Source organism: Microbacterium sp. MEJ108Y (assembly GCF_000834175.1).
In the GTDB taxonomy this organism is placed as follows: Bacteria; Actinomycetota; Actinomycetes; order Actinomycetales; family Microbacteriaceae; genus Microbacterium; species Microbacterium forte.
Map to the genome: position 1 here is coordinate 165514 of NZ_JXQX01000038.1, position 230686 is coordinate 396199.

The window sequence follows — 230686 nt, forward strand, 5'->3', positions numbered from 1 at the left end:
GCCGGACGCGGATACGAGAAGGGGCCCCGGCGCATGCGCCGGGGCCCCTTCTCGCAGATCAGATCTCGATGAGGTCCTCGGACGAGATCACCGGAATCGCAGCGGTGATCGCCTCGAGTCCGGACAGACGCGCGGGCGACAGCTGCTTGATGACCTCTTCGCGCGACATCAAGCCGGCCTCGACGACCAGGTCGGCCACGTTCCGGTTGGTCAGGAGCGCGGTCTTGGCCAGAGCAGCCGCGGCAGCGTATCCGATGAACGGCGTGAGAGCGGTGATGACGCCGACCGAGGCGCCGACCATGGCGCCGAGACGATCGCGGTTCGCCGTGATGCCGTCGACGCAGTTGACGCGCAGCGTCCACATCGCCTGGCGCATCCAGGTGATCGACTGGAAGATCGAGTGAGCGATCACGGGCTCGAACGCGTTGAGCTGAAGCTGCCCCGCCTCGGCTGCCATCGTCACCGTCATGTCCGCACCCGCGACCGCGAACGCCACCTGGTTGACGACCTCCGGGATCACCGGGTTCACCTTGCCGGGCATGATGCTGGAACCGGCCTGCATGGCGGGCAGGTTGATCTCGCCGAAGCCCGCCTGCGGACCGGACGACAGCAGTCGCAGGTCGTTGCAGATCTTCGACAGCTTCATCGCGTTGCGCTTCAGCGTCGAGGAGAAGGACATGAACGAACCGGTGTCGCTCGTCGCCTCGACGAGGTCGGCGGAGGTGACCAGGTCGAGCTCGGTGATCTCGCGCAGGTGCTTCAGCACGGCGGGCGCGTAGTCGGAGTGGGTCGTGATGCCCGTGCCGATGGCCGTGGCGCCCATGTTGATCTCGAACATCAGTGACGCGTTCTCGGTGAGGCGCGTGTGGTCGTAGCCGAGGGTCGAGGCGAAGCCGTGGAACTCCTGGCCCAGAGTCATCGGCACAGCGTCCTGCAGCTGGGTGCGTCCGACCTTGAGCACGTCGTGGAACTCATGCGACTTGTGCAGGAACGAGATGCGCAGCAGATCGAGCTCTTCGAGCAGTGACCGGAGCGTCAGCGACAGACCGATCTTGACAGCGGTCGGGTAGACGTCGTTGGTCGACTGGCTGCGGTTGGTGTGATCGATCGGCGACAGGAACGCGTAGTCGCCCTTCTCACGCCCGGCGAGCTCGAGCGCGATGTTGGTGATGACCTCGTTGGCGTTCATGTTCGTCGAGGTGCCGGCGCCGCCCTGGATCACCCCGACGGTGAACTGGTCGTGGAACTCGCCGTCGATCACACGCTGAGCGGCCCGGTCGATCAGATCGGCGCGCTCGGGGTCGAGGACCCCGATCTCGCGGTTGGCCCTGGCGCTGGCCTGCTTGACCATGGCCAGCGCGACGACGAGGTCGGGATAGACCGAGATCGGGCGCTTCGTGATCGGGAAGTTCGCGTCGGCGCGGGCAGTGTGGATCCCCCAGTACGCGTCGGCGGGAATCTCCATGCTCCCGAGAGAGTCGGTCTCGGTGCGGGTGGGGGCAGGCGCGGCAGAAGCCATGTCACATCCTTGTGGGTAGTGGCGAGTGTGTGGTGCGGGGGATGCTCCCAGTCTACGCCTGCGTGCATGCGCCGCCAGGGATACGACGGCGGGTCAGCGTTTGCGCGAGAAGGCCTCGAGTCGTTCGTCGGGACTGAGTCGCGCCATCCTCTCGAGCCATGCCAGCGAGAAGTGATCTCCGGTCGGCGCGTCCGTCACGGGCACCACGGTGTGGGTGATCGTCTCAGGACGCACATGCACGATCTGGAAGGCCTGCGCGGCATCCATGCCGTTCACCTCGGCGGCAGGGCGCGCGACATTCATGGTGTAGCAGGTCGCCGAAGCCACGCTGACCGGCACGCCCGCGAACGTGCCGTGCGAGGAGTAGTGCAGGTGACCGGCCAGGATGCCGCGCACGTCCGTATCGCGGATGACCGCCGCCAGTTCGTCCTGGTGCCGCAGCTCGAGGATGTCGAAGAGCGGCAGGTGGCTGGGCAGCGGCGGGTGGTGCATCGCGAGCAGAGTGCCGTGCGGCGCCGGTTCACTCAGGATCTCCCCCAACCACGAGAGCTGACCGGCGTCCAGGTCACCGTGATGCCACCCCGGCACACTCGTGTCGAGCGCGATCAGTCTCAGCCCGTCGAGGTCCCATACCCCCGTCACCGGCTCCTGGGTCGGAGGCAGATCGAGCAGCCCCTCTCGCAGGGCCGGGCGCTCATCGTGGTTGCCTGCCACCCACACGATCGGCGCCGCCAGCTCTTGCGCGACGGGCTCCACTGCACGACGGAGCCGGCGATACGCGTCCGGCTCCCCCAGATCCGCCAGGTCTCCGGTGATGACGATCGCCGCCGGGTGCGGATGCACAGCCCTGATCGCCTCGAGAGTGCGGGCGAAGTTCGACTCGACGTCGAAGCGTCCGCCGAGCCGCACGCCGTTCGCCAGGAAGTGCGGGTCGCTCACGTGGATGATGACGTGACTCGCGGGATCATGGCGACCGAAGACGAACTCGCTGTCGGAAGGCACTGGCATGGTCTCAGCCTAGGCCGCACGGCGACATCGGACCATGACACCTCCACGGCAGCTGTAGTAGTCGCGATAGTGTGCTCGGATGGCGAAGAACGAGACGAGGCGACGGACCATCGCGGATGCGGGGCTGAGCGTCCTGGCGACGGACGGTTCTCGCGGGCTCACGCACCGCGCCGTCGACATGGTGGCCGGCGTGCCGGTGGGCACCACCTCGAACTACTTCCGCAGTCGGGATGCGCTCATCGAGGGCCTCGTCGAGCGGATCGGCGAACGTCTCGCCCCCAGCGACGATGACCTCGCCCGCCGATCATCCGAGCAGCCGAGCAGGGAGCTCTTCGCCGACTACGTCAGAGACATCGTGCGTCGTCTGACCGACGACCGCGATGTCACGCTGGCGCTGTTCGAGTTGAGGCTCGAGAGCAGCCGTCGCCCCGAGCTGGCCGCCATCCTGGGCGCATGGCAGCGAGCGGGCTTCGATGCGGACGTCGCGTTCAACACGGCAGCGGGGCTTCCCGGCGGCCGACGCGAGATCGCGCTGTTCCACTACGCGATCGACGGGCTTCTGCTCGATCGGCTGACGTCTCCGATCGATCCCGTCACGTCGACCGACGAGATCGTGGACGACCTCGTCACCGGCCTTCTGCGCTGAATCCGGACGCCGCCGGACACTCCGGTCAGTGCCCGACGACGATGATCAGGATGCCGGCCACCACGGCCACCGCGCACAGCGCGAAGCACCCGTAGGCGCCGTACAGCGCGATGCGTCGCTGCGCCTCGGTGAGAGGACTCTTCTTCGCCGCCTTGGCGGCCTGCTTCGCCGCCCGCTTGAGCTCCTTCTCAGAGATCACGGTGATGGCGTCGGTGAACTCCGCCGGACTCACGACCGGCGCGTGTCCGCTGCGGACCAGCAGACGCAGACCGAACGCGTAGAACGTCACCACGGCGCAGGCGCCGATCAGAGCGGCGAGGAACACCTGGACGAATGCGCCCCAGTCGATGCCGACACTCACTTCGACTCCTCGCTGTTCGTCTTCTCCGGGTTGTCCGTCTGCGTCACGACGCCCGTCTTCGGCGCCTTCTTCGCGGCCTTCGCCGCAGCTTTCGCCTTCGCATCCGATCTGGCCTTGGCCTTGGCCTTCTCTCGCGCCTCTGCGCGGGCCTTCGCCTCGGCCTTGGCCTCGATGATCCGCTGCTGCCTGCGCGTGGGCGGCGTCGTGTCCGGGTGCTCGATCGCGAGCCCCGACTCGGCGACGTCGCTCATCGCGTTCGCCGAGGTCACTGCATCTTTGCGTGAGCGCAGGAACAGGCCGATGATCACGGCAAGTGCGAGAACGGTGTCGATCGCGATGCCCCAGAGTCCGAGCCATGTGATCAGCAGGGCCGCGAGAGCGCCGACGGCACCTGCCGCCGGAAGTGTGAGGAGCCAGCCGATGGCGATTCGACCGGCGGTCCGCCAGCGAACCGTCGACCCCCGGCGTCCGAGGCCCGAGCCGATGACCGAACCCGATGCCACCTGCGTGGTCGACAGAGCGAAGCCGAAGGCGCTGGAGGCGAGGATGGTCGCGGCTGTCGAGCTCTCCGCCGAGAAGCCCTGCGCGGGCTTGACCTCGGTCAGGCCCTTGCCGAGCGTGCGGATGATCCGCCACCCTCCGAGATACGTGCCGAGAGCGATCGTGACCGCACAGGCGATGATGACCCAGAGATACGGGTCCGCCTGCTCGCTGTTCTGCCAGCCGACCGTGATGAGCGCGAGGGTGATCACGCCCATCGTCTTCTGGGCGTCGTTCGTGCCGTGCGCGAGGGCCACCAGCGATGACGTGAAGATCTGACCCCAGCGGAAACCGTCCCGCCCGTCGGGCTTGCCGTCGTAGCGCCGGGTGATCGAGTACGCGAGCTTGGTCGCCGCGAACGCGATGATGCCGGCCGTCAGCGGGGCGATGAGTGCCGGGAGGATGATCTTCGACAGCACCATGCCGAAGTCGATGCCGCCGACCCCGACGCCGACCAGCGTCGCTCCGATGAGACCGCCGAAGAGCGCGTGGGACGAGCTCGAGGGCAGACCCAGGAGCCAGGTCAGCATGTTCCAGGTGATGGCGCCGATGAGACCGGCGAAGATCATCGGGAGGAACACGTCGCCCTGGATGGTGTCCTCGCGGATGATCCCGTGCGACACGGTCTTGGAGACCTCGGTCGAGAGGAACGCGCCGACGAGGTTCAGCACCGCCGCGAGAAGGACCGCTGTCTTGGGCTTGAGTGCGCCCGTCGCGATGGGGGTCGCCATCGCGTTGGCCGTGTCGTGAAACCCGTTGGTGAAGTCGAAGAAGAGTGCCAGCGCGATAACCAGCACGACGATGAGGGCTGCGGTTTCCACCGTTCGCTTTCGGTCGTTGAGGAAGAAAGGAGAGGTGTCGACGGGATCGACGTGACGAACGAAGAGTTCACCGTGGGTTTTACTTCCGTTAACCGGCCCCGGTAGATCCTCCCACCCTCTCGGGTACCGGTCAACTCGACCTGGGCTAGCGTGGAACTCGTGACTGATGCCCCGATCGCAGACCGCCGCTCGACCCTCCGCACGCACCACGACGACACATTCGATGATCCCTACGAATGGCTCCGCGAGAAGGACTCCTCCGAGGTGATCGCACATCTCGAGGCCGAGAACGCCCACACCGAGCACGAGCTCGCACACCTGGCGGATCTGCGCGACACGCTCTTCCACGAGATCAAGGGCCGCGTGCAGGAGACCGACCTCTCCGTGCCGACGCGTCGCGGGAACTGGTGGTACTACAGCCGCACCGAGGAGGGCGCGCAGTACGGCATCCACTGCCGGACCGCGGCTGCCGAGGACGACTGGACTCCCCCGGTGCTGGAACCTGGCGTTGCAGTGCCCGGCGAGGCCGTGCTGCTCGACGGCAACGTCGAAGCCGAAGGGCACGAGTTCTTCTCGCTCGGCGCGTTCGACACCTCGGACGATGCGACGAAGCTGCTCTGGGCGACGGATTTCGAGGGAGACGAGCTCTATACGGTGCATGTGCGCGACCTCATCACCGGAGAGACTCTCCCCGATGAGATCCCCGACACCGGTGGCGCGTTCTTCACACCTGACGGAACCGGGATCCTCTACACGACCCGCGATGACGCGTGGCGTCCTGACACGCTGTGGCTGCATCGCCTCGGCACCCCGGTCGCGGACGACGTGAGGCTCTTTCACGAGCCCGACGAGAAGTACTGGCTCGGAGCCGGCATCACCCGCAGCCGCAGGTACCTCGTGATCGCTGTCGGATCGAGCATCACCAGCGAGGAGTATCTCGTCGATCTCGAGGGCGATCTGACCGCCGCACCTCAGATCGTCTGGCCGCGCCGTGAGGGCGTCGAGTACTCCCTCGAGCACGCCGTGGTCGACGGCGAGGACCGCCTCTACATCCTGCACAACGACGACGCGCTGGACTTCGAGCTCGTCTCGGTGCCGGCATCCGACCCGCAGGGAGACCGTCATGTGGTCCTCGCGCATGAACCGGGACGCCGGTTGCTCGGGATGGATGCGTTCCGCGATTTCGCGACGGTGGAGTACCGCCGCGAGGGGCTCGAGCGTGTCGGGCTGCTCGACTACGCGACCGACGCGGTGAACGACATCGTCTTCGACGAGCCGCTGTATTCGGCCGGCGTCAGCGGCAACCCGGAGTGGCACTCGCCGTTCCTCCGGCTCGGCTACACGTCGTTCGTGACCCCGGGGACCGTCTACGAGCTGGACCTCGCCACTCGGGAACTGCACCTGCGCAAGCAGGTCGCCGTGCTCGGCGGGTACGACCCTCTCGACTACGGGCAGAAGCGCGACTGGGCGACGGCATCGGACGGCACCCGGGTGCCCATCTCTCTCGTCTGGAAGCGCTCGTTCGGCGAGCCGGGCTCGGAAGTGCGACCTGTGCACCTCTACGGCTACGGATCGTACGAGCACTCGATCGATCCCGGCTTCTCGGTCGCGCGGCTCTCAGAGCTCGACCGAGGAATCGTCTTCGCCGTGGCGCACGTCCGCGGCGGCGGTGAGATGGGTCGGCAATGGTACGAGGACGGCAAGCTGCTGAACAAGCGCAACACCTTCACCGACTTCGTCGCGTGCGCCGAGCACCTCATCGAGCAGGGAGTGACGTCTCCTGAGCGCCTCGTCGCCGAGGGCGGAAGCGCCGGCGGGCTCCTCATGGGAGCCGTGACGAACCTCGCCCCCGAGCTCTTCGCCGGAGTCCTGGCGGCTGTGCCGTTCGTCGACGCGCTCACGACGATCCTCGACCCCTCGCTCCCCCTGACGGTGATCGAGTGGGACGAGTGGGGCGACCCGCTGCACGGTGCCGACGTCTACGAGTACATGAAGTCGTACTCGCCGTACGAGAACGTGCGGGACGGAGTGGACTATCCGCGGATCCTGGCGGTGACCTCGCTCAACGACACCCGAGTCCTCTACGTCGAGCCCGCGAAGTGGATCGCCGCCCTGCGCGTCGCCGGAGCATCCGACGCTCTGCTCAAATGCGAGATGGTCGCCGGTCACGGCGGTGTCAGTGGTCGCTACAACTCGTGGAAGGAGCGCGCCTTCGAGCTCGCCTGGATCCTCGACACGGTGGGCCTCGCCTCGGAGTGACGCTCGACACTCGGTGATCTGAGTTCAGGGCGACCGGCTGAGATCAGGACGCACCACACAGCATCAGCCTGATCTCGCGCTGTTCTCCTGCTTCCGACAGCCGCACTCACTCCTGCACATTCGGCGATTGATCCGATTCGATTCACATCAGAGCTGCCGGGTCCCACCAGAGGGCGTGCGGCTGCAGAGTGACTGCATGCGACTGGAGGACTGGCTTCGCGAGCGCGACGGAGCCGCACACACGACGCAGATCTACGCGGCTGGATTCAGCAGACACGCTGTCGCCTCGGCTGTCGACTCCGGGCGGATGCTGCGGCTCCGCCGATCTGGGATCGCATCGATTGGCGCAGTGCGCGGGCATCACGCATCGCTGCGGTCGCTGACGTCCTGTCCGATTCCGGGCTCGAGACCCACTTCGTCATCCCGATGCGCTCGATCGGGGTGGTCGTCGTCCAGCAGGTGTGGGTCGACGGGCACCCGCTGGATGCCCTGATCGGTGATCGCCTCGCGGTCCAGTTGGACGGATTCGCCCATCACAGCAGCGCCCAGGATCGGCGGCGCGACATCGAGGCAGACGCTCGATTGCGCTTGCGCGGTTACACCGTGCTCCGATTCGACTATCACCAGGTGCTGTTCCAACCACAACTGGTCCTGAACATGGTGTGTGCGGCGATCGCCCAGCAGTTGCATCGTCGGGGATGACTGGCGTCACCAACTGGGTTCAGGACGACCGCCTGAGATCAGGAGAGTTCAGTCGGAATCCTCCTGATTCGCGTCGGTAGCCCTGTTCTCGCCTCCACACCCGTGCGGAGTGACGGAGAACAGGCTTCGGTCTCAGCCGAAGAGCGCTGCAGCCTCGTCGTAGCGGCTGCGGGGAACCGTGTTCAGCTCGCCCAGTGCCTCTGCGAACGGGACGCGGACGATGTCGGTGCCCTGCATCGCGACCATCTGGCCCCATGCCTTCTCGACGATCGCGTCGGCCGCGTGGAGTCCGAGGCGGGTCGCGAGCACACGGTCGAACGCAGACGGTGATCCGCCTCGCTGGATGTGTCCGAGGATCGTCGCGCGGGTCTCGATGCCCGTGATGCGCTCGATCGCGGGAGCGAGCTGATCGCCGATGCCGCCGAGACGAGGGCGGTTGAAGGCATCGAGGCCCTTGTCGCTGTATGCCTCGTCCATGCCGAGCAGCTTGAACCCCTCGGAGACCACCACGAGCGGTGCACGACCACGGTCATGCGCGCTGGAGACGAGGGCGGTGATGTCATCGATGGACATCGGCACCTCGGGGATGCAGATGGCGTGAGCGCCCGCCGCCATGCCCGCGTGCAGAGCGATCCAGCCGACGTGACGACCCATGACCTCCGCGACCATGCAGCGCTGGTGCGAGTCTCCCGTGGTGCGCAGGCGGTCCATCGCGTCCGTGGCGATGTTGACGGCCGTGTCGAAACCGAACGAGTAGTCCGTGGCGCGAAGGTCGTTGTCGATCGTCTTCGGCACACCGATGACGTTGATGCCGTCCTTGGCGAGTCGGTCTGCTGCTGCGAGAGTGCCCTCGCCACCGATCGCGATGATGCCGTCGATCTTGTGCCCGTACAGCGTCTTGGCGATGTTCTCGGCGCCACCGCGCTCACCCTCGTAGGGGTTCGTGCGACTGGTGCCCAGAATCGTGCCGCCGACCTTCGACAGACCCTTCACCTCGTGTCGTGTGAGGGGGAAGAAGTCGCCGTCGACCACGCCGCGCCAGCCGTCACGGATGCCGACGAACTCGAGGTCGTAGGTGGTGGTGCCCTTGAGCACGATGCCGCGGATGACCGCGTTGAGTCCGGGGCAGTCGCCACCGCTCGTCAGAATGCCGATCTTCATGCTTGCCTCAGACGGTTCAGGGGAAGGGGGAACAGGCGACGATGCCTGCGATCGACACTAGCGCTCCGAGCCGACCGGGCGCCATTCGAGACGATGAAAACCGAGGATCTTGCCGACGATTCGAGACGATCAGCGAGAAATGAGCGAACATGTCACCGAACACCAGAAATCGGCGTCAAGAACCGAAGTTCTTAACGCCGATCTCCGGGGAATCAAGCGTGTGTCACACGGCTCCGAGCGCCTCCCGGAGCAGATGCATGAGAGCGCCCAGCTGCACGGGCTCGGCGGCAGCCTCGTCGAGTGCCTCGCCGTCGAGCGCACGGGCCGCGAGACCCTGCTTCTGATCGATGAGCTCTGCGATCTTCGCGTCGATGGTGTGCGCCGCGATGATCCGCCAGGCGGTCACCGGCTCGTCCTGACCGATGCGGTGCACCCGGTCGATCGCCTGCGTCTGCTCGGCCGCGGTCCACGACAGCTCCGCCAAGACCACGTTCGACGCCGCCTGCAGGTTCAGACCGACACCGGCAGCGGTCAACGAGCACACCGCGATACCCACGGCGGGGTCGCTGTTGAAGTCGTCGATCGCCTGCTGACGGACGGTCGAGGTCTGGTCGCCGCGGATCGAGACCGACCGGATGCCGGCGGACGCGAAGTGCGCCTCGGCCTGATCCATCACGTCGATGTGCTTCGCGAAGAACACGACCTTGCCCACGGAGCGCTGGAGCTGGGCCGCATAGTCGGCCGCCAGATGCGCCTTCGCCTGTCCGATGCGGCGCACCATGGTGAAGACGTTGTCTCCACCGGTGCCTGCGGCCTTCGACTCCTCGAGCTCGTTCTGAGCGACCAGGCGCACGATGTCCTGGTCGATCTCGCCCGGTGCGAGTCCGCGATCCCCTCGCGCCTCGATGATCCGCCGGTAGCGGGCGGCGAGCCGCTCGCCCAGCTCGCGCTCGGCCTGACGGATGCCGCGGCCGAACTCGTCATCCAGCTGCACCGGGAGGTCCGCGATGAGCTTGTCGGGCAGATCGGCTGCGACGTCCTTCTTCTTGCGCCGGACGATCCCCATCGAGATCACCGCTTCGCGGGCCTCCGGGTAGAACGCCTTGTCGGCGGGGGTGAAGCCGGTCGCGTCGAGCTTCTCCATCAGCTCCGGGCCCGGCTTCTCGCCTGTGGTCCAGCCGAGGAAGCGCCAGATCGCGTCGAAGTCCTCGACGTCGTTGATGAGCGGTGTGCCTGTGAGCGCGAGCATCAGCGGCTTGCCGCCTGGAGTGCGCTCGCGCACGCGGTTCGCCAGCGACAGCACGTTCTGCGAACGCTGCGAGCTGAGGTTCTTGATGAAGTGCGCCTCGTCGACGACCATGCCGCGAAGACCGATCGAGGCGAGCCACGACATGTGACGGTCGAGGATCTCGTAGTTCACGATGAACACGTCGGCGAACGCGTCGATGTCGGTGCCGTCGCCCTGGATCACGGTCGCCCTGCGCTGCGGGGTCCACCGCTCGACCTCTCGCGCCCAGTTCATCTTGACGACGTTGGGCACGACGACGAGCAGCGGGTAGGCGCCGGCGACGGATGCGGCCAGCACCGACTGCGCGGTCTTGCCGAGGCCCGGTTCGTCAGCGAGCAGGAAGCTCCTGTGTCCTTCGCGCACCGCTTCGAGGAAGCGCGACTGGTGCACCATGACCTCGAGGCCCTTGGGAGAGAGGTGGTCGTACTCGGGGGCCGGCGGCAGGTCCATGCTCGCGGCTCCTCCCCCGGCTCCGGTCTCGAACGCCTTGTACAGTGGGCCCATGAGCTCCCAGCCGTCCAGGCGTCGACGCGGAGTCGTGGCGGCGCGCGGGGTGAGATCGGGGGCGAGGAACGGATTCGCCAGCTGGCGCGCCTCGACGGAGGGCGGTGTGACCTGACGCTCGGGGATCCCCGCGGACACCATCGGCGTCTGCACGGGAGCGACGTCGGCGATGATGAGCTCTTCGGGAGCGAGTTCCGCTCCCGACTCGAGCAGCCAGTCGCGTCGCATGCGCTTCGCAACAGGCGAGGTCGCCTGATCGGCCTCGAGAAGCTGGATCAGCGAAGTGTCGCGCGCTGCGGTCTTCGCAAGGATCGTCGCCACGCCGTCGAGCCGCTTGAGCAGCTCGGCGCGGGCGGCATCCGCGATCTCAGGATCGGCCTTGACTCGTGCGCGCTCTTCACGCACCAGGAACGCGATGACCTGGAACTTGACCCGGTTCGTGGGTCCGAGCTTTCCCCGCTGCGACTTCGCCTCGATCTCACGCACCTTGCGGGCGAGGATCGGGATGAGGGGTGCCTCATCGTCGCGACGAGACGTCTTCTTGCGCCGTGTTGCGGCGGTTGCCGTGGTCGGCATGCTCCTCCTGAGCGTGAAGGCCGGAGCATCCGTGGGATGCGTCGGCCGTTCTCGGTGTCCGCGTGTGGCGTGAGCCAGGACCGTACGAACAGTATTTCCGGTGATCGTCTACGAGCGAATGACGCGCGAGGATCAAGGACCACCGAGGCCCATTCTATGCCATGCGACCTGAGCGACGCAGATCAGGACACGCAGAGTTCGACCGGAGTTCAGCTGGAGCTGCGCGACAGCACGCTCTCGGCATCCGTCACGTCGGCGGCCATCTGCGCCTTCAGCTTCTCGATCCCCTCGAACGCGACCATGCCGCGCAGACGCTCGACGAACTCGACGGTCACGTCGTGACCGTACAGATCGAGATCGGTCTCGCCGATCACGTGCGCCTCGACCTGCCGCTCGAGAACGTCGTCGAAAGTGGGGTTGGTGCCCACCGAGATGGCTGCCCGATGCCTGAACCCCGTCTCGTGATCGACGAGCCATCCGGCGTACACCCCGTCGGCGGGGACGAACGAATCGACCGAAGCCGAGAGATTCGCGGTGGGAAAACCGAGTTCGCGTCCGCGTTTGAGTCCGTGCACCACCTCGCCGCGCACGTCGACGTTGCGGTCGAGCACGCGGGCGGCCGCGGTGACATCGCCGGCCATCAGCAGTTCACGGATCCACGTGGACGAGACGCGACGGTCGGATCCGTCGAGGAACACGTCGTCGACGACCTCGACCGTGAATCCGTACCTCGGCCCGAGTTCTCTGAGGAGCTCGGGGTCTCCTGCCCCGCCTCGACCGAACCGGAAGTCCCTGCCGACGAGGACGGTGGACACATGCAGTGCACCGGTCAGGATGCTGGCCACGAAGTCTTCGGCGCTGCGCGCCGCGAGTTCTTCGTCGAACGTCAGAAGCAGTGTGGCGTCGAGCCCGAGTTCTCCCAGCAGCTCCAGCTTGCGCTCGACCGTGACCACGTTCTCGGGGCAGCGATCCGGTCGAAGCACCGCGAGTGGGTTGCGGTCGAAGGTGACGGCGACGGCGCGGACTCCCGACTGCGCCGCGATCTCCTTCAGACGCCGGATCACCGCGCGGTGACCGGCGTGCACGCCGTCGAACTTTCCGATGGCCACGGCGGAGGGGCCGAAGCCGTCCGGCACTTCGCTCGGGTCACGGAAGACGATCATGCGCTGGCCTCGGCGTGGAGAACAGATCGAGTCTCTCGCGTCGGCCTGTGCGTGCGCAGCCACCAGATGCCGAAGATCGGCAGCACCAGCGGGATGAACAGGTAGCCTCGCCCGAACATCGACCAGACCGTGTCGTGCGGGAACAGTTCGGGGAAGAAGATGCTCAGAGCGCCGACCACCAGGACTCCGGCGAGCTCGAAGACGATCGCCACCCACGCCACCGCGTACCAGCCGCGTCGGCTCGCGAGAACGAGCGCCAACGTGGCGAGGATGTACACGACAGCCGCGAGGGCCGAGAGGGAGTACGCGAGAGGCGCCTCGTCGAACTGTCGGAAGATCTGCACGAAGCTTCGGCCGGTGGCCGCCAGCGCCATCACGGCATAGACGATCACGAGGACACGGCCGATGCCGGTCATGCGGGAGGTGGGAACGGTGGTGCTCATAGCGTCCTCCATTCTAGATCCGGGCGGGAAGAGGCGGATGCGCTCCCGACCGGCTCAGGCCACCTGAACGGTCCAGATGACGTGCATGCGCCACACCATGATCGCCACGGCGAGAGCGGCCACACCGAGGATCACTGTGCTCCAGCGACTCCTCTCCATCAGCGCCCACAGCACCGCGCCGATGGGCAGCAGCACAGCGGAGACGAGATAGACCCAGTACTCGAGCAGGTCGCCCGTCGGAGGGTTTCCGGTCAACGGTGCCGCGATTGCGGCCACGACCTGGACGACGAGGAGCAGCTCGACCAGGGCGAGCGCGCCGACGGTGTAGTCGCTCGGACGCCGGCCGGCCAGACCGAGGACGACGCAGAACAGCCCCGCCGCGGTCGCGACCGCCACCTGAGCGATGGTCAACCAGAGGATCATCTGGGTGCCTCCGGCATGTTCATGGCGCTCTTGAGGTCAGCACCGCGTCTCTCGACGACGCCGACGAGGACGCCCTCCTCGTCGATCGCGGCCGCCAGAGAGCCGGTCAGCCGATCGGCCTGTCCCATGAGCCTCTTGCCGTGACGAAGATCTCTCGCTTCCTCGGCCGACACCGACAGCGGGTCGAGGACCCTGGCGGCCGCGGCGGCCGGGGTGAGCAGCGCCGTCTCCACGACATCGTCGACCGCCACGGCATCCGTGACGTCGAAGTCCCCCACGCGTGAGCGCCGCAGCGCCGTCAGGTGCCCGCCGACTCCGAGCGCTGTGCCCAGGTCTCGAGCGAGCGAGCGGATGTAGGTGCCGGAGGAGCAGTCGACGACGACGTCGAGATCCAGGAACCCGTCGCCGGAGCGCTCGGCGATGAGATCGAAGCGCGAGACCGTGACGTCGCGGGCGGCCAGCACGACCTCCTCCCCCGCGCGCACGCGGTCGTATGCGCGGCGTCCATCGACCTTGATAGCCGACACCGAGCTCGGCACCTGGGAGATCGCACCGGTGAGCTCCCTGATCCCGGCGGACACTCGCTCGGGGGTCACCGAATCCCATGACTCGGCAGAGGCCCGCGTCAGGATCTCACCGTCGGCGTCGTCCGTGCCGGTCGTCTGCCCGAGTCGGATCGTGGCCTCGTAGGTCTTGTCGGCTCCCACGATGTACGTGAGCAGTCGCGTCGCGCCTTCGACCCCGATCACGAGCAGACCGGTGGCCATGGGGTCGAGGGTTCCCGCATGCCCGACCTTGCGGGTGCCGAGCGCACGCCTGGTGCGTGCGACGACGTCGTGGCTGGTCAGTCCAGCTGGTTTGTCGACGAGAAGGATGCCGGGCGAGACCATCTCTCAAGCCTACGATGCGTCTGAATGCTCCACCGCACGTTCCGCCTCGCTCGCGCCGCCACCTGCCCTCGACTCCCGCCAGTATCCCGGTTCGCCTAGGCTGTCGAGGTGCCCTCGACATCGCTTCCCGCCTCCGCGGTGTCTCTGCCTCTTGCGGACTGGTATCGGGGCGCAGCACGAGATCTGCCGTGGAGGCGCCCTCGATTCCATGAGGACTTCGGCGCCTGGGGCACGCTGGTCAGCGAGTTCATGCTGCAGCAGACACCGGTCAACCGGGTGATACCGCACCTCGAGGCGTGGCTCGACAGGTGGCCCACCCCCGCGGCGATGGCTGCCGCCTCGACCTCCGATGTGCTCCAGCAGTGGGCCAATCTCGGCTATCCCCGCCGCGCCCTGTGGCTGCACCGCGCTGCCGTCGAGATCACGGAGCGACACGGGGGCGTCGTGCCCAAAGACGTGGATGCGCTGCTGAAGCTCTCGGGAATCGGCGACTACACGGCCAGAGCTGTGGCCGTCTTCGCATACGGCGACCGACACCCCGTCGTCGACACCAACACTCGTCGCGTGATGGCACGCGCGATCCTCGGCCAGGCGCAGCCGGGCCCGCCCTCGCGCCGCGATCTCGAGCTCATGGATTCGCTGCTCCCCGCGGATGTCGCCGAATCCGCCGTGTTCAACGCCGCGGCGATGGAGCTGGGCGCCACCATCTGCACGGCGCGGTCGCCGCGCTGCGAGATCTGTCCCTTGGTCGGCGTGTGCGCGTGGGTGGCTGCAGGGCGGCCGGACACCGGTGACACCCGGAGGCGCCAAGCGACCTTCGAGGGCTCTGACCGTCAGGCGAGAGGCGCCGTGCTGCGGATCCTGCGAGCCGCTGCACCTGACGCGGTCCTGATCGACTCCGTGCTCGCCGAGTGGCCGGATCCTCTTCAGCGCGACCGTGCGATCGACTCCCTCATCGCCGACGGCCTCGCCGAGGCCGATGGCGAGATGCTGTCGCTCCCCCGCTGACTCCGACGGTCAGACGAACTGCCCGATGCGATGGGCCAGCACCGTCAGCTCGACGCGGGTCCTGACCTCGAGCTTCGCGAAGACCCTGCCCAGATGAACCTCGACCGTGCGCACCGACACGTGGAGCGAGTCGGCGATGTCGCGGTTTGGAGCACCACCGGCCACCAGCATCGCGACCTCCAGCTCTCGAGCGGTGAGCATCGATGCCCAGACTCGGCGGCACGATGAGAGCGGATCTTCGGTCGCTGCGCCGTCGGTGACCTCCACCCGCTCCAGACGCACGGCGACCGCCCTCGCCCAGGCGGTCGCGCCGGAGACCTCCAGGAGGTTCCGCGCCATCGCCAGGTGCTCTCTGCCGATGGCGATGTCACCCTTGATCAGCGATCTGGTGCCGATCATCGCCTCGACTCGCCCGCGCGAGAACGGCGAGGTCAGAGTGCGTGCCGCTGCGACGACGAGCGGACGCTCGACACGCCATTCGTCATCCGAACAGCTGGTGATCTGCACCCGCAGTCGCTGGGCGAGACCGATCTCGGGCGGCTCGATCCGATGCGGACGCCACGATGCACCATGCGTGACGACGATCGCCTCCTCGAGTCCGGGAACAGACAGCGTCGGCTGCGGAGCGCCGCGGTCGCGCCAGAGCCGCATGCATGCCGCAGCCTCGGCCGAGTTGCCCGCCAGGAACGCCTCGATGCCTCGATCCACGAGCTGATCGATGCGCGGAGGCGCCGGAAGTGCGGCAGTGAGAGCCTTGGCGAACGGCCCGAGGTGACCGAGAACCGCCAGGTCGAGCCGTCGAGCGACGACGACGCCGAGTCCGGCGAACGGCACAGCGACGGGCAGCTCGAGCGCGGCATGCAGCATCCGGTCGCGCGCAGCGCCGATGTCTCCCCGCCACATCAGGAGCAGGACTTCGACGACCGCTCGATACGCCGCGACCAGTGGACTGAGCTCGAAGCCCGCGACGAACGGGTCGACCTCGACCCCGACCGGCGAATCGCCCGCGGCGAGCAGGCTGAGGCCCCTGTCGACGTCTCCGTCGACTGCCGCTCGCAGGGCGCGGAACAAGCTTCCGGTGAGCGGGCCTGCGCCGCTCACGTCGTCTCCGTCGCCGTCGCCGATCACCAGCCATGCGAGCGCGACGACCGGGTCGCGGAGTTCTCGATCGGCCCCGACGCGCGCGCTCGCCTTTCTGAGAGCCTCGAGCCACGGACGCATCCCCCGGCGGTCGCCCCGTTCGGCGCACAGCATCGCCGCGAACGCCGAGGCCCGGGCCCACGAATACCACTGGTCGGCGTCATCGACGCGCGGCTGGATGACGCTCGTGTCGACCTCAGGCACGGCCCCACGGAGATGCGCCTCGGCGACGAGCAACCCGCCGAGACCCTGCAGGCGATAGAGCTCGTCACCGCCGGGAAACAGACTCCCCAGTCGCCTCGCCGCGTCGACCGCGTAGCCCGCGGCGATGGCCGCGACACCGGCGACGAGAGTGGCCTCATCCCGTTCGATCCCGCTCGAGTGCGCGGCTGCTTCTGCCGCGAGGTGGAAGGCCCGCTCGCTCAGTCCCGCCTCCGAATGCTCCCTGGCGATGCGCGTCAGCTCCCCCGCGGTCGCCGGTTCGCCGTGCATCGCCGCTCGAGCGCCGTGCCAGTCGGCATCGACCCGCTCGCCGCGCGCGTCGAAGAGTCGGTGCAGTCTCGAGTGCACCGCGGCGGCCGACGAAGACGCCGTCGTCGCACGCAACCAGATCGCCAACCGGGGGTCGGCGAGCCGGACTCGGCCCGCGTGGATCTCGAGAAGCGCTCCGAGCGGTCCGCCGACGAGTTCTGCGGCGGACCGTCCCGCGAAATCCACCAGCGGGTCGAGCCTGTCGTCGAGCCGCAGAGACACGGCGACGAGGATCTCACGGTCGCGATCGTCGAGCTTCAGCTGAGCGAACAGCGCCTCGACGGATGGCACCATCGGCAGCGGCGACGGGAGCGCCCTGAGACCGTGCCGCTGAGCAGCGTCGAGTCGTGCCGCGACCGCCAGGATCGTCTGCGAATCCTCCGACAGCTCGAACGCGAGTCGCGCCGCGACATGCGGCGCGCAGCTCAGATCATGCTCGAGAAGGTCGTCGAGGATCGCCTCGACGACCGCGGGTGCGACCGAGGCCGCCCCGTGCGCGCGCGAAAAAACGATGCCGAACCCCCCAGTCCCCGCGGGCGATCACCCGTTGAGCTGAGGTTATCAAGACACTCCGACGCCCCGAAGAGGGCGCCGATATTCAGGACTTCGTGTCGTCGTCTTCGTCGCGGAGGTACGGATCCGCGTCGCCCGCGTGCGACGCGGACGATGCGAGCTTCGCCACTTCGGCGTCGCGCTGCTGCGCTTCACGGAGGAGGGCCGAGATGTGATCGGCGTTCTCCGGCAGCGCATCGGGGATGAACTCGAGCGTCGGCACGAGGCGCGTGCTGAGCTGCTTACCGACCTCGCTGCGCAGCATGCCAGTGGCGGAGGTCAGAGCCTCCCCGCTGGAGAGTCGCTCCTCTTCGGTACCGAGCACCGTGTAGAACACCGAGGCGTGCTGCAGGTCACCCGTGACACGGACATCCGTGATCGTGACGAAGCCGAGGCGCGGGTCTCGCAACCCCTTCTCGAGGCGCTCCGCAAGGATCACTCGAATCCGATCAGCCAGACGGGCCTGTCGTTCACCAGCCATTGTTCTCTCCCTCTACGTACTCTTCGGGCGAGGATGCATCACGCACCCTCGCCCGAAGATATCGAACTCGATCAGCCGCGAGGCTTCTCGATCAGTTCCGTCGTCTCGATCTCGTCACCGATCTGGATGTCGTTGAACTTGCCGAGGCCGATACCGGCTTCGTAGTCCGTACGCACCTCGGTGACGTCGTCCTTGAAGCGACGCAGCGACTCGATGGCCAGGCCATCTGCGATGACCACACCGTCGCGGATGACGCGAGCCTTGGCGTTTCGCGTGATCGTTCCCGATCGCACGATGACACCGGCGATGTTGCCGAACTTCGAGGAGCGGAACACCTCGCGGATCTCGGCGACACCCGACTGGACCTCTTCGTACTCCGGCTTGAGCATGCCCTTGAGCGAGCTCTCGACCTCGTCGATCGCGTTGTAGATCACCGAGTAGAACCGGATGTCCACACCTTCACGCTGAGCGCGCTCGCGCGCCTTCGTGTCGGGGCGGACGTTGAAGCCCACGATGATCGCGTTGTCGATCGTCGCGAGGTTGACGTCGGACTCCGTGATCGCACCGACACCGCGGTGGATGATGCGGAGCTGCACCGAATCGTCGACCTCGATCTTGAGCAGCGACTCCTCGAGTGCCTCGACGGCACCGGAGACGTCACCCTTGATGATGAGGTTGAGCGACTCGACCTTGCCCTCTTCGAGAGCACGGGTGAAGTCCTCGAGCGAGATGCGCTTGCGGGCCTTGGCCAGCTGGGCGTTGCGCTCGACTGCTTCACGCTTCTCAGCGATCTGACGGGCCATGCGGTCTTCTTCGGTGACGATGAAGACATCGCCTGCACGCGGCACCGAGTTCAGACCCTGCACCTGCACCGGACGCGACGGGTAGGCCTCAAGGACCTGCTCACCGTTCTCGTCTGCCATCGCACGCACACGGCCGTAAGCCGTTCCTGCGACGATCGCGTCACCGATCCGAAGTGTTCCGGACTGGATCAGCACCGTGGCGATGGATCCGCGGCCCTTGTCGAGCTTCGCCTCGATGGCGACACCGCGAGCGGCCTTGTTCGGGTTGGCCGTGAGGTCGAGACCCGCGTCGGCGGTGAGCAGCACAGCGTCCAGGAGTTCCTGGATTCCGGTGTTCGCCCGAGCCGAGACGTCGACGAACATGACGTCTCCGCCATACTCCTCTGCGACCAGACCGTACTCGGTGAGCTGCTGACGGACCTTGGCCGGGTTGGCGTCGGGCTTGTCTACCTTGTTCACCGCGACCACGATCGGCACGTTCGCCGCCTGGGCGTGGTTCAGCGCCTCGACCGTCTGGGGCATGATGCCGTCGTCGGCTGCGACCACGAGGATCGCGAGGTCGGTGACCTGCGCTCCACGAGCACGCATGGCGGTGAACGCCTCGTGACCCGGGGTGTCGATGAAGGTGATGGCACGCTCGATGCCCTCGTGCTCCGTCCACACCTGGTACGCACCGATGTGCTGCGTGATGCCGCCGGCTTCACCCTCGATGACGTTGGTCTGGCGGATGGCGTCGAGCAGGCGGGTCTTACCGTGATCGACGTGACCCATGACGGTGACGACGGGAGGACGGATCTCGAGGTCGTCCTCGCTCTCCGCCTCCAGCTCGGCCTCGAGGTCGAGACCGAAGCCCTCGAGGAGCTCCTTGTCCTCGTCCTCAGGCGAGACCATCTGGATCTTGTATCCGAGCTCCTCGCCGAGCACCTCGAACGTCGCCTCATCCAGCGACTCGGTGGCCGTGGCCATCTCGCCGAGGTTGAAGAGGATCGTCACGAGGGTTCCGGGCTGAACCGTGTAGCCGGTCAGCGTCTCGATCTTGTCGGCGAAGTCCGCGATCGACGCACCACGGCGCATGCGGATAATCTCCCCGTTGCCGCGGGTGACGTTGACGCCACCGACGACCGGGGCGCTCCGCATCTCGAACTCCTGCCGCTTCGCCCGCCGCGACTTGCGCTGCTTGCTCTTGCCGCCGCCCTTGCCGAAGGCACCTGCGGTACCTCCACCAGGACCACGGCCGCGACCGCCGCCACCACCGGGGCGACCTGCGAAGCCACCGCCGGGACGAGCACCGGGACCGGCACCGGGTCCACCGGCACCGCCGGGACGACCGGGGCCGCCGGGACGCTGCTGGAACGGTGCACCACCGGGACGACCACCCTGACCGCCGCGCGGAGCGCCGGGACGGGGAGAACCGGGACGAGGCGCACCGGGACGCGGGGCACCGGGGCGCGGAGCCTGCGGACGCGGGATGTTGCCGGGAGTCGGGCTCGGCCGCTGGCCCATTCCCTGCGCCGAGGCGAAGGGGTTGTTGCCGGGACGAGGACCTGCCGGACGCTGGCCCATGCCCTGCGCCGACGAGAACGGGTTGTTGCCCGGACGCGGTGCGCCGGGCTTCGGTGCGCCGCCGTCGTTCGACTTGGGCGCAGCGGATCCGGACGTACCCTCGGCCGAAGCAGCAGGCTCGGCCGGAGCCTCTGCGGCCGGGGCGGGAGCCTCAGGAGCCGGAGCGGCAACGGGCTCTTCCGGCGCGGGGGCCGGCTTGGGTCCGGGCTTGGGCCCGGGAGTAGGTCCACCCGTCTTGGCGGCACCGGGCTTCGCGGCACCGGGCGTTGCAGCACCGGACGTTGCAGCACCGGGCGTCGCAGCACCGGTCTTGGCCGCACCGGGCTTGGCGGCACCGGGCTTGGCCGCAGCGGGAGCCGTGTCAGCGGATGCCTTCAGCGAGGCGTCCGACTCGATGGCAGCGCGAAGCTTGCGCGCCACCGGCGGTTCGATGGTCGAAGAGGGGCTCTTGACGAACTCTCCGAGTTCCTTGAGCTTTGCAAGTGCGATCTTGCTGTCGACGCCGAGTTCGGCGGCGATCTCGTGTACGCGTGGTTTACCAGCCACAATTCTCCTGTCTGGGGTCGGTCCACCCAGACAGGGCAGACCACTAGTCGCGGACGGGTCTCATTTCGAGCCGTTCACTTTGTTTCCATAGCCGTTCAGCCTTTGTTTCTTGGTGGGTATTGTTCGATGATCCGCGTATCCAGATTGCCGGATGCGCGAAGTGCTCGGCCGAAAGCTCGGCGCCGCAGAGCGGCATCCATGCATTCCGGTGTCGGATGCACCCACGCGCCTCGCCCTGGCAGGACGCTTCGCTCATCGATGATGAGGATGTCGTCTTGGGACACCACTCTGAGAAGAGCGGCGCGGGGAGCACGCGTGCGACAGCCGACGCACGTTCGTACGGGTTCCATCTTACACCTGTGTTCCCGTCCGACTCGCGCGACGGGCGCGAGTCGGACGTGACGAGCGGTCAGTCCAGGACGCTGTCGGGCTGGATGTCGATCTTCGCGCCGGTGAGCTTCGCAGCCAGACGAGCGTTCTGACCCTCCTTGCCGATGGCGAGAGAGAGCTGATAGTCGGGCACCAGTGCACGCACGGCCCTGGTGTTCGCGTCGAGGATGAACGCGCTGGTCACCTTGGCCGGCGAGAGGGCGTTCGCGACGAAGGCGGCGAGCTCCGGATCGTGATCGACGATGTCGATCTTCTCGCCTGCGAGCTCCTCGGTGACGGCGCGCACGCGACGCCCCATCTCACCGATGCAGGCACCCTTGGCGTTGATCGCCGGGTCGTTGGCGCGGACGGCGATCTTGGTGCGGTGTCCGGCCTCGCGGGCCAGCGAGACGATCTCGACGAGACCTGCGGCGATCTCGGGCACCTCGAGTGCGAACAGCTTGCGAACGAGACCGGGGTGCGTGCGCGAGACGGTGATCTGCGGCCCCTTGAGGCCCTTCGCGACGCTCGTCACATACACGCGCAGACGCGAGCCGTGGGTGTACTCCTCGCCCGGCACCTGCTCCTCGGGAGGAAGGATCGCCTCGACAGCTCCGAGGTCGACGTGGATCATGCGAGGGTTCGGTCCCTGCTGGATCACGCCGGCGACGATGTCGCCTTCCTTGTCCTTGAAGTCGCCGAGCACCACGTCGTCCGCGATGTCGCGCAGACGCTGGCTGATGACCTGCTTCGCGGCGAAGGCGGCGATCCGGCCGAAGTCATCCGGCGTGGCATCCTCTTCCCCGATGATCGCGCCCTCTTCGTCCTTGACGACCTGCAGCACGGCGACGTGCCCGGTCCGACGATCGAGCTCGACGCGGACACCCTCGGGGGTGGCGCCCTCCGCGGAGACATGCTTGGAGTAGGCGGTCAGGATGGCCTGCTCGATGATCGAGACCAGCTCGTCGAAGGGGATCGCCTTCTCCTTCTCGATCCCACGCAGCAGACTCAGTTCGATATCCATGACGACTCCCTATTCAGCTCTCGTCGCGCGGGTGTGCACACGCGACATCCGTACCACGATACCCTGTGCCCACCGCCGGTCGCCACGAGGCGGCCGCACCGATGCGGTGCCCAGCATGCAGGAGGACTCAGTGACGACGTACGACACCATCGTGATCGGGGCGGGGATGTCCGGGGTGACGGCGGCTCGCATGCTCGCCGATGCCGGAGCGGACGTCATCGTCCTCGAGGCGAGGGATCGCATCGGCGGCCGGATGCACACCGATCGCACCGCAGGCTTCCCCGTCGATCTCGGCGCGTCGTGGGTGCATGGCATCGAGGGCTCCGCGCTGTGGGATCTCGTGCAGGCTCTCGAGATTCCGACGCTCGAATACACCGTCGGCAGCTTCCAGGCCGGAGGGCGGCCGATCGAGAACTTCGACGGCGACGGCAGGCCGATGGATGCCGCCCGCACCTCCCAGTGGGTCGCCGAGGTCGAGGAGGCCGATCGCCTACTGGTCGACGAGATCGAACGTTCCTCCCCCGGCGACACCTATCTCGATGTCACCGAGCGCGCGCTCGACCGCACCGGCTTCGATCCTGAGCGCATCGATGAGATCCGGGAGTTCTTCCGTCATCGCGTCGAGGAGCAGTGCGGAGCGTGGATCGGCGACCTCGACGCGCACGGGCTCGACGAGGACGCGATCGACGGAGACGAGGTCATCTTCCCCCGCGGGTACGACGAGCTCCCGCGGCGCATCGCCGCCGGACTCGACATCCGCCTGAGCCAGGCGGTCACCCGGATCGCGCGCACGGATGCCGGAGTCACCGTGTCGACCGAGAACGGAGAGTTCTCCGCACGAAGCGCCCTGGTCACCGTGCCGCTCGGCGTGCTCAAGGCGGGGTCGATCGACTTCACCCCTCCCCTGCCCGAGGCTGTCGCCGGGCCGATCGAGCGGCTGGGCATGGGGGTCTTCAACAAGATCTTCATCCAGTTCCCGGAACGCTTCTGGAACGACGACAGCTACGTGCTGCGGGCACTCGGCGAGGCCGGCGAGCACTGGCACTCCTGGTACGACGTGTCAGCCGTCAGCGGACTTCCCACCCTGCTGACTTTCGCGGCCGGTCCGTTCGGCCGCCGGATGCAGGAGCTGTCCGACGACGAGATCGTCGCGGATGTCGTGCGCGCTCTTCGCGACCTCTACCCCGATGCCGTCGGCGAACCCACCGCTCACTGGGTCACCCGTTGGGGCCACGACGCGTTCTCGAACGGCTCGTACTCGCATCTCGCGGTCGGGTCGTCGCACCACGACCACGACGAGCTCGCGGGACCGGTCGACGCAGTGCTGCATTTCGCCGGCGAGGCGACGTGGGGAGACGAGCCGGCGACAGTGGGGGCGGCCTTCTATTCAGGCCACCGCGCGGCCGAGAGGATCCTCGCCGGCTCCGTGGATCTCGCCCGGTTCGCCGCTGGGATCAGAGCGCGGGAGCGGACTCCAGCGAGTTGATCGCGCCGATCAGGCGGAACAGACTGCCGACCTGACGCTGATCGAGGTGCAGGGCCAGTCGCGGTAGATGCAGCACGTCATCGTCGGCGACCTCGGGCGACCGCGGAGCAGTCCTCTCGATACGTCCGCTCGCCAGCATCCCGGCGAACTGCTCGTTGAGCTGCTCCACCTCGGTATCGGACGGCTCGGCTCGGAGGCGGAGCACCAGGGTGTCTCCGAACCACCGCAGTGAGTCGTAGTTGCGCCAGAACCCTGCGATCACGGAGGCGGCCGACTCGACGGAGTCGGTGATGACGACGCGGTCGAAGTCGCCCTCGGAGATCACGCCCGTGGGCGCCAGATCCTCGTCGATGAACCGCTTGAGACCGTTCCAGAAGGTGCCGCCTGGCTCGTCGAGCAGGACGATCGGCGTCGGCTCGGCCTTGCCTGTCTGCTGCAGCGTGAGCAGCTCGAACATCTCGTCGAGCGTGCCGAACCCGCCAGGCAGGCAGATGAAGCCGCTGGACTCCTTGATGAGCATCAGCTTGCGGGTGAAGAAGTACTTCATCGCCACCACGTGCTCGCTCGCCGCGATCAGGCTGTTGGCCTTCTCTTCGAACGGAAGCCTGATCGACACCCCGAGTGAGAGCGCCGGGCCTGCACCCTCCGCCGCAGCCTGCATGATCCCCGGGCCTGCCCCGGTGACCACCATCCACCCATCCGCTGCCAGAGCGGCGGCGACGTAACGGGCCTGCACGTAGAGCGGATCATCGTGCCGGGTCCGAGCCGAACCGAACACCGTGACCTTGGGCACACCCTCGAACGGAGCGAACAGCCGGAAGGCGTCTCGCATCTCGGCGAGAGCGGCGGAGGCGATCTTGAGGTCGAGACGGTCGGTGCCGTCCTCACCCAGCAGGACCGCCGTGCGCATCATGCGCATGACCAGCCTGCGGTCGGTCTTCACCCCGGCCTCGTCGAGGACGTTGTTGATCTCGGCGCTCAGCGATTCCGGCAGCGGTTCGTCGGTCATGCCCTCAGCCTGTCACGAGGGCGTGTCGGCCGGGTCGACGCAACGCCGCTGTGATCATCCTCATCACGCGGTGTCAATACCCGTGCGCACGGATGTCATCCGAGGCACAGTGTCGGCATGACTGAGATCACTGGACCAGAAGCACTCGCACGCGTGACCGAGCTCGTCGAGGACATCGACTTCACGATGCTGACGACGACGGACGACGACGGCAACCTGGTGAGCAGACCGATGTCGACCAGGCAGATGGACGATGCCGGAGACATCTGGTTCTTCACCGCGGAAGACACGGAGAAGGTCGAAGAAGCACGAGCCCACCATCAGGTCGGCCTCTCGTATTGCGATGCCAAGGGCATGCGATATGTCTCGGTGGCCGGGAACGCGTCCGTGGTGCACGACCGCGCGAAGATGGAGGAGCTCTACTCGCCCTCGCTCGACATCTGGTTCGAAGACGGCCTCGACACCCCCGGCATCGCACTTCTGAAGGTGACGCCGACAGTGACCGAGTTCTGGGAGCCTGCCAAGGGCAAGATCGCGATGGCGGCCGGGGCGCTCAAGGCGCTCGTCACCAAGGACACCCCCGACGACGACATCATGAACCACGGTCGCATCGTCTGCTGACAGACGGTTCGCCCCCGGACAGACGGAATGCCGCGCACCTCGGACGAGGTGCGCGGCATTCTCCGTCCGCGCTCAGCGCCGGGACAGCTGCTGCAGGGCCTCTTCGACCGACACCGCTTCGCGGTCATCGGTGCTGCGATCCCACAGCTCGACCTGGCCGTCGGCAGCGCCACGGCCGACGATGACGATCTTCGGCACGCCGACGAGCTCCGCGTCTCCGAACTTCACACCGGGCGACACCTTCGGACGGTCGTCGTAGAGCACGTCGAGGCCTGCGGACTCCAGTTGCGCCGAGAGCTCGGTCGCCACGTCGAAGGCCACCTGATCGCGGCCGGCTGCGACGACCTGCACATCGAACGGTGCGACGGATGCCGGCCAGATGAGACCCTTCTCATCGTTGTGCAGCTCGGCGATGATCGCGAGGATGCGCGTGATGCCGATTCCGTACGAACCCATCGTGACCGTGACGAGCTTGCCGTTCTCGTTCAGCACCTTGAGGCCCAGGGTCTCGGCGAAGAACCTCCCGAGCTGGAAGACGTGACCGATCTCCATGCCACGAGCGAGCTCCACGGGTCCGGAGCCGTCGGGCGCGGGATCCCCGGCCCTGACGTTCGCGATCTCGACGACCCCGTCGGCGAAGAAGTCCCGACCGGCGACGACCGAATGCGCATGCTTCTGATCGATGTTCGCACCGGTGATCCAGCTGGTCCCCTCGCTCACGCGGGGGTCGACCAGGTAGCGGATCCCGGTCGCGGACTCCTCTCCGAGCACCGCGCCGGTCGGTGACCACGGACCGATGTAGCCCCGCACGAGCAGCGGGTTCTTCTCGAAGTCGTCAGCGGTGGCGGTCTCGACCTCGGCCGGAGCGAAAGCGACCTCCGCGCGCTTCTCATCGACCTCGCGATCGCCCGGGATCCCGACGACGACGAGCTCGCGCGTGCCGTCCACATGCGTGAGCGCCAGCACGACGTTCTTGAGGGTGTCGGCAGCGGTGTAGTCGCCATCCAGGTTCGCGTTCGCGTGCGCCACGAGCGTCTCGATCGTGGGAGTGTCCGGTGAGTCGAAGACGATCGGCGCAGCATCGGCGTCGAAACCGATGGCGTCAGGGACCTCGGTCGAGAAAGCCTCGACATTCGCGGCGTATCCCCCCGCGCTGCGCACGAAGGTGTCCTCACCGACAGGTGTCGGGTGGAGGAACTCCTCGCTTCGCGCGCCGCCCATGAGTCCGTTGTCGGCATTCACGATCACGTATTCGAGACCGAGCCGCTGGAAGATCCGCTCATATGCGTCCCGCTGCGCCTGATAGCTGGTCTCGAGACCGGCATCCGACGCGTCGAACGAGTAGGCGTCCTTCATCGTGAACTCGCGACCGCGGAGCAGGCCAGCCCGCGGGCGTGCCTCATCGCGGTACTTGTCCTGGATCTGATAGATCGTGAGGGGCAGATCCTTGTACGACGAGTAGAGGTCCTTCACGAGGAGCGTGAACATCTCTTCGTGCGTCGGCGCGAGAAGGTAGTCCGCGCCCTTCCGGTCCTGAAGGCGGAAGATCCCGTCGCCGTACGATTCCCAGCGTCCGGACAGCTCGTAGGGCTCGCGCGGAAGCAGCGCGGGGAAGTGGACCTCCTGCGCGCCGGCATTCGCCATCTCCTCGCGCACGATGGCCTCGATGCGCGCCTTGACCTTGAGGCCCAGAGGCAGCCACGTGAACACGCCCGGTGCCGCGCGGCGGATGTAGCCGGCGCGGATCAGCAGCCTGTGGCTGGCGACCTCTGCTTCTGCAGGGTCTTCGCGGAGCGTGCGGAGGAAGAAGTTCGAAAGACGAGTGACCACCGGGCAAGTCTACTGACCGGTGGTCACCCGTTTCGCGTCGCGTCAGTTGAGCGCAGGGAGGCCGTTCGGGATCACGCCGCCCGCATACAGGCTGGCGGCGAGCTCCTGAACAGCGGTGAGCGCCACACGCTGCGGGAGCGGCCCGTACGAGATGCGGGCGACGCCCAGCTTCTCGTACTCGGAGGCGGCGAGGGTTCCAGGGAGCCCGATCACGCTGAGCTTGCCTTCGCCGAGACCCTCGACGAGCTGGCGGGTGATGTTGGCGTCGAGCATTCCGGGCACGAACACCGCGGTGGCTCCGGCGTCGAGGAACGCCCGTCCGCGCTGGATCGCATCCGCGACGCTTTCCGCGACAGGGCGGTGGCCGGCGCGGACGAACGCGTCGGTGCGCGCGTTGAGCGCGAACGGCACGCCCTCGGCCTCCGCTGCCTTGACGATGGCCTCGACTGCGGCGACGGATTCGTCGAACGGCTTGAGGCGGTCTTCGATGTTGGCTCCGACCACGCCCGCGCCGATCGCCAGGCGGGTGGTCTCCCCTGCGTCGCCGTATCCGTCATCGAGGTCGGCGGTCACCGGGACCGAGACGGAGGCCGCGATGCGACCCACCATGTCGATCATGATGTCTCGGGAGATCGTGCCGTCCTCGAAACCGAACGAGGCGGCGATGCCGTGACCGGCAGTCGCGATCGCCTTCGTCTCGGGAAGCTTCGCGACAGCGCGGGCTGACACGACGTCCCACACATTCACGACGCGGAGGATCTCCGGGGCTTCATAGAGTCCGATCAAGGTCTTGGCCTTCGCAGCAGTGGTCATACCCCCACGCTAACGCCCAGTATTCCGGTCTGGGTCGGACGGACACGCGAATCACAGGTTCCGAGGGGTCGCAGCGCATCACGGACCCTCCGCCTCCTCTCCCGTGTGCGCCTCCACCGCTGCTCAAGACAGCCAGCCGCCGGCCTCCTGAGGAGTTCCGGGCGACCCGGCTCGGGGCGACGGCTGTCTCGTCCGCGGCGTCATAGTGTGGGGACATGCCTCAGCGCCGATCGCACGTTGCCCCGTCAGCCGCGCAGACCGAGCTCGCTGCAGCGCTCGCCGCGCTGAGAGAGTCCCTCGATGCGCCCACGGACTTCCCCGCCGCTGTCGTCGCCGAAGCAGAGGCCACGAAAGCGGCGACTCCCGAGCTCGATCTGCGCGACATCCCCTTCGCGACCCTCGATCCGCTCGGGTCACGTGACCTCGACCAGGCGTTCCACCTCGAACGCGATGGCTCCGGCTTCGCAGTCCGCTACGCGATCGCCGACGTCCCGGGGTTCGTTGCGCCCGGCGGAGAGGTCGACACGGAGGCTCGGCGCCGCGGCCAGACACTGTATGCCGCGGACGGGACGATTCCCCTGCATCCGAAGATCCTCAGCGAGGACCGCGCATCGCTCCTGGCCGATGTGGATCGCCCTGCCCTGGTCTGGACGTTCGCGCTCGACTCCTCGGGCACCGTCACGGACTTCCGCCTGGAGCGGGCGCTGGTCCGTTCCCGCGCCCAACTGGACTACGTCAGCGCCCAAGCAGGACTCGACCGCGGCGAAGGCGGTCCCGCGGCGCTGTTGCCGGAGATCGGCGCATTGCGGATCGAGCAGGAGAAGATCCGCGGCGGCGCGAGCCTGAACCTCCCGGACGAGGAGGTGACCAGAGCGGCCGATGGCAGCTACGCGATCGAGCGCCGCCATCCTCTTCCCGTCGAGGAGTGGAACGCCCAACTGTCCCTCATGACCGGTATGGCGGCGGCGTCGCTGATGCTGGGCGCCGGCACCGGCATCCTTCGAACCATGCCGCAGCCCGACGAGAAGGCCTTCGACGCGTTCCGCCATCAGACCGAGGCTCTCGGACGACCGTGGACGACGGGACGATACGGCGATTATCTGCGTGACCTGGATCGCGCCGACCCGATGACCCTGCCCGTTCTCGAGGCAGCCGCGACCCTGTTCCGCGGCGCCGGCTACGTGACTTTCGACGGCTCCGCCCCGAGCGACGCACAACAGGCTGCGATTGCGGCGCCCTACGCCCACGCGACCGCTCCCCTGCGTCGACTCGTCGATCGCTGGTCTCTCGAGATCTGCCTCGCCGTGTCGGAAGACCGGGACGTGCCCGGCTGGGTTCGCGAGTCGCTGCCCGACCTCCCTGCGCTGATGCAGAGCTCCGGGCAACGCGCGTCCAGACTCGACTCGGCGACGATCAACTGCGTCGAAGCCGCACTGCTCACGCCTTTCGTGGGCCGGACGGTCGAGGCGACCGTGATCGAGATACGCGGCGAGCGCGCGACGGTCCAGCTCGCCGACCCTGCTGTGACCGCGTCCGCCCCTGTACCCGCCGGCACGGTGCCCGGCGGACGTGTCTCCTTGCGCCTCGTCAGCACCGACGTCGCCCGAGGCGAGATCGAGTTCGCGATCTGACCCCTAGGCTCTGCTCCATGCCCACATCGCCCTACGTCAGCGGGATCCGCGAACGCATCGGTCACGATCTCCTGCTGCTCCCCGCGGTCACTGCCGTCATCCGGCGAGATGACCGCTTCCTGCTGTGTCGGCGGGTGGACTCGTCGGAGTGGGGCCTGGTCGGCGGCGCGGTCGAACCCGGTGAGGATCCGAAGGATGCCGTGCTGCGCGAGGTGCGCGAAGAGCTCGGGACCCGTGTCGGCATCGATGGTCTCGTCGGAGCGTACGGCGGCGAGGAGCTCCTCGTCCGATACGCCAACCACGACGTCGTCAGCTACGTCACGACCGCGTTCCTCTGCTCGATCCCTGATGGCTCGCCCCTGGTCTTCGCCGACGGAGAACTGGCCGAGACAGGGTGGTTCGCGCTCGACGAGATCGCAGCGTTGCGACGTGATCGAGCCATCGACCGAATCCTCGGAGATGCGGTCGACCTCGCCCGGGCTCCCGCCGCGACCCCGCCCCCGACCCCGACCCCGATCGTCGAGAAGGATGAAGATCGCGCTGTCGGGGTGGACCACTTCGCCGTCGCAGCACGGTTCGTCACCGCCCGCTTTCCCGGCGCCGACGTGGCCATCGTGGCCGGAAGCACGGCACGAGGCGATCGCACTGCGACGAGTGACATCGACCTGCTGCTGGTCGGCGATCAGCTCTTCGATGTCGAAGGGCAGACGAGCGAAGCCTCGACGCACGAGTTCGAGGGCGAGACCTTCGAGGTCTTCGCATACACGCCGACGGGGTTCGACGAGTGGGCGGCACGAGGCATCGCGCAGCATCGACCGGTGACGGTGCACATGCTGGTCGACGGCACCGCGATCAGAGACGATGGCCGACTGGCATCGCTCCGCCGGCAGTGGCGGAGCGTGCTCGACTCAGGGCCATCGCTCAGCGCGAGTGAGTCCGCGTTCCGTCGCTACGTCATCACCGATGTGCTCGACGATCTGGCGGACGCGACAGACCCTCTCGAGCAGCGTGTGGAGGCATCCGTCCTGTTCGAGCGGATCGCAGAGCTCATGCTGCTCACCGAGGGGCGGTGGATAGGGACGGGCAAATGGTTGCCGCGACGCCTCCGCGAGCTGAGCGTCGAGCGAGGGGACCGCTTGACCGTCCCTCTGCTCGAGAGCGACTACACGACCTTCGCAGCCCGCGTCTCGGATGAGCTCGAGCGCGCCGGCGGTCGAGTGCAGTCCGGCTTCGTTCGCTGAGCGGACTCAGACCGCGGGAACGGCCTTCGTGGTCATCACCAGCAGCTGCGGATCCGTCAGGTCGAGCGCCACCGAGATAGAGACGAACTCGGAGAGAGACTCCACGTGCGTTCCGCCGCAGAGGATCTGCGCGTCGCCCTCCGGGAGTTCGCAGTGCCAGCTGCGACGATCAACGATCGCGGGGCCTTCGGGCGCCACGCGGCTCGCCGCACCGGTGGAGACCCACGCGGCCAGCTGCGCGTTGATCGCCGCCTCGCGCTCTCCGAGCGTCGCCACGAAGGTCTCTGTGTCGAATCCGGCCCGGCGCAGGCTCTTGCCCAGGCGGTACTCGTCGACCGCGCCGTCTTCATGGATGCGGCTGGACTGGTTCGCCCTGGCCTCGAAGTTCGGGTTGCCCAGAGCATCCGCACCGGGATCCTTGCGCCACAGATCGCCGAGAGCGATGTCCAACGCCAACGACGCCAGGTGGCACGCGGTGTGGCCGCGGCTGAGGCCTGCCCGTCGTGGGGCGTCGACCGACAACTCGACGCGTGCCCCCTCGACCAGCCAGGATGGAGCGTCGCCGGCGATCGGGTGACCGACGAGCCACGTCCATCCTTCGACGCCGCGCTTGACCGGGATGTCGGCTCCGACCGCGAACTGGCCCTCGTCCGACACGGCGGCCATCACGGCCTCGGCGACACGGACGACGTTCCCTTCGGCAGAGAGCTCGCCTGTGTCTCCGGGCTGGTCCGGCCAGGTGTGGTCGACCGGGTGGAACGGGGTCGCGTCGACCACGACGATCGTTCCCCGCGATGATGTCTCGACCCGCGAAACAGTGCTCGACCCTCTGAGGTCGCCTCCGGCGAAGGACACGATCGTGGACGACGGCATGGAACTCCTCATGTCGGATCGACGGGGTCGGTCAGGCCGTGACGACCTGCGCGGTGCCGAGCGGCGCCTCAGGCCCCATCTCAGCGGCGATGCGGTTGGCCTCTTCGATCAGAGTCGCGACGATGTCGGCCTCCGGCACGGTCTTGATGACCTCGCCCTTGACGAAGATCTGGCCCTTGCCGTTACCGGATGCGACACCGAGGTCAGCCTCGCGGGCTTCACCCGGGCCATTCACGACGCAGCCCATGACGGCCACTCGCAGCGGGACGGTCATGTCCTTGAGTCCCTCGGTGACGTTCTCGGCGAGCGTGTACACGTCGACCTGGGCGCGTCCGCACGAGGGGCACGAGACGATCTCGAGCTTGCGCTCACGGAGGTTCAAGGACTGCAGGATCTGGTGACCTACCTTCACCTCTTCAGCCGGCGGCGCTGACAGAGACACACGGATGGTGTCTCCGATGCCCTCACCGAGCAGGATGCCGAATGCCGTGGCGCTCTTGATCGTGCCCTGGAACGCGGGGCCCGCCTCGGTCACACCGAGGTGCAGCGGCCAGTCGCCCCGCTCGGCGAGCTGACGGTAGGCCTTCACCATGACGATCGGGTCGTTGTGCTTGACCGAGATCTTGAAGTCGTGGAAGTCGTGCTCCTCGAACAGCGAAGCCTCCCAGACGGCGCTCTCGACGAGCGCCTCAGCGGTCGCCTTGCCGTACTTGGTCAGAATGCGGCGGTCGAGCGAGCCCGCATTGACACCGATGCGCAGCGAGACACCCGCAGCCTTGGCAGCCTCGGCGATCTTGCCGACGTTGCCGTCGAACTCACGGATGTTGCCCGGGTTCACCCGAACTGCGCCGCAGCCCGCGTCGATGGCGGTGTAGATGTAGCGCGGCTGGAAGTGGATGTCGGCGATGACGGGAATCTGGCTCTTCATCGCGATGATCTTCAGCGCGTCGGCGTCGTCCTGATGCGGGACGGCGACGCGGACGATCTCGCATCCGGATGCGGTCAGCTCCGCGATCTGCTGGAGAGTCGCGTTGATGTCCGTCGTCTTCGTCGTCGTCATGGACTGGACGGTCACGGGGGCGTCACCGCCGACGAGCACCTTGCCCACCTTGATCTGGCGAGACTTGCGGCGCGGGGCGAGGACTTCGGGGATCTTCGGCATCCCAAGATTCACTGCTGGCACAACCCCCAGCCTACGCCGCCTGCATGCACGCAGGCTGGATGCCGCACGGCTCGGACGCGCGTCACACGACCGGGGCGGCGGTGCGCGGTGTGATAGTTTTCAGCCCATGCTCGCGAACTTCACCTGGTGGCCCGCCTCTTAGGCGGTGTGTTCGCGTTCCCACGAATCCAGACCGCCTCCGGGGCGGTCTTTTCGTTGAGCCGAGCCGGAGCCATGCACAGGAGACACCGATGACCCTCTCACGTCTTTCCGAGCTCACCGCAGATCCCGCGGCGTCGTTCGTGCTGATCGCCCGAGACGGCGCCGACACCGTCGAGCTGCTCACCGGCGAGGTCGTCGATGTCGAACTGCTGGCTGACATCCCGCTGTCGATAGACGGCATCCCCCGCGAGATCTTCACCATGGTGCCCTACCGTCAGGTGCGCGAGCGCGGCTTCGTCGCCCAGGATGACGGCGCGCCCCTGCGCTGCATCGTGGTCGATGAGCACCTCCACCTGCCCACGTCTGCGCTGCTCGCCGAGCTTCCGACGGATGCCGTGCCGTTGAGCGACGGCGGCTTCGACATCGCCGACGACGAGTACGCAGGGATCGTCGAGACCGTGATCGCCGACGAGATCGGACGCGGTGAAGGCGCGAACTTCGTGATCCGTCGCGACTTCACCGCCGAGATCGAGGTCGACGACCGAACCGCCGCGCTCACCTGGTTCCGGGCTCTTCTCGCGCACGAACGAGGCGCTTATTGGACCTTCGCGGTGGTGACACCCGGGCACATCGCGGTCGGCGCGAGCCCTGAGGCGCACGTCGTCGCGCGCGGCGGCGTCGTCACGATGAATCCCATCTCGGGCACGTTCCGCCACCCTGCGGGGGGAGCCACGAGAGAGACGCTCGTCGACTTCCTCTCCTCGACGAAGGAGACCGAAGAGCTCTTCATGGTGGTGGACGAGGAGCTCAAGATGATGAGCGCCGTATGCTCCGACGGCGGACGCATCACCGGCCCACATCTGAAGGAGATGTCGCGCCTCACCCACACCGAGTACATGCTCCGCGGGCGCAGTGCTCTCGACCCCCGCGACATCCTGCGCGAGACGATGTTCGCGCCGACCGTGACCGGCTCGCCGATGCAGAACGCATGCGCGGTGATCCGTCGCCATGAGAAGAAGCCGCGCGGCTACTACTCGGGCGTCGCCGCCCTGTTCACTCCGAACGACGCCGGAGGGCACGACCTCGACGCACCGATCCTGATCCGCACCGTGTATCTCCAGAACGGCTCGCTAAGTGTGCCCGTGGGGGCGACGCTCGTGCGCCACTCGGACCCGCACGGCGAGGTGTCGGAGACCCACGGTAAGGCCGCCGGCGTGCTCGGTGCCATCGGGGCGATCGATCGCGACAGCGTCGCCGAGGCGCGCGACGATGCCGACGCGCCGGGCGAACGGCTGCCCCTCGCCGACGACCCCGTAGTCGCTGAGCTCCTCTCCTCGCGCAATGCGCGCCTGGCCGACTTCTGGCTGAATCCGCAGGGTGACGATCTGACCGGGCCCTTCGCCGGGCGCTCGGCGATCGTCGTCGATGCGGAGGACCGCTTCACCACGATGCTCGCTCACCAGCTGCGCCACCTCGGACTCGATGTCACGATCCGCGCCTGGAGCGACGTCGACGACGCCGAGCTCGACGCGGCCGACCTCGTGGTCGCCGGCCCGGGACCCGGCGACCCCCGCGACATCGAGAGCTCTCGGATCACCAGGTTGCGCGAGGTCGTGTCGCGACGTGTGGACGCCGGGTCGCCGCTGCTCGCCGTGTGCCTGAGCCACCAGATCCTCAGCGATCGCCTCGGCATCGCCCTGATGCCCCTCGCCGCGCCGCATCAGGGGCTGCAGAAGTCGGTCCCCGTGTTCGGCGAAGACGCCTCGATCGGCTTCTACAACACCTTCACGGCCAGGGTGACCCCCGGCACGACGTCGACGGGAACGGTCGAGGTGTCGGCCGACCCCGAATCAGGCGACGTCTACGCGCTTCGCGGCGAGCGCTTCGCATCGGTGCAGGGCCACCTGGAGTCGATCCTGTCGCGCGACGGCATCCGCACTCTCGAGCGTCTGGTCTCGCACGCGCTCGCCTGATCCGAAGGCGGATGCCGTCGCGACCCGCCCGTCCAGCCAGCCGACCCCGCGAAGGCGGCTCAGCCGCCGAAGATGTTCACCGGGTTGAAGACATCGGCGAGGAGCAGCACGGCCCCCATCACGATGAGCAGTGTCGCCACGACCACGGTCAGCGGCACGAGCCTGGTGGCGTCGACGGGCGGGGGCGGCGGTCGCCGGAACAACTTCGCCCAGGCGCGGCGGATGCCGTCCCACAGCGCGACGACCACGTGCCCTCCGTCGAGCGGCAGCAGCGGGATCAGGTTGAACACGAACAGTGCGACATTGAGGGATCCGAGAAGCCCGAGAAGCACGGAGAAGCGGTTGAGGATCGGCGCATCGATCGCCGCGACCTCACCCGCGATGCGTCCGACCCCCACGACGCTCAGCGGCCCGTTCGGATCGCGCTCAGACCCGGTGACCAGTGAGACGCCGGTCTCCCAGATCCGCACCGGAAGGGTGACGATCATCGACCCCACGCGCACGACGGTATCGGCCGCCATCTGGGGTCCTGCCGACAGCGGCTGGGGGACGAAGCCCATCTGCGCCGCCATGCCGACGTAGCCGACCTCCCGGACGACGGGCTGCCCGTCCTCGCCGATGACCGGCTGCCCGCTCGCATCGGTGATGGTGCGCTCAGCCTCGATCGGAGTGATGCTCAGAGTCTGCTCGGCACCGTCTCGAAGCACCACCAGTTCCAGGGTCTCTCCTGGAGCGGCCTGCACGATGGCGGTCGCCTGCGCGAAGGTCGACACGGGCTGACCGTCGACGGAAACCAGCACGTCGCCGGGCCTGATGCCGGCCTCGGCAGCCGGCGTCGCCGGGTCGTCGGCCTCGCACTCGGTCGCCGTCGATCCGGCGGGCAGGACGCACTGGTTCACCGACGCGATGGTCGTGGTCCCCTGCTGCACTCCGATGCCGGACACCAGAACAGTGAAGATCACGATCGCGAGGATCAGGTTCATCAACGGGCCGCCGAGCATCACGACGACGCGCTTCCACACGGGGAGACGGTAGAAGACGCGGTCCTCAGCACCTTCGGCGATCGTCTCGTCGTTCGCCGACCGTGCGTCCTGCACGAGAGCGCGGAACACGCCCTTCGCCGGGCCCGATGCGGTGGAGGCCGGGTACATCCCCGACATCGAGATGAATCCGCCGAGCGGCAGCAGCTTGAAGCCGTACTCCGTCTCGCCGATGCGCTTGGACCACAGTCTCGGGCCGAAGCCGATCATGTACTGGCCCACACGCACGCCGAAGAGCTTCGCCGGCAGGAGGTGGCCGACCTCGTGCAGACCGATCGACAGGCCGAGGCCGATCAGCATGAACACGATGCCACCCAGATAGAGCAGTGCTTCCACTCCCCCAAGCTAGTGCTCGTCGCCTAGGAATAAGCCCCATGTGCTGCGCAGGGCGATGACGCGGCGCGGTTAGGCTTGTGTCGTGACCTCCCGCCAGCTGCGACTTCTGCGCGCAGCAGCGGCGTCCGGTGCCGCAACCCTCGTGGCCGCGGCGTCGCACACCACCGCGGGCGGAGCCGCTCCGCATCCGCTCTTGGTCATCGCCGTCGCAGCGCTCCTCGTGCCTCTCGCGGCACTGCTCATCGGCGCCCGGGTCTCCAGATCGCGCGTCGCTCTGACGGTGCTGGTCAGTCAGGGGCTCTTCCACCTCGTGTTCCAGCTGCTCGGCACACCGACCGGCACGACGGCGCTCGGTGGCCACGAACACCATCTTGACCTCGCCGCCCTGGGCCCGGTGGTCGCGACGACCGCTCCTGATGCGCTCATGATCGTCGGTCACGCCATCGCAGCGATCGTCACCACCGCTCTGGTCTGTCACGGCGAGTCGTCGGTGCGAGCGATCGCCGGCTGGGTGCAGGCACGCCTCCGCCGCACGGTCACCCTGTTCCGACCGGCCCATGAACGTCCCGCCTTCCCGGTGTTCGCGATCCGAGTGCCGACCGAGAACGACTTCTCGGTATCGGTCTCGCGCCGCGGTCCTCCTGCGCACGTCTGATCACGTATCGCCTCCCCGAGGCGTTTCCACCTTCCCGCGGATGCCGCGCACACCGACGCGCCCGCAGATCAGCACACAGGAGTACCACCATGCGTTCCACCACCACCCGCCGCAACATCACCGCAGGACTCGTCGGCGGCACGATCCTCGCTCTCGCCCTCCCCGCGATGGCCAGCGCCCACGTCAGTGTCAGCCCGGATGAGCTGACTGCAGGGGACCACGGCGTGCTCACCTTCTCGTTCGCGCACGGCTGCGAGAACTCGCCGACCACCTCGCTGAAGGTGACGATGCCCGAGGGCCTCGCATCGGTCGCGCCCACCATGGACAGCGACTGGACGATCGACATCGAGAAAGGCGATGACGGCCTCGTCAGCGCCGTGACCTACACCGCCATCGCGCCGGTGCCCAATGAACTGCGCGGCGCAGTGAGCATGGCTGTCGGGCTCGAGGAGGACACGCCCGACTCGCTCGCATTCCCGGTCGTCCAGACATGCGTCGAGGGCAGCACCGAATGGACGCAGCTCGCAGAGGACGGCGAAGACCCGCACAGCCTCGACGCCCCGGCTCCGGTCGTCGAGGTCGTCGCCGCGTCCGCTGACGGACACGGGGAGCACGGCTCCGCGGACGAGGCCGAAGACGCGGACACCGCGAACTCGGAAGCCGCCGACGATGCGGTCTTCGCGAACGCGCTCGGCACGGCACTGGGCGCGGGCGGCCTCGTCGCCGGCATCGCCGCACTCGTCGTCTCCGTACTGGCGTACCGCCGCAAGGCGTGACGACCCGGCGCGTCTCCTCGGCTCGATGGGGCCGAGGAGACGTGCCGCACCCCGTGTTCTCCTCGGAGCCGTGAGATCATTGATGCGACATGTCGATTGAACAACAACCGAGCCTGCCTCCCGTGCTCCGCCCCGCGAACCCGCCCCGGCGTGAGCTGTCCGAACTCGCCTCTCGATTCGCACGAGACGTCCGCGGCGAGGTGAACGGTGTCACCCTGTCAGGGATCACCCTCGCCACCGCCGACCTCCGCACCGGCGAGGCCTTCGTCGCGATCCGGGGTGTGAACCGCCACGGGGCCGAGTTCGCGGCCACCGCCGCCGAGAAGGGTGCCGTCGCGATCATCACCGACGAGGACGGCGCCGACATCGCCGAACCGGCCGGACTCCCCGTGCTCATCGTGGACGACCCCCGCGCCGTGCTCGGTGCACTGAGCGCCTGGGTCTACGGCACGGGCGCAGGCGAGCCGCTCCCGCTGCTGTTCGCCACCACGGGCACCAACGGCAAGACGAGCGTCTCGCATCTGCTCGAGGGCATCCTCGGCCAGCTCGGCGTCGTCACCGGACTCTCGTCGACCGCCGAGCGCCACATCGCCGGTGAGGTCATCGTCTCGAGACTGACGACCCCGGAAGCCTCCGAGATGCACGCGCTGCTCGCGCTGATGCGCGAGCGCGACGTCGAGGCCGTCGCCGTCGAAGTCAGCGCTCAGGCGCTCTCTCGTCACCGCGTGGACGGCATCCGCTTCGACGTCGCCGGCTTCACCAATCTCAGCCATGACCACCTCGACGACTACGCCGATATGGAGGAGTACTTCGAGGCCAAGCTGGCGCTGTTCCGACCGGATCGGGCGACGCGCGCAGTGGTATGCCTCGACTCAGCGTCGGGCGCCACCGTCGCGCAGCGCTCGGAGATCCCCGTGGTCACCGTCGGCACCCCCTCGATCGCCGCCGATCCCGAGGCCGCGGCCCGCGCGGACTGGGTCGTGGTGATCGACGACGAGCGCGCATCCGGAACCACGTTCACGCTGACCGGCCCGGCAGGAAGACTGACGACGACCGTTCCCGTGATCGGCCCGCACATGGCGGCGAATGCCGCCCTCGCGATCGTGATGCTGCTCGAAGGCGGCTACGAATGGGACCGCATCGCCTCGGCGCTCGACCGTGACGGCGGCATCCTGGCGCATCTCCCGGGTCGCACCCAACTCGTCTCCGGCGACACAGGCCCTGTCGTCTTCGTCGACTTCGGGCACTCTCCCGACGCGTTCGAGAAGACCCTCGCCGCGGTCCGCCGTGTCACACCCGGCAAGGTGCTGATGCTCTTCGGCGCCGACGGCGACCGCGATGCCAGCAAACGCTTCGATATGGCGCGCACTGCCGTGGAGGGCAGTGACATCCTCGTCGTGACGGACCACCACCCCCGCTTCGAAGACCCCGATTCGATCAGGGCCACTCTCGTCGCCGGCGCCCGCGCGACGCGGCCAGACGCCCAGATCCACGAGTACTCGCCTCCCGAGGCGGCCATCGTGGCAGCGGTCGGCCTGGTCGGAGAGGGCGACTCGATCCTGTGGGCGGGTCCGGGGCATCAGGACTATCGCGACATCCGGGGCGTGCGCACGCCCTATTCGGCCCGCGAGCTGGCGCGACGTGCGCTGCGTGCGGCCGGGTGGCCGGTGCCCGATTCGCACTGGCCGGTCCCCTACCCCGACGAGGACTGACCCGAGCGCCGATGCCGTCGCGATTCACGGCGGCGCGGCAGCGGGGCGGCCCTCGATCGCCTCTCGCCTCGAGCGGGTGACCGCCTGAGGGCGGATCAGGCGCGCGCGATCAGCTCGTCAGCCTTGCGGCGCGCCCACTCCTCGGCCTCGGCGAGCGATTCGACCGTCAGCGTCTGCGGCGGCTCGTGGGCATCGACCACGCGCGAGATCGTGTCGACGATTCCGAGGAACGGCAGGCGTCCCTCATGGAAGGCATCGACCGCCTGCTCGTTGGCGGCGTTGTAGACGGCGGGGAATGTCGCGCCCGCACGGCCCACGGCCTTGGCGAGGTCGACAGCCGGGAACGCGACGTCGTCGAGCGGCTCGAAGGTCCACGAGGTCGCCTGGGTCCAGTCGAGGGGTCGTCCGACCCCGCCGACGCGACTCGGCCAGTCGAGCCCCAGCGAGATCGGCAGACGCATGTCGGGCGGGGACGCCTGGGCGATCGTCGAGCCGTCGATGAACTCGACCATCGAGTGCACGATCGACTGCGGGTGCACGACGACCTCGATGTCGTCGTAGGCGACGTCGAACAGCAGGTGCGCCTCGATCACCTCGAGACCCTTGTTCACCAGCGTCGCGGAGTTCGTCGTGACCATCCGACCCATGTCCCATGTCGGGTGCGCGAGTGCCTCCTGCGGGGTGACCTCGAGCATCTGCTCGCGTGAGCGCCCGCGGAACGGCCCACCGGATGCCGTCACCACCAGGCGTCTCACCTCGGCGTGGGTGCCGCTGCGCAGCGCCTGCGCCAGGGCCGAGTGCTCCGAGTCGACAGGGACGATCTGGTCAGGGGCGGCCGCAGCGAGAACCAGCTCACCACCGACGATGAGGGATTCCTTGTTCGCGAGAGCGAGGGTTCTGCCGGCTTTCAGCGCCGCAAGAGTGGAACCGAGTCCGATCGATCCGGTGATCGCGTTGAGCACCACGTCGGCCTCGACATCGCGGACCAGCTGCTCGGCCTCGGCCGCACCCAGTGCAGTGCTGTCGACGTGGAAGCTCGCAGCCTGCTCCGCGAGCATCTCGGCGTTCGTCCCGGCGGCGAGGCCGACGAGTTCGAAACGTCGAGGATTGGCGCGGATGACGTCGAGCGCCTGCGTGCCGATGGAGCCGGTGGAGCCGAGGACGATGATGCGACGCATGCCGCCAGCCTATGGCAAGCCCCCGGCCCCTCTGCGTTACGGCGCCTGCTCGACCGGAGTCGTCGCGAGGATGTCGACGACGAAGACGAGGGTCTCTCCGGTCAGATCGGTGTCGTTCGTCTCGCCCTCACCGTAGCCGTCCTTCGGAGGCATGGCGACGACCACCTGCGACCCGACCTTCTGGCCTTCGAGGGCCATCTTGAACCCGGGGACCACTCCGCTGGTCGGGAACTGCGATGGCGCTGCGTCCCGGCTCCAGCTCGAGTCGAACTCGGAGCCGTCCGACCACTTCACGCCGCGGTACTGCACCGTGACGAGGTCGCCCGCTCCGACGACGGCGCCGTCACCCTGCTTGAGGACGGCCACCTCCGTCTCGGTGGGGGCGTCGGCGTCGGGGATCGTGATGGTGGGAGAACCGGCGTCGTCGAGCTCGACGACGGGCATGCCCTCAGTCGCATCGACATCGGAGCCGGAAGCCGTCGTGGGAAGCTGCTCGATCGTCTCGACGTAGAGGACGCTCGGGTTCATGCCCTCCTGCGCTGCAGGAAGGGTCAGGACGACGCTCGAACCGATCGGGAGGCACTCCGCCGCGACGGTGAAGACGGTGGACTGCGTCGGATCGACGATCTGCTGCGGCTGCTGGACGGCGAGGAGAGCGGACAGGACTCCGTCGGGCCCGCGCTCCGAGGTGCTGAGCACTTCGTTGGTCGTGGCGTCGATCAGCTGGTAGCGCAGCGAGACGAGGTCTCCGGGCATGACGTCGTCACCATCGCCCTCGACCACGACCGAACGCTCGGCCTCGGCGAGATCCGTGCCCTCGGGTACGGAGACCTTGGCACCTGCGCCGGATCCCTCGACGGACACGGCATCGGAGCCTGCCCCCGACGCGATGTCAGCGAGGCAGGAGCTCTCGGAGCCGGCATCCGGGGTGGCGGTCGACTCCGGAGTCGCGTCACCGGAGCACCCGGCCAGCAGAAGGGTCGCCGCGGCGACGGTGGACAGGACGATAAGCGGACGCTTGCGCACAGTTGAACCTCAGGATCGCGGGCGGGACACCCCATCATCCCTCACGCCCCTTTGCTGATGCTGGGAGGCGCGCGCTGGCGCTTCATTCCCGCCGCGGCATGATTGCCGGGGTAATCTGCTCTGATGACGTCAGAGCAGTCCGTGGAGCCCGAAACTTCGCCCGCAGAGACTGAGAAGCCTCGTCACGCAGGCTTCGCCTATGCGCTCGGTCGCAGCCTCATCACCCCGCTCGCGCGCACGATCTACCGCCCACGCATCGAGGGCAGGGAGAACGTCCCGAAGGACGGCGCGGTCATCTTCGCGAGCAATCACCTGTCCTTCATCGACTCGATCGCGATTCCGGTGGCCTCTCCACGACCCGTGCATTTCCTGGCGAAGTCCACCTATTTCGAGGGGACGGGGTTCAAGGGCTGGCTCAGCAAGACGTTCTTCGAGTCCATCGGCGCCATCTCCGTGCGCCGTGGTGCGGGCAAGGCCGCCCTCGACGCCCTCGACGTGCAACGCCAGCTGCTCGACGAGGGCCTCGCCGTCGCTCTCTATCCCGAGGGCACGCGTTCGACCGACGGACGCCTGTACAAGGGGCGCACGGGTGTGGCCTTCCTTGCGCTGCAGACCGGAGCACCTGTCGTCCCGGTCGGATTGATCGGCACGGACAAGGTCATGCCCGTCGGCGCCAAGATGCCCACTCTGAAGGAACGCATCACGGTGCGCTTCGGCGAACCGCTCGACCTCTCGCCCCATGGCCCCGCCACGAGCGGTCGCGCCCGCAGACTCGCGACGGACGAGATCATGGCCGCGATCCATGCCCTGTCCGGCCAGGAGCTGGCCGACGCCTACAACGAGGCTCCCGCCCAGAGCACGATCGAGAAGATCAAGCAGGCGCTCCCCCACGAACGCCGCTGACGCGGACCGACCGCTCAGTCCGTCTCGGCGCGCACCGACGCCTCGTGCCGCACCGGGAAGTTCATCGAGTTCGCGATGAAGCACCATTCGTTGGCCTGCGCATGAGCACGCTCGGCCGCGTCGATCATCGACACATCCGCGACGACCACCTCCGGACGCAGCATCACCTCGACGAACGCGCCGCCGCCTTTCCCGTCCTCTCGCATCATCCCCGTAGCCGAGTCCCGATAGGAGACGACGACGACGCCTGCAGTGACGCAGGCGTGCAGGTAGGAGAGCAGATGGCACTCGGAGAGCGAGGCGAGCAGCAGATCCTCGGGATTCCACCGCGACGGATCGCCACGGAACGGCTTATCGGCTGAGGCGAGGATGTCGGGCTTGCCCGCGACCTCCAGCGTGACATCGCGACGATATTCGCGATAGCCGCTGGTGCCGGTGCCGGAGTTGCCGGTCCAGGTGGAGCTGAGTGAATAGCGATGCTCGCCGAGCGGCACTGGTCTATCTGCCATGTCGACAGTCTGCCACCAGGAAGCCCTCGACGATCCCCGCGCCTGGCACTGCGTGCACCCAACCGACGATATCCTTGGGAGGTGCTGGAGACTCTCACCGTTCAAGATGCCGTGGAACTCGCCGTCGTCGAACGGAGCGGATTCATCGAGTCCCGCCACGCGGGAGCAGCGGTGGTGCTCTCACCTGATGGCGACATCGTCGCGCGCTATGGGAACGCGGACGCTCTGATCCTGCCTCGCTCGAGCCTCAAGCCGTTGCAGGCCGTGGCGTGCATCACCGCAGGAGCCGCTCTGGAGGGCGCGCAGCTCGCCATGTCCACCGCGAGCCACAGCGGCACCGACCGTCATGCCGCGGTCGTCCGCGACGTCCTCACCGAGGGCGGCCTCACCGAGGACCACCTGGGTTGCCCGCCGGCGTGGCCCGGCGATACGTCCGCCCGTGACGAGCTCGTGCGCGAGCACGGTGCGCAGACCCGCATCCGCATGAACTGCTCCGGCAAACATGCGGCGATGCTTCGCGCCTGCGTCGCGACCGGCTGGCCCACCGACAGCTACCTCGACCCGACTCACCCGCTGCAGCTGCACATCCGCGAGGTCATCGAGCGTCTGACCGGCGAGAAGGTCGCCCACACGGCGATCGACGGATGCGGCGCCCCGGTCTACGCGATCACGCTGACGGGTCTCGCCCGTTCGATCCACCGGATCGGCACCGCCTCCGATCGCTCTCCGTTCGCCCTGCATCGGGTCGCAGGTTCTCTGGTGCGCGCGGTGCGCGAGCACCCGTGGACCATCGACGGACCCGGTCGCCCTGACACCATCGCGATCGAGAAGCTCGGGGTGTTCGCGAAGGGCGGCGCAGAGGGCGTCATGGTCATGGTCGCTCCGAACGGAACGACCGTGGCGCTGAAGATGCTCGACGGCGGCGCACGCGCATCGACCATCGTGGCCGCGACTCTGCTCGCACGCGCAGGCGGGCTCACCGACTCCGAGGTCGCGACTCTCTCCGCCGCTCTGCCTCTCGAGGTGCTCGGTGGCGGCGCGGAGGTCGGAGCCGTCCGCCCCGGCAGCGGCATCTGACCACACGACGTACCGCTGCTCATCGCCCGGACGCCAGTGCCGGGACCACGACACGACGAGGCCCGGCGTCGCCGATCAGAGACCAGGCACGTCCGGCATGCAGTCGCGCGTAGGGCGGGAGTTCTCGCACGCCCGCGAGCTGCCGCAGCTCGGCGGCGTTCTCTGCCCGAATGAGAGTCTCACCCTCTCGGCGCACCCGTTGCCACAGCGGCCAGTTCCGTTGCCACGCGTCCGCGTCGCCGATCACTATGGTCGGACGTGTCGACGCCGTGAGGTCGCGAGGTTCACCCGAGAGCGCCACGACATCGCATCCTGGGTGCGCGGCGGCCAGCGATTCGGCGACCGTCGGCACCCCCGCGGTGACGAGCGCCGTGAGAGCGCATCGCGGCGACCAACCGCTGTCCTGCCGATACCGAGAGGCACCGTGGGCAGGGCCTGACGATCGCAGTCGCTCCTCGGGTACCCAGACCAGCTGAATCTCTCGATCTCCCATCCGCATCCGCCCCGGCGGTCGGTCTCGATCGAAACCGTCGGACTCGCCGCCTGCGGCGAGATGATCGACACGGCTCGGCATCCTCAGGAGCCCCCGGCGTGGCAGCGCATCGAGAAGCCGACCGATGGGCCCCGCCGCTCTCGTCGCCGTGAGCACGAAGGTGGTACGGGAACCGTGCCGCAGGATCTGATCCCAGAGCTGCGCGACATGCTGACCGTATTCCACAGGCAGCTCGCTGATCCTGACGTCGATGTCGTCGCAGAGAACGAGACCTGCGCCGCGCGATCCGTCTGCAGCCAGAGCGACGACGGCGTCCCAGGCGTGCTCCGGGTCGGACGGTATCCAGAGCGGGTCTGCGTGCTGCTTGGCCAGCGCACGCAGAGCCGAGGAACGCCCCGACCCCGGCCCGCCCAGGAGCACGATGCCACGATCGGACCCGATTGAGAGGAACACGAGCGGCTGGCGCTGACGCTCCGGCTCGTCGGCTCGCCCCAGAACGGCATCGCCCTTCCGCGTCTCCACCTGAAGCGTGGCCAGTGGGAGCATGCGCGGAAGCACGGGCAGCCACGGGCTGTGCGGGCTTTCGGCGTCGGCCCATCTCATGGCGATGGCTCTCAGGTCGGCCGCGCCCGTCAGCGCCACTCTCATCGCCGTCGGTTCCGCATCCTGGGGACGACGGACCAACGCCAGTCCCCTGGACTCCACCCCGCCGGGAAGCTCAGCCGCACCGTCGGTGCCGATCACGGCGCGGCTGTCTGCGGCGTCTGCAACGCGCAGGCTCACTCGAAGCGGGCAGTTGGCTGCCAGCGCATCGCGGATCACGCCGGAAGCACGCTGGGTTCCGAGGATCAGATGCATACCGAGGGCTCTGCCCCGAGCAGCGATATCGGTGAACACGGCACCGAGGTCGGCATGATCCTGAAGCAGCGCCGCGAACTCGTCGACCACGATCACCAGCCTCGCCATTCCGATCTCCCGCACATCACGTGCGCCGGCCTCTGCGAGGACGGACTCACGGCGGCGCAGCTCTGCGGTCAGGCTCGAGACTCCTCTGCGCGCACCCTCCTCATCGAGATCCGTGATGACCGCGGCCACCTGCGGAAGCGTCCGAAGCGGCTCGAAAGCCGTGCCCCCTTTGAAATCCGCCAGGACGAAAGTCACTCGATCCGGCCCATGGCTGCTCGCCATGGCTGTCACCCACGACACCAGCAGCTCGCTCTTGCCGCTGCCCGTCGTGCCGGTCACGATGGCGTGCGGCCCGTCGTCGACGATGTCGAGCAGGACGTCGGCGTGTTCGCCTCGGCCCACCACCGCAGCGAGACCGACCTGCGACTCGGGCTGGCGGAGGTCGCTCAGTGCCACCCTGCTCGGGAGCGAGTCCAGCTCATCGCCCTCGACCGAGCTCTCTTCTGCGGTCGCGATCGCCTGATCGCGGGACACGCATTCGGTGGAGACCTCGACGATCCCCTGCGGTGTGCGCACGCTCGCGCGGTGCGGCTCGACGATGTCGATGACCGTCGTGATTCCCTCGGGGACATCCTCGCCGCGTCCGAGCAGCCAGATCACGGCGTCAGCCGCCGGCCGGGGGTCCCCGCTTCGCGCCACCGCGACGCTGAGCGACCCGCGCCGCGTGAAGCGCGCCTGCGGAAACCGCGCGACCCCCAGCTCCTCGAGATGTGGGCCGACGATCGACATCTGCGCAGCTCCGAATCTCACACACAGCTGCACCACGAGGGCTCTCGCTACGGAGGCGACGACGGGGTGCGCACCGCGCAGACCGAGGCCACTGCTGAGCGGAACCGTCATCGGCACGTTCTCGACCCTGGCGCATCGCGTTCTGAAGTCTCGTTCGCGTTCCCCGTCGCCTCCCGACGCCCGCACACCGCTGGTGCCGACACCGCTGCCGACGACGATCTCGGTGTCGGCGTCCGGTGGCTCGAGGCCGCGCAGCGGAGGTTGCGCCAGACCTGCGGCCGCATCGGGATGACGGTGCCATCGCATCTGACGCTCGTCATCATGGAGCCGTGACAGCTGCGCTTCCGCGAGCGACCACGCCGCCGCGCTCTCGGCCTCCGCGACGCGGAACGCCTTTCGCCGGGAGCGCGACCCGTCGATCAGCGACGCGAGGATCATCAGAGGTCCGAGGGCTGCGAAGCACAGCGAGAACAGGGAACCGGTGACGAGCCAGAGCACCACCCCGGCGGCGACGGGCACGAGCGCCGCGATGAACGGCGTCGGCGGTCTGCGTGCGGGCACGGGGGCGGCGGGGATCGCTATGGGCAGAGAATCCATGCCCCCAGTGGACCGCGCGGGAGGGGCCCAGAGAGCGCCCTCCACAGGGATCGGACGTTATTCGGAGGATTCGCCCTGTGTGGAGGAGGACTCGTCCGCTGCGGAGGGGGCATCGTCAGGCGCCGAAGAGGGCTCGTCCTCGATCTGCACGATGACGAGCGTCACGTTGTCGCGGCCACCGTTCTCCAACGCCGCCGCGAGCATCGCATCGACGGCAGCGGCAGGATCGGCGTTCTCACGGAGGAAATGCTGGATGCCGTAGTCAGTGAGCTCTTTCGTCAGCCCGTCCGAGCAGATCACGAACCGGTCGCCCGGGCGGACATCGAGAGTGACGTAGTCGGGTGCAGTGAGTTCACTCGCTCCCACCGCTCGTGTGATCACATTGCTGTAGGGGTGACCCTCGGCCTCTTCGGGGCTGATCTTGCCAGCGGCGATGAGCTCCTGGACGACCGAGTGGTCGGTGGTGATCTGCACCAGACGTTCGTCCCTGAGAAGGTACACACGCGAGTCGCCGATGTTGAGCGAGGTCCAGTGCGGCTCGTCCCCCTCGAACTCGAGGAAGACCCCGGTGAGGGTGGTGCCGGTGCCTTCATCGGTGGTCTCGGGGTGGTCGGCGATGTCGGCAACGGCCAGCTGGAGCGCTCCCTCGATGGCTCCGCGATCGACCGCGCCGGCGGCGACGACCGCATCGAGTCGTCTGACCGTGCTCCGGCTCGCGATCTCTCCACCGGCATGACCGCCCATGCCGTCGGCGACGATGAACAGCGGGTAGTCCGCGAAGAACGCATCCTGATTCGTCTCACGGCGGCGCCCCACATCAGTGACACCCGCCCAGGAGAGCAACAGGGAACGCTGCGCAACCCTGACGCTGTGCGTCTTCGTCGTCGTCTCAGCCACTCGTCGCCTCCGGATCGCCTGCGGGTCGGGGTCCCCCAGGACACTCACACATCGTAGTGGACGCTGCCACGGTGGCACTCGCACCCGTGAAGGCCGCTCGCAGTCGAGCGGCGCCGTCCCGGGGCTGCGACATGACCATGCCTCCACGTTATCGTCTTCAACCGGTGCTCTGAGCCACAGAGCGTCGTCTCCGTACAGCACAGAGCCCCCGACCGAAGTCGAGGGCTCTGTGTCGCGTCAGATCAGGCCGGGGGCTGCGTGGGGTCCGTGGGCGGAACCTGCGGAGCTGCCGGGGGCGCTGCGGGCGGAGCGGGCGGAGCCGTCGGGGGTGTCGACGGCGCAGCGGGCGGAACGCCGGGTGCGGCCGGGGACGACGGTGCCGCCGGCGGGGCGTAGCCGGGCTGGGCAGGCTGGGCCGGCGGGGCGTAGCCGGGCTGAGCGGGCGGAGTGTAGCCCTGCGGCGCGGGAGGCGCATAGCCCTGCTGGGGAGCGCCGTAGCCCTGCGGAGCGCCGTAGCCGGGGCCCGCGACCGGGCGCGGCTGTACGGGCACGCCGTCCCAGACGGTGGAGTCAGCGAGGAAGCTGTTCCCTGCCCACGGAGCGGGAACGATGTTCGGGTTCCAGCGGGACTTGTCGAAGGCGTTGATGCCGTACCAGACGATCGAGAGCAGAACGAACAGGACGACCCAGACAGCGTCCTTCTGCAGCTTGAGTCCGACACGCCATGCAGCGAGAGCGAGGACGACCGCGAGCGCGATACCCGTCAGGAAGTTGAGGTACGGGATGAACGAGAGCCCGATGCCGATCAGGACGACCCACGGCGAGATGTCTCCGAGCTTCGCGAAGATCATCGTGTTGTACACGGGAACCCACGCGCGCCACTTGCCCTGCACGCCCGCCTTTTCGAAGATCTTCATCAGGAAGATCGACGAGATCACATAGAACGCCAGTGCGAAGAGCAGACTGATCAAGAAGACGACGAAGAGGCCGGCGATAGCCGCCCCGTTGTCGTAATAGTCGTTGTACATGATCCCCTCCGGATCCGATGGAGCTGACGCTGTGCGCGCCGCGACACCAACCATATCGGTGTGCTGATATTTGGGGCAACGACACACGCGCGGAGAACTCCCTGCGCGACATGCTCGGTCATTCCGCGACGACGAGCTCCACGACACCGGGTTCGTCGGTGCGGCGGAGAACGAGTCCCCGGCCACCGGTCCACGTCTCCAGCGTCCGAAGCGACCGGATGCGGGGGCGGTCCTCGGCGAGAGCCCGCACGAGGAGCCCCTTGGACTTCTTGTTGAAGTGGTTGAGAGCGCGACCGTGCTCCGTCACGACTCGCACGTAGCAGGAGGCGACGGCGTGCGGCACCGGGCCGAGCGCGACGTAGGCCTCGCTGCGCAGATCGAGGACGAAGTCGGGGTCCTCCCCCGCTATCGCCTCCATGGTGGCGTCTGCCCAGTGTCGGCGCAGCGCGGGCAGACCTGGAAGCGATATCCCTGCAGCGAGACGGTACGGCGGTATGGGATCGAGAGCGCCTACCGGGCCGAGCGGGGCCGAGTGGATCCACACGTGTGCGCCGAGCCAGCGACGGGATGCGGGAACGAGACTGCCCGCGTCGAGCGCGTCATACAGGACACCGGTGTACCGATCCACAGCCGGCATGGTCGCCGCGGAGCGCAGCATCCGATTGTGCGCGACATCGCCGGCCTGCTTCGGGCTGAGTTTCAGCACTTTCCGCGCGTGCTCTTCGTCTCCTGCAAGATCGACGAGAGCGTCGATCACCTCGTGACGCTTCGCGCCGAGGCCCGGAAGCGCGAGCGCGCCCAGGTCGAGAGGGGCACCGTCGCCTCCGGATCGCTTCGTCTCTGACGGGGGCAGCAGAATCTTCATGACACCTCGGTGATACAGATGCGTCCGCCCCGACCCCCGGAGGGGTCGAGGCGGACGCGATGAACTGAACTGCTCAGGCGATGAGAGCCGCGTTGCCTGCCACGATCGTCAGGACGTCGCCCTCCATCGAGAGGAAGCCGTCCTGCGCGTTGGCGAGCACCTTGGTGCCATCCGTCTGAGTGATGCGGACCTGGCCTTCGGCGAGGATGGCCAGAACCGGCTCGTGGCCGGTCATAAAGCCGATCTCACCCTCGACGGTCTTGGCGACCACGAGGCTCGCCTCTCCCGTCCAGACCTCCGCATCCGCGGAGACGAGGCTGACATGCAATGCCATGGTCAGCCGTTCTCCTTCTGGATCTTCGCCCACTGCTCTTCGACGTCGGAGATGCCACCGACGTTGAAGAAGGCCTGCTCGGCGACGTGGTCGAAGTCACCGCGGGTGATCGCATCGAAGGACTCGATGGTCTCCTTCAGCGGGACGGTCGAACCCTCGACACCCGTGAACTTCTTGGCCATGTAGGTGTTCTGCGAGAGGAACTGCTGGATGCGGCGTGCACGCGACACGACGATCTTGTCCTCTTCGGAGAGCTCGTCGACGCCGAGGATGGCGATGATCTCCTGCAGTTCCTTGTTCTTCTGGAGGATCTGCTTGACCGTGGTGGCGACGCGGTAGTGGTCCTCGCCCAAGTAGCGGGGGTCCATGATGCGCGACGTCGAGGTCAGCGGGTCGATGGCCGGGTACAGACCCTTCGACGCGATCTCACGCGAGAGCTCCGTGGTGGCGTCGAGGTGGGCGAACGTGGTCGCCGGGGCCGGGTCCGTGTAGTCATCGGCCGGCACGTAGATCGCCTGCAGCGAGGTGATCGAGTGGCCACGGGTCGACGTGATGCGCTCCTGGAGCACACCCATCTCGTCGGCGAGGTTCGGCTGGTAACCCACGGCGGAGGGCATGCGGCCCAGCAGCGTGGAGACCTCGGAACCGGCCTGCGTGAAGCGGAAGATGTTGTCGATGAAGAGCAGCACGTCCTGCTTCTGCACGTCACGGAAGTACTCCGCCATCGTCAGAGCCGAGAGGGCGACGCGCAGACGCGTTCCCGGCGGCTCGTCCATCTGGCCGAAGACGAGGGCCGTCTTGTCGAAGACACCCGCCTCTTCCATCTCGTGGATCAGGTCGTTGCCCTCACGGGTACGCTCGCCGACACCGGCGAACACCGACACACCACCGTGGTCCTGCGCGACGCGCTGGATCATCTCCTGGATGAGGACGGTCTTGCCGACACCGGCTCCACCGAACAGACCGATCTTTCCGCCCAGCACGTAGGGCGTCAGAAGGTCGATCGACTTGATGCCGGTCTCGAACATGGTGGTCTTCGACTCGAGCTGGTCGAAGTTCGGAGCCTTGCGGTGGATGGGCCAGCGCTCGGTGACCTCGATGGTCTCACCGGGCTCGAGGTTCAGGACCTCGCCGATCACGTTGAAGACCTTGCCCTTGGTGACGTCGCCGACGGGGACCGAGATGGCCTCGCCGGTGTCGCGCACTTCCTGGCCGCGCACGATGCCGTCGGTCGGCTTCAGAGCGATGGCGCGAACGAGGTCGTCACCGAGGTGCTGAGCGACCTCGAGGGTGATCTCGACCGAAGAGTCGCCGATCACGATCGTGGTCTTGAGTGCGTTGTAGATGTCGGGGATCGAGTCGTGCGGGAACTCGATGTCGACAACCGGACCGTTGACGCGTGCGACGCGCCCGACGACCGCGGTCGCCGGCTGGTCAGCCGTAGCGGTGGGGGTCATTTTCGTCTCTCTCCTGATGGTCTATTTGCTCGACGAGAGTGCGTCGGCGCCGCCGACGATCTCCGCGATCTGCTGCGTGATCTCCGCCTGACGCGCGTTGTTGCGCAGACGGGTGTAGTCGGTGATGAGCTTGTCGGCGTTGTCGCTGGCCGACTTCATCGCCTTCTGCGTCGCGGCCTGCTTGGCAGCAGACGACTGCAGGAGAGCGTTGAAGACACGGCTCTGGATGTACACCGGCAGGATCGCGTCGAGGACTGTCTCGGCATCCGGCTCGAACTCGTACAGCGGATAGACGGCGTTGCCGGCCTCCGAGTCGTCGGCTTCCGTGATCTCCAACGGAAGCAGACGCACGGACTCTGGCGACTGCGTCATCATGCTGACGAAACGGTTGTACACGAGGTGGATCTCGTCGACGCCGCCGTCGTCTGCCCCGCGGCCGAAGTCCTCGAGCAGCTTCGCCGAGATCTCCTCTGCGGTGTGGAACGACGGGGTGTCGGTGTCGCCGGTCCACTCCGCAGCCGCCGCGATGCGACGGAACTGGAAGTAGCCGACGGCCTTGCGTCCGACGAGGTAGAACACCGGCTCCTTGCCCTGCTCGCGCAGGAGCTCCGCAACCTCGAGACCCTCACGGAGGATCTGCGAGTTGAAGGCTCCGGCGAGACCGCGGTCCGACGAGAAGATCACGACCGCGGAGCGGCGGATCGTCTCGGGCTCGCGCGTGAGCGGGTGGTCGACGTTCGAGTGCGTCGCGACGGCGGACACGGCCCTCGTCACGGCTCGCGCGAAGGGACTGGACGCTTTGACACGTCCCATCGCCTTCTGGATGCGCGAAGCCGCGATGAGTTCCATCGCCTTCGTGATCTTCTTGGTCGTCTGAGCAGAGCTGATCTTCTGCTTGTAGACCCTGAGTTGAGCGCCCATGAGTTCAGTTCCTCACGCGGTTACGCGCGACGACCCTTGACGATCTTCTCCTGGTTGACGTCGTCAGCCTCTGCTGCAGCGTGCTCCTCGTGGCCGGGAGCGCCGATGGCGTGTCCCTTGCCACCCTGGAACTCCAGGATGAAAGCGTCAGTGTGCTTCTCGAGCTCGGCGACGGTGTCGTCGTCGAGGACGTTGGTGTCGCGCAGCGTCTCGAGAACCTGGGTGTTGCGACGCAGGTAGTCGAGCAGCTCGCGCTCGAAGCGCAGGACGTCGGAGACCTCGATGGTGTCGAGCTTTCCCTTTGTTCCGGCCCAGATCGAGACGACCTGCTCCTCGACCGGGTACGGCGAGTACTGAGGCTGCTTGAGCAGCTCGGTGAGACGCGCACCGCGAGAGAGCTGACGACGCGAAGCCGCGTCGAGGTCGGACGCGAACATCGCGAACGCCTCGAGCGAGCGGTACTGCGCGAGCTCCAGCTTCAAGGTTCCGGAGACCTTCTTGATCGACTTCACCTGAGCGTCACCGCCGACTCGCGAGACCGAGATACCCACGTCGACCGCGGGACGCTGGTTGGCGTTGAAGAGGTCGGACTGCAGGAAGATCTGGCCGTCGGTGATCGAGATCACGTTGGTCGGGATGTATGCCGAGACGTCGTTCGCCTTGGTCTCGATGATCGGCAGACCGGTCATCGAGCCCGCGCCGAGCTCGTCGGACAGCTTCGCGCAACGCTCGAGCAGACGCGAGTGCAGGTAGAAGACGTCACCCGGGTATGCCTCGCGGCCCGGCGGACGGCGCAGCAGGAGCGATACGGCACGGTAGGCCTCAGCCTGCTTCGACAGGTCATCGAAGATGATGAGGACGTGCTTGCCGCCGTACATCCAGTGCTGACCGATGGCCGAGCCGGTGTACGGAGCGAGGTACTTGAAACCGGCGGGGTCGGATGCAGGAGCGGCCACGATGGTGGTGTACTCCAGAGCGCCGGCCTCTTCGAGCGCGCCCTTCACCGAAGCGATGGTCGAGCCCTTCTGGCCGATCGCGACGTAGATGCAGCGAACCTGCTTGTTGACGTCGCCCGACTCCCAGTTGTCCTTCTGGTTGATGATCGTGTCGATCGCGATGGCCGTCTTACCGGTCTGGCGGTCGCCGATGATCAGCTGACGCTGACCGCGGCCGACGGGGATCATCGCGTCGATGGCCTTGATGCCGGTCTGCATCGGCTCGTGGACCGACTTGCGCTGCATGACGCCGGGAGCCTGAAGCTCGAGCTCACGCACGCCGTCGGTGGCGATGGAGCCGAGGCCGTCGATCGGGTTGCCCAGCGGGTCGACCACGCGGCCCAGGTAGCCGTCGCCGACGGGCACGGAGAGGACCTCACCCGTGCGGGTGACTTCCTGGCCGGCCTCGACGCCGGTGAACTCACCGAGCACGACGACACCGATCTGGTGCTCGTCGAGGTTGAGCGCGAGTCCCTTGGTGCCGTCTGCGAAGGTGACGAGCTCGTTCGCCATCACGCCGGGAAGTCCCTCGACGTGCGCGATGCCGTCTGCCGCGTCGATGACGGTGCCGACCTCGGTCGCCGCGGCCCCAGTGGGCTCGTATGCTGCGGCGAAGTCCTTCAGCGCGTCACGGATGACGTCGGGGCTGATCGATAGTTCTGCCATTGTCTTCCCTTTGTATCTGGGTGCGCGGTTCCCCGCGCGAAGTCGTGTTAGCCGGCGAGCTTCTGGCGAAGATCGGCGAGACGGGCGGAGATGCTGCCGTCGATGACGTCATCGGCGATCTGCACGCGCAGGCCTCCGACGACGGCGGGGTCAGAGACCTCGTTGAGCGAGATCTTGCCGTCGTAGCGACGCGAGAGTGCGTCCCTGAGACGAGTGCGCTGCGCATCCGTGAGCGGCTTGGCGCTGTGCACAGTGGCCACCACGCGGTCGCCCTGATCTGCGACGACCCGCGTTGCGCGACCGAGCATCTGACGGACGCGGCGATCACGAGGCTGGCGGACCAGCGACGAGACGATCACCGCAGTCGCGTCGCTGACGCCACCTGCGAGCAGCTTGTCGACGAGTGCACCCTTGGCGTCTTCTCCCCCGAGGCGGCTCCCGAGCGCGAGCTCGAGTTCCGCGTTCGCGGCGATCACGCGGGTGAAGCCGAACAGCTCTCCCGCGATGTCGGCCTGGGGCTCGGCGAGGGCAGCAGCTCGGATGGCGAGCTCCTCGATGCCGTCGACCAGCTGCGACGCCGAAGACCAGCGCTCGGCGACGACGGTCTTCAAGACACTCTGGGCGTCCTGAGAGAACCCGCCGAACACCGCTGCGACGACGTTCTGTCGCGCCTCGACCGGAGCCGAGGCGTCGGCGAGCGCGCCGCTCAAATGAGACGACTCCGTCACGGCACGCGCGGCTGCGAACAGCTCCCGTGCCGTGTCGAGAGTGACGTCCGTCGCTGCGGCAAGCGTCTGAGTGGATGCCGCGAGTGCCTGAGTGGTCGCGCTGCCCATTACTGAGCCGCCTTCTCGGATGCTTCGAGGTCTGCGAGGAAGCGGTCGACCACTGCGGTCGCACGTGCGTCGTCGGAGAGCGTCTCGCCGACCACGCCACCGGCGAGGTCGATGGCGAGCGAGCCCACCTCGCTGCGCAGCGAGACGAGAGCGGTCTGACGCTCGGCCTCGATCTGCGTGTGCGCGGTCGCGGTGATGCGAGCAGCCTCGCTCGACGCGGCGTCCTTGGCTTCGGCGACGATCTTCTTGCCGTCCTCGCGGGCGGCCTCACGGATCTCACCGGCCTCGGTGCGTGCCTCAGCGAGCTGGCGGGTGTACTCCTCGAGCGCGGCCTCAGCCTGCTTCTGTGCTTCGTCAGCCTTGGCGATGTTGCCTTCGATGGCGGCGGACCGCTTGTCGAGCATCGCCGTGAACTTCGGAAGGGCGACCTTCCACACGACGACGAGGATGATGAGGAACCACAGACCCGACCAGATGATGTCGTACCACGCAGGGATCAGCGGGTTAGGCGTTTCTCCCTCAGCCGCGAGGTTCGTGACAAGAGCGTTCAGCATCCTGTCTCCTTCTGAAGTCGGTAGAGATTACGGGAAGGGGATGAATCCGACGGCGATGCCGACGAATGCAAGCGCCTCGGTGAAGGCGATACCGATCCACATGAGGACCTGAAGGCGACCGGCCAGCTCGGGCTGACGGGCGACGCCCTCGATGGTCTTGCCGACGACGATGCCCACGCCGATGGCCGGACCGATCGCTGCGAGGCCGTAGCCGACCGATGCGAGGTGACCGTTGATGTCTGCGAGAACCGTAGTAGCGTCCACGGGTTTTTCCTTTCGTTGGGTGGGACGGCAGTTGCCGACCCGCTCAGTGCTCTTCTGCGACCGCGAGCTGGATGTAGACCGCGGTGAGGACGGTGAAGACGTATGCCTGGAGGACGGCGACAAGAATCTCGAAGAGAGTGAAGGCGCCGCCGAAGGCGAGGGTTCCGACACCGAGAGCGGCCCAGCCGCCACCTGCGGTGAAGAAGAAGAACTGGGTTGCCGCGAAGCACAGCACCAGGAGCATGTGGCCGACGACCATGTTCATCAGGAGTCGGAGCATCAGCGTGACGGGCCGGATGATGAAGGTCGAGAGGAACTCGATCGGTGTCACGATGACGTAGACCGGCCACGGAACACCGGCCGGGAACAGCGCGTTCTTGAAGAAGCCCAGGGGGCTCTTCTTGATACCCGCGTAGATGAAGGTGACGTAGCTCACGAGTGCGAGCGTCAGCGGCACGGCGGCGATGCTCGTGCCGGCGATGTTCAGGAACGGGATGATTCCCGTGATGTTCATGAACAGCACCATGAAGAAGATCGTGGTGAGGATCGGCAGGAATCGGTTGCCGTCCTTGCGACCGAGCAGATCGTGCGCGATGTTGGTGCGGACGAAGTCCAGACCCATCTCGACGACGCTCTGGAAGCGGCCGGGGACGATCTTCATGCGACGGGTTCCGAGAACCAGGAGCAGGACCACCACCACGACGGCGAGGAACTGCACGAGGTGGATCCGGTGGACGGGGATGACCCCGAACGCGTTGAAGAGGATCTCCGGGAAGAACTCGTCGATCGAAGGTCCGTGGAACTCGCCGTCAGAGGCGAGTTTGGGCATCAGGGTCGCAGCAAGATTGAACAGCGCGGGCTCCAGCTTCGGGGCACCGGTCAGAACCGGGGCGACGATGGTCGGTGTGCTTCAAGCGCAAGCGCTCGCGAACGAGCGGCGGGCACGTGTCAACACTATCAGAATCTGAGGGTGTCCTAAGACCGAGGGGCGTCTTCGGCCGGCCCGTCCTGATCACGGGGCTCGGGAATCAGGTTGTGCCTGCCGGGCGCGCGATCCTCGGGCACGACGGTGGGCAGCTGCACACCGGGCGCGTGGTCCGTCGGCGCCTCCGAGGGCAGAGTGGCATCGCTCACGTTCGGCAGCCGCATGCGCGTGAGAACGATCACGTCGATCACCAGCGACACGATCACGCCGGCGACGATCGAGAGGAAGAAGACCATGGGGTCCAGCCACGGCTGACCGGCGAGGAGGATCATCACGAGCAGGAAGACACCGAGCTTCAGCAGCCAGCCGCCGAGCACGATCGCGAAGAACAGCTGCACGTAGAGAGGGTCGCCGAACCAGCGGTTGGCGATCAGGATGCTGAGCGCGGTGATCCCGAGGAACAGCATGGCGAGCACGACGCCGAGCAGGCCGCTCACGAGGCCCTCTCCCCCGCCGACGAGAAGACCGACACCTCCGGCGATGATCGCGAGGACCACCATCGAGAGGGCGGACCAGAGCAGCGTCCTCCGCAGGATCGGATTGCTGGAAACGGGGCTCGGGCTCACGGGGACTCCACGGGTGTCGGGTCGGACTCAGCAGACGCCGCGGGCTTCCGTCGGCGCAGAGGATTCAGGGTGATGACGAGGCACGCGGCGATTCCCACGAGGCCGAAGACGACCCCGGGAAGATACTGGCCGGGCCAGTCCTCGCGGGCGCCCACGTACATCAGGAGGACGGCGAGGGAGATGACCGCCGTCCAGGCGTAGAAGATCAGCACGGCGTCGCGGTCGCGATGGCCGAGGTCGAGCATGCGGTGATGAAGATGCTTGCGGTCGGGAGAGAACGGCGACTTTCCCGCGTTCATACGGCGCAGAACGGCCAGCCCGAAATCGAGGAGGGGCAGAAGCACCACCAGCAGCGGAAGCAGGATCGGGATGAACGCGCCGAGGAGCTGCGATCGGCCCAGGCGCTCGGGGTCGAGGGCGGAGGGTTCGAGCTGTCCGGTCACGGCGATCGCGGACGTCGCCATCAGCAGGCCGAGGACCAGAGCGCCCGAGTCGCCCATGAAGAGCTTCGCCGGGCTCCAGTTGAACGGCAGGAATCCGAGGCAGGCGCCGATCAGCACAGCCGCCAGGAACGAGGCGAGGTTGAAGTAGCTGGACGCGCCGGTGTCACGCGTCAGGATGTAGGAGTACGCGAAGAAGACTCCGTTGGCGATCAGGCAGACGCCGGCGACGAGCCCGTCGAGTCCGTCGATGAAGTTGACCGCGTTCATCACGATGACGATCGCGAACATCGTGATGGTGATGCTCAACCAGCTCGAGAACACGATCAGATCGCCGAACGGCAGGGAGAGGATCTGCAGCCCGCCCCCCACGGTGATGATCCCTGCGGCGAGGAACTGCGCGCCGAGCTTGATCATCCAGTCGAGATCCCACAGATCGTCCACGACGCCGATGACGGCGATCAGCAGCGACGCGGCGAGGATCGACCACATCGTCTGCGGCGGCATCCACATGGTGGCGAAGAATGGATTCGCGGCCGAGAATCCGATCGCTGCGGCGATGCCGAGGAAGATCGCGACGCCGCCGAGACGCGGCGTCGGGGTGGTGTGGACATCCCGCTCGCGGATCGTCGGGTAGAGCTTGAACCGCAGGCTCAGCCGCCAGACCGCCCAGGTCAACGCGAATGTGATCGCGGCGGTCAGGATGATCGTGAAGAGGTACTGCTTCACGAATCCCCGTCCGATTCCGGTGCCTGCGCGTCGGGCTCGAGCAGATCGCCGAGCACCTCCTCCAACCGCTCGCGGCTGACAGCGCCGACCCGGAGGATGCGCACGCCGCCCGTGGTGGGCTCAGCGCCGCGGGGCACCAGCGAGGTCGCGTCGACGATCGTCGACGCGATCCCGTCGCGGCTGACACCGTCGGCGAGATAGACCGAGACGCTGTCCCCGAGCATCCGCTCGGCATCGAGCGCCGAGATCGCCGACTCACGGCCTGTGAGGTTGGCGCTGGACACCGCGAGCGGTCCCGTCTCGGCGAGCAGCTCGAGTGCGACGCGTCCTTCGGGCATCCTGACGGCGACTGTGCCCTCCGTGTCTCCCAGATCCCAGACGAGGGAGGGCTGGGCAGGCAGGACGATGGTCAGGCCGCCGGGCCAGAACTCATCGACGAGACGCTGGACGGGCTCCGGCACGGACTCCGCGAGCGCGTGCAGGGTCTCCTTCGTGCCGATGAGCACGGGCGGGGGCTGGTTGCGCCCTCGTCCCTTGGCATCGAGGAGGCGCTGCACCGCTGCGGGCGAGAAGGCGTCGGCGGCGACGCCGTAGACCGTGTCGGTGGGCATGACGATGAGTTCGCCGCGGCTGATCGCCTGGCGGGCGTGGCGCATGCCGGCGAGGAGCTGGGCCTCATCGCCGCAATCGAAGATGGAGGACATGACGATCCGATTCTAGTTGGGGATGCCTGTGCGGTTCGTGTCCGCGTCTCAGGGGCGCAGCGCGGTCGTCGCTCTGTCTCGGAGCGTGAGGTCGCGGTGCGTCGCCGCCGCCCGCCACCCGTCGCGGGTGAGGATGCTGCGGATCTCCTCGCCCTGCAACTCGCCGTGCTCGATGACCAGAAGCCCGCCCGCATGCAGCAGCTCGAGGGCGCGCACGCTGAGCACGCGCACGACGTCGAGTCCGTCCTCTCCCCCGTACAGCGCCATCGACGGATCGAAGAGGCGCACCTCGGGGTCGCGGGGAACAGCTGCGTCAGGGACGTACGGCGGGTTCGAGATCACGACGGACGCCGTGCCGTCGAGCTCGGGGAACGCGTGCGCCAGGTCTTCATTCACCAGGGTGAGGTTGTCCACGCCAGCGGTGTTCCGTACCGCCCACGGGTAGGCGTCGGGTGACAGCTCCGTCGCGAAGACACGCGCATGGGGCACCTCGGTGGCCATGGCGAGAGCGATCGCGCCGCTGCCTGTGCCGAGGTCGATGCCGATCGGCGCGGGAAGCGCGGAACCCAGGAGGGCGTCGATCGCGTACTGCACCACGGTCTCGGTCTCCGGCCGAGGCACGAAGACCCCCGGACCCACGGCGAGTTCCAGATGCCGGAACGGCGCGGTTCCGGTGATGTGCTGCAGCGGCTCCCTGCCCGCCCGGCGGGTGACCAGGGCTCGCAGTGAATCCGCGTCCGCCTCCTCGACCGCATCGCCGCGGATGATGACGGCCTGCACCTCTCCCCGTCGCAGACCGAGGACGTGGCCCGCGAGCAGCTCGGCATCGACGAGGGGATCCGAGACGCCCGCGTCGGCGAGTTGTCGGGCCGCGGCATGCACGGCTGAGGCGAGGGTGAGATCGGGCATGGATCAAGCGTAGAGCGCAGAAGGTGTCATATTGCCCACCCCTCCAGAGTGCTCGCCTAGGCTGGAGCGCGCAGTCCCCCCGCTCAGGAAGGCTCTCCCCATGCCCGGAATCCACTCCGACATCACCACCGCTTTCGGCAACACTCCCCTGGTTCGCCTGAACCGGGTCACCGAGGGCCTCGGTGCCACCGTGCTGGCCAAGCTCGAGTTCTACAACCCGGCCTCGAGTGTCAAGGACCGGCTCGGCATCGCGATCGTCGACGCCGCAGAGGCATCGGGCGAGCTCAAGCCCGGGGGCACGATCGTGGAGGCGACCAGCGGCAACACCGGTATCGCCCTGGCGATGGTCGGCGCCGCCCGCGGCTACAAGGTGATCCTGACGATGCCCGCGTCGATGTCGAAGGAGCGGCGCATGCTTCTCAAGGCATTCGGCGCCGAACTCGTGCTCACCGACCCCACCAAGGGCATGACGCACGCTCTCGCCGAGGCGGAGGACATCGCCGCCCGCACGCCCGGTGCGGTGCTGGCGAAGCAGTTCGCCAACGAGGCGAACCCCGCGATCCACCGCAAGACCACAGCGGAGGAGATCCTCCGCGACACGGAGGGCTCGGTCGACTACTTCGTCGCCGGGATCGGCACCGGCGGAACGATCACCGGTGTCGGCCAGGTTCTGAAGGAGCGCGTCCCCGGCGTGCAGATCATCGCCGTCGAGCCCAAGGACTCCCCGATTCTCACCGAGGGGCACCCCGGACCGCACAAGATCCAGGGCATCGGACCGAACTTCGTGCCCCCCATCCTCGATCGCGAAGTCCTCGACGAGGTCATCGACGTCACCTTCGACGACGCCATCCGTGTCGCGCGTGAGACCGCGCGCAAGGAGGGCATCCTCGTGGGCATGTCGAGCGGCGCCGCGATCTGGGCCGCTCTGCAGGTCGCGCAGCGCCCCGAGGCTGCGGGCAAGACCATCGTCGTCATCATCCCGTCGTTCGGCGAGCGCTACCTCTCGACCGCCCTGTACGAAGACCTTCGCGAAGGCTGATCCGCTCGATGGGCATGATCGGCCGAATGCGCGAGGACATCGCGGCAGCGCGCATCCGCGACCCCGCGGCGCGCAGCGGCGCTGAGGTGGCGCTGCTGTATCCGGGGCTGCACGCGATCTGGGCGCATCGCGTCTCGCACGCGCTCTGGCGCCGACGGCTGCGGCTCGTCGCCCGGGCCACCTCGCAGATCTCGCGCTGGCTCACCGGCATCGAGATCCACCCGGGGGCGCGGATCGGCCGACGCTTCTTCATCGACCACGGCATGGGTGTGGTGATCGGCGAGACGGCGGAGATCGGCGACGACGTGATGCTCTACCACGGCGTCACGCTCGGCGGTCGCACGCGAGACGCCGGCAAGCGTCACCCCACCCTCCGCGACGGTGTCGCCGTCGGCGCGGGGGCGAAGATCCTGGGGCCGGTCACGATCGGCGAGGGCTCGGTGGTCGGGGCGAACGCCGTGGTGACCCGTGACGCCCCGGCTGACAGCATCCTCGTCGGAGTGCCGGCGAAGCCGCGGGCACGGATCATGGGTGAGGACACCAGAGCCGTGCTGACCGCGCCGGACTACTCGATCTGACGCTCTCGCGAGTGCATCACGCGCCGCGGCGCGACCGCACCTTGTCGACCTTCTTGCGGAGGAAGATCAACGGCAGCAGAACGCTGCCCAGCGCGGTGATGAGCCAGACGATCACGGATCCGAGCAGCCACCCCGAGAGATCGACGATGCGCAGCCCGCCGATCGGCAGCAGCACGACGATGACGAGCGAGATGAGCGTCGAGAAGATCCCGATGCCGCCCATCAGCACGGGCGCGTAGCGATCGGCCATCCTGCTGACCCACGGAGCGAGAACGCTCTGCAGGATCGCGAAGATCACGATGCAGACCACGAATCCCCACCATTTGTCCCACTCGATCTGGAAGCCCTCGAGCAGGAGGTCGGCGGCGATGATGCCGAGACCTGCGGACACGAGATACATGAGCGCGCGGAACAGAAGGGTGATCACGGCCTGAGCCTATCGCTCTCACTGCGCGACGAAGAAGGGGATCGCTCCCGACAGGATGCCGACAGCGAGCATCACCAACGACACGATCACCGCGCGCCAGAGCACCTTCTTGTGATGATCGCCGAGGTTGACGCTCGCGAGCGAGACGAGCAGCAGAATCGCCGGCACCAGAGGACTCTGCAGGTGCACGGGCTGACCGATGATCGACGCCCTCGCCATCTCGACGGGATCGATTCCGAAGGTCGCTGCGCTCTGGGCGAGCACAGGAAGGATGCCGAAGTAGAAGGCGTCGTTGGACATGAAGAAGGTGAACGGGATCGACAGGACTCCGGTGATGGGTGCGAGGAAGGGCCCGAGCGCCGGCGGCAGCACATCAGTGATCCACGTCGCCATCGCATCGACCATGCCGGTGCCGGTCAGCACGCCGACCAGAACTCCGGCGGCGATGACCATCGACACCACCCCGACGATGCTCGGGGCGTGTGCGACGATCTCCGACGCCTGCTCCTTGATCCCCCGGAAGTTGACGAGCAGCGCGACCGCTGCACCGACCATGAAGACGTACGGAAGCGGCATGATGTCGAGCACGAGCAGGACCATCACGGCGAGCGTGAGGGCGAGGTTGAACCAGATGAGCCTCGGCCGCAGCGTGGGCCGTGCGGGGTCGAGCATGGTGTCCGCCATGGCCGTGTCCGCCGGGTCCACGCTCGCCGCGGCCACCGGGCTGCGCCCACCCGCCACGACGACGATGTTGCCGGTGCGCAGCGCCGCACGGGCACCGGGCGTCGCATCCGAGCCGCGGAAGATCTTCGGCACCGTCGAGAAGGCTCCGCCGTCTGCGCCCGTGAGCAGCGCCTCGGAGTCCAGGCGGCCGAGACGACGTCGCTCCTGCAGACCGAGCATCCAGGCGAAACCGAGCGTCACGACGATGCCGACTCCGAGCGCCGGCAGCATGGGAACGAAGATGTCGGTCGGCTGCAGACCCAGAGCGGTCGCGGCGCGCACAGTCGGCCCGCCCCACGGCACGATGTTCAACGTGCCGTTCATCAACCCGGCGACGCAGGTGAGGACGACCGGGCTCATGCCGAGACGCAGATAGATCGGCAGCATCGCCGAGGTCGTGATGATGAACGTCGTCGAGCCGTCGCCGTCGAGAGAGACAGCGCCGGCGAGGATCGCCGTGCCCAGCACGACCTTCGCGGGGTCGTCACCGAGAACGCGCGTGATGACGCGGATCAGCGGGTCGAACAGGCCGACGTCGATCATGATCCCGAAGAACATGATCGCGAACATCAGCAGTGCGGCGGTCGGTGCCATGGTGGCGATCGAGTCGAGGATCATGTCGCCCATGCCGAGCCCGGCGCCGGCGAACAGCCCGAACACGGTCGGCACGAGGATCAACGCCACCATGGGAGTCAGCCGCTTCGTCATGATCAGAGTCATGAAGGCGAGCACCATGGTGAATCCGAGAAGGACGAGGACCCACTCCGGCGGAACGAACGCGACGTCGTAGGTCGGCGTCTCTTCGGCGGCCGCTGACAGGCCGGTGAGTACGTCGGTGAGTACGTCGGGCATGCTGTGACTCCTTCGTCGGGAATCCGTCGACTCCGACGGATCCTGACGAGACTAGGCAATCCGTCGCTTGCGAGCGCGGTATGCCGCATTCCCGGACGTTGTGCGCGTAGCGTGAGTTCTGCGCATATTGCGCGATGGTCGCGTGCGAAGGGAACAGGGTGTCGAAGACGACGACGAGACCTCGGTTCGCGACACGGACGCTGCTGCTGCACCTCGGCACGGTCGCGCTCGTGGTCGCGCTGTGCACCGGTGTGTACCTCGCACTCGCCGTGCAGCAGCTGCGCGCCGAAGCCGAGTCGACCGCCCTCGGCATCGCGAGGACCCTGGCCGAGGACCCGCAGGTTCGCGCCGAGGTCGCGCGCATCTCCTCATTGCAGGAGACGCCGGAGGCCGAGGTGCTCAGAAACGGCGAGCTGCAGCGCATCGCGTCGGACGTGTCCGACCGCACCGGCGCGCTCTTCGTGGTGATCGCCGACTCGGACGGCATCCGCCTGGCCCACCCCACCAGCTCACGCATCGGTCACATTGTCAGCACGCCTTTCGAGGAGGTTCTCGCCGGGAACGAGGTCGTCGACTGGCAGACCGGCACCCTCGGCGAGTCGGCGAGAGCCAAGGTGCCGGTGCGTGACGAGGCCGGCGTGCCCGTCGGCGAGGTCAGCGTGGGGTTCGAGCGCACGGGAGTGTTCGACGACCTCCCACCCCTGCTCGCCGTGATCGGCGCCACAGCCGCGGGGGCGTTGTGCCTGGCGATCATCGCGTTCCTTCTGCTGCGTCGTCGCTGGGAGCGGCTCACGCTCGGCGTGCAGCCGGAAGAGCTCGTGGCGCTCGTGCAGAACCAGACAGCAGTGCTCAACGGCGTCGACGACGGCGTGCTCGCGGTCGACATCGCCGGCGTCGTGCGGGTCAGCAACGACGCGGTCGACCGTATGCTCGGCCTCGATTCGCCGGTCGGACATCGGCTGGCGGAACTCGGACTTCCTCCGGCTGTCGTCGAGACCGCGACGGGCAGGCGCACCACATCGACCGCGGTGGTGGGCGGACGCGTCCTGTACTTCGACTCCAGACCCGTCATCCGCGACGGGAGGCCGCTCGGAGACGTGCTGATCATCCGCGACCGCACCGACCTCATCGCGCTGACGGAGCGGCTGGAGACCGTGCGCGCGGTCACCACTGCGCTGCGCGTGCAGCGCCACGAGTTCGCCAATCGCATGCACGTGGTCGCCGGACTCATCGATGCGGCCAGGATCGACGACGCCAGAGGCTTTCTCGATGAGCTCGTCGAGCGGGGCTCGGTCGCGTTCCCCGTCGCCGGGCTCGAGCTGCTCAGCGATCCCTTCCTGCATTCGTTCCTCGGCGCCAAGGGCATCGAAGCCGGTGAGCGCGGCGTCGCGTTGCGCATCGCGGACGAGACCCAGCTGATAGGCAGTGTGGCAGAGCCGGAGGACGTCGCAGCCGTGCTGGGCAACCTCGTCGACAACGCGGTGAAAGCAGCCGCCTCCGGAGAGCGGATTCCCCGCTGGGTGGAAGTCGCGGTGCTGGGAGACGGTGACGCGCTGGTCGTCACGGTCGCGGATTCCGGGCCGGGACTCGCGGGGATCGATCCGATGGCGCCGCGGACGCCGGGTGAGGACGACCACGATCACGTGCACGGCCACGGTCTGGGCATCCCCCTGGCTCGAGACATCGCGCGCCGCCGTGGCGGAGACCTCTGGATCATCGACGCGGGAGGCGGGGAGCACGGCGCCGTTCTCGCCGCGCGCATCGGCCGCGCCGTGTCCGATACTCCGACGACCGAGGAGAAGCAATGACCGACCCCCTCCGCGTACTGATACTCGACGATGATTTCCGCGTCGGACTGCTGCATCAGAGCATCGTCGACGACCAACCGGGGTTCACCGCCCTGGAGCCGGTGCGGTCTCTCGCCGAGGCGAGGGAACGCATCCGCTCGGCGCGCCCTGACCTGCTCCTCGCCGATGTCTTCCTCCCCGACGGAGACGGCATCGCTCTGGTGCGGGAGGCCGGGATCGACGCGATCCTCATCTCGGCGGCTGACGACGCGCCCACCGTGCGCCGGGCGCTCAGATCAGGTGCCGTCGGATATCTGCTGAAGCCTTTCGACCGACGCGCGCTGATCGGCCTGCTCGAGCGCTACGCGCGGTACCGCAATCTGCTCGCCGGCGACCGGCCCCTGCGTCAGGAGGACGCCGACCGTGCTCTGGCGATCCTGCACGGCGCCGGAGAACCGGTGTCGGTCTCGCGTTCGGCGACGGAGCAGCTGGTGCTCGCCGCACTCGGCGATGGCGAGGCCTCGGCGGCCGAGATCGGGGAGCTCGTCGGGATATCGCGCGCCACTGCACAGCGTCACCTCGCGGCTCTCGCTGCACGCACCGTCGTGGAGGTGCGGCTGCGCTACGGCGCGACCGGACGACCCGAGCACCGGTACGCGGCCCGCACCTGATCCGAGCACGGGCGAGGACAGACGCGCGATCGGCTCAGGAGTCGGAGCCCACCGCGGCGAGCCGGGCCTCTTCGTCTGCCTGGATGGCACTGACGATGATCGGCTCGAGCGCACCGTCCATCACCTGGTCGAGGTTGTAGGCCTTGAAGCCGGTGCGGTGGTCGGCGATCCGGTTCTCGGGGAAGTTGTACGTGCGGATGCGCTCCGAACGATCCATCCCGCGGATCTGCGACTTGCGCGCGTCGGATGCCGCTGCATCCAGCTCCTCCTGCTGCTTCGCGAGCAGTCGCGCTCGGAGCACGCGCATCGCCGCCTCACGGTTCTGCAGCTGGGACTTCTCGTTCTGCATCGACACGACGATGCCGCTCGGCAGGTGCGTGATGCGCACAGCGGAGTCCGTGGTGTTCACCGACTGGCCGCCAGGGCCCGATGAGCGGAACACGTCGATCTTCAGGTCGTTCTGGTTGATGGCGATCTCGTCGGGCTCATCGACCTCGGGGAACACCAGCACTCCGGTGGTCGAGGTGTGGATGCGCCCCTGCGACTCGGTGGCCGGCACGCGCTGCACGCGGTGCACGCCGCCCTCGTACTTCAGGTGCGCCCAGACGCCCTGGGCCGGGTCGGTCGACGACCCCTTGATCGCGACCTGGACATCCTTGTAGCCGCCGAGGTCGGACTCGTTCCGCTCGAGCAGCTCGGTCTTCCATCCCTTGGACGCCGCGTACTGGATGTACATGCGGAGCAGATCTGCGGCGAACAGCGCCGACTCGGCACCGCCCTCCCCCGCCTTGATCTCCATGATCACGTCGCGTGCATCGTCGGGGTCACGAGGGATGAGCAGACGCCGGAGCTTCTCCTGCGCCGTCTGCAGACCCTCTTCGAGGGACGGGACCTCGGCGGCGAACGCCTCGTCGTCGCGAGCGAGCTCACGCGCAGCGTCCAGATCCTCGGATGCCGCCACCCAGGCCTCATAGGCGGCGACGATCCTCGACAGCTCGGCGTAGCGACGATTGACGCGCTTCGCCCGAGCAGCATCGGCGTGCACCGCCGGGTCGGAGAGTTCCTCCTGCACCCGGCGATGCTCGTCGATCAGAGTCTGGACGGACTCGAACACGTCAGCTCCGCTCAGCGGATGTTGTTGTCGTGACCGTGCGCGCCCGAAGGCAGCGTCGGGATCGACTTCTGCATCTGCACGAGGAACTCGACGTTCGAGTGGGTCTCCTTGAGCTTGCCCAGGACGACCTCGAGCGCCTGCTGCTGGTCGAGGCCCGCGAGGGCTCGGCGCAGCTTCCAGGTGATCTTGACCTCGTCGGTCGACAGCAGCATCTCTTCGCGGCGGGTGCTCGACGCGTTCACGTCGACGGCCGGGAAGATGCGCTTGTCGGCGAGCTGACGCGACAGGCGCAGCTCGCTGTTGCCGGTGCCCTTGAACTCCTCGAAGATGACCTCGTCCATCTTGGAGCCGGTCTCGACGAGAGCCGTGGCGAGGATCGTGAGGGATCCGCCGTTCTCGATGTTGCGCGCAGCGCCGAAGAAGCGCTTGGGCGGGTACAGCGCCGAGGCGTCGACACCACCCGAGAGCACCCGTCCGGATGCCGGAGCCGCGAGGTTGTACGCACGGCCGAGACGCGTGATCGAGTCGAGCAGCACGACGACGTCGCGGCCCAGCTCGACGAGACGCTTGGCACGCTCGATGGCGAGCTCTGCGACCGTGGTGTGGTCTTCGGCAGGACGGTCGAACGTCGAGGCGATGACCTCGCCCTTGACCGTGCGCTCCATGTCGGTGACCTCTTCGGGGCGCTCGTCGACGAGCACGACCATGAGGTGGACCTCGGGGTTGTTCTGAGCGATCGCGTTCGCGATCTGCTGCAGGACGATCGTCTTGCCGGCCTTGGGCGGTGCGACGATGAGGCCGCGCTGTCCCTTGCCGATCGGAGCGACGAGGTCGATGATGCGCTGGGTCAGCTTCTCGGGCACCGTCTCGAGGCGCAGACGCTCCTGCGGGTAGAGCGGGGTGAGCTTGCCGAACTCCACGCGGGTCGCGGCGTCGTCGATCGACAGGCCGTTGATCGAGTCGACCTTCACGAGGGCGTTGTACTTCTGGCGCCCCTGCTGCTCGCCTTCGCGCGGCTGCTTGATCGAGCCGACGATCGCGTCGCCCTTGCGCAGGTTGTACTTCTTGACCTGTCCGAGGGAGACGTACACATCGCTCGGGCCGGCGAGGTAGCCGGTCGTGCGCACGAACGCGTAGTTGTCGAGCACGTCGAGGATTCCGGCGATCGGAACGAGGACGTCGTCCTCACCGATCTCGGTGTCGAACTCGTCGGTCGGCACACCACCGCGGCGCTTGTTGCGCTGACGGTTGCGGCCGTTGCCGCCCTCGTCTTCGGCGGGTGCGCTCTGCTGCTGCTGCTGAGGCTGCTGCTCGCCGCCCTGTGCGGTGCCGTTCTGACCGCGACCGCGGTTGCGGCTGCGGTTCCGGTTGCGGTTGCGGCCGCCCTGCTCCTCGCCGCCGTCAGCGGAGTCGGAGGACGAGTCGGCGGCGGAGGTCGCGTCGGCCGGTGCGGCCTCGGCGGGCTTCTCGGTCGCAGGAGCCTCGGTCTCGGCCGCGGGCTTCTTCGCCGTGCGGCGTCCGCGGCCGGTGGTCTTCTTCTGCTCGTCGGTCGAGCCGGCAGCGTCAGCAGAGCCGGCTGTGTCAGCGGAGTCGCTGCTGTCGGCGGTCTTCGCAGCGGGGGCCTCGGCGGGCGCTGCGGGAGCCGATGAGGAGGGTGCAGAGGCCTCGACGGCTGCGGAAGCCTCGGCGGTCTCGGCGTCGGCCTTCTTCGCACGGCTGCGGCGGGGGGCCTTGGCCTTGGGAGCCGCGTCGGCGGCAGGCGCCTCGGCAGCGGGGGCCTCGGGCGCCGGTGTGCTGTCTGCGGACGCAGCAGCCTTCTCGGCCTTCGCGGCGGCCGATGCGGTGCTCGCTCGGCGCGGCGCGCGCTTGCGGGCCGGGGCCACCTCGGTCGCGGCAGTCGTCGCGGCGTCGGAGCTCGCGGCCTTTGCCGGAGCCTCGGCGGCAGTCGCCGCCTGGTCGTTCTGGGTCTCGGAGAAATTCTCCACGAGTACTCCCTCTTTGGTCTCGGGGACATGAGCGGCACGCGCACAACGGGTGCTGCGCGCGATCGCACGGACTGACGCTCGGCGTCAGTCAGCCTCTGCACTGGGTTCTCGGAAAGAACGAAGTTCTCGGTGAGAGCAGTGTCACAGGGGTTTGCGTGCGGGTCTTGCAGAGTTGCAATGGGGCCAGATTCACGCAGTTACGTGGAGCCCTCCGCTCGATTCCCCACTGTACCACCACGCACGTCGACCGCGAGCAGCAGCGCATCCCACGGGGTGTCGGTCGTCGATGCGGCGAGTTCCATGGCGTCCTGACGGCTTCCCGGGCCGTCGGCGAGCACGAGCACGCTGGGACCGGCACCGGAGACCACGGCGGCGAAGCCCGCCGCACGGAGCGTCTGGACCAGCCGCTGAGTCTCGGGCATCGCCTCGGCTCGGTAGTCCTGATGAAGGCGGTCGGCCGTCGCGTCGAGCAGCAGTTCAGGGCTCTGCATGAGTGCGGCGATCAGCAGTGCCGAGCGCGAGACGTTGAACACCGCATCCGCCGTCGAGACCTGAGGCGGCTGCAGCGAGCGCGCCTTCGTGGTCGACATCGTGTACGAGGGCACGAGCACGAGCGGCGACACACCGCGGTGCACGAGCAGCTTCTTGTGCTGCGCTCCGCGCTCACCCATCCACGCGATCGTCAGCCCGCCGAACAGCGCGGGCGCCACGTTGTCGGGGTGTCCTTCGATCTCGGTGGCAAGGCGGAGCATGTCCGCGTCACTGATCTCGACATCACCCTCGAGCAGCCCCTTGGCCGCGAGGATGCCTGCCGCGACCGCAGCACCTGAGGATCCGAGTCCACGACCGTGCGGCACGCCGTTCTCGGCGACGATGCGCAGCCCCGGGAGGGGCCGCTCGACGTCCGCGTACACATGCGAGATCGTGCGGACGATGAGATTCGAGTCGTCACGGGGGATCTCGGCTGCTCCGGAACCGGAGACCTCGATCTCGAGCGCTCCCGCAGGGAGCTCCGTCACCAGGAGCGTGTCGTAGACGCTGAGCGCGAGTCCGAGGGTGTCGAATCCAGGGCCGAGGTTGGCACTGGTCGCCGGGACCGTCACCTCGACTGTGCGCCCCGCCGCCATCGTCACTCGCCTTCCACGCGGAGCACCGAGACGACCCGTTCGACGACAGAGCTGTCGGCGAGCGCATCGACCGTGGCGCTGAGCGCGGCATCCGTGGCCCGGTGCGTGCCGATGACGAGGCGAGCGGTGGGCTCGTCCTCTCCTTCGACGGTCTGCACGACAGTGGCGACCGAAACGGCTCCATCGCTCAGGATCCCGGCGACGGTCGCCAGCACGCCCGGAGCGTCCGCGACCTCGAGAGTGATCTGGTAACGGGTCGTGACGTGACCGATCGGCACCACAGGGAGGTTCGCTCTGGTGGACTCCCCCACGCCGACACCGCCGGCGATGTGCCGGCGAGCGGCCGACACGACGTCTCCGAGCACAGCGGATGCCGTCTGCACTCCGCCGGCGCCTGCACCGTAGAACATCAGCGACCCTGCGGCCTCCGCCTCGACGAAGACGGCGTTGTTGGCTCCGTGCACCGAGGCGAGCGGGTGAGACGTGGGGACGAGTGCCGGGTAGACGCGCACTGAGATCGACTCGGTGCCGTTGGCCTCGATGCGCTCGCAGACGGCGAGCAGCTTGATCACGAAGCCGGCGGCGCGCGCCTCGTCGATCATCGACGCCGTGATCGTCGTGATGCCCTCGCGGTACACGGCGTCGAGCGGAACCGCAGTGTGGAATGCGAGACTCGCGAGGATCGCGGCCTTCTGGGCGGCGTCGTATCCCTCGATGTCGGCGGTCGGGTCTGCTTCGGCATAACCGAGGCGCTGCGCGTCGGAAAGGACGTCGGCGAAGTCGGCGCCCTCGGTCTCCATGCGATCGAGGATGTAGTTGGTCGTGCCGTTCACGATCCCCATGATGCGCACCACGCGGTCGCCGGCCAGCGAGTCGCGCAGCGGGCGGATGATCGGGATCGCACCGGCAGCGGCCGCTTCGTAGTAGACGGATGCGCCCACGCGGTCGGCCGCCTCGAACAGCTCGGGACCATGCGTCGCCAGCAGCGCCTTGTTGGCCGTGACCACATCGGCTCCGGAGCCGATCGCCTGCAGGATGCTCGTGCGCGCCGGCTCGATGCCGCCGATCAGCTCGATCACGATGTCGGAGCCGAGGATCAGCGACTCTGCATCCGTCGTGAACAGCTCCTTGGGCAGATCGGTCTCGCGCGGCGCATCGAGGTTGCGCACCGCGATGCCGGCCAGCTCCAGCGTGGCACCCGCGCGGTCGGCGAGTTCGTCGCCGTGGCGAAGAAGGAGGGCGGCCACCTGGGAGCCGACCGCTCCGGCGCCGAGGAGCGCCACCCGAAGTCGTCGGTACTCAGTCGTCATTGCATCTCTCCTTAGGAGGGTTGATCAGTCGTGCTACGTCGGGGACCGCGTCGTTCGCGCGGATCACCCGTGGTTCTCGGATGCCCCGACGCCGACATCGCGTGCCAGGACGTCGGCGATGGTCTCGCCGCGGACGATGATCGCCGACCGGCCATCGCGCACGGCGACGATCGGAGGGCGAGGGACGTGGTTGTAGTTGCTGGCGAGCGGCGCGCAGTAGGCGCCGGTGGAGGGAACAGCCAGCAGGTCGCCCGGAGAGACATCGGCGGGCAGGTACTCGTGGTCGACCACGATGTCGCCGGACTCGCAGTGCTTGCCGACCACCCGGCTGAGCTGCGGCTCCCCTGAGCCGAGCCGCGAGGCGAGACGAGCCGAGAACTGCGCTTCGTAGAGCGCCGTCCTGGCGTTGTCGCTCATGCCGCCGTCGACGCTGATGTAACGCCGAGTGGCTCCGGTGTCGAGCGCGACGTCCTTGGTGGTTCCGACCTCGTAGATCGTCACCCCGGCGGTGCCCACGATCGCCCTGCCCGGCTCGAACGACAGGGCGGGCACGGCGATCCCGCGTGCGGCGCAGCCCTCCGCGACGGCGGCGACGATCTCGCCCGCGAGCATCTCGATCGGCGTGGGGTCGTCGACGCTCGTGTATGCGATGCCGAAGCCTCCGCCGAGGTTGAGCTGAGGCACCGGTCCACCCTCGAGCAGCGCGGCGTGCAGCTCGAGCACCCGCTCCGCCGACTCGCGGAAGCCCGCGACGCCGAAGATCTGCGATCCGATATGGCAGTGGAGTCCGGCGAATTCGATGCCGGGGATCTCGCGGATGCGGGCGACCGCCTGCTCGGCGTCGGGGAGCGGGAAGCCGAACTTCTGGTCTTCGTGGGCCGTCGCCAGAAAATCGTGGGTCTCGGCGTGCACGCCGCTGATGACCCGCACCAGCACGCGCTGCACAGCGCCCGTCCTGGCGGTGATCGCCGCCAGACGCTCGATCTCGATCGCACTGTCGACGATGATCGTGCCGATGCCCACCTCGACGGCGCGCTCGAGCTCGGCGACCGACTTGTTGTTGCCGTGGAAGCCCAGGGATGCCGGAGCGACGCCCGCTGCGAGCGCGACCTCCAGCTCGCCGCCGGTGCACACGTCGATGCGGAGTCCTTCGTCGATCACCCAGCGCGCGATCGTCGTGGTCAGCAGCGCCTTGCCCGCGTAGTACACCTGCGCGGTCGTGCCGTATTCGCTCGCCGCCGCGTCGAAAGACGAGCGGAAGGCGCGGGCGCGGGAACGCACCTCGTCCTCGTCGATCACGAGCAGCGGCGTACCGTACGTCTCGGCGAGAGCGGTCGCGGAGATGCCGGCGATCCGCAGTTCTCCGTCGGCGCCGCGGACTGCGGAGGCGGGCCACACAGCGGCGGGAAGATCATTCACGTCGCCGGGCACGACGAGCCATTCCGGGGCGAGCGAGTCGGCAGGGGAAAGCAAGGAACACCAATCGTGGGACGAGTCTCGGGCGGATACGCGCACTGCGAGGTTGCCCCCGATTCTAGGGCACCGTGCATGCCGCATCAGTCATGGTGACGCTCGGCGTCAACCCCCTGCGGACACATCCTGCCGACTCGTAAGGTGGTGGAGATGAGCACCGAATCCGCAGCACCCGATGCCCGACGCCCCGGCCTGATCGCGCGCGTCAGCACTGCGACGATCCGCTGGGCTCTGACCCGTCGTCCGGTGCGGGCCTTCCTCCTCTACTCGGAGCGTCGGGGCCCGATGCTGGCCGACAGCGTGACCTACCGCGCGCTGTTCAGTGTGTTCGCCGCCGTTCTCCTCGGCTTCTCGATCGCCGCACTGTGGCTCGCCGGCAATCCGGACGTCTGGGATGCGATCATCTCCGCCGTTCAGTCCGTGGTGCCCGGTCTCATCGGCGAAGACGGCGTCGTGAATCCCGACGACCTCAAGGAGCCGATCTCGCTGTCGATCGCGGGCGCCGTCTCGACGGTCGCTCTGATCGGCTCAGCGCTCGGCGCCGTGGGATCCCTGCGCACGGCGGTGCGAGTCCTGGCTGGAACCGCGCACGCCGACGTGCTGTTCATCTGGGTCATGCTCCGCAACCTGCTGCTCGCAGTGGGTGTCGCCGTGCTGTTCATCGCTGCAGCGGCCGTCACTTTCGCCGGTCGGCTCGGGATCACCTGGATCAGTGGTCTGCTCGGCATCCCCGAGGATTCGCCCGTCGCATCCTGGGGCATCCGGATCGTCTCGCTGATCGTCGTACTGGCGCTCGACACCGTGCTCATCGCGGGCGTGTTCCGGCTGCTCTCCGGTCTCCGTCCCCCGGGGCGCTCCCTCTGGATCGGGGCTCTCATCGGCGGCGTCGGGCTGCTCGTGCTGCAGGAGCTCTCCGGGCTGTTCATCGGGGGCGCGACGAGCAATCCGCTGCTCGCGTCCTTCGCCACGCTGCTGGCGCTGCTGATCTGGCTCAACCTGTCGACCCAGGTCATCCTGATCTCGTGCGCATACATCGTCACGTCGGAGGAAGAGCGCAAGGACCGCGTGCATGCCCGGTTCGGCGCGACGACCTTCCCGCAGCGACGCGTGCAGCGAGCTGAGGCCGAAGTCGCGCTCGCGACGTCGGAGCTTCGCGCGGCCCAGCAGGCCGAACGGGAAGCCCGCCTCGGTTCCGACGACGACTGAGCGTCATCCCTGAGGGCAGGTGCCCTTCTCGAGCAGACTCTCGTCGGTGGCGATGGCACCGTCGACGTCGACGTCGATCACGGCCTCCGCTCCATCGATCTCGAGGTCGGTAAGTGTGATGCCCGCGGGCAGCTGATCGGCGATGCAGATGCGCTGCGTCTCGGTGAGCCGTTCCCCGAGTGCGCCGAGGGTCGATCCGACCTGATCCGCGTCGACCTCGAGTCCGCCGATGGTCAGCCCGACGGGGGTGAGCTCGAGGTCTCCCTCCGCGACGCCAGGAGTCACCGTGAGGGAGATCGGGATCGCGATGCCCAACACGCTCACGGAGCCCGCTACCGTCGCGTTCGGCGTGTCGAGCGTGACGGTGTCGATGGGGAGGTCGGTGTCGGACAGCAGATCCGTGAACTGCGACTCATCGATGCGGATGGTGCCGGAAGCGCCGCGCAGGTCACCGCCGCGCAGCGGGACGCCCGTGGCAGTGACGTCGACGGCGCCGGTGATCCCCTCCAGGGTCACGGAGTCGGTGGTGAGGTGCAGGCTGTCGAGCGTGCCACCGATCAGCTGAGGCAGCAGGATGCCGTCAGCCTCGACCGCCAGCTCCTGGTCAGCGGGCAGATCGAGCTGTCCGATCACGATGCCCCGCACTATGCCGGGCAGGACAGCCCGCGCGATGAGCTCCGCCGCCACGACGAGAGCGGCGAGCACCACGACGACGATCAGCAGCACCCATGGCCACCGCTTGCGCTTGCGTGCGGGTGCGGCGACACCGTCGACGGGCGCACCATCCTTGCCGCCGGGGATCACGAGCGTCGGATGCTCGGAATCCGCAGCGGGGTAAGGAAGGGTGTGGTTGTCGTCGCTCATGCTGCCATCCTGCCCTACGACGCCGGACGGCAACCGGAGTCACATGCGCTCTGGCGCAGACACACCGAGCAGGTCGAGTCCGTTGCGGAACACCTGCCCTGCGGCGTCGTTGAGCCACAGACGCGTGCGGTGCACCGTCTCGACAGGATCGTCGCCCTGTGGGATGACCCGGCAGTTGTCGTACCAGCGGTGGTAGAGGCCCGCGAGCTCTTCGAGGTAGCGCGCGACCCGGTGCGGCTCGCGCACCTCAGCCGCGAACGCGACGATGCGAGGGAACTCCTGCAGGGCGCCGAGAAGCGCGCTCTCGGTCTCGTGCGTGAGCGTCTCGGGAGCGAACTCCGAACGATCCACCCCGGAGTCGGCGGCGTTGCGCGCGACGTTGTGCGTGCGAGCATGCGCGTACTGGACGTAGAACACCGGGTTGTCGTTCGTGCGCTTCTGCAGCAGCTCGGGGTCGAGTGCGAGAGGAGAGTCGGCGGGCGAACGCTCGAGCGAGTAGCGGAGAGCGTCGGTGCCCAGCCACTCGCGCAGATCGTCCATCTCGATGATGTTTCCGGCGCGCTTGCTGAGACGTGCACCGCCCACCGAGACCAACTGCCCGATCAGCACCTCGACGTTCTTCTCGGGGTCCTCCCCTGCCGCGCCCGCGATCGCCTTGAGGCGGTGGACATAGCCGTGATGGTCGGCGCCCAGCAGGTACAGCTTGTACTCGAAGCCGCGATCGCCTTTGTTGAGGTAGTACGCGGCGTCGGCGGCGAAGTAGGTGTACTCGCCGTTGGAGCGACGGATCACACGATCTTTGTCGTCGCCGAAGTCGGTCGTGCGCACCCAGACAGCGCCCTCGTGGTCGAACACGTGCCCCTGCTCGCGCAGACGATCGACGGCACGATCGACGAAGCTGACTCCGTCTTCGTCTTTGGCGTGCAGAGTGCGCTCCGAGAACCACACGTCGAAATCGACGTTGAACTTCGAGAGCGACTGCTTCTGCTCTTCGAGCTGGAAGCCGTAAGCGAGTTCGCGCGTCACGACCACCTGCTCGTCGCCGGGCAGGTCGAGCAGGTCGGGGCGCGCAGCGAGCACCCGTGCGGCGAGGTCGCCGATGTAGCTGCCGGCGTATCCGCCCTCGGGGGTGGGCTCACCCTTGACTGCGGCCAGCACCGAGTTGGCGAAGCGCTCCATCTGCACGCCGGCGTCGTTGATGTAGTACTCCCTGGCGACCTTCGCGCCTGAGGCCGCGAGCACCCGGGCGATCGCGTCGCCCAGCGCCGCCCAGCGGGTGTGGCCGATGTGCAGCGGTCCGGTCGGGTTCGCGCTGACGAACTCGATGTTGATGCTGCGCCCGGCCTGGGTGTCGTTGTGCCCGTACTCGGCACCGGCGTCGACGATCACCTTCGCCAGTGCGCCGGCTGCAGCCGCATCCAGGCGGATGTTGATGAACCCGGGCCCCGCGACCTCTGCGCTCTGCACGCCGTCGACCTGCGCGAGCCCGTCCGCGATCTGCTGCGCGAGCTCACGGGGGTTCGTGCCGAACGGCTTCGCCAGGCGCATCGCGATGTTCGAGGCCCAGTCTCCGTGATCGCGGTTGCGAGGACGCTCGAAGACGATGTCTGCTGCGGTGAGTCCGAGCGGCTCGCCAGGACGTCGTTCCTCGGCGATCGGTGCGAGGACGGCGAGGAGGGCTGTGGCGAGCGTTTCAGGGTTCATAGGCCTCCCAGTTTACGGCGCGTCACGCGTCGGAATTTGCGCGGGCGGGATCGTGATCTACAGTCATGCCATGAAGGCCGCCCCCGCCCGCCGCCGTCTGCCCGTCGCAGGCCTCGCCGTCGCCGTGATCCTTGCGCTCGCCGCGGTCGTCCTCGGTGTCTGGCGCCCGTGGGTTCCCGTGCCGTCCTCGGCACCCGTCGGTGCGGCCGCCGTCGCGAACGAAGACGCCGTCGCGATCGCGCCGGTTCCGCTCCATCTTCCCGAGCATCCGACCGTGCTCGTGTTCGGCGATTCCTGGACCTACGGATCGGCTGCGACCGACCCGACCCTCGGCTACGCCTATCAGCTCGCCGCCCTGATCGACGGCGAGACGATCGTCGACGGCGTCCGCGGCAGCGGCTACCTCAAGCCCGGACTCGACGGCCCCGCCTTCGGCGAGCGCATCGCCTCTCTGGACCCCGCGCTCAGCCCCGACCTGATCATCCTGCAGGGGTCGATCAACGACCGGGCACAGGGCGAGGCCGGGTACCGAGAGGCCGTCACCGCCGCGTGGGATGCGATGGCCGCGAAGTATCCGGAGGCGACGATCGTCATCCTGGGCCCGGCGCCCCACGAGCTGCCCGTGGGCGCCGAGACCGCTCGCATCGACGCCGATCTCGGCGAACTCGCCGCGGCTCGCAGCTGGTGGTACATCTCCCCCGTCGCTCAGGACTGGATCACCGAGCAGAACTATCTGTCGGTCATCGACGTCGAAGTGGGCCGCAAGCACCCGTCGACGGACGGCCACCGTTACCTCGCCGAAAAACTGGCCGCGGCGCTGGGCGAACTGGGCGACGCGCCGGTGACCGAAGCCGGTGGGTCGGAGACCACTCCCGAGCAGTGATATTGTCGATCGGTACGCCTCCGTAGCTCAGTGGATAGAGCGCCGGTTTCCGGTACCGTAGGTCGCAGGTTCGACTCCTGTCGGGGGCACACACATCAACTCCACGAGAAAGCCGCCTGGGTTCAGGCGGCTTTTCTCGTTGGTGGTATGCGCGACGTGAGCGCACGACACGAAGTCAGGCGTCGTCGGCCGTCACGGCGTTACCCCAGACCCAGCATCGAAACGTGGTCTCGCCGGCACGGAACTCTATACCTGCGGCAGATGGCGTGGAGCGCGCGAGCTTGGCGTCCACACGAATGGCCTCCGGCCCGAACCGCACCCACGCGCGGACTGCACGGTATGGCTGCGGGTAGATGGTGACCGGCTGTTCTCGAAGTGCGAGTTCGCGGTCAGTCAGGGACTGGAGGGGTCCGGATCGAGCGGCCGCGAGGATCGCCTGGTGCTGGGAGCGCATGTCGTAGTGAGCAGCGAGACGCTTGCTAGACCCCATGCCGGCTCCCTTCTCCGGCCTGAGTTCAGGGTAGCAACATTCGAAGCTATGTTCTATTCTGAACTCATGCGACCGATGACCGATCACCTCCCGGCAACCCTATGGATGGTCGACGACATTCCGTCGCGCATGGTCTTCGCGGGGCACCGATGGAGGGTGTCCGACACCCCTACGCGCCTACGTCACTCGATCTGGTCCGCATCGGCGACTCAGCATCACGGGCTCTATGGATGGCGCTTCCAGGGCACGAACGACGACGGGTTGTCGCTGGTGTTCGATGTCTTCAGGGGCGAGGACGGCTGGCACGTCCACCGCAGCTACGACTAGTCCGCTCACCCTGCTCGTGCGCACTCTGGTGCTCGAAGGCGACCCGAGCACGACATGGCTTCGGTGGCTCTCCGGTGACCGGAATGCGGTTCCTTCAGAGGAGCACCCCGCAGGGCAGAGACCTGAAACGAGACCCCGGCGTCGACGTTCCGCACGCGACCACCGATCAGGCGATCGCTAGGACACGGCCTCCGTCAATCGGATGCGCCGCTCCCCGGCGCTGCATCTGCGGCCGCTGCGTCCTCGTCCCGGCGTGGCTTGGCGCCCGCACCGGCGCCGAGCGAGATCGTCGAGAGCAATCCGAGCGACAGGAACCCCGCCGCCGTGCACGCGGCGAACCGGGTGCCGTCGGAGAACGCCGACTTCGCATCGTCTGCGATCTCGGCGGTCTCGGGCTGCGCCTCGAGCCCGCTGATCGCCGCGCCGGCGCTGTCGACGACGGACGACACGATCTGATCGCGCTGCTCGACCGGAAGCCCCCGTGCATCGAGTGACGATGAGAGGATCCCGGCCGTGCTCGTGAACAGCACGGTCCCGAGCACGGCGACACCGAGCGCCGCACCGAGCTGGCGCGACGTCGACTGGGTGCCCGACGCCGCGCCGCTGTCATCGACCGGCACGTCGGCGAGCACGACACCCGTCAGCTGAGCTGTGGCGAGGCCGACACCGAGTCCGTAGACGAAGAGGAACGGGATGAGGGGCACCCACGACGCGTCTGGGGCGATGACGAAGCCGACGCCTGCGACGCCGATGATCTCGGCCAGAAGTCCCGCCCGCACGACCCAGACCGGAGCGATCTTGCCGCTCGCCGCGCCCGCCGCACCGCTGGCCACGAACGACCCGCCGGCCAGGGCGAGCAGCAGCAGGCCCGTCTGCAGCGCATCGAACCCCAGGACGAACTGCAGCCACAACGGCAGCGCGAGGATGATGCCGAACTCGCCCAGAGACACCACTGTCGCCGCTATGTTGCCGTTGCGGAACGACGGAATGGAGAACAGACGCAGGGCGAGAAGGGTCGACCTGCCGCGGCGCTCCCGGTGCACGCCCCACGCGATGAAGGCGACGAGGGCGACGACGGCCAGCGCGAAGGCGAACGGGATCGGAGACACGTCCAATGGCCAGGTCCAGTCGCCGATCTGCGGACGCTGGTCGACGAACCACCACCCGTAGGTACGCCCCTCGATCAGACCGAACACGAGACTCGCCATCGTGATCACCGCGAGGATCGCTCCGACGGCGTCGATCTTCGACGTCCGATCGCTGCGCGATTCGGCGACCGTGAGCAGCACCCCGATGATGATGACGATTCCGAGCGGGATGTTGATGCCGAAAGCCCAGCGCCAGGAGAACGCCGTCGTCAGCCATCCCCCGAGCAGAGGGCCGACAGCTGCCATACCGCCGATCGTCGAGCCCCATACCGCGAAGGCGATGCCGCGCTCGCGGCCTCGGAACGTCGCATTGATGATCGACAGTGTCGTCGGCAGGATCATCGCCCCGCCGACTCCCTGCGCAAGACGGGCCAGGATCAGCATCCCACCGTCCGCTGCGAACGCCGCGAGCACCGAGGACGCCGCGAAGACGACGACGCCGATGAGCATCACGCGCCGTCGTCCGAAACGGTCCGCCAGACTGCCGAACACGAGGAGCAGGGCGGCGAACACCAGCGTGTACGCCTCCTGCACCCACTGCACCTCGGTCGAGGTGATACCCAGATCGTCGACGATCGCCGGAATCGCCACATTCACGATCGTCGAATCGACGATGATCAGCGACACGGCGATGCTGATGAAGACCAGGCCCACCCAGCGCAGGCGAATGTAGCGTTCCATGACTACTAGCCTAGCTAGCAATTAGACAGGTGTCACGAATCTGCTCACCGCCTCTCAGCGGCAATCAGTCGGCGTGCGTCTCCGCGGCCGGACGATCGACGATCCTCCGAACACCACCCCTTGCGAGCATGAGCACGATGATGAGCGCGGTCACCTGCAGGAACCCACCCAGATACACGGCGTCACCGAAGACCCACGCCACGATCTCGAGCACGAGGAACTTGCTGCCGGGAAGGACGAGGAGCAGCGCGGCAACGTTCAGCACTCTGACCCAGCGGCTGTGCGTGCCGCGGATGCGCGCCATGATGCGCTTCTTCACATAGAGCACTCCCTCGAGCACGACCTTGAGCAGCACCGCCGTCAGCAGGGCGAGAAGGAATGACTCGGAGATGACCTCGGGGAACAGCTGGATGAAGACGCCGAGCACCACGAGGTAGACGAAGATGTCGACGAGGTCGACGGGACGGAGCCGCACGGCCTCATCGTAGCGAGGACTCGAACACGATTAGATTGTGCACAATCTAATCGTGTGCAATGCTTGAGAGATGGCCGTGACCGATGAGATGGTGTGCTTCTCGCTGTATTCCGCCGCCCGAGCGACGACGCAGGCCTACCGAGCCCTCCTCGCACCCTGGGGTCTCACCTACCCGCAGTACCTGGTGCTCGCGATCCTCTGGATGGAGGGCGAGCAGACGATCGGGTCGCTGGGCGACGCGATGCAGCTCGATTCGGGCACCCTCTCCCCCCTCGTGCGTCGCCTCGAGCAGGCGGGCTACGTGATCCGAGCCCGCAGCTCTGCCGATGAGCGGGTCGTCACGGTGGGGCTGACCGAGGCGGGCACGGCGCTGCGCACCGAGGTCGCGCCTGTCCACACCACGATCGCAGCCCTCGCCGGCATGCAGGACGACGACCAGCGTCACCGCCTGATCGCCGAGCTGCAGGAGCTCACCGAGCGGCTGCAGAAGACAGGCGCCACCCCGCACCCCTGACGCGCACACCGCGCGCCGACTGACCACAACCGGAAGGAATCCACACCATGGAAGCTCTCTACACCGCCGAGGCCCTCGCCACAGGAGCCGGCCGCGACGGCCGCGTCGCCACGAGCGAAGGCAACCTCGAGCTCGACCTCGCCATCCCCAAGGAGATGGGCGGCAGCGGAGACGGCGCCAACCCCGAGCAGCTGTTCGCCGCCGGTTACGCCGCGTGCTTCCACTCCGCACTGCAGTCGGTCGCCCGCACGCAGAAGGTGAAGATCACCGACTCGTCGGTCGGTGCCCGCGTGCAGATCGGATCCAACGGCGAGGGCGGTTTCGGGCTCGCCGTGCAGCTCGAGGTCGTCATCCCCGACCTCCCCCACGACCAGGCCCAGGCCCTCGCGGACGCCGCCCACAAGGTGTGCCCCTACTCCAACGCGACCCGCGGCAACATCGACGTCGAGATCACCGTCACCGACGACTGATCCACCCCGAACATCCCCCACGACCGATCCCACGAGGAGACACAATGCGCGCACTCACCCATGACACCTTCGGCGATCCCGAACAGGTTCTGACCGTCACCGAACGCCCCACCCCCGAGCCCGGCCCGGGTCAGGTGCGGCTGAAGATCGTGCTGTCGCCGATCCACAACCACGACCTCTGGACCATCCGGGGCACCTACGGCTTCAAGCCCGAGCTGCCCGCGGCATCCGGCACCGAGGCCCTCGGCATCGTCGATGCTCTCGGCGAGGGCGTCGACAGCCTGGCAGTCGGACAGCGGGTCGCCACCGGCGGCACGTTCGGCGCCTGGGCCGAGTACGTGGTCGCGAACGCCGCAGGTCTCATCCCGGTTCCCGAGTCGCTCAGCGACGAGAGCGCGGCACAGCTCGTCTCGATGCCGTTCAGCACCATCAGCCTGCTGCAGTTCCTGGGGGCCGAGAAGGGCGACTGGATCGTCCAGAACGCGGCGAACGGCGCGGTCGGACGCATGCTCGCCCAGCTCGGCGCCGCTCGTGGCGTCAATGTCATCGGCCTCGTGCGCCGCTCGGCCGGCGTCGACGAGCTCCGCGAACAGGGCATCGAGAACGTCGTCTCGACCGACGACGACGGCTGGCGCGAGCAGGTCGCCGAGATCACCGGCGGCGCGCACATCGCCTTCGGCATCGACTCCGTGGGCGGATCGTCTGCGGGAGACGTGCTGTCGCTCCTCGGAGAGGGCGGCACACTCGTCGCTTTCGGCGCCATGAACTCGCCCACGATGGAGATCGCCTCGGGAGACGTCATCTTCAAGCAGGCGACCGTCAAGGGCTTCTGGGGCAGCAAGGTCATCCAGACGATGGATGCCGCCACACGCGGCGCTCTGTTCGGCGAACTCATCCAGCGCGTCAGCGACGGCACCCTGACCCTGCCGGTCGCCGGGGTCTTCGACGCCGCAGACGCCGCGGACGCTGTGCGTGCGAGCAACACCGCCGGCCGCGTGGGCAAGGTGCTTCTGAAGTTCTGATCTCGGCGAGGCGCAGGGTGTTCCGCATTACTTGACAGCGGCAATTAATGCCGCATACGCTGACGGTGACATCGAGATCGATCGAACACACCGGAGTGCGATGACCGACACACTGCGCCTCACCTGGGACGCCCCCGCCACCCAGTGGGAGGAGGCGACTCCACTCGGCAACGGCCGCATCGGCGCCATGTCATTCGGCGGATCGGACGGTCGCTATCAGCTCAACGACTCGACGATCTGGTCGGGAACACCCGACGGCCCCGCGCGCGCACTGCAGAACGTGCGCGCGAAGGGCGCCGGCCCCGAACGTCTCGCGGCGGTACGCGAGGCACTCAGCGCCGGTGACGTGCGCATCGCCGAGGGCCTCCTCATGGCCTTCGAGGGTCCCTACTCCCAGGAGTTCCTGCCCCTCGCCGACCTGCACGTCCGCGTGCACGAAGCCGATGAGGATGCCGACCTGTCCGCTCCGTGCCGCGTCCTCGATCTCGACTCGGCGACGCTCACCGAGACACTCCGGACCCCGAACGGGGACGTCATCCGTCGATCCTGGATCTCGGCTCCGGCACAGGTCCTGATCATCGAGCTCACCTCGACCGTCGAGTTCGCGGCGACCGTCGAGCTGTCCACGCCCCTGCGCGGTCGCATCGTCGATGCGCACGATGCGCACGATGCCCTCGTCCTCGACGTCCAGGCGCCGATCGACGGCGCTCCGCTGCACGAGGACTCGGTCGATCCCCTGCGCTACACCGATGACGACACCGAGTTCGATGCCTATGCGGCCGTCGCCGTGTCGCTCGACTCGGACGGCGAGGTGCGTCGAACCGGCGATCACCTCATCGTCCGCCATGCCCGCCGCCTGCTGATCGCCCTGTCCACATCGTCGCGCGCCGGGTCGTGGTGGGCCGACGCCGACGGGGACTGGCGGACCGCCTCTCGGGAGGCGATCCGGGATCGCGCACGAGCGAGAGCGGAGACCGCGGCTCAGCGCGATGTCTCCGCCCTCTTCGCCGAGCACGTCGCCGACCGGCGACGCATCACTCGGGCGCGATTCGCGATCGGCAGTCGGCGTGAGGGCGAGTGGAGCGTCGACCGCGATGTCCTTCACGGCTCCGACCCTCTGCTGCGCGCGACCGTCGCCGCCGAATTCGGGATGTACCTCCTCGCCTCCAGCTCTCGCGCGGGCAGCCCCGCCGCGAACCTGCAGGGCATCTGGAACGACCAGCTGCAGCCCGCCTGGTCGTCGAACTACACGATCAACATCAACACCGAGATGAACTACTGGGCGGCTCCGATGCTGCTCGACCCCGATGCGCTCGAGCCGCTCCTCTCGCTCGTCGAGCTGCTCGCACGCACGGGCACCGACACCGCGCGCGAGCTCTACGGAACGCGCGGGTGGGTCGCCCACCACAACAGCGACGTCTGGGGCTGGAGCCTGCCAGTGGGCGACGGCCACGGCGCCGCGAGCTGGGCGATCTGGATGATGGGCGGAGTATGGCTCACCCACAATCTGTGGGACGCGTACGAGTTCGGCGGAGACACCGAGCTGCTGCGCGCACGGATCTGGCCGCTGATGCGCGGTGCGGTGGAATTCTGCCTCGACTGGCTCGTGCCGGGTGCCGACAGCCACCTGCACGCCTCCCCCTCGACCGCGCCCGAGAACTCCTACGTCGCCGCCGACGGCCGGCCGACTCCCCTCGGCCTGACCGCGACCTCGGACCTCAGCCTCATCGGCGCGCTGTTCGAGCGCGCACTCGTCGCGATCGATGCGCTCGGCCTCGACGATGCGCTCGAAGCCGAGGTGAGAGAGGCGCTCGCAGCTGTCGCACCCCTGCAGGTCGGCTCAGACGGGCGCCTGCTCGAATGGTCCGCGGAGGTCGAAGAGCACGAACCTCTGCATCGGCACCTCTCCCCCGTCGTCGGTCTGTTCCCGCTCGACCTGGTGACACCCGAGCGCACCCCCGAGCTGTTCGACGCCTCCGTGCGGCTGATCGACGCCCGCGGTCCCGGCGCGATGGGCTGGTCGTGGGCCTGGAAGGTGGCGCTGCGCGCCCGAGCACGGCAGGGCGAGGTCGCCGCCTCGCTGCTCGAGGAGGCACTCACCCCGTTCGACGGCGACGCCACCCGGCACGGCCCGGTCGACGGGTCGGAGTGGGGCGGCCTTCTGCCCAACCTGTTCAGCACGCATCCGCCGTTCCAGATCGACGGCAACCTCGGCTTTCCTGCCGCGATCGCCGAGATGCTCGTGCAGAGCCACGGCGGCACGGTCCGCCTGCTTCCCGCGCTCCCCGTCTCGTGGGATCACGGAGACGTCCAGGGGGTGGCTGTGCGCCCCGGCCTCGTGCTCGACATCGCCTGGGTGGGCGGGCGGGTGACCTCCGGCATCCTCCGCAATCCCGGTGACCGCGACAGGCACGTCACCGTCTCGGATGGCGACGACCGGGTGGCGGAGATCCTGGTGCCCGCCGGCGGGCAGGTCGACCTCGCGCGTCACGGCTTCGGCTCTGTCGAGGCAGACGAGGCGGAGTCCCGTGCACGGTGAGACGCGTCTCATCGACGCGCCCACCACTCAGACCGAGCCCGAGGATTTCGACGTCTTCTGGGCGGACACGATCGAGAAGACCCGCAGCCGTCCCCTCGATCTCACCGTCACCGCGCACCCCACGCGACTCACGCAGATCGACGTGTTCGACGTGTCGTTCCGAGGATTCGGCGGAACACCCATCCGCGCCTGGCTGCGCGTGCCGCACGGCGCCGCAGGACCACTTCCGGGGCTGGTGCAGTTCTTCGGCTACGGCAACGGCCGCGGCCACGCACTGCGCGATCTGCGATGGGCATCGGCCGGCTACGCCCACCTGGTCGTCGACGCCCGCGGGCAGGGGCACGGCGACACCGACGACGACCACGCCGACGGCGGCCCCTCGGCCGGCGGTTTCCTCACCCGCGGCATCCGCTCGCGCGAGGAGTACTACTACCGCCGGGTCTATGCGGATGCCGTGCGAGCGGTCGACGCCCTCCGCACCATCGACCTCGTCGACGCCGAAGGAGTCGGTGCGGTCGGGGCGAGCCAGGGCGGGGGGATCGCGCTCGCGATCGCCGGCCTCGTGCCGGACCTTGCCGCCGTGATCGTGCAGGCCCCGTTCCTCTGCGAGCTCGACCGGGCGGCGGTGCTGAGCTCCGAGCATCCGTACGCGCTGCTCACGCAGTATTTCGCGGACCGTCGCAATGACACCGCGGCCGCTCTCGAGACTCTTCGGTATTTCGACGGCATCACCCATGCGAAGCGCGCGAACGCCCCGGCGCTGCTCAGCACGGGACTCCTCGACGGCATCGCACCACCCGACACGGTGCTTCCCGCGTTCACCGCATACGGCGGCCCCAAGACCGTGGTGCTCTGGCCGTACAACGGACACGAAGCCGGCGGGGACCTCGACGAGGAGAACGCGCTGGAGTTCGCAGCCGAGCATCTCGGTGCGCGCGCGCCCGACCGCCTGGCGGCGGATTCGCTACGATAGCCGACACGACCCGAAGGACCCGATGGACCACGACACCGTAGCGCGTACCACCCTGATCCGCTCGGCGTCCGACGCGGGATCCCGGGTCTTCGAGACGATCCTGACGCGCAGCCCCATCAGCAGGATCGACATCGCCCGCCAGACCGGGCTGTCCCAGGCCGCCGTCACGAAGGCCGTCGCCCCGCTCGTCGCCGCCGGCCTCGTCGATGCACCGCCGGCCTCGCACCGCGACGGCACCCCCGGGCGGCCCGTGAGCCCGGTGTCCATCGTCCTCGAGGCGATGGTCATGATCGGCGTCAAGGTCAACGTCGACGAGGTCATCGCCGTCGCCACGGACCTCGCGACCACCGTGCTGGCCAGCGAGCGCCGCGCCCTCCCCGCCGACGATCCCCGCACCGTGATCGAGACGATCTCCGAGATCGTCGATGCCCTCGAGACCCAGCTCGGGGCGAGCGCCTCGGCGATCGCCGGCATCGGCGTCGCCGTCTCGGGCGACGTCGACAGCTCCACCGGCATCGTCCGCGAGTCGAACATCATGGGCTGGGCCGATGTGGCGCTCGGAGACCTCCTGCAGGAGCGCCTTCCCTGGCCCGTCACCGTGGAGAACGACGTCCATGCCCTGACGATCGGCGAGCACTGGTTCGGAGTCGGTCTCGGCACCGCATCCTTCGCCATCGTCACGATCGGACGCGGCATCGGCAGCGGCCTGCACCTCAACGGCGAGGTCGTCAGCGGCGCGTTCGGCGTCGCGGGTGAGATCGGCCACCTGCCGCTCGCCGACCCGTCTCTCGTCTGCCCGTGCGGCCGCCGCGGCTGCGTCGAGGCGGCCGCATCGACGGGCGCGATCGAGTCAGCCGTATCGGCCGCCCTCGGACGCCCGATCGCCATCGATGAGGCCGTGGCCCTCGCCCATGCGGGCGACCCTGACGCCGATGCCGCGTTCCGAGAAGCCGCCCGCCTCATCGGCACGGCGATCGCCACCCTCGTGAACCTCACCGGCCCTGAGGTCGTCATCATCGGCGGAGAGGGCGTCTCCGACTTCGATCTCTTCGAGAAGACGCTGCACGATGCGTTCGACGCGCACGCGTTCGGCGCTGCGGCGCGCTGCCGCATCCTGACCCGGCCCCACACGTTCGAGGACTGGGCGCGAGGCGCATCCGCCGCCGCCATCCAGTCGCTCGTGCGCTGACCGTCGGCCACAGCTCTTCGACCGGAGGGAGCGGATGCCGTCGGCATCCGCTCCCTCCGCTGCGCATCCGCTCCTGCGACGGCCAGACGCAGAAGTGCGCGAGACGGATGATCCGTCCCGCGCACCTCATGGTCGATCAGAGTGCGTCGTAGGCCGCCTGCAGCAGCTCCAGGTAGCGTGCGAGTCCGAGCCCCTCGATGTCGGCGACGTAGGCGTCCCACGCGGCGTCGTCTGCGATGTCGCGCTGTCCGGTGACGAACTCCGCCTGCGCCTGCGTGATGTAGGTGGCGATGTTCGTCTGCAGCTCCGCGAGCTCGGCAGAGGTCTCGAGGTCGGGCCACAGCTTCTCGACCGGGAAGAGCACGCTCTCGTCGGGTGCGAACGGCTCGTACTCCTGCGTCGCATAGAGCAGACGTCGCTCGTAGCCGTCCGGCGTGTAGATGTCCTCAGGCACCACCTGCGCGTTGCGGAACTCGAGCGAGTCCCAGTACTGCGACATCGAACGCCACGCGGCATTGGAGGTCTCGTCGTAGGTGACGGGACGGAAGGTCGGCTCGAGCTCCGGGTCGAGCGCGAGATCGCCCTCTTCAGCCGGCACCCAGGCCTCGCCCTCGGGCCCCATGGATGCGCGGATCTGCCCCTCGTCCGTGGCGAGGTAGTCGAGCAGCTTGATCGCCTCGATGCGCTCCTCCTCGGTCGACTTGTTCGTGAGGGCGAAGGTCCCCACCGGGTTCACGGGCGATCGCCAGGTGGCGAGCTGCGTGCCGTCCGGCCCTGCGAGGGGTGCCACCGCGTCGTAGTTCTTGTCGCGACCGTCCGGCGAGTCCGCCGAGACGAAGACGTAGGGGTGCAGAGTGACGGCGGAGCCGAGGATCTGCGCATCCGCACTGTCGCCGAGCGCCTTCAGCGCGTCGCCGTTCTGAGTGAACGCCGCCGTGTCGAGCAGCCCTTCCTGGGCGAGCGAGGTGATGTACTCCAGCCCTGCGCGCCAGCTGTCCGAGGTGGCGTTCAGCACGACCTCGTCGCCGTCGAGCACGAGCGGCGGCGGACTGGAGGGCCCGCCGACGGGTGCATAGGTGAAGGCGTTCATCAGGTAGTTGATGATGGGCTCCGACGCCGATCCGCTCAGCGGCACCTCGTCGGCCGCGCCGTTGCCGTTCGGGTCCCCGTCCTTGAAGGCACGCAGCACCGTGCGCAGCTCCTCGGTGGTGGTCGGCTGCTCGAGTCCCAGCGCGTCGAGCCACGTCGTGTTCATCCAGAGCTTCGACGGGTAGCTGCAGTGGAAGCACTCGCTCCACTGGGTGATGGCGTAGATGTGACCGTCCGGCGCGGTGACCGACTGCTCCCAGTCGGGTTTCTCCTCGAAGCGCTTCTTGAGGTTCGGCGCGTGCTCGTCGATCAGGTCCTCCAAGGGCATGAGCACGCCCTGCTGGCCGTATTTGAGGATCTCGTTTCGCGAGAATCCGTCGACCCACGGCACGAGGAAGTAGGCGTCCGGATAGTCACCGCTGGCGAGCGAGATCTGGCGCTTCTCTCCCGCGACGCTGCCGTCATAGGTGGTGGTCTGCCAGTCGAAGTCGATGTCGAACTTCTTCTCGACCTCCTGGGTGAAGAGGTTGTCCTTGAGCGAACCGTTCTCGCCCTGTGGGCCGAATGCGACCAGCTGGCCGTTGTCGTCGCTCGACGGGGTGCAGGCGGCGAGCGCCAGTCCCGTCGCGACGACGGTGACCGCTGCGATCGCCCCTCGTGTGATGCGGTGTGTCATTGCCGGAATCTCCTTTGACCGGTTCAGGTGTGCGGGTGTGTGTGGTGGGTCTGAGTGGGGTCTGATCAGCCTTTGACGGCGCCGACCATGATCCCCTTGCTGAAGTGCTTCGCGACGAACGGGTAGACGATGAGCATCGGGACCGTCGCGATGATCACGGTCGAGTACTTCAGCAGGTCTGCGAGCTCTCGGCGCTCGAGCTGTGCGGCGAGATCGCCACCGCCTCCGCCGTCGTTGAGGATGAGGATGCCTCGGAGCACCAGCTGCAGCGGCTGCAGATCGGCGTCGCGCAGGTAGAGGAGGGCGTCGAAGTACGAGTTCCACTGCATGATGGCGTACATCAGTGCGATGACCGCGAGGAGAGGCTTCGCGAGCGGCAGCACGATGGTCCAGAGGATCCGCAGCTCGCTCGCGCCGTCCAGCTGCGCGGCCTCGTACACCTCGTCGGGGATCGACGTCCGGAAGTAGACCATCGCGATGATCACCTGCCAGACACCGATCGCGTTGGGGAGGAGCATCGACCATCGCGTGTCGAGCAGACCGAGCGACTGCACCACGATGTACATCGGGATGACTCCACCCGAGAACAGCATCGTGAACACGACGCCTCCCGTGAGGGTCTTGCGGCCGAAGAGGTTGGCCCGCGACAACGGGTAGGCGATGGCGACGGTGCCGGCGACGCTGATGACGGTGCCGGCCACGGTGTAGAACACCGAGTTGCCGAATCCTCGGAGAATCGCCGGGTTGTTGAGCGCCTCCGTGTAGCCGCGGAGCGTGAACTCGACGGGCCAGAACAGCACACGCCCGGATGAGACCGCCTGGGGACTCGAGAACGAGCTGGCGACGATGTTCAGCAGGGGCAGGAGCACGACGAGCAGGAAGACCGTGAGCAGCAGGTAGGCGGCGATCACGAAGACGCGATCCGCGCGGGTCTCTTTGACCTTCACGCCGGAGGTCAGGGGGTCGCGCCGGCGCCGACCGCGTCCCCTGCCGGACGAGACGACGATCTCCTCGGTGAGGAGAGGCTGTTCTCTGATCACAGTGCTCACCACAACCCGCTTCCGTTCACTCGCTTGGATATGCCGTTGACGACGAGCAGCAGCAGCAGGCTGATGACGGCGTTGAAGAGCCCGATGGTGGCTCCGAGGCTGAAGTTCGCATTGAGGATGCCCGTCTTGTAGACGTAGGTCGGGATGATCTCCGAGGTCGAGAGGTTGAGCGCGTTCTGCAACAGGAACGCCTTCTCGAATCCGATCGCCATGATGTTGCCGACACCGAGTATCAGGATGATCGTGGCGGTGGGCAGGAGCGAGGGGAGGTCGACGTACCAGATCTTCTGCAGTCGCGAGGCGCCGTCGATCTTCGCGGCCTCATAGAGCGAGGTGTCGACCGAGGCCAGAGCCGCGAGGTAGATGACGGCCGAGTAGCCGGTCGTCGTCCAGATGTCGGTCGCCACGTAGATATGGCGGAAGAAGTCGGCACTCGCCAGCAGATCGACCTGTCCGGCACCGAAGAAGCTGAGAGTGCGCCCGAGGATCCCCACTCTCGGCGACAGCAGCAGGATCGTCATCGACACGATCACGACCGTCGAGATGAAGTAGGGGGCGTAGGTCACGAGCTGCACGGTGCGTGTGAAGAACCGCAGCCTGACCTCGTTCAGCATGATCGCGAGGATGATCGGAAGAGGGAAGCTCGCGATGAGCGTGTACACGGCAAGGATGAAGGTGTTGCCGATCAGCTTCGGAAACACGGGATTGCGGAAGAGCGCCGCGAAGTTGTCGAACCCGACCCACGGGCTCCCCCACACGCCGTCGATGGGGTTGTAGTTCTTGAACGCGATCACGGCGTTGGCCATGGGCACGTATCGGAACACGATGAACCAGATGACGGGCAGTAACAGCAGCAGGTACAGCTGCCAGTATCGACGCAGACTGCGGGCGAACCGGGAACGTGCGTCGGTACGTCGAGGAGCCGGTGTCGAGACCTCGACCGGTGGTGCGTGCTCAGCACTGAGCTTCATGATCGCCCTCCCAGGGCAGGGTTACTTTACGACGTAATAAAATCACGTGCAGCGGAAAAAGTAAACGCCGACTTTCGCGGCGGAGATTTCTGCGGATCGCTTGCACCTCCCTCGCAAACGTGATTTATTGACGGTGTCAAGTAACTACCGGAGGGTCTTATCCCATGACTTCCCGTGCCGACACCGTCGTCGCACTCCGCGCCTCAGGCGTCGTATTCGTTCTCCAGATCTCCGCCCCCATCCCCCGTGTCCTGCACTGGGGCGCAGACCTCGGCGAGTACACAGCGGCGACGGCATACGCGCTGGCGCTGACCGCCAGCCCCGCTCAGCTCAACAACTCCCCCGACATCCCCCGCTCGTTCTCCGCTCTGCCCACGGAGTACGAGGGCTGGTCAGGAACACCCGCACTGTCCGGACACGCGCAGGGCCGCGCGACGACGCCGCGACCACGGCTCGTTCGGCACGACGTGGTCATCCCGTCAGACGGAGTCGGCGGCCGCATCGCGCTCGAGTTCGAGGACGAGGTCTGCGGCATCCGCACCGAGCTGCGGTATCACCTCGACGCGCACGGAGTGCTCGCCGTCGACGCCTCGCTGACCAGAGCCGCAGAACTCAGCCCGCGGATCGGAGACACCGCGTATACGGTCGGCGCGTTCCTCGCCCTGCTCCCCCTTCCCGAACGCGCGACGGAGATCCTGGATTTCACGGGCAAGTGGTGTCGTGAGCGGTCTCCGCAGAGGTCGCCGTTCGGGTTCGGAACGCACCTGCGGTCCGCACACCGTGGCAAGCCCGGCCATGACTCTCCCTTCCTCTTCGCGGCCGGCACCGAGGGCTTCGGATTCGGTCACGGCGAGATCTGGGCCGTGCACCTCGCATGGAGCGGCGAGCAGCAGTACCTCGCTGAGCGCCTTCCCGAGGGCGCGGGGGCATTCAGCTCGGTCCTCGGCGCCGGCGAGGACCTGCACCCGGGCGAGATCATCCTCGAGGACGGCGAGCGCTATGACGCGCCGACCGCCCTGTTCGTCTGGTCAGACGACGGCCTCGACGCGATCAGCGATCGACTGCACCGGCGACTTCGCGCGCGGGACTCGCACCCGCGCGGCCCGCGCCCGCTGGTCCTCAACACCTGGGAGGCCGTCTACTTCGATCACGACCTCGCCCGCCTGACTGCCCTGATCGAGAGGGCTGCAGAGGTGGGTGTCGAGCGCATCGTCCTCGACGACGGCTGGTTCCGCGGTCGGCGGGAGGCGGATGCCGGCCTCGGCGACTGGTTCGTCGATGAGGACGTCTGGCCGCAGGGACTCAGCCCGCTGGTCGATGTCGTCCGCGCACACGGCATGCAGTTCGGCCTGTGGTTCGAACCCGAGATGATCAACCTCGACTCCGACCTCGCCCGGTCGCATCCTGACTGGGTCCTCGGGCCCGCCGAAGGATTCGGGCCCGAATCCCGATCACAGCACGTGCTGGACATCGCCAGGCCCGAGGCATACGAATACCTTCTCGAACGCATCGACGCGCTGGTCCGCGAGCATTCGATCGACTACCTCAAGTGGGACCACAACCGCGACCTCCTCGAGGCGGTGAGTCGCGGCACCGATGGCGATCGTCCGAGTGTGCATCGGCAGACCGAAGCGCTCTACCGGCTGCTCGACGAGCTCCGCCTGCGCCACCCGGACCTCGAGATCGAGACGTGCTCGGGTGGCGGCGGTCGGGTCGACCTCGGAATCCTCGACCGCACCGATCGCGTGTGGGCATCCGACTGCAACGATCCGGTCGAGCGGATCCAGATCGAACGGTGGACGCGCACGATCGTGCCACCCGAACTGATCGGATCTCACCTCGGGGCCGCTCGCTCGCACACCACGGCGCGGACCACCGATCTGTCGTTCCGTCTCGTCACGTCGCTCACGGCTCACGCCGGCATCGAGCAGGACCTCACATCGGTGGACGACGACGAGCTGGCCGCGATCGCCCGCTGGGCCGGCATGTACCGGGAGTTCCGCGACCTGCTGCACAGTGGTCGCGTGGTGAACGCAGACCTCGCCGATCAGGCGACCTCGCTCTCGGGGATAGTCGCCCAGGACGGTTCCGCGGCGCTGTTCACGTGGAGCAGGTTCGCGACCTCGGCGGCGGGTCAGTCGGGTCGAGTGCGCTTCCCCGGGCTCGATGCGCACGCGGCGTACAGCGTCCGGATCCGCGAGGACCTCGGCTCCGCGAGTCGGCACGGGGGCGACCCCGTGTGGGTGACCACCGCTCTGGCGGGCGCGATCGACCTGCCGGGAGTGGTCCTGAGCACTGTGGGGGTTCCTCTCCCGACCCTCAACGCGCAGCAGGCGATGCTCATCGAGATCCGGCGCACCGACAGCTGACACCCCGACTCTTCCTTCCCATCCACACGACAGAGCAGTCGAACGAGAGGAAAGCAATGAAGACCCATCGACAGAGAAGGCGAGCGGCCTCGATCACCGGGGCACTCGCCGCAACCGCACTCGTCCTGAGTCTCGCCCCCGGCGCGACCTGGGCGACTGCGGCGACGCCCACCCCGACGCCTGCGCCGGAAGCGACCCCGGTCTCCACGCCGTCACCACCCGCGGAGGACTCTCCCGAGACGCCGCCCCCGGCGGAGGACTCTCCCGAGACGCCGCCCCCGGCGGAGGAATCCCCCGAGACCACGCCCCCGACGGAGGATCCGACGCCGACCGAATCCGAGCCCGCCCCCTCGGCCTCGCCCGATGCCACCCAGGCACCGCCGGCGAAGGAGGCGGCGAAAGCCACGTCGGACGCCGACGACGGGATCTCCGAGCTGTCCGCGAAGCCCTACATGGGCTGGAGCAGCTACAGCATGCAGGTCTACGAGGGCGGCCAGTGGATCACCGCCGATCAGATCATGGCGCAGTCCGATGCCATGCACGACAAGCTGCAGGACTTCGGCTACGAGTACATCAACATCGACGCAGGGTGGAACGGCGGCCAGGACGAGTACGGACGCCCGATACCCAGCACGACGCTGTTCCCCGACGGGCTGGATGCCGTGATCGACCACGTGCACGGCAACGGCCAGAAGGTCGGCCTGTACCTCATCCCCGGCATGAGCCTGGAGACCGCTCAGAAGGCGCTTCCGATCCACAACGCGCCGGGCTGCACCACCGAGAACCTGCTCAAGCAGCCCCTGCAGCAGGGTGACTACTGGGGCTTCGGCTACCGCTTGGATTTCGACAACCCCTGCACGCAGAAGTACATCGACTCGATCGCCGACCTGCTCGGCGAGTGGGGTGTGGACTTCATCAAGTTCGACAGCGTGACGCCCGGTTCCGGCATCGGCGACCTCTCGATGGATGCTCGCGAGGAGGTGGCCGCCTGGTCTGAGGCTCTCGAACGCAACGGCATCTGGTTCGAGCTGTCGTGGGCGGTCGACATCAACTACGCCGACTACTGGAAGCAGTACGCCGACGGCTGGCGCATCGACTGGGACGTCGAGTGCTATTGCGGCGACGAGGCGCTGACGACCTGGGAGAACGTCGCGCGTCTGTTCCCGCGGCTCTCCGACTGGTGGCGCCACGCCGGACCCGCCGGATGGAACGACCTCGACTCCCTCAATGTCGGAAACGGCAGGATGGACGGCCTCACCCGCGACGAACGGCGCACGGCGACGACGCTGTGGGCGACATCTGCCGCCCCGATGTACCTCGGCAACGACCTCACGAACCTCGACGAGTTCGGCCTCGACCTGATCACCAATCGCGAGGTCATAGCCGTGAACCAGGCGGGTGTCCCCGCGCGACCGGTCTCGACCGGCACGAAGCAGCAGGTCTGGTACGCACTCAACCCCGATGGCACATATACGGTCGCGCTGTACAACCTCGGTCGTGCAGATGCCGACATCACCGTCGACTGGTCTGACATCGGTCTCGACGGATCCGCGAAGATCCGCGACCTCTGGGCCGGCAAGAACCTGGGCACGGAGGCCGACGGCTTCACAGCCGAGAGCGTGCCGATCCATGGTGTGCGTCTGCTGAAGGTGACGCCAGCGAAGCAGGCCGTGCTCACGGTGAACGATGACTCGCTGCGCGTCGGCTACGACGGAGACTGGATCCGCAACGACGGCAACGAAGTCCCGGCGACATCGCAGCCGTTCACCGTCGCCGTGTCCGACACCCCGGGGGGTGGCACGCCCACCCCGCCCGCCACAGGTCTCACGGTGACGCTGAACGACGACGATGCACGCATCGGCTACAGCGGCTCGTGGGGGGACAGCAACAATCGAGGACTCGGCGATCACGGCGACGATGTGCACTACGCAGAGACCAACGGAGCGGCGTTCGAGTACACGTTCCAAGGCACCGGCATCCAATACGTCACCGAGAAGCACGAGTCGCAGGGAGAGGTCGAGATCTACCTCGACGGTCAGCTCGTGGAGACCGTGGACACGTCGCTTCCTGCGGCGGACGGCCGACTCTCGCAGCAGGTCGTCTACGGCGTCGCCGACCTCGCGAGCGGGAGCCACACCCTGCGTGTGGTGAAGAAGTCCGGCTCCTTCATGCTCCTCGACAAGCTGGTCGTCACGCTCGACAGCCAGCTGAGCACGACCTCGGGAGCCTTCAACAAGGCCGCGCCCGCCGATGTCGCCGTCGACGTGCTGCGGGATCCCGGCGAGCTCGCCTCGATCAGTGTCGCCGGCGATGCGCTCGAGCGCGACGTCGACTTCACGCTGTCAGGCAGCACGGTCACGATCCGCTCGTCGTACCTTGCGACGCTTCCCGTCGGCGATACGATCCTGGACTTCGACTTCACGGGAGACCACCTCGATGACGTGCACGCCACCGTGGCTGACGGAGCGTCCGTGGCATTCAGCTTCCGCGGAACCGGCGTCTCGTGGATCGGTCCGAAGGGCCCTGACCAGGGCACGGTCGACGTCTACATCGACGGCAAGAAGGTCGAGAGCATCGACACTCACAACGAATCGCGCGTCTCGACCCAGGAGCTGTTCTCCGTCTCGGGTCTGAAAGACAAGGAGCACACGATCAAGATCGTGAAGACGTCGGGAGACGTGCTGCGCACGGACGTGTTCCGGTACACGGTCAAGAAGGTCGGCTGATCACTGCCGGGGCGGGCCTCGCGCCCGCCCCGGCAGCACCCGTGCGCCTCGCGGATGTCCGCGTCCGGGTGCATACTCTGCGGCATGGAGATCACACTCGCACAGCCCGCGGGACTCGTCGTGAGCCCCGCATTCAGTCATGTCGCCGTCGTCCCCCCAGGGGCCACGACGATCCACATCGGCGGCCAGAACGGCGTCGACGAGACCGGCGCGCTCGTCTCGGCGGATGCCGCCGAGCAGTCGCTCCGAGCGGTTCAGAACGCCCGCATCGCCCTCGAGTCAGCGGGCGCGAGCCTCGACGACGTCATCAGCTGGACCATCTATATCCATCAGGATGCTGATCTGCGCGCTGCCTACGGCGCCGTCGCATCCACGCTCGCGCGCGACGGCGCCCCTCCCCTGGTGACCGCAGCCCTGGTGGCCGGTCTCGGCGTCCCCGGAGCAGTGATCGAGGTGAGCGCGATCGCCGCTGTCATCCGCGAATGACCTGACCCGGCGTCAGCTGTTCAGATTCTGCCCCGCACCGGCGTCCGCTCGGCCGAGTCGCCGCCGTCCGGCATGGCCATCTCGGCGCGAACACCGAGCAGTCGCACCTCACGGTCGCGATCGAGCGTGTCACCGAGAGCGAGAGCCGCATCGACGACCTCGGCCCGCTCGGTCGTCGGCTCTGACAGCTTGCGACCGAAGGTCTTCGTCTCGAACGGTGCGTAACGCACCTTGAGGTGCACGCGGACGACCGCGCGCCCCTCGGAGGCGCAGTCGTCGAAGGCCTGCCCGGCCAGATCGACCAGCGCCGACCGCACCTCCGCGGGCGTCGTGAGGTTCTGCTGGAAGGTCGTCTCACGGCTGTGGCTGCGTGCCACCCAGGGGGTGCTGTCGACCACAGCAGGTCCGAGACCCGACCCCAGACCGTGATACCAGACGCCCATCCGGGGACCGAACTCCGCGGTGAGCTGGCCCTCATCGGCCTCGCCCAGCTCACGGACGGTCGTGATGCCGTGGGCTGCGAGCCTCTTCTGCACCTTCGGCCCCACACCCCAGAGCCCCCGCGTGGGCTTGTCACCCATCACCTCGAACCAGTTGTCGGCGGTGAGCCGGAACACTCCTCGGGGCTTGCCGAACTCGGTGGCGATCTTGGCGCGCACCTTGTTGTCTCCGATACCGACCGAGCAGTGCAGCCCGGTCGCCTCGAGCACCGCGCTCTGAGCGAGGCGCGCGATCCCCTCAGGATCATCGGTCGTGACGCCGAGGAAGCACTCGTCCCAGCCGATGACCTCGAGCACCACCCCTGGCAGCGCGCGCAGCGTCGACATCACCTCCGTCGACGCCGACTCGTAGGCGTCGTGATCCACCGGCAGGAAGACAGCGTTCTCGGGCGCCTTGCGCGCCGCGATCTTCAACGGCATCCCGGATCCGATGCCGAACTCGCGCGCCTCGTACGACGCCGTCGACACGACGGCTCGCTCCGTGGGATCCCCCCTGCCGCCGACGATCACAGGGAGCCCCGCGAGCTCGGGTCTGCGCAGCACCTCGACCGCAGCGATGAACTGGTCCATGTCCACGTGCAGAACCCAGTCGCTCATGCATCGAGTGTGGCCCGTGTCACTCGGGAAGTCACCCCTCGCACACGATCAGCGCGCGGTGCTCAGCTGATCGAGATGCCGATCGCCGTCGCGATCACGGCGAGCAGCGGCAGAGTGCCCTGCATCGCGGCCGCCCGCAGCTTGGTGCGGTCGGAGAGCACGAGCACCAGTGCCGCGGCGAGCATCATCCCCGTGCCGGCGAAGACCAGAGTCAGCCCGATCGTCGTGAGGCCGATGATCACGAAGCCGACGCCGAGCAGCGCGGTCAGCGCCAGGAAGAGGTTGTAGAAGCCCTGATTGAAGGCGAGGGCCTTCATCGTGACGGCGTCGGCCTCGCTGGCGACGCCGAAGATCTTCCTCGTCTCAGGTTCGGTCCACTTGAGCGATTCGAGCGCGAAGATGAAGACGTGGAAGGCGGCAGCGGCCGCGGCGAGGACGAGTCCGACGATGAGCATGACTCGATCGTATCGACCCTCGCGTGCTGTCAGATCAGGAAGATCGGCAGCAGCCCGGGGTTGTGCGCGTGCACGAGCACGGCGAAGACGACAGCGTCGAAGAGCAGATGCACGGTCACGACATAGGCGAGCGAGTGCGTCCGCATGAAGATGAACCCCTGCAGTAGCGCGAACGGGATGGTGAGCAGCGGACCCCACTCGCGGTAGCCGAGCTCCCACAGGAAGGAGACGAACACGATCATCTGCAGCACGTTGGCGAGGGCATCGGGAAAGTGTCTGCGCAGCAGTGCGAACACGGTGCAGATGAAGAACAGCTCGTCCCAGATGCCGACTGCGCCGACGCCGACGAACAGCCGCGCGATGAGCTCGGGCGAGTCGACGACCGGCCAGTTCTGATAGACCCCGCTCGTGATGAAGTAGAAGGGCAGGATCAGCCAGCCGAGCACCAGGACCGCCACCAGCCAGCCCCATTGCAGGCGCCCCCATCGCCGGTGTGCACGCCAGGGGAAACCGATCGCCCGATCTCGGAAGACGAAGCGCGAGACGACGTACGGCACGGCGACCGCACCTCCGAGCGCCAGCGTGAAGCGCAGCATCGCCAGGTTGTCGAGCTCCGCCGCCAGCGGGATGACGCTCACGATGAGCATTCCGAGCGCGATCAACGAGAGGTCCCGGGTGAGCGAAGGCCGACGACTCGCTCCGATCACGCGAGCGCTCTCAGGCCGCGCGCCGACGGTCGCCGTCTGATCCGGGGACGAGGGCACACGCCGTTCGACCAGCCAGGCGGCGCCGACGCCGAGCGCGAGCAGCACCCAGCCGAGCCAGGCGATCTGCACGACGAAGAACGCCGGTGCCGCAAGGCACACGAGCAGCGCAGGTGCGACGGCGGGCCAGGTGGTCGACGTGCGCTGGATGTCGATCACGCGCGCGGCTTCCGCCGATACACGAGATCGCGGATGTCGCGCCCCTTGGCGATCCCCTTGCGCTCGAAAGCCGTCATGACTCGTCCGTCGAACCGCTCCGCCCAGTCACCGTCGAAAGCGCGCTCGAACAGCGGCTCGTCGTCGAGCACGTCGCGCATCTGGAGGGCGTAGTCCTCCCAGTCGGTCGCCAGGCGGAGGAGACCTCCGTCGCGAAGCGCGCGGGCGGCGGTGTCACCGAACCCCTGGCGGACGAGCCGGCGTTTGGTGTGCTTCTTCTTGTGCCACGGGTCGGGGAAGAAGATCCAGACCTCCGCTGCGGCTTCCTCGGGCAGGTAAGACGACAGCACCTCCGGCGCATTCGCCTCGACCACACGCACGTTGCGTGCGCCCTCGCGGTCGGCATCGAGCATCGTCCTCGCCAGCCCGGCGCGAAAGACCTCGACGGCGAGGAAGTCGTCATCGGGTCGCGACGACGCCGCGGCGACGATGGCGTGCCCCTGGCCGGATCCGATCTCGACGAACAGATCGGCCGCCCGTCCGTATTCGACGGTCGGGTCGAGCCTTGCTTCAGGGTGCACCGAGGTCCACGCGACATCACGAGGGACATCCAGGAGGTAGTGCGGTCCGAGCTCTTCGAACGCGCGTTCCTGCGCGTCGGACATCCGGCCGCTGCGGCGCACGAAGGAGACCGGTTCGTCGCGGAAGGTGCGGGGTTCGGGCATGCTTCCAGGGTAGTCGGCGGCGATCGACGCCACAGACCGCGGATCAGGGCGCGGGCGCGGTGACGAAGTCGATCAGCTCTTCGACCCGGCCGAGGAGCGCGGGCTCGAGGTCGCGATACGTGTGCACCTTCGACAGGATGTGCTGCCAGGCCCGACCGGTGTCGCCCTGCGTCTCGTATGGCCAGCCGAACGCACGACAGATCCCGGTCTTCCAGTCCGTCCCCCGGGGGATCTCCGGCCACTTCGCGATTCCGAGAGCCCGCGGGGTGACGCACTGCCAGACGTCGACGAACGGATGGCCGACGATGCGTACGTGCTTTCCATGCGGTCCGCGGGCGACCGCATCGGCGACGCGCGACTCCTTCGACCCCGGCACGAGATGATCGACGAGCACCCCGTAGCGCCGGGAGGCGGTCGGCGGCTCGGCGGCGAGCAGCTCATCGAGCAGATCGACTCCCTGCAGGAACTCGACGACCACGCCCTCGACCCGCAGATCTGCGCCCCACACCTTCTCGACGAGCTCGGCGTCGTGCTTGCCCTCCACCAGGATGCGGCTGGGCAGTGCGACCCTGGCTCGCTGGTCAGCGGCCACGAAGGATCCGGATGCCGTGCGCCGGAGTCCCTGCTCCTTCGCTGCGGGGACTGTGAGGCGAACAGGCGATCCGTCGATCAGGAACCCGCCGCCCAGGGGGAAGAGGCGCTTGCGCCCGACTCGGTCTTCGAGCTCGACGTTGCCGCCCTGCACCCGCGTGACCGCTCCGCAGAATCCGTCCTGCGCGACCTCGACGACGAGATCGAGCTCGGCCGCAACCTGAGGAACCGGCTTCGCTGCGCGCTCACGCCAGCCGGCCGCGAGCACATCCGATCCATACCTGTCGTCCATGCCATCCAGCGTATGTGTCTCCGCTGAGGGCGAACGGCTATCCCCGCTCGGAAGCTGTCGCGTGTCGGTCTCAGTGCATAGACTCGTGCCATGGGGCTCGGCTGCCGGTCGGAGGGAACACGATGAAGACACGGTGGCTCGCGCTGGCCGCGCTGACCGCGGCAGCGGCCGCAGGGGCGTTCTCCGCCTCGGCCGCGTCTGCGACCGATCCGGTCACTCTCGACTCGGGGTACGTGACCGACGACGCCGACGTCCTCAGCGCGAGCGAAGAGGATGCTGTCGAGGCGCGACTCCAGACGCTCAGCGACAACTCCTCCTCCGACCTCTTCGTCGTCCTCGTCGACGACTTCACCTCGCCGTCCGACAACGTCGCCTGGGCCGACACCGTCGCAGAGAGCAACAACCTCGGCTCCGAGCAGTATCTTCTCGCCATCGCGGTGGACGGACGCAGCTACTACATCTCGGCCGCCCCCGACGGTCCGCTCAGCGACAGCAAGCTCGACGATGTGGAAGACAAGATCCAGGGCCTGGCCGCACAGGAGGACTGGGAGGGCATGATCGTCCTCGCTGCCGACGAGATCGAGGGTGACGGCGGGGCGGGCGCTCTGCGAGCCACCCTGATCGTGGTCGCTGTCATCGCACTCGGCCTGGTCGTGTGGCTCGTCATCGCGCTCGTACGCCGCTCGCGGAGGAACGCCGAGATACGCAGGCGAGGGGCCATGCCGGAGAAGCCCGATCCGAACGATCCGTTCTCGACTCTGACCGACGAGCAGGTGCAGACGCAGGCAGGTGCTGCCCTCGTGCAGGCCGACGATGCGATCACCTCGAGCCGGGAAGAGCTCGGCTTCGCCGTCGCGCAGTTCGGCGAAGCGGCCACCTCGGCGTTCACCGGCGCCGTCGAGACCGCCAAGGCCAAGATGTCGGAGGCCTTCGATCTCAAGCAGAAGCTCGACGACGAGATCGAGGACACCGTCCACGATCGTCGCGCGTGGCACATCCGCATCATCCAGATCTGCGACGAGATCGACGATGTTCTCGACGAGAACACCGAGGCGTTCGACGCCCTTCGCAAGCTCGAGCAGAATGCACCGCAGGAGCTCGAGCGAGTGAAGGGTGAGCGGGCAGCGCTCCAGCCTCTCCTCGACGGCGCGGCCGCTGCTCTCTCGGCTCTCGCCGACACCTACGACTCGACGGCTCTGTCGACCGTCGCAGACAACCCGGCGCAGGCCCAGGAGCGCGCGCTGCTCGCAGACCGTTCGATCGAGGCCGCAGCACAGGCGATCGCCGCGGGAAGATCCGGCGAGGCCGCCTTCGCGATCCGCACGGCCGAGCAGTCCGTCGCACAGGCGGCTCAGCTGGTTCAGGCGATCACCGCGCTCGGCTCCGAGCTGACGGACATCGAAGCGCAGGCGCAGGCCCTGGTGACTGAGCTGCAGGCAGACGTCGCCGCCGCGCAGCAGCTGCCAGACCCTGACGGAGCGATCGCCTCGGTCGCCACGGCGACCGTCCGCCAGCTGCAGCTGGCCCAGACCGGCCTCGCCGGAGCCTCACGCGACCCCCGGCGGGTGCTCGACGCCCTCACTGCCGCGAACACGCAGATCGATGCCGCGATCGCCCAGGGCACGCAGGCCGCGGAGCGTACCCGTCGAGCCCAGCAGATGCTCGAGCAGACGCTGACCCAGGCCGGCTCCGAGATCCGCGCGACCCGTGAGTACATCGAGACGCGCCGCGGCACGGTCGGGTCGACCGCACGCACCCGGCTGTCGCAGGCCGAGGCCTCCCTCACCCAGGCACTGAACCTGCGCGCGACCGACCCCGTGGCGGCGCTCACCGAAGCCGGTCGCTCGCTCGATCTCGTCCGTCAGGCCACGTCGTCCGCGCAGGCCGACGTCGAGGCGATGAATCCGAGCCGGTACCAGAACGACAGCTGGGGTGGCGGAGGCGGCAGCATCTTCGGCGGATCCGGTTCCGGCGGCTCCGGCCTCGGCGGCGACATCCTCGGCGGCATCATCGGCGGTCTGCTCTCCGGTGGTGGGGGCGGCGGTGGCTCCTCCCGCAGCAGCAGCTGGCGCTCCAGCGGAGGCGGCGGTTTCCGCAGCTCCGGTTTCGGCGGAGGCGGCGGCAGCCGCTCCAGTGGCCGCAGCGGCCGTTCGGGAGGGCGACGCTTCTGAACCGCACACACATCGACCCCAGACATCGAGTCCGACCCTCTGAAAGGAACCACGCATGACCAAGCAGTCCATCTTCGGACGTATCTCGACCCTCGTCCGCGCGAACATCAACTCCCTCCTGGACTCTGCGGAAGACCCGCAGAAGATGATCGACCAGCTGGTTCGCGACTACACGAACAGCATCGCCGATGCGGAGTCGGCCATCGCAGAGACCATCGGCAACCTGCGCCTGCTCGAGCGCGACCACGAAGAAGACGTCCAGGCGGCCACCGAGTGGGGCAACAAGGCCCTCGCCGCCAGCCGCAAGGCCGACGAGATGCGCACCAAGGGCGACGCGGCCGACGCCGACAAGTTCGACAACCTCGCGAAGATCGCTCTTCAGCGTCAGATCAGCGCCGAGCGCGAGGCGACCGGGGCCGAGCCCCAGATCGCGGCACAGACCGAGATCGTCGACAAGCTCAAGTCCGGCCTCAACGGCATGAAGGACAAGCTCGGCGAGCTCAAGAACAAGCGCAGCGAGCTGCTCGCCCGCGCGAAGGTCGCCGAGGCGCAGACGAAGGTCCAGGACGCGGTCTCGTCGATCAACGTCCTCGACCCCACCAGCGAGCTGGGCCGTTTCGAAGACAAGGTCCGCCGCCAGGAGGCCCTTGCCCAGGGCAAGATCGAACTCGCGGCCTCCAGCCTCGACGCGCAGTTCGAGAGCCTCGAAGACCTCGGTGAGCTCACCGAGGTCGAGGCTCGTCTCGCCGAGCTGAAGGCGGGCGGCTCCGCCCCTCGTCAGGCCATCGAAGGCTCCTGATACACCTGCGGGTGCCTCGGATCCTCGTGTCCGAGGCACCCGCTCCTCTTCACAGCTGGAGGCACCCATGGTGCGTTTCCTCGTCGTCCCGCAATGGCAGGGCTCCCCTGCCCCGCGCGCGATGCTCCTCGTCGACGGCGCCTCGGCGATCGCCGGCGACCTTCCGCGCGCGGCGACCACCGTGCTCGATGTGCCGGTGGAGGCGGGCGAGTCCCTGGGCACGGGCGTTCGACGCCTCAGCGCGCTTCTTCGCACCAGAGAACTCGTCGATGCGAGCATGACGGCCGACACGGTGATCATCGGCGGCGACTGCAGCGTGACGGTCGCCGCCCTGGCAGCTCTCCCCGGCGGCACCGATGACCTCGCCGTCGTGTGGTGCGACGCCCATGCCGATATGCACACGCCCGACACCTCCCCCTCCGGCGCGTTCTCGGGCATGGCGCTCCGAGCCGTGCTGGGCGAGGGAGAACCTCAGCTCACGCTCGCGCCCGGAATCGCACGCGATCGAGTGGTCACGGTGGGCATGCGCAATCTCGACGATGCCGAGGTCACTGCTCTCGACAGACTCACGCAGCTCTCCGTCGAAGATCTCGACTCGCCTGATGCCCTGGCCGACGCGGTCGAGGCGACCGGCGCACGCCGCGTATGGGTGCACATCGACGTCGACGTGCTCGATCCCGCCGAGATCGCCGGCGTCTCCTCCCCTGCCCCGTTCGGGCTCGCGCCTGCGGCCCTCAGCGCAGCGATCCGCGCGCTGCGGTCACGCGTGCCGCTGGCCGGCGCGACCATCGCCGGATTCGCCCCGCGGTCGCCCGCCGATGCGGTCGACGACCTGGGAGCGCTGCTCCGCCTCGTCGGTGCTGTCGCATGACGGCTGACTGGCGGCCCGCTGCCGAGCTCGCCCTGGCGCGCGGTCGACGACTCGACCGGAGAATCCCCTCGTTCCTCCTCCGCTCGCCGGTCAGTCGGATCGGATACTGGTGGGGCACGGCGGTCGGCTGGATCTGGGGCTCACTGTGGAGCACGGGCCCCGTGGAACGACGAGCAGGCCTCTGGGTGTTCCGAGGGATGCCGAACTGGACGTTCAATCGCGGCGGGGTCTGCGTGGGCGGCTGCTTCCTCACCGGTGACGCCCGACCCAGCGACGCGATGCTGCGCCACGAGGCGGTGCACAAAGCACAGTGGCTGCGCTATGGATTCCTGCTTCCGGTGCTCTATCTCTTCGCAGGCCGGGATCCCCTGCACAACCGCTTCGAGATCGAAGCGGGCCTCGAAGACGGCAACTACGTCCGCCGCAGCCGCCCTCAGCCGTAGACGGGCAGAGCCCTGATCCGTAGAGGGCAGAGCTCTCAGCTGCACACAGGCAGAGCCATCAGCCGTAGACGGGCGGAGCCCTCAGCCGTAGACGGGCAGAGCCCTCAGCGGTCGACGGGAAGAAGTCCGAACCGTTCGGGGGCGTAGATCTGAGCGGGCTGGATGTCGAGGGTGCCGGTCAGGTGCTCGACGATGTCGGCCGTGCCGAGGTAGCCGCCGAGAAGGGTGATGTGGGTCTCGAGCTCGTCGTCGCAGAGCATCTCGTCAGCCCAGGCGCAGGTTGCTCGCGCGAGCGCCTGTCCGGGCGCGCAGGCCCGCCCGGTTCCGGGTGCTCCCGATCGCTGGGCTCGAGCGAGCCAGGTGACGGTCATGCGTCCGGGAGCGTCGATCACGCCGATGTCCGATGCGTCGGCGACCTCGATGAAGATCCGGCCCGATGCGCACAGCGGCAGAGTCGTGAGGAAGACCTCGAGTTCGGCGAGCGAATGCTCGTCGGCGGTCACCAGGTGGTGAGCGCGACGACGTGCGGCGCGGCGCTCGGCACGCGTGCTGCGGGTCTCGAGGAAGGTCTCCATGATGCATCCATCATACAGGACGCGAAGGGTTGCCTAACCTTGCTCAGCAACTTCTTCCACGAGCGCCGCCCGAAGAGCCTCGAGCTCCTGATCCGTCATGCCGTTCGCGCGAAGGTAGCCGGCGGCCGAGCCCCACCGCTCGTCGACCTGCTCGAGCAGCGCCCTCATCACGGGCGCAGGCGACTGCGTGGCCAACGCGACCGCGTGCACCGCCTGCGGATGCTGCGACCTCAGGTACGCGGCGATGCGATGCGACCGCTCGGCCGGCAGCAGCGACTCCGTGAGTGCATAGTCCTCGATGATCGCGTCGCGGTCGGCACCGACCGCGGCGAGCGCCAGGGCGACCGTCACCCCGGTGCGATCCTTGCCCACCGTGCAGTGGATCAGGGTCGGCTCGCCGGCGGCGATGATCCGGATGGCGGCGACGAGCCGCTCTCCGCTCTCCTCGAGAAGGTGGAGATAGAGGTCTTCCAGGCTCGTGTCCGTCTCGAAGAACGAACGCACGGATCCGAGGAAGAGCGGAAGGTGGGTGGTGTCCGGCCCTTCGATCTCGGTCGGCTCCGCAGCGACCTCTTCGCCGTCGCGGAGGTCGACGATGTGCGCGACGCGACGACGAACCTCGTTCACGCCCGCCGTGGTGGCGGCGGAGAGCTGGCCTGATCGCAGCAGCATCCCCGAGCGGATCCGCCCGCCGTCTGCGGGGAGTCCGCCGACGTCGCGGAAGTTGTTGACGCCGTCGATGTCGAGGACGCTCATGCCTGCGCCTGTGGGGCGCGGGGCGGGACGGGGTATCGTCCGGCGATGACGACCCGGTTGAAGGCGTTGATCGAGACGCAGGCCCAGCTCAGTGCCGCGTACTCCTTCTCGGTGAAGACTCCGCCGACGCGGTCGTAGACCTCGTCGGAGATGCCCTCTTCGGAGATGAACGTGAAAGCCTCCGCGAGCTCGAGCGCGGCCTCCTCACGGTCGCTGAACACGTCGCTCTCACGCCAGGTCGCGATCTGCATCAGCGTGTCCGTGTCGATGCCGGCCTTGAGGGCTCTGTCGACGTGCAGGCGCGTGCAGTAGCTGCATCCGTTCAGCTGCGAGGAGTGGATCATCACGATCTCCTTGAGCCGATCGTCGATGCCGTTCGCTGCACAGATGTCACCGACCGTACGGGCGAAGGCGTCGAGGGCCTGATAGGCCGCTGGCTCGGTCTTGGAGAGGTGCACTCGCGTCTCGCTCATGCCTCAATGATATTCCGTTGCGCAATCGTCCCGGCGAGTCGCTTTCCACGCAGACGAATGCAGAATGACAACAGTCCTCCGCATCAGGCTTGCGCAATGACACTCTTCACCGCAACCTGTGTTGACACATTGCTCCTGCATTTCCGCACTGCCCCGAGAACAGAGCAGAATATGCAAGTGGCGATCGACACCAGCGAGTTCAGTTATCTTCCCGCACAGGCGCAGGCGATGGGAGTCCCCGTGCCATCCGTCCGACGCGTGACGCTGCCCCTCCCAGACGGCCGTCACGTCAGCGCTCTGCGGTTCGGCGAAGAGACGCCCCGTGTCACGCTGCTGCACGGCGCGGGCCTCAACGCGCACACGTGGGACACGACGGTGCTCGCCCTTCAGCAGCCGGTGCTCGCGATCGACCTCGCCGGACACGGCGATTCATCATGGCGCAGCGACGTCGACTACACCCCTCGCACGCTCGCGGTCGACGTCGCGGCAGCACTCGACGCCTGGACCGACGGAGCGCAGCTGGTCGTGGGCCAGTCGCTCGGCGGCCTCACCGGCGCCGCCCTCGCTGCAGCCCGCCCCGAGCTCGTGTCCGAGCTGATCGTCGTCGACATCACTCCCGGCATCGACACCTCGGCCGGACCAGCCGCCCTGCGCGAGTTCTACGCCGGACCCACCGATTTCGAGACCCGCGACGAGCTCGTCGACCGCGCGATCTCCTTCGGTTTCGGGGGCGCCCGCTCCGACACCGAGCGCGGGGTGTTCCTCAACACCCGTGTGCGCGACGACGGCCGCGTCGAGTGGAAGCACCATTTCGCGCACCTCGCCGCTCAGACACTGGCAGCCCACGGCCCCGGAGACGACTCGGCGCCGTCCCTGCTCCACACGACCGGATGGCAGGATCTGTCGAAGACTACTGCCCCGGTGACGCTCGTCCGCGCCATCGACGGCTTCGTGAGCGAGGCGGATGCGAAGGAGTTCGGCGAGCGCCTGCCCCACGCCCGCGTCACCGCCGTCCACGCCACGCACAACGTCCAGGAGACCGCACCCGCCGAGCTGGCGTCGCTGATCTCCGCATCCCTCGCTTCTCGCGGAATGTGACGTTCCGTTCCACATTCCGCCCTCACGCCCTGACACATCCCTAGGCTCGATCCAACGGCACACAGCAACTGCCGCACCGAGAGGAAACACCCCATGTTCCGACGTACGCGACGACTCGCGCTGATCTCCGCGATCGCGGCGAGCGCCATCGTCCTCACTGCCTGCGCAGGTGCCGCAGAGCCCGAGACCACCGAACCGGTCGGAGAGCCTGATCCGGACGCGACGCTGCAGGTCGGCCTCGTCCTCGAGCCCACCAACCTCGACATCCGTCACACCAGCGGCGCAGCGCTGGAGCAGATCCTGATCGACAACATCTACGAGGGTCTCATCAGCCGCACGCAGGAGAACGAGATCGTGCCGCGACTCGCCTCCGACTACGAGGTCTCCGAAGACGGACTCACCTACACCTTCACGCTGAACGAGGGCATCACCTTCCACAGCGGAACCGCGCTCACCTCCGCCGATGTGGTCTCCTCCTACGAGGCTGTGCGCACCGACGCGACGCTGCAGGGCAATGCCGAGTTCGCCTCGGTGGCCTCGATCACCGCACCGGACCCGACCACGGTGCAGATCGTGTTGACGGCGCCGAACCAGAACTTCCTGTTCTCACTGACCGGTCCTGCCGGTCTCGTGTTCCAGACCGGCGATACGACCGATCTCAAGACGGCCGAGAACGGCACAGGTCCCTTCACCCTCACGCGGTGGAACAAGGGCAGCGCCATCACGTTCGCCCGCAACGAGGCCTACTGGGGCGAGCCTGCGGGCGTCGCCGAGGTCGAGTTCCAGTACATCCCCGACTTCACGGCCGGGGTGAACGCTGCTCTCGATGGCGGCGTCCAGGTGCTCACAGCGGTGGATCCGAATCTCGCCCCGCAGCTCGAGGAGTCCGGCGACTTCACTCTCACGACCGGCCGCACCACCGACAAGGCGACGCTCGCGTTCAACAACGCCAAGGCGCCCCTCGACGACGTCCGGGTGCGCGAAGCGCTGCGCCTCGCGATCGACCACGAGGCTCTGGTCGAGGCTGTCGGCGCGGGCTCGACCCTCTACGGACCGATTCCCGAACTGGACCCCGGTTATGAAGACCTCTCTGACGTCGTCTCCTACGACCCCGAGAAGGCCAAGGAGCTGCTCGCCGAGGCCGGGCAGGAAGACCTCGAGCTCACCCTGACGATCCCGAACTTCTATGGCACGACGGTCCCGAAGGTCCTCATCTCCGACTTCCAGAAGGTCGGAGTCACCCTCGACGTCGACTCGGTCGAGTTCCCGGCCTGGTTGGAGGACGTCTACACCAACCACGACTACGACCTGAGCTTCGTGCTGCACGTCGAGCCGCGCGACTTCGGCAACTTCGCGAATCCCGAGTACTACTTCGGCTACGACAACGCCGAGGTGCAGGGCCTCTACACCGAGGCTATGGCCGAGGTCGACCCCGACAAGTCCGCGGACCTGCTCGCCGAGGCCGCGCGGATCGTCTCCGAGGATCACGCGGCGGATTGGCTGTACAACGGTGCGACGATCACGGCCGTGAGCCCGCTGGTCACCGGGTTCCCCGAGGACTCGATCAACTCGCGCATCAACCTGGCCGGCGTCACCGTCGCCACCGAGAAGTGACGACGCGCACTTCGTGATCCGCTACGCGCTCGTCCGAGGAGCCCTGCTCATCGCAGGGCTCCTCGTCTCGAGTGCGGTGATCTTCCTCACCTTGCGGGTCTTCCCCGGCGACGTCGCGCAGCTGATCGCCGGAACCCAGGCCTCCCCCGCCGAGGTCGAGGCGCTCCGAGAATCGCTGGGCCTCAACCGTCCCCTCCCCGCGCAATACGCCGAGTGGATCGGGGGCCTCTTCCGCGGTGATCTCGGCACGTCTCTGCTCTCCGGTGCATCGGTCGGCGAGGAGCTGCTCGAGAAGGCGCAGGTCACGGTTCCCCTCGGCATCCTGGCCCTCCTGATCGCCGTGCTCATCGCGGTGCCGTTCGGCATCCTGTCAGCCGTGCGGCGCGGCGGCCGCGGAGGCACCGCCCTCAGCGTCGGCGCACAGGCCCTCGCCGCCGTGCCGGTCGTCTGGGCGGGGATGATGCTCATCGTCGTCTTCTCGGTCTGGCTCGGCTGGCTTCCGCCGCAGGGGTTTCCCCGCACGGGGTGGAGCACGCCGTGGAAGGCGATCGAGTCGCTCCTCCTGCCCGCTCTCACGATCGGCATCGTCGAGGGGGCGATGCTCATGCGGTTCGTCCGCAGCGCCACCCTGCAGGCGGCAGGCCAGGACTTCGTCCGCACGGCGGCCGCCAAGGGCCTCACCCGCACCCGCGCCCTCATCTCGCACGGCATCCCCGCAGTGGGCCTGTCGATCATCACCGTGCTGGGACTCCAGATCGCCGGGATCATCGTCGGGTCTGTCGTCATCGAACAGCTCTTCACACTTCCCGGGATCGGACGGATGCTGGTGGCCGACGTCGGCACCCGAGACCTCATCAAGGTGCAGAGCGAACTCCTCGTCCTCACCGGATTCGTGCTCGTGGTCGGATTCCTCGTCGACCTGATCCATCGCGCGATCGATCCGCGCCAGAGGGAGGCCTGATGCCCGGCTGGCTTCCGAGACTGGCGCGATCCGCCACAGGTCGATTCGGCGTGATCGTCGTCGCCGTCGTCGCGCTCACCGCACTCGTCTCGCTGTTCTGGACCCCGTTCGATCCCCAGGAGTCCGACCTGCGCGCTCGCTGGTCGGTCCCGAGCTGGCCTCATCTGCTCGGCACCGACGACACGGGCCGTGACATCCTCAGCCTGCTCATGGCAGGTGCTCGCACGACGGTCTTCGTCAGCATCGGCGCCGGCGTCATCGCGACCTTGGTCGGCATCTCCCTCGCCGCGCTCGGAGCGCTCACCGCCCGCTGGCTGCGAGAGACGGTGGCTGTGCTCGTCGACATCCTGATCGCCTTCCCCGTGCTGCTGATCGCCATGATGATCTCGTCGGTCTGGGGCGGCTCGCTGTGGGTGGTGATCTGGTCGGTCGGCATCGGCTTCGGCGTCAACATCGCCCGCGTCACGAGGCCCGAGCTGCGCCGCGTGCAGCAGAGCGACTTCGTCCTCGCCGCTCGGGCGTCCGGCCTCACGACCGGACAGAGCCTCGCTCGCCACCTTCTTCCGAACGTCGCCCCCGTGTTCATCGTGCAGCTCTCGTGGTCGATGGCGGTCGCGGTGCTCGCCGAGGCCGGCCTGTCGTACCTCGGTTTCGGCGCCTCGGTCACGGAGCCGAGCTGGGGACTCCTGCTCGCCGACCTGCAGCGCTACATCGGCGTGCATCCGCTCTCGGTCATCTGGCCGGGCCTCGCGATCACGATCACCGTGCTGGCGCTCAACCTCCTCGGTGACGGCCTGCGCGAGGCCACCGACCCCACGCTGCGTCACCGCGCGGCCGAGATCCACACACCGGCGGTGATCGCATGACGCTCGAGGTAACGGACCTCGTCGTCCGCATCGACGGACGCCCCGTCGTCGACGGCATCTCGTTCGAGGTGCCGGACGGATCCCGTCTCGGCCTGATCGGTGAGTCCGGCTCCGGCAAGTCGCTCACCGCCCTCGCGGTGCTCGGTCTGCTCCCCGAGGGTGCGGTCGCGAGCGGCAGCATCCGCTGGAACGGCACAGAGCTGATCGGGCTCCCCGACCGCGAGCTCGCGAGACTGCGCGGAGACGAGATCGGGATCGTGTTCCAGGAGCCCCGCACCGCCCTGAACCCGATCCGCACGATCGGCAGGCAGATCGCCGAGTCGATCCGCATCCATGAGGGCATCGGTCGGCGGGAAGCCCGCGAGCGTGCGATCCAGGAGGCTGCGCGCGTGCGGCTGCCCGATCCCGCATCGATCGTCGATCGCTATCCGCATCAGCTGTCGGGCGGTCAGCGGCAGCGTGTCGCGATCGCGATCGCGCTCGCATGCCGGCCACGCCTGCTCATCGCCGATGAGCCGACGACCGCTCTCGACGTCACCATCCAGGCCGAGATCCTCTCGCTGCTGTTGAACCTCGTCGAGGAACAGGGCATGTCCCTCATGTTCATCACGCACGATCTGGCGGTGCTGGCGCAGGTCGCGACCCGTGGCGTCGTCCTCGAAGACGGTCGGGTCGTCGAGGCTGCCCCCGTGAGCACGCTCCTCACCGCCCCGGCGTCGCCGATCACACAGGGGCTCCTCCGCGACGCCACCGCGACGCTCTGGCGTCCTGAAGGAGGTGCGCGATGAGTCTCATCGAGGCGCGGTCGCTGCGGCGCGACTTCGTGATCCCGAAGCGTTCGACGTTCGAGCGCACCCGGCGCCAGACCGCGCTGGCGCCGACCGATCTCGACATCGTCGAGGGATCGTCCGTCGGCATCATCGGCGAATCCGGATCGGGCAAGTCCACCCTCGTCAGGCTGCTCCTCGGTCTCGACCACCCGACGTCCGGCACCGTCACGGTCGACGGGAGAGCGGTGGATGCCACGGCATCCGCGCGGTCCCTGCACTGGCTGCGCCGTCAGACCGGTCTCGTGTTCCAAGACCCCTACGCATCGCTGGACCCGAGGATGACCGCGGCGCAGATCGTCCGCGAGCCGCTGTGGGCGCTCGGTATCGACGAAGATCACCGAGCCAGGGTGCGCGAAGTGCTCGAGCAGGTGGGTCTGGAGCCCGAGATGGGCGATCGATACCCGCACGAGTTCTCGGGCGGGCAGCGGCAGCGCATCGCTTTGGCCAGGGCCATCGTCCACCGTCCGCGCATCCTCGTCGGCGACGAGCCGCTGTCGGCGCTCGATGTGACCGTCCGCGCTCAGATCCTCGAGCTCCTGATCGAGCTGCGGCGCACCGCCGACCTCACGCTCGTCCTGGTGTCGCACGACATCGGCGTGGTGCAGAACCTCTGCGACACCGTCGTCGTGATGAAAGACGGGAGCGTCGTCGAGCGAGGAGCCACCGCAGACGTGCTGCTGCGTCCGACGCAGGACTACACGAAGACGCTGCTCGCGGCGATCCCGGTCATCCCCGCTCCCCCGGCATGAGCGCGATTCTCAGCGCCCGGAGCTCAAGCTGAAGAACTTCCGCCGACGGCTCGGGCGCAGGGCGCGTCGCATGTAGACGGTGCCGAGGTCGCGGCCGAACTTGTGTCCGACTCGACCCATGCGCCCGGCTTCGACGAATCCGAGCTTCGCGTGCAGACGAATCGATGCGTCTGCCTTGGTGTCGCTGATCACGGCCACCATCTCGCGGATGCCGAGCTGCTCGCATGCGTCGATGAGCGCCTGCAGCAGTGCGACCCCGAGTCCTTTGCCGCCGGCCCCCGGTCCGAGGTAGATCGAGTCCTCGACGGTGTACCGATAGGCGTTCTTGCCCGCCCACGGCTGCGCCAGCGCGTATCCGATCACGACTCCCGCCGGCGAGACCGCCACCAGGAAGGGCAGGCCCAGCTTGCTCAGCAGCGCGAACTTCTCCCGCCAATAGGGGATGCTGCTGCGCCGTTCATCGAGAGTGACGACCGAGTTGCTGACGAAATGGTTGTAGATCTCGCGCACGTACGGCAGATCGCCTGACCGTGCGGGGCGGATCGAGTACGAGAACACCTCGGGTTCCGGCTGCGGGCGCAGATGGCGCGGCAGCACACGGCGGCGATCACCGGGCTCGAACTGCATGCGATCAGCTTAGAGGGGGCTCGCCGCCGATGCGCCAGTCGACCGGGCTCGCACCGAGCCCTTCGAGAAGCGCGTTCGCCCGGGAGAACGGGCGGGAGCCGAAGAACCCCCGGCGGGCGGACAGCGGCGACGGGTGCGCTGACACGATCACAGGGGTGTCGCCGAGCAGCGGCTGGAGGTTCGCGGCGTCCTTTCCCCAGAGGATCGCGACGAGCGGCCGGTCACGGGCGACGAGAGCGCGGATCGCGAGCTCGGTGACCTGCTCCCACCCCCAGCGGCGATGGGATCCGGCCTCGCCAGGACGCACCGTCAGCACGCGGTTCAGCAACAGCACCCCCTGGTCGCTCCACGCGGTCAGGTCCCCGTGCGGCGCCGGAGGGATGCCGAGGTCGCTCTCGAGCTCGGCGTAGATGTTGCCGAGACTGCGTGGCAGGGGGCGCACGTCTCGGTCGACCGCGAAAGACAGGCCGATCGGATGCCCGGGAGTCGGATAGGGGTCCTGACCGGTGATGAGCACCTTGACGTCCGAGAGCGGGCGCTCGAACGCACGGAGCACATGATCCCCCGCGGGAAGATAGCCCCGCCCCGCAGCCTGCTCGTCGCGCAGTCGCTCGCCGAGAGCGGTGATCGTCTGCTGAGCCGGCGCCAGTGCGTCGGCCCACCCCGGATCGATGAGACCGTCATCGGCGAGCTCGGCAAGAGTTCGCGCAGTCATCGTTCAGTCGATCGGTCGCACGCGCAGCGGTCCGCGGGCGAGCAGATGATTCGCGGACTGCGCGACGGGTCGCATCGTGATGAGGTCGAGGTTCACGTGGCCGGGGGCATCCAGCGCGTAGGCGATCACGTCGGCGACGTCTTCCGCCTGCAGCGGCGCCTCGACGCCCGAGTACACGGCCTCCGCGGCGACCGAGTCGCCGCCCAGCCGGTTGAGCGTGAACTCCTCGGTGTGCACCATGCCGGGGGCGATCTCGGCGACTCGGATCGGCTCGCCGTTCAGCTCGAGTCGGAGCGCGTGCACCAGCATCGCCTGCGCGGCCTTGGCCGCGTTGTAGCCGCCTCCGCCGGGGTAGGCCACCTGTGCGGCCGTCGACGTCACGAACACGGTGTCGGCGTGCCCGTCCGCCGCGGCCGCCCGCCTCAGCAGGGGCAGGAGACCGGCGACCAGTCGCTGGCTCGAGAGCACGTTGGCGTCGTACATCCACTGCCAGTCGTCGATCGAGGCGTTCTCGACGCGGTCCGTCCCCCGTGCTCCGCCGGCGACCTGCACGAGCGCATGCACGGGCCCCGAGGCCTCGAGCTCCGTGACCAGCGCTGCCACGGCATCCGGGTCGGTCAGGTCGCACGCGATCGTCGAGGCACCCGTCTCCGCCGAGAGCGCCGCCAACCGGGACGCACGTCGTGCGACTCCGACGACTCCCCAGCCGCGCGCGCGCAGCGCACGCACCGTGGCCTGTCCGATACCCGAGCTCGCACCTGTCACGACTGCACGCCTGTTCACCATGCCTCCACCGTACGATGTTCCGGCCACTATCTCGCCTCGCGCACCGCCACGTCGCGCTTTCGGGCCGACGATGCGGTCGTCTCGGGCGATCTCGCCTCGCTTGTGAGCACCACCGCGACACCGATCCCGCACAGGATGAACCCTGCGACCGTGACGACCGTCATCGGCTCTCCCAGCAGGATGCTGCCGGCGAGTGACGTCGCCGGGGCGATCAGGAAGAGCAGAGCCTGCAACGCCGTGATCCCCACCCGCCGCAGCAACCACCAGTACAGGCCGTAGGCGGCGAGTGTCGGGAACACCGCGGTGAGCGCGACAGCGAGCCAGAACGAGGCCGACGCCGGCGGGAGCAGGGTTCCGGTCACCACCGCGATGACGAGCAGCAGCACCGCGGTCACCGTCACATGGATGGTCAGGGTGAGGAGCACGCCGCTCTTCACCGCCGACTTCCGCTGCAGCAGGGTGCCGATGATGAGGCAGACCATCGCCACGGCCGGCAGCAGATACGCCATCGCAGGCGCCTCGGAGGACCCGAACTGAGAACGCACCACGAGGAGCACGCCGACCGCTCCGATCACGAGCCCTGCCCATTGCGCACCTCGCACTCGCAGACCGAGCACTGGTCCGACGAGGACGGCCACGACGAGTGGCTGCACCGCGTCGATCAGCGCCACCGTGCCTGTGGCGATGCCGGCCGCCACGGCGCCGTAGACCGCGACACAGTATCCGAACTGCGCGAAGAGTCCGATCGTGGCCTGCGTGCGCACGTCGCGAATGTGCAGCCCCTTCGCTGCGCCCGAGAGACGGAGCACGGCGAGGAGAAGGACGGCCAGCGGCACGAACCGCCACACGAGGAGCGTGAGCGGCGACACGTCCACCGTGGCGTACGCAGGAATGATGAATCCCGAACTCCAGGTCACGATGAAGGCCACGGCGGCGGCGACAGTGACCACCGAACGAAGTAGACCGATCTGTTTACTCATGTGTCGACTATACAGACTGGTATAGTCAACTACATGACGCAGCCCGTTCCCGAGCTCGCCCCGCTCACCCCCGGAGGGCAGCGCGTTCTCGACGCCGCCTCGCGGCTCTTCTACGAACGCGGCATCCATGCGGTCGGAGTGGACACGATCGCCGAGGCGGCCGGAGTCACGAAGAAGACGCTCTACGACCGCTTCGGATCGAAGGAGGCGCTCGTCGTCTCCTACCTCCAGCACCGCGACGCTCGGTGGCGGGAGCACGTGGCCGCCCACCTCTCCCGCGTTCCCGAGCCCGGCCCTGATCGTGTGCTCGCGATCTTCGACGCCGCCATCACCTGGTCCGACGAGAACAGCCCGAAGGGATGCAGCGCGATCAACGCGCGCGCGGAGATCGGAGACGGCAACGACGACCACCCTGTGTTCCCCGAGGTGTCACGTCAGAAGGCCTGGCTGCTAGACGTGTTCGAGGAGCTCTGCGCCGAAGCGGGAATGGCCGATCCCCGTGCGATGGCGCAGGGGATGATGCTGCTGTACGAGGGTGCGATCGTGACGGTCGGGATGACGACGTTCGCCGAACCGTTCGTGATCGCGCGCATGTGGGCGGGGCGACTGCTCGGTCAGGCCTGATCCCCCGGCTCGTCGGCCCGCGGGTTCGGCCCGACTTCATTACGTCACATTTCCCACCCGCTGTTGACAGCCTCCGACATTCCGTACTGTCGCATCAACGACATCAGTCGAACCGACCTTCCAACAGTTCCAGGGGGAACACATGTCCGCACCCGAGACCTGGCGTTTCGAGACGAAGCAGATCCACTCCGGAGCCGCTCCCGACCCGGTGACCAAGGCCCGCGCAACGCCCATCTACCAGACCACGTCCTACGTGTTCGACAGTGCCGACCACGCGGCGAACCTGTTCGCTCTGGCCGAGTTCGGCAACATCTACACCCGCATCCAGAACCCGACCCAGGACGTCCTGGAGCAGCGCCTCGCGGCACTCGAGGGGGGCACCGGCGCCCTCGTCCTCGCCAGCGGTCAGGCTGCATCGACGTTCGCCGTGCTCAACATCGCCGAAGCCGGCGACCACATCGTGTCGTCGAGCTCGATCTACGGCGGCACCTACAACCTGTTCAAGTACACGCTCGCGAAGCTCGGCATCGAGGTCACGTTCGTCGAGAACCAGGACGACCCCGAGGAGTGGCGCCGCGCCATCCGCCCGAACACCAAGCTGTTCTTCGCGGAGACCATCGGCAACCCGCAGATCAACATCCTCGACATCCGCACCGTCGCAGACGTGGCGCACGAGGGCGGCGTGCCGCTGATCGTGGACAACACGATCGCGACCCCGTACCTGATCCGCCCGTTCGAGCACGGCGCCGACATCGTCGTGCACTCCGTGACGAAGTTCCTCGGCGGCCACGGCACCACCATCGGCGGCGCGATCATCGACGGCGGCACCTTCGAGTGGTCGAAGAACGTCGAGAAGTTCCCCGGGCTCACCGTGCCCGACCCCTCGTACCACGGCGCCAGCTACACCGCTGCCGTCGGCGACCCGCTCGCCTACATCATCAAGGCCCGCGTGCAGCTGCTCCGCGACCTCGGCTCGGCCATCGCACCGCAGAGCGCCTGGAACCTCATCCAGGGCATCGAGACCCTCTCGCTGCGCATCGAGCGCCACGTGCAGAACGCCCAGGAGATCGCCGAGTGGCTCGACGGCCGCGACGACGTCGCGTCGGTCAACTACTCGGGCCTGCCCTCTTCCCCCTGGTATGCCAAGGCGAACCACTACGCCCCCAAGGGCGTCGGAGCGGTGCTGTCCTTCGAGCTCAAGGGCGGCGTCGAGGCCGGTCGCGAGTTCGTGAACAGCCTGTCGCTCTTCAGCCACCTCGCGAACATCGGCGACGTGCGCTCGCTCGTGATCCACCCGGCGTCGACCACGCACGCACAGCTCACTCCCGAGCAGCAGCTCACCGCCGGCGTCACGCCCGGCCTCGTGCGCCTGTCGGTCGGCATCGAGAACATCGACGACCTCAAGGCCGACCTCGACGAGGCGCTCGGCGCGGCTCGCCGTGTGTCGGAGGCCGCTCGCGCCTGACCCTCCGTCGACGCTGCAGGTGCCCTGGGCTTCGGCTCGCGGCATCTGCTCGTTCGGGGCACGCACGGCCCGTGCACAGACAGCTCCGTCGACAATGGGAAGCCTGCCCGAGGAGCCCACGATCACCGCCACGACGAATTCGCCGACACACCGACGATCGAACGCGCGCGCGGGGCGCATCATCGCCGTCACAGGTCTCGTGGTGCTGATCATGATCGTGGGCGTCTGGATCCCCGGAGTCGTGGGAACCGCGGCCGCCGCGCTCCTTCCCTGGTGCGGCCTCGCGCTCGGAGTCCTGTCGGCGATCGCATTGATCCGCGCCCGCCGCGTCGTCCTGGTGCTGCTCGTGCCCATCCTCGTCTGGGTGCTGGCGATCGCGCCCTCCACCCCTGGTTTCGCATCGGGTGCCCCCGACGGGACGTCCACCGTCGAGATCGTCAGCCAGAACGTGCGCGCGCACTCCGGCGGCGCAGCGGAATCCGCAGCAGACCTCGCCGCCTCCGGTGCCGACGTCATCGCGCTGACGGAGCTCGATGCCGACAGCCTCGCCGCCGCCCGTGACACGCTCGCCGCCGACTACCCGCACTCCTACGCGATCGGCACGGTCGCGGTCTGGAGCCGCCTCCCCATCGCCGACGCTCAGGCGCTGTCGCTCGGTCTCGACTGGAAGCGCGCGCTGCGCGTGGTGGTGAGCGCGCCGGGTGCGGACGTCGCCGTGTACGTCATGCATGCGGCCTCCGTGCGGCCAGGAGTGCAGGACGACCGAGACGCGATGCTGTCCGGCATCGCCGATGCCGTCGCTGCAGACAGCGCCGAGTCGATCGTCGTCGTGGGCGACTTCAACGCCGCCTCCGCCGACCCGGCCCTGGCTGCCGCGCGGTCGCAGCTCGACTGGGTCCGACCGACCGACGGCACCCTCGGGTTCACCTGGCCTGCCACTTTGCCGCTCGCCAGGATCGACCACGTCTTCGTGCGCGGCCTGGCCGTGCTCGGCTCCACGACGATGCGGGCCGGAAGCAGCGACCACCTGGCGACCGTGACGACGCTCGGCTTCTGAGGCCGCGCACGGCGGATCCGCCGGCGGCACACCCGGGTGCGTAACGTGCGTCCGACGAGTCGCGTGCCAGGCGAGAATGGGAGCATGGACTGGCAGACGACCTCTGAAGACACGGTGCCCTCGGCGCCCGTGACGGAGGCCGACGTGCGTCTGCTTCGCGCACGACCACCGGCGACCGGCGCGTGGCGCGACGGAGACCCGGCGGGCGGACGCAGCTTCGCCTCGTTCGGCGCCTTCGCGACCGAGAGCGGCGCAGAGCTCCCCGGCATCCGTCTCGCGTTCGAGACGTGGGGCGAGCTGAACGACGCGCGCGACAACGCGATCCTGGTGCTCCACGCGCTCACCGGCGACAGCCACGTGCGCGGCGGCGCCGGAGCGGGGCACCCGACCGCAGGCTGGTGGGAGGACGTGACCGGGCCCGGAGGTCCGCTCGACACCGACCGGTGGTTCGTCATCGCGCCGAACATGCTCGGCGGCTGCCAGGGCTCCACGGGACCCGCCAGCATCGCGCCCTCCGGATACGAGTGGGCCTCCCGCTTCCCCTATCTGACCATCCGAGACCAGGTCGCAGCCCAGGTGCGCCTCGCAGATTCCCTCGGGATCGACACCTGGGCCGCCGTGATCGGCGGATCCATGGGCGGGATGCACGCCCTCGAATGGGCCGTCACGCACCCTGATCGCGTCGCCCGCCTCGCAGTGCTCTCCTCCCCGCCCGTCACCACTGCCGATCAGATCGCCCTGAACACGGTGCAGCTCGAGACCATCCGCATGGACCCGAGGTTCCAGGGCGGCGAGTACTACGACCTGGCCGACGGCGACGGTCCGCACCGCGGCCTGGCGCTCGCCCGACGCATGGCGCTGCTGAACTACCGCAGCCCGATCGAGCTCAACCAGCGGTTCCAGCGTTCGTGGCAGTCCGGGGTGTCTCCTCTCGGTCACGGCGGTCGCTTCGCCGTCGAGTCGTACCTCGACTTCCACGGCAACAAGTTCACCCGCCGTTTCGACGCGAACAGCTACATCACCCTCGTCGAGGCCATGAACTCGCACGACGTCGGCCGTGACCGCGGTGGCGTCGAAGAGGCGCTGCGCGCCGTGACCGCCACGACACTCGTGCTGGGGATCGACAGCGACCGGCTCTTCCCCGTCGATGGCCAGCACCGCATCGCCCGCAGCATCCCGAACACCCTCGACGGCCCCGAAGCGGTGGTGCTGACCAGCGACTTCGGTCACGATGGATTCCTCATCGAGACAGAGTCGGTCGGCAGCAATCTCCGACGGCTGCTCGCGAGCTAGCTCTCGTCGATCGTCCACGGCAGCGAACCGGTGCGCAGCCGCACACCGTCCCACTCGAAGTCCCTGCCCTGCGGCGTCTCGACCACGCGGGTCGAGAAATGCTGCGCCACCCCTCCGGAAGCGAGCACAGCATCAACCGAGGAGAATCGGCCGAGCTGGTGCAGGGTGACCCAGGTCGGAGGGAAGAGCGTCCACTCCCCCGTCGCGTGTCGCGACAGGGCTTCTGCCGGGCTCAGCCACACCACGTCGACGACTTCGTCGACCGAGAACCGCGGTTCGTCGTCAGGCGCTGAGGCCAGGAAGAACCAGGTCCGGATGCGAATGGGCGCCTCGACCGGCGGATGCCAGCGCGACAGCAGCACGGGATCGCTGATGATCAGGCCGACCTCCTCGGCTGTCTCGCGAACCGCCGCCCTGCGCGCATCGTCACTCTCATCCGCCCCCTCTCGGCGGTCGGACGGCTCCACCTTGCCGCCGGGGAACACCCAGGCCCCCGCGAACGAGCCGCGATCGGGCCGACGCATCAGCAGCACGGCGAAGCCCTCGGGCGTCGGACGCAGCAGCACGGCTGTCCCGGCGACGGGCAGATCGTCGAGGTCGGTCACAGCCTCACTCTACGAGGCGGAGCACCGCTCACGCCGCCGTGAGCACCGGTCTGCGCGCCTCTGAGCGATACGACAGCAGGGCGATCAGGAGGCCGGCGACCGCGAGCGCCGCACCCGTCCAGGACGGCGCGACGAAGCCCCATCCGGCGGCGATCACCACGCCGCCGAGGAATGCGCCGAGGCTGTTGCCGATGTTCAGCGCAGAGTGGTTCATCGCGGCGGCGATCGACTGGTTGTCTCCGGCGACATCCATCAGCCGGGTCTGGATCGTCGGGCTCAGCACCGAAGACACGAAGCCGACCACGAACACGAGCAGCGCGAGGGTGACGATCCAGAATGCGAGCACGGCGAGGAGGGCGAAGACCACAGCCATCGCGGCAAGTCCGAAGAGCAGCGTGCGTCGCAGGTCGATGTCCGCGAGATGTCCGCCGACGAGGTTGCCCGCTGTCATCCCGAGCCCCATCAGCACCAGCACGATCGGCACCGCCCACTCGGGCGAGCCGGCCACCTCGGTCACCAGCGGCGCGATGTAGCTGTAGACCGCGAAGAAGCCGCCGAAGCCGATCGCGCCGACACCGAGGGTGAACCAGACCTGGGGAATGCGGAAGACGCCGAGCTCCTCGCGCATGGTCCGCCCGGGCGAGCCGGGATGTGCGGGCACGAAGAACGCGATGCACACCGTCGCCAGGGCGAAGACGAGCGTCACGACCGCGAAGGCCGCCCGCCATCCCCAGAGCTGACCGAGGAAGGTTCCCAGCGGCACTCCCACCACGTTCGCCACGGTCAGACCTGTGAGGATGAAGGCGACGCCCTTGGCGCGGTTGCCCGGCCCCATGACGTCCGCCGCGACCAGGGCGCCGATGCCGAAGTAGGCACCGTGCGGCAGACCGGCGAGGAACCGTGACGCACCCACGAGTTCGAAGGTCGGCAGGAACACCGTGAGCGCGTTGAACACGGTCAGCGCCAGCGCCAGGCCGATCATGACCCGGTGCCGGGGGTAGCGGGCGACGAACCCGGCGATCGTCGGAGCACCGACGACCACGCCGAGCGCGTAGAGCGAGATCAGCCACCCTGCCTGGCTCAGCGCGTCTTCAGGGCTGGAGGCCCACAGCGTGGGCAGCAGCTCGTCGGCGATGTTGGGCAGCAGGCCCATGACGACGAATTCGGTCATGCCGATGCCGAAGCTGCCTATGGCGAGGGAGAGGAGCGCCCACTTCGCCGCACCCCTCGATTCAGTCGAGGGATTCACCCGTCGAGTCTACGGGGTGTCCGCGTCGTCGATCGCCGCCTCGAGCCGCTCGATCTTCGCGTCGAGCTCTCCGGTGTAGCCGGGACGGATATCGGCCTTGAGCACGAGCGACACCCGCGAGCCGAAGGGCATCACGGCTTCGGTGGCGCGCTTGACGACATCCATCACCGAGTCCCAGTCCGGGCCCTCGATCTCGGTGAACATGCTGGTCGTGCGGTGCGGCAGGCCCGACTCCCGCACGACGCGGACGGCGGCGGCGACCGCATCGTGGACCGACGCGTCGGAGCGCTCGGCGCCGTCGGAGGGGACGCCGCTCGGTGCGACGGAGAAGGCGATCAGCATGGTTTCACTCCCGGGTGGTGGACGAACGATGGGCGGGCACGCGGACGAGGGCGCGGATGCCGACGGCGAGGAGCACGACGAGCACGATGTTGCGCAGAGTCAGGATGGCGACGGGCAGCGTCTCTGCACGCAGCAGCGCGTCGTAGCTCAGCGGATAGATCAGGCAGGTGAGCGCGCACAGCGCGAGCACGAGCAGCGCAGGCGCGGCCGCTCGCGTGCGGTCGAGAACGAGCCAGAGGACGGCCGGAGCGATAAGCCACGTCTGGAACTGCGGAGAGCCGACCTTGTTCGCGACGATCAGGGTCGTCACGAGACTCAACACGAGCGGAGGGAACAGCCGTGCGAAGGATGCCCCGCGTGATGCCTTCAGCGCGCCGATGACGGTGATCAGGACGACGAAGACAGCCATCAGGGGTGTGAGCACAGCACTCACGGCATCCGCGCCCTGCGCGCTGATCTGGAAGGTCAGGATGTCGAAGCTGTACTCGATGCGGGCGGCCCCGGCGATCGCGAGCCACAGGAACGGGGTCGCGGCCACTGCCTCGATCTGCAGACCGCGGCCGGTCTGCTCTGTCAGGAATCCGAAGATCTCGGCATCGGCTCCGAAGGCGACCAGCACGACGACGACGGCTGCCGATACGGCTGCGGCGGTGAGCAGAACGCGCATCCGGCTCCGGGCTGCCACGACGGCTGCGACCAGCAGCGCGCCCGGCCAGATCTTGATCCAGGCGCCGATCGCCAGCAGCGCTGCCGCGGCAGCCGGGCGGCGAACCAGCCAGAGTCCGCCGATCACCGCGAGCGGCACCGTGATCGCGTCGATGCGGTACATCGCGATCGGTCCCAGCAGGAGCAGGGCGGTGATCCAGAACCAGGCGGCCATCCGCCGAGGCTGCGACGACGAACGCCCGACGAGCACCGCGAAGGCGATCGCATCGAGCACCGTGACGAGCACCGCCCACGCGATCAGATACGCCCCGGAGGCCCCCATCACCGCGATGAGCGGTGTCGACAGGATCTTCGCGAGCAGCATGGGCACGAGCGCGAGCTGCGGATAGACCCACGTCTCGGTGACTCCGACGATCGCCCCACCCGACAGCGCCGCCGACGACCACGGTTCGTACACGAGCACCACGTCGCCCATCGGCTGGCTCGGATACAGCCAGCCGGCGACCGCCGTGAAGAGGTGCACGAGTCCGAACGCGCTCCACAGCGTGACGAGACGCATCGAGATGGTGCGACTCACGCGACGACGTCCGAGAATGCGCGAGGCAGCGCCTCTGCGACATCGAGCGCCACGATCGGATGTCCCGTCGCGCGGCCATCCGCGCCCGTACCAGCCGCGAGGACACCGGCATGACCATGCAACCACGCGGCCGCGGCTGCGACCTCAGCCAGCGGTGCGTCGGCGTTCGCGGCGAGGAGCGCCCCGAGCACGCCGCCCAGCACATCGCCGGTGCCTGCCGTCGCGAGCCAGCCGGTGCCCGCCTCCACCCGGATCAGGAGTCCGTCCGGATCCGCGATCAGCGTCTGTGCGCCCTTGAGCAGCACGACGGCGCCGAGGTCGTGCGCCACCCGGGCGACGGCGTCGGCGCGGTCGTCACGGGTGCCGTATCCGAGCTGATCCTGCAGGCGCTCGAACTCACGGCCGTGCGGCGTCAGCACGCGCGGGGCACGACTCCCTCGCGCCAGGTCGAGCGCCCCCGCGTCGACGACCACCGGCACCTGCCCGTCGAGCAGGTCGCGCAGCTCGCGCTCCGTCTCGGGGCTCCTGCTCGCGGCATCCGTCCCTGATCCGATCACCCAGGCGCCGACGCGTGCACCCGCGATGCTCGGGCTGACCACGGTCTCGGGGCGTCGTGCGATCACGGCATCCGCGGCTCGGCCGTCGCCGACGTAGCGCACGAAGCCCGCCCCGGCGCGCCACGCCGCCTCGACACCGAGCACCGCGGCACCCGGATAGGCGGACGATCCGGTGCGCAGGCCGACGACGCCCCGGGAGTACTTGTCGTCATCCGCGCCTGGCGCGCGCAGGAAGCGTGCGGTGTCTTCGCGGGACCAGTCACGTGCGTCGGGCATGACTCCACGTTAGTGCGGCGGCCCGCACCGCCCCACCCGGCCGGTAGCGTCGAGGGGTGAGCATTCTCTTCTCCCCGCTGAGCATCCGTTCCGTCACGTTCCGCAACCGGCTCTGGGTGTCTCCCATGTGCATGTACAGCGCGATCGACGGCGTCGTCCAGGAATGGCACCACACCCACCTCGCCCAGTTCGCCTCCGGCGGAGCCGGTCTGATCGTCGCCGAGGCGACAGCCGTCGTCCCCGAGGGCCGCATCTCACCACGGGATGCCGGCCTCTGGAACGACGAGCAGCGCGACGCGTGGGTGCCGGTCGTCGAGGCGATCCATTCACGTGGCGCGGTCGCGGGCATCCAGCTCGCGCACGCCGGCCGCAAGGCGTCGACCTGGTGGCCCTGGGCCGACGCGCGCGGATCGGTACCGGCGGCGGACGGCGGATGGACGACCACCGCGCCCTCCGACATCGCCTTCGATGGCTTCGCGGAGCCTGCGGCGCTCGACCGGGACGGCATCGACGCCGTCGTCGAAGGGTTCGCGAGCGCGACCCGCCGTGCCCTCGACGCCGGCTTCGACGTGCTCGAGGTGCACGGTGCGCACGGATACCTGCTGCACCAGTTCCTCTCTCCGCTCTCGAATCTGCGAGACGACGAGTACGGCGGCTCTCTCGAGAACCGCGCTCGACTGCTCCTCCGGGTGGTGGGCGCGATCCGCGAGGTCGCCGGAGACGGGGTGCCCGTCTTCGTGCGCATCTCGGCGACCGATCATGCCGAGGGCGGATTCACCCCCGACGAGGCGGCGATCGTGAGCGGCTGGGCGACCGAGCACGGAGCCGACCTCATCGATGTCTCCAGCGGCGGGCTCGTGGCGCACCAGCAGATCAGCGTGTTCCCCGGATACCAGGTGCCGCTGGCCGAGAACGTGCGCCAGGGCGGACGCATCCCCGTGTCGGCGGTCGGACTGATCACCGCCGCCGAACAGGCCGAGCAGGTGCTCGCCGACGGTGCGGCCGATGCGATCTTCGCGGGTCGCGAGTGGCTGCGCGACCCGCACTTCGCGCTCAGGGCCGCCCATGAGCTCGGCGCCGAGATCACCTGGCCGCCGCAGTACGAGCGGGCGCGCTGGCGCTGATCGCCACCCCGCACAGAAGCCCCCGGGTCCGCATGGACTCGGGGGCTTCTCGGTGACCGCGGGTCAGTGTCCGCGGATGCGACGGGTCGCGTCCTGCACCTCGCCCACGAGCTCCTCGAGGATGTCCTCGAGGAAGAGCACGGCAGTCGTGCGCCCCTGGGAGTCCCGCACCTTCGCCAGGTGACGCCCTGCTCGGCGCATCACGGCGAGAGCGTCCTCCAGATCGGTGTCCTCCTGCACCGGGACCATATGGTTGATGCGCTTCGAGGGCAGCGGCTCGACCAGCTTCTCGGCAGCGCCGGGTCCATCGGACGCCCGCAGGATGTCCTTGAGGTGGACGTATCCGACAGGGGTTCCCTCGTCGTCGACGATCACGTAGCGGGAGAACCCGTAGCGGGCGACGGCCTTCTCGACGTCATCCGGAGTCGCCGACTGCGGAAGCGTCACGAGATCGCTGAGCGGAACAGCCACATCGCGAGCCTTCTTGTCGGTGAACTCCACGGCTGCCGCCACAGTGCCCGCCGTGTCGGTGAGCACGCCCTCTCGCCGGGACTGATCGACGATCGTCGCGACCTCGTCGAGCGTGAACGTCGATGCGGCCTCGTTCTTCGGCTCGACCCGGAACAGCCGGAGCACGCCGTTGGCCGCCGCGTTCAGCAGCCAGATCACCGGCATGAAGATCTTCGACACCATCACGAGGGGCGGCGCAAGGATGAGCACCGCGCGCTCCGGCACCGAGAACGCGAGGTTCTTCGGCACCATCTCGCCGAACACCACGTGCAGGAACGACACGATCAGCAGAGCGATCGCGAACGACACGGCATCGACGACGCCGTCCGACCAGCCGAGCGCGTGCAGCGGCACGGCGAGCAGGTGATGGATCGCGGGTTCGGAGACGTTCAGGATCAGCAGCGAGCAGATCGTGATGCCCAGCTGCGAGGTCGCGAGCATGAGCGTCGCGTGCTCCATCGCGAAGAGCGCGGTCTTGGCGGCGCGCGACCCGCGGTCGGCCTTGGGCTCGATCTGCGACCGGCGCGCGGAGATCACCGCGAACTCGGCGCCGACGAAGAACGCGTTCGCCACGAGCAGCACGACCAGCCAGGCCAGTCCTCCCCAGTCGTTCATCGTCCGACCACCTCTGCGGGAAGATCCTGATTCGGGACGTAGCGGATGCGGTCGACACGACGACCGTCCATGCGGACCACCTGGAGCTTGCCCGTGTCGAGGTCGACCTCGTCACCCACCGACGGCACGCGCTCGAGGACGCTCATGACGTAGCCGGCCACGGTGTCGTACACGTCACCCTCCGGAACCTCCACTCCCGCTCTGCGTCGCAACTCGTCCGGCCGCAGCTCTCCGGGGAAGGTGATGCCGTCTCGCCCGCGGACGACTCCGGCGCGCGTGCGGTCGTGCTCGTCCGAGACCTCGCCCACGAGCTCCTCCACCAGGTCCTCCAGCGTGACGAGACCGGCGGTGCCGCCGTACTCGTCGACCACGACGGCCAGCTGGTATCCGCGGGCTCTGAGCTCGGAGATGAGCGCGTCGACGTGCACCGTCTCGGGGACACGGAGCGGATCGGTCGAGAGCGCGCCGACCGGCACCTCGCCTCGTCGATCACGCGGGACGGAGATCGCGGCCTTCAGGTGCACGACACCCGTGATGTCGTCGAGGTCGTCGTCGTACACGGGGAAGCGGCTGTGTCCCGTGCGGCGGGCGAGCTGGATGACGTCGTCGGCCGAGTCGCCGACCGCGAGGGCGTGCATGCTCGGACGAGCCGTCATCACGTCGGCGGCCGTCAGGCGGGAGAACGTCAGCGTCCGATCGAGCAGGCTCGCGGTGTCGGCTTCGAGCAGTCCGGCACTCGCCGAGCGACGCACGAGAGAAGAGAGCTCCTCGGCGCTGCGCGCACCGGACAGCTCTTCCTTCGGCTCGATGCCCATGCTCCGAAGGACCCCGTTCGCACTGCCGTTGAGCACCACGACGGCCGGCTTGAAGACGGTCGTGAACGCGACCTGGAACGGCATGACGAGCTTCGCGGTCGCGAGCGGCAGCGCCAGGGCGAAGTTCTTGGGCACCAGCTCCCCGAGGATCATCGACAGCACGGTGGCGACCAGCATGGCGACGATCGTCGCGATCGGACCGACGGCCGCCTCAGGGATGCTCCAGGCGACGAGGGTCGGGCCGAGGAGGTTGGAGAGCGCCGGCTCCATCGTGTACCCGGTCAGGAGCGTCGTCAGGGTGATGCCCAGCTGAGCGGACGACAGATGGGTCGAGGTGTGCTTGAGGGCGCTGATGGTCAGCGACAGGCGGGATTCGCCGCGGGACTGACGGGCCTCGAGATCGGCGCGGTCGAGATTGACCAGGGCGAACTCGCTCGCGACGAACAGCCCGGTGCCCACGGTGAGCAGAAGCCCCACGCCCAAGAGGATGTAGTCCATCAGTCGTTCCTCCCGAGACGGGGAGGCAGGCAATGGGGCGATGTACTACAACTGGGAGGGTCGTCCATGGTGTCCACGATTCTACGGGATCGCAGTGGGTCGGAGCGCGAACGACTACCAGCTGACCGGGAGGGCCTTGCCCTCTTCGTATCCGGCGGCGGACTGCAGCCCGACGAGCGCCCGTTCATGGAACTCGGGCACCGACGATGCCCCGGCATAGGTGAACGACGAGCGCACGCCCGATGTGATCATGTCGAGCAGGTCCTCGAGTCCTGGGCGCAGCGGGTCGAGGTAGATCTTCGAGGACGAGATCCCCTCTGCGAACAGCTCCTTGCGGGCACGCTCATACGCATCGAGACGGCCGAACCGAGCCTGAACCGCCTTGGTGGAGGCCATGCCCCAGGATTCCTTGTAGATGCGGCCCTCGGCGTCGCTCTGCAACTCGCCCGGCGCCTCGATCGTCCCCGCGAACCAGGAGCCGACCATCACGGACGCGGCGCCCGCGGCGAGCGCGAGCGCCACGTCGCGCGGATACCGCACTCCCCCGTCCGCCCAGACGTGAGCGCCGAGCTCCCGGGCGGCCTGGGCCGTCTCGAGAACAGCGGAGAACTGCGGGCGGCCGACGGCCGTCATCATGCGCGTCGTGCACATCGCGCCCGGCCCCACGCCGACCTTGAGGATGGAGGCGCCGGCCTCGACGAGGTCCTTGACGCCGTCGGCGGTGACGATGTTGCCGGCCACGATCGGGATGCCGAGATTCAGTGCGGCGACGGCGCTCAGCGCGCGCAGCATCCCCTCCTGGTGTCCGTGCGCCGTGTCCACCACGAGCACATCGACGCCGGCGTCGGCGAGGGCCTTCGCCTTGGACGCGACGTCTCCGTTGATGCCCACCGCCGCCGCGACGGCGAGGCGGCCGTCGCCGTCCGTCGCCGAGCGATACAGCGTCGACCGCAGGGCACTGCGCGCGCTGAGCGTTCCGACGAGGTGCCCGTGGTGCGTGATCGTGACCATGTCGACGCCCGCGTCGGTGATCACGTCGAAGGCATGACGCTCTGATCCGATGTCATCCGCGTCGAGAGACGGCGTGCCGGCGTGCACCAGATCGCCCAGCTGTGCATCCGGGAGCGCAGTGGCCAGCCGCGTCGCCGGCAGGACACCGAGAATGCGCTCGGCATCGTACGGAGCTCCGCCCGTGGCCACGACGATGCCGTGACCTGCGGTGGCAGGCATCAGCCGGAGTGCGTCCGACACCGATGCCTCGGGAGGCAGCACGATCGGCGTGTCCCACAGCACCGGCTGCGCCTTGACGTCGCGGATCGCAGCATCGAGACCCTGCAACGGCATGTCCTGAGGGAGCACTCCGAGTCCGCCACGCCGCGCGAGCACCGCCGCGAGCCGGGGGCCGGTCACGGAGTTCATGTTCGAGGCCACGATGGGCAGGGTGGCCGGGGTGCCGTCCTGCGGGGCCAGATCGACCTGCAGACGGCTGGTGACGGCGGATCGTCGCGGCACGAGGAACACGTCGGAATAGGTCAGATCGACTGTGGGTGACTCACCGGAGAACTCCATACCCCCACGGTACTCAGATAGCGGCGTCGAGGGCGCATGCCTTCGACGAATGCGCGAGGAAACACGTTAGGCTTGGAAGTCGAGAGTGTGCGGGCCCGGACGCATCACGCGTCCTGCTGTGCATACGTGGACTTCAGCGATGAAAGAGGGCGATCGAGCGTGTCGAACCAGGTGACCGGCGTCGGGGGCGACGGGGGGTTCGGAGCCAATTCCTGGCTCGTGGAAGAGCTCTACGAGCAGTACAAGGTGAACCGCGACTCCGTCGACAAGGAGTGGTGGCCCATCCTCGAGAAGTACCAGTCGGATGCCGCGACCGGCACCGCGGCTCCCGCACCCGCTGCCGAGCAGCCCGCGCATCCGGTGACAGCCCCCATCCCCGTCATCGGCGCACAGCCCGTGGCGCGGACCACGACCAAGCCTGCCGCCGCGGCGCCGATTCCGGCGCAGGCCCCGAAGCCCGCGGCGAAGGCCGAGGCACCGGAGTCGGCGGATCCCGTCGAGGAGGACAAGGTCACGCCGCTCCGCGGTCTGCCCAAGACCCTCGCCGCGAACATGGACGAGTCCCTGACCGTCCCCACCGCGACCAGCGTCCGCACGGTGCCCGCGAAGCTGATGATCGACAACCGCATCGTCATCAACAACCACATGGCGCGCACCCGCGGCGGCAAGATCAGCTTCACCCACCTCATCGGCTGGGCGCTCATCCGCACGCTCGACGAGTTCCGCAGCCAGAACGTCTTCTACGCCGAGATCGACGGCAAGCCCTCGGTCGTGGCACCGGCGCACGTCAACCTCGGCATCGCGATCGACCTGCCGAAGCCCGACGGCACGCGCGCACTCATGGTCCCCAGCATCAAGCGCGCCGACACGCTGACGTTCAGCGAGTACCTCGTCGCCTACGAGGACCTCGTCACGCGCGCCCGCAACAACAAGCTGACGGCCGCAGACTTCCAGGGCACGACGGTGTCGCTGACCAACCCCGGCGGCATCGGCACCGTGCACTCCGTCCCCCGCCTCATGAAGGGGCAGGGATGCATCATCGGCGCCGGTGCGCTCGAGTACCCGGCGGAGTTCCAGGGAGCGAGCGAGAAGACGCTCAACGAGCTCGCGATCGGCAAGACCATCACGCTGACGAGCACGTACGACCACCGCGTCATCCAGGGCGCCGGCTCTGGCGAGTTCCTCAAGAAGGTGCACGAGCTGCTGATCGGGCAGCGCGGCTTCTACGACGACATCTTCGCTGCTCTCCGCATCCCGTACTCGCCGATCCGCTGGAACCCCGACATCGCGGTCGACCTCGCCGAGCGCGTCGACAAGCAGTCCCGCGTGCAGGAGCTCATCAACTCGTTCCGGGTGCGCGGACACCTGATGGCCGACATCGACCCGCTCGAGTACGTCCAGCGCTCGCACCCCGACCTCGAGATCGAGAGCCACGGCCTCACCTTCTGGGACCTCGACCGCGAGTTCGTCACCGGCGGGTTCGGCGGCCGACGGGTCGCGAAGCTCCGTGACATCCTCGGCGTCCTGCGCGACTCGTACTGCCGCACGCTCGGCATCGAGTACATGCACATCCAGGACCCGGAGCAGCGTCGCTGGTTCCAGGAGAAGGTCGAGGTCAAGTACCAGAAGCCCGGCCATGACGAGCAGCTGCGGGTCCTCCGCAAGCTCAACGAGGCCGAGGCCTTCGAGACTTTCCTGCAGACCAAGTTCGTCGGTCAGAAGCGATTCTCGCTCGAGGGCGGCGAGTCGCTCGTCCCGCTGCTCGACGAGATCCTCCAGGGTGCGGCCACCTCCGGCCTCGAGGGCGCAGCGATCGGCATGGCGCACCGCGGCCGCCTGAACGTGCTGACCAACATCGCCGGCAAGACCTACGGCCACGTGTTCCAGGAGTTCGAGGGCACGCAGACCCCCGGCAACCAGCGCGGCTCCGGCGATGTGAAGTACCACCTCGGCACCGAGGGCACCTTCGTCGCCGACGACGGATCCGAGCTCCCGGTCTACCTCGCCGCGAACCCGTCTCACCTCGAGACCGTCGACGGCGTCCTCGAGGGCATCGTCCGCGCCAAGCAGGACCGCAAGCCGATCGGCACGTTCGCCTGGCTGCCGATCCTGGTGCACGGCGACGCGGCGTTCGCCGGGCAAGGTGTGGTCGTCGAGACTCTGCAGATGTCTCAGCTGCGCGGATACCGCACCGGCGGCACGATCCACGTCGTCGTCAACAACCAGGTCGGCTTCACCACCCTCCCCAACGATTCGCGCAGCTCGGTGTATTCGACGGATGTCGCGAAGACGATCCAGGCGCCGGTGTTCCATGTGAACGGCGACGACCCAGAAGCCGTCATCCACGTCGCGCAGCTCGCTTTCGAGTACCGCGAGCGGTTCCACCGCGACGTCGTCATCGACCTCGTCTGCTACCGACGCCGCGGGCACAACGAGGGAGACGACCCCTCGATGACGCAGCCGCTGATGACGGATCTGATCCAGGCGAAGCGCTCGGTGCGCAAGCTCTACACCGAGTCGCTCGTCGGTCGCGGCGACATCACCGAAGAGGAGTACGACGAGGCCAAGGCGGACTTCCAGAACCGCCTGGAGATCGCGTTCGCCGAGACCCACGCTGCAGAGACCGGCGCCAACCCGGTCGCTCAGGACCTGCCTCCGGCTGACGAGCAGGTCGGCGCCCCGGAGATCACCGGAGTCTCGAACGAGGTCATCCAGCTCATCGGCGACGCGTTCGTGAACAAGCCCGAGGGCTTCACCGTTCACCCGAAGCTCCAGCAGCAGCTCGAGAAGCGTCTCGACATGAGCCGCAACGGCAACATCGACTGGGGCTTCGGCGAGCTGCTCGCCTTCGGTTCGCTCCTCGTCGAGGGCACGCCCGTGCGGCTCGCGGGGCAGGACTCGCGGCGCGGCACGTTCGTGCAGCGTCACGCGACACTGCACGACCGCGCGAACGGCCAGGAGTGGCTGCCGCTGTCGAACCTGTCAGACTCCCAGGGGCGCTTCTTCGTCTACGACTCGCTCCTGAGCGAGTACGCCGCGCTCGGCTTCGAGTACGGCTACTCGGTCGAGGCTCCAGAGGCACTCGTGCTGTGGGAAGCCCAGTTCGGCGACTTCGTGAACGGCGCCCAGTCGGTCATCGACGAGTACATCTCGGCGGCCGAGCAGAAGTGGGGACAGCAGTCCAGCGTCACCCTGCTCCTCCCCCACGGCTACGAGGGCCAGGGACCGGACCACTCGTCGTCGCGCATCGAGCGCTTCCTGCAGATGTGCGCGCAGGACAACATGATCGTCTCGCGCCCCTCGACGCCCGCGTCGTACTTCCACCTGCTGCGCCGTCAGGCCTACGCCCGTCCGCGCAAGCCGCTCATCGTCTTCACCCCGAAGGCCATGCTGCGCCTGCGGGGTGCGACGAGCCCTGTCGAGGCCTTCACCCAGGGCCGCTTCGAGCCCGTGCTCGACGACAACCGCGGTCTCGACCGCAACGCGGTGAAGCGCGTGCTCGTGCACTCGGGCAAGGTCCACTGGGATCTCAAGGCCGAGCTCGACAAGAACCCGAACCCCGAGATCGCGCTGGTCAGGCTCGAGCAGCTGTACCCGACGCCGATCGACGGTCTGAAGGCCATCACCGACTCGTACCCGAACGCCGAGCTGGTGTGGGTGCAGGAAGAGCCGGAGAACCAGGGGGCATGGCCGTTCCTTGCTCTCGCATTCGCCGATGTGCCCGGTGACCGCAGCTTCCGCCCGGTGTCGCGTCCCGCGTCGGCATCGCCGGCGACCGGCTCGTCGAAGGTGCACGCGGCCGAACAGGCGAAGCTCCTGCGAGACGCTCTCACCATCAGCTGACGGCTGTCGGATAAAACGGAGAGGGGCTCACGGCGATGCCGTGAGCCCCTCTCCGTGCAGTCCGTCGTCGCGGCGGGCGGCGCTCAGTACCAGATGCCCAGGAGCGGGGCATCTGCTGTGCGGAACGCATCGTCGAGCGCTGCCGCCGTCTCCGTCGATGCATGCAGACGGCCGGCCGCGCGGAGCCGAACAGCGCTGACCCCGCCCGCGTAGATCGACGAGAGAGCCCCCACGCCGAGAATGACGTCGGCCTCTGCGCCGTCGTCGACCCGTGCGACATCCGCCGTACCGTCGGCACCCGAGGTCAGTCGCCACGAGCCTTCGGCGAAACCGAGAGGATCTTCGACTCGGAACACCACATCGAGGGGCGCTCGATACGTGCGGGCGCTGAGCGCAGCGGGCACGTCGAGGAGGCGCAGCCACCCGTGATCGTGAGGGGTGAGGTCCACGCCTCGCTGGTCGGTGACGAGCCAGGTGATCGGATCGTCGATCGGGCGCAGGTCGACCACGACCTTCGACACCAGGTCGTGCTGCAGAGCGAATCTCCAGAGCGCGGCCAGGGCATCCGTCGTGGTCGAGGTCAGGTGGTGGATCTCCATGTCCGCGCGAAAACTCCCCGCGACCTCCTTGAGCGTGTACGCCATCGCACCCCGGACTGCTCCGTCGGCGTCGACGTAACGCACACCTCGAACGGCCCGTGGAGCGGTGTGTCCCACCGACAGCCCGGCGATCCGCTCCCAACGCGCGTCCCACCCGGCGATCTGCCCCGAACGCTGGGTTCGCGCCTGCTCATGCAGAGCGGACAGGTCCTTCTGAAGCGTCTGGCGCTCGACGTACTCGACGCGGCCATCGGTCGCCGGGCCGTTCCATCCCGCCCTCGGCGCGTCGATCGACACCTTGGCTGCGGGGATCGCCGAAGCGAACCCGTACCGCTCGTAGATCGTCGCCTCAGAGACGGTGAGGCCGGCGACAGCGACACCCGCGCCTGCGGCGGCACGCAGCTCGCCTTCGAGCAGGTTCCGCGCGATGCCGCGGCGACGATGAGTGCCTGAGACCGTGACAGCGCTGATCGCCCACATCCCCACCTCGCCGCCGGGCACGGTCAGCGGAGTCACCCACGAGTTGACCGTGGCGACCGGGAAGGCGCCGTCAGGGGCATTCTCCTCGAACACGCCGACGTTGCGCCGCGCCGCGAGAAGTGCGCGGTCTGCGGCGATCTGCTCTGGCGTGGGATCGGCATCGAGGAACCCCCGCGCCTCTGCCCGCAGGAAAGCCTCGGTGTCCGCATCCGAGCCGTTGTCGACGAGTCGGTAGACGAGATTCTTCGCGGCCAGGCGCGCAGCGGACACGGGATCAACGGGGACGGTAAGCGCGTCGGTCATTCCTCCACCCTATGGGAGGCGCGACGGACCGGGTCCCGCCTCAGTGCTGTGCGGCCTGCACCTCACGCAGTCGAGCGAACACCTGGTCACGCAGCTCTTCGGGTGCCGTCTCCTTGCACGCGCGCGCCACGACCTCGGTGAGGGTCGTTGCCACCAGCGCCTCATCCCGGCAGGACGGGCAGTTCTCGAGATGCTCACGGATCTCGGTGTGCTCGGTGTTGCACACCTCATTGCGGAGGTACTCCTCGAGGTCCTTGCGGGCCTTGTCGCAGCCGCAGTCGGTCATTTCTTGCTCCTCGGGTCGGCCGTGGAGATTCCCCGCTCCGCGGCGTACTCAGCCAGCAGCTCCCGCAGCATGCGCCTGCCTCGATGCAGGCGGCTCATCACGGTGCCGATGGGGGTCTTCATGATGTCCGCGATCTCCTGATAGGCGAAGCCCTCGACATCAGCGAGGTACACCGCCAACCTGAAGTCCTCGGGAACGGCCTGCAACGCGTCCTTGACGACCGATGCGGGCATGTGGTCGATGGCTTCCGCCTCGGCCGAACGGCTGTGCGACGCGGTGGTCGACTCGGCACCGCCCATCTGCCAGTCCTCGAGCTCGTCGATCGTGCCCTGGAACGGCTCGCGCTGCTTCTTGCGGTAGATGTTGATGTACGTGTTGGTGAGGATGCGGTACAGCCACGCCTTCAGGTTCGTGCCCTGCGAGAACGTCGCCCAGGACCCGTATGCCTTGACGAAGGTCTCCTGCACGAGGTCAGCAGCGTCCGCCGGGTTGCGCGTCATGCGCATCGCCGCGGCATAGAGCTGATCCATGAACGGGATCGCCTGTTCCTCGAATTCGCGCCGAGGGTCGCTGACCGTCTCTGCGGTTGCCGTGTCATCCATCACCGGCCAGTCTAGGCGGGTGAGGTCCACCGACTCGCGTTCCAGCGTTGCGAGCATGCTCTCTCCTTGTCGGCGTGCGCCCATATTCGATCGTTCGGACACTCGCGTTTACTAAGGTGGGAACCGATGAGCGCCAACAGGTATTCCCCCTCCCCTGTCCAGGGCGTCTATGTCGCGCCAATCAGCACCGGAGCCGTTCATGCGACCGTGACGATCCCCGGCTCGAAATCGCTCACCAATCGCGAGCTCATCATCGCCGCGATCGCGGACGGACCCGGCAGACTCATCGCTCCTCTGCACTCCGACGATTCCCGCCGCATGATCGAGGCCCTGCGCGCCCTGGGCGTCGGCATCGAGGAGATCGACGGCAACGGAGAGTTCGGGCCCGACCTCGCGATCACGCCGGCCAAGCTCATGGGCGGCACGACGATCGACTGCGGCCAGGCCGGCACGGTGATGCGCTTCATCGCGCCGCTGGCCGGGCTCGCCCAGCGCGACGTGCACCTCACTGCCCACGAGACGGCCCTGCACCGACCGATGGGCGGTCTCATCAGCGCGCTGCGCGACCTCGGAGTCGACATCGACGATGAGGGCACGTGGGCCCTGCCGTTCACCGTCCGCGGCCACGGTCGCATCCGAGGCGGGCGCGTCGAGATCGACGCCTCGGCATCCAGTCAGTTCGTCTCGGGACTCCTGCTCGCCGCCCCGCGCTTCGACGTGGGCCTGCACCTCGTGCACACCGGCGACCATCTGCCGAGCCTGCCTCACATCGACATGACGATCGAGGCGCTGAGCCGTCGCGGCATCCGGATCGAGCGACCAGCCACAGGTGAGTGGCTCGTAGAGGCGGGCGTGCCACGCGCCAAGGAGATCGCGATCGAGCCCGATCTCTCGAACGCGGCGCCGTTCCTCGCCGCTGCACTGGTCACGGGGGGCGCGGTGTCGGTGCCCGGGTGGCCTGTGCACTCCACCCAGCCCGGCGCTCTGCTTCCCGAGATCCTGCAGGCCATGGGTGCGCATGTCGGCCGTCACAGCGGAACGCTGACGGTCCGGGCCGGGGCCGAGATCCGCGGGCTCGACATGGACCTCTCGGCTGCGAGCGAGCTGACCCCGACGCTCGTCGGACTGGCGGCGTTCGCGTCCGGCCCCACCACGATCCGCGGTATCGGTCACATCCGACTCCACGAGACCGATCGCATCGCGGCGCTCGTCGGCAACATCCGCGCCCTCGGCGGCGAGGCGGAAGAGCTCTCCGACGGCCTGCGCATCATTCCCCGACAGCTGCACGGTGGCCGATGGGCGGCGCACCACGACCATCGGATGGCGACGACGGGCGCCCTGATCGGTCTGCGCGTGCCCGGGGTCGAGATCGATGACATCGGCACCACCTCCAAGACGCTTCCGGAGTTCACTCTCCTCTGGGAGCGAATGCTGCGAGGCGCATCCTCGTGAGCTGGCTCGACGACTCCGACGACCTCGACGACGACTTCGAGGACTATGACGAGAGCAGCATCCGCACGCGCCCGAACCCGAAGGCCAACCGCCCTCGCACCAAGCGACGGCCTGCGCATGACGACGCTCAGATCGGCCGCGTCCTCGGCGTGGACCGTGGTCGCTACTCCGTGCTGATCGACGAGGACACGCCTGACGAGCGCATGATCACCGCCGCACGGGCGCGTGAGCTTCGCAGGAACCCGATCGTCACCGGTGATCACGCCAAGGTCGTCGGCGACATCTCAGGCGAAGACGGCACCCTGGCGCGGATCATCGGCATCGCCGATCGCACGTCCCTGCTTCGGCGCAGCGCCGACGATACCGACCAGGTCGAGCGGGTGATCGTCGCGAACGCCGATCAGATGCTCGTCGTCGTCGCCGCCGCCGACCCCGAGCCGCGTGCCCGCCTCGTCGACCGCTACCTCGTGGCCGCGTTGGATGCCGGCGTGCGCCCGCTCCTCGTCGTCACGAAGACGGACCTGGCCGACCCCAGCGCCTTCCTGTCGCATTTCGACGGACTCGACGACCTGCGCGTCTTCACCAGTGCGCAGGACGAGATGCCCGTCGACGAGATCGGTGCTGCCCTCGTCGGGCACTCCACGGTCTTCGTCGGGCATTCGGGTGTGGGCAAGTCGACGCTCGTGAACGCTCTGGTGCCCAGCGCTCTGCGCGCGACGGGGCACGTCAACCAGGTCACCGGACGTGGCCGGCACACCTCTTCGTCGACCGTATCGCTGCGATACGTCAGCCCGGAGGGCAACGGCTGGGTGATCGACACCCCCGGCGTCCGCTCCTTCGGTCTCGGGCATGTGAACCCCGCGAACATCCTCGCCGCCTTCACCGAGCTGGCGGAGATCGCCGAGAAGTGCCCGCGCGGATGCACGCACCTCGCGGATGCTCCGGATTGCGCACTCATCGAAGCGGCCGAGAGCGGCGAGCTGAGCGAGACCGGGCGAGCGCGCCTGGACTCGCTGCAGAGGCTTCTGCAGACGTTCGCCGACAAGGCCGAGCAGACGCCCGGCCGGTAGGCTGGACGTGTGACTGTGCGCCTCGACTCCGGATCCGCTGCCCCCGACTTCGCTCTTCTCGACCAAGACGGCGCGACCGTCCGACTCGACGATCTGCGCGGCCAGAAGACGGTGCTCTATTTCTATCCGGCCGCGATGACGCCAGGGTGCACGACGCAGGCCTGCGACTTCCGCGACAGCATCTCCTCTCTCGAGGGCGCCGGGTACCGCGTGATCGGGGTCTCGCGTGACGAGCCTGCGAAGCTCGCCGAATTCCGCGAGCGCGACGGCCTCACCTTCACCCTTCTCAGCGACCCGGACCACGCCGTGCACACCGCATACGGAGCCTGGGGCGAGAAGATGAACTACGGCAAGGTTGTAGAAGGAGTCATCCGCTCGACCTTCGTTCTCGATGAGCAGGGAACGATCACCCTCGCTCAGTACAACGTCAAGGCGACAGGGCACGTCGCCCGACTGCGCAAGCTGCTCGGCATCGACGCCTGAGAGTCACTCCGCCGGGCGCTCGTTCTCGGCGCGCGTGCTCGCGATCAGCAGCGCGAAGCACAGCAGCGCCGGCAGCCCGACGCCGATGGTGAACGCCCAGGCGATCGGCTGCAGCGTCAGCGAGGCGAGCGCGAGCGCCACGGCGAGCACCTGGAAGACGACCCCACCCGAGCGTGCCCACGAATGGCCCGTCCTGGTTCCGATGGCGAATGCGATGAGAGCGACAGCGCCGATGAGCGTCAGCACGATGAGGGCGAGCGCCGTCGGCAGCGACGCGGCATCACCTGCGCCGAGACCGACGAGCTCGATGAGGGCGAACACGATCAATGCGGCGCCCTCTGCCGCGAGAACCGCGGAAGCCGCCAGAGCGAGGCCGGGTGAGCGCACAGTTGTCTCCTGAGAATCGAATGAGAACGGCGGAAACCCTTGATTTCGCCGGTTTCATGTAACAGAATGGACAGCGTCATGTGCTCCCACAGCGGCGTGGGGCGGGCTTCGCGCTCGCATCACAGAAAGCGGGCATCCGTCCGTATCTCATACAGGGTAGCTGAACCCGATCTGCACCCGAAATCCGAGTCGTCGCAATGCGACGATTTCTGAAACACCACACCGAGGAGCCCCCATGGACTGGCGCGATAAGGCCGCCTGCCTGACTGTCGACCCTGAGCTGTTCTTCCCTGTCGGGAACACCGGTCCGGCCGTCGACCAGATCGAGAAGGCGAAGACCGTCTGCGCCACCTGCACGGTGACCGAGATCTGCCTGCAGTACGCCCTCGAGTCCAGCCAGGACTCGGGCGTGTGGGGAGGCCTCTCCGAAGACGAGCGCCGTGCGCTCAAGCGCCGCGCCGCTCGCGCCCGCCGCGCCTCCTGAGCATCGAGAAGCGGCCCGAGACGATGTCTCGGGCCGCTTCTGTGTCTCCGCTCGACGCTGTGGCCGATCCTCCGGCTACTTCGTCAGCCAGCGAAGCGGGATGTCGATGACGACCTCGGTCCCCTCGCCTTCGCTCCCCCGCCATTCGATCGAGCCGCTGAGCTCGCCCTGGATGAGGGTGCGGATGATCTGCGTTCCCAGTCCCTGACCGATCCGCCCCTCCGGCAGGCCCTTGCCGGTGTCATGCACCGTGACGCGCAGATTCTCCTCGGTGCGCGCCGCATCGATCGTGACCATGCCCTCTTGCCCTGCGAGACCGTGCTCCACGGCATTCGTGACGACCTCGGTGAGAGCGAGAGCCAGCGGCGTGGCATACTCGCTCGGCAGGACGCCGAAGCGACCGGTCGACCGTGTGCGCGCGCGGGTGTTCGGTGCCGATGCGACCTCGGCCACGAGCTTGAGGACGCGATGGAACACCTCGTCGAAGTCGACCTTCTGCGTCAGGCCCTGGGCGAGCGTGTCGTGCACGACGGCGATCGAGTCGACGCGTCTCATCGCCTGAGTCAGCGCATCGCGCGCCTCGTCGGAGTGCGTGCGTCGTGCCTGGATCCGAAGCAGCGACGCGACAGTCTGCAGATTGTTCTTGACTCGGTGGTGGATCTCGCGGATCGTCGCGTCCTTGGTGATCAGCTCCTGCTCCTGGTGGCGCAGCTCCGAGACATCCCGGCACAGCAGGATGGCGCCGATGCGGGTTCCGTGATCCTTGAGCGGGATCGCGCGCAGCGACACGGTGACACCGCGCGCTTCGATGTCGGTCCGCCACGGCGCGCGTCCGGTCACGACGACGGGCAGCGACTCGTCGACCTGTCGGGACGGCGGCACGAGCCTCGTGGTGACCTCTGCGAGGGATTCGCCCTCGAGCTCGTCATCGAACCCCATGCGATTGAACGCCGAGAGTGCGTTCGGGCTTGCGAACGTCGTGATCCCGTCGACGTCGATGCGGATCAGGCCGTCGGACGCGCGCGGCGCGCCGCGGCGAGGGGAGGTCGGAGCCGCCGGATCCGGGAAGCTTCCGTCGGCGATCATGCGGAAGAGGTCGTTGGCGCACTCGTCGAACGTGATCTGCTGCCGAGACGGGGTCCGGGCCTCGCCGAGGTTCGTGTGCCGGGTGACGACGCCGATGACCACGGCCTGGTGCTCTCCGCCGCGACGTTCGTTGACGATCGGCACAGCTCGAACACGCGTCGGGGTCTCTTCGAACCAGTCCGGCGACGACGAGTCGACGATCTCCGCGGATTCGAACGCCCCCTGCACCTGCGTACGCCACTGAGGGCGCACCCGCTCGCCGACGATGTCCCGATAGAAAAGGGTGGCTGCTCCACTCGGACGCGCGTGCGCGACGGCGACGAACGATCCGTCGTCGGTCTCGATCCAGACCACGATGTCCGCCGAGGCGAGGTCCGCGAGAAGCTGACCGTCACCGGCGAGTCGGTGCAGCCACTCGACATCGTTGTCGGCAAGACGGCCCTGGGCATTGGCGAGGTCGCTGAGCGTTGACACCCCACCAGCCTAGAGCGCGCAGCCTCAGAGAACGGCCAGCGACGTCGCACGCCAGCGACGGTCGAGTCCTTCGAGACGGATCGCCACCGCCCGGGTGCGGCCCGGCCCCGCGACGACGACGACTGCTTCGACCTTGCCGTCGACGGGTTCTGTCACGCGGATCGAGAGGATCTCGAAAGTCGGGCGCGCAGGCGAGACCCCCCTCGCGCTGCGCGCCCTCGCCGAGAGGTTCGCCCGCGTCACCAGGCTCCGGTAAGCGTCTTCATTGAACCAGCGGGCGAGCTGATCGACTTCTCTGACTCCCGCGAGCACCTCGAGCACGCCCTGTGTGAGGCTCCGCAGCAGCGGATGCGGATCCGGCAGCTCGGCGCGAGGCGTCGGCTGCGGTGCGAAGTACTCGTGAAGCATCATCTGAGGCACTCTCCATCGGGAAGACTGCGCCAAGTAGAGCATGCGTCCAGTCGCCGTTCGGGTCGCGTTCGGGATCTATGTGGATAACTCGTACATGCCTTCCCGGACATCGCTTACGGTGGGGCGCGTGCACTGGGATCGACTGTTCGAAGACCTCGAAGGCCAGCTCGCCTCGGAGTGGGAGAGCGAGCGCGCGGCGCTGGATGCCGAATCCGAACGATTGCGCATCTCGCGACTCGAGCTTCGCAGCCGTCTCAGGGTTCTCTGCTCCGCAGCAGCTCCGACGACCATCGACCTGCCCGGCGGAACTCGTGTGCGGGCCCGGCTCGACGCGCTCGGCTCGGATTGGATCGCCGCGACGATCGCGCAGGCCGAGGAATCGACCACGACGCGGTCGACCCTGATCGTTCCTTTGCACGCGGTGCGCGGGCTGACCGTCGATCATGGCCTGCTGCTGTCCAGTCTGGACGAGCATGACGGCTCCGCGCCTGTGCTCCGCGAGCGCATGTCGCTCGGCTTCGTTCTGCGTGATCTCGCCAGGCGGCGGGTGCCGGTGCGAATAGTCAGCGTCGACGACTCCAACATGCACGGAACGATCGACAGGGCGGGAGCGGATCATCTGGACCTCGCTCTGCATGATCCTGGCGAGGCGCGGATCGCCTCGGCCGTCCGCAGCTTTCAGATCATCCCGTTCGCCGCGGTGTCCTCGGTGCAGACCGTCGGAGATCAGATGCCGTGACGGCGGGATGTACCCCAGACCTCCGGGAAGCTCGCCTCGTTGGCCTGACGCCACAGGGCCATCCGTCTGGCCTCTTCCGACTGCTCGTCGAGATACTCCGAAAGGCTCGACTCCTCGATGCGCCATCTGGCCGGTGCGCCGAGCTTGGACCCGCGCAGACGCCCCTCGTAGACGAGCTCGATGACTTCGTCGACCTCGATGCTCAGCAGCTCCGCCACCTGGGCCGGCGCGAGGAAGCCCTGCGCGGGCTGAGAGGAATGAGGCATGCTCCCATTGTCCTCCTGCCGTGCCGGAGCACCAGCGCCGATCCGATGCTGTGGATAAGTCTCGAACGGGCTCATCGATTTCTGTGACCATGTCGACATGAGCAAGTTCGTCCGTTCCCGCCGCGCCGTCTGGGGTGACGCCCGTTTTCTGATCGGCATCGCGGTCGTCGCGTTGTCGATCGGCGGCGTGTGGGCCGTCGTCTCCTCCTCCGGCACCACGACGCCGGTGCTTCAGGCGACGCGCACGATCGCTCTCGGTGAAGCGCTCGTCTCGGAAGACTTCCAAGTGGTCGAAGTCGGACTCGGCACGGTGACGGACCGCTACCTGGCACCGCAAGAGCTGCACGCCGGCCAGGTCGCGTCCCGCACGGTCTTCGCAGGAGAGCTCCTGGCCACCTCTGCCGCTGAGAGCGCCGATGCCAACAGGACGACCACGATCGTCGTCGAGAGCAGCACGGGGATCCCGGCCGATGTCGCCGCCGGGAGCGTCATCGAGCTCTGGCATTCGCCACCGGTCGACGACAGCGGCAGTCAGGGTCCGCCTCGTATCCTCGTGGCCGACGCCATCGTCACATCGGTCACGAAGGCGGAGGGGATGCTCTCGGCCGACGGCACGACCGCCGAGGTCGTGATCGACCGAGCGGATGTCGCCGAGGTGCTGGCCGCGATCACCGGCGGCTCTGTCCTCTCGGTCGTGCCGATCGGTTCGACCTCATGACCTCGGTCCTCGTCGCTGTTCCGGAAGCCCGCGCGCGAGGTCTGGCCGACGAGCTCGAGATGGAGGGGATCACTGTGGTCTCCGTCGTGCCGCCGAACAGAGTCCTTCCTCTGCCCGAAGGCGTCGATGCGGCCATCGTCGTCGCCACCCGCGCCGTTCTGACATCCGAGCTCGTCGCCGAGTGCGACAGGGCTGGCGTGCGGATCATCCCGCTCGGCGACAGCGACAGCAGGTTGCTCGGACGCTACGGACTCACCACCGCGCTTCCGGCTGATGCGAACGGCTGGGAAGTCGCGGCAGCACTCACCGCTGATATCCCGCGCATCACCGGGCATGAAGCATCACCTCCGCATCGCGTCACGGTCGTTTGGGGCCCCTCCGGCGCCCCTGGCAGGTCGACCATCGCGATCCAACTCGCAGTCGAACTCTGCCGGACGGGGCGGCGCGCCGCCCTGGTCGATGCCGACACCGTCGCTCCGTCACTTGCGCTGCTTCTGGGGCTCAGCGACGATGCGCCCGGCATCGCCGCCGCGTGCCGACGCGCAGAACTCGGCGCACTCGACTCAGCCGAGCTCACGAGGCTGGCGACGATCCTCGCGACGAGCGCAGGCGAGATCGAGGTCCTCGGCGGCATCAATCGGCCAGGGCGCTGGCCGGAACTCGGAGCGAGTCGTCTGCAGACCACTCTGCGCGCCTGCCGCAGCTGGGCGGAGGAGACCGTCGTCGACGTGGCGAGCGCCTTCGACGCGGACGACGAAGCGACCTACGACCTCGCCGGACCGCGCCGTCACGCGGCCACGGTCGCGGCGCTGCAGGAGGCGGATGCGATCATCGCGGTCGCGTCGGCCGACCCGCTCGGCATCAGTCGCTTCGTGAGGGAGCATGCCGAGCTCCGACGACTCACGGCCCCCACGCCCATCAGGGTCGTGGTGAACCGCGTCCGACCCGGCCCCCTGGGCATCGACGCGCGTGGTCAGATCCGGCGCACTCTCGAGAGATTCGCGGGCATCACCGACATCGCGTTCCTGCCGTTCGATCAGCGCGCCGCTGACTCCGCTCTGCTGCACGCCCGCCCGATGGCAGACCTCACCCCGCGTTCGACCCTGATCGCCGGCGTGCGTCGCATCGCCGAGACGTACAGCTCGGCGACGTCGCACACGTCTACTGGCGGTAGCTCGAGAGGAAGTTCCCGAGGCGCTCGACGGCTTCTGCGAGCACACGAGGCTCGGGGAGCGTGACCAGCCTGAGGTGGTCGGGCGTCGGCCAGTTGAAGCCGGTCCCCTGCACGAGAAGGATGTGCTCGGAGACCAACAGGTCGTAGACCAGCTTCGCATCGTCCCTGATCTCGTGGACATTCGGGTCGAGACGAGGGAAGGCGTACAGGGCACCGACCGGCTTGACGCAGGAGACACCGGGAATCGACTCGAGCCCCTCCCACGCGATGTCGCGCTGCTCGTGCAGGCGTCCGGTCGGAGCGATCAGCGCATCGATCGACTGCACTCCCCCGAGAGCCGCCTGCACCGCGTACTGCGCGGGGACGTTCGGGCAGAGGCGCGTGGACGCGAGGAGGTTGATCCCCTCGAGGAACCCCTTCGCGTGGTCCTGCGGCCCGGTGATCACAAGCCATCCGGACCGGAATCCGGCGACTCGATAGGTCTTCGAGAGCCCGTTGAACGTCAGGCACAGGAGATCAGGCGCCAGCGTGGCTGTCGGGATGTGCACCGCACCGTCGAACAGGATGCGGTCGTAGATCTCATCGGACAGCAGCAGCAGCTGGTTCTCCCTCGCGATCTGAACCATCCCCTCGAGGACCTCGCGAGAGTAGACCACGCCGGTCGGGTTGTTGGGGTTGATGATCACGAGTGCTTTGGTGCGAGGAGTGATCTTCGATCGGATGTCCTCGAGGTCGGGCTGCCAGCCGTTGTCCTCGTCGCAGAGGTAATGCACGGGAGTGCCGTCAGCCAGACTCGTCATGGCAGTCCACAGCGGATAGTCGGGGGCCGGGATGAGCACCTCATCGCCCTCGTCGAGGAGCGCCTGCATCGTCATCGTGATGAGCTCGGACACGCCGTTTCCGAGGAAGACGTCCTCGGGATCGAACCGGGGGAACCCGGGGATCTCCTCATACCGGCTGACCACGGCGCGGCGTGCCGAGATGATCCCCTTGCTGTCGCTGTATCCGTGCGCGGTCGGAAGCGCCGCGAGCATGTCGTGCACGATCTGGTGGGGTGCCTCGAAGCCGAAGATGGCGGGGTTCCCCGTGTTGAGCTTGAGGATCCGGTGTCCCTCGGCCTCGAGCCGCGCCGCCTCGACGAGCGTGTTTCCACGGATCTCGTACAGGACGTTCTTGAGCTTCGACGACTGGTCGAAGTGGCGCGTTGGTGTCATTGCGCAAGCCTACAATGACGCGAAGAAGGGCCGATCCATCCGGACCGGCCCCTCATCGAACTTCCTGGCTACTTCTTCTTCTTGCTCTGCGCCCGGCGCTGCTCACGGTTGCCGGCAGGTGCTGCGGGGGCCTCCGTGCGCTGGCCGAATGCACCGCGCGGAGCATCCTCTGCGTCGGCCGGCTCGGCCGGCGCCTGACGCGCCGCAGCCGCCTGGCGGAGCTTCTCGGTCGCAGCCTGCTGAACCTGTCCTCGGTCGTCTCGGACCTCGACCTCGCCGGCATCGTTCGCCGCTGAGTACTCGAGGCGCTGGTCTCCGCCGCCTTCGGCGAGGCCCTTGGCCTCGACCTCGGCAGTCTGCGAGTCGCCCGCCCGGCGGACCTCGACCTCGAGGTTGTAGAGGTACCCGACGGACTCCTCCTTGATCTGACCCATCATCGACTGGAACATCGCGTAGCCCTCGCGCTGGTACTCGATGAGCGGGTCGCGCTGCGCCATCGCGCGAAGACCGATGCCGTCTTTGAGATAGTCCATCTCGTAGAGGTGATCGCGCCAGCGACGGTCGAGCACCTGGAGCACGACACGACGCTCGAGCTCGCGGGTGGCCGCTTCTCCGAGCGACTCTTCGCGGGTCTCGTAGGCGATCTTCGCGTCCGAGAGCAGTTCGCGGGTCAGACCGTCCGCAGTGATGCCGCCCTTGCGGCCGGCGGCCTCGGACACGACCTCGTCGATCGTCACGCTGACCGGGTAGAGCGTCTTGAGCTCCGTCCAGAGTGCGTCGAAGTCCCAGCTCTCGTTGTGCCCCTCGCCTGTGTGATCCCGCACCACGCCGCTGATCGCGTCTTCTATGAAGTGCTGCACCCGATCGGCGATGTCGTCGCCCTGCAGGATGTGGCGACGGTCGGCGTAGATCGCCTCACGCTGACGATTCAGGACGTCATCGTACTTGAGGACGTTCTTTCGCATCTCGGCGTTGCGGGACTCGACCTGCGACTGGGCGCTGCGGATTGCCCGCGACACGAGACCCGACTCGATCGGGACGTCGTCGGGGAAGTTGGTGCGGGCCAGGATCGCCTCGGCGGCCCCCGACTGGAACAGACGCATCAGGTCGTCGGTGAGGCTCAGGTAGAAGCGGCTCTCACCCGGGTCGCCCTGACGACCGGAACGGCCTCGCAGCTGATTGTCGATCCGACGCGACTCGTGGCGCTCGGTGCCCAGGACGTAGAGGCCGCCGGCCTCGATGACCTTCTCGGCCTCCTCTGCCACGATCGCCTTCATCGACTCGTAGGTCTCGTCCCACGCGACCTCGTACTCCTCGGGCGTCTCGACCGGGTCGAGCCCCTTGCCCTTGAGTTCCTGCACGGCGAGGAACTCGGCGTTGCCGCCGAGCATGATGTCGGTTCCACGGCCGGCCATGTTGGTGGCGACGGTGACGGCGCCGAGTCGTCCGGCGCGTGCAACGATCTCGGCCTCGCGCGCGTGGTTCTTCGCGTTCAGGACCTCGTGCTTGACGCCCTTCTTCGCGAGGAGTCGCGACAGGTACTCGCTCTTCTCCACGCTGACGGTGCCGACCAGCACCGGCTGGCCGCTCGCGTGGCGCTCGGCGATGTCCTCGACGACCTGGGCGAACTTGGCGGTCTCGTTCTTGTAGACCAGATCCGACTGATCCTTGCGGATCATCGGCCGGTTCGTGGGAATCGGGATGACGCCGAGCTTGTAGGTCGACATGAACTCGGCCGCCTCGGTCTCGGCGGTACCGGTCATGCCGGCGAGCTTGTCGTAGAGACGGAAGTAGTTCTGCAGCGTGACGGTGGCGAGAGTCTGGTTCTCGGCCTTGACCGGCACGGCCTCCTTCGCCTCGATGGCCTGATGGATGCCCTCGTTGTAGCGGCGGCCGACCAGGATGCGGCCGGTGTGCTCGTCGACGATCATGACCTCGTCGTTCATGACGACGTAGTCGGTGTCTTTCTTGAAGAGCGCGAGAGCCTTGATCGAGTTGTTGAGGAACGAGATCAGGGGGGTGTTCGCGGACTCGTAGAGGTTGTCGATGCCGAGGTAGTCCTCGACCTTCTCGATGCCGGGTTCGAGCACGCCGACGGTGCGCTTCTTCTCGTCGACCTCGTAGTCGACGCCTGCTTCGAGGGTGCGGGCGATCTTCGCGAACTCGGCGAACCAGCGGTTGGCCTCACCTGACGAAGGGCCTGAGATGATCAACGGCGTCCGAGCCTCGTCGATGAGGATCGAGTCGACCTCGTCGACGATCGCGAAGTAGTGCTCACGCTGGACGAGGTCTTCCTTGCGCCACGCCATGTTGTCGCGAAGGTAATCGAAGCCGAACTCGTTGTTCGTCCCGTAGGTGATGTCCGACGCGTACTGCTCGCGGCGGACAGCCGGCGTCTGACCGGAGACGATGATGCCCGTCGACATGCCGAGTGCCCGGTACACGCGGCCCATGAGCTCGGCCTGGTAGCTCGCGAGGAAGTCGTTGACCGTGATCACGTGGACGCCCTCGCCCGCAATCGCATTCAGGTAGGCCGGGAACGTGGCGACCAGGGTCTTTCCCTCACCGGTCTTCATCTCGGCGATGTTGCCGAGGTGGAGTGCGGCACCACCCATGATCTGCACGTCGTACGCACGCATGCCGAGCGTGCGCTTCGCCGCCTCACGCACCGCGGCGAACGCCTCGGGCATGAGCTGGTCGAGAGACTCGCCCTTCGCGAACCGCTCGCGCAGCTCGGCGGTCTCGTTGCGCAGTTCGTCGTCCGTGAGCTTGGAGATGTCCTCTTCCAGCGCGTTCACGGCCTTGACCACCTGGTTCAGGCGACGGATGACCCGCCCTTCTCCAGCGCGCAGCAGCTTCTCAAGAGGATTCGCCACAGATGTCATCTCCCTGTCGATGGTTCCGGCGGCGCCGCTTGTCGGGCGCGTGCCAGGCATACCTTGTCATGTTACCCGTCCGTGACCTGGACGTCGTCCGCATGGCGCGCCGCCATGACATTTCCGAGTATGTATATATTGTTCCTCGACACCGGGAGGTCCACATGTCGGTCCGACAGAGTCTGCTCGCGATCCTCGCGCAGGGCCCGTGCTACGGCTACCAGCTCCGTCACGAGTTCGACCGACGCACCGGCTCGGTCTGGCCGCTCAACGTCGGTCAGATCTACAACACGCTCGAGCGCCTCGAGCGCGACGGACTCGTCGAGCGTGGAGCCGCCGATCTGCAGGGCCACGTGTACTGGGAGATCACCGACGTCGGGTCGTTCGAGGTCGACCGCTGGCTGGCCTCCCCCGTCGCGCGGAGCCAGGCCACCCGCGACGAGCTCGCGATCAAGCTGGCCGTCGCGGCGACGCTTCCCGGCGCAGATGCGACTCGCGTGATCGAGACCCAGCGCGTGGCGTCTGAAGAGCATCTCGAGCAACTCACCACGGCGAGGAAGTCACGCGAGGACGACAGTCCCCAGGGGCTCGCGTGGTCGCTCGTCGTCGACTCGATGATCTTCACCGCAGAGGCAGAGCTCCGCTGGCTCGACCATGTGCAGACCCGTCTCGCACAGCATCCCCAGCACGCGCTCGCTCTGGAGCTCACGACCGAGCGACCGAAGCGCGGCCGTCCGTCGAGGACAGAGGTCGCGGCGCTCGCCTGAGCGCAGTTCGCCTCAAGCGTATGCACAGCCAGTGACGTCGCCCGGGAAACTAGGATCAGTCCTATGGCTGGAATATGGGGCAGACGCAAGCGCGAGCAGGAACAACTGGCCGCACAGGACGCCGACCTGGCTCGCCGCGCAGAGCAGGCACTCGTCTCCGCTGACGAGCGCATCAGGAGCACCTCCGACGAGTTGGCGTTCGCGGAGGCCGAGCTCGGCGAGCAGCTGACTCGGGATTTGAAGAAGGCGCTGAGCGCGGTGCGCACTCACCTGCGCGAGGCTTTTCAGCTCCACCAGCTCAACCACGACGAGATCCCCGACACTCCAGAGGAGCTCCGCACCCGCAACGCTCGGATCGTGCAGCTGTGCGACTGGGCGCAGGACCTGCTCGATGAGAAGACGTCGGACCTCGCGACATCGATCTCGAAGGTGCGTCGAGCGCCCGAGGTCATCGCCCAGGTGCGAGCGGATGCCGAGACGCTGAGCGCGCGGATCCCGCAGACCAACGAGACCGTCGCCCGTCTCTCCTCGCGGTACGCGGATTCAGCGATGCACCAGATCGCGGCCAGCGCCGCGGAAGCCGAGCAGCTGATCGCCTTCGCCACTCATGGCGCCGCCGTGTCGGAGCGTCGACGCGCCGCGAAGCAGAACGAGGAGGCGAACCTCGCCCTCGAGACCGCGACCGAGGCGACGCGCCGCGCCTCCGCTCTGCTGGATGCCGTCGAGGACTTCGAGATCGAGGCGCTGCGCGCGGAGTCGACCCTCGCGGAGGTCGTCGCTGACTCGCGCAGCGACCTCATCGCAGCCCGGACCGCTCCGCAGGTGCCGGCGGTCACCGCTGCGGTCTCCGCCCTCCAGGACGCACTCAGCGCACTGTCGCCCGCAGGCTCACCCGGTGACCCCTTCGCGGAACTGTCGCGGCTGCGCGATGCGAACACCGCGCTCGACGACGCGATCGCCACCGCCCGCCACCGTGAAGCGCACCCGCTGCCCAGCATCCAGCAGGTGCAGCACGCGATCGACGACGCGGATCGTCAGCTGGGCGTCGCTCGCGGACTCATCGCGGGGCACAGGGGCTGGATCGGTGCGGATGCCCGCACTCGCCTCGCAGAGGCCGAGAGGCTGCGCGTCGATCTCTCAGACCTGCTTCCGGCGGAAGAGACCCGCGATGAAGCGCTGGCCAGCGCTCGGCGCGTCGCGCACCTCGCCTCGGAAGCCCTGCAGCTCGCGCAGCGGGACATCGATTCATCCCGTCCGCAGGACCAGGGTTGGGGTGGCGGCGACGGCTGGGGCGGAGGCGGCTGGAGCGGCGGCGGCCGACGCGGCGGGGGCAGCGACGTCGCCTCCGGGATTCTGGGCGGCCTGGTCATCGGGAGCATTCTCGACGGAATCTTCGACTGACCCGCATCCTCAGCACATGACGACGGCCCGACTCCTTCTGGAGCCGGGCCGTCGTCGTATCAGCCTCAGGAGGCGAGTGCCTCAGTGGGCGGAGCCTGCGTCTCGAGCGCGATCACACCGTAGTCCCAGCCCTTGCGTCGGTAGACGACGCTCGGGTGATCGGTGCGCACGTCGACGAACAGGAAGAAGTCGTGCCCGACCAGCTCCATCCGGTCGACGGCCTCTTCGACGGTCATCCATTCCGCTCCGAAGTTCTTGGTGCGGATGACCACCGGCGAGTAGACCTCGTCGTCGTCGTTCTGGATCGGCACAGCGCCCGTCGCGACCGCGCGAAGGACCTCCACCGATGCCGGCTGGACGTCGATGCCCTCGAGCGCACCGCTCTCCTTCTCGAAGTGCGCCCCACGCGGATGCTGGCGTCCGTCGACTCGCTTCTCCTTGGCCCGACGAAGCTGTTCGGCCATCTTGTCGACGGCCATGTCGAGTGCGACGAACTTGTCTCCGTCCGTGGCCTCGGCGCGAACGACGGGCCCCTTGCTGATGAGCGTCAGCTCGACGGTCTCATCCGGCACATGACCGTTGCGATACACCCGGTGGGTGACTTTGACATCCAGCCGCTGCGCACGGGACGCGAACGTCTGGATCTTGGCGATCTTCTCTTCGACAACGGTGCGGAATCGGTCGGTGATACCCACCCCGACGCCAACGATGCTCGTTTCCATTGCTGCCTCCTTGTCCCGGTCCTCCCGGCCAAGGGCGGACCGTGGTCGCCTTGTGACCCCCAACGGTAGTCCGCCTGACCTCCGATGTCACGGGTCATTTGCTGCGTGTCTCCGATGCGTTCGCATTCCGTTCGCCGAGACGGGGTGTCGCGGCGAGCGCGACCGCAGAGACGACCCGGGCGCCGGCCCCTCTCAGCGTGCGAGCCGCTTCGTCGAAAGTCGCTCCCGTGGTCACGACGTCGTCCACGAGCACGATCGCCCCGCCCCCGATGGCCGATCGTGATCGCATGCTCCCCCGCACGTTCTCCGCCCTGCTCGCCGAGTCGAGTCCGCGCTGATCCGCACGTCGCCCCCTCCGCACGAGCAGGCGATCCGGCGCCGCACCCGCCCGCCTGATCAGCAGATCGGGAACCCGGTAGCCCCGCCGTCGGAACGCACTCTGCGACGTGGGGATCGGCACCAGGCGCACCGGGTCATCGAGTTCGGCCTGCGCATCGACGACGCCAGCGAGAACCTCACCCAACGCCGCTCCGAGCGGGCGCGCGAGCATCGTCTCGCCGTCATCCTTGAGCCTGCGGATGCACCGGGACGCGATGGACTCGAACGGCATGGCGGCCCGGACGAGCAGGCCGCTCGGCGTGCGTCGCATCAAGGGCGCTGCTCGGATGCCCTCTCGACACGCGTCGCACAGCATCGTCTCAGGGCGACCGCAGCCTGCGCAGGTCGCTGCGAGCAGCAGAGCGAGCACCTCGACACCGATGGCACGGGCGAGCGGATGCGAGAGCATCCGTCGATCCTGTCCCACCGGCCGAGGCCTCTCGACCGCAGCCCTGTGCGGAACCCGCCCGCTGTGAGTGTTCAGCCCTCACAGGCCCGCCGTGCAGAGGCAGTCGCGCTCAGTGACCTGCTCGGGTGGCGAGAAGCGAGACTCCCGTGACCGATTCGCTCCACGCCGACCCGGTTCGCGCGAACACAGCACCCTCGGCGCCGAGGACCCGCAGGCCGGTGGCGGCTCGCGCACCCGCGATCGACACCGCGCCCGTCGGGCCGACCTCGGTCTCGCCCGGCCCTCCGACCACCTGCGTGACGACCATCCGGTCGCCCGGGTCGGTCAGCAGGCCCAGGCGGTCGGCCCCCAGCCAGACCAGCCCCACGGCGCTGCCGTCGAGCTGCGCGATCGGCTCGGTCGGGCCGAGTTCGGTGGGCAGTCCTGTCTCGTCGCGGATCACCGAGGAGACGACGATCCAGCGTTCTCCTCCGATCACGACGACTGCAGCCACTCGGGCGCCATCGGCGGAGACTCGGATGGCGGAGACCGTCGACGCCTCGGGCCACGCGCCCGCGATGGTCTGCGGGGCGACGTCGCTCCCGATCGCCTGCAGAGCGGCAGGCGCATTCGAGGGCACCGACCAGGTGTAGTCGTAGGGGTCCAGCGACGGCCGCACCAGCGACGGGCGCGCATCCAGTTCATCGAAGCCGCCGTCTCCAGCGAGCCACACATGCCCGTCGATCAGCTGCACGGCCGCGCGAGAGCTGTCGACCGACACGTCGATCGCTGTGACCGGCTGACCCGCGTTGAGGATCTGATCCGTGACACCCGGGATCGGGGTGATCTCGCCACCCACCAGCATCCCGAACGTCCCGTCCTTGATCACGAGACTGCCTGCATCCGCCGTATCGGTCACGACCTCGACGACACCGGCTTCCAACGCCCGCCCGTCGACCGTGAAACGCACCTGGTCGATCTGCACCCCCGCAGCGACGAGGGTGGCCTGAAGCTGCGTGCGCATGCGTGCGAGGGTCGTGGGGTCGAGACCGAGGGCCGCTCGGTTCAGTGCGACATCGGCGATCTGATCCGGGTCGATCGGAACGGCGTCGCGGGCGAGCTGCACTTCCTGTGGGAACGCGCTCTGCACGGCGGGGTCGAGCCACGGCCGCGGTGCCCCGCCGATCAGCGACTGCGCGATGGTCGTGGCGACCGTGGCGCGTCTGGGGAACCAGCGCACGTCGGGCACGAGACGCTCCCAGGTCTGGTCGAAGTACTGCAGTGCGTAGTCGTCATAGACCCGCGCGAACCTCGACTCGTCGATCACCACACCGTCCGGAGCCTCGGCGATCCGCCACTGGCCCTTCGTGCGCTCGACCACGAAGGCGGAGTTGGAGGCGCCGAAGGCCTCGGAGTAGGCCCCGGTCGCGTCGACGCTGGCTATCTGGTCGAAGGCGACTCGCACGTCGGCGGTGTCTCCGTCCTCCGCCTCGCTGTCGTCCTCGACGTTCGAGACGAACGAACGCGTCGCGGCGCTCACGTCGATCGACACCCCGGTGTTCGGACGCCAGGTCGACGCGAGTTCCGGGGTGAGGAATCTCCGAGCGGTGTCCCAGTTGTCAGCGGGAGTGATCGCCGCTTCCATGAAGCCCTCGACGATCTCCTCCGGGCCTGCGCCGTCGACGGGATCTGAGGCGAGCGGGAGGAAGTCCTGACCCTCCGGGGACGCCCCGAGCGGATTGCCCCTCTGTACGTCTCCGGTCGTCGGGAGGCCCGTGCACGCAGACAGGAGAAGCGCAGCTGTCGCGATAGCGAGCCCGCGCAGCGTGCGTCGGGTCCTGGCCGTCATTCGATGCTCCCTCGATCGAAGAGCTCGGCCGGAACGTCGGCGAGCTGGATCGGCTGCGTGGCGTCGCCGGGTTCTCCGAGACGCTCCTGAGGCTCGATGGGGATGGGCGAAGGGCCCTCCGTCGCGTCACCCCGACGAGGCAGTGTCAGCACGAAGTTCGTGCCGACCCCGAGCTCGGACCAGACATCGAGCGATCCACCGTGCAGAGTCGCGTCGCCGAGCGCGATCGACAGTCCGAGCCCCGTGCCCCCCAGCGTGCGCTGGCGAGAGGGGTCCGCCCGCCAGAATCTGTCGAACACCCGCTCCGCATCGGCCGGATCCATGCCGAGACCGAAGTCCCGGACACCGGCGGCCACGGCGTGCTGGTTGCTGTCGACGGTGACCACGATCGGCCTGCCCTCGCCGTGCTCGATCGCGTTGCCGATCAGGTTGCGAAGCACTCGGCGCACACGCCGCGGATCCATGTCGACCGGCGAGTACCCGCCCGGTGCCACGAGCCTCAGCTCGCTGCCCCGGTCGTCGGCGAGAGGCTGCATCTGCTCGATGATGTCCTCGGCGAGATGCGCGAGACTCGTGGCCTCGAGTTCGAGCTGCACGGAGCCCGCGTCGTAGCGACTGATCTCGAGCAGGTCCGACAGCAGAGTCTCGAACCGCTGCACCTGCGTGTGGAGGAGTTCGGTGGTGCGTGCGGTCGTCGGGTCGAAGGCACCCCGCTGGTCGTTCAGCATGTCGGCCGCGAGACGGATCGTGGTGAGCGGAGTCCGCAACTCGTGCGACACATCCGACACGAAGCGCTGCTGCACGAGCGACAGCTCGCCCAGTTCTTTGATCTGGGACTCGATGCTGTCGGCCATGGCGTTGAAGGAGCGTCCGAGCGTGGCGATCTCGTCTTCGCCGTGCACGTCGATGCGGACTCCGAGGTCGCCCGAGGCCAGTCGCGCGCTCGTCTCGGCGGCCTCGACGATGGGGGTCGACACCGTGCGGAGAACGATGAAGGAGATCGCGGCGACGATGGCGACGAGGCCGATGCCGGCGACCCAGAGGGTGCGCTGCACGAACAGCAGGGTGTTGTCGGCATCGGCCAGGTCGTAGGCGAAGTAGATCGCGAACGGACCGGCCTCGGGCACTCGCAGCTGCTGGCCGACGATGATCCCTGGTACTTCCCGACCGCCGACCTCGAGCGACACGGACTGCCACGACTGCCAGTCGTCGAACTCGACCACCCTGTTTCTCAGCCCGGAGCTGATCAGGTTGTCGCTGAGCCCTGCGGTGAAGCCGTTGAGCGGGATGTCCGGGTCGACCTCCATGCGGAATCCGGCGAGGCCCTCGGCCGTCGAATTGCGTCCCAGGTCCTCCTGCACGCTGTCCCAGAGTTCGGGGAGGGCGGCCGGATCGTCGCCGAGCGCAGTGGCGTCGAGGGTCGCCTGAGCCTGATTCACCGAGCGCGCCGCATCTTCGAGCGCTTCGTTCTTGCGCGACTCGAAGAGATCGCTCTGGATCACGAGCGCCATGGTCACGCAGGTGATCAGGATCGCCGTCGACGTCAGCAGAAGGGTGATCGTCAGCGTTCGGAACCGCAGGGAACTGCGCCACAGCGCCCGGAGGACGGTCGGCCAACCACGCCAGTCGCGGATGACAGCGACCGCCGTGGTGGTCGCTGTGGTCGCGGCCATCGTGGTCCTAGCCCGCGCCCCCGGCACGGTAGCCGACGCCCCGCACCGTCATGACGATCTTGGGGTTGTCCGGGTCGAGCTCGACCTTCGCCCGCAGGCGCTGCACGTGCACGTTCACCAGGCGCGTGTCGGCCTTGTAGTGATAGCCCCAGACCTGCTCGAGCAGCATCTCTCGCGAGAACACCTGCTGCGGCTTCGAAGCCAGCGCGACGAGCAGCTGGAACTCCAGAGGTGTCAGGGCGATGGGAGCCGTGCCACGGCGCACCTCATGGGCATCGACGTCGACGGTGAGGTCTCCCACTCGCAGCTGCTCCCCCACGTTCTGCGACGTAGGCCTCAACCGCGTACGGATGCGCGCGACGAGCTCCTTCGGGTTGAAGGGCTTGACGATGTAGTCGTCGGCTCCGACCTCGAGCCCTCGCACCACATCTGCCGTGTCGCTGCGGGCGGTGAGCATGATGACAGGGACGCCGGATTCGGCGCGGATCCGGGAGCAGATCTCGATGCCGTCCATGCCTGGAAGCATCAGGTCGAGCAGCACGAGGTCCGGGCGCTGTGCGCGCCATTCATCGACCGCCCGCGCACCGTCGGCGCAGAACACCGGCTCGAAGCCCTCGGTGCGCAGCACGATGCCGATCATCTCGGCGAGCGCGGTGTCGTCGTCGACCACAAGAATGCGTGAGGTCATAACTGTTACCTTATGGCACTCAGTACCACAGCCCCCATGTCTACGCGCCGACGGGTCTTGTGACACGATGGGAGCGCACGACGGAGGGAGTGCCGGTGAGCGGCCAGACGTGGACCCCTGCCCCGAAGAAGGGCATCATCCCCCTGCATCCGCTGACATTCGGGATGCTGCTGAGCAAGTCGTTCGTCGCGCTGCGGCACAACCCCAAGGTCCTCTTCGGCTTCGGGGTGGTGATCCAGCTGGCGGTCGTCGTGCTGAGCGCCACGGTGATGGGCTTCGTGTTCGTCACCACGTTCACGCGACTCGAGTCGCTGTCGCCCTCCTCTGCGGACTTCGAGGCCGTGTTCGCAGGCACCATCGCGATGAACATCGTCGCCGGCATCGCCGTGGGCCTCGCATCCGTCGCCTTCACCGCCCTGATGCAGGGCGTCGTCGCAGCCGAGGTCGGCTTCGCCGCGATCGGGGTGAAGGCGAGCCTCAAGACCCTCTGGCGCAAGATGATCCCGTCGTTCTGGCGGCTCGCGGCGTTCGCGTCGCTCTCCGTCATCTTCGTCTTCGGCGTGATCGTGATCCTCTTCGTCATCATCGCCGGCTTCGTCGCGAGTGGGCTCGGCGGTTCCGTCGAAGCCATCGGCGGCATCGTCATCCTCATCGTGGTCCTGCTGCTCGCCATCGTCCCCCTCATGGTCTGGCTCACGACCAAACTGCTCCTCGTGCCGTCGATCCTCGTGCTGGAGCGAGCGAAGTTCCGCGATGCGCTCGTGCGCTCGTGGCGCCTCACCCGCGGTCGTTTCTGGATCGCCTGGGGAGTCACCTTCCTCATCGGCGCCATCATGGGTGTGGCGATGCAGCTCGTGAATCTGCCCGTCTCACTGGTGAGCTCGATGCTCGGGTCGACCATCGCTCCGACCGGCTCTGCCGACACCGCGGCGATCATGGGGTTCGTCTTCGCGCTCCTCGCCCCGCAGATCCTGCTGCTCGTGCTGCAGGCCATCACCCTCGTGGTGCAGAGCACCGCCGGGACTCTGGTGTATCTCGACAGCCGGATGCGGTACGAGGGTCTCGATCAGGCGCTGATCAGTCATGTCGAGAGACGCGATCTCGGATGGACGGACGAGCAGCTCGGCGATCCGTTCGCCGTCGATCCGGCACGCGCCGTCTCGAGCGCTCCGCCGCCGAAGCAGATCCCGGAATGGGCCACGATGACGGCCGCCGGTTATGAGATGCCGCAGTACCCGGCACAGCCATACCCCGCACAGCAGTACTCAGGGCAGCCGCCCTACCCTCAGCAATACCCGGCGCCGCAGTACCCGGGGCCGCAGTACCCGGCGCAGCCCTACCCGGCGCAGCAGTACTCAGGGCGGCCGCCCTACGCTCAGCAGTACCCCGCGCAGCAGTACCCGGCGCAGTCTTACCCGGCGCAGCCGCCGTATCCAGGAGCGGTCGCACCTGCCCCGCCTCAGTCGCCCGCGGGCGCCTCGGCGCCGCCCGCGTACTCGCCCCCTGCTGCTCCCCCGGCTCCTGCGGCTTCGCCGGCTTCCCCCGACGAATCCACCTGGGCCGCGCCCGGAGCCGGCAGCGAAGGACCTGCATGATCCGCTCGCTCGACGACGTGTGGGTCCCCGACGGAGACGATGCGCGGCAATGGGCCGAGCAGGAGCTCTCCGATCCGCGCTACGCCGATGCGAAGCCCACCTGGTTCGACCTCGTCGCTCGTGACATCGGACGATTCCTCGCCGACCTGTTCAGCTCCGACAACGGCGCCAGCGTGGGGCCCTCAGCCTTGATCATCGTGAGCATCATCGTCTTCGGAGCCCTCGTGGCGGCGCTCATCATCTGGGGCCGCCCGCGCCGCGCCCAGGCTGTCCGTCGGCCCGGGTCCGGCCTCCTCGGCGCGGACGACGACCGCTCGGCCGCGCAGCTGCGAGCCGATGCCGATCGCTGTGCACGCGGAGGCGACTGGGACGAGGCGACCATCCTGCGATTCCGCGCGCTCGCCCGAGGGCTCCTCGAGCGCGACCTCATCGATCCCTCCCCGGGAGCGACCGCGCAGGCGATCGCTCGCGAGGTCTCGGTCGTGTTCCCTGCGGAGACTACACCGGTGCGCCAGGCTGCGATCTCCTTCGACGACGTGCGCTACCTCCGGCATCCCGCGACTGCTGAGCGCTACGCCGAGCTCGCGGCCACCGACGACCGTCTGAGTGCGCTGCGCCCAGAGGCGGTGCCCGCGTGAGCGTGGTCGAGCAGCGCGATGCCCTGACGTCGACGGCCGAACGCGCGCCTCGCGGCAGAAGATCGCGGTCGCTGCTCGGGTGGGCGATCGTCGTGGCGCTCGTTCTCGGCGGCGTCTTCGTGGCGATACAGGTCGGCGTGCGCATGCCCGATCAACGCGGCTCACTCGATCCGGAGAGCGTGGGCGATTCCGGAGCCATGGCCATCGCCCGGATCCTGGAGGACAACGGCGTCGAGGTCTCGGTGTTCCGCTCGCGGAACGAGGCACGAGCTGCGCTCGACGACGACGCCACACTCGTGATGGCCAATCCCTATACGCTCTCCGACGACGGGATCTCCGAGCTGATCGAACCGGCCCAGCGAGTCGTGTTCCTCTCGAGCAGCACTCATCTGCTGACCCTTCTGCGCATCGGCGAGAACGCCACTCCGGACTCGACTCCGGTGCCGGCCGACTGCGACGCCCCCGAGTTCGCGGATGTCGGCACCATCCGCCCTGATCGACTGTTCACGCCGGCAGACGGCGTGGAGGGCTGCTTCGGCGCAGGCGACGCGGCGGCCGTGCTCATCGACGAGACCGACGGCAAGACGCACGCCGTCGTCGAGGGCGCGCGTCTCTTCAGCAACGCCTACCTCGCGGAAGACGGGAACGCCGCCCTCGGACTCGCTCTGCTCGGTCAGACCGACCGGGTCGTCTGGTACGTGCCCAGCTTCGACGACACCGACATCGAAGGCGAGACCGACGACACGCTCGGCTCGCTCACGCCCGGGTGGGTGACGCCCGCCATCCTGCTGCTCATGATCGCCGGCGTCGCAGCAGCGCTGTGGCGCGGACAGCGCTTCGGACCTCTCGTCGCCGAGACTCTTCCGGTGACCGTGCGCGCCTCGGAGACGATGCACGGACGGGCGCGCTTGACAGCGAAGGCAGGCGACGCCGCGCATGCGGCCGAGGCGATCCGCGACGGCAGCAGGCGTCGGCTCGCGCGCAGGCTCGGACTCGCCGTGACCGCGAGCGCCGAGGAGGTCGCGGATGCCGCGGCCGATCGGCTGCGCATCCCCCGTGGATCTCTGCACGACCTGCTCGGGGGTGCGACGCCTTCCGATGATCCATCGCTGATCGACCTCGCGCGGCGCCTGCAAGAGCTCGAGAGCGCGGTCGACGCTTCCTCCTTCACAGAGCGGAGATCCGAATGATCCGCCGAACCCACCGAACCGCCGTCCATCCATCCGAACGGAAGCCGAGGACACCACGTGACCGCTGAGACATTCAACGACGCCGAACTGCGTCAGGCCATGCACCGTGTGCGCACGGAGGTCGACAAGGCTGTCGTCGGCCAGGCGGGCACCGTGACCGGCCTGCTGGTGTCGCTGCTGGCACGAGGACACGTGCTGCTCGAAGGCGTGCCGGGGGTGGCGAAGACGCTGGTCGTGCGCTCGTTCGCGCGAGCGCTGGGCCTCGACACGAAGCGCGTGCAGTTCACGCCCGACCTCATGCCCGGCGACGTCACCGGCTCGCTCGTGTACGACGCCAGGACGGGCGAGTTCGACTTCCGTGCGGGCCCGGTGTTCACGAACATCCTGCTCGCCGACGAGATCAACCGCACGCCCCCGAAGACGCAGGCCGCCCTGCTGGAGGCGATGGAGGAGCGGCAGGTGTCCGCCGACGGCGTCAGCCGCCCACTGCCCGATCCGTTCCTCGTCGCGGCGACGCAGAACCCGATCGAGCACGAGGGCACCTACTCGCTTCCGGAGGCGCAGCTCGACCGCTTCCTCATGAAGCTCGTCGTGGGAATGCCTGAGCGGGACGCCGAAGTGTCGGTGCTCCGCAAGCACGCGTCGGGCTTCTCGCCTCGCGAGCTCACCGGCGTCGAGGCCACCGTCTCCGCCGACGAGATCCGGGCGGCGCAGGATGCAGCCGGGCGCGTCGAGGTCACCGATGACGTCCTCGGCTACGTCGTCGATCTCGCCAGAGCGACGCGCCAGTCGCCATCGGTCGAGCTCGGCGCGAGTCCTCGCGCCTCGACGGGCCTGCTGGCCGCCGCGAAAGCGTGGGCGTGGCTCAACGCATCGACCGCGGTCACCCCTGATCACGTGCAGACCATGCTCGTGCCGGTCTGGCGACACCGACTGCAGCTGCGTCCGGACGCGCAGATGGAGGGCGTGTCGGCGGATGCCGTGCTCACGTCCGTCGTGCAGCAGACCAGGGTGCCGATCTAGGTGTTCGTCACCGGCCGTCTCGCGCTTGCCGTCGCCGTCGGCATCGTCCCGCTCGTCCTCGCCGGGCTCGCGGAGTTCCCGCCGTATGCCGCGCTGGGCATCTGGGTGCTGCTGTGCGTGCTGCTGGTGGTGCTGGACGTACTGCTGGCACCGAGCCCTCGCTCCGTCGTCGTGACGAGGCGCGTGCCGGCCCGCGCCCGGATCGGAGAACTGGTTCCGGTGAGCGTCGCGCTGCAGAATCAGGGCAGCCGCACCCTGCACGCGGTGATCCGTGATGCATGGCAGCCGACGGCGGGCGCGGGCGAGGCGCGTCAGCGACTCAGCATCCCACCGGGCGAACGGCGACGCGTCTCGATGCCGCTGCTTCCCCGGCGTCGAGGGGAGCTCGCAAGCGAGTTCGTGATGATCCGGTCACGGGGTCCGCTCGGCCTCGCCGGACGGCAGGCCCGCCACACGGTGCGGGGAACCGTCCGGGTGCTCCCCGCCTTCTCGTCGCGCAAGCACCTGCCTTCACGGCTGGCACGGCTGCGGGAGCTGGACGGCAACACGAGCATCCAGGTGCGCGGTCAGGGGACCGAGTTCGACTCTCTGCGGGAGTATGTCCGGGGCGACGACGTGCGGTCCATCGACTGGCGGGCGACCGCCCGGGCGGGAACCACGATGCTGAGGACGTGGCGACCCGAGCGCGACCGCCACGTCGTGATCATCATCGATACGGGGCGCACCGCGGCTGCGCGCGTCGGCGACGGAACGAGAGTGGACGCCGCCCTCGAGGCATCGCTTCTGCTCGCTGCCCTCGCGGCGCGAGCGGGTGACCACGTGCATCTGCTCATGTACGACCGTGTCGTGCGGGCTCGAGTCACCGGCGTCGACGGCGCCGCGCTTCTGCCCGCCCTGACGGACGCGATGGCCCCGGTGCACGCCCGCCTCGTCGACACCGACTGGCCGGGCGCGTTCGCCGCGGTTCGCACCCTCACGACCCGCCCCGCGCTGATCGTCGTGCTGACCGCACAGGATGCCGCCGAGTCGGCACGCGGATTCCTCGGCGCCTTCCCCGATGCGAGCAGGGCGACGTCCATCCTCGTCGGATCCGTCACGGACGACGGCATCGCGGATCTCGCGATGCAGCGTGGTTCGCGCGAGGAGATCTACCTCGCGGCCGCCGCTGAACGCACCATGCGCGACGCGGAGAACGTGGCCGATGCGGTGCGTCGCGCCGGAGGCGAGGCCATCGCCGCCGATCCTGAGACACTGCCGCCTCGGATCGCCGACCGATACCTCGAGCTGAAGGCCTCCGGGCGGCTGTGAACCGCTGAGACCTCAGCCGGCCAGAAGTCGCGGTGTCCCTGCCTCATACTCGACGAGGTCGCCGGTCTCGCCCCGGCGATACGCGCGACCGCCGATGACGAGCATGTAGATCAGGAACGCGGCGAGCGCGGCCACGCCGATGCCGATCTTGATCGGCCAGGGCAGAGACCACCCGGTCACGAAACCCTCGATCAGGCCCGAGACGAACAGCGCGAAGACGAGTCCGATCGCCACCGTCGCGAGCGAGCGTCCCTCGGCGGCGAGAGACTCGCCTCTCGATCGATGCCCCGGAGCGACCCACGACCAGAAGAGGTGGAGTCCGCCGGCCGCGGCGACGAAGATCGACGTCATCTCGAGAAGGCCGTGCGGGAGGATGTAGAGGATCATCACATCGACCTGATCGTGGGCGGCCATGACGGCGCCGGATACCCCGAGACCCATCGCATTCTGTACGAGCACGTTGATCGGCCAGAGGCCGGTGATGCCGAACAGAACGCACTGCAGGGCGATCCAGGCGTTGTTCCACCAGACCATGCCCATGAAGACCGCCGCGGGGTTCTCGGTGTAATAGCCGGTGAAGCTCTCGTCCGCATACTGCTCGAGCAGGTCGGGCGGGCCGAGGGTGGCCAGAAGCGCCGGGTCTGACGAGATCCATGCGGCGGCGCCGACCACGACCGCGATGAACGACACCGCGACCACGAGCGTCGTCCAGCGCAGTCGATAGAGGGCAGCCGGCAGCTGCAGGGAGAAGAAGCGGCCGGTCTGGGTGAGGATGTTGTCGGATGCGCCCGTGAGTCGCAGCCGTGCGCGCACGAGGATCGTCGAGAGATACGCGCCCTGAGGCGATTCGCCCACCGAGGTCTTCAGCTCCGCGAGGTCAGCGGATGCCGCACGGTATCGGACGATCAGCTCGTCGACGCCCGCCCCGTCGAGGCGGGCGCGGCTCAAATCGTCGAGTCGCTCCCACTCGGCGCGGCGTGCATCTGTCAACGCATCGGCATCCACCTGATTTACTGTACCCATGTCCGTCCCGCTCGATGCATCCGATGAGGTTCTCTCCGGCGAAGCCGTCGCGATCGACGTGCAGCCGATCGGATTCGTCCTGCGAGCCGCGGGGGCGATCATCGATCTCCTGGTCGGCATCGCCGTCTTCGTGCTCACCCTGTTCCTGCGCATCTGGCTGCTCGACATCGGAGTTCTCGACCAGGCGACCGACACGATCGCCTTCATCGCTTCGATCGTGATCAGCTTCGTGGTGCTGCCGATCACGATGGAGGTCGCTCTCAAGGGCCGCAGCCTCGGAAAGCTCGCGGTGGGTGGTCGCATCGTACGCCTCGACGGGGGCGCGACCGGATTCCGGCACGCCTTCATCCGGGCGCTTCTGGGCGTTCTGGAGATCTACATGACGCTGGGCAGCGTCGCGGTGCTCGCCGGGGCGTTCAGCGCCCGATCCCAGCGCCTCGGAGACATGGTCGCGGGCACCTACAGCCAGCGCGTGCGCACGCCGAAGCTGATCCCCAGCGTCCCGGTGCTGCCGCCGATGCTCGCCGGCTGGGCCCAGATCGCCGATGTGGCCCGCCTGCCCGACCGCCTCGCCCGTCGCATCTCCCAGTTCTTGCAGAGCGCTCCGCGAATGGTGCCGTCTGCACGAGCGAGGGTGGCGCAGGATCTGCTCTCCGAGGCCTCGCCGTTCGTCTCACCCCTGCCCCAGGCCGCGCCCGAGGTGGCGCTCATCGGCATCACCGTGCTCCGTCGCGAGCGGGAGCGCAGAGCGCTGCAGAACGCCGATCGCCGAGCGGAGAAGCTCACCGGGCGTCGCGTCGGCGTCTGAGCGCTCGTCCGGTCGGGAGGCCGCCGGGCGCACGTCAGAATCGGATCGCGTCGATCACCTTCACCCGCAGTGCGACCAGGGCCGGGATGAAGCCGGCGACGGCACCGACCAGGATCGACGCCGCGAGACCGACGAAGGCCGCTCGCATCGGGAACGGCGGGATGTCCTGGATGCCGTAGAAGAGCGACGTCACCACCCAATCGGAGCGGAGCACCGCGACCACGATCGCGATGCCGACGAGCCCGGCCACCGTGGTCGCCACAAGACTCTCGAGGAACACCGAGAAGAAGACCCTGCCCGACGTCGCCCCGAACGCGCGACGCACGCCGATCTCACGCACCCGCTGCCGCATGGCGACCAGCTGGATGTTGATCAGGCTCAACGCTCCGAGCGCGAGGATGACCGCCGCGATGCCGCCGGTGACCATCTCGAACGTCGCCTGCGCATCCAGCGCACCGGGTTGGGCCGCCCAGTCCGAGCGGCTGACCGACACGGTCTGCCCTTCCGGAAGTCCCGCCCGAAGATCCATCGCGAGCACGGGTGCGATCTCGTCGACCTGACCCTGGCCCAGCCAGATCTCGTACTGCGGCCATGCTCCCTCCGGCAGGGCATCGACGCGAGCACGATACGCGTCGTAGAGGATGTCGACGCGCAGCTCCTCGTCGCCGAACCCCTGGCGAGGCACGACGCCCACGACCTGGTACGTGCCGCCTGCGGGCCCTGCGAGCGTCAGCGTCGGGTGCTGAGCGACGGGTGTCCGCCCGATGCGGTCCCACAGCGCCTCCGTGATCACGACGGGCGGTGAGAGCGCGTCGGAATCCGCATCGCGCATCCAGCGCCCCTCGAGCAGCTGCTCGCGGTGGATCTGCGAGTAGAGAGGGTCGATCAATCGCGAGTTCACGTCGACGATGCCGTCAGGGAGCTGCACGGGGACGACCATGCCCTGCGCGATCCGCGCGGTGTGGCTGAACTCGAATCGCTCAGCGACGCCGGTGAACCGCTCGTCGAAGGCGTCGAAGTCGACGGGTGCGCCGTCGTCGCTGCTGATCGTGACGACCAGCGTCGCTGCCCGACCACCCCAGCGGTCCGACTGCTCGGCCTGGAACTGGCGCTGATACTCGGAGATGGCCACGACCCCGGTGAGTGCCGCCACCGAGACCGCGATGCCGATCAGACTGAGCAGCACCCGCAGTTTATGAACACGGATCTCCGACCAGGCGTCCGAAAGGGCGCCGAGGATGCCGGTCACGACACTGCTCCGCGACGCGAGGAAGGCATAGCCGGCATGGCTGGCACAGTGGCGGGCGCGGATGCCCCCGAGTCGGCCGATGCGGCGGAGGGGACGGAGGCGGCGAGCGTGGAGGCCTCGAAGGCGCGGCTGAGATCCGCCGTCTCGAGCACTCCGGCGTCGAGCCGGTAGTGCCGCCTGGCTCGGGCGGCCACATGGAGGTCGTGCGTGATCGTGACGAGTGCGGCGTCGGTCTCGGTCGCCACCTGGTCGAGCAACGACATGACGGACGCACCCGTGTCGATGTCGAGAGCTCCGGTCGGCTCGTCCGCGAGGATCAGCACGGGGCGGCGCACGAGGGCCCGGGCTATCGCGACCCGCTGCTGCTCGCCTCCGGAGAGGCGGTCGGCGACCTGCTCGATGCGGTGGCCGAGGCCGACCCGCTCGAGCATGTCGGCGGCGATCTGTTTCCTGTTCCAGAACATCCGCCCCCGTGCGTGCCCGAGCGGCATCATCACGTTGTCGAGCGCCGTGCGCCCAGGCAGCAGATTGAACTGCTGGAAGACGAAGCCGACGTTGTCCCCGCGCAGCCTGTCCAGCCGCCCTGAGCGCATGCGCCGCACTTCGCGGTCTTCGAACGACACGGACCCGGTGGTCGGAGCGTCGAGCATCCCGAGGATGTTGAGCAGCGTCGATTTGCCCGAGCCCGACCTGCCGACGATCGACACGTGGTCACCGGCACTCACCTCCAACGAGATGCCCCGAAGGATCTCCAGTTCCGAGTCATCGGCGAGCCGGACGCTCTTGGTCACATCGCTGAGTGCGACGAGCGTCACCAGCTGACCCCGCTGTCGCACTGCTCCACGCCGGGCTCGATCTCGTAGCAGAACTCCTCCACCGGTGCGACGAATCCGGGAACGAACTGTCTGATCGACTCGCCCTCTTCGAGACCGGAGACGACCTCGACCATGGTTCCGTCGTTCACGCCGAGCTCGACAGGCCGCTCCTCGGGCTCGGCGCCGTCGCCGGCGTCGACCCACACGTTGCCGGTGCCGGCCCCGCCCTGCACGGCCGTGACCGGCACCACCAGGGCGTCGTCGACCTGTCCGAGCGCGAGATCCATCGTCGCGGGCAGGCCCGCGAAGACGACCTGGTCGCCCGGCACCGCGCATCTGACGCTCGCGGTGCCCTCGGCGCTCACCTGCACGCGGACTCCCGTGCAGGCGAACGGCGCCGGTCCGCCGGTGATGGTCACCGATGCCTCGGACGGCGCGTTCACCAGGCGATACAGCTGCACCGGTTCCACCGTCGCGAGCAGGTGGTAGCGCGCCGGCGTGAGCGTGAAGATCTCCGTACCCGCGGACGTCGCCTGTCCCTTGACCAGAGCGATCTCCGAGACGTCGCCCGCCTCGGAAGCGACGACATCCACATCCTTCTTCGGCTCGTCCTGCCTGATCGTGAAGAGCTTCTGGCCTGCCGCGACCGTCGCCCCTTCCGGCACGTGCACCGCGATGACCGTCCCGGTGACCTCTGCGCGCACCGGGAAGGCCTCGTCGCGGGCGACGTTGCCGCTCAGGGTGAGGGCATTCACGACGGAGCCTCGCTCGACCGGGATGACCGGGTCTCCGATCGACGCCTCAGGACTGACCATCGCCTCGCTGCTGTCCGGGAAGAACGCGATCTTCACGAGAGCCGCGGCGCATGCTCCGAAGACGAGCACGAGAAGAAGAGGGAAGATCCAGCGTCGCCAGACGATCACAGCTGCCTTTCCGGCGGCGCCGCCCTGGCGCATCCGCGGTCAGCGTAGCCGGGTGCTCCGAGGACTCACCGCCGCGGGGCGGCGTGTCTCATCCACCGAAGTGAAGAACTCAGGCGCGAAGCGCCTCATGACGGATCACGAGCCACCCCGCGGGCACTGACAGCCGATCCGCGTGCTGCGCGCACAGATCGTGAGCGTTCGGATGCCGCGCTATCCCCAGTGGCCCGAGCGCCGCCATCTGATCGCCGTAGTCGTACGTGAGCGTCGCCACGGCTTCACGCGCGCAGCCGACCTTCGAGCAGAGTCTTCCGTCCATTCACGCCAGGCTACGTCCAGGTTCTCCGGTCGAGCGGATGCCGCGCCGCCCCGGCCGACAGACTCGGCCTAGACTTTCGCTATGCCCCGTCGTCCCCGAACCTCCGAAGCACCCCGACGTGGGGCGAGGCACGGACGGCATGGGCGACTCGGACGCAGTGAGGTCGTGCGTCCGCCGCTGGCCCCTCTCGACGGTCGCATCGACCGATTCGATCTGACCGTCGGCACGGCGGTGGAGTTCCTTCGCGGCACCTGGCCGGAGCTGCAGGAGGTCAGGTTCGAGATCGGCGCCATGCCGGCGTTCGAGGCGACGGATGAAGTGCCGCGCTGGCACCTCGATCACGAGAAGGCTCGGATCGTGCTCTTCCGTCTTCCGATCGAGCGCCTGCTGCCGCCAGGGCACGACGACGGCGCTCACCGGCGGATGGCTATCGAGAGCGCCGTGTTCCGAGCCGCTGCGGAGTACGTCGGCCGTGAACCCTGGGACATGGGCGGTCACGACCACTGAGGTCGCGGATCGACCATCACCGCCCAGATCGTCACGGGTAGACGGTGATGCTCTGCTGCGCCCCCGCCGCGGGCCAGATGGGCCACACCGCGAGCTCACCGGCCGCGGCCATCGTGACCGAGGCGTGCACGGGTGTCGGTGTCGAGATCGAGTAGACGGTGCGCGGCTTCACATCGACCGACACGGAGGAGCCCGCGGGCACGGTGACCGCGGTCGGCTCTCCCCCCGGTGCGGGTGCGACCTGCACCACTGCATCGGCTTCCTCACGATTGACGAGCACGAGGCGGGGATTCGGTCCGGAAGGAACAGCCATGTAGACGTCGTCTTCGAGCTCCGGGGCCGGTGTGACCCAGGCGAAGTCGTCCTGCGGGCCCGCGCCGTCCTGCTGTCTCACGCCGGCGAGCACAGGGTTGTCGGACTCGATGCTCATCGTGTAACTGCCGGGCGAGAGCGCCGACAGCGAGAGCTCCGTCGGCAGATCAGCGGTGAGCGGCACCGTGAACTCGTCGACGACCGTCGACGATCCGACCTTGCTGACCCTCACCACGGCCTCGGAATCGACCTCGGGCGACATCAGACGCAGAACAGCCATGTCGGCGTTGTCGCCCTGGTTCTCGAACACCTCGATGCCCGGAAGCACCGGCTGACGCTGCGCGGCGGGAACCGCATCCTGCAGATCGATTCCCGCTGGGTCCAGCGTTCGGGTGAGCGAAGACTGCAGTACGGCACGCACCGGCGCGCCAGTCGCTGTCACCTTGACGATCGGGAAGTCGGAGCCGGCGGCGATCGATGTCAGCGGGAGCGCGACCTGCGACTCCGCGGGGACGATCACGGTGCTCGATGCCCGCACCGACCCGTAGACGCCGAGCGACACAGTCGAGGGCACGACGCCCGGATTCGTGAGGACGATGAGATCTTCGGTTCCTGTGGCGACCGTTCCCCCCACGAGCCACGACTCGATGCTCGGAGGGCGGCAGGGAGCCGCGGCGAGGCCGGACAGATCCGCCTCTGCCAGACTCGCGGACTCGGTCGCGCCGAGCAGGGGGGCTTGGCGCCCATCGACGATGCCGACGAGGCGCAGGGCGGCTCCGCCGTCGGCGAGGTCCCTCGCAAGCAGGGGGCTCGACTCCGGTCTGCCCGACGAGCCCTCGACCGTCAGTTCGGGTGTTGCCGCCGACACCATCTCGAGTGGATTCGACGGATCGCGTCCGACGGCGCGGAGATCGCCGTTGCACACGAGCACGGTGTCGCCCGGAAGGGGCGTCACCTGTGCCTGAGCGGGCTCGTGCACGACCGTCGGCCACGTCGCCGTGACGCCGAACGCGACGCCGACGACGCACGCCCCTGCCACGACCGCGCCAGTCAGGACTCGAGCGCCGGTGGCCGCCACCCGGAATGCACGGTTGCCGGTCATCGTCGCTCCCTCTCGTCCTGTTCGGAGTCCGGGCCGACATGACCCTTCGTGCCCGCGTCGTGGTCGGCATCGTCGACGGCGTCGCCGGGATCGGTCTCCGCGTCCTGATGCGGATTGCTCGGGGAACCGGTCTCCGAGGACGCATCGAGTTCTGGTGTCGCGGAGGATCCATCGTCCGTCGTCCCGGCGACCGCAGAGACCCCGTCATGCTCGCGCGACGTGCCGGGATCTTCACGATCATCGGAGTCTTCGCGGTCCTCGGGGTGTCGCGGCAGAACGAGCGGCTCTTCCGGTGCACGTCCCACGATTCGCGACCTGGCACGCGCCGCCCGTCGCGACGCACGCGTCGGCACCGACAGCAGCAGGGCGGCGAGAACGAGCACGAGCTGGATGGTGATCACGAGCCGGGCCGTCGCCTGCTCAGCTGACGAGAGCGGGGCACGCGGCGAGGCATCGGCCTCGAGCCGGTAGAGCACACCGCGGTCGGTGGAACCGGCCTGAACGAATCCCGCCCGCTGGTCGAGCGATGTCACGGCCGCCGTGCGCAGGGAGCGGGCACGATCGGACTCTTCGCCGGAGACCTGAGCGACGAGGACGTAGGAGATCCCGGTCATCCCCAGCTCGTCTGCGGCATCGAAATCGCGCGCCGAGAGCAGGTCGACCGCCAGCGTCGTGAGGTCGGCACCGCGCAGCTGCGTCGCTGTCGACAGGATCGTCGTCTGGGCGCTCAGCGTCTCACTTCCGCCCCACGCGACCTCGGTCGCGAGCCCTCCGTCGTTCTGGGGGGTGAGCACGAGCGTGCCGATCTGACGGTCAGCGCCCGCCTGTGCGGCGACGTACGCCGGCAGCGTCGACGCAGGGCCGTCGGTCAGTTCGGAGGAGTCGGAGTGGAATGCGGCGAGCGCCGGAACCGCGCACACCGCGATCGACAGTCCGGCGACCGCCGCGCTCAGGACTCGCACCCGTGGCATCGACAACGCGGTGTCGAGGGTCACGAGGGCGGCTCCCGTGACGCCGACCCAGGCGAGACTGAGACCGGAGCCCGGCCAGATCGCGACAGGCTCCCCCTGGGCGAAGGACACTGCGACGCCGACGGCGAGGAATGCGGTGGCGAGGCCGGACAGTGCGACGACCAGAAGGGTGATCCCCGCCCGCCAGCGAGGAGCGACCGACGATGCGAGAGCGAGAAGGGCCAGAGGGGCCAGCAGCACCGCGACCCACGGCGCGAGTTCGACGCCGAGCCAGGAGGCCCATCCGGCCATGTCTCCGGTGGGGAACCCCGTGGCCAGGGCGAGCCTTCCTGCCGCATCGGCCGTCGCCTGCGGACCGTTCCAGACCGAACCGGGATCGGCGAGCACCGCGAGGATGTCACCGTGGCGAAGCTGCCAGAGCACGAGCGGAGCGAAGAGCGCGACGGCAGGAACAGGCACCCACAGGAGGCGGACGGCCCCGCGGATCCGCGCCCCGGCCAGAGTGATGCCGAGCGCCACGACCCACAGCAGCAGGAGCGCCGGGGCCAGCGACGGCGCGCACGCCGCCACCGCGGCGAAGAGGAGGGATGCGGCTCCCGCCGCGCCCCATGAACGGTGGGCCACGGCTGCTGCGTGGAAGAGCCACGGCAGCAGAAGGTGCACCAGCACTCCTGCTGGGCGACCGTCGACCAGCGCGGTGAGGAAGGTCGGCGCGAGCGCCCACACGATTCCGGCGAAGATGCGCAGGCCCGCTCGATCCGTCACACGCGTTGCGGCGAACCAGCCGCCGAGCACGGCAAGCGGCAGCGCCAGCACCCAGAGCAGCACGAGGGAGAACGACGGGGCACCCGGCCAGAGCGAGCCGAGCACGGCGAGCACACCGGCGAACGGATCGGCCGGACCCACCACATCGACTCCGAGACCTCGCAGCCCCCAGGCCGCGTCGTTCCAGAGCGCTCCGACCGTTTCGCGCAGCGGAAGCAGGGCTCCGCCACCGAGCACCGGCCACGCGAGGATCGTGGTGAAGGTCGCGAGGCTGACCACGAGCGCGGCGAGCACCGCCCAGGCGCCGCCGCCCGAGAAGAATCGAAGTTCGCTGGCGGATCCGCCTTCGCTGCCATGGCCGTCGTCCAGCCGTCGACGCAGGTCGGAGCTGCTCACCCGCAGCGGTGCGATGCTCGACCAGCTCGATGTCCGGAACGAACGGATGCGCGCACGAGAGCGAGCGATCGCGCCGAAGCGGAACATCGCCGTGACTGCCGCGGCCCACTCGGGAGCGACCGCCTCCGGCCTCTTGCCGATCAGATCGGTCATCGATCGCCAGAGTGCGAGCGGGAGCAGGCTCAACCAGTGCAGCGGCACGGCGATCGCCGGGGCGTAGGCGAGCCTGCGGTGCAGCTGCGCAAGTCTGGTCGCGAAGGCGCGCCTGCCTCGTGCGGTCGGCAGTGCCGCTGGTCCATCGGGCGAGACCGACACTCTCGCCGACGGCGCGAGCACGACACGTCCGCCGCCGAGCCGGGCGCGGACTCCGAGATCGAGTCCCAGATCCGCTCCGGCGAGGGCCGGATCCGGCCGAAGCGCGTCACGGACCTCGCCGCGGATCAGCATGCCGCGGATGTCTGCACCCAGCGCGTCGTCGCTGCCGTCGTGCTGTCCCTGATCCAGCTCACCGGCTGCCAGCTCTACGGCGCGTCCGAGAGTCGTCATGCTGACACCGAGGGAGACGATCTCGCGCTCGTTGTCCGTGTGAACGAGCTTGGGCGCCACGATCGCCGCAGACGGCGAGCGCTCGAGGGTTCCGACCAGGCGCTCGAGAGCGCGCTCGTGCGGCGCGGTGTCATGCGCGAGCAGCCAGACGGCACTCCCCTCGAGGATGCGAGGTCTGGCCAGCTCGACCGCATCGGCGAACGACGTACCGCCGCGTGCCTGGATGATGCCTTCGACAGCGCCGGCGATGGCCCCGCTCTCACGAGCCGAGGCTGCATCGCCGCACATCACCAGGGTGATCGCGGCTGGGGGTGTGGTCTGGGAGCGCAACGCATCGAGTGTGCGGAGCAGCTGCGCGCGGGCGGAAGAACCGGGGCGCGCGACGATGATTGCATGAACTCGGGCTGGCATGACCTGGTCAGCCTATGCGCGCCGCAGGACTCCGAGGCATACCTGCTTCGGCGTGGCCGCGAAGCAATGAGAATCGCGAGTCGCCTCGGGTGACATGTCGCTGGGAGCGGCTCGGAGCGCGCCTCCCGACGACTGTCGCATACCGGATCAGCTGGCGCGACGCTTGAGCTTGCGGCGCTCGCGCTCCGAGAGGCCGCCCCAGATCCCGAAGCGCTCGTCGTTGTTGAGCGCGTACTCGAGGCATTCGCCGCGGACGTCGCACGATGTGCAGATCCGCTTGGCGTCGCGGGTGGACCCGCCCTTCTCGGGGAAGAAGGCCTCGGGATCGGTCTGCGAGCAGAGCGCATCGCTCTGCCATGCCAGAGCATTGTCGTCGTCGGTCTCGATCTTCCGAACCCCGGGGACACCGAGGTTGATCGGATCGACGAACCAGTTCTCCGGTACGTCTGAACGGTAACCCGTCATCTCGCTCTCCAACCCCTAAATTCCGCCCCCTCGGCGGGCCGTGCTCAACTAATTACACCCGTGTCATTCGCATCGGTCAAGTCGCGGATCGTAAACCCTCAATCCGGTCTTGAAGGTTCTTGACCGCCGCACGGCGTGTCGCACGCCCGCGCCGAGGGTCACCCTTCTGCGGCAGGATCGCCGGGAGCGGCGACGAACACTTCGCCTCGACCGCTGATCGTCAGGCGCTCCTCCTCGGGCGTCGCGAACGCGACCGTGCCGACCGGGACTTCACGCCGCTCACCGTCTGCGCCGCTCACCACGACACGACCGACCGTGGCGAGGACCATGGTGGGTCCGTCCACGTCGATCACGACACTCGCATCGTCGAGCTCGATCCGTCTGAGCGAGAAGTCGGCGACGGGCACCGGGTACACGGTGACGGCATCCGCCGCCGCCGGACGCAGCACAGGCACTTCACCCGTCGTCGTGTCGAGGATCGAGAGCAGCTCAGGCACATCGATGCGCTTGGGAGTGAGGCCTCCGCGCAGCACGTTGTCGCTGGCCGCCATGATCTCCACCCCGAGCCCCGAGATGTAGGCGTGCAGCAGACCGGCCCTCAGGAAGACGCCCTCTCCCCTGCGCAGCACCACGTGGTTCATGAGAAGCGCGACGACCACACCCGGGTCACCCCGGTAGGTCTCCGCGATCGCAGCCACTCCACGAAGGGTGGCGGCCCACTCGCCCGACGCGGAGCCTGCCGCCGTGTGCACCGCGTCCACGATGTCATCCACCACCGCCTGCGCGTCACCCGACAGCAGCCAGCCGATCGTGTCGCGCAGCACGTCACCCTGGCCGTCGAGACGAGAGGCGAGCTCCGCGACCCCCGCGCTCTCTCCCAGCACGTCGAGCAGGCGCAGCGTATCCTCGACGGGCCGCAGCCCGCTGAGCGACTCGAAGCGATCGCTCAAAGCGACGAGCAGCTCCGGCTTGTGATTGTCGTCGCGATAGTTGCGGTTCGGGTCCGTGGCAGCGAGCGCCGACTCCCGCGCCCACCCCGCTCTCGCCTGCTCGATGGTGGGGTGCACCTGGATCGACAGCGGCGATGCGGCCGCGAGCAGTTTCAGCAGGTAGGGCAGGGATCCGCCGGTGACGTCGTCGAGCGTCCCGTCGCCCTGCACATCCGCAGGGTCTCCAGGGTGGTCGCCGAACCACACCTCGGCCTCGGGACCGCCCGTGGGGGTGCGGCCCTCCAGGTCGGCGAGAAGCGTAGGCGACCCCCAGGCGTAGTCGCGGGGCACGTTCGAGAGGCTGAGAAGCATGTCACCAGGGTATTGCCATGCGAACTCGCCGTGCCACGACGTACTGCATCAGGTTCGTCGCGATGTCCGCGCTGTAGCCTGAACGCGATGGCGCAATATACGAAGCACCCTGTCGCCGCCCCGCCCACCGCTCCAGAGCGCGAGTCGACGGGGCACCTTCTGCTGCGCGGATACATCGGGCTCGTCCTCTTCGCGACCTTTGCTCACTCGGCGGTGTACAACCTCGTCGGCGAGATCGGCGCCTTCGTCACCCTCATCGTCTTCTTGATCTCCACGCTCGCCATCGGCGTTCCGATGGTCGCCCGCCGGCGTCCTGCCGCGTTCGCCTGGCGGCGACTGCCATGGGCGGCCATCGCCTACACCGCCTTGGCTCTGCTCTCGGTCGCGTGGTCGCAGTGGCGGGGGGCGACGATCATCACCTGGTTCCTGCTCGCGACCGTCACAGTGAACGCCCTGTTCATCGTGCACGTGCTGTCGTGGCAGGAGATCGTGCGAGCACTGGCCTCCGCCTTCAAGTGGATCCTCGGACTGTCCCTCGCGCTCGAGTTGTGGGTCGCGCTCGTGGTGCGCGCTCCGATCCTGCCGAACTTCTTCGTCCGGCCCGACGGCGAGACGAATGCGCATTGGTACTGGGTCAGGGGCAACCTGCTCGACGGCGGCCGCATCCAGGGGATCGTGGGCAATTCCAACGTGCTCGCCATCGTCTGCCTGTTCGCGATCCTCACGTTCGGTGTGCTGTTCGCCTCCCGTGCGCGGTGGCGCACGACTCTGGCCCTCTGGACTCTGCTGGCCGGGTACTTCTTCCTCCGAGCCGGATCCGCCACAGCCTACGCATGCGCGGCGGCCGCGGTCCTGGTGCTCGTCGTCGCACTGCTGATGCGCCGCACGAAGACGCCGGGCGCGCGGACGAGGCTCTACGTGGTGTCCATCGGCGGCGTCGCGATCGCAGGAGCCGCAGCCTGGCTGCTTCGTGAACCGCTCTTCGCCCTCCTCGGGCGCAGTGCAGACCTCACCGGTCGCTCCGACACGATCTGGGACAAGGTCCTCGCGCGGGCCGCCGAGCACCCGATCTTCGGCAACGGCTTCTCCAGCCCCTGGGTGCCTTTCGACCCCGCCTTCGCCGGGTGGATCGAGGATCACGGCATCACCGTCTTCCACGCGCACAACATGTGGCTCGATGTGCTGATGCAGCTCGGCGTGGTCGGTGTCGTCCTTGTTGCGCTCGCCTATCTCAGCCTGCTCTGGCGTTCGTGGTTCTTCGCGGTCGACAGACCTCGATGGGACCTGAAGTCCGACCGCACCTTCTCGGCGATCACACTGCTTCCGAGTCTCTTCACCGTCGTGCTGCTCGTGCAGGGCCTCACTGAGTCGACGCCCATCATGCTCTGGGGCTGGATGCTGCTCGTGATGCTGACGTTCAAGATCAAGGTGGTGCCCCTGGTCGGCGTGGGCGAACGGGAGCGCGTGATCGAGCGCGGCGAGCGAAGCCGGCGGGTTCCGTGACGACGCGACGTCGTCTGAGCGATCTGCTCGGCTCGGCCGAATTCGCTCGCGCGTACACGGTGGTGGCCCTCACCGCGGTCTTCTCGTCGTTCACGATCGAACACGCGGCCTCCCACGTCACCCTCGCCACGATCATCGCCGTCCTCTGCGTGCTCGGCGCCTGGGTCCTGTGGGTGCGTCGAGAAGAGCTCTCGCTGCTGCGCATCGCTCCGTCATCGCTCCTGGCCTTCCTCGCCTGGGCGCTCGTCAGCATCGTGTGGACGACCGACAAGTCGTCCACCGCTTTCGGGTGGATGGAGCTCTTCGGTTTCGCGTTCCTGGCGGTCACGGTCGGCCACATCCGTGACACGCTCCAGACGGTCCGCGCCCTCGGCGATTCGCTGAGGTTCCTCCTGCTCGTGTCGCTCGGCCTGGAGATCCTGTCCGGCGTGCTGCTCGACACCCCCTTCACCTTCCTCGGAATCCAGGGCGACCTGGCCGTCGGCGGCCCCGTGCAGGGGATCTTCGGCAGCAGGAACATGCTCGGCTTCGTCACGGTGATCGCACTGATCACGTTCGTGGTCGAGTGGCGCTCCCAGTCGCTGACGGCTCGCATCGCGATCCCGTCGATCGCTCTCGCGTCGCTGCTGGCGTTCTTCTCGTCCTCCCCCACCGTGCTGGTGCTCGCGGCCGCGGTCGGCGTCGTCGCCGTCGCTCTCGCGATCGTCCGTCATGCACCTGCGGAGAGACGGACCATCGTGCAATGGGTGCTCGGCGTTCTCGTCGCCCTCGCCCTCGCTGCGGCCTTCGCTCTGCGCCACGTGATCATCGCACTGCTCGACGCGGGGTCTGACTTCTCGATCAGGGCGACCCTGTGGAACACGATCCTCGATTTCGTCGCTCTCAAGCCGGTGGAGGGATGGGGGTGGTTCGGGTCCTGGGCCCGCGGCGAGTTCCCCTTCACCTACATCAACTTCCTGCTCGACGACCACCATCAGAGCGCGCTGAACGCCTACTTCGACGTCCTGCTGCAGCTGGGCACGGCAGGACTCGTGCTCTTCCTCCTGTTCGGAGGCATCGCCACCGTCCGATCGTGGCTCGTCGCGAGCGTACGACGTTCGGTGGTCTACGCCTGGACGCCTCTTATGCTCGTCACTCTCGCTGTGGAGTCGATGTTCGAGAGCTTCACCCTGGTCGGTGCCGGGTGGTTCATGCTGGTCCTGTGCGCTCTGCGGGCCGGCCAGACGAGGTCGTGGCGCGAGAGCATAGATGCCGCGCACACCGGTGCGATCCCGACCCTGCGCCCCGAACGCTGACCACTCGCCGCGCCCTCGGCGGATTCCGAACTGCTCCAGGTAGGGTGGAGCTGCTCGCGGCGCCCTGCGGGCCCCCAGCCACCGGAGATTGCACCTCGTGACCCACGCCCCCTTCGACCCGGCGTCCGCGACGATCGTCATCGTCACGTACAACCGGTCTCACCTCCTGACCGGTCTCCTCGAGAGCATCAGCGCGATGGACCCGAAGCCGGGCCATGTCGTGATCATCGACAATGCCTCGTCCGACGACACCACCGACGTCGTGGAGTCCTTCCGGCCGAAGCTCGGCACGGAGGTCGTGTACCGCCGACTCGAGACGAACACCGGCGGCTCGGGAGGTTTCAGCGAGGGCATGCGCACCGCGTACGAACTCGGCTCCGAGTGGATCTGGATGATGGACGACGACGTCGAGGTCGTCACCGACGGCCTGGCCAAGATGGGCAAGTGGGCTCCGCGCTTCAAGAGCATCCAGGGCCGCCGCTACGACTACGACGGCAGTGAGTTCTACTGGCAGTACCGGATCGCCGAGCGAATGGGCATCCCGATCCCGTTCGCTCCGTCCGGCTTCGACGCCTCCGGCTTCAAGGAGATGAACAGCGGATGCTTCGAGGGGATGTTCATCCATCGGTCCATCGTCAGGCAGATCGGTCTGCCCGACCACCGCTTCTTCATCTACTGGGATGACCAGATGTACGGGTGGCTCGCCTCACGCAAGACCACCGCGGTGATCGTCGACGAGTTCGTCCTGCGACGCACCCGCGAGATCAAGCAATGGGACATGGGCATCCGTCACATGAACGCCTCGAGCAACGCCTACCGCTTCTACATCATGCGCAACCGGGCGTACATCAAGAACTACTACCGCGTGCACGGCAACTACAACCCTGTGCTGTTCGGACTCGGGACGTCGATGACGTTCGCGAAGGAGCTCATCAGGCTGCTGTTCGTCGAGCGCACGGTGCGAGGAACGAGCAATCTGTTCCGGGGACTCAAGGAGGGCGGCAAGCTCGGCCGCGATCGCTCCTGGACGCCCATGCCCGCTCTGGAGGATTGACAGCATGACCGACGAACCGCAGCCGGACCTCCGCTGGGCCCCTCTGGAGCCGAAGCCGCGCAATCGTGGTCGAGTCTGGCTCATCGTCGGACTCGTCGTCGCCGCGCTCGTCATCGTGGGAGTGCTGCTGTTCTTCCTTCTGCCGCGCGGAGAATCTCCGACCCCCGGCGCCAGCGGGTCACCGTCCCCTACCGCGTCACCGTCGGCGTCCCCGTCGATGTCGCCCTCGGCCTCGCCGACGCCGGCCCAGACCGAGGTCCCACAGCCGACGGCGGAGCCTGAGCCGACGCCGATCACGACCCCGCCACCCGCCGCAGACCCCTCGGTCGACGCCTTCCGCGGGCAGGTGCAGGGGTGGCTCGACGACGCTCTGACGGGGCTTCAGATCGCGAGTGAGACCAGCGGTCAGGACGCCACGTCCGTGATCGAGAGCCTCCAGGCCGACGCGCAGCGACTCGGAGAGACCGCAGCTCCTGCGTCGATCGATTCCGCCTGGGGCACCGCGGTGAACGACTACATCCAGCGGCTCAGCGCGTTGCGCTCGGAGGTCGCCGCGGGCGGACCTGCGTCAGTCGACAATGCACGCTCTACCGTGAACGAGCTCCGCGGCCTCGTCGGACTCTGACCGCGAGCGAGTCCTGCTCCGAGCGAGCTCAGTCGACGCCGGACTCGAGGCGGCGCAGGCGCTCCTCGTAGTGGGCGGCGAGTTCGAGTCGGATTCGCGCGCGCTCGTGTTCTGCCTGAGCACGACTGAGCGCGCCGTCGGGATCCAGGTCCCCCGCATCGAGCCGCACACGAAGCCATTCGAAGCGCTGCTCGAGCGCCGCCACCTGGGGGGCGATGCGATCGAACTCGGATCTGATGTACGAGAAGTCCGCCTGGGTGCCGGCGAGGCGCGCCTCGTAATCGCGCTGTGCGTTCTCGAACTGCTCGACGGCGCGGCCGAGCCTGGCGTCCACTCTCGCGTCCACACGGCGTTCGACGACGGCGTCCAGTCTGCGACGGAGTCGGTTCAGCATTCAGTCCTCAATCATTCGGGTGATTGTCGATGGTCTGTGAAGTTCAGCGGTGATAGCCGACGCGGCCGGATTCGATCCAGCCTCGCACGAGCTCCGATTCCAGGTCGATCCGGTGCTCCGCGCCCACAGCCGACGGATCGCCGTAGGCGTGGTTCCAGGATGTCTGATCCGGGGCGTCGACGAATGAGAATCCGGCGGCATCGACCCGAGCTTCAGGGAACAGGCGCGTCGCGATCCACAGCATCACGGTTCCCGTCGTCGCCCACTGGCCGCCGCTGCGCGGATCGGCGCCCATCGCCTCACCGAGGGGCAGCACCACCTCGCGGTTCGGCATCGTCACGATCCCGAGATCAGCAGGCCAGAAAGCGGGAAGCTTCGGATTCTCCCAGAGCAGGCGCCCCGGTTCGATCATGAGATAGAGACGCTCGGAATACCCGTCGAAGAACCAGGGGGTCGGCCGCACGCCGCGGTTGAACACCACGACGTCGGCACGGCGCCCGACCGACGGTGCTCCGTCGACGTCATCCACGCGGAAGCCGTTGACTCGGAACACGACGTCCGCCGTATCGATCATCTCGGCCCTGTGGTCGGACGGCTCGAGCGGCTGATTGCCGACGACGGCGATCCGGCGCACCGGGGCCGTCCTGGCATACGCGCTGACGAGAGGACGGAGGCGGTCGTAGAACCCCGCCTCACCGGCCATCGCCGTGTCATCACCGACAAGCTCCGTCACACGCCCCATGAGACCTCAGCTTAGGGCACGCCGACAGCGACTCCCGCGGTACGGCGGTGAGTCCTCGACAGGACGCGTCTAGAGTTGTCGGCGTGACTTCTTCGCAGACCATCCAGCTCTCCACGGCGAGCATCGGCCCCGGCTCGCCGGTGTTCACGATCGCTGAGATGTCGGGAAACCACAACGGCGACCTCGATCGCGCGCTCGCGATCGTCGACGCCGTCGCCGCCACGGGTGCCGATGCCCTCAAGATCCAGACGTACACGGCCGACACCCTCACGATCGATTCGGACAAGCCCGCCTTCCAGGTCGCGAGCGACCACGGTCTGTGGGGCGGCCGCAACCTGTACTCCCTGTATCAGGAGGCCCACACGCCGTGGGAGTGGCACGCGCCGATCTTCGAGCGCGCACGGAGCCACGGACTCATCCCGTTCTCCACCCCGTTCGACCCGAGCTCGGTCTCGTTCCTCGAGGAGCTGGGCGTGGAGATGTACAAGACGGCGTCCGCCGAGATCATCGACCTGCCGCTGCTCCGCGAGGTCGCCCGCACCGGCAAGCCGATGATCGTGTCCACCGGCATGGCGACGCTGTCGGAGATCGACGCGGCCGTCACCGCGATCCGCGGCGCCGGCGGCACGGAGCTGGTGCTCCTGGCCTGCACCGCCGCCTATCCCGCGGTTCCCGAGGAGGCGCGGTTGGGCAACATCGAGGCGCTGCGGAACGCATTCGATGTCCCGGTGGGGCTCTCGGACCACACGCTCGGCATCGGAGTCGCAGTCGCGTCTGCAGCCCTCGGTGCGGTCGTGATCGAGAAGCACGTCACGCTCGACCGCACGGATGGCGGCGTCGACGCGGACTTCTCTCTCACGCCCGACGAGTTCCACGCCCTCGTCATCGCCTCCGAGCAGGCGCGTGTCGCGTCGGCGAGCGGCGTATCGTTCGGACCGACAGCCCAGGAAGAGGCGGTTCTCGCCCTCCGCCGGTCTCTGTTCGTCGTCGCCGACGTGCGTGCCGGCGACAGCGTGGGTCCTGAGAACGTGCGCTCGATCCGCCCGGCCGGAGGACTCCGCCCCGATGACTTCGCCCTCGTGAGCGGACGCACGTTCACGAGAGACGTCGAACGCGGCACGCCGCTGACCTGGGACGTGCTCTAGGTCACGCCGCTACGACAGCCGCCATCTCGCCACGGTGAGGAAGCCGTCCTCATCCGCAGGCAGATGCGGAAGATAGCCGGCGCGCTCGAACAGCCGACGAGACGCCGCGTTGTCGCGGTGCACGACAGCGACCAGCCGGATCGGGGGCAGCTCAGCGAGCGCGCTCTCCGCCGCCTGGACCGCCGATGCAGCGACACCGCGACCACGCATCTCGGGGGCGACCGTGATCGAGATCTCCCATGTGTCTGCCGCCCTCCTGTCCCAGCGGCATGTGGCGACCGGCATCCCGTCTGACTCGATCATGAGCAGCAGACGATCGGGATCCTCGAGGCTTCTCGCGAGCCACTCATCGTGCGATCCTCGGTCGATCTCGCCGCGCGAGCGGGAGTTCAGGCGGACTGTGGGGTCGTTGCGCCACTCGAAGAGCTTCTGGCCATCGTCGATCATCGCCGGACGAGCGCTCAGCGCAGTCCGAGGTCCGACCTGAGGAGGCGTGCTCAGCAGCTGCTCCCAGGAGGTCACGATGCGCCAGCTGCCGAGGCCGTCCACGATGCGTTTCAGGGCGGCAGCCGTCTCGGCGAGCGATTCCGGCGATTCGAGAAGATCGGCGAGCAGGCCGATACGCTCCTCGAGGCTCTGATGGGGCGGCTCTCCCAGCCCGATGGCGAGCCCCCGCTCGACGACCTGGCGGTAGCCGACGCGCTGGTTGTCCGCCACGCATACCAGTGCCATCGGAAGACCCATGCACGCGAAGTCCCAGACGGAGGTTCCCGCCGCGGTCACGGCCAGATCGTGGTCTCGGGCGATCGCGGGGAGGTCGTCGACGAAACCCAGGACCTCGACGGCGTGGCGCGAAGATTCGGCGGCTGAGACGACTTCCTCGCGGCGTCGGGGGTCGATCACGGTGATCTGCACTTCGGAGGGCAGACGATCGAAGGCGGTGACGACACGAGCGGTCACTCCGTGGGGATCCGTGCCGCCCATCACGACGAGCACCCGAGGCACGGCCGAGGGTGTCGTCCGCACATCGCGCTGCGCCAGCACCTGCGCGCGCACGACCGCGGCGTCGATGCCCGCCAGATGGCTCAGGCTGCGCTCCGGGTCCACGAAAGTGCGCTCGGATGCCAGGTTGGCATCGATCGCGAGATCGGCGTCGCGCACGCCGAACGGACCGTCCTGCATGTTGCTGATCAGCGGTCCGACGGACGAGAGATCCGGGATCTCCCGGTAGCTGTCCAGATGGATCACGTCGACGCCACGCGCGAGATCGGCGAAGTCGCCGATGCTCACCTCGGCCCCCTGCGTCGTGACGAGCGGCAGGTCTGGATCCATCCGGCGCAGGGTGTCCGCACCTGCCTCGTCGACATCGCCGAACACCGTCGCCGACCACCCGCGGTCGCGCGCGATGCGAGCCACCGTGAGCGTGCGCATGAGGTGTCCCATGCCCGACTCGACACCGGCGTTGCAGTGCAGGAGGACCCGTCGCCCGCTCATCGCTCGTCCCTCTCCTCCGGGGCGCGCCTGCGCCCACCCGATAGGATAGGCCGGGCATGGAACAACCCGAGCATCCATGCGATCACGACAACGCTGAGGAGACAGAGTGTCGGTTCTCGAGGGCGCGAGCATCCTCATCACAGGCGGCACCGGGTCGTTCGGCAAGGCGTTCATACGGCACGCCCTGGCCCACCTCAACCCCCGGCGTCTGGTCATCTTCTCGCGTGACGAGCTCAAGCAGTACGAGGTGCGACAGCAGTTCGGCGACGACCCCCGGCTGCGATGGTTCATCGGCGACATCCGCGACGAACGACGTCTCGCTCGTGCGCTGCACGGCGTCGACTACGTGGTGCATGCCGCGGCGCTCAAGCAGGTGGACACCGCCGAGTACAACCCGTTCGAGTTCGTGAAGACGAACATCCTGGGCAGCCAGAACGTGATCGAGGCATCGATCGACGCCGGAGTGAAGCGCGTCGTGGCGCTCTCGACCGACAAGGCCTCGAGCCCGATCAACCTGTACGGCGCGACGAAGCTCACCGCCGACAAGCTCTTCATCACGGGCAACCACTACGCCGCCGCCTACGACACGCGATTCGCGGTGGTGCGCTACGGCAACGTCATGGGATCACGCGGCTCGGTCATCCCGTTCTTCTCCCGTCTGGGCGCCGAGGGCAAGCCGCTGCCGATCACCGATCTGCGGTGCACCCGGTTCTTCATCACACTCCCCCAGGCCGTCGAGATGGTGGTCGACACGTTCGAGCTCATGCAGGGCGGCGAGCTGCTCGTCCCCCGCATCCCCTCGATGAAGGTCACGGACCTCGCCCACGCCGTCGTGCCGGGAGCCGAGCTCGTCGACGTGGGTCTGCGCCCGGGCGAGAAGCTGCACGAGGAGATGATCAGCCCGGAGGAGGGCCGCCGCGCGGTGACGGTCAGCGACGGCAAGTACTTCATCATCCAGCCCGACCTCGCCTCGTGGGGCTATCAGATGCCCGCCGGCGCCGTGCCTGTGCCCGAGGGCTTCGCCTATCGCTCGGACAGCAACGACCGCTGGTACTCGCAGGCGGAGATCGCGGAGATCATCGAGGCGGGGATCTGACCGTGCTGCCGTACGGACGTCAGTCGATCTCGGAGGACGACATCCAGGCCGTCGTCGACGTGCTCCGCGGCGACTGGCTCACGACGGGTCCGGCGGTCGCCGCCTTCGAGGCGCGACTCGGCGAGGTCGCCGGAGGGCACCGGGCGATCACCGCGACCTCGGGCACGGCAGCGCTCCACATGGCGTACGGCGCCGCAGGGGTCACCCGCGGTGACACCGTGATCTCGACGCCCATGACCTTCATCGCCACGACGGCGATGGCGTCGGTACTCGGTGCGAACATCGTCTTCGCCGATGTCGAGGAAGACACGGCTCTGATCGACCCGGATGCGGTCGACGCGCTCGTCGATGAGCGCACCAAGGTGATCGCCGCCGTCGACTACGCCGGCCATCCTGCGGATTACGACCGGCTCTCCGCTGCGGCCGCACGGGTCGACGCGCTCGTCCTCGATGACGCCGCGCATTCGATCGGCAGCACGTACAAGGGCCGACCGGTCGGTGATCTCGCGGATCTGACGACCTTCTCGTTCTTCCCCACCAAGAACCTCACGACCGGCGAGGGCGGCGCCCTCGTCGCCAAGGATCCGCTGATCGCACAGCGCGCGCACGAGTTCCATTTCATCGGGCTCGTGCGCGACGCGGACCGCTTCGCGGTGACGACCGAAGGCGCCTGGCATCAGGAGGTGCACGAGTTCGGCTTCAACTACCGCCTCGACGACATCGCCTGCGCACTCGGCCTCTCCCAGCTCGCACGGCTCGACACGTTCAGACGGCGACGCGCCGAGATCACTCGTCGCTACGACGCGGCCCTCGCTGGCATCGACGGGGTTCGCACGCCGATCCAGCGCCACGACGTCGAACTGATCCGGCATCTCTACCCGGTGCGCATCCTCGATCAGCGCCGTCGAGAGGTCTTCGACCGGATGCGTGCAGACGGCATCGGTGTGCAGGTCAACTACATGCCCGTGTACTGGCACCCCGTCTATGCGGATGCCGGCTACCGCCGCGGCATGTGCCCCAATGCCGAAGCGTTCTACGCCGAGGAGCTCTCGCTCCCCATCCACCCGGAACTGACCGACGACCAGGTCGACCAGGTCGTCGAGTCGCTGGTCAGGGCTCTGCATTGACACGCATCGGGATCATCACCCAGGCGCGGATGACCAGCAGTCGCCTTCCGGGAAAGGTGCTGATCCCGGCTGGCGGCCGCTCGATGCTCGATCACCACATCGACAGGCTCAGCAGCGCCGATCTGCCCGTCGTCCTCGCCACGACGACGAACGCCGCTGACGACCCTCTCGCGGATCTGGGGCATCGGCGAGGGATCGAGGTCTTCCGCGGCAGCGAGGGTGACGTCCTGAGCAGGTTCGCGGGGGCGGCCTCTTCCGCAGGGCTCGATGTCGTCGTCAGAGTGACGTCGGACTGCCCTCTGATCGATGCCGCGTTGATCTCCGATGGCGTCCGCCGGTTCGTCGAGCTGGATGATCCTCACGCCCACGTCTCCAACGTCCTCGAACGGACGTACCCGCGCGGGTTCGACTTCGAGGTCTTCGCTGCGTCCGCCCTCGCCGAGGCCGACAGGAACGCCACCGAGCCGGCCGAGCGCGAACACGTCACCCCGTACCTCTACACAGGACGATCGCCGCGTTCGAGCATCCACTCGATCACCCAGCAGGTCGATGCCTCGCACTATCGGGTGACCCTGGACACTCCGGAGGACCTCACCGTCATCCGGGCGCTCATCGAGGACCACGGCGCTGCCGGGCTGGACGTCTCCGAGATCGTGGCCGTCCTCGACTCTCATCCGGAGCTCGCCGCGATCAACTCCCACGTCGAGCAGAAGAAACTCGGCGAATGACCGTGAGGACGGCCGCCCGCCCGCGTCAGCCGCGGTTGTAGTCGGCGTTGTACCTGTCGAGGACGTCTGCGATCGGACCGTCGAGAACGAGCCCGCCCTTGTCGAGGTAGAGACCGCGGGTGCAGAAGCGGCGGAGGTCGCGCTCACTGTGGCTGACGAAGAAGAGCGTTCGCCCCTCGGCGAGGAGCTCGTCGATCCGCTTGTAGCACTTGTCGCGGAAGGCCTTGTCTCCGACCGCGAGCACCTCGTCGACGAGCAGGATCGGCTCGTCGAGCTGCGACACCACCGAGAAAGCCAGTCGGACCTTCATACCGTTCGACAGGTGCTTGTACGGGGTGTCCTCGAAGCCCGCCAGCTCTGCGAAGGCGATCATGCCGTCGTAGCGCTCTGCGACCGCGTCCCGAGGCATTCCGTGCAGTCCGGCCATCAATGCGACGTTCTCGCGTACGGTCAGGTCGCCGACGAACCCGCCGGTGATCTCGATCAGCGGAGCGACTCCGCCCTTCACCTTCACCGACCCCTCATCGGGGAGCAGCACCTTCGCGACGAGACGGAGCAGAGTGGACTTGCCCTGGCCGTTTCGCCCGACGACGCCGATCGACTCCCCCTGCTGCACCGTGAACGAGACGTCGCGCAACGCCCAGAACTCTCCGGAGCGCGACCGCCGCGCCGCAGGGGCGAACAGGTCTTTGAAGTTCTGGCGCCCACGGCGGTTGCGGCGGAAGCGGACGCCCAGCCCGCTGGCCTCGATCGCGACGGTCATCCCAACTCCTTCAGCACGGTGCGCTCGAGGGACCGGAACGTCCATACGCCGAGCGCCAGAATGACGAGGGTCATCCCCACGCTGACGAGCAGCGTGAAGAGGTTCCACTGGTCGGGGAAGAACGGCATCCGATAGAGCATGAAGATCCCGGCGAGTGGATTGAACGCACCGAGAGTCTGAAAGATGCCAGGAAGATCCGTGACGTTGTAGATGATCGGAGTCGCGTAGAACATGGCGCGCAGGATCAGCGCGGTCGTGCGCTCCAGATCGACGAACAGGACGCAGAGCGGAGCGATGAGGAGCCCCAGGCCCACGAGCAGAACGGTCTGCAGGAACACCGCGACGGGAACCCAGAGGATTCCCCAGCCGACCTGGACCGTGTGCGCCGGGTCCTGTTCCACCAGCAGGTTGATGATCACGAATGCCGCGAGCACCGGGAGCGAGAACAGGAACTCGACGCCCTTGCTCAACACGATGCGGTTCACCCAGATCGAGCGAGGGATCGCAGTCGAGCGCACCAGCTTCGCATCCTTCTTGAATGCGCGAGTGAAATCCGTGACCGACGTGTTGAACCACACCCAGGGCAGCAGGGCGCTGATGAGGAACACGATGTACGGATCCTCACCGACATCACGGTTGAAGATCTGCGTGAAGACGAACCAGTAGATCACGCTCATCACGAGCGGATCGAGCACCGACCACAGGTAGCCGAGCAGGCTCGTCGAGTACCGCACCTTCAGGTCCCTGGCTGACAGCAGCCACAGGGAATGGAGATAGCGCCGGGGCGTTCCGGGGGCCCCGGCAGCAGTGTGACTCACAGTGCCGAGTCTACGAGAGCGAGTTGTTCCACAGCGACAGCGCCGAGCCGATGGCCATGTGCATGTCGAGGTACTGATAGGTGCCGAGGCGTCCGCCGAAGTGCACGTCCCGCTCCCCCTTCGCGAGCTCACGGTATGCGAGCAGGCCGTCGCGGTCCGTCGGGGTGTTCACCGGGTAGTACGGCTCGTCCTCGCGGTTCGCGAAACGAGAGAACTCGCGCATGATGACGGTCTTGTCGGATTCGTAGACGTCCTTGCGCTCCGGGTGGAAGTGCTTGAACTCGTGGATGCGCGTGTAGGGCACGTCCATGTCCGGGTAGTTCATCACGCTGGTGCCCTGGAAGTCGCCGATGTTCAGCACCTCCTGCTCGAAGTCGAGCGTGCGCCAGCTGAGGGCGCCCGCCGTGTAGTCGAAGTAGCGGTCCACGGGACCCGTGTAGATGATGGGCAGCTGCCCGACCGTCGCCTTCTTGTTCAGCGGCTGACTCTCGTCGAAGTAGTCGACGTTCAGCTTCACCTCGATGTTGGGGTGATCGGCCATCCGCTCGATCCACGCGGTGTAGCCGTCTGTCGGCAGGCCCTCCCACGTGTCGTTGAAGTAGCGGTTGTCGTAGGTGTAGCGCACGGGGAGCCGGCTGATGATGTCGCCCGAGAGCTTCTGCGGGTCGGTCTGCCACTGCTTGGCGGTGTAGTCCCTGAAGAACGCCTCGAACAGCGGCCGCCCGACGAGGGCGATGCCCTTCTCTTCGAAGTTGGCGGCCGTCTTGACGTCGAACTCCCCCGCCTGCTCGCGCACGAGGGCCCGCGCCTGGTCGGGCGTGTAGGCCGACTGGAAGAACTGGTTGATGGTGCCGAGGTTCACCGGCATCGGGAAGACCGTTCCCTTGTGCGTCGTGTAGACCCGATGCACGTAGTTCGTGAAGCTCGTGAACCGGTTCACGTACTCCCACACCGTGGCGTTCGAGGTGTGGAAGAGGTGGGCGCCGTAGCGATGGACCTCGATGCCCGTCTCAGGCTCCGCCTCACTGTAGGCGTTCCCGCCGATGTGGTGGCGACGGTCGATGACCGTGACCTTGCGGCCGGCGTTGGCGGCACGTTCTGCGATGGTGAGGCCGAAGAAGCCCGACCCGACGACAAGAAGATCCATGTTGCTGCTTTCTGCCCACGAGGCTCAGATCCGCACGGCATCGCGCGGCACACAGCAGACAACTCTACCGGCAGCGGACTCGACGCAACCTGTCAGCGCGCCTCGGCACCGAGGGGCCCTCCGACCTCCAGCATCTCCTGCAGCATCGGAGCGAGAGTGCGCCCGTATGAGTCGGAGATGTGATTGTCGTCGATGTACACGGCGATGTTGCCGATGGATCCCCGACACACGCCGTCCGGGCAGAGCCAGGGGCGGAAGTCCACAGCGGTGACCCCCTCGGACGCCGCGAGATCGTCGAGATCCTCCCCGACGGCGAACCCGGGGTCGGGAACGTCGCACGATGCTGTGTCAGCGCCGGGAGCGATCTCCGACTCCTCCAGCGCGCACTCGTACATGTCGAAGTCGAAGCGGGGATTGTCTCGTACGGCGATCACCTGGATGCCGTTCGCGGTGAGCTCGTCTGCGATCTCGCGGATCCCCTCCACGAGCACCTCGCGAGCGGCAGGAGTCGCCCGAGTCACGACGAGGTACACGGCATCGGGCTGCACCCTCGTCGCGTACTCGATCGCAGCGGCACGCCACTCCTCGCACGGCGGGCCGGCGGCCGACCACGTCGGCGCTCCGATGCCGATCGCGCATCCTCCCTTCAACAGGGCGACGATGCCCCACCCCTGCTGATCGGCGAGAACCGTGAGTGGCGACATGAGCTGTTGCGCGTGCGAGTCCCCCATCACGAGCACCCGCCATGCATCCGAGTCAGCTGCATTCGCGGTCTGAGCACAGCTGCCCTGCAGCACCGGCTCCACGGGCTCGAGTTCGCCCGCGCAGCTTCCTTTCAGATCCACCCATTCCTCATCGAGCGCGGTGGCCAGCGGGATCAGCGGCAGATCGGCGCCCGAGAGGTCGATCGGTGTGTCGATCTGCGCCGCCCCCGGGTATCCGCCGCTGGCGCTGGCACGCAGCGCCGCCTCACGCTGCTCGATCGTGAGCTGCCATGCGCCGAGAGGTGCGGAGACGACGAGGACGGACGCGGCGAGAACGAGCGCACCGAGCCGATGCGACCGATCGAGGACGGCGGAGTCTCTGATCGGTCGCTCGACCAGCATCGACACGAGTCTCGCCAGCACGAATGACAGGAGGACGATTCCGATGCCGGCGAGCCATCCCGGCTCGGTACGACCGCTCAGCATCATCCACGTCACGAGCACGGGCCAGTGCACGAGATAGAGCGCGTACGCGTCGCGTGAGACGTAGCGCAACGGCGCCGACTCGAGAATCATCGCGGGGCCGCCTCGCGGGCGGTCACGCCCGGCGATGATGACGAGCGCTGTGCAGATCACCGGCCACAGAGCGAGATATCCGGGGAATCCGCCCTGCACGTCGAGCACGATTCCGCACATCACGATGCCGACGATGCCGATCCATCCGAGGATCGCCCCGATCGTCGGACGGACACGGACGTGGGGAAGGGCGAGTGCGACGAGCGAGCCGGCCGCGAACTCCCACAGGCGCGTACGCGTGTCGAAGTAGGCGAACGACTGGGCCCGCATCGTCTCGACGACCGAGAACCCGAATGAGGCGATGAAGATGGCGCCGAACACCAACGCCAAGGCGGGGACGATCATGCGCCGTCGTCTGCGGAGCACCACCCACACCGCCGCGATGATCAGCGGCCAGAGGATGAAGACCTGCCCTTGGACCGAGAGCGACCAGAAGTGCTGGAACGGACTGGGCGTGACGGACTCGCGCGCGTAGTAGTCGACCTCCGACAGCGCCAGCGTCCAGTTCTCGACGTAGAAGAGGCTCGACCATGCCTCACGCCAGACGCGCGGCCACTCGGTCTGCGGATACGCCGCGAGCGCGACGCCGAGCACACCGACGATCGTCACGGCGGCCGCGGGCAGCAGCCGTCGGAAGCGGCGCAGCCAGAACGACCCGAGTGCGAGCGGGCGCTGGGTCTCTACCCGCCGCACGAACGACGCGGTGAGGAAGAACGCCGACACCATCAGGAAGACGTCGACTCCGCCCGAGACGCGACCCAGCCACACGTGGTACGCCACGACGAGCAGGATCGCGAGCGCACGGAGACCGTCGATGTCCGCGCGGTGCGTCGCGGGTCGCACGGAGCCAGCCTCGGGAGGCCGAAGCCATATCGGTCGCGTCGGGTTCATGAAGAGTGGGCGTATCGGCGGTGGGTGTCGCCGCAGTCGTCTCGGGTCGACGGTCTGCCGCTTTCAGCCTATCTGCTCTGCGTCAGCAGTGCCTCGGCAGCCGCTTCGATGTCGGGTCCGAGCAGTCTGGCGTACTCGAGGTTGAGGTGATCCGCGTCGTAGTACACGGGGATGCCGCCCACCACGGCGTAGCAGGAGGTCGCGTCGCAGAAGCGATCCGTCAGATCCAGCACGCTGATCGACTCCGAGCCGGCCGACGCTCCGGCGACGACCATCGGGTCGGCGGGGTGCGCCTCGGTGCGAGGACGTGCGCAGGACTGCGGATCGTCGGCGTTGTGGAGCACGCAGTCGGGGCTCCTGACCTCTGCGTTGAAAGGAGGGTCCGCGAGCGCGAGCACCTTGATACCCGCATCGTTCCAGCGTTTCCAGTAGTCCAACAGCCCTTGCGACATCTGGTCGATCTGCGGCCTGTCGGTCCCGTCATCCACGAGCTGAAGCCGAGCCGCCATCGCGGTGATGACGAGGTCGGGGTCGTCTTCGGTGACGGTTTCGGCGAGGTCCCTCGACCACTCGCGACACCTCTCGACGTCAGCGGCACCCCACGCGCTGCGGAATCCGATGAACTCGACGTCCGCCACGGGACACCCTCCGTAGTAGCTCGTATCGACGATCCAGCCGTTCTTCTCGGCGATGTCGAACACGGCTCCCTGCCACTGCTGCGCGTGAGAGTCACCGATCAACCAGACCCGAGTCGGATCCTCTGCCCCGCGCGAGAAGTCGCACTCGTGCGTGGTCTTCAGATCTCCATAGGTGAGGATCGACAGGAACTCGCCGCACTCCCCCGGGGTGTAGAAGTACTCGTTCTTCTTCGTCATCACCGAATAGTCCGCGGCCCCGAAAGGGTCTGCGCAGTCTGCGCCAGGTGCGAGCGCCGAGGGCCCCTCGCAGGTCGATGCGACGAGGTCGTCCGGTGGGCCGTCGGCAGCGACACGTGCACTGTAGGTCGCGAGAACGCCTGCCACGAGAGCCGCGATGACGATCATCCCAGTGATCATGAGACCGAACGCCCGGCGCGAGGAGCCACGCCAGTACCCCCATGACTGGCCGGCATCCTCGACGAACCTCTTCGTCAGCGCCGCCAGCACCAGCGCGATCGCCAACACCATGAGTTTCGACAGGGTGGTCGCCTCGCCGCCGATGACGAACGGCGCGACGACGATGAGCGGCCAATGCCACAGATACAGAGAGTACGAGACGCCGCCGAGCCACTGCACGGGACGCAGGGCCGTCACCTTCGCATGCCAGAGCGATGCGAATCTCTCGCCGGCGAGGATCACCGCCGCGGTGCCGAGCACGGGCACCAGCGCGGTGTATCCGGGAAAAGCGGTCGTGTGATCGTAGACGAGCGCGGCGAAGACGATGAGGGCGAACCCGAGCAGGCTGACGATGTCGGCGGCGGTGCGCCCGAGGGGTACCCGACTTCCGAAGAGCGCGATCGCGCCGCCGACCGCGAATTCCCATCCGCGCGTGAAGGTCGCGAAGTACGCCTGAGGCGGCGCGACGGTCGTGTAGATGACACTCGCGGCGAAGGAGAGCACGCCCACCACCGCCACGACCGCGACGAGCGCGGTGGTCGTCCTCGCCCTCGCTCCGCGCCGCGTCGTCGGGCCTCCGGTGCGCCGAGCCACGGCGAGCGCCGCCAAGAGCAGCAGAGGCCAGACGATGTAGAACTGCTCCTCGACCGACAGCGACCAATAGTGCTGGACGACGCTCGCAGCGTCGTTGAGCGCCGAGTAGTTGACCGACATCGATGCCAGGAACCAGTTCTCGACGTACCCCGCACTCGCCGCGACCTCCCAGGCACCCCGCTCCCACCGAGGGTAGGGAAGCAGCACGACCATGAGCACGAGCGACACTGCGAGTACGAGAAGCGCGGCCGGAAGCAGTCGCCTGATCCGTCGCGCGTAGAACGCCCCGAGTTGCACTCCCCCGGTCCGCCGCATCTCCCCCACGAGGTGTCCTGTGATGAGGAAGCCGGAGATCACGAAGAAGACGTCGACACCGACGTAGCCGCCAGGGAGGCGAACCGGCCAGAGGTGGTTGAGCACGACCAAGCCGATGGCCACGGCGCGAAGCGCCTGGATGTCGGTTCGGAAGACCCGCGCCTTCGGAGCCGCGATGAGAGTATCCGCGGTCCGCAACGACGCGCTCACGGCGAGAGATACTCCCGAAGAAGATCGTCTCCCGCGCGCGGACGGAAGCCGATGCCGTGCACTCGCGTCAGATCGAGCACGCTGTTCAGCGGGCGCGGGGCGACAGGCGACGTCGCGGAGGCGAAGTACTGTTCCGTCGAGACACCCGTGACCCGTGCCGGATCATGGCCGGCGAGCTCGAACACACGGCGGGCGACGTCGGCCCAGGTGACGACCTCGCCCTCGGAAGTCAGGTTGTAGACGCCGAACGACGGACGGGTCTCTACCAGCGTGCGGATGAGGCGGGCGATCTCGGTCGCGAACGTGAGGCGCCCGCGCTGGTCGTCGACGACCTTCGGGTCCACGCCCTTCTCTGCCAGTGAGGCCATGGTGCGGACGAAGTTGTTTCCGCTCCCGATCACCCAGGAGGTGCGGACGATGTAGTGACGAGGGGCCGTCGAGACCGCGAGATCACCGGCGGCCTTGGTCTGGCCGTAGACGCCGAGAGGACACACGAGGTCGTCCTCGGTGTACGGCCGATCGGCGGATCCATCGAACACGTAGTCGCTCGACACATGCACGAGCGTGATTCCGTGCTCTGCGGCGATGCGAGCCAGAGCGGCCGGCCCTGCGGCGTTGACCGCCCAGGCGTCGCGCCTGCCGTCCGGCGTCTCCGCACGATCGACGGCCGTGTATGCGGCCGCGTTGATGATCGTGTCGTAGTCGCGCCAGCGGCGCGCCTCGGCCAGCGTCGTCGACCCGAGATCGAAATCGTCGCGCGTTGTCCATTCGACGCTCTGCACGCCGTCGAACTCGGCCCGCAGCGCTGTTCCCAGCTGTCCTGCCGAGCCGATCACGAGAGTCTTCCGCGGAGCGACCGGTTCCACATCTGCGAGGCGCGGGTGCGCGAGATCCTTCGCAGACACCTCGGCATCCGCAAGCGGGATGGGCCACTCGATCGCGGCGGTCTCGTCTGCGAGGTTCAGGAAGGAATAGGACGCGTCGGGTGACCAGTGGTCGTTCACGAGATACGTGTAGGCCGTATCGGGCTCGAGGGTCTGATACGAGTTGCCGACACCTCGTGGCACGAAGATGGCCTTGGAGGGATCGAGCTCGGCGGTGAAGACCGCGCCGAACGTCGGGCCTTCGCGCAGGTCGACCCATGCGCCGAAGATACGGCCGGTCGCGATCGACACCCACTTGTCCCACGGCTCGGCGTGGATACCGCGAGTCGTCCCGACGGCGTCGTTGAAGGAGACGTTGTTCTGGACCGGGCCGAAATCGGCGAGGCCGAGCGCGGTCATCTTCTCGCGCTGCCAGTTCTCCTTGAACCACCCACGCGAATCGCCGTGGACCGGCAGATCGAAGATCTCCAGTCCCGGAATCGTCGTCTCGGTGCGATTCAGGGACTTGCCGAAGTCGATCTCGCTCATCGGGTCACTGTCCCTTGGAGGCGTAGAACGCCTCGGTCTGATCCTTGGAAGGCGCCCACCATGACTCGTTGTCGCGGTACCACGCGATGGTCGCCGCCAGTCCGGACTCGAAGTCGGCGAACTCCGGCTTCCATCCCAGCTCCGTGCGCAGCTTCGTGGAGTCGATCGCGTACCGAAGATCGTGACCGGCCCGGTCCGTGACGTGGTCGTACGCGTCTCGCGGCTGGCCCATCTCCTCGAGGATCAGCTCGACGACGTCCTTGTTGTTGCGCTCGCCGTCAGCGCCGATCAGATACGTCTCGCCGATCTGACCCTTCTCGAGGATCGTCAGCACCGCGGACGAGTGGTCGTTCGCGTGGATCCAGTCCCTGACGTTCTCGCCTGCCCCGTAGAGCTTGGGACGGATGCCGCGGATCACGTTGGTGATCTGACGCGGGATGAACTTCTCGACGTGCTGGTAGGGACCGTAGTTGTTCGAGCAGTTGGAGATCGTCGCCTGCACGCCGAACGAGCGGACCCAGGCGCGCACGAGCAGATCGCTGCCGGCCTTGGTCGAAGAGTACGGCGACGACGGGTTGTACGGAGTCTGCTCGGTGAACCGTTCAGGGTCGTCGAGCTCGAGGTCACCGTAGACCTCGTCGGTCGAGATGTGGTGGAACCGCGTCTCGTGCTTGCGCGCGGCTTCGAGCAGCGTGTACGTGCCGATGATGTTGGTGTCCAGGAAGGGACGGGGGCTGTGCAGGGAGTTGTCGTTGTGCGACTCCGCCGCATAGTGCACCACGGCGTCCGCCTCAGCGGTGAGCCGGTCGACCAGCTCGGCGTCGGTGATGTCGCCGTGCACGAACCGCACACGATCGTCGGGAAGTCCCGCGAGTGAGGCCCGGTTGCCGGCGTAGGTCAGCGCGTCGAGGACGGTGACCGTGTGGTCGGTGTGCTCGACCGCGTAGTGGACGAAGTTCGAGCCGATGAAACCGGCGCCTCCGGTGACGAGGATGTTCGACATCAACGACCTCTTTCCAGGGTCTCGAGCAGGTAGGTTCCGTAGCCGGACTTCACGAGCTTTGTGGCCCGCTCACGCAGGTCGTCGTCGGTGAGGAAGTCCTGACGCCAGGCCACCTCTTCCGGGACTCCGATGCGCAGACCGGTGCGGCGTTCCATCGTGCGCACGTAGTCGCCGGCATCCGACATCTGGTCGAACGTCCCGGTGTCGAGCCACGCCGTTCCGCGAGGAAGCACCTCGACCTGCAGGTCACCGCGCTCGAGGTAGGCGCGGTTGATGTCGGTGATCTCGTACTCGCCGCGAGCACTCGGCTCGAGGTTGCGTGCGATCTCGACCACGTCGTTGTCGTAGAAGTAGAGTCCGGGCACGGCGTAGTTGCTCTTGGGGTGCTCCGGCTTCTCCTCGAGCGAGACGGCGCGACCGTCGGCATCGAACTCGACGACGCCGTAGGCGTTGGGCTCTGCCACCCAGTAGGCGAAGACGGCACCGCCCTCGACGTCCGTGTAGCGCTTGAGCTGGGTGCCGAGCCCCGGACCGTACAGCAGGTTGTCGCCGAGCACGAGGGCGACCTTGTCGTCGCCGATGAAGTCCGCGCCGATGACGAAGGCCTGGGCGAGGCCATCCGGCGACGGCTGCTGCGCGAACGTGAGGTTCACCCCGAACTGCGAACCGTCGCCGAGCAGACGCTCGAACTGCTCCGCGTCATGAGGCGTGGTGACGATCAGGATGTCCCGGATCCCCGCCAGCATCAGCGTCGACAGCGGGTAGTAGACCATCGGCTTGTCGTACACGGGAATCAGCTGCTTGGAGATGCCGATCGTAATCGGGTGCAGTCGAGTTCCTGAGCCGCCAGCGAGAATTATGCCTTTCACCCCCATATCGTGCCACATCCCAGCTGGGACTCAGAAAGAGGCGATTTACTTGCGTCACACCGTTCACACTGGCATCATCTGTGCATTTCCGTCACAATGAGCAGGTGACCGGCTCAAAATCCCCCCACCTGCTCGGCCTCCTCGCCAGTGCAGCGGCTGTCGTCCTCGCCGCATCCCTGCTCGTGGCGACGCCGGCCAGTGCCGTCTCGCCCTCTTCATCCGGCGGCGTGTCGACCGCCGCGTCAGCGACGACAGCGTCGGTGGCGGCGACCGGTTCAGTGGACGCATCCATACGCGACACCGCGAACCTGGCGGAGTTCAGATCGGGGAACATCATCTCCGATGCCGTGTTCTTCCAGAGCGACACGATGTCCGCCGGCCAGATCGACTCGTTCTTCCGCGGAAAGGTCGCATCCTGCCGCAGTGGATACGTCTGCCTCAAGGACTACCGCCAGAACACGCCGAACCGTCCGGCAGACAGCTACTGCCGCGGCTACACCGGGGCGGCGAACGAGTCGGCGGCCACGATCATCGCGCGGGTCGCGCAGTCCTGCGGCATCAACCCGCGGGTGCTCATCGTGATGCTCGAGAAGGAGCAGAGCCTCGTCACGCACACGTGGCCGAGCAGCTGGCGCTTCGACATGGCACTCGGTCAGGGCTGCCCTGACACGGCGCCGTGCGATCCGGCCTATGCAGGCTTCTTCTACCAGATCTACGGTGCGGCCAGGCAGATGCAGATCTATGCCGAGGGACGCTGGTTCACGTACTACGCGCCGGGAAAGACCTGGAACATCCTCTATCACCCGAACAGGGCCTGCGGCTCGGCGCCGGTCCGCGTCGAGAACAAGGCGACCGCCGCGCTCTACTACTACACCCCGTATCAGCCGAATCGAGCGGCACTCAATGCCGGCTACGGCAGTGGGGACGGGTGCTCCAGCTACGGCAATCGCAACTTCTACCAGTTCTTCACCGATTGGTTCGGCAGCACGCAGACGGCGGGCGGCGCTGCCGCCACCCTCGCGCAGGTCCCCGGTCGCGCGGAGATCTATCTGGTGCAGTCAGGCATGCGCCACCATGTCGTCGCGGGCGAGGACTACGCCGCGCTTCGATCGAGGCTCGGTGGAGCCGTGTCTGTGGCCGCGACGGACCTCGACCCCATGCCCGAGGGCAAGCCGGTCACGCGTTACGTGCACGATCCTCGAACAGGCACCCTGTACCTTCTGGAACCGGACGGCACCCGGCATCGATTCGTCGACGCGGCCCAGATCGCCCTGTTCGGATACTCGTTCAGCTCGTACGTGAACCTCACCGGCGCCACGGCGGACCGTTTCTCCGAGGGCGCTGCCGTCGGGTCGTTCTTCCGCTCGGGAGCGGATCCGGAGGTGTACCTCTACCAGGCTGGTCTGCGCAGGCACGTCGCCAACCAGCAGACCTGGGTCGATGTCTCCCGAGGAACATCCGGATATGTCGCCTCGATGAAGCCCTCGGCGGCTGCGGCGATCGGCATCGGACTCCTCGTGATCAAGGCGAACAGCCTGGTGCGTGCCGCGGACTCGAATGACATCTACCTCACCCTCCTCGGCGATCGCCTGATCCACATACCCAGCACCGCGCTCGCGGGTGAGTTCGGCGCCACGGGTCTCACCGTCGTGCCGCGGAGTTCGGTCGCAGCCAACTCGAAGGTCGGGTCGACGCTGACCCCGGTCGTCGTGTGCGGCAACAGCACACTGATCGCCGCGGGCGGCAAGGTCTATCCGGTGTCGGGCACGCAGTTCGGCAACATCAAGCCGACGAAGCTGGGCAGCGGTGAATGTGGCGCGATGCCCCGCGCCAAGACGACGGTCTCCGTCCCCCTTTTCGTCCAGCCGCAGGGGGCTCCTGAGATCTACGTCATCTCGGGAGGCACGCTGCGGCATGTGCAGTCCCCCGCCGATCTGCTGGCCCTCAACGGCTCCAGACCGTTGCAGGTGCTGCCCTGGTCGCGGGGCACCGTCCAGTGGTTCGGCATCGGACCTGCGTTCCTCCCCTCGAACTCGTTCGTGCGCTTCACCGGACGCGCAGAGATCTACCGATTTGAGAACGGGTTGCTGCGTCATGTCCGCAGCATCAAGACCCTCCTCCAGCTGAACGGAGGCACGCCGCCGCGAGAGTATGTGCTCCCGGGCGACCAGCTCTCGCGCTTCAAGGTCGGGTCCCCTCTGCTCACCAGCGGAGCCGACTTCGTGCAGTTCACCGGCGCGCCCGAGATCTACTTCTACGACAACGGCAAGCTCAGGCACGTGACGTCGATTGCGATCCTCCTCAGACTCGGCGGCGGACGCGCACCCGAGGTGCTCCAGATTGCGCCCGGATTCAAAGCGGACTACGCGGTGGGCACACCGATCACGTGACAGGTCGATCCGATAGGATCGGGGAACTATGAGCTTGTCGTCGGACCGTGTCCTCGTGATTGTCCCCGCATGGAACGAGGCCCGCAACGTCGGACGCACCGTGCACGAGGTCCGCGCCGCGAACGCCGACTTCGATCTTCTCGTCGTCGACGACGGATCCACGGATGACACAGGTGCGGTCGCCCGAGAAGCCGGTGCGACGGTCATCTCCCTCCCCTTCAACCTCGGGGTCGGCGGCGCGATGCGCACCGGCTTCACGTACGCGAAACGTCACGGCTACACCCGCGCGATCCAGGTCGACGCCGATGGGCAGCACAACCCGCTCGACATCGCCCGCGTCCTCGCCGGTCTCGACACCGCGGACATCTCGATCGGCGCTCGGTTCGCGGACGTCGGCGACTATTCGGTTCGGGGCCCTCGCCACTGGGCGATGCTGTTCCTGGCGAAGACGGTGTCCAGGGTCGCCAAGACCCGTCTCACCGATGTGACGAGCGGCTTCCGCGCCGCCAACAGCCGAGCCATCGAGCAGTATGTCCGCTACTACCCCGCCGAGTACCTCGGCGACACCATCGATTCCCTCGTCGCAGCATGTCACGCGGGTTTGACGGTGACGCAGGTTCCCGTGGCCATGCGGCCGCGAGTCCACGGCACGCCGAGCCAGGGTCCGGTCGGAGCATCGATCTATCTGCTGCGTTCGGTGTTCACGCTCGGCCTGGCCATGCTGCGTCGCACCGGCTCGACGAGCCAATCCACCGGTGTCCGCGAACAGGAGGACGCAAAGTGATCGTCGTTGTCGGGATCGCCCTCTCGCTGTTCATCCTCGTGCTGGTCTTCTGGATGCTTCTGACGCGACGCCTTCGCGAGAAGTACGCGGTGATGTGGATCGTCATCGCGCTGAGCGTCCTGCTGCTCGGGATCTTCCCGCAGCTTCTGCTCTGGGCGACCGCGCTTCTCGGTGTTCAGGTGCCGGCAAACCTCCTGTTCGCTCTCGCGATCACCCTGCTCCTCGGTGTCTCGCTGCATCTCTCCTGGGAGCTCTCCCAGGCGGAGGACGAGATCCGTCGCGTTGCGGAGGAGGCGGCGCTGTCGCGCGCAGAGGTGGACAGGTTGGACAGCCGCATCGCGGCCCTGGAGGCTCAGCACCGGGGCGGCGGCGCCGACAGCGCTCCCCCGGCATGACGTCGCGACACTCGAGCGACGGCGTCTGGGGCGTCGTCACCGTTCATCGCCCCGCGCAGGTGCCTCCGCTGCTCGCTGATCTCGCTCCCCAAGTCACCGGGATCATCGTGGTCGACGACGGCAGCGGCTCTGAGTTCGATTCGATCCGCGCGGAGGTCGCGGCGAGCGGAGCGCTGGTGCTCGCCTTGGAGCGCAACTCCGGCATCGGCGCCGCGCTCAATCGCGGCATCCGCTGCGCCCTCGACAAGGGCGCGAGCGCGATCGTGACGTTCGATCAGGACTCGACCATCGCTCCCGGGTTCGTCGACGCTCTGAGCGCGGCGTGGGAACATGCTCGCGCTCACGGCGTCCCCGCCGGCCCCGTGGTTCCGGAGTTCTTCGCCGACGTCTCCCAGGCCGGACCGCCGGCAGGACACGGAGTGGTCCATGCCGCTCACGCGATCCAGTCCGGCATGTATCTCCCCGCGGGAGTGGTCGACCAGGTCGGGCTGATGGACGAAGCTCTCTTCATCGACCTCGTGGACACGGATTTCGAGCTCCGCTGCCTTGACGCGGACCTGCCGTGCATCGTCGCCCCCGGCCTCCGACTGCCGCACCGCTTGGGTGCGCGCTACCGGTTCCCGGGGCCGCTCGGGGCACTCCTTCCCACCCTCACGCTGAGCACTCCGTTCCGGTATTACTACAGGGCCAGGAATCGCATCGTGCTGGCGCGGCGCCACCCGCGGCATCGCGCGCGCCTGCGCCGCGACGCCCGAGCCGACTACGCGTACTTCCTGATCGCGTGGATGCTGGCGAGGCCCCACTCGACCATGCGGAAGCTGCTCGTCGCGGGATTCCGCGACGGACGAGCCGAACGCATGGGGAGGATGGGGCCTGCGCTCATGACGGAGGCTGCCCGTGTCACGTGGCGGGCTCGCCCCCTCCCTGACGCGGAATCTGCCTGAGGCCGTCTACGGCGCCACGGTGGGTGTCCGTCGACGCCCCCGGATCAGCCACCCCGACGCCCAGCTCCCCAGGTATGCGATGACGAACGGCGTCGGCACGACCTGTGCGCGCCGGACTCGACGCAGCATCCCCAGCGTGTCGCGCAGCCGCCGGCCCGCACCGAAGCGCCGATCCGCCTCGATCGCGGCTGGCGAGCGAGGATCACGTTCCACGAGGGTCTGGGCCATGAGCTGGCGCCACCCCACGTAGATCCAGAACAGCATCCGTGCCATCGCCCACGGCGACGCGGCGCCCTCGTACCGCACCGAGAACTCGACGGCGTTCCCCCAGGCTCGTCGCAGGGTCGCGATCGGGCCGAGACGCAGCCGGCTCGGATCACCGAACACGTTCGCGGAGTGCTGCACGTAGTCCTGCACGACGTCCTCGACGACGCGGCCGCCTCCCCGAGCCATCCCGACGACGGCGAGCCAGTGATCGTGCGCGACGGTGTGGGAGGAGAGACGTGGAAAGGGCAGCGCGGTCGACAGCAGTTCGGCGCGGAACACGCACAACGAGCCGGTGAACTGATTCACGATCATCGTCGACGCGGCATCGAGCTGCCGTCGCTCGGTGAATCCGAGCACCTCGTCACCGGGGTGGGCCACCAGCCGGGCTTGGCCCGACACGATCGCAGACTCGGAGAGATGCGGAAGCAGGGTCTCGAGCTTGTGCGGATACCAGAAGTCGTCCTGGTCGCTCAGCGCCACCCATTCCGCCGCTGCGGGAACTGCCGCGAGACCCCTCTCGAAGTTCAGGTAGAAGCCCAGTCGACGGCCGTCTGCGAGGATCCGGAAGCGTTCGTCTCCGGCCGCGACATCGGCGAGCACCTCCTCGACGGTCTCGAGTTCTCCGTCGACGGAGATGATGCACTCCCAGTCGGTCACCGTCTGATCGCGTATCGAGGCGAGCTGACGGGCGAACAGTTCCTTGGAGGGTCGATAGGCGGCGAGCACGATAACTCCAACCATTGGTCCCTGACCTCTCCGTAAAGCCGACTCAAGTAGTCTAGGGTCGCACGCGTTCACGTCCCCGCCATCCCGAATGGTGTTGGGCCGCAATGGTCCGAGGAGTCCCATCGATGAAGGTTCTACTGTCACGCTTCGCGGGCTTTAGCGCCGTTCCTCTGATCTCCTTCATCGCCCCTCTGTTCCTGCTGCCCATCATCCCGAACGTCTTCGGCTTGGCGGCATGGGGCTCCGTGGGCACGGCTCAGGCGGTGGGAACCGTCTGCGCGATCGTCGCGGGGTTCGGCTGGAACATCTCCGGCGGTGCGCGCATCGCGCTCAGCGCCGACGATGCCGCCCGGCGTCAGATCTTCGGTGATTCGTTCTGGTGCCGCGGCCTGCTCGTCGTGGCGGCGGGATCGGTCGGCGCCGCGCTCAGCTCGGTCCTCGTCCCCGCCGAGTTCCGCCTCGTCGCCGCACTCGTCACCCTGGCGACCACGGCTGCGGCCATGACCGTCGTCTGGTACGCGGTCGGCGTGGGCAATGCGCGAGTGGTTCTGCTGTTCGAGACCCTCCCGGTGAGCATCAGCGTGGCTCTGGCGATCCCCCTCCTCCTGCTCACGGAGCAATTGCTGTGGTACCCGATCCTCACGCTGATCGGATTCCTCACCGGCCCTCTGCTTCTGAACCTCCGCCTCTATCGTCGGCCGCTGCCCCCGTTCGCAGGGCGGCGGATCCTGCGCGCATACCGCGCGAACCTCTCGGTCGCCGCGGCTGAGACGATCGGCGGCTCCTACACCTCTGCACCCATCCCGCTCGCGCAGGGCATACTCGGCGCGACGGCCAGCGGTCAGGCCACGTCTGCGGACAAGTTCTTCCGCATCGCCCTCTTCGCCGTCACCGTTCTGTCGAACACCCTTCAGAAGTGGGTGCTCGAGGTCTCCTACGCTCATGGTCGGCTGCGGCGCCACTTCGTGGCCTTCGGGCTCCACGCCGCCCTCGCCCTGATCGGAGGCGCGGCGCTGACGGTGCTCGGCCCGCTGTTCTCCTCATTGCTGTTCGGCGAGAAGGCGACGCCCGAGATCGCCGTGTTCCTCGGGTTCGGCGCAACCTTCGCGCTCACCAGTCTGACGACGCCTTTCATCCGCAATGTCCTGGTCCCGGCAGGCCTGAACCGCTACGTGCTCTTCGGCACCCTCGGCGCTGCTCTCGTCGGGGTCCCGCTCATGGTCCTCGGCGCCCAGTGGGGCCTCAGCGGGATCATCGCCGGGCTCGCGGCCTCTGAGCTCGTGATCCTCGCCGTCGTCGTGACAGCCGGAACACATCATCTGCTCCTGGAGAGGCGATCGGCTTTCGCCCTCGTCGCCCCGGCTGAGGGAGACATCGCATGACGACGACCGTGAGCGTGTGCATGGCGACCTACAACGGTGCACGATTCGTCAGGCACCAGCTCGAATCGATCCTCGACGGACTCCACCCTGGCGACGAGGTGGTGGTGGTCGACGATGCGAGCACGGACGACACCGCAGACGTCGTGGCCGCTGTCGGAGACGATCGCATCCGGTTGATCCGCTCCGAGACCAACCGCGGATATGTGAAGGCCTTCGAGGCCGCGATAGCCGAGGCGACCGGCGAGATCATCTTCCTCTCCGACCAGGACGACGAGTGGGTTCCTGGCCGCCGTGCGCTGCTGGTCGAGGCACTTCGCGACCGATCGATCGCGGCCGGCGACCTCGTGCTGCTGCCTGACGACGCACCACTGCGTTCTCCGCTCACCGGACGCCCCTGGCACCTCGATGCGCTGCCCTCAGGCGGCTCTCTGGCCAATGAGCTGCGTCTGCTCGCCGGCGATGCGCCCTACTACGGGTGCGCGATGGCGTTCCGCCGCGAGGCCAGAGACCTCATCCTGCCCTTTCCCGAGTTCCTCGTCGAGTCCCATGATCTGTGGATCGCGACCGTCGGCAACACGGCTCGCGGGCTCGCCCACGTCCAGAGCCCGGTGCTGCGGCGTCGGTTGCACGACGCCAACGCGTCGGCCCCGAAGCCGCGAGGACTCCGCAAGGCACTGCAGTCGCGGTGGATGCTCCTCCGCGCATGGCGCGAAGCAGCGCGTCGCGTCCGCTCCGCGCGCTGACGCCACCGCGCGGTTCCGCTGAGCCGCCGCTCGGGTTCCCCGGACTCAGCTCAGATCGGCCACGTGCGCCAGCGACGATCGCAGGCCCCGCGCCGTCCCGTGCCTCAGCACGAGGGGTAGTGCGGCGATCCCGTGCAGGCGGGACATGAGGCGCACCCGAGCGGTCCGCGCTGTGCGACTCCACCCTCGCTCAGCGGCCGATCGGCGCGCGATGCGGTAATACCGCCGCTCATCGAGAAAACGGCTGCCGTCCAGCAGCGTCTTCTGGGATGCGCTCTCGAGATGGCGGCGATATGAGAACGCGAGCGTCGGCGTGTAGGCCAACGTGCCGCCGTCGAAGGCGATGTCCATCAGCAATGCCAGGTCTTGGATGACGGGAAGGTCGTCCGTGAAGTCGATACGACGAAGTGTCTCGACTCGAAGCGAGAGCGACGGCCAATAGAGCCAGTTCCCACGGATCAGCGTGGTGGCCATGTCAGGGCCGCTGAAGACCGTCACGCCCCGTCCCTTCGGAGCCAGGTGGCGCTGCTTGATCCGATCGACGAGGGGAAGGACGACAGCCCCGTCCTCGTCGATGACCTGAACCGCCGGCTGGATGACGTCGGCGTGCGGCACAGCGCGGGCCGCCGCGCGGACCACCTCCACATAGTTCGGGTGCAGAAGGTCGTCGCACCCGAGGATCGTGACGAAGTCCCCCGACGCGCGCCGAACGGACTCCCGGAAGTTCTCGGTGATCCCGACGTTGTGCTCGTTCCGGGTGTAGACGATCCGCTCGTCCCGCTCTTCACTGAAGTGAGCTGCGACCGAGTCATCGGGATAGCAGTCGTCGATGATCGTCAACCGCCAGTCCGGGTCCGTCTGGGCGCGCACGGACTCAACGGTCTCATAGAGCTGATCCGGGTCTCCCCAGAACGGCACGAAGATCTCGTAGGTCATGACCCGAGCCCACACGAGACGATCTTGAAGAGCTTCGCGTCGCCGCGCTGCTCGACCAGCTCGACGTAGGGCGAGCTGTCGAGGTCATCGAGTCCCGAGTAGTCTCCGTCGTTCTCCTGGAAGTCCCCGTCCGCGCTGAAGTCGAGGACGTATCCGACGCCGGTGTCCTCGAGCGCGGCGCAGACCTCCGGCGAGTCGCCCTCTGTGCTGAGCATCGTGTTGATCGCTTCGGCATCGTCAGTGAGGTCCATCAGAAGGTGGGGCATGAGCACCCGGCGTCCGCTCACACCGTAGGCGAACGAGGCTCCCGTCCACGGGTCTCCCGCGATGACCGCATCCTCCGGCACGAGCTCCGCGAGATCTTCCATGAGGTCGAGTTCGTCCGGAGACAGGATCGGCCCGCCGGGTCGGAGTTCATAGGTGAACTCGATGTCGGCGGCCGCCTGGCGAATGGCGGCGTTCTGGGTGACTCCGACGAGCGCGATCACGACGATGGCGATCAGGACGATGGGCAGGCGCTCGAAGAACCGCCGTACCGGCACCAGCAGTCGCTGCCGGAGAAGCCACGTGACGAGGACGATTCCGCCCAGCGCTGCGAGGGGCAGGACACCGATCGCCCAGAAGGCGGCGATACGGGGCGGATTGTTGTACCACGGTGCCGTGAACCAGAAGCGGAGCGTCTCATACGGCGACGCCGAGACGATGATGTAGAGCACCGCCGAGATGACGGCCATCGCGAGGATCGACCAGCGCGCATAGGTGCCTCGACGGATCACGCTGTACGCGCCGATGATCATCAGGGCGGTGATTCCGAGCGAGCTCGGGTAGCCGTACACGCTCGCCGCGACGACCTCGCCGATCGAGTCGGGAACGGTGTTGATGATGGGCCAGTAGATCTGGCTCGCCGGGGGCCGCACCACCTGCAGGAGGACGACTCCCGCCGCGGCGTATGCGACCAGCAGGCCGATCCCGATGAGTCGCGGTCGACCGGGAGTTCTCATCTGATGCAGGAGCCTCGCGAGGACGAAGGGCACCGTGAGCGCGACGACGGCCATGAGCGCACCAGGGTGTGCGACTCCCAGGCCGGGCACGACGAGCACCAGCAGAAGCGCCCAGTCCTGACGACGCGGAACCCGCCCGGGCCTGAGCAGCCACCACGCGACGACGATGGCGGCGGGGGCGACGGCGAGGCCGAGGAACAGCGGGTACAGCACGCCGTAGTGCAGGAGCAGGAAGGGGAAGGCCGGGAAGGCGGCAGCCAGAGCTCCCGCGATCACCGTCAGGATCTGATTGCGCCCCAGGAGCTCGCGCACGAGGAACACGGCGCCGATCGGCCAGACGACCGCAGCGACGACGATGATCATCGCGTTGCTGGCGAGCGGCACGGAGGCTCCGCTCAGCGCGACGATGATCGAGACCATCGCATGCCAGCCCGACGGGTAGAAGGGCACGCCCGCCGGCGATGTCATGCTGCCCAGCCACAGAGGCGACGCGTTCCCGGTGTCGAGGACGTACTGGACCGCGTTCAGGTGGAAGAAGTTGTCGTAGCGCTGCGAGAAGAACTCGGGGTCGTGCATGCTTCTGACCAGCACGAACGCGATGAGCAGGGCGGGCACGACGATCGAGACGATCACGGCGACCAGCTGTCTGGCGTTCGAGCTCTGACGGAGCCGGGCCGGCTTTCCGACGTGCTTCGACCAGAAGTATGCGGCGACCGCAGCGACCGCCGTGAGGATGAGGACGGGCAGGATGCTCCATCGGATCCCCACGAACGGAGCCGCGAGAGCAGCTACCGCGACGAGGGAGACGCTGAGCGCGGGGGCCAGCGCGAGAAGCCTCATTCCGCGCAGGCGGAGGAGGAAGCCCAGCAGCAGACCCGGAAGGAAGAGGAGAGCGCCGGTGACGATCAGCGCGGGCAGGATCGAGACCCAGCTCACGCCGCCTCCGCCTCTGGATACTTGATCTTCGGGTTGAAGGTGATGCCCTTCACCCACTTGCCGAGCAGCTTGGCGCGCAGATCCAGCGGAACGCGGCCGCGGTGAAGGCTCACGAAGAGTCGCGCACCGAACTCCATGAAGTAGAGGAACCCACGGTGGTGCAGCTGCCAGGAAGCCTCGTTGCGCACACCGTACGAGAACTTCCACAGGCTCTTGCGATCGACCATGGCGAAGTTCACGCCTCGGTTGTCACCCATGTCATGGACGACGACGCTGTCGAGCACCTGCACACCGGGGCAACGCGCGGTGAGGCGAAGCGTGTACTCACGGTCGTCGAACCAGATGAAGTACTCCGAATAGGGAAGCCCGTACTCCGCGATGGCCCACCGCGGGATCAGCACCGAGACGAACGAGCACGCGGTCACCATGACGTTCTTCTGCCCCTTGACGAGCAGGCGTCCCCAGTCCCACGTCGTCACCGGGTTGTTCATCTCGCAGATGCTGCCGTCGGTGAACTCGACCACCGAGCACGCGAAGGGCACGTCGCCGCCGAGCTCCTGGACCGCCCCGTCGAAACCGGCGATGAGGCTCGCGAGCGCTTCCGGCTTCGGATAGCAGTCGTCGTCCATGATCCAGACATGATCCGCCCCGGACGCGTATCCGCGCAGCATCCCCTCCGAGAACCCGCCCGCTCCCCCGGAGTTGGTCGACATGCTCACGACTTCGAGGGGCACCGCTGTCTCGAGCGCGGCAAGGTACTCCGCCGTGCCGTCGGTCGAGGCGTTGTCGATCACGAACAGCGTCTCGACGGGGTGCGTCTGCGCCTCTATAGATGCGATCACGGTCTTCAGCTTCTCGAGCCGATTGAACGTGACGACCACTCCAGCGACACTCACCACGAGCCCACCTCTTCCTTGAACCATGAACTCGCGGACTGCTGAGACAGCAGCTTCTTCTCGGCCTTGCGCTCCTTGCGCCACAGCGCTTCCCTCGCCTCTTCGTCGTCGACGAGCGGGGCCACTGCCTCGGCGAGCCGACGAGCGGCCAGACGAGCGTGACGCGGAACCAGCGCGGACGCCGGGATGATGTCGCTCTGGGCGCCGACATCGGTCGAGATCACCGGCACGCCGTGCGCGATCGCCTCGAGGGTCGTGAGTGTGAGGCCCTCGTTGTGAGACGACACGACGAGAACGTGCGCCTCGTCGAGAGTCTCCGCGACCGGAGTGTCCGAGGTTCGCCGAACGATGTCGGCGGTCAGTCCCTCAGCCTCGATGATGTCATCGACCCAGCTCGACAACTCGCCGCCACCGTGGAGGATGAAACGCAGCGAGTAGCCCTGACGCTTCAGCCTTCGCGCCATCGTGATGAAGACCTCCGGCGCCTTCTGCCGTGCCATCCGGCCGATGAACGCGACGGTGAACTGCTCCCCCGCGGCCCGCGGGCGGAACACGGCATCCTTCGGCTTCACGGTGAGTCCGCCGAGCGGTGCCATGACCACGCGATCGGCGGGGATCCGCTGCACGTCCGTCATCCAGCGGGCGAGGCTCGGAGAGATCACGTGGTGTGTGGTGATCGACTTCGATGCGATCGCACTGCTCAGGGGATAGCCACCGCCCGAGTACTCGACGATGTGCGTGCTGTCGATGATCGGGATGCCGGGACGTGAGGCCGCAATCCACGCCACCCGGTCGTACAGCCACTGATTGTGATGGATGACGACACCGCGCACGTCGAAGGTGCGCAGCAGCGATCGGAGAAGCGGTTCGACGCCGGCCGTCTGCGACTGGACGGTGGGCTCCGAGAAGGGGATGAGCAGCGCCCCGTCGAGCTCGGGACGAGTGACCCACGGCTGGTGGGAGTCCCGATTCGTCAGCACGATCGGGAGCAGACCCGCCTCGCGCACGAGACGCACGGTCTCGAATGCCCAGAGTTCGGCGCCGCCGAGCTCGAACCAGTGGAGGCCGATGATCACGGCCTTCTGCGCCCCTTCGGGGGCGGGGCCGGCCGGCACGATCACCTCGTCCTCGTGCGCACCTCCACGGCGGAACTCCGCCTCATAGTCGCGAGGCTCGATCGCGGTCGTGAGCTTGCGTCGGAATCTGAGCAGCGAGAGATCGCGCGCATCGTCATAGAGGAGCGGAGCGCGCGACTTGACACTCCGTGCGATCCCGCCGATGAGGCCAGGGCGCTGCGGGCGGTACGGATCGGAGTCGAGGACGTCGTCGGACGACACGTGCAGATGCCTGGCGGGCGACGCCACGAGTCGGGCTGAGACGGCCTCCGTGAGTTCGGGCTCACGCTCTTCGACGGAGACGGAGCTGACGATGTCGAAGCTCTCGATCCGGTGACGGTTGTTCCGAGAGAGTCCGTCGAACGTGCTGTCGTCGGTCAGTCGAGGCGTCGTCTCCACCGAGCCGTCGTAGAGATGGATCCGAAGCGTCCGCTGAGGCGCCATCAGCGCGTGGAAGTTCAGCGCACCGACGAGAAGGCGACGTTCGCGCTCCGACAGATTCGCACCCGTCTGCGGGTCCTCGAATCGGAAGAGTGCAGGCTGATCGAGAGCTTGAAGAGGTGTCACGGATACAGTTTGCTTTCGGATCGACGGACGCACGAGACCTCCGCGATCCTACCAGCGACCGCCCCTGCGACCCTGGGTTGAGCCTGTGCTGTGCGTTCGCGGCTTCCCCATCGATCTGCCAGGGACGATGCGTCAGGGATCGTATGATTGCTCTCGGTGCGCCCGAGACCGTCGGCGCCTCGGAAGGTGGAATCGCGGTGCAACAGGCTCGCACAGCCGACGACCAGAGAATGACGACTCCTGGCGCGAATCGAGGGCTCCTCGAGGTCTTCCGGCAAAGGCATCTGCTCTCGCTCATCGTGCGCAAGGAAGTGCAGATCCGCTATCGGGGATCCATCTTCGGGTGGCTCTGGTCGTACGTGAAGCCCCTCGTGCAGTTCGTCGTCTTCTTCGTCGCGATCGGTGTCTTCCTCGGTCTGAACGACCGGGTCGACTTCTTCCCGATCTACCTGCTCTCGGGCATCACGGTCGTGACATTCTTCAACGAGGCGTTCTCCAACGGCACCCGCTCGCTGGTCGACAATGCGGCGCTCATCAAGAAGATCTACCTGCCCCGCGAGATGTTCCCCATCGCGAGCATGATGATCGCCGCCGTGAACACGGTGCCGCAGATCATCGTCGTGATCGCGATCTCGCTCTTCTTCGGCTGGGCCCCCTCGTTCGCCTCCCTGGGCGCGATCCTGCTGGCTCTCGTGATCATCGCCGTTCTGGCCAGCGGCCTCGGCCTCTTCTTCGGCTCCATCAACGTGACCTTCCGCGACGCGCAGAGCTTCGTCGAGATCATCGTGATGGTCGCGATCTGGGCCTCTCCGGTGATGTACGAGTGGACCCAGGTCGCCAGAGTCGTGCCGGAGTGGCTCTTCGTCCTCTATCGGCTGAACCCGATCACCGCCGCCGTCGAGCTGTTCCACTACGGAGTCTGGTTCCCACTCGGACCCGACGCCTCCCCGATCCCCGACATCTGGCTGTACGGGCTCATCGCACTCGTGACGTCACTCATCGCGCTGGTCATCGGCCAGCTCGTCTTCCGCCGACTGGAGGGCCGCTTTGCCCAAGATCTCTGATGCGCAGCCTCTCCCGCGGATCATCATCGACGACGTCCACAAGACCTTCAAGCTCCGGCACACGCATTCGATCAAGGAGACGGCTCTCGCCGCGATCCGCCGCAAGCCGCTGACGACGGACTTCCACGCGCTCGACGGCGTCTCGTTCGATATCCAGCAGGGCGAATCCGTCGCTCTTCTCGGGTTCAACGGATCCGGCAAGTCCACGATGCTCAAGCTGATCTCGGGGGTGCTCGAACCGGATGAGGGCACCGTGCTCACTCGCGGCCGCGTCGCCGGCCTCATCGAGGTCGGCGCAGGGTTCCACCCCGACCTGTCCGGACGCGAGAACATCTTCCTCAACGCCGCGATCCTGGGCATGACCAAGAAGGAGACCGAGGCGCGGTACGACGAGATCGTCGCGTTCAGCGAGATCGAGCAGTTCATCGACACCGAGGTGAAGCACTATTCGTCCGGCATGTTCCTCAGACTCGCGTTCTCCGTGGCGATCCACACCGAGATGGACGTCCTGCTGATCGACGAGATCCTCTCCGTGGGCGACGAGCCGTTCCAGAAGAAGTGCCTCGCCCGCGTGCGCGAGCTGCACGCCCAGGGCAAGACGCTCGTCGTCGTCAGCCACGATCTCAACATGGTCTCGAACCTCTGCGATCGCGGCATCCTGCTTCAGAAGGGCAAGGTGCGCTTCGACGGCCCCAGCGCGGAGGCCGTAGCGGTCATGCGCTCCTGAGCGGGCCCCGACGCCCGAGGCCGAAGGTCTCGGGGCTCACAGGTCTGCGTGCAGTCCCCACACGCGTTCGGCCGCGCCGAGCCACGAGAAAGAGCGAGACCGGTCGGCGCCGAGCACGCTCAGGCGGCGCGAGCCGTCACCGACCGCGTCAGCCACGGCCTCGGCGATCTCCGTCGGCTCGGCGATCACTCCCCCGTCGGCGATCACGTCATGGTGCACTCCGCTCTCGACGGCGACCACGGGCACACCGAGGGTCATCGCCTCGACAGCACGCCAGGGCCACGCGGCGCGAGGACTCGTCGCCACCAGCGCGGACGCGCCTGCGAGGACGGCTGCCCGATCTTCGACCGACAGCGACCCGCGGATGTGCGCTTTCGATTCGGACAGTCCTGCGGCCGCTGCGACCTCGGCCAGCCTCGGCTCGGAGCCTTCTGGCGCGTCGAGCACGACGGCTTCCTTGCCCGCTGCGATCGCCGCCCGGAAACCGTGCTCGAGCGAATCGGCGGAGCCCGTGAGCACCAGATAGCCCGCGGGCAGAGAAAGGGAGGCTCTTCGCGCGGTCGCGTCGAACGGGACCACGAGGCCGCACGGGGCAGCACCGGGGATGACGCGGATCCGTCCGCTCAGCTTCGCTATCTCCGCCAGGCGCGCGCCGACGGCGTGCGAGGGCACGACGACGGCATCCGCGTGCTTGACGGCTCGCTTCAGCATCGCCCGCTGCCAGGCGACGGCGGTCTTCGAGAGAGAGTCCGGCTCTTCCCACGCCTGCAGGTCCCACAGCGTCACGGTCGTCTGGTCGTGGTCGTGCAGGCGATCGTGCCGCACCAGCGGGGCCATCAGCGTCGGCGAATGGATGAGACCTCCGCCGACCCCCCGCACGATCCCCAGCTGCCACGACGCCGCGAGCTCACGGCGCGCGAGCGACAGTCTGCGCACATCCGCGAGACCGGGGATCGGCACCTCGACGCCGGAGGGGACGATCGCCTCGACATCGCACCCGGAGGGGGCTGTCGAGATCAGCGCCGCGGTGAGGTCGGATGCCGCCAATGCGTGATCCGCGTGCACGACATGCGTCAGCTGATCCAGAACCACACGCAGCCGAGCACCCATGCGACAACAGTAATCGCCCGACCACCCTGAACCTGGGAGCGTGACCGCGAGCGACGAGGATCGGACAGCTCCGCACCCCCGATATGTCGCTTCGTGCTTGAATGCAGGGGTGAGTGACGGACGCCTGCCTGTACGTCGTCGGTGGTTGCGGTGGACCATCGGCGTGATCGTGATCTTCCTCGTGCTCGCGGTCGGCTGGGTCGCCATCCGCGGCATCGGCGCGGTGAACAACCTGCAGGAGGTCGCGGCGTCGTCATCGAAGCTCAAGCAGGCGATCGGCCAGGGCGACCTCGAGAAGGCAGCGTCGTTCTCCTCCCGCATCGCCCACCATGCGGAGTCGGCCCACGACCTGACGTCCGACCCGATCTGGCTCGGATTCGGCCTGCTGCCGTGGCTCGGTCCGAACTTCTCGGCGGTGAGCGAGGTCGCCGAGATCGCCGACGACGTCGCCTCGGATGCTCTCGTCCCCGTTCTGGAAGCGGCTGATTCACTCGACCTCGCGAGTCTCGGGCTCTCGAGCGGCGCCATCGATCTGACGCCTTTCGCGCAGATCGAGCCCTCTCTCGCCGAGGCCAGCGCGACGCTGACCTCGGCTGAGACACGCGCCCTCGGCATCGACGCGGACGCGACCCTGCCCCCGCTCGCCGATGCAGTGCGCGAGATGAGGACGACCGTCACGCAGGCCGCCACGGTGGTCGGAGCGCTGCACGGCGCGTCCGCGCTGCTGCCGAGCATGCTCGGCGCGGAAGGACCCCGGAACTACGTGCTCGCGATGCAGAACAACGCCGAGCTGCGATCGTCCGGCGGCATCATCGGTGCGATCGCGCTTCTTCACGCCGAGAACGGCCGGATCACACTCGTGCAACAGGCCTCCGTCCCGGATTTCCCCGCCCTCGAGACGCCGATCCCGCTCAGCGAGTCGACCGTCGCCCTCTTCGAGGATCGTCCGGGTCGCTACATGCAGAACCTGACGAGCATCCCCGACTTCACCGAGGCGGGACCCGCGATCGCGAAGCGATGGCAGGACCGCTTCGGTCAGCCGGTCGACGGTGTCATCGCGGTCGACGCCGTGATGACCGAGAACCTCGTCGCAGCCACGGGACCGCTCGCGTTCGGGCCGTTCACCGCCACCGAAGACACCGTGGTCGACCTGCTGCTCTCCGAGATCTACGCCGCGGTGCCCGATCCTCTCGCACAGGACGAGATCTTCTCGCAAGCGGCAGGAGCGCTTCTCTCCGCCGCGCTGACCGAGGCGGATCCGAAGGATCTCGTCGCCGCTCTCTCGGCGTCAGCCGACGAGCGGCGCATCCGCATCTGGAGCGCGCATGAGGACGAGGAGGCGATCCTGTCGGCTTCTTCTCTCGGCGGGGCGCTGCCGGAGGACGATACTCGGACCCACGTGGGCGTCCTGTTGAACGACACCACCGGCGGCAAGATGGACTTCTATGCCGATGCCACCATCACGACCTCGATCGGCACCTGCGATGGCGAGCAGACCACGCAGGTGACTGTGACCTGGACGAACGATGCACCTGCCGACGCCGGGACATCCCTGCCGCCCTACGTGACCGCTGACGGGTTCTACGGAGTACCTGCCGGGTCGACCCGGACGCTCGTGACCGTGTACGGCCCCGAAGGTGCGACTCCGTCTCACATCGACCGCGACGGAGAAGAGGTGGGCGTGCAGACCGCTCTGCTCGGCTCCCGATCGGCGGTTCAGCAGGAGGTCCTCCTGGCCCCGGGGGAATCGTCGAAGATCACCGTCGAATTCCAGGGAACCGGGGCTGGAGAACGACTGACGGTGGTCGACCACACGCCCATGGTGAACAGTCCGGAGACAACTCGCGAGCAACTGCGCTGCGCCTCGTGACTTTCCCGATTCCATGATGTAGTGTCAATCCCACTGGGGAATATCTGAGTTCTGCAATTCTGTCGTGGGGACAGGAAGAACTCACGCAGTCGGATGCAGGGGTGTATTCGAAGGCGATTCCGCGTGTATTTCTGGGGAGAATCATGCTGAAGAAACTGGCTGCCATCAGCCTTACCGCTGGCGTACTCGTGCTCATGGCACCTGCTGTCGCCTCTGCCGCGCCAGTCGTTCCGACCGAGTCTGACTCGTACGCGGGTACACCGCGCGTGAGCGTCGATGATCCGATCATCGACATCTGCGAAGTGTCCACTGTCGTGTTCGGCGCAGGCTACTTCCTGCCGTCCGAGAACGTCGGCGTGTCCGTCTCCGGCCTCAACGCCGGCGACTCGGCCGTCTCGGGCAACACTGCGGCCGCCGACGGCAGCCTCGTGGTCACGTTCCGCCCGCCGTCCGACGGAGAGGGCTCCTACGCCCTGGCCTTCAGCGGTTCGCGGTCGTACACGGCGACCATCACGGTCTCGCACGGCCATGACTCCGCGGTGAGCTGCGACCACGACCCCGGGGTCGCATCCGCGGGCACAGAGCTTCCGCTCACCGGCGGTGGGCTCGAGCTCGCACTCACGGGCGGCAGCGTGTCGCCGTGGGTCCTCGGAGGTGGGGCAGCCGCACTCGTCGCTGGTGGAGTGCTCGTCGCGACAGGCGTCACCCGCCGCAAGCGCGCCTAGATCAGATTCCCGCTTACAGCGGGAGTCGACTGGACGACGGTGATCCCTCCCCCTCCGATCACCGTCGTCTGGTGAATCCGGTCATGCACCGGAGGCCCACGGCCACCACCTTCACTCTCAGGTGGTGGCCGTGGGCTCACTCATGCGTTCCTGAGTGATCGAGCCACGCCGCTCCGCGGCATCGCGACCGGCGACCGCCGACCACGCGTCGACGATCACGGCACGGCCGATCACGGCGTCGGGGTCGGGGTCTCCGTCGGAGGATGCAGCGTCTGCTGCATCATCTCGTGGATGAAACCGTAGTCCGGAGCGTGCTCGTCTACACCCTGCTCGGGGGTGAGCTCGACCGTGGTGACAGGCTGCTCACGAGCCTTGGTCATCAGGTCGAAGAACTCGGGCAGCTTGTCCTGAGGCAGATCGGTGCTGATCAGCGCTGTTCCCGCGGAAGCCACCTCGTTGAACCGCGTGAGCACGGTCTGCGGTGTGAACTGCGCGAGAATCGCCTCCTGCAGTTCGCGCTGGCGCTTCATGCGGTCCCAGTCGCTCGTCGTGTAGCGCGATCGCGCGTACCACTGGGCGGTGTCGCCGTCCATGTGCTGCTGACCGACCTCGATCCAGCCGATCGCCCACGCATCCACGTCGTAGGGGTCCGTGCCCTCGGGCGGACCACCCTTGGGAAGCCGTTCCGTGACATTGATGTCCACGCCGCCGAGTGCGTCGACGAGCGCCGCGAAACCGTGCATGTCGACGAAGACGTAGTACGGGATCTCGATGCCGAGAACGCCCTCGGCCGCATCCTTGGTGGCCTCGATGCCCGCATCGGATCCGTGCGCCGCAGCGTCCGGATACAGCGAGGCGCCGTTGTCGTCTCGGCAGATCTCCGCGGCGTTGCGCACGTGGTTCATCCAGCCGTTCCATCCGCATGAGCTCGAGCTGTGACCCTCGAAGCCGTTCGGGTACAGCGCCTGCATCGGGCTTCCCTCGCTGAAGGGCGCGTTGGGAAGCTCACGCGGGATGCCGGTGATCGTGACGGCGCCGGTGGTCGCGTTCACCGAGACCACCGAGATGCTGTCGAACCTCATCGAGTCGCGGCCCTCACCGCTGTCCGCTCCGAGCAGCAGGATGTTGTAGTACCCCTCGCTCGGCGGCAGACTCGGCCCGCTCTGGCCGAAGATCGTGTTGATCGTTCCCCGCGCGGTGCCGACATAGGACGCGGCGTATCCGGTGCCCGTTCCGACGAGACCGAGCAGAAGAAGGGCGACGAGAGGGATCGCGAATTTCGAGGGACCGGGGACTCTGATCAGTCTGACGAGACGCAGCACGTCGAAGGTGAGCACCACCCACAGCACGAGGTAGGCGATCAGCAGCACCTGAACGAGCGTGAGGACGACCGCCGAGAACCAGCCGCCACCGACGGTGAGCCACAGCAGCACCGGCCGCGCGAACAGCGCCAAACCCGCACCCACGATCACGAGGAACCACGCGAGCAGCGTCGCTCCGAGGCCGATGCGCCCGAGCCGGCGGTTGCCGGCCAGCACCTGAGCAGAACCGGGCACGAGCAGGTTCAACAGCACCAGCCACCAGCCGCGCTTGGTCATCATCCCTGGATCCGCGGTGTTCGGATGCCGCAGGGGGCGGGTCTCGATCAGCGGTCGCGCCGACCCTCGCGGCGGCGCAAGGGTCACAGGGACCCCTTCAGCCGATCGTTCTTCTCCTCGACCTGCGCTTCGAGATCGAGCGCGTACGCCTCGATGCGATCGGCGAGGTCGTCGTCGGAGGTGCCGAGAATACGTGCGGCGAGGATACCCGCGTTGCGCGCTCCCGCGATCGACACCGTCGCGACAGGGATGCCGGCGGGCATCTGCACGATCGACAGGAGCGAGTCCATCCCGTCGAGGTAGGCGAGAGGCACGGGGACGCCGATGACCGGCAGCGCCGTCATCGAGGCGAGCATCCCGGGAAGATGTGCGGCACCACCGGCGCCTGCGATGATCACTCGGATGCCGCGACCGCGCGCTTCCCTCGCGTACTGCATGAGCTTGTCAGGGGTGCGGTGCGCCGAGACGACCTCCACCTCGTGCGGGATCGCGAAGTCCGTCAGCGACTGAGAGGCGTCGCTCATCACGCGCCAGTCGGAGTCGGATCCCATGACGACGCCGACGAGGGGCGCGGTGGAGGAGTGCAATGGCTCAGTCACCCACTCAGGCTACGGTCTGGTGCTGGGAGAAACCCCGAACGGCACACCCCTCGACGCACCCTCAGTCGAAGTGAGCCGCTGCCGCACGGGCCACGTACACCGCATCGTCGAGGTCGTCGCCTGTCACGTTCACGTGTCCGACCTTGCGGCCAGGACGCGGGGCCTTTCCGTAGGTGTGGATCTTGGCCGACGGATGCGCCTCCATCGCTCCCGCGAAGCGTTCGCCGAGCGAGCCGCTCTGCGGCCCTCCGAGGATGTTCACCATCACGGACCAGGCGGCGTGAGGCGCGGTGTCGCCGAGGGGCAGATCGGCGACTGCACGCAGATGCTGCTCGAACTGTCCGGTCACGGCGCCGTCCTGGCTCCAGTGGCCGCTGTTGTGCGGGCGCATCGCCAGCTCGTTCACGAGGATCCGCTCGTCGTCGGTCTCGAAGAGCTCGACCGCGAGCATGCCCGTGACCCCGAGTCCTTCGGCGATCGACCGCCCGATCTCTTCGGCGACCTGCGCGAGACGGTCGGTCGCATGCGGCGCCGGCGCGATCACCTCGGCGCACACGCCCTCGCGCTGCACGGTCTCGACGACCGGATAGGCGACGATCTGGCCGCTGGGACGGCGGGCCACCTGCTGCGCGAGCTCGCGAACGAATCCGACCAGCTCCTCGACCAGCAGGGCCTCGCCGTCGGCGAGCCCGTCGAGCCAGTCCTGAGCCTCGCTCGCCGCTCGGACGACGCGCACGCCCTTGCCGTCGTAGCCACCGCGCGGCGTCTTCACGACGCCCTGCCCGTCGTGCTCATCGAGGAACGCCTGCAGCTCGGACGCATCGCGAACCGGCGCCCAGTCGGGCTGAGGAACGCCGAGTTCTTCGAGCCGCGCCCGCATGAGGAGCTTGTCCTGGGCGAACTGCAGAGCATCGGGCCCGGGGTGCACCGCGACGCCCTCGGCGACGAGAGCCCGCAGCACCTGCTGAGGGACGTGCTCGTGGTCGAAGGTGACGACGTCGACGTCTGCGACGAACGCGCGGACGACCTCGAGGTCGTGATAGTCGCCGACCTCGGTCGCGGCGAGTTGCGCCGCCATCCCCTCGTCTTCAGCGAGCACCCTCAGGTCGAGTCCGAGCTCGACCGCCGGAGCGATCATCATCCGAGCCAGCTGGCCTCCACCGATCACACCAACGCGCAGCGCCATGGGCCGCCTCCATTCGTCCTGACCATTCTCGCGCATCGGCGCGCACGCCGTTCACTCGTCGCGCCGACCACGGCCAAGCGAGGCTCTGCTCAGAACCCCGCGGTCCCGTCGTTGCCCGCCTGCGCATCGCGGTGCGCCAGGATCTGACTGACCTCGATCTGATCGGCCAGCGTCTCGTGCACGAGCGTCACGTTCGGGACGTTGGCGAGGCGCAGCGGCGCGTCGACCCCGTTGGACAGGGTGATCGTGCCGACTCCCCACATCCGCTGGATCACGCCGCGGCGGACGCCGATCGTATAGCCGCGAGCGTGCGACATCTCCTGCCTGTTGCGCGCACCGATGCCGTGGTTCACGATGACCCGCCGCGTGGTGAGCGTCACCGAACGCGAGTACCAGACGACCCAGGGCACGACCACCAGCAGGAGGACGATCGCTGCGGCCGCGCTCAGCAGCATCCAATTCTCGAACGGCGCCGGGAGATTGTCATAGAAGAAGGTCGTGGCCCCGAACACCGCGACCAGCACCAGCGCGGACCAGAACAGCCTCCGGGCATGTGCGCGGAACCGAGCGATGAGCAGTTCTTCGGCGGGCGCACCCGGCGGTGGCATCGTCGGCCTTCCGCCGAGAGTCACGGGCTGAGTCACCCCTCCATTGTGCCCGTAACCGCCGACATCGCCGCTCGCACGCCGGGCGTGTCAGGGTCACGCCGGCCGGACGTGCACCACATCGCCCGCGGAGATCGGCCGCTCAGCGCCCTCCGCCAGCACCAGCAGTCGACCGTCGGCATCGAGTCCTGTGGCTGTTCCGACGAGCACGGAGTCGCCGGGGAGCAAGACCTTCACGTCGAGACCGATCGTCGCGCAGCGCTCGCTCGCCGCGGCATGAAGGCCGCTCGAGACGGCATCGCCCGCTGCGGCGAGGTCGGCGACCAGCTGGTCGAGCGCTCGCAGATAGGTGGCGAGCAGGCGATCGGCGTCGACCTCGACGCCGATCACGGCGAAGGAGGTCGCCGTCGGCACCGGCAGCTGAGACGCTGTCATCGCCGTGTTCACACCCGTTCCCACGACCACGGCATCCTGTGTCGCCTGCGCCAGGATCCCGCAGATCTTGCGACCGTCGACCAGCACATCGTTCGGCCACTTGACTGCCACCGCGTGGTCGGGAAGCTGCTCGGCGATCGCATCCGCCATCGCCACCCCGGCGGCGAGCGGGATCCAGCCGCGCGCATCGGCCGACGGCAACCTCCGCAGCAGAACGGAGACGGCGAGCGACGCGCCCGGCGCGGCCGTCCAGGAGCGGCCGAGTCGACCGCGACCCGCCGTCTGGTTGTCGGTGAGGAGCACCGACAGGTGCGGGCTCGAGAACGACTCGCGCGCGCGTTCGCTCAGGATCTCATTGGTCGAGCCCGCGTCGGTCAGCACCTCGAGATGCGAGGCGACTGCAGCGGTGAGCGGAAGGTCCATCGTCAGACCTCCTCTTCGTCGGCCTCTTCGTCGTCGTCGTCCTCGTCGCCGCGCACCGCCCCGACCTCGTGCGCCTGCCACTGATCCCACTCCTTCATGAGGCGCTCGATCGCGGCGTGGAACTTCTCGGTCGCGGCACCCGGCGTCGTGTCGCCGAAGTAGTGCTGCACCCACATGCGCAGCCTGGCGATGGCCACCTCGTCGGCACGGACGCGTTCGACCTCGGCGACGATGTCCCCCGCAGCGTCCGCGCTGAGCCACTCGCAGTCCGACAGGTAACCGTTGGTGTCGATCGACGCACGCTCGTCTGCCGGTCGCGTGATCATCAGCGGCTTGCCCACGGCCAGGCGGTCGTAGACCATCGCCGAGATGTCGACGACTGCGACATCGGCGGCAGCCAGCTGCCATCCGAGCTCCGCCCCGTTGTCGTACACGTGCTGGGCCGTGGGGTCGGCGGCGTTCGCCGCGGCGATGGCCGCGATGATGCGACGGTGTGCTGCGCCGTACTCGTCGTCGATGACCCCGCTTCGGGGGTGCGGCCGGTAGATCACGCGGTGTCCGCGGGACGCGAGCAGCGTCGTGACCAGTGTCTCGCCATGCGTGGCGATCGACCCGTAGTGCGCGCTCGGGCGGTCGCCTTCCCACGTCGGGGCATAGAGCACGACCGTGCGCTCGTCGGGCACGTACGGGAGCGTCCCCGAGTAGTGGTCCGCCTGCGGGCGGCCGATCTCGATCGTGCGCCGATCGATGTCCCAGTCCCAGAGCGTCCGCGACAGACGGTCGCGTGCGGCCTGCCCGGCGACAAGCGCATAGTCATACGCCTTGTACTGATTCGTGGTCATGTACATCTTGTCGGACTCGCCATGGTTGATGAACACGTGCCAGCGCCTGCCGTAGCGGAACATCTGGAAGTTGCGGGTGTTCTGGTTCACGTACAGGACGACGCGGATGTCCTGCGATGAGATGAACCTCTCGAGGTCACGGATCGTGGGGACGAAGGCGACCGGGGGGCCGTCTTCGTCGAGCAGCTTGTCGGCACCCGTCGCCGAACGGGACAGCACGACGACCGGCCACCGCTTCGACAGCTCGGCGAGCGGGCGGTACCACTGCCGCATCTGGTACATGTTCACGTCGCCGTCGGCGAAGTAAACCGCCACCTGGTAGTGCTCCGGCTGGTGCGGTTCGCGTTCGGCGAGGCGCCGTCGCACTCGCTGTACAGCCTTGCGCGAGGCGAGCGCCCGCTTCAGCAGACGGTAGGCCTTCTTCACGTCGGACACTGCACCCATCCCTCCAGGATACCGAGTACGAGCGGTCGAGCCGACGGCTTCCCCGAGACCCTCGCTGTCTCGAATCAGCGAACGTCCGAGCAGCGCATGCCATGATCGTCATGTGCCTGACAACGACATCGCCACCCCCGAGAACGGAGTGTCGTTCGTCATGCCCGTGCTCAACGAACGCGCCTACCTGGAGCACGCGATCGCCTCCGTGCTGGCGCAGGAGCTGAGCGTTCCGGCCGAGCTCGTGCTCGCGCTCGGGCCGTCCACCGATGGCACGACGGAGCTCGCTCAGCGTCTCGCAGCGGAGGACGACCGGATCCGGCTCGTCGACAACCCCGCCGCGCACATCCCGGTCGGATTGAACGCGGCGATCCGGGCCAGCCGCTTCGCGACGATCGTCCGCGTCGACGCGCATTCCGAACTCGCTCCCGGGTACGCGGCGCTCGCGCTGCAGACCCTCGAGCGCACGGGCGCTGCCAACGTCGGCGGCGTGATGCGCGCTGACGGCCGCACACCGTTCCAGACGTCGGTGGCGCGCCTCTACAACTCGCCGGTCGGTCTCGGTGGCGGCGCATATCACGGCGGCACTCACGAGGGTGAAGCCGAATCCGCCTACCTCGGCGTCATGCGCCGGACGGTGCTCGAAGAAGTGGGGCTCTTCGACGAGTCGATCCGCCGCGGCGAGGACTGGGAGCTCAATCTCCGTATCCGCCAGGCAGGGCACCTCGTCTGGTTCGACCCGAACCTCTCCGTGACCTACTGGCCACGTGAGAGCTGGCTGCGCCTCGCGCGTCAGTTCCGGGCGACCGGAGCATGGCGCGGCGAGCTCGTGCGCCGATACGGGCGCCGCAACGGCATCCGCTTCTTCGCTCCCCCTGCGCTGGTGGTCCTCGTCGCCGTCGCCGTCGTCACCGGGATCCTTCAGCTCACCGGCGTCCTCACCGGAGTGCTGTCGCTGATCGTCTCGGCGGTCGTCTATCTGCCGCTGGTGGCGTACCTCATGCTGGTGATCGTCGTCGCGTGCCTGCCCGGCGGGGGTGGCCCACGGCAGAGGCTCTGGACGCTGCTCGTGCTGCCGACCATGCACCTCTCGTGGGGCCTCGGCTTCCTCGGCGGCGTGCTGCGCGGTGCTCGCGACACCGTCGACGCATCGCGTCTCGGCACCCGCAACACGCCACTCCCCTAGCGCACCGCCGGCGGTGCGGGTCGAATCACCTGGTGACGTACCCCTGGTCGAGGATGCGCGCGACGACCCGCTCCGCCGAATGCCCGTCGTCCCGCGAGTTGAACTGCGCCCGCCAGGCGGCGTAGCGCTCGGCGTAGACGCTCTCATGCGCGCTGTCGGCGAGCGCGGCGACGAGTTCGTCCTGGGAGTGCACGAGCGGCCCCGGCGCGCGCGTCGCGAGATCGAAGTAGAACCCTCGGAGCTCTCCTCGGTAGTGATCGAGGTCCGGCACGAGGAAGAACATCGGCTTTCCCGTGACGCTGAAATCGAACATCACCGACGAGTAGTCGGTGATCAGGACGTCGGCCGCGAGCAGGAGCTTCGAGGTCTCGGGATACCCGGTGACATCGATGACACGGGCACCGGCTCGATCCCGCCCGGTGTCGATCGTGCGCGAGTGACCACGCACGAGCACGACGGAGTCCGTCTGCCTGGCGAGCTCCTCCGGGTCGATGAAGTCGACCATCTCGGTCAGATCATCGCGCCACGTGGGGGCGTACAGAAGCACCCGCTCGCCGTCGGCGATGCCGAGGTCGCCGCGGATGCCGGCGGCGTCACCGGTGACGAGTGCGTCGTTCCGCGGATACCCCTCGACCCAGATCGGTCGTCCGAAGAACGCGTATGCCTTGCGCAGAATGCGCTCAGAGTAGGTGTTCTGCGCCAGAAGCACGTCCCAGCGGCGGGACTCCTTGACGACGGCCGCCATGCGGCGAGGGTCGAATCCGGGTCGGTGCAGCGCGAGCCGCTTCAGCGGAGTGCCGTGCCAGGTCTGCAGCACCTTCTGCCCCGGCTTGCGGACGAACCTGCGACGCAGCCAATCGTTGACGACCAGCAGCCGCGACGCTGCACGGGCCCGCCACCACTCCGGGCTGCCCTCGACGACCGCGATCGCCCCGTCCGGAACCGCCACGGACAGGTCGACGACACTCCAGTAGCGCACGACATCCGGTGCCTGCGCGAAGAGGGCGCGGTCGATCGCCTGAGGGTTGCAGCCGACGGTGCGGCCGTAGAAGCTCTCGAAGAAGACCGCGTTCTCGGTGGCTCCGGGATGCGCGACATAGCGCCCCTCGAGGGTCGCCTGCCCCTCACTCGTCTCATACGCAGGGTCGATCGGCGCAGCGATCCGCACTGTCGCGCCGTCGACGGCGATCCGCACACCCGCCAGCACCTCCGGGGCGATGAGGAGATCACCGAACTCGGCACCCGCGATGCGCAGCTCGTAGTCCCCCGTGGGAAGCGGCAGCTCCTGGCCGCCCCACCGCGACGCGCGCAGCGGGAACGTCGCCTTCCAGGTCTTCCCTCCGCCGGTGACCCGAGCGTCGACACGGGCCCGCGGCCCGATCAGCTCCGCCGTGGTCGGGCGCTGACCGGCGCCTGCGATGACCAGCGTCTCTGCCGCCTCATCGATCCTGGCCGTGGTCATGCTGCTCCCTTCGGCGCGGGGATCCCCCGCGCACGGATTTTCTCGTAGACGCGCCGGGTGTTGCCTCCGTCGCGGAAGGCGTGCATCTCCGCGCTGAGCGTACCGGAACGCTCGGACTGCGCGGCGAAGACGTCGTCATCGTCCAGCAGCGCCGACAGCTGCGGCAGAAGCGCGTCCCAACTCGTCGGGGCGTCCTCGCCCGCGACGTCCTGGAATCGGCCGTAGAAGCCTCTCGTGCGGGCATAGTCCTCGGCGTCAGGGGCGAGGAAGAGCACCGGCATCCGCAGAAGCCCCACGTCATATGCGAGCGACGAGTAGTCGGTGACCAGGACGTCGACCGTCGGCAGCACGGGCGTGACATCGGAGAGCACTCCGGATCCGAGCATCCTGACCCGTCGGCTGGGCAGCGGAGGCGCGTACCCGCCCTCGCCGAGCGGGTGGGAGCGAACGAGCAGCACAGCGTCACTCTCTTCGAGCACCCGGATGATCTGCACCCACTGGGCAGCCGTCGGGACCGCCGGGTCGTCAGCTCCGTCACGCCATGTCGGCGCATAGAGGATGATCCGAGAGCCGGTCGGCAGTCCGCCGAGCGCACGGTCCAGAACGTCGGATGCCTTCGCCCGACGCTCGATCGGGTCACCCGACGACAGCACGTCGACACGCGGCTCGCCGGTGACGACGACTCGGCCGTCACCGAGCGCGAAGGCCGACTCGAGACGCCCCCTCGAACGGTGCGACGCTGCCGGCAGCACTCGGATGCGCTGAGCCGCACGACGGTAGAGGATGCCGATGAGGCGGCGCAGGACCGGAGCCCCGGGGATGTCCGGGACCTGAGTGGTCGCGGGCGAGTCCAGACCGATGCGCTTGAGCGGGATGCCGTGCCACAGCTGCACGACGAAGGCACCGGACACCGCATAGCGGTTCACGTCGCCGAGTCCATGCGTCACCACGACGACGCCGGCGCGCGCCGTGGCCCACCAGCCTCGCAAGCTGTTCTTGCGCGTCGTGCGGATGCCGAGCGCCGCGGCGTCGCTGTCCTCCCGCTCGGAGGACGTCAGCCACACGGTGTCGTGCCCTTCTGCCGCGACGAGGCGCTGCAGGGCGAGAGCCCCGTCTCCGACGCCGGCCCCGCACCCGAACACCCAGCGCGTGCCACGAGGGATGACGAGCGTGCCGGCGCGCCCTGCGAGGTAGAGCGGTATCCGAAGCAGCTTGGCCGCATTGCCGGAGCCGAAAGAGAAGGACGCCACCCCGCGAGCCTATCGCGGGGTGACGCCCTTCTCGGTGAGCGGGATCGCCCGAGTCAGCCGGCGAGCTCGCCCAGGGTGACCTCGATCTCGTATTCCTTGCCTCCACGGATGTAGGTGACCTTCGCGTCGCTGCCCGCGGCGGCCGCGCGCACCTGCGCCGTGAGGTCGCTGGCGCTCGTGATGGGCACTCCGTTGAAGGCGGTCACGACATCGTCGGCCTTCAGCCCGCCGGCCGCGGCAGCGCCGCCCCCGGTGACCTCGGCGATGTACGCCCCCGAGACGTCGGCGTTCTCGACGCTGGCGGCGTCTCTGACGGACGCTCCGAGCAGGCCGTGGCTGGCCGCACCATCGGCGATGATCTCCTCCGACACGCGCTGGGCGATGTTGGCGGGAATCGCGAACCCGATTCCGATCGAACCCGACTCCTCCGAGCTCCCGGAACTCGCGATCGCGACGTTGATGCCGATCAGCTCGCCCTTGGCGTTCACGAGCGCACCGCCGGAGTTCCCGTGGTTGATCGCCGCATCGGTCTGGATCACGGCGATCGAGATCGATTCCGAGCTCTGCTGCGAGGTGTTGCCAGGCAGATCGAACTGGAAGGGGCCTTCGCCCTCTTCGGGCGTCTCCTGCTCGTTCTGCGGAGCATCCTCCGACGACGAGTCGGGGAGAGCGGACGACGCGATCTGGATGCTGCGGTTCAGGGCGCTGACGATGCCGGTCGTGACCGAGTTCGACAGACCGAGCGGCGCTCCCAGAGCCACCGCGGTGTCACCGACGTTGAGCTTCGACGAGTCGGCGAAGTCGATCGGAGTGAGATCCGTCGCATCCTCGAGCTTGATCACGGCGAGGTCGTAGATCGGGTCGGTCCCGACGACGGTCGCCGAGAAGATGCGGCCGTCAGAGGTGGTGACCCGGATCGTCGGATCGGCCACGGCACCGCCGAGGGTCACCACGTGGGTGTTCGTGAGCACGTAGCCGTCGTCGCTGATGATGACGCCCGACCCGCTGCCACCCTGGTCGGAGCCCGCCACCTCGATCGTGACGACCGACGGGAGTGCCTCGGTCGCGACGGCGGTGGTCTCGTTGACCGACCCGGGGTTGTTGACGGTGATGGTCTCGGGGCCCTGGGCGACGCCCGTCGACCCCTGATCCGAGATCCCGTTGAGGATCGCTCCGCCGCCGAACCCCGCGACGCCGCCGACGAGGGCGGCCGCGAGCACGATCGCGGCGAACTTCACTCCGGCGCGGGGCTTCGTCTCCTTGACCTTGGTGGAGCCATCGACCGGCTGGCCGGGCTCGGCCGCGGTGTGGAGACCGAATGCCGCACCGGGCGACGTCGCGGTCGGGCCGCCGACGGGTGCCTGGTGCTGTCCGGCCTGGGGTCCTGGCTGGTGCTGTCCTGCCTGATGTCCGGGAGCTCCGAAGTAGGGCTGGGGCACCGTCTGGGCCACGGGTGCGACCGGGGCGCTCGGAGCCTCGAATGCCGGTGCCGGCGACGACGCGAACGTCGGGGGGACGTGGTGTCCCTGGTACGGCCCCGGAGCGGCGACGGTGCCTGGGGTCTCAGCGGCGGCATCCGTCGTCGAACGGTCGACGACCTCTGCTGCCTCGGTGGACGGCGCTGCGTCATTCGACGCAGGTGCCGAGTGGTCCTGGGTGCTGTCTTCGTTCATGGTGTGTGCTCCTTCAACAACGCCCTCTTAGAGTGACGCCTGTATCTGTGCGTTTCGTATGGCGAAGATGAGTTTCACCTATGGCCTTAGCCTGTTCTTCATGAGTGTCATCCCCGGAGCATGGCGGCGCACGGCAGCGGGAGCCGGTCTGCTCGCACCAGACGGAAGCGTCGCGCCCACCATCTTCGCAGAGATGTCCGCTGCTGCGGCTCGAACCGGTGCGATCAATCTCGGGCAGGGGTTTCCTGACGAGGACGGCCCCGCGGAGGTGCTCGCGGCTGCCAGGGAGGCGATCTCCCGCGGGATGAATCAGTACCCGCCCGGCAGAGGGACCCCCGATCTGCTCGACGCCATCAGCGAGCACCAGCGTCGCTTCTACGGACTGGACGTGGACCCCTCGCGCGAGGTCATCGTGACGGCCGGCGCGACAGAGGCGCTGACCGCGACTCTGCTCGCCCTCATCGAGAGTGCGGACGACGAGGTCGTCGTCTTCGAGCCTTACTACGACTCCTATGCGGCCGCGGTCGCTCTCGCAGGTGCACGACTGCGCACGGTGCCGTTGAGAGCCCCCGACTTCCAGCCGGATCTCGAGCGCCTGGCGGCCACGGTCTCCGACCGCACACGCATCATCCTGATCAATGATCCCCACAATCCCACGGGTGCCGTCTTCGATCGCGAGGTGCTCGCGGAGGTCGTCCGTCTCGCGGAGCTGCACGACGCGATCATCGTCACGGACGAGGTCTACGAGCATCTTGCGTTCACAGGTCCGCACACCCCGATCGCGACGCTCCCCGGCGCCGCAGAGCGCACGCTCACGATCTCGTCTGCGGGCAAGACGTTCTCGGCCACCGGCTGGAAGATCGGATGGGTGCACGGCCCCGCGGAGCTCATCACCGCGGTGCTGACGGTCAAGCAGTACCTGACGTATGTGAACGGCTCGCCCTTCCAGCCGGCCATCGCGGTGGGCCTGCGGCTCGGAGACGACTTCTTCGCGGGTGCAGCGGCGACGCTGGCGCACAAGCACGAGATCCTCGGCGAGGGACTCCGTGATGCGGGGTTCACCGTGTTCGCGCCGCAGGGCGGCTACTTCACCGTCGCCGACGCGTCAGCGCTCGGCGGAGCGGATGCGGCCGAATTCTGCCGCGCGCTCCCCGAGCGCGCGGGAGTGGTGGCTATCCCGCTGACTGCCTTCGTGTCGGAGGCGCACCGAGAGGACTACGCCGGACTGGTGCGCTTCGCGGCGTGCAAACGCGTGGAGATCCTCGAGGAGGCGGCGACGAGGCTCGTGTCGAGCTTCTGACCTCTCGGCCGAGTCAGCGCGGTCCGACGGCGTATCTGCGCACCCGCAGCGAGGGATTCACAGCGCGCACGCGCTCGATGGTCGCCCGCTCGACGGCCGCGACCGCGATTCCCTCGGTCGTTCCCACTCCGGCGAGCACGACCCCCTGCGGATCGATGATCTGCGAGTGACCGACGCCGATCGGGGTCGGATGGTCGGCGGCGATCACATACGCGGTGTTCTCGATCGCTCGCGCCGCGAGGAGCGTCGTCCAGTGATGCTCCTTGAGCGGACCGCGCACCCATTCGGCCGGCACCACGAGAGCGTCGGCGCCGGCGTCGATCAGGGTGCGCGACACCTCGGGGAAGCGCAGGTCGTAGCAGGTCATGAGCCCGAAGCGGATGCCGGCGAGCTCGAAGGTGGCGGCCCCCAGATCGCCTGCTTCGATCCAGTCCGACTCGGTCTGGCCGAACGCGTCGTACAGGTGCTGCTTTCGGTAGCTCGCGAGGATCCCGTCGCCGCGCACGGCGACCACGGTGTTGTGGACATGCTGGGCGTCCGAGGCGGTCTCGACGAGACCCGCCACGATCACGACGCCGTGGTCCGCCGCGAGCGCCGTCAGGGTCGACACGAAATCACCGTCGAGACTCTCCGCATTCGCCGCAAGGGACTCGTCCATCGGATCCACGAAGTAACTCGAGTACTCGGGGAAGACGATCAGCCGCGCACCCCGCGCCGCGGCATCCGCCGTCAACTCCGCGATGCGGTCGCGATTGCCTTCTCGCGACGACGTCGGCGCGAACTGGCAGACGGCGACGGGAACGGCGGCGGAAGCGGTCTCGGTCATGCTCACATCCTCCCCCATCGCGCCGGCCGCGCCTCGATTCGCGGACTCCTGATTCCCGTGTTAGGCTATAAAACGTGCCGCGGGGTGGAGCAGTTCGGTAGCTCGCCGGGCTCATAACCCGGAGGTCGCAGGTTCAAATCCTGTCCCCGCAACGAGAATGCGACACAAGAAAAGCCCCTGATCGGGAGAAATCCTGATCAGGGGCTTTTCGCATGTATCCACGCGCTGCTCGGCGACCGAGCGACTCCGGAGCGGTCATCCGGCCTAGGACGCGAACCACCCGGCCACCTTCGCCGGCGGCGTCCCCGATACAGCTCGTGATCCTGCCGGATACGACGGATGCCGCCCCTCGAGAGGAGCGGCATCCGGCACTGCAGAGGGTTACTCCCCCGCGCCCTGTTCCAATCCGAGCAGCGTGTTCACAGCATCCGTGAGCCGCTTGTCGGCCTCGGCGAACTTGGTCAGGTCGCCTTCCTTGAGCGCTGCCTCGCGGTCGGTCAGCGCTTGCTGCGCGGCCGCCAGGGCCTCGGCCTCGGCGTCGGTCGGCACGGTCGGCTCGGTCGGGACCTCACCGGTGTCCGGATCGGGTTCGGTCGGTTCGACCTGATCGTCTCCACCGGCCGCGCCCGCGTCACCCCCGAAGAGGGTGTCGAGCGCCGCGGTCAGCGTGTCCTCGAAGGCGACCTTGTCTCCGAAGGCCACGAGGACCTTCTGCAGACGAGGGAGCTTCGTGCCCTCGGAGGACTGCACATAGACCGGCTGCACATAGAGCAGACCGCCACCCACGGGAAGCGTCAGCAGGTTGCCGTAGAGCACCTCGGACTCTCCCTGCTGCAGCAGGTTGAGCTGCGGCACCACAGCGGTGTCGGAGTTGTAGGTGTTCTGCACCTGGCCGGGGCCGGGCACCGTCGTATCGGTGTCGATCTCGAGCATCCGCAGCTGACCGTAGCCTTCGGCCTTGACGCCCGCCTCGGATCCTGCGTCCGAGTCGACGGCGAGGTAGCCCATCAGCACGTCGCGGTTGCCACCGCTTCCCGTCGCCGACGGGATGAACGTCGAGAACATCGAGAACCGCGGGGAGTCCTGCCCCGGCATCTGCATCGTCAGGTAGTACGGCGGCTGCAGGACCGCGTCGCTGCGCGGGTCGTTGGGCGTCTGCCAGCGGTTGTCCTGCTGCGCGAACGAGCCCGCGGTGTCGATGTGGTAGATCCCGAGGATGTCGCGCTGGACCTTGAAGAGGTCGGTCGGGTAGCGCACGTGGCTCATGAGATCAGCCGACATGTCGCTCACCGGCTTCAGCGTCGAGGGGTAGATGTTCTGCCATGTCTGCAGCACCGGATCCTCGTCGTCCCAGGCATACAGCGTCACAGAGCCGTCGTACGCGTCGACCGTGGCCTTGACCGAGTTGCGGATGTAGTTGATGTCGTCGATCGCGAGCGTGGGCGACGGGAGGTTCGAGTCGGCGATGGCCTCCGACAGGCTCACGTTCGTCGAATACGGGTAGGTCGCGCTCGTCGTGTAGCCGTCGACGATCCAGACCACGCGTCCGTCGACCACGCTGGGGTACGGGTCGCTGTCGAGCTCGAGATACGGTGCGACCTTCTGCACACGCGTCTTGGGGTCGCGGTCGTAGAGGATCTGGGAGTCCTCGTTCACCAGGTTGGAGAACAGGATCTGCTCCGACTGGAACTTCAGAGCGTAGAGCAGCTTCGTGAAGGTGCTGCCGATCTGCGGTCCGCCGTCGCCTTCGAACGTGGTCTTGGTCTCGGT

207 protein-coding genes and 2 tRNA genes (1 of these 209 cut by a window edge) are annotated in these 230686 nt (G+C 67.8%); 84 read left to right on the forward strand and 125 right to left on the reverse strand.

From position 1 onward, the window contains the following. Nucleotides 1-58: 58 nt before the first annotated feature. A complete protein-coding gene (locus RU09_RS15730) occupies nucleotides 59-1519 on the reverse strand; it encodes an aspartate ammonia-lyase (protein ID WP_042541809.1) in 1461 nt (486 codons plus the stop codon). A 93-nt stretch (nucleotides 1520-1612) separates the two neighbouring features. Further along, a complete protein-coding gene (locus RU09_RS15735) occupies nucleotides 1613-2527 on the reverse strand; it encodes a phosphodiesterase (protein ID WP_042541810.1) in 915 nt (304 codons plus the stop codon). 79 nt (nucleotides 2528-2606) lie between these two features. On the opposite strand from RU09_RS15735, the gene RU09_RS15740 reads away from it, so the two are divergent. Next, the gene (locus tag RU09_RS15740; RefSeq protein ID WP_042541811.1) at nucleotides 2607-3173 is read left to right on the forward strand and encodes a TetR/AcrR family transcriptional regulator; all 567 of its coding nucleotides are present in this window, start codon (nucleotides 2607-2609) and stop codon (nucleotides 3171-3173) included. A 25-nt stretch (nucleotides 3174-3198) separates the two neighbouring features. Here the strand turns inward: RU09_RS15740 and RU09_RS15745 are convergent, their stop codons facing one another. Together RU09_RS15745 and RU09_RS15750 are read right to left on the reverse strand one after the other, a co-directional pair. Continuing rightward, entirely contained in the window at nucleotides 3199-3534 is a 336-nt protein-coding gene (locus RU09_RS15745; RefSeq protein ID WP_042541812.1) for a peptidase, read from the reverse strand. Then, complete coding sequence (locus RU09_RS15750) at nucleotides 3531-4895, reverse strand: inorganic phosphate transporter (protein ID WP_079112662.1); 1365 nt, start codon at nucleotides 4893-4895, stop codon at nucleotides 3531-3533. Before RU09_RS15750 ends, RU09_RS15745 begins: the two co-directional genes overlap by 4 nt. 159 nt (nucleotides 4896-5054) lie before the next feature. On the opposite strand from RU09_RS15750, the gene RU09_RS15755 reads away from it, so the two are divergent. Continuing rightward, nucleotides 5055-7154, forward strand: coding sequence for a S9 family peptidase (locus RU09_RS15755; RefSeq protein WP_042541813.1), 2100 nt, complete (start codon nucleotides 5055-5057; stop codon nucleotides 7152-7154). Between the two features lie 426 nt (nucleotides 7155-7580). Next, a complete protein-coding gene (locus RU09_RS18980) occupies nucleotides 7581-7856 on the forward strand; it encodes an endonuclease domain-containing protein (RefSeq protein WP_052493004.1) in 276 nt (91 codons plus the stop codon). A gap of 132 nt (nucleotides 7857-7988) precedes the next feature. On the opposite strand, the gene RU09_RS15765 is transcribed toward RU09_RS18980, so the two are convergent. The 6 genes from RU09_RS15765 to truB all read right to left on the reverse strand — a co-directional run bounded on the left by RU09_RS15765 (nucleotide 7989) and on the right by truB (nucleotide 14304). After that, nucleotides 7989-9017: an ATP-dependent 6-phosphofructokinase gene (locus RU09_RS15765; RefSeq protein WP_042541814.1), complete on the reverse strand. Its 1029-nt coding sequence runs from the start codon at nucleotides 9015-9017 to the stop codon at nucleotides 7989-7991. A 223-nt stretch (nucleotides 9018-9240) separates the two neighbouring features. Next, complete coding sequence (locus RU09_RS15770; protein ID WP_042541815.1) at nucleotides 9241-11385, reverse strand: DEAD/DEAH box helicase; 2145 nt, start codon at nucleotides 11383-11385, stop codon at nucleotides 9241-9243. A 209-nt stretch (nucleotides 11386-11594) separates the two neighbouring features. Beyond that, a complete protein-coding gene (locus tag RU09_RS15775; protein ID WP_042541816.1) occupies nucleotides 11595-12548 on the reverse strand; it encodes a bifunctional riboflavin kinase/FAD synthetase in 954 nt (317 codons plus the stop codon). Then, complete coding sequence (locus RU09_RS15780; protein ID WP_231567634.1) at nucleotides 12545-12991, reverse strand: hypothetical protein; 447 nt, start codon at nucleotides 12989-12991, stop codon at nucleotides 12545-12547. The genes RU09_RS15775 and RU09_RS15780 overlap by 4 nt, the downstream gene beginning before the upstream one ends. A 54-nt stretch (nucleotides 12992-13045) precedes the next feature. Further along, nucleotides 13046-13414, reverse strand: a complete 369-nt coding sequence (locus RU09_RS15785) for a hypothetical protein (protein ID WP_042541818.1) — start codon at nucleotides 13412-13414, stop codon at nucleotides 13046-13048. After that, the gene (gene truB / locus RU09_RS15790) at nucleotides 13411-14304 is read right to left on the reverse strand and encodes a tRNA pseudouridine(55) synthase TruB (RefSeq protein ID WP_042541819.1); all 894 of its coding nucleotides are present in this window, start codon (nucleotides 14302-14304) and stop codon (nucleotides 13411-13413) included. Before truB ends, RU09_RS15785 begins: the two co-directional genes overlap by 4 nt. A 108-nt stretch (nucleotides 14305-14412) precedes the next feature. Between truB and RU09_RS15795 the strand changes: the two genes are divergently transcribed. Next, nucleotides 14413-15312, forward strand: a complete 900-nt coding sequence (locus tag RU09_RS15795; RefSeq protein ID WP_269430353.1) for an A/G-specific adenine glycosylase — start codon at nucleotides 14413-14415, stop codon at nucleotides 15310-15312. Between the two features lie 9 nt (nucleotides 15313-15321). Here RU09_RS15795 and RU09_RS15800 read toward each other — a convergent pair whose 3' ends face one another. The 5 genes from RU09_RS15800 to nusA form a co-directional block, all read right to left on the reverse strand. Further along, a complete protein-coding gene (locus RU09_RS15800) occupies nucleotides 15322-17277 on the reverse strand; it encodes a helix-turn-helix domain-containing protein (protein WP_082041166.1) in 1956 nt (651 codons plus the stop codon). Between the two features lie 304 nt (nucleotides 17278-17581). Then, nucleotides 17582-18016 (reverse strand): 30S ribosome-binding factor RbfA, encoded by a 435-nt coding sequence (gene rbfA / locus RU09_RS15805; RefSeq protein ID WP_042541822.1) that lies wholly within the window; start codon nucleotides 18014-18016, stop codon nucleotides 17582-17584. A gap of 71 nt (nucleotides 18017-18087) precedes the next feature. After that, nucleotides 18088-20928, reverse strand: coding sequence for a translation initiation factor IF-2 (gene infB / locus RU09_RS15810; RefSeq protein ID WP_042541823.1), 2841 nt, complete (start codon nucleotides 20926-20928; stop codon nucleotides 18088-18090). Between the two features lie 95 nt (nucleotides 20929-21023). Next, nucleotides 21024-21278 carry a YlxR family protein gene (locus RU09_RS18360; protein WP_079112655.1) on the reverse strand — a complete coding sequence of 85 codons (255 nt, stop codon included), beginning with the start codon at nucleotides 21276-21278 and terminating at the stop codon, nucleotides 21024-21026. Between the two features lie 59 nt (nucleotides 21279-21337). Next, the gene (nusA, locus tag RU09_RS15815) at nucleotides 21338-22321 is read right to left on the reverse strand and encodes a transcription termination factor NusA (protein WP_042541824.1); all 984 of its coding nucleotides are present in this window, start codon (nucleotides 22319-22321) and stop codon (nucleotides 21338-21340) included. Nucleotides 22322-22451: 130 nt separating this feature from the next. Here nusA and RU09_RS15820 point away from each other — a divergent pair, with 130 nt between their 5' ends. Further along, the gene (locus RU09_RS15820; protein WP_082041183.1) at nucleotides 22452-23807 is read left to right on the forward strand and encodes a flavin monoamine oxidase family protein; all 1356 of its coding nucleotides are present in this window, start codon (nucleotides 22452-22454) and stop codon (nucleotides 23805-23807) included. Here the strand turns inward: RU09_RS15820 and RU09_RS15825 are convergent. Beyond that, a complete protein-coding gene (locus tag RU09_RS15825; RefSeq protein ID WP_042541826.1) occupies nucleotides 23776-24816 on the reverse strand; it encodes a TIGR00730 family Rossman fold protein in 1041 nt (346 codons plus the stop codon). The two genes, RU09_RS15820 and RU09_RS15825, sit on opposite strands and share 32 nt — an antisense overlap. Nucleotides 24817-24933: 117 nt before the next feature. On the opposite strand from RU09_RS15825, the gene RU09_RS15830 reads away from it, so the two are divergent. After that, nucleotides 24934-25437 carry a pyridoxamine 5'-phosphate oxidase family protein gene (locus RU09_RS15830; RefSeq protein ID WP_042541827.1) on the forward strand — a complete coding sequence of 168 codons (504 nt, stop codon included), beginning with the start codon at nucleotides 24934-24936 and terminating at the stop codon, nucleotides 25435-25437. 72 nt (nucleotides 25438-25509) lie between these two features. On the opposite strand, the gene RU09_RS15835 is transcribed toward RU09_RS15830, so the two are convergent. Then, nucleotides 25510-27267, reverse strand: coding sequence for a proline--tRNA ligase (locus tag RU09_RS15835; protein ID WP_042541828.1), 1758 nt, complete (start codon nucleotides 27265-27267; stop codon nucleotides 25510-25512). A 42-nt stretch (nucleotides 27268-27309) separates the two neighbouring features. Then, complete coding sequence (locus RU09_RS15840; RefSeq protein ID WP_042541829.1) at nucleotides 27310-28080, reverse strand: isocitrate lyase/PEP mutase family protein; 771 nt, start codon at nucleotides 28078-28080, stop codon at nucleotides 27310-27312. A gap of 215 nt (nucleotides 28081-28295) precedes the next feature. Here RU09_RS15840 and RU09_RS15845 point away from each other — a divergent pair, with 215 nt between their 5' ends. Beyond that, a complete protein-coding gene (locus RU09_RS15845) occupies nucleotides 28296-29711 on the forward strand; it encodes an RNB domain-containing ribonuclease (protein WP_042541830.1) in 1416 nt (471 codons plus the stop codon). 17 nt (nucleotides 29712-29728) lie between these two features. Continuing rightward, a complete protein-coding gene (locus tag RU09_RS18800) occupies nucleotides 29729-30952 on the forward strand; it encodes an NUDIX domain-containing protein (protein ID WP_082041167.1) in 1224 nt (407 codons plus the stop codon). Nucleotides 30953-30958: 6 nt separating this feature from the next. Here RU09_RS18800 and RU09_RS15855 read toward each other — a convergent pair whose 3' ends face one another. Then, complete coding sequence (locus RU09_RS15855) at nucleotides 30959-31825, reverse strand: hypothetical protein (protein WP_042541831.1); 867 nt, start codon at nucleotides 31823-31825, stop codon at nucleotides 30959-30961. A 31-nt stretch (nucleotides 31826-31856) separates the two neighbouring features. After that, nucleotides 31857-32987, reverse strand: a complete 1131-nt coding sequence (gene ispG / locus RU09_RS15860; RefSeq protein WP_042541832.1) for a flavodoxin-dependent (E)-4-hydroxy-3-methylbut-2-enyl-diphosphate synthase — start codon at nucleotides 32985-32987, stop codon at nucleotides 31857-31859. Nucleotides 32988-33238: 251 nt separating this feature from the next. Between ispG and RU09_RS15865 the strand changes: the two genes are divergently transcribed. Next, nucleotides 33239-35122 (forward strand): chorismate-binding protein, encoded by a 1884-nt coding sequence (locus RU09_RS15865; protein ID WP_042541833.1) that lies wholly within the window; start codon nucleotides 33239-33241, stop codon nucleotides 35120-35122. 59 nt (nucleotides 35123-35181) lie between these two features. Here RU09_RS15865 and RU09_RS15870 read toward each other — a convergent pair whose 3' ends face one another. Then, a complete protein-coding gene (locus RU09_RS15870; RefSeq protein ID WP_156145956.1) occupies nucleotides 35182-36498 on the reverse strand; it encodes a M50 family metallopeptidase in 1317 nt (438 codons plus the stop codon). A gap of 82 nt (nucleotides 36499-36580) precedes the next feature. On the opposite strand from RU09_RS15870, the gene RU09_RS15875 reads away from it, so the two are divergent. The 3 genes from RU09_RS15875 (at nucleotide 36581) to RU09_RS15885 (ending at nucleotide 39641) form a co-directional block, all read left to right on the forward strand. After that, on the forward strand, nucleotides 36581-37153 hold the full coding sequence (locus RU09_RS15875) for a hypothetical protein (protein ID WP_042541834.1): 573 nt from the start codon (nucleotides 36581-36583) through the stop codon (nucleotides 37151-37153). An 89-nt stretch (nucleotides 37154-37242) separates the two neighbouring features. Next, nucleotides 37243-37929, forward strand: coding sequence for a YcnI family copper-binding membrane protein (locus tag RU09_RS15880; protein ID WP_042541835.1), 687 nt, complete (start codon nucleotides 37243-37245; stop codon nucleotides 37927-37929). An 89-nt stretch (nucleotides 37930-38018) separates the two neighbouring features. Continuing rightward, on the forward strand, nucleotides 38019-39641 hold the full coding sequence (locus RU09_RS15885; RefSeq protein WP_042541836.1) for a Mur ligase family protein: 1623 nt from the start codon (nucleotides 38019-38021) through the stop codon (nucleotides 39639-39641). A 95-nt stretch (nucleotides 39642-39736) separates the two neighbouring features. On the opposite strand, the gene dxr is transcribed toward RU09_RS15885, so the two are convergent. Both dxr and RU09_RS15895 read right to left on the reverse strand, forming a co-directional pair. Continuing rightward, the gene (gene dxr / locus RU09_RS15890) at nucleotides 39737-40819 is read right to left on the reverse strand and encodes a 1-deoxy-D-xylulose-5-phosphate reductoisomerase (protein ID WP_042541837.1); all 1083 of its coding nucleotides are present in this window, start codon (nucleotides 40817-40819) and stop codon (nucleotides 39737-39739) included. Between the two features lie 36 nt (nucleotides 40820-40855). Beyond that, entirely contained in the window at nucleotides 40856-41845 is a 990-nt protein-coding gene (locus RU09_RS15895; protein WP_042541838.1) for an FKBP-type peptidyl-prolyl cis-trans isomerase, read from the reverse strand. A 123-nt stretch (nucleotides 41846-41968) separates the two neighbouring features. On the opposite strand from RU09_RS15895, the gene RU09_RS15900 reads away from it, so the two are divergent. Next, nucleotides 41969-42748 carry a lysophospholipid acyltransferase family protein gene (locus tag RU09_RS15900; RefSeq protein WP_042541839.1) on the forward strand — a complete coding sequence of 260 codons (780 nt, stop codon included), beginning with the start codon at nucleotides 41969-41971 and terminating at the stop codon, nucleotides 42746-42748. 14 nt (nucleotides 42749-42762) lie between these two features. On the opposite strand, the gene RU09_RS15905 is transcribed toward RU09_RS15900, so the two are convergent. After that, on the reverse strand, nucleotides 42763-43257 hold the full coding sequence (locus tag RU09_RS15905; RefSeq protein WP_042541840.1) for an OsmC family protein: 495 nt from the start codon (nucleotides 43255-43257) through the stop codon (nucleotides 42763-42765). An 81-nt stretch (nucleotides 43258-43338) separates the two neighbouring features. Between RU09_RS15905 and RU09_RS15910 the strand changes: the two genes are divergently transcribed. Continuing rightward, the gene (locus RU09_RS15910; protein ID WP_042541841.1) at nucleotides 43339-44334 is read left to right on the forward strand and encodes an asparaginase; all 996 of its coding nucleotides are present in this window, start codon (nucleotides 43339-43341) and stop codon (nucleotides 44332-44334) included. A gap of 19 nt (nucleotides 44335-44353) precedes the next feature. Here RU09_RS15910 and RU09_RS15915 read toward each other — a convergent pair whose 3' ends face one another. From RU09_RS15915 to prmC, 16 genes are all read right to left on the reverse strand, one after another. Continuing rightward, on the reverse strand, nucleotides 44354-47119 hold the full coding sequence (locus RU09_RS15915) for an FtsK/SpoIIIE domain-containing protein (protein WP_042541842.1): 2766 nt from the start codon (nucleotides 47117-47119) through the stop codon (nucleotides 44354-44356). 57 nt (nucleotides 47120-47176) lie between these two features. Continuing rightward, a complete protein-coding gene (locus RU09_RS15920) occupies nucleotides 47177-48016 on the reverse strand; it encodes a PP2C family protein-serine/threonine phosphatase (RefSeq protein WP_042541843.1) in 840 nt (279 codons plus the stop codon). A 242-nt stretch (nucleotides 48017-48258) separates the two neighbouring features. Beyond that, on the reverse strand, nucleotides 48259-49044 hold the full coding sequence (locus RU09_RS15925; RefSeq protein ID WP_052493006.1) for a DUF5684 domain-containing protein: 786 nt from the start codon (nucleotides 49042-49044) through the stop codon (nucleotides 48259-48261). 118 nt (nucleotides 49045-49162) lie between these two features. Then, complete coding sequence (locus RU09_RS15930) at nucleotides 49163-49909, reverse strand: YaaA family protein (protein ID WP_042541844.1); 747 nt, start codon at nucleotides 49907-49909, stop codon at nucleotides 49163-49165. A 73-nt stretch (nucleotides 49910-49982) separates the two neighbouring features. Next, a complete protein-coding gene (locus tag RU09_RS15935) occupies nucleotides 49983-50243 on the reverse strand; it encodes a F0F1 ATP synthase subunit epsilon (RefSeq protein ID WP_042541845.1) in 261 nt (86 codons plus the stop codon). Nucleotides 50244-50245: 2 nt separating this feature from the next. Beyond that, nucleotides 50246-51700, reverse strand: coding sequence for a F0F1 ATP synthase subunit beta (gene atpD / locus RU09_RS15940; RefSeq protein WP_042541846.1), 1455 nt, complete (start codon nucleotides 51698-51700; stop codon nucleotides 50246-50248). 21 nt (nucleotides 51701-51721) lie between these two features. Beyond that, the gene (locus tag RU09_RS15945; RefSeq protein WP_042541847.1) at nucleotides 51722-52621 is read right to left on the reverse strand and encodes a F0F1 ATP synthase subunit gamma; all 900 of its coding nucleotides are present in this window, start codon (nucleotides 52619-52621) and stop codon (nucleotides 51722-51724) included. A 20-nt stretch (nucleotides 52622-52641) separates the two neighbouring features. Next, nucleotides 52642-54282 (reverse strand): F0F1 ATP synthase subunit alpha, encoded by a 1641-nt coding sequence (gene atpA, locus RU09_RS15950; protein WP_042541848.1) that lies wholly within the window; start codon nucleotides 54280-54282, stop codon nucleotides 52642-52644. Nucleotides 54283-54329: 47 nt separating this feature from the next. Beyond that, a complete protein-coding gene (locus RU09_RS15955) occupies nucleotides 54330-55118 on the reverse strand; it encodes a F0F1 ATP synthase subunit delta (protein ID WP_042541849.1) in 789 nt (262 codons plus the stop codon). Then, entirely contained in the window at nucleotides 55118-55672 is a 555-nt protein-coding gene (locus tag RU09_RS15960) for a F0F1 ATP synthase subunit B (RefSeq protein WP_042541850.1), read from the reverse strand. Before RU09_RS15960 ends, RU09_RS15955 begins: the two co-directional genes overlap by 1 nt. A 27-nt stretch (nucleotides 55673-55699) precedes the next feature. Further along, nucleotides 55700-55936, reverse strand: coding sequence for an ATP synthase F0 subunit C (atpE, locus tag RU09_RS15965; RefSeq protein WP_042541851.1), 237 nt, complete (start codon nucleotides 55934-55936; stop codon nucleotides 55700-55702). A 43-nt stretch (nucleotides 55937-55979) separates the two neighbouring features. After that, a complete protein-coding gene (atpB, locus tag RU09_RS15970; RefSeq protein WP_042541852.1) occupies nucleotides 55980-56765 on the reverse strand; it encodes a F0F1 ATP synthase subunit A in 786 nt (261 codons plus the stop codon). 146 nt (nucleotides 56766-56911) lie between these two features. After that, on the reverse strand, nucleotides 56912-57487 hold the full coding sequence (locus tag RU09_RS15975) for a membrane protein (protein WP_042541853.1): 576 nt from the start codon (nucleotides 57485-57487) through the stop codon (nucleotides 56912-56914). Then, nucleotides 57484-58656, reverse strand: coding sequence for an MraY family glycosyltransferase (locus RU09_RS15980; protein ID WP_042541854.1), 1173 nt, complete (start codon nucleotides 58654-58656; stop codon nucleotides 57484-57486). Before RU09_RS15980 ends, RU09_RS15975 begins: the two co-directional genes overlap by 4 nt. Next, entirely contained in the window at nucleotides 58653-59360 is a 708-nt protein-coding gene (locus RU09_RS15985) for an L-threonylcarbamoyladenylate synthase (protein WP_042541855.1), read from the reverse strand. Before RU09_RS15985 ends, RU09_RS15980 begins: the two co-directional genes overlap by 4 nt. A gap of 48 nt (nucleotides 59361-59408) precedes the next feature. Beyond that, nucleotides 59409-60269 carry a peptide chain release factor N(5)-glutamine methyltransferase gene (prmC, locus tag RU09_RS15990; protein ID WP_042541856.1) on the reverse strand — a complete coding sequence of 287 codons (861 nt, stop codon included), beginning with the start codon at nucleotides 60267-60269 and terminating at the stop codon, nucleotides 59409-59411. A gap of 100 nt (nucleotides 60270-60369) precedes the next feature. Between prmC and cysK the strand changes: the two genes are divergently transcribed. Together cysK and epsC are read left to right on the forward strand one after the other, a co-directional pair. Then, nucleotides 60370-61308: a cysteine synthase A gene (cysK, locus tag RU09_RS15995; RefSeq protein ID WP_042541857.1), complete on the forward strand. Its 939-nt coding sequence runs from the start codon at nucleotides 60370-60372 to the stop codon at nucleotides 61306-61308. 8 nt (nucleotides 61309-61316) lie between these two features. After that, nucleotides 61317-61886 carry a serine O-acetyltransferase EpsC gene (gene epsC, locus RU09_RS16000; RefSeq protein WP_042541858.1) on the forward strand — a complete coding sequence of 190 codons (570 nt, stop codon included), beginning with the start codon at nucleotides 61317-61319 and terminating at the stop codon, nucleotides 61884-61886. Nucleotides 61887-61902: 16 nt separating this feature from the next. Here the strand turns inward: epsC and RU09_RS16005 are convergent, their stop codons facing one another. Further along, nucleotides 61903-62313, reverse strand: coding sequence for a phage holin family protein (locus RU09_RS16005; RefSeq protein WP_042541859.1), 411 nt, complete (start codon nucleotides 62311-62313; stop codon nucleotides 61903-61905). A gap of 18 nt (nucleotides 62314-62331) precedes the next feature. Beyond that, complete coding sequence (locus RU09_RS16010) at nucleotides 62332-63888, reverse strand: CitMHS family transporter (RefSeq protein WP_197066097.1); 1557 nt, start codon at nucleotides 63886-63888, stop codon at nucleotides 62332-62334. Between the two features lie 158 nt (nucleotides 63889-64046). On the opposite strand from RU09_RS16010, the gene RU09_RS16015 reads away from it, so the two are divergent. Further along, nucleotides 64047-65696 carry a sensor histidine kinase gene (locus RU09_RS16015; RefSeq protein ID WP_231567635.1) on the forward strand — a complete coding sequence of 550 codons (1650 nt, stop codon included), beginning with the start codon at nucleotides 64047-64049 and terminating at the stop codon, nucleotides 65694-65696. Continuing rightward, nucleotides 65693-66346 carry a response regulator gene (locus RU09_RS16020; protein WP_042541860.1) on the forward strand — a complete coding sequence of 218 codons (654 nt, stop codon included), beginning with the start codon at nucleotides 65693-65695 and terminating at the stop codon, nucleotides 66344-66346. Before RU09_RS16015 ends, RU09_RS16020 begins: the two co-directional genes overlap by 4 nt. Nucleotides 66347-66380: 34 nt before the next feature. Here RU09_RS16020 and prfA read toward each other — a convergent pair whose 3' ends face one another. The 5 genes from prfA to lysA all read right to left on the reverse strand — a co-directional run bounded on the left by prfA (nucleotide 66381) and on the right by lysA (nucleotide 73355). Further along, a complete protein-coding gene (gene prfA / locus RU09_RS16025; RefSeq protein ID WP_042541861.1) occupies nucleotides 66381-67460 on the reverse strand; it encodes a peptide chain release factor 1 in 1080 nt (359 codons plus the stop codon). Nucleotides 67461-67471: 11 nt separating this feature from the next. After that, nucleotides 67472-69445 (reverse strand): transcription termination factor Rho, encoded by a 1974-nt coding sequence (gene rho, locus RU09_RS16030; protein WP_042541862.1) that lies wholly within the window; start codon nucleotides 69443-69445, stop codon nucleotides 67472-67474. Nucleotides 69446-69642: 197 nt separating this feature from the next. Continuing rightward, nucleotides 69643-70572, reverse strand: a complete 930-nt coding sequence (thrB, locus tag RU09_RS16035) for a homoserine kinase (protein ID WP_042541863.1) — start codon at nucleotides 70570-70572, stop codon at nucleotides 69643-69645. 2 nt (nucleotides 70573-70574) lie between these two features. Continuing rightward, nucleotides 70575-71882, reverse strand: coding sequence for a homoserine dehydrogenase (locus tag RU09_RS16040; RefSeq protein WP_042541864.1), 1308 nt, complete (start codon nucleotides 71880-71882; stop codon nucleotides 70575-70577). Nucleotides 71883-71945: 63 nt separating this feature from the next. Continuing rightward, on the reverse strand, nucleotides 71946-73355 hold the full coding sequence (gene lysA, locus RU09_RS16045; RefSeq protein WP_042541865.1) for a diaminopimelate decarboxylase: 1410 nt from the start codon (nucleotides 73353-73355) through the stop codon (nucleotides 71946-71948). Nucleotides 73356-73505: 150 nt separating this feature from the next. On the opposite strand from lysA, the gene RU09_RS16050 reads away from it, so the two are divergent. After that, nucleotides 73506-74561 (forward strand): YihY/virulence factor BrkB family protein, encoded by a 1056-nt coding sequence (locus RU09_RS16050; RefSeq protein ID WP_042541866.1) that lies wholly within the window; start codon nucleotides 73506-73508, stop codon nucleotides 74559-74561. Between the two features lie 3 nt (nucleotides 74562-74564). Here RU09_RS16050 and RU09_RS16055 read toward each other — a convergent pair whose 3' ends face one another. Beyond that, nucleotides 74565-75425, reverse strand: a complete 861-nt coding sequence (locus RU09_RS16055; RefSeq protein ID WP_042541867.1) for an LmeA family phospholipid-binding protein — start codon at nucleotides 75423-75425, stop codon at nucleotides 74565-74567. A gap of 39 nt (nucleotides 75426-75464) precedes the next feature. After that, complete coding sequence (argS, locus tag RU09_RS16060) at nucleotides 75465-77129, reverse strand: arginine--tRNA ligase (protein WP_042541868.1); 1665 nt, start codon at nucleotides 77127-77129, stop codon at nucleotides 75465-75467. A 70-nt stretch (nucleotides 77130-77199) separates the two neighbouring features. Here argS and RU09_RS16065 point away from each other — a divergent pair, with 70 nt between their 5' ends. The 3 genes from RU09_RS16065 (at nucleotide 77200) to RU09_RS16080 (ending at nucleotide 78829) form a co-directional block, all read left to right on the forward strand. After that, nucleotides 77200-78012 carry an SGNH/GDSL hydrolase family protein gene (locus RU09_RS16065; protein WP_082041172.1) on the forward strand — a complete coding sequence of 271 codons (813 nt, stop codon included), beginning with the start codon at nucleotides 77200-77202 and terminating at the stop codon, nucleotides 78010-78012. Between the two features lie 16 nt (nucleotides 78013-78028). Beyond that, nucleotides 78029-78101, forward strand: a tRNA-Arg gene (locus RU09_RS16070). A gap of 467 nt (nucleotides 78102-78568) precedes the next feature. Beyond that, a complete protein-coding gene (locus RU09_RS16080) occupies nucleotides 78569-78829 on the forward strand; it encodes a hypothetical protein (RefSeq protein WP_042542156.1) in 261 nt (86 codons plus the stop codon). Between the two features lie 194 nt (nucleotides 78830-79023). Here the strand turns inward: RU09_RS16080 and RU09_RS16085 are convergent, their stop codons facing one another. Both RU09_RS16085 and RU09_RS16090 read right to left on the reverse strand, forming a co-directional pair. Further along, complete coding sequence (locus RU09_RS16085) at nucleotides 79024-80658, reverse strand: DHA2 family efflux MFS transporter permease subunit (RefSeq protein ID WP_042541870.1); 1635 nt, start codon at nucleotides 80656-80658, stop codon at nucleotides 79024-79026. Between the two features lie 64 nt (nucleotides 80659-80722). Next, on the reverse strand, nucleotides 80723-81133 hold the full coding sequence (locus tag RU09_RS16090) for a hypothetical protein (protein WP_042541871.1): 411 nt from the start codon (nucleotides 81131-81133) through the stop codon (nucleotides 80723-80725). Nucleotides 81134-81203: 70 nt separating this feature from the next. On the opposite strand from RU09_RS16090, the gene RU09_RS16095 reads away from it, so the two are divergent. From RU09_RS16095 to RU09_RS16120, 6 genes are all read left to right on the forward strand, one after another. Then, complete coding sequence (locus RU09_RS16095; RefSeq protein ID WP_052493008.1) at nucleotides 81204-81647, forward strand: MarR family winged helix-turn-helix transcriptional regulator; 444 nt, start codon at nucleotides 81204-81206, stop codon at nucleotides 81645-81647. A 47-nt stretch (nucleotides 81648-81694) separates the two neighbouring features. After that, entirely contained in the window at nucleotides 81695-82117 is a 423-nt protein-coding gene (locus tag RU09_RS16100) for an organic hydroperoxide resistance protein (protein ID WP_042541872.1), read from the forward strand. Between the two features lie 44 nt (nucleotides 82118-82161). Further along, entirely contained in the window at nucleotides 82162-83139 is a 978-nt protein-coding gene (locus RU09_RS16105) for a zinc-binding dehydrogenase (RefSeq protein WP_042541873.1), read from the forward strand. A gap of 100 nt (nucleotides 83140-83239) precedes the next feature. Further along, on the forward strand, nucleotides 83240-85678 hold the full coding sequence (locus tag RU09_RS16110) for a glycosyl hydrolase family 95 catalytic domain-containing protein (protein ID WP_042541874.1): 2439 nt from the start codon (nucleotides 83240-83242) through the stop codon (nucleotides 85676-85678). After that, nucleotides 85668-86651, forward strand: a complete 984-nt coding sequence (locus RU09_RS16115; RefSeq protein ID WP_042541875.1) for an acetylxylan esterase — start codon at nucleotides 85668-85670, stop codon at nucleotides 86649-86651. Before RU09_RS16110 ends, RU09_RS16115 begins: the two co-directional genes overlap by 11 nt. A gap of 22 nt (nucleotides 86652-86673) precedes the next feature. Then, nucleotides 86674-87840 carry an ROK family transcriptional regulator gene (locus RU09_RS16120; protein WP_052493009.1) on the forward strand — a complete coding sequence of 389 codons (1167 nt, stop codon included), beginning with the start codon at nucleotides 86674-86676 and terminating at the stop codon, nucleotides 87838-87840. Nucleotides 87841-87976: 136 nt separating this feature from the next. Here RU09_RS16120 and RU09_RS16125 read toward each other — a convergent pair whose 3' ends face one another. From RU09_RS16125 to RU09_RS16135, 3 genes are all read right to left on the reverse strand, one after another. Further along, nucleotides 87977-89605 (reverse strand): extracellular solute-binding protein, encoded by a 1629-nt coding sequence (locus RU09_RS16125; RefSeq protein ID WP_042541876.1) that lies wholly within the window; start codon nucleotides 89603-89605, stop codon nucleotides 87977-87979. A gap of 65 nt (nucleotides 89606-89670) precedes the next feature. Further along, nucleotides 89671-90654 (reverse strand): carbohydrate ABC transporter permease, encoded by a 984-nt coding sequence (locus tag RU09_RS16130; RefSeq protein WP_231567638.1) that lies wholly within the window; start codon nucleotides 90652-90654, stop codon nucleotides 89671-89673. After that, on the reverse strand, nucleotides 90651-91625 hold the full coding sequence (locus tag RU09_RS16135; RefSeq protein ID WP_082041173.1) for an ABC transporter permease: 975 nt from the start codon (nucleotides 91623-91625) through the stop codon (nucleotides 90651-90653). The genes RU09_RS16130 and RU09_RS16135 overlap by 4 nt, the downstream gene beginning before the upstream one ends. 164 nt (nucleotides 91626-91789) lie before the next feature. Here RU09_RS16135 and RU09_RS16140 point away from each other — a divergent pair, with 164 nt between their 5' ends. From RU09_RS16140 to RU09_RS16150, 3 genes are all read left to right on the forward strand, one after another. After that, on the forward strand, nucleotides 91790-93994 hold the full coding sequence (locus tag RU09_RS16140) for an alpha-galactosidase (RefSeq protein WP_042541877.1): 2205 nt from the start codon (nucleotides 91790-91792) through the stop codon (nucleotides 93992-93994). Between the two features lie 56 nt (nucleotides 93995-94050). Further along, complete coding sequence (locus tag RU09_RS16145) at nucleotides 94051-96720, forward strand: X2-like carbohydrate binding domain-containing protein (protein ID WP_082041174.1); 2670 nt, start codon at nucleotides 94051-94053, stop codon at nucleotides 96718-96720. 84 nt (nucleotides 96721-96804) lie between these two features. Then, on the forward strand, nucleotides 96805-97206 hold the full coding sequence (locus tag RU09_RS16150) for a RidA family protein (RefSeq protein WP_042541878.1): 402 nt from the start codon (nucleotides 96805-96807) through the stop codon (nucleotides 97204-97206). A gap of 20 nt (nucleotides 97207-97226) precedes the next feature. On the opposite strand, the gene RU09_RS16155 is transcribed toward RU09_RS16150, so the two are convergent. From RU09_RS16155 to RU09_RS16175, 5 genes are all read right to left on the reverse strand, one after another. Then, nucleotides 97227-98303 (reverse strand): DNA polymerase IV, encoded by a 1077-nt coding sequence (locus tag RU09_RS16155; protein WP_042541879.1) that lies wholly within the window; start codon nucleotides 98301-98303, stop codon nucleotides 97227-97229. A gap of 62 nt (nucleotides 98304-98365) precedes the next feature. Then, nucleotides 98366-98758, reverse strand: a complete 393-nt coding sequence (locus RU09_RS16160; protein ID WP_042541880.1) for a DUF1304 domain-containing protein — start codon at nucleotides 98756-98758, stop codon at nucleotides 98366-98368. 29 nt (nucleotides 98759-98787) lie between these two features. Next, nucleotides 98788-99681 (reverse strand): CPBP family intramembrane glutamic endopeptidase, encoded by an 894-nt coding sequence (locus tag RU09_RS16165; protein ID WP_042541881.1) that lies wholly within the window; start codon nucleotides 99679-99681, stop codon nucleotides 98788-98790. After that, nucleotides 99678-100403, reverse strand: coding sequence for a tRNA (guanosine(46)-N7)-methyltransferase TrmB (trmB, locus tag RU09_RS16170; protein WP_042542162.1), 726 nt, complete (start codon nucleotides 100401-100403; stop codon nucleotides 99678-99680). Before trmB ends, RU09_RS16165 begins: the two co-directional genes overlap by 4 nt. A 43-nt stretch (nucleotides 100404-100446) precedes the next feature. Then, nucleotides 100447-101286: a DUF3097 domain-containing protein gene (locus RU09_RS16175; protein ID WP_042541882.1), complete on the reverse strand. Its 840-nt coding sequence runs from the start codon at nucleotides 101284-101286 to the stop codon at nucleotides 100447-100449. A gap of 122 nt (nucleotides 101287-101408) precedes the next feature. Here RU09_RS16175 and RU09_RS16180 point away from each other — a divergent pair, with 122 nt between their 5' ends. From RU09_RS16180 to RU09_RS16195, 4 genes are all read left to right on the forward strand, one after another. Beyond that, entirely contained in the window at nucleotides 101409-103457 is a 2049-nt protein-coding gene (locus RU09_RS16180) for a TPM domain-containing protein (protein ID WP_042541883.1), read from the forward strand. A 55-nt stretch (nucleotides 103458-103512) separates the two neighbouring features. Continuing rightward, nucleotides 103513-104256 carry a PspA/IM30 family protein gene (locus tag RU09_RS16185; protein ID WP_042541884.1) on the forward strand — a complete coding sequence of 248 codons (744 nt, stop codon included), beginning with the start codon at nucleotides 103513-103515 and terminating at the stop codon, nucleotides 104254-104256. Between the two features lie 67 nt (nucleotides 104257-104323). Next, nucleotides 104324-105127, forward strand: coding sequence for an arginase family protein (locus tag RU09_RS16190; RefSeq protein WP_042541885.1), 804 nt, complete (start codon nucleotides 104324-104326; stop codon nucleotides 105125-105127). Further along, the gene (locus RU09_RS16195; RefSeq protein WP_042541886.1) at nucleotides 105124-105570 is read left to right on the forward strand and encodes a hypothetical protein; all 447 of its coding nucleotides are present in this window, start codon (nucleotides 105124-105126) and stop codon (nucleotides 105568-105570) included. Before RU09_RS16190 ends, RU09_RS16195 begins: the two co-directional genes overlap by 4 nt. A 104-nt stretch (nucleotides 105571-105674) precedes the next feature. Here RU09_RS16195 and RU09_RS16200 read toward each other — a convergent pair whose 3' ends face one another. Genes RU09_RS16200 through RU09_RS16210 form a run of 3 tightly spaced genes read right to left on the reverse strand, consistent with a single transcriptional unit; the run spans nucleotide 105675 to nucleotide 107374 of the window. After that, a complete protein-coding gene (locus RU09_RS16200; RefSeq protein ID WP_042541887.1) occupies nucleotides 105675-106145 on the reverse strand; it encodes an SIP domain-containing protein in 471 nt (156 codons plus the stop codon). Nucleotides 106146-106178: 33 nt separating this feature from the next. Further along, nucleotides 106179-106901, reverse strand: a complete 723-nt coding sequence (locus tag RU09_RS16205) for a tyrosine-protein phosphatase (RefSeq protein ID WP_042541888.1) — start codon at nucleotides 106899-106901, stop codon at nucleotides 106179-106181. Further along, entirely contained in the window at nucleotides 106898-107374 is a 477-nt protein-coding gene (locus RU09_RS16210; RefSeq protein ID WP_042541889.1) for a carboxymuconolactone decarboxylase family protein, read from the reverse strand. The genes RU09_RS16205 and RU09_RS16210 overlap by 4 nt, the downstream gene beginning before the upstream one ends. A gap of 171 nt (nucleotides 107375-107545) precedes the next feature. On the opposite strand from RU09_RS16210, the gene RU09_RS16215 reads away from it, so the two are divergent. From RU09_RS16215 to RU09_RS16240, 6 genes are all read left to right on the forward strand, one after another. Then, on the forward strand, nucleotides 107546-108472 hold the full coding sequence (locus tag RU09_RS16215; RefSeq protein ID WP_042541890.1) for an alpha/beta fold hydrolase: 927 nt from the start codon (nucleotides 107546-107548) through the stop codon (nucleotides 108470-108472). A gap of 93 nt (nucleotides 108473-108565) precedes the next feature. Then, the gene (locus tag RU09_RS16220; RefSeq protein WP_042541891.1) at nucleotides 108566-110086 is read left to right on the forward strand and encodes an ABC transporter substrate-binding protein; all 1521 of its coding nucleotides are present in this window, start codon (nucleotides 108566-108568) and stop codon (nucleotides 110084-110086) included. 13 nt (nucleotides 110087-110099) lie between these two features. After that, complete coding sequence (locus RU09_RS16225) at nucleotides 110100-111047, forward strand: ABC transporter permease (protein ID WP_042541892.1); 948 nt, start codon at nucleotides 110100-110102, stop codon at nucleotides 111045-111047. After that, the gene (locus RU09_RS16230) at nucleotides 111047-111913 is read left to right on the forward strand and encodes an ABC transporter permease (RefSeq protein ID WP_042541893.1); all 867 of its coding nucleotides are present in this window, start codon (nucleotides 111047-111049) and stop codon (nucleotides 111911-111913) included. The genes RU09_RS16225 and RU09_RS16230 overlap by 1 nt, the downstream gene beginning before the upstream one ends. After that, nucleotides 111910-112701 carry an ABC transporter ATP-binding protein gene (locus RU09_RS16235; RefSeq protein WP_042541894.1) on the forward strand — a complete coding sequence of 264 codons (792 nt, stop codon included), beginning with the start codon at nucleotides 111910-111912 and terminating at the stop codon, nucleotides 112699-112701. The genes RU09_RS16230 and RU09_RS16235 overlap by 4 nt, the downstream gene beginning before the upstream one ends. Beyond that, entirely contained in the window at nucleotides 112698-113492 is a 795-nt protein-coding gene (locus RU09_RS16240; RefSeq protein ID WP_082041175.1) for an ABC transporter ATP-binding protein, read from the forward strand. Before RU09_RS16235 ends, RU09_RS16240 begins: the two co-directional genes overlap by 4 nt. 9 nt (nucleotides 113493-113501) lie before the next feature. Here the strand turns inward: RU09_RS16240 and RU09_RS16245 are convergent, their stop codons facing one another. Genes RU09_RS16245 through RU09_RS16260 form a run of 4 tightly spaced genes read right to left on the reverse strand, consistent with a single transcriptional unit; the run spans nucleotide 113502 to nucleotide 116600 of the window. Then, nucleotides 113502-114119 (reverse strand): GNAT family N-acetyltransferase, encoded by a 618-nt coding sequence (locus RU09_RS16245; protein ID WP_042541895.1) that lies wholly within the window; start codon nucleotides 114117-114119, stop codon nucleotides 113502-113504. A 4-nt stretch (nucleotides 114120-114123) separates the two neighbouring features. Continuing rightward, complete coding sequence (locus RU09_RS16250; RefSeq protein ID WP_042541896.1) at nucleotides 114124-114834, reverse strand: uracil-DNA glycosylase; 711 nt, start codon at nucleotides 114832-114834, stop codon at nucleotides 114124-114126. Between the two features lie 3 nt (nucleotides 114835-114837). Beyond that, on the reverse strand, nucleotides 114838-115620 hold the full coding sequence (locus tag RU09_RS16255) for an SDR family oxidoreductase (RefSeq protein WP_042541897.1): 783 nt from the start codon (nucleotides 115618-115620) through the stop codon (nucleotides 114838-114840). A 26-nt stretch (nucleotides 115621-115646) separates the two neighbouring features. Then, nucleotides 115647-116600, reverse strand: coding sequence for a DMT family transporter (locus tag RU09_RS16260; RefSeq protein ID WP_042541898.1), 954 nt, complete (start codon nucleotides 116598-116600; stop codon nucleotides 115647-115649). 33 nt (nucleotides 116601-116633) lie between these two features. Here RU09_RS16260 and RU09_RS16265 point away from each other — a divergent pair, with 33 nt between their 5' ends. The 4 genes from RU09_RS16265 to metX all read left to right on the forward strand — a co-directional run bounded on the left by RU09_RS16265 (nucleotide 116634) and on the right by metX (nucleotide 121039). Next, on the forward strand, nucleotides 116634-117224 hold the full coding sequence (locus tag RU09_RS16265) for a TetR/AcrR family transcriptional regulator (protein ID WP_042541899.1): 591 nt from the start codon (nucleotides 116634-116636) through the stop codon (nucleotides 117222-117224). 142 nt (nucleotides 117225-117366) lie between these two features. Beyond that, nucleotides 117367-118689: a bifunctional o-acetylhomoserine/o-acetylserine sulfhydrylase gene (locus RU09_RS16270; RefSeq protein ID WP_042541900.1), complete on the forward strand. Its 1323-nt coding sequence runs from the start codon at nucleotides 117367-117369 to the stop codon at nucleotides 118687-118689. A 94-nt stretch (nucleotides 118690-118783) separates the two neighbouring features. Next, a complete protein-coding gene (locus RU09_RS16275; RefSeq protein WP_052493010.1) occupies nucleotides 118784-119746 on the forward strand; it encodes an endonuclease/exonuclease/phosphatase family protein in 963 nt (320 codons plus the stop codon). 84 nt (nucleotides 119747-119830) lie between these two features. After that, nucleotides 119831-121039 (forward strand): homoserine O-acetyltransferase MetX, encoded by a 1209-nt coding sequence (metX, locus tag RU09_RS16280; RefSeq protein ID WP_042541901.1) that lies wholly within the window; start codon nucleotides 119831-119833, stop codon nucleotides 121037-121039. On the opposite strand, the gene RU09_RS16285 is transcribed toward metX, so the two are convergent. Genes RU09_RS16285 through RU09_RS16305 form a run of 5 tightly spaced genes read right to left on the reverse strand, consistent with a single transcriptional unit; the run spans nucleotide 121036 to nucleotide 125311 of the window. Continuing rightward, the gene (locus tag RU09_RS16285; RefSeq protein WP_042541902.1) at nucleotides 121036-121644 is read right to left on the reverse strand and encodes an NUDIX hydrolase; all 609 of its coding nucleotides are present in this window, start codon (nucleotides 121642-121644) and stop codon (nucleotides 121036-121038) included. The two genes, metX and RU09_RS16285, sit on opposite strands and share 4 nt — an antisense overlap. A 28-nt stretch (nucleotides 121645-121672) precedes the next feature. After that, complete coding sequence (locus RU09_RS16290) at nucleotides 121673-122893, reverse strand: MFS transporter (protein ID WP_042541903.1); 1221 nt, start codon at nucleotides 122891-122893, stop codon at nucleotides 121673-121675. Between the two features lie 9 nt (nucleotides 122894-122902). Continuing rightward, the gene (locus tag RU09_RS16295) at nucleotides 122903-123235 is read right to left on the reverse strand and encodes a thiamine-binding protein (protein WP_042541904.1); all 333 of its coding nucleotides are present in this window, start codon (nucleotides 123233-123235) and stop codon (nucleotides 122903-122905) included. Between the two features lie 4 nt (nucleotides 123236-123239). After that, nucleotides 123240-124478: a hypothetical protein gene (locus tag RU09_RS16300; protein WP_231567641.1), complete on the reverse strand. Its 1239-nt coding sequence runs from the start codon at nucleotides 124476-124478 to the stop codon at nucleotides 123240-123242. Beyond that, entirely contained in the window at nucleotides 124475-125311 is an 837-nt protein-coding gene (locus RU09_RS16305; RefSeq protein WP_042541905.1) for an NAD(P)H-hydrate dehydratase, read from the reverse strand. Before RU09_RS16305 ends, RU09_RS16300 begins: the two co-directional genes overlap by 4 nt. Nucleotides 125312-125367: 56 nt before the next feature. Between RU09_RS16305 and RU09_RS16310 the strand changes: the two genes are divergently transcribed. Further along, entirely contained in the window at nucleotides 125368-126435 is a 1068-nt protein-coding gene (locus RU09_RS16310; protein ID WP_042541906.1) for an NADH:flavin oxidoreductase/NADH oxidase, read from the forward strand. Nucleotides 126436-126498: 63 nt separating this feature from the next. On the opposite strand, the gene RU09_RS16315 is transcribed toward RU09_RS16310, so the two are convergent. From RU09_RS16315 to RU09_RS16325, 3 genes are all read right to left on the reverse strand, one after another. Continuing rightward, nucleotides 126499-127560, reverse strand: coding sequence for a hemolysin family protein (locus RU09_RS16315; RefSeq protein ID WP_042541907.1), 1062 nt, complete (start codon nucleotides 127558-127560; stop codon nucleotides 126499-126501). Next, nucleotides 127557-128873 (reverse strand): hemolysin family protein, encoded by a 1317-nt coding sequence (locus RU09_RS16320; RefSeq protein ID WP_042541908.1) that lies wholly within the window; start codon nucleotides 128871-128873, stop codon nucleotides 127557-127559. The genes RU09_RS16315 and RU09_RS16320 overlap by 4 nt, the downstream gene beginning before the upstream one ends. Before the next feature lie 114 nt (nucleotides 128874-128987). Next, nucleotides 128988-130442, reverse strand: coding sequence for a GuaB1 family IMP dehydrogenase-related protein (locus RU09_RS16325; RefSeq protein WP_042541909.1), 1455 nt, complete (start codon nucleotides 130440-130442; stop codon nucleotides 128988-128990). 159 nt (nucleotides 130443-130601) lie between these two features. Here RU09_RS16325 and RU09_RS16330 point away from each other — a divergent pair, with 159 nt between their 5' ends. Beyond that, entirely contained in the window at nucleotides 130602-134285 is a 3684-nt protein-coding gene (locus tag RU09_RS16330; protein WP_082041176.1) for a multifunctional oxoglutarate decarboxylase/oxoglutarate dehydrogenase thiamine pyrophosphate-binding subunit/dihydrolipoyllysine-residue succinyltransferase subunit, read from the forward strand. An 83-nt stretch (nucleotides 134286-134368) separates the two neighbouring features. On the opposite strand, the gene RU09_RS16335 is transcribed toward RU09_RS16330, so the two are convergent. The 3 genes from RU09_RS16335 to RU09_RS16345 are packed head-to-tail and all read right to left on the reverse strand — an operon-like array spanning nucleotide 134369 to nucleotide 136612. After that, nucleotides 134369-135667 carry a GNAT family N-acetyltransferase gene (locus tag RU09_RS16335; RefSeq protein WP_042541910.1) on the reverse strand — a complete coding sequence of 433 codons (1299 nt, stop codon included), beginning with the start codon at nucleotides 135665-135667 and terminating at the stop codon, nucleotides 134369-134371. Nucleotides 135668-135707: 40 nt separating this feature from the next. Beyond that, entirely contained in the window at nucleotides 135708-135953 is a 246-nt protein-coding gene (locus tag RU09_RS16340; protein WP_042541911.1) for a zf-HC2 domain-containing protein, read from the reverse strand. After that, nucleotides 135950-136612, reverse strand: a complete 663-nt coding sequence (locus RU09_RS16345) for a sigma-70 family RNA polymerase sigma factor (RefSeq protein WP_042541912.1) — start codon at nucleotides 136610-136612, stop codon at nucleotides 135950-135952. Before RU09_RS16345 ends, RU09_RS16340 begins: the two co-directional genes overlap by 4 nt. Nucleotides 136613-136681: 69 nt before the next feature. Here RU09_RS16345 and aroA point away from each other — a divergent pair, with 69 nt between their 5' ends. Genes aroA through bcp form a run of 3 tightly spaced genes read left to right on the forward strand, consistent with a single transcriptional unit; the run spans nucleotide 136682 to nucleotide 139560 of the window. Further along, nucleotides 136682-138007, forward strand: coding sequence for a 3-phosphoshikimate 1-carboxyvinyltransferase (gene aroA / locus RU09_RS16350; protein ID WP_042541913.1), 1326 nt, complete (start codon nucleotides 136682-136684; stop codon nucleotides 138005-138007). Continuing rightward, nucleotides 138004-139077, forward strand: a complete 1074-nt coding sequence (rsgA, locus tag RU09_RS16355; RefSeq protein ID WP_042541914.1) for a ribosome small subunit-dependent GTPase A — start codon at nucleotides 138004-138006, stop codon at nucleotides 139075-139077. Before aroA ends, rsgA begins: the two co-directional genes overlap by 4 nt. Before the next feature lie 9 nt (nucleotides 139078-139086). Then, a complete protein-coding gene (gene bcp, locus RU09_RS16360; RefSeq protein ID WP_042541915.1) occupies nucleotides 139087-139560 on the forward strand; it encodes a thioredoxin-dependent thiol peroxidase in 474 nt (157 codons plus the stop codon). 3 nt (nucleotides 139561-139563) lie between these two features. Here bcp and RU09_RS16365 read toward each other — a convergent pair whose 3' ends face one another. Further along, nucleotides 139564-139947 (reverse strand): hypothetical protein, encoded by a 384-nt coding sequence (locus tag RU09_RS16365; protein WP_042541916.1) that lies wholly within the window; start codon nucleotides 139945-139947, stop codon nucleotides 139564-139566. Between the two features lie 235 nt (nucleotides 139948-140182). Between RU09_RS16365 and RU09_RS16370 the strand changes: the two genes are divergently transcribed. Further along, a complete protein-coding gene (locus tag RU09_RS16370) occupies nucleotides 140183-140431 on the forward strand; it encodes a WhiB family transcriptional regulator (RefSeq protein ID WP_028503730.1) in 249 nt (82 codons plus the stop codon). Nucleotides 140432-140506: 75 nt separating this feature from the next. Here the strand turns inward: RU09_RS16370 and RU09_RS16375 are convergent, their stop codons facing one another. Beyond that, entirely contained in the window at nucleotides 140507-141991 is a 1485-nt protein-coding gene (locus RU09_RS16375; RefSeq protein WP_042541917.1) for a sensor histidine kinase, read from the reverse strand. A gap of 24 nt (nucleotides 141992-142015) precedes the next feature. Further along, nucleotides 142016-142402, reverse strand: a complete 387-nt coding sequence (locus RU09_RS16380; RefSeq protein ID WP_181164351.1) for an Rv3235 family protein — start codon at nucleotides 142400-142402, stop codon at nucleotides 142016-142018. 127 nt (nucleotides 142403-142529) lie between these two features. Here RU09_RS16380 and RU09_RS16385 point away from each other — a divergent pair, with 127 nt between their 5' ends. Beyond that, on the forward strand, nucleotides 142530-143141 hold the full coding sequence (locus RU09_RS16385) for a hypothetical protein (RefSeq protein ID WP_042542167.1): 612 nt from the start codon (nucleotides 142530-142532) through the stop codon (nucleotides 143139-143141). Here the strand turns inward: RU09_RS16385 and RU09_RS16390 are convergent. Next, nucleotides 143129-143407 carry a helix-turn-helix domain-containing protein gene (locus RU09_RS16390; protein WP_042541919.1) on the reverse strand — a complete coding sequence of 93 codons (279 nt, stop codon included), beginning with the start codon at nucleotides 143405-143407 and terminating at the stop codon, nucleotides 143129-143131. The two genes, RU09_RS16385 and RU09_RS16390, sit on opposite strands and share 13 nt — an antisense overlap. Nucleotides 143408-143504: 97 nt before the next feature. Here RU09_RS16390 and RU09_RS16395 point away from each other — a divergent pair, with 97 nt between their 5' ends. Beyond that, entirely contained in the window at nucleotides 143505-144125 is a 621-nt protein-coding gene (locus RU09_RS16395; protein WP_042541920.1) for an SAF domain-containing protein, read from the forward strand. Then, a complete protein-coding gene (locus RU09_RS16400) occupies nucleotides 144122-145363 on the forward strand; it encodes an AAA family ATPase (RefSeq protein ID WP_052493011.1) in 1242 nt (413 codons plus the stop codon). The genes RU09_RS16395 and RU09_RS16400 overlap by 4 nt, the downstream gene beginning before the upstream one ends. On the opposite strand, the gene RU09_RS16405 is transcribed toward RU09_RS16400, so the two are convergent. Together RU09_RS16405 and secA are read right to left on the reverse strand one after the other, a co-directional pair. Then, a complete protein-coding gene (locus RU09_RS16405) occupies nucleotides 145287-146513 on the reverse strand; it encodes a pyridoxal phosphate-dependent aminotransferase (protein WP_042541921.1) in 1227 nt (408 codons plus the stop codon). The genes RU09_RS16400 and RU09_RS16405 overlap by 77 nt on opposite strands. 68 nt (nucleotides 146514-146581) lie before the next feature. Further along, nucleotides 146582-149389, reverse strand: coding sequence for a preprotein translocase subunit SecA (secA, locus tag RU09_RS16410; RefSeq protein WP_042541922.1), 2808 nt, complete (start codon nucleotides 149387-149389; stop codon nucleotides 146582-146584). Between the two features lie 164 nt (nucleotides 149390-149553). Here secA and RU09_RS16415 point away from each other — a divergent pair, with 164 nt between their 5' ends. Beyond that, nucleotides 149554-150156: a PadR family transcriptional regulator gene (locus tag RU09_RS16415; protein ID WP_042541923.1), complete on the forward strand. Its 603-nt coding sequence runs from the start codon at nucleotides 149554-149556 to the stop codon at nucleotides 150154-150156. Nucleotides 150157-150219: 63 nt separating this feature from the next. Further along, on the forward strand, nucleotides 150220-151557 hold the full coding sequence (locus RU09_RS16420; RefSeq protein WP_042541924.1) for a hypothetical protein: 1338 nt from the start codon (nucleotides 150220-150222) through the stop codon (nucleotides 151555-151557). 65 nt (nucleotides 151558-151622) lie between these two features. Here the strand turns inward: RU09_RS16420 and hpf are convergent, their stop codons facing one another. The 5 genes from hpf to mtrA form a co-directional block, all read right to left on the reverse strand. Next, nucleotides 151623-152279 (reverse strand): ribosome hibernation-promoting factor, HPF/YfiA family, encoded by a 657-nt coding sequence (hpf, locus tag RU09_RS16425; RefSeq protein ID WP_042541925.1) that lies wholly within the window; start codon nucleotides 152277-152279, stop codon nucleotides 151623-151625. A 94-nt stretch (nucleotides 152280-152373) separates the two neighbouring features. Further along, on the reverse strand, nucleotides 152374-153066 hold the full coding sequence (locus RU09_RS16430) for a ComF family protein (protein WP_042541926.1): 693 nt from the start codon (nucleotides 153064-153066) through the stop codon (nucleotides 152374-152376). A gap of 109 nt (nucleotides 153067-153175) precedes the next feature. After that, nucleotides 153176-154894, reverse strand: coding sequence for an LpqB family beta-propeller domain-containing protein (locus RU09_RS16435; RefSeq protein ID WP_042541927.1), 1719 nt, complete (start codon nucleotides 154892-154894; stop codon nucleotides 153176-153178). Beyond that, a complete protein-coding gene (gene mtrB / locus RU09_RS16440; RefSeq protein WP_042541928.1) occupies nucleotides 154891-156567 on the reverse strand; it encodes an MtrAB system histidine kinase MtrB in 1677 nt (558 codons plus the stop codon). Before mtrB ends, RU09_RS16435 begins: the two co-directional genes overlap by 4 nt. 7 nt (nucleotides 156568-156574) lie before the next feature. Next, a complete protein-coding gene (gene mtrA, locus RU09_RS16445) occupies nucleotides 156575-157255 on the reverse strand; it encodes an MtrAB system response regulator MtrA (protein ID WP_042541929.1) in 681 nt (226 codons plus the stop codon). Between the two features lie 95 nt (nucleotides 157256-157350). Here mtrA and RU09_RS16450 point away from each other — a divergent pair, with 95 nt between their 5' ends. From RU09_RS16450 to RU09_RS16470, 5 genes are all read left to right on the forward strand, one after another. Beyond that, the gene (locus RU09_RS16450) at nucleotides 157351-158850 is read left to right on the forward strand and encodes a glycerophosphoryl diester phosphodiesterase membrane domain-containing protein (RefSeq protein ID WP_042542169.1); all 1500 of its coding nucleotides are present in this window, start codon (nucleotides 157351-157353) and stop codon (nucleotides 158848-158850) included. After that, entirely contained in the window at nucleotides 158847-159488 is a 642-nt protein-coding gene (locus tag RU09_RS16455) for a DUF4129 domain-containing protein (RefSeq protein WP_042541930.1), read from the forward strand. Before RU09_RS16450 ends, RU09_RS16455 begins: the two co-directional genes overlap by 4 nt. Beyond that, complete coding sequence (locus tag RU09_RS16460) at nucleotides 159485-160678, forward strand: DUF4350 domain-containing protein (protein ID WP_156145957.1); 1194 nt, start codon at nucleotides 159485-159487, stop codon at nucleotides 160676-160678. Before RU09_RS16455 ends, RU09_RS16460 begins: the two co-directional genes overlap by 4 nt. Nucleotides 160679-160777: 99 nt before the next feature. Further along, the gene (locus RU09_RS16465; RefSeq protein ID WP_042542171.1) at nucleotides 160778-161701 is read left to right on the forward strand and encodes an AAA family ATPase; all 924 of its coding nucleotides are present in this window, start codon (nucleotides 160778-160780) and stop codon (nucleotides 161699-161701) included. Further along, nucleotides 161702-163009 carry a DUF58 domain-containing protein gene (locus tag RU09_RS16470; protein ID WP_042541931.1) on the forward strand — a complete coding sequence of 436 codons (1308 nt, stop codon included), beginning with the start codon at nucleotides 161702-161704 and terminating at the stop codon, nucleotides 163007-163009. Between the two features lie 12 nt (nucleotides 163010-163021). Here the strand turns inward: RU09_RS16470 and RU09_RS16475 are convergent, their stop codons facing one another. After that, on the reverse strand, nucleotides 163022-164014 hold the full coding sequence (locus tag RU09_RS16475; RefSeq protein ID WP_042541932.1) for a stage II sporulation protein M: 993 nt from the start codon (nucleotides 164012-164014) through the stop codon (nucleotides 163022-163024). Nucleotides 164015-164030: 16 nt separating this feature from the next. On the opposite strand from RU09_RS16475, the gene RU09_RS16480 reads away from it, so the two are divergent. After that, entirely contained in the window at nucleotides 164031-164840 is an 810-nt protein-coding gene (locus RU09_RS16480; RefSeq protein WP_042541933.1) for an RDD family protein, read from the forward strand. A gap of 34 nt (nucleotides 164841-164874) precedes the next feature. Here the strand turns inward: RU09_RS16480 and RU09_RS16485 are convergent, their stop codons facing one another. From RU09_RS16485 to RU09_RS16500, 4 genes are all read right to left on the reverse strand, one after another. Beyond that, entirely contained in the window at nucleotides 164875-166089 is a 1215-nt protein-coding gene (locus RU09_RS16485; protein ID WP_042541934.1) for an ABC transporter permease, read from the reverse strand. Continuing rightward, nucleotides 166086-166904 (reverse strand): ABC transporter ATP-binding protein, encoded by an 819-nt coding sequence (locus tag RU09_RS16490; protein WP_042542172.1) that lies wholly within the window; start codon nucleotides 166902-166904, stop codon nucleotides 166086-166088. Before RU09_RS16490 ends, RU09_RS16485 begins: the two co-directional genes overlap by 4 nt. Next, nucleotides 166901-167860: an efflux RND transporter periplasmic adaptor subunit gene (locus tag RU09_RS16495; RefSeq protein ID WP_231567644.1), complete on the reverse strand. Its 960-nt coding sequence runs from the start codon at nucleotides 167858-167860 to the stop codon at nucleotides 166901-166903. The genes RU09_RS16490 and RU09_RS16495 overlap by 4 nt, the downstream gene beginning before the upstream one ends. A gap of 76 nt (nucleotides 167861-167936) precedes the next feature. After that, nucleotides 167937-168143, reverse strand: a complete 207-nt coding sequence (locus RU09_RS16500) for a DUF3499 family protein (protein WP_042541935.1) — start codon at nucleotides 168141-168143, stop codon at nucleotides 167937-167939. 165 nt (nucleotides 168144-168308) lie between these two features. Here RU09_RS16500 and RU09_RS16505 point away from each other — a divergent pair, with 165 nt between their 5' ends. Then, nucleotides 168309-168650 (forward strand): metallopeptidase family protein, encoded by a 342-nt coding sequence (locus RU09_RS16505; RefSeq protein ID WP_042541936.1) that lies wholly within the window; start codon nucleotides 168309-168311, stop codon nucleotides 168648-168650. A 31-nt stretch (nucleotides 168651-168681) separates the two neighbouring features. On the opposite strand, the gene RU09_RS16510 is transcribed toward RU09_RS16505, so the two are convergent. The 4 genes from RU09_RS16510 to manA all read right to left on the reverse strand — a co-directional run bounded on the left by RU09_RS16510 (nucleotide 168682) and on the right by manA (nucleotide 174919). Beyond that, nucleotides 168682-170064 (reverse strand): DUF5719 family protein, encoded by a 1383-nt coding sequence (locus RU09_RS16510; protein ID WP_042541937.1) that lies wholly within the window; start codon nucleotides 170062-170064, stop codon nucleotides 168682-168684. Further along, entirely contained in the window at nucleotides 170061-173153 is a 3093-nt protein-coding gene (locus tag RU09_RS16515; protein ID WP_156145958.1) for a glycosyltransferase, read from the reverse strand. The genes RU09_RS16510 and RU09_RS16515 overlap by 4 nt, the downstream gene beginning before the upstream one ends. 147 nt (nucleotides 173154-173300) lie before the next feature. Continuing rightward, on the reverse strand, nucleotides 173301-173618 hold the full coding sequence (locus tag RU09_RS16520) for a WhiB family transcriptional regulator (protein ID WP_079112584.1): 318 nt from the start codon (nucleotides 173616-173618) through the stop codon (nucleotides 173301-173303). Nucleotides 173619-173776: 158 nt separating this feature from the next. Further along, on the reverse strand, nucleotides 173777-174919 hold the full coding sequence (gene manA, locus RU09_RS16525; protein WP_042541938.1) for a mannose-6-phosphate isomerase, class I: 1143 nt from the start codon (nucleotides 174917-174919) through the stop codon (nucleotides 173777-173779). 87 nt (nucleotides 174920-175006) lie between these two features. Here manA and RU09_RS16530 point away from each other — a divergent pair, with 87 nt between their 5' ends. The 4 genes from RU09_RS16530 (at nucleotide 175007) to RU09_RS16545 (ending at nucleotide 179396) form a co-directional block, all read left to right on the forward strand. Next, nucleotides 175007-176422: an O-antigen ligase family protein gene (locus RU09_RS16530; RefSeq protein WP_042541939.1), complete on the forward strand. Its 1416-nt coding sequence runs from the start codon at nucleotides 175007-175009 to the stop codon at nucleotides 176420-176422. Next, the gene (locus RU09_RS16535; RefSeq protein ID WP_042541940.1) at nucleotides 176419-177717 is read left to right on the forward strand and encodes an O-antigen ligase family protein; all 1299 of its coding nucleotides are present in this window, start codon (nucleotides 176419-176421) and stop codon (nucleotides 177715-177717) included. Before RU09_RS16530 ends, RU09_RS16535 begins: the two co-directional genes overlap by 4 nt. Before the next feature lie 97 nt (nucleotides 177718-177814). Next, nucleotides 177815-178771: a glycosyltransferase family 2 protein gene (locus RU09_RS16540; RefSeq protein WP_042541941.1), complete on the forward strand. Its 957-nt coding sequence runs from the start codon at nucleotides 177815-177817 to the stop codon at nucleotides 178769-178771. A gap of 4 nt (nucleotides 178772-178775) precedes the next feature. Continuing rightward, nucleotides 178776-179396, forward strand: coding sequence for a hypothetical protein (locus RU09_RS16545; protein ID WP_042541942.1), 621 nt, complete (start codon nucleotides 178776-178778; stop codon nucleotides 179394-179396). Nucleotides 179397-179424: 28 nt separating this feature from the next. Here RU09_RS16545 and RU09_RS16550 read toward each other — a convergent pair whose 3' ends face one another. Together RU09_RS16550 and RU09_RS16555 are read right to left on the reverse strand one after the other, a co-directional pair. After that, a complete protein-coding gene (locus RU09_RS16550) occupies nucleotides 179425-179790 on the reverse strand; it encodes a hypothetical protein (protein ID WP_042541943.1) in 366 nt (121 codons plus the stop codon). A 43-nt stretch (nucleotides 179791-179833) separates the two neighbouring features. Further along, nucleotides 179834-180523 (reverse strand): hypothetical protein, encoded by a 690-nt coding sequence (locus tag RU09_RS16555; protein ID WP_197066099.1) that lies wholly within the window; start codon nucleotides 180521-180523, stop codon nucleotides 179834-179836. Nucleotides 180524-180615: 92 nt separating this feature from the next. Here RU09_RS16555 and pseI point away from each other — a divergent pair, with 92 nt between their 5' ends. Then, complete coding sequence (gene pseI / locus RU09_RS16560; RefSeq protein WP_231567646.1) at nucleotides 180616-181677, forward strand: pseudaminic acid synthase; 1062 nt, start codon at nucleotides 180616-180618, stop codon at nucleotides 181675-181677. A 9-nt stretch (nucleotides 181678-181686) separates the two neighbouring features. On the opposite strand, the gene RU09_RS18620 is transcribed toward pseI, so the two are convergent. Continuing rightward, nucleotides 181687-183171, reverse strand: a complete 1485-nt coding sequence (locus RU09_RS18620; RefSeq protein ID WP_042541944.1) for a bifunctional UDP-2,4-diacetamido-2,4,6-trideoxy-beta-L-altropyranose hydrolase/GNAT family N-acetyltransferase — start codon at nucleotides 183169-183171, stop codon at nucleotides 181687-181689. Nucleotides 183172-183277: 106 nt separating this feature from the next. Between RU09_RS18620 and pseB the strand changes: the two genes are divergently transcribed. Genes pseB through RU09_RS16580 form a run of 3 tightly spaced genes read left to right on the forward strand, consistent with a single transcriptional unit; the run spans nucleotide 183278 to nucleotide 186122 of the window. Next, nucleotides 183278-184267: a UDP-N-acetylglucosamine 4,6-dehydratase (inverting) gene (pseB, locus tag RU09_RS16570; protein WP_042541945.1), complete on the forward strand. Its 990-nt coding sequence runs from the start codon at nucleotides 183278-183280 to the stop codon at nucleotides 184265-184267. 2 nt (nucleotides 184268-184269) lie between these two features. Then, a complete protein-coding gene (locus RU09_RS16575; RefSeq protein WP_042541946.1) occupies nucleotides 184270-185394 on the forward strand; it encodes a DegT/DnrJ/EryC1/StrS family aminotransferase in 1125 nt (374 codons plus the stop codon). Further along, a complete protein-coding gene (locus tag RU09_RS16580; RefSeq protein WP_228385678.1) occupies nucleotides 185280-186122 on the forward strand; it encodes a cytidylyltransferase domain-containing protein in 843 nt (280 codons plus the stop codon). Before RU09_RS16575 ends, RU09_RS16580 begins: the two co-directional genes overlap by 115 nt. Before the next feature lie 25 nt (nucleotides 186123-186147). On the opposite strand, the gene RU09_RS16585 is transcribed toward RU09_RS16580, so the two are convergent. From RU09_RS16585 to rfbA, 8 genes are all read right to left on the reverse strand, one after another. Beyond that, nucleotides 186148-186885: an ABC transporter ATP-binding protein gene (locus RU09_RS16585; protein WP_042541947.1), complete on the reverse strand. Its 738-nt coding sequence runs from the start codon at nucleotides 186883-186885 to the stop codon at nucleotides 186148-186150. Then, complete coding sequence (locus RU09_RS16590; RefSeq protein ID WP_042541948.1) at nucleotides 186882-187703, reverse strand: ABC transporter permease; 822 nt, start codon at nucleotides 187701-187703, stop codon at nucleotides 186882-186884. The genes RU09_RS16585 and RU09_RS16590 overlap by 4 nt, the downstream gene beginning before the upstream one ends. A gap of 10 nt (nucleotides 187704-187713) precedes the next feature. Continuing rightward, a complete protein-coding gene (gene glf, locus RU09_RS16595) occupies nucleotides 187714-188850 on the reverse strand; it encodes a UDP-galactopyranose mutase (RefSeq protein ID WP_042541949.1) in 1137 nt (378 codons plus the stop codon). Nucleotides 188851-188942: 92 nt separating this feature from the next. Continuing rightward, nucleotides 188943-190973 carry an acyltransferase family protein gene (locus tag RU09_RS16600; RefSeq protein WP_052493013.1) on the reverse strand — a complete coding sequence of 677 codons (2031 nt, stop codon included), beginning with the start codon at nucleotides 190971-190973 and terminating at the stop codon, nucleotides 188943-188945. 116 nt (nucleotides 190974-191089) lie between these two features. Then, complete coding sequence (locus RU09_RS16605; RefSeq protein ID WP_042541950.1) at nucleotides 191090-193234, reverse strand: acyltransferase family protein; 2145 nt, start codon at nucleotides 193232-193234, stop codon at nucleotides 191090-191092. Then, nucleotides 193231-194646 (reverse strand): sugar nucleotide-binding protein, encoded by a 1416-nt coding sequence (locus tag RU09_RS16610; protein ID WP_042541951.1) that lies wholly within the window; start codon nucleotides 194644-194646, stop codon nucleotides 193231-193233. Before RU09_RS16610 ends, RU09_RS16605 begins: the two co-directional genes overlap by 4 nt. A 4-nt stretch (nucleotides 194647-194650) precedes the next feature. Then, nucleotides 194651-195649 (reverse strand): dTDP-glucose 4,6-dehydratase, encoded by a 999-nt coding sequence (rfbB, locus tag RU09_RS16615; protein WP_042541952.1) that lies wholly within the window; start codon nucleotides 195647-195649, stop codon nucleotides 194651-194653. Next, entirely contained in the window at nucleotides 195649-196518 is an 870-nt protein-coding gene (gene rfbA, locus RU09_RS16620; protein ID WP_042541953.1) for a glucose-1-phosphate thymidylyltransferase RfbA, read from the reverse strand. The genes rfbB and rfbA overlap by 1 nt, the downstream gene beginning before the upstream one ends. Nucleotides 196519-196622: 104 nt before the next feature. Between rfbA and RU09_RS18805 the strand changes: the two genes are divergently transcribed. The 4 genes from RU09_RS18805 to RU09_RS16645 are packed head-to-tail and all read left to right on the forward strand — an operon-like array spanning nucleotide 196623 to nucleotide 201031. Further along, a complete protein-coding gene (locus RU09_RS18805; protein WP_052493014.1) occupies nucleotides 196623-198908 on the forward strand; it encodes a hypothetical protein in 2286 nt (761 codons plus the stop codon). Between the two features lie 28 nt (nucleotides 198909-198936). Then, nucleotides 198937-199692: a glycosyltransferase family 2 protein gene (locus tag RU09_RS16635; RefSeq protein ID WP_042541955.1), complete on the forward strand. Its 756-nt coding sequence runs from the start codon at nucleotides 198937-198939 to the stop codon at nucleotides 199690-199692. Continuing rightward, nucleotides 199689-200087, forward strand: a complete 399-nt coding sequence (locus RU09_RS16640; RefSeq protein ID WP_042541956.1) for a DUF2304 domain-containing protein — start codon at nucleotides 199689-199691, stop codon at nucleotides 200085-200087. The genes RU09_RS16635 and RU09_RS16640 overlap by 4 nt, the downstream gene beginning before the upstream one ends. Then, nucleotides 200084-201031, forward strand: coding sequence for a glycosyltransferase (locus tag RU09_RS16645; protein ID WP_042541957.1), 948 nt, complete (start codon nucleotides 200084-200086; stop codon nucleotides 201029-201031). Before RU09_RS16640 ends, RU09_RS16645 begins: the two co-directional genes overlap by 4 nt. Before the next feature lie 6 nt (nucleotides 201032-201037). On the opposite strand, the gene RU09_RS16650 is transcribed toward RU09_RS16645, so the two are convergent. Beyond that, entirely contained in the window at nucleotides 201038-202024 is a 987-nt protein-coding gene (locus RU09_RS16650) for a glycosyltransferase (RefSeq protein ID WP_052493015.1), read from the reverse strand. 125 nt (nucleotides 202025-202149) lie between these two features. On the opposite strand from RU09_RS16650, the gene RU09_RS18145 reads away from it, so the two are divergent. Next, a complete protein-coding gene (locus RU09_RS18145; RefSeq protein WP_052493016.1) occupies nucleotides 202150-203406 on the forward strand; it encodes a hypothetical protein in 1257 nt (418 codons plus the stop codon). Then, nucleotides 203403-204149: a glycosyltransferase gene (locus RU09_RS16660; protein ID WP_042541958.1), complete on the forward strand. Its 747-nt coding sequence runs from the start codon at nucleotides 203403-203405 to the stop codon at nucleotides 204147-204149. Before RU09_RS18145 ends, RU09_RS16660 begins: the two co-directional genes overlap by 4 nt. Before the next feature lie 45 nt (nucleotides 204150-204194). On the opposite strand, the gene RU09_RS16665 is transcribed toward RU09_RS16660, so the two are convergent. The 4 genes from RU09_RS16665 to RU09_RS16680 are packed head-to-tail and all read right to left on the reverse strand — an operon-like array spanning nucleotide 204195 to nucleotide 209600. After that, on the reverse strand, nucleotides 204195-205085 hold the full coding sequence (locus tag RU09_RS16665) for a glycosyltransferase (RefSeq protein ID WP_042541959.1): 891 nt from the start codon (nucleotides 205083-205085) through the stop codon (nucleotides 204195-204197). Then, nucleotides 205082-207022 carry a DUF6541 family protein gene (locus tag RU09_RS16670; RefSeq protein ID WP_042541960.1) on the reverse strand — a complete coding sequence of 647 codons (1941 nt, stop codon included), beginning with the start codon at nucleotides 207020-207022 and terminating at the stop codon, nucleotides 205082-205084. The genes RU09_RS16665 and RU09_RS16670 overlap by 4 nt, the downstream gene beginning before the upstream one ends. Then, complete coding sequence (locus tag RU09_RS16675) at nucleotides 207019-207918, reverse strand: glycosyltransferase family 2 protein (RefSeq protein WP_231567649.1); 900 nt, start codon at nucleotides 207916-207918, stop codon at nucleotides 207019-207021. Before RU09_RS16675 ends, RU09_RS16670 begins: the two co-directional genes overlap by 4 nt. Next, nucleotides 207915-209600 carry a glycosyltransferase gene (locus RU09_RS16680; protein WP_052493017.1) on the reverse strand — a complete coding sequence of 562 codons (1686 nt, stop codon included), beginning with the start codon at nucleotides 209598-209600 and terminating at the stop codon, nucleotides 207915-207917. Before RU09_RS16680 ends, RU09_RS16675 begins: the two co-directional genes overlap by 4 nt. A 230-nt stretch (nucleotides 209601-209830) precedes the next feature. Here RU09_RS16680 and RU09_RS16685 point away from each other — a divergent pair, with 230 nt between their 5' ends. Continuing rightward, nucleotides 209831-210664: an ABC transporter permease gene (locus RU09_RS16685; protein ID WP_042542182.1), complete on the forward strand. Its 834-nt coding sequence runs from the start codon at nucleotides 209831-209833 to the stop codon at nucleotides 210662-210664. Then, the gene (locus RU09_RS16690; RefSeq protein WP_042541962.1) at nucleotides 210648-211391 is read left to right on the forward strand and encodes an ABC transporter ATP-binding protein; all 744 of its coding nucleotides are present in this window, start codon (nucleotides 210648-210650) and stop codon (nucleotides 211389-211391) included. The genes RU09_RS16685 and RU09_RS16690 overlap by 17 nt, the downstream gene beginning before the upstream one ends. 36 nt (nucleotides 211392-211427) lie before the next feature. On the opposite strand, the gene RU09_RS16695 is transcribed toward RU09_RS16690, so the two are convergent. Then, complete coding sequence (locus RU09_RS16695) at nucleotides 211428-212501, reverse strand: glycosyltransferase (RefSeq protein WP_042541963.1); 1074 nt, start codon at nucleotides 212499-212501, stop codon at nucleotides 211428-211430. 109 nt (nucleotides 212502-212610) lie between these two features. Here RU09_RS16695 and RU09_RS16700 point away from each other — a divergent pair, with 109 nt between their 5' ends. Then, entirely contained in the window at nucleotides 212611-214371 is a 1761-nt protein-coding gene (locus RU09_RS16700) for a DUF4012 domain-containing protein (protein WP_042541964.1), read from the forward strand. 143 nt (nucleotides 214372-214514) lie between these two features. Further along, nucleotides 214515-215096 (forward strand): hypothetical protein, encoded by a 582-nt coding sequence (locus RU09_RS16705; protein WP_042541965.1) that lies wholly within the window; start codon nucleotides 214515-214517, stop codon nucleotides 215094-215096. Between the two features lie 230 nt (nucleotides 215097-215326). Here RU09_RS16705 and RU09_RS16710 read toward each other — a convergent pair whose 3' ends face one another. The 6 genes from RU09_RS16710 to RU09_RS16735 form a co-directional block, all read right to left on the reverse strand. Continuing rightward, nucleotides 215327-216781 (reverse strand): LCP family protein, encoded by a 1455-nt coding sequence (locus RU09_RS16710; RefSeq protein WP_042541966.1) that lies wholly within the window; start codon nucleotides 216779-216781, stop codon nucleotides 215327-215329. Further along, nucleotides 216778-217245, reverse strand: coding sequence for a 5-(carboxyamino)imidazole ribonucleotide mutase (gene purE, locus RU09_RS16715; RefSeq protein WP_042542183.1), 468 nt, complete (start codon nucleotides 217243-217245; stop codon nucleotides 216778-216780). The genes RU09_RS16710 and purE overlap by 4 nt, the downstream gene beginning before the upstream one ends. A 109-nt stretch (nucleotides 217246-217354) precedes the next feature. Next, the gene (locus RU09_RS16720; protein WP_042541967.1) at nucleotides 217355-218479 is read right to left on the reverse strand and encodes a 5-(carboxyamino)imidazole ribonucleotide synthase; all 1125 of its coding nucleotides are present in this window, start codon (nucleotides 218477-218479) and stop codon (nucleotides 217355-217357) included. An 89-nt stretch (nucleotides 218480-218568) separates the two neighbouring features. Further along, entirely contained in the window at nucleotides 218569-219123 is a 555-nt protein-coding gene (locus RU09_RS16725; RefSeq protein WP_042541968.1) for a PH domain-containing protein, read from the reverse strand. A gap of 57 nt (nucleotides 219124-219180) precedes the next feature. Beyond that, nucleotides 219181-219942, reverse strand: coding sequence for a biotin--[acetyl-CoA-carboxylase] ligase (locus RU09_RS16730; RefSeq protein ID WP_042541969.1), 762 nt, complete (start codon nucleotides 219940-219942; stop codon nucleotides 219181-219183). A gap of 2 nt (nucleotides 219943-219944) precedes the next feature. Next, a complete protein-coding gene (locus tag RU09_RS16735) occupies nucleotides 219945-221228 on the reverse strand; it encodes a CDP-glycerol glycerophosphotransferase family protein (protein WP_042541970.1) in 1284 nt (427 codons plus the stop codon). 151 nt (nucleotides 221229-221379) lie between these two features. Between RU09_RS16735 and RU09_RS16740 the strand changes: the two genes are divergently transcribed. Then, entirely contained in the window at nucleotides 221380-222405 is a 1026-nt protein-coding gene (locus RU09_RS16740; RefSeq protein WP_042542184.1) for a glycosyltransferase, read from the forward strand. A 25-nt stretch (nucleotides 222406-222430) separates the two neighbouring features. Here RU09_RS16740 and RU09_RS16745 read toward each other — a convergent pair whose 3' ends face one another. From RU09_RS16745 to RU09_RS16755, 3 genes are read right to left on the reverse strand one after another with little or no spacing between them, the layout of a single operon-like run. Continuing rightward, nucleotides 222431-223867: a CDP-glycerol glycerophosphotransferase family protein gene (locus RU09_RS16745; RefSeq protein ID WP_042541971.1), complete on the reverse strand. Its 1437-nt coding sequence runs from the start codon at nucleotides 223865-223867 to the stop codon at nucleotides 222431-222433. Then, on the reverse strand, nucleotides 223864-225117 hold the full coding sequence (locus tag RU09_RS16750) for a CDP-glycerol glycerophosphotransferase family protein (protein WP_042541972.1): 1254 nt from the start codon (nucleotides 225115-225117) through the stop codon (nucleotides 223864-223866). Before RU09_RS16750 ends, RU09_RS16745 begins: the two co-directional genes overlap by 4 nt. A gap of 53 nt (nucleotides 225118-225170) precedes the next feature. Continuing rightward, on the reverse strand, nucleotides 225171-226790 hold the full coding sequence (locus RU09_RS16755) for a S1C family serine protease (protein WP_042541973.1): 1620 nt from the start codon (nucleotides 226788-226790) through the stop codon (nucleotides 225171-225173). Between the two features lie 100 nt (nucleotides 226791-226890). Between RU09_RS16755 and RU09_RS16760 the strand changes: the two genes are divergently transcribed. Then, the gene (locus tag RU09_RS16760; RefSeq protein WP_042541974.1) at nucleotides 226891-228090 is read left to right on the forward strand and encodes an aminotransferase class I/II-fold pyridoxal phosphate-dependent enzyme; all 1200 of its coding nucleotides are present in this window, start codon (nucleotides 226891-226893) and stop codon (nucleotides 228088-228090) included. A gap of 13 nt (nucleotides 228091-228103) precedes the next feature. Here the strand turns inward: RU09_RS16760 and RU09_RS16765 are convergent, their stop codons facing one another. Beyond that, entirely contained in the window at nucleotides 228104-228916 is an 813-nt protein-coding gene (locus RU09_RS16765) for a carbon-nitrogen hydrolase family protein (protein ID WP_042541975.1), read from the reverse strand. A gap of 78 nt (nucleotides 228917-228994) precedes the next feature. On the opposite strand from RU09_RS16765, the gene RU09_RS16770 reads away from it, so the two are divergent. After that, nucleotides 228995-229068, forward strand: a tRNA-Met gene (locus RU09_RS16770). Between the two features lie 229 nt (nucleotides 229069-229297). Here RU09_RS16770 and RU09_RS16775 read toward each other — a convergent pair. After that, nucleotides 229298-230686: the 3' portion of a UPF0182 family membrane protein gene (locus RU09_RS16775; protein ID WP_042541976.1), read on the reverse strand. The gene runs 1509 nt beyond the window's last position; the window shows 1389 of its 2898 coding nt (coding positions 1510-2898); its start codon lies off the right edge, out of view; its stop codon occupies nucleotides 229298-229300.

What these genes read in the sequence shown, in the direction of transcription:
- RU09_RS15730 (WP_042541809.1), bottom strand. Translation starts at nt 1,519, where the DNA reads ATGGCTTCTGCCGCGCCTGCCCCCACCCGCACCGAGACCGACTCTCTC.
- RU09_RS15735 (WP_042541810.1), bottom strand. Translation starts at nt 2,527, where the DNA reads ATGCCAGTGCCTTCCGACAGCGAGTTCGTCTTCGGTCGCCATGATCCC.
- RU09_RS15740 (WP_042541811.1), top strand. Translation starts at nt 2,607, where the DNA reads ATGGCGAAGAACGAGACGAGGCGACGGACCATCGCGGATGCGGGGCTG.
- RU09_RS18980 (WP_052493004.1), top strand. Translation starts at nt 7,581, where the DNA reads ATGCGCTCGATCGGGGTGGTCGTCGTCCAGCAGGTGTGGGTCGACGGG.
- RU09_RS15765 (WP_042541814.1), bottom strand. Translation starts at nt 9,017, where the DNA reads ATGAAGATCGGCATTCTGACGAGCGGTGGCGACTGCCCCGGACTCAAC.
- RU09_RS15770 (WP_042541815.1), bottom strand. Translation starts at nt 11,385, where the DNA reads ATGCCGACCACGGCAACCGCCGCAACACGGCGCAAGAAGACGTCTCGT.
- RU09_RS15775 (WP_042541816.1), bottom strand. Translation starts at nt 12,548, where the DNA reads ATGATCGTCTTCCGTGACCCGAGCGAAGTGCCGGACGGCTTCGGCCCC.
- RU09_RS15780 (WP_231567634.1), bottom strand. Translation starts at nt 12,991, where the DNA reads ATGAGCACCACCGTTCCCACCTCCCGCATGACCGGCATCGGCCGTGTC.
- RU09_RS15785 (WP_042541818.1), bottom strand. Translation starts at nt 13,414, where the DNA reads ATGATCCTCTGGTTGACCATCGCTCAGGTGGCGGTCGCGACCGCGGCG.
- truB (WP_042541819.1), bottom strand. Translation starts at nt 14,304, where the DNA reads ATGGTCTCGCCCGGCATCCTTCTCGTCGACAAACCAGCTGGACTGACC.
- RU09_RS15800 (WP_082041166.1), bottom strand. Translation starts at nt 17,277, where the DNA reads ATGGTGCCATCCGTCGAGGCGCTGTTCGCTCAGCTGAAGCTCGACGAT.
- rbfA (WP_042541822.1), bottom strand. Translation starts at nt 18,016, where the DNA reads ATGGCTGGTGAACGACAGGCCCGTCTGGCTGATCGGATTCGAGTGATC.
- RU09_RS18360 (WP_079112655.1), bottom strand. Translation starts at nt 21,278, where the DNA reads ATGGAACCCGTACGAACGTGCGTCGGCTGTCGCACGCGTGCTCCCCGC.
- nusA (WP_042541824.1), bottom strand. Translation starts at nt 22,321, where the DNA reads ATGGATATCGAACTGAGTCTGCTGCGTGGGATCGAGAAGGAGAAGGCG.
- RU09_RS15825 (WP_042541826.1), bottom strand. Translation starts at nt 24,816, where the DNA reads ATGACCGACGAACCGCTGCCGGAATCGCTGAGCGCCGAGATCAACAAC.
- RU09_RS15830 (WP_042541827.1), top strand. Translation starts at nt 24,934, where the DNA reads ATGACTGAGATCACTGGACCAGAAGCACTCGCACGCGTGACCGAGCTC.
- RU09_RS15840 (WP_042541829.1), bottom strand. Translation starts at nt 28,080, where the DNA reads ATGACCACTGCTGCGAAGGCCAAGACCTTGATCGGACTCTATGAAGCC.
- RU09_RS15845 (WP_042541830.1), top strand. Translation starts at nt 28,296, where the DNA reads ATGCCTCAGCGCCGATCGCACGTTGCCCCGTCAGCCGCGCAGACCGAG.
- RU09_RS18800 (WP_082041167.1), top strand. Translation starts at nt 29,729, where the DNA reads ATGCCCACATCGCCCTACGTCAGCGGGATCCGCGAACGCATCGGTCAC.
- RU09_RS15855 (WP_042541831.1), bottom strand. Translation starts at nt 31,825, where the DNA reads ATGCCGTCGTCCACGATCGTGTCCTTCGCCGGAGGCGACCTCAGAGGG.
- ispG (WP_042541832.1), bottom strand. Translation starts at nt 32,987, where the DNA reads ATGCCGAAGATCCCCGAAGTCCTCGCCCCGCGCCGCAAGTCTCGCCAG.
- RU09_RS15865 (WP_042541833.1), top strand. Translation starts at nt 33,239, where the DNA reads ATGACCCTCTCACGTCTTTCCGAGCTCACCGCAGATCCCGCGGCGTCG.
- RU09_RS15880 (WP_042541835.1), top strand. Translation starts at nt 37,243, where the DNA reads ATGCGTTCCACCACCACCCGCCGCAACATCACCGCAGGACTCGTCGGC.
- RU09_RS15885 (WP_042541836.1), top strand. Translation starts at nt 38,019, where the DNA reads ATGTCGATTGAACAACAACCGAGCCTGCCTCCCGTGCTCCGCCCCGCG.
- dxr (WP_042541837.1), bottom strand. Translation starts at nt 40,819, where the DNA reads ATGCGTCGCATCATCGTCCTCGGCTCCACCGGCTCCATCGGCACGCAG.
- RU09_RS15900 (WP_042541839.1), top strand. Translation starts at nt 41,969, where the DNA reads ATGACGTCAGAGCAGTCCGTGGAGCCCGAAACTTCGCCCGCAGAGACT.
- RU09_RS15905 (WP_042541840.1), bottom strand. Translation starts at nt 43,257, where the DNA reads ATGGCAGATAGACCAGTGCCGCTCGGCGAGCATCGCTATTCACTCAGC.
- RU09_RS15915 (WP_042541842.1), bottom strand. Translation starts at nt 47,119, where the DNA reads ATGGATTCTCTGCCCATAGCGATCCCCGCCGCCCCCGTGCCCGCACGC.
- RU09_RS15925 (WP_052493006.1), bottom strand. Translation starts at nt 49,044, where the DNA reads ATGTACAACGACTATTACGACAACGGGGCGGCTATCGCCGGCCTCTTC.
- RU09_RS15930 (WP_042541844.1), bottom strand. Translation starts at nt 49,909, where the DNA reads ATGAAGATTCTGCTGCCCCCGTCAGAGACGAAGCGATCCGGAGGCGAC.
- RU09_RS15935 (WP_042541845.1), bottom strand. Translation starts at nt 50,243, where the DNA reads ATGGCATTGCATGTCAGCCTCGTCTCCGCGGATGCGGAGGTCTGGACG.
- atpD (WP_042541846.1), bottom strand. Translation starts at nt 51,700, where the DNA reads ATGACCCCCACCGCTACGGCTGACCAGCCGGCGACCGCGGTCGTCGGG.
- RU09_RS15945 (WP_042541847.1), bottom strand. Translation starts at nt 52,621, where the DNA reads ATGGGCGCTCAACTCAGGGTCTACAAGCAGAAGATCAGCTCTGCTCAG.
- atpA (WP_042541848.1), bottom strand. Translation starts at nt 54,282, where the DNA reads ATGGCAGAACTATCGATCAGCCCCGACGTCATCCGTGACGCGCTGAAG.
- RU09_RS15955 (WP_042541849.1), bottom strand. Translation starts at nt 55,118, where the DNA reads ATGGGCAGCGCGACCACTCAGGCACTCGCGGCATCCACTCAGACGCTT.
- RU09_RS15960 (WP_042541850.1), bottom strand. Translation starts at nt 55,672, where the DNA reads ATGCTGAACGCTCTTGTCACGAACCTCGCGGCTGAGGGAGAAACGCCT.
- atpB (WP_042541852.1), bottom strand. Translation starts at nt 56,765, where the DNA reads ATGCCCAAACTCGCCTCTGACGGCGAGTTCCACGGACCTTCGATCGAC.
- RU09_RS15985 (WP_042541855.1), bottom strand. Translation starts at nt 59,360, where the DNA reads ATGTCCTCCATCTTCGATTGCGGCGATGAGGCCCAGCTCCTCGCCGGC.
- prmC (WP_042541856.1), bottom strand. Translation starts at nt 60,269, where the DNA reads ATGCCCGATCTCACCCTCGCCTCAGCCGTGCATGCCGCGGCCCGACAA.
- cysK (WP_042541857.1), top strand. Translation starts at nt 60,370, where the DNA reads ATGCCCGGAATCCACTCCGACATCACCACCGCTTTCGGCAACACTCCC.
- epsC (WP_042541858.1), top strand. Translation starts at nt 61,317, where the DNA reads ATGGGCATGATCGGCCGAATGCGCGAGGACATCGCGGCAGCGCGCATC.
- RU09_RS16010 (WP_197066097.1), bottom strand. Translation starts at nt 63,888, where the DNA reads ATGCCCGACGTACTCACCGACGTACTCACCGGCCTGTCAGCGGCCGCC.
- RU09_RS16020 (WP_042541860.1), top strand. Translation starts at nt 65,693, where the DNA reads ATGACCGACCCCCTCCGCGTACTGATACTCGACGATGATTTCCGCGTC.
- thrB (WP_042541863.1), bottom strand. Translation starts at nt 70,572, where the DNA reads ATGGCGGCGGGGCGCACAGTCGAGGTGACGGTCCCGGCGACCAGTGCC.
- RU09_RS16040 (WP_042541864.1), bottom strand. Translation starts at nt 71,882, where the DNA reads ATGACGACTGAGTACCGACGACTTCGGGTGGCGCTCCTCGGCGCCGGA.
- RU09_RS16050 (WP_042541866.1), top strand. Translation starts at nt 73,506, where the DNA reads ATGAGCACCGAATCCGCAGCACCCGATGCCCGACGCCCCGGCCTGATC.
- RU09_RS16055 (WP_042541867.1), bottom strand. Translation starts at nt 75,425, where the DNA reads ATGAGCGACGACAACCACACCCTTCCTTACCCCGCTGCGGATTCCGAG.
- argS (WP_042541868.1), bottom strand. Translation starts at nt 77,129, where the DNA reads ATGAACCCTGAAACGCTCGCCACAGCCCTCCTCGCCGTCCTCGCACCG.
- RU09_RS16065 (WP_082041172.1), top strand. Translation starts at nt 77,200, where the DNA reads ATGAAGGCCGCCCCCGCCCGCCGCCGTCTGCCCGTCGCAGGCCTCGCC.
- RU09_RS16080 (WP_042542156.1), top strand. Translation starts at nt 78,569, where the DNA reads ATGCGACCGATGACCGATCACCTCCCGGCAACCCTATGGATGGTCGAC.
- RU09_RS16085 (WP_042541870.1), bottom strand. Translation starts at nt 80,658, where the DNA reads ATGGAACGCTACATTCGCCTGCGCTGGGTGGGCCTGGTCTTCATCAGC.
- RU09_RS16095 (WP_052493008.1), top strand. Translation starts at nt 81,204, where the DNA reads ATGGCCGTGACCGATGAGATGGTGTGCTTCTCGCTGTATTCCGCCGCC.
- RU09_RS16100 (WP_042541872.1), top strand. Translation starts at nt 81,695, where the DNA reads ATGGAAGCTCTCTACACCGCCGAGGCCCTCGCCACAGGAGCCGGCCGC.
- RU09_RS16105 (WP_042541873.1), top strand. Translation starts at nt 82,162, where the DNA reads ATGCGCGCACTCACCCATGACACCTTCGGCGATCCCGAACAGGTTCTG.
- RU09_RS16110 (WP_042541874.1), top strand. Translation starts at nt 83,240, where the DNA reads ATGACCGACACACTGCGCCTCACCTGGGACGCCCCCGCCACCCAGTGG.
- RU09_RS16120 (WP_052493009.1), top strand. Translation starts at nt 86,674, where the DNA reads ATGGACCACGACACCGTAGCGCGTACCACCCTGATCCGCTCGGCGTCC.
- RU09_RS16125 (WP_042541876.1), bottom strand. Translation starts at nt 89,605, where the DNA reads ATGACACACCGCATCACACGAGGGGCGATCGCAGCGGTCACCGTCGTC.
- RU09_RS16135 (WP_082041173.1), bottom strand. Translation starts at nt 91,625, where the DNA reads ATGAAGCTCAGTGCTGAGCACGCACCACCGGTCGAGGTCTCGACACCG.
- RU09_RS16140 (WP_042541877.1), top strand. Translation starts at nt 91,790, where the DNA reads ATGACTTCCCGTGCCGACACCGTCGTCGCACTCCGCGCCTCAGGCGTC.
- RU09_RS16145 (WP_082041174.1), top strand. Translation starts at nt 94,051, where the DNA reads ATGAAGACCCATCGACAGAGAAGGCGAGCGGCCTCGATCACCGGGGCA.
- RU09_RS16150 (WP_042541878.1), top strand. Translation starts at nt 96,805, where the DNA reads ATGGAGATCACACTCGCACAGCCCGCGGGACTCGTCGTGAGCCCCGCA.
- RU09_RS16155 (WP_042541879.1), bottom strand. Translation starts at nt 98,303, where the DNA reads ATGAGCGACTGGGTTCTGCACGTGGACATGGACCAGTTCATCGCTGCG.
- RU09_RS16160 (WP_042541880.1), bottom strand. Translation starts at nt 98,758, where the DNA reads ATGCTCATCGTCGGACTCGTCCTCGCCGCGGCCGCTGCCGCCTTCCAC.
- trmB (WP_042542162.1), bottom strand. Translation starts at nt 100,403, where the DNA reads ATGCCCGAACCCCGCACCTTCCGCGACGAACCGGTCTCCTTCGTGCGC.
- RU09_RS16175 (WP_042541882.1), bottom strand. Translation starts at nt 101,286, where the DNA reads ATGGACGACAGGTATGGATCGGATGTGCTCGCGGCCGGCTGGCGTGAG.
- RU09_RS16180 (WP_042541883.1), top strand. Translation starts at nt 101,409, where the DNA reads ATGAAGACACGGTGGCTCGCGCTGGCCGCGCTGACCGCGGCAGCGGCC.
- RU09_RS16185 (WP_042541884.1), top strand. Translation starts at nt 103,513, where the DNA reads ATGACCAAGCAGTCCATCTTCGGACGTATCTCGACCCTCGTCCGCGCG.
- RU09_RS16190 (WP_042541885.1), top strand. Translation starts at nt 104,324, where the DNA reads ATGGTGCGTTTCCTCGTCGTCCCGCAATGGCAGGGCTCCCCTGCCCCG.
- RU09_RS16195 (WP_042541886.1), top strand. Translation starts at nt 105,124, where the DNA reads ATGACGGCTGACTGGCGGCCCGCTGCCGAGCTCGCCCTGGCGCGCGGT.
- RU09_RS16200 (WP_042541887.1), bottom strand. Translation starts at nt 106,145, where the DNA reads ATGGAGACCTTCCTCGAGACCCGCAGCACGCGTGCCGAGCGCCGCGCC.
- RU09_RS16205 (WP_042541888.1), bottom strand. Translation starts at nt 106,901, where the DNA reads ATGAGCGTCCTCGACATCGACGGCGTCAACAACTTCCGCGACGTCGGC.
- RU09_RS16210 (WP_042541889.1), bottom strand. Translation starts at nt 107,374, where the DNA reads ATGAGCGAGACGCGAGTGCACCTCTCCAAGACCGAGCCAGCGGCCTAT.
- RU09_RS16215 (WP_042541890.1), top strand. Translation starts at nt 107,546, where the DNA reads ATGCAAGTGGCGATCGACACCAGCGAGTTCAGTTATCTTCCCGCACAG.
- RU09_RS16220 (WP_042541891.1), top strand. Translation starts at nt 108,566, where the DNA reads ATGTTCCGACGTACGCGACGACTCGCGCTGATCTCCGCGATCGCGGCG.
- RU09_RS16230 (WP_042541893.1), top strand. Translation starts at nt 111,047, where the DNA reads ATGCCCGGCTGGCTTCCGAGACTGGCGCGATCCGCCACAGGTCGATTC.
- RU09_RS16235 (WP_042541894.1), top strand. Translation starts at nt 111,910, where the DNA reads ATGACGCTCGAGGTAACGGACCTCGTCGTCCGCATCGACGGACGCCCC.
- RU09_RS16240 (WP_082041175.1), top strand. Translation starts at nt 112,698, where the DNA reads ATGAGTCTCATCGAGGCGCGGTCGCTGCGGCGCGACTTCGTGATCCCG.
- RU09_RS16245 (WP_042541895.1), bottom strand. Translation starts at nt 114,119, where the DNA reads ATGCAGTTCGAGCCCGGTGATCGCCGCCGTGTGCTGCCGCGCCATCTG.
- RU09_RS16250 (WP_042541896.1), bottom strand. Translation starts at nt 114,834, where the DNA reads ATGACTGCGCGAACTCTTGCCGAGCTCGCCGATGACGGTCTCATCGAT.
- RU09_RS16255 (WP_042541897.1), bottom strand. Translation starts at nt 115,620, where the DNA reads ATGGTGAACAGGCGTGCAGTCGTGACAGGTGCGAGCTCGGGTATCGGA.
- RU09_RS16260 (WP_042541898.1), bottom strand. Translation starts at nt 116,600, where the DNA reads ATGAGTAAACAGATCGGTCTACTTCGTTCGGTGGTCACTGTCGCCGCC.
- RU09_RS16265 (WP_042541899.1), top strand. Translation starts at nt 116,634, where the DNA reads ATGACGCAGCCCGTTCCCGAGCTCGCCCCGCTCACCCCCGGAGGGCAG.
- RU09_RS16270 (WP_042541900.1), top strand. Translation starts at nt 117,367, where the DNA reads ATGTCCGCACCCGAGACCTGGCGTTTCGAGACGAAGCAGATCCACTCC.
- RU09_RS16275 (WP_052493010.1), top strand. Translation starts at nt 118,784, where the DNA reads ATGGGAAGCCTGCCCGAGGAGCCCACGATCACCGCCACGACGAATTCG.
- metX (WP_042541901.1), top strand. Translation starts at nt 119,831, where the DNA reads ATGGACTGGCAGACGACCTCTGAAGACACGGTGCCCTCGGCGCCCGTG.
- RU09_RS16295 (WP_042541904.1), bottom strand. Translation starts at nt 123,235, where the DNA reads ATGCTGATCGCCTTCTCCGTCGCACCGAGCGGCGTCCCCTCCGACGGC.
- RU09_RS16305 (WP_042541905.1), bottom strand. Translation starts at nt 125,311, where the DNA reads ATGCCCGACGCACGTGACTGGTCCCGCGAAGACACCGCACGCTTCCTG.
- RU09_RS16315 (WP_042541907.1), bottom strand. Translation starts at nt 127,560, where the DNA reads ATGAACGACTGGGGAGGACTGGCCTGGCTGGTCGTGCTGCTCGTGGCG.
- RU09_RS16320 (WP_042541908.1), bottom strand. Translation starts at nt 128,873, where the DNA reads ATGGACTACATCCTCTTGGGCGTGGGGCTTCTGCTCACCGTGGGCACC.
- RU09_RS16325 (WP_042541909.1), bottom strand. Translation starts at nt 130,442, where the DNA reads ATGGAGTTCTCCGGTGAGTCACCCACAGTCGATCTGACCTATTCCGAC.
- RU09_RS16335 (WP_042541910.1), bottom strand. Translation starts at nt 135,667, where the DNA reads ATGACCGACGCGCTTACCGTCCCCGTTGATCCCGTGTCCGCTGCGCGC.
- RU09_RS16340 (WP_042541911.1), bottom strand. Translation starts at nt 135,953, where the DNA reads ATGACCGACTGCGGCTGCGACAAGGCCCGCAAGGACCTCGAGGAGTAC.
- RU09_RS16345 (WP_042541912.1), bottom strand. Translation starts at nt 136,612, where the DNA reads ATGCTCGCAACGCTGGAACGCGAGTCGGTGGACCTCACCCGCCTAGAC.
- aroA (WP_042541913.1), top strand. Translation starts at nt 136,682, where the DNA reads ATGAGCGCCAACAGGTATTCCCCCTCCCCTGTCCAGGGCGTCTATGTC.
- RU09_RS16370 (WP_028503730.1), top strand. Translation starts at nt 140,183, where the DNA reads ATGGACTGGCGCGATAAGGCCGCCTGCCTGACTGTCGACCCTGAGCTG.
- RU09_RS16380 (WP_181164351.1), bottom strand. Translation starts at nt 142,402, where the DNA reads ATGATGCTTCACGAGTACTTCGCACCGCAGCCGACGCCTCGCGCCGAG.
- RU09_RS16390 (WP_042541919.1), bottom strand. Translation starts at nt 143,407, where the DNA reads ATGCCTCATTCCTCTCAGCCCGCGCAGGGCTTCCTCGCGCCGGCCCAG.
- RU09_RS16395 (WP_042541920.1), top strand. Translation starts at nt 143,505, where the DNA reads ATGAGCAAGTTCGTCCGTTCCCGCCGCGCCGTCTGGGGTGACGCCCGT.
- RU09_RS16400 (WP_052493011.1), top strand. Translation starts at nt 144,122, where the DNA reads ATGACCTCGGTCCTCGTCGCTGTTCCGGAAGCCCGCGCGCGAGGTCTG.
- RU09_RS16405 (WP_042541921.1), bottom strand. Translation starts at nt 146,513, where the DNA reads ATGACACCAACGCGCCACTTCGACCAGTCGTCGAAGCTCAAGAACGTC.
- RU09_RS16415 (WP_042541923.1), top strand. Translation starts at nt 149,554, where the DNA reads ATGTCGGTCCGACAGAGTCTGCTCGCGATCCTCGCGCAGGGCCCGTGC.
- RU09_RS16420 (WP_042541924.1), top strand. Translation starts at nt 150,220, where the DNA reads ATGGCTGGAATATGGGGCAGACGCAAGCGCGAGCAGGAACAACTGGCC.
- hpf (WP_042541925.1), bottom strand. Translation starts at nt 152,279, where the DNA reads ATGGAAACGAGCATCGTTGGCGTCGGGGTGGGTATCACCGACCGATTC.
- RU09_RS16430 (WP_042541926.1), bottom strand. Translation starts at nt 153,066, where the DNA reads ATGCTCTCGCATCCGCTCGCCCGTGCCATCGGTGTCGAGGTGCTCGCT.
- RU09_RS16435 (WP_042541927.1), bottom strand. Translation starts at nt 154,894, where the DNA reads ATGACGGCCAGGACCCGACGCACGCTGCGCGGGCTCGCTATCGCGACA.
- mtrB (WP_042541928.1), bottom strand. Translation starts at nt 156,567, where the DNA reads ATGGCCGCGACCACAGCGACCACCACGGCGGTCGCTGTCATCCGCGAC.
- mtrA (WP_042541929.1), bottom strand. Translation starts at nt 157,255, where the DNA reads ATGACCTCACGCATTCTTGTGGTCGACGACGACACCGCGCTCGCCGAG.
- RU09_RS16455 (WP_042541930.1), top strand. Translation starts at nt 158,847, where the DNA reads ATGATCCGCTCGCTCGACGACGTGTGGGTCCCCGACGGAGACGATGCG.
- RU09_RS16465 (WP_042542171.1), top strand. Translation starts at nt 160,778, where the DNA reads ATGCACCGTGTGCGCACGGAGGTCGACAAGGCTGTCGTCGGCCAGGCG.
- RU09_RS16480 (WP_042541933.1), top strand. Translation starts at nt 164,031, where the DNA reads ATGTCCGTCCCGCTCGATGCATCCGATGAGGTTCTCTCCGGCGAAGCC.
- RU09_RS16495 (WP_231567644.1), bottom strand. Translation starts at nt 167,860, where the DNA reads ATGCGCCAGGGCGGCGCCGCCGGAAAGGCAGCTGTGATCGTCTGGCGA.
- RU09_RS16500 (WP_042541935.1), bottom strand. Translation starts at nt 168,143, where the DNA reads ATGGACGGAAGACTCTGCTCGAAGGTCGGCTGCGCGCGTGAAGCCGTG.
- RU09_RS16510 (WP_042541937.1), bottom strand. Translation starts at nt 170,064, where the DNA reads ATGACCGGCAACCGTGCATTCCGGGTGGCGGCCACCGGCGCTCGAGTC.
- RU09_RS16515 (WP_156145958.1), bottom strand. Translation starts at nt 173,153, where the DNA reads ATGCCAGCCCGAGTTCATGCAATCATCGTCGCGCGCCCCGGTTCTTCC.
- RU09_RS16520 (WP_079112584.1), bottom strand. Translation starts at nt 173,618, where the DNA reads ATGACGGGTTACCGTTCAGACGTACCGGAGAACTGGTTCGTCGATCCG.
- manA (WP_042541938.1), bottom strand. Translation starts at nt 174,919, where the DNA reads ATGCTTCTCAGCCTCTCGAACGTGCCCCGCGACTACGCCTGGGGGTCG.
- RU09_RS16530 (WP_042541939.1), top strand. Translation starts at nt 175,007, where the DNA reads ATGGCGCAATATACGAAGCACCCTGTCGCCGCCCCGCCCACCGCTCCA.
- RU09_RS16545 (WP_042541942.1), top strand. Translation starts at nt 178,776, where the DNA reads ATGACCGACGAACCGCAGCCGGACCTCCGCTGGGCCCCTCTGGAGCCG.
- RU09_RS16550 (WP_042541943.1), bottom strand. Translation starts at nt 179,790, where the DNA reads ATGCTGAACCGACTCCGTCGCAGACTGGACGCCGTCGTCGAACGCCGT.
- RU09_RS18620 (WP_042541944.1), bottom strand. Translation starts at nt 183,171, where the DNA reads ATGAGCGGGCGACGGGTCCTCCTGCACTGCAACGCCGGTGTCGAGTCG.
- RU09_RS16585 (WP_042541947.1), bottom strand. Translation starts at nt 186,885, where the DNA reads ATGACCGTCGCGATCGAGGCCAGCGGGCTGGGCGTCCGCTTCCGCCGC.
- glf (WP_042541949.1), bottom strand. Translation starts at nt 188,850, where the DNA reads ATGGATCTTCTTGTCGTCGGGTCGGGCTTCTTCGGCCTCACCATCGCA.
- RU09_RS16610 (WP_042541951.1), bottom strand. Translation starts at nt 194,646, where the DNA reads ATGAGCGAGATCGACTTCGGCAAGTCCCTGAATCGCACCGAGACGACG.
- rfbB (WP_042541952.1), bottom strand. Translation starts at nt 195,649, where the DNA reads ATGTCGAACATCCTCGTCACCGGAGGCGCCGGTTTCATCGGCTCGAAC.
- RU09_RS16635 (WP_042541955.1), top strand. Translation starts at nt 198,937, where the DNA reads ATGAGCTTGTCGTCGGACCGTGTCCTCGTGATTGTCCCCGCATGGAAC.
- RU09_RS16645 (WP_042541957.1), top strand. Translation starts at nt 200,084, where the DNA reads ATGACGTCGCGACACTCGAGCGACGGCGTCTGGGGCGTCGTCACCGTT.
- RU09_RS18145 (WP_052493016.1), top strand. Translation starts at nt 202,150, where the DNA reads ATGAAGGTTCTACTGTCACGCTTCGCGGGCTTTAGCGCCGTTCCTCTG.
- RU09_RS16660 (WP_042541958.1), top strand. Translation starts at nt 203,403, where the DNA reads ATGACGACGACCGTGAGCGTGTGCATGGCGACCTACAACGGTGCACGA.
- RU09_RS16665 (WP_042541959.1), bottom strand. Translation starts at nt 205,085, where the DNA reads ATGACCTACGAGATCTTCGTGCCGTTCTGGGGAGACCCGGATCAGCTC.
- RU09_RS16685 (WP_042542182.1), top strand. Translation starts at nt 209,831, where the DNA reads ATGACGACTCCTGGCGCGAATCGAGGGCTCCTCGAGGTCTTCCGGCAA.
- RU09_RS16695 (WP_042541963.1), bottom strand. Translation starts at nt 212,501, where the DNA reads ATGGGTGCTCGGCTGCGTGTGGTTCTGGATCAGCTGACGCATGTCGTG.
- RU09_RS16705 (WP_042541965.1), top strand. Translation starts at nt 214,515, where the DNA reads ATGCTGAAGAAACTGGCTGCCATCAGCCTTACCGCTGGCGTACTCGTG.
- purE (WP_042542183.1), bottom strand. Translation starts at nt 217,245, where the DNA reads ATGGGATCCGACTCCGACTGGCGCGTGATGAGCGACGCCTCTCAGTCG.
- RU09_RS16720 (WP_042541967.1), bottom strand. Translation starts at nt 218,479, where the DNA reads ATGGCGCTGCGCGTTGGTGTGATCGGTGGAGGCCAGCTGGCTCGGATG.
- RU09_RS16730 (WP_042541969.1), bottom strand. Translation starts at nt 219,942, where the DNA reads ATGGACCTTCCGCTCACCGCTGCAGTCGCCTCGCATCTCGAGGTGCTG.
- RU09_RS16735 (WP_042541970.1), bottom strand. Translation starts at nt 221,228, where the DNA reads ATGGGTGCAGTGTCCGACGTGAAGAAGGCCTACCGTCTGCTGAAGCGG.
- RU09_RS16740 (WP_042542184.1), top strand. Translation starts at nt 221,380, where the DNA reads ATGCCCGTGCTCAACGAACGCGCCTACCTGGAGCACGCGATCGCCTCC.
- RU09_RS16745 (WP_042541971.1), bottom strand. Translation starts at nt 223,867, where the DNA reads ATGACCACGGCCAGGATCGATGAGGCGGCAGAGACGCTGGTCATCGCA.
- RU09_RS16755 (WP_042541973.1), bottom strand. Translation starts at nt 226,790, where the DNA reads ATGAACGAAGACAGCACCCAGGACCACTCGGCACCTGCGTCGAATGAC.
- RU09_RS16760 (WP_042541974.1), top strand. Translation starts at nt 226,891, where the DNA reads ATGAGTGTCATCCCCGGAGCATGGCGGCGCACGGCAGCGGGAGCCGGT.
- RU09_RS16765 (WP_042541975.1), bottom strand. Translation starts at nt 228,916, where the DNA reads ATGACCGAGACCGCTTCCGCCGCCGTTCCCGTCGCCGTCTGCCAGTTC.